Source organism: Pseudomonas sp. B10, assembly GCF_900156235.1.
Taxonomy (GTDB): domain Bacteria; phylum Pseudomonadota; class Gammaproteobacteria; order Pseudomonadales; family Pseudomonadaceae; genus Aquipseudomonas; species Aquipseudomonas siliginis.
This window is the reverse complement of the sequence record NZ_LT707063.1, coordinates 4,094,422-4,325,000: the sequence shown is the minus strand read 5'-3', so window position 1 is coordinate 4,325,000 and position 230,579 is coordinate 4,094,422. Positions and strand designations below refer to the sequence as shown.

187 protein-coding genes, 2 tRNA genes and 1 pseudogene (2 of these 190 only partly in view) are annotated in these 230,579 nt (G+C 60.8%); 97 read left to right on the top strand and 93 right to left on the bottom strand.

What is annotated here, in order from left to right:
- Both BXA01_RS19490 and BXA01_RS19485 read right to left on the bottom strand, forming a co-directional pair.
- A protein-coding gene (locus BXA01_RS19490; protein ID WP_024011478.1) for a CoA-acylating methylmalonate-semialdehyde dehydrogenase crosses the window boundary here: on the bottom strand, window positions 1-2 show a 2-nt sliver of it. Its footprint begins 1,492 nt before the window's first position; a 2-nt sliver of its 1,494-nt coding sequence is all that appears in the window; the start codon is cut by the window's left edge — 2 of its three bases fall inside, at window positions 1-2; the stop codon falls past the left edge of the window.
- 74 nt (window positions 3-76) lie between these two features.
- Window positions 77-1,426 (bottom strand): aspartate aminotransferase family protein, encoded by a 1,350-nt coding sequence (locus BXA01_RS19485; RefSeq protein WP_064362892.1) that lies wholly within the window; start codon window positions 1,424-1,426, stop codon window positions 77-79.
- Between the two features lie 137 nt (window positions 1,427-1,563).
- Between BXA01_RS19485 and BXA01_RS19480 the strand changes: the two genes are divergently transcribed.
- The 9 genes from BXA01_RS19480 to BXA01_RS19440 all read left to right on the top strand — a co-directional run bounded on the left by BXA01_RS19480 (window position 1,564) and on the right by BXA01_RS19440 (window position 12,021).
- Window positions 1,564-2,484, top strand: a complete 921-nt coding sequence (locus BXA01_RS19480) for a LysR family transcriptional regulator (protein WP_076565611.1) — start codon at window positions 1,564-1,566, stop codon at window positions 2,482-2,484.
- Window positions 2,485-2,599: 115 nt separating this feature from the next.
- Window positions 2,600-3,988, top strand: a complete 1,389-nt coding sequence (locus BXA01_RS19475) for a uracil-xanthine permease family protein (protein ID WP_076565609.1) — start codon at window positions 2,600-2,602, stop codon at window positions 3,986-3,988.
- Between the two features lie 88 nt (window positions 3,989-4,076).
- Entirely contained in the window at window positions 4,077-4,727 is a 651-nt protein-coding gene (locus BXA01_RS19470) for a TetR/AcrR family transcriptional regulator (RefSeq protein ID WP_016771809.1), read from the top strand.
- A 7-nt stretch (window positions 4,728-4,734) separates the two neighbouring features.
- The gene (locus BXA01_RS19465; RefSeq protein WP_076565607.1) at window positions 4,735-5,316 is read left to right on the top strand and encodes an IMPACT family protein; all 582 of its coding nucleotides are present in this window, start codon (window positions 4,735-4,737) and stop codon (window positions 5,314-5,316) included.
- Window positions 5,317-5,850: 534 nt separating this feature from the next.
- Entirely contained in the window at window positions 5,851-7,398 is a 1,548-nt protein-coding gene (locus tag BXA01_RS19460; RefSeq protein ID WP_076565605.1) for an ABC transporter ATP-binding protein, read from the top strand.
- Between the two features lie 12 nt (window positions 7,399-7,410).
- Window positions 7,411-8,517: an ABC transporter permease gene (locus tag BXA01_RS19455; protein WP_024011472.1), complete on the top strand. Its 1,107-nt coding sequence runs from the start codon at window positions 7,411-7,413 to the stop codon at window positions 8,515-8,517.
- Complete coding sequence (locus BXA01_RS19450) at window positions 8,517-9,443, top strand: ABC transporter permease (protein ID WP_041479652.1); 927 nt, start codon at window positions 8,517-8,519, stop codon at window positions 9,441-9,443. The genes BXA01_RS19455 and BXA01_RS19450 overlap by 1 nt, the downstream gene beginning before the upstream one ends.
- A 276-nt stretch (window positions 9,444-9,719) precedes the next feature.
- Window positions 9,720-10,406, top strand: a complete 687-nt coding sequence (locus BXA01_RS19445; RefSeq protein ID WP_039764086.1) for an SDR family oxidoreductase — start codon at window positions 9,720-9,722, stop codon at window positions 10,404-10,406.
- A 256-nt stretch (window positions 10,407-10,662) separates the two neighbouring features.
- Window positions 10,663-12,021: an 8-oxoguanine deaminase gene (locus BXA01_RS19440; RefSeq protein WP_076565603.1), complete on the top strand. Its 1,359-nt coding sequence runs from the start codon at window positions 10,663-10,665 to the stop codon at window positions 12,019-12,021.
- 116 nt (window positions 12,022-12,137) lie between these two features.
- Here BXA01_RS19440 and BXA01_RS19435 read toward each other — a convergent pair whose 3' ends face one another.
- Window positions 12,138-13,229 (bottom strand): calcium:proton antiporter, encoded by a 1,092-nt coding sequence (locus BXA01_RS19435; RefSeq protein WP_024011469.1) that lies wholly within the window; start codon window positions 13,227-13,229, stop codon window positions 12,138-12,140.
- 288 nt (window positions 13,230-13,517) lie between these two features.
- Between BXA01_RS19435 and BXA01_RS19430 the strand changes: the two genes are divergently transcribed.
- The 3 genes from BXA01_RS19430 to BXA01_RS19420 all read left to right on the top strand — a co-directional run bounded on the left by BXA01_RS19430 (window position 13,518) and on the right by BXA01_RS19420 (window position 16,748).
- Window positions 13,518-14,591 carry a BMP family ABC transporter substrate-binding protein gene (locus BXA01_RS19430; RefSeq protein WP_016771815.1) on the top strand — a complete coding sequence of 358 codons (1,074 nt, stop codon included), beginning with the start codon at window positions 13,518-13,520 and terminating at the stop codon, window positions 14,589-14,591.
- A 157-nt stretch (window positions 14,592-14,748) separates the two neighbouring features.
- A complete protein-coding gene (locus BXA01_RS19425; RefSeq protein WP_076565602.1) occupies window positions 14,749-15,714 on the top strand; it encodes a 2-oxoglutarate and iron-dependent oxygenase domain-containing protein in 966 nt (321 codons plus the stop codon).
- An 80-nt stretch (window positions 15,715-15,794) separates the two neighbouring features.
- On the top strand, window positions 15,795-16,748 hold the full coding sequence (locus tag BXA01_RS19420) for an adenosine deaminase (RefSeq protein ID WP_024011466.1): 954 nt from the start codon (window positions 15,795-15,797) through the stop codon (window positions 16,746-16,748).
- A gap of 126 nt (window positions 16,749-16,874) precedes the next feature.
- Here the strand turns inward: BXA01_RS19420 and BXA01_RS19415 are convergent, their stop codons facing one another.
- From BXA01_RS19415 to BXA01_RS19405, 3 genes are all read right to left on the bottom strand, one after another.
- On the bottom strand, window positions 16,875-18,257 hold the full coding sequence (locus BXA01_RS19415) for an MFS transporter (RefSeq protein WP_076565600.1): 1,383 nt from the start codon (window positions 18,255-18,257) through the stop codon (window positions 16,875-16,877).
- Window positions 18,258-18,384: 127 nt separating this feature from the next.
- Entirely contained in the window at window positions 18,385-19,119 is a 735-nt protein-coding gene (locus tag BXA01_RS19410) for an ArsR/SmtB family transcription factor (protein ID WP_016771819.1), read from the bottom strand.
- A 317-nt stretch (window positions 19,120-19,436) separates the two neighbouring features.
- Window positions 19,437-20,366, bottom strand: coding sequence for a LysR family transcriptional regulator (locus BXA01_RS19405; protein ID WP_076565599.1), 930 nt, complete (start codon window positions 20,364-20,366; stop codon window positions 19,437-19,439).
- Window positions 20,367-20,485: 119 nt separating this feature from the next.
- On the opposite strand from BXA01_RS19405, the gene BXA01_RS19400 reads away from it, so the two are divergent.
- From BXA01_RS19400 to BXA01_RS27130, 3 genes are all read left to right on the top strand, one after another.
- Complete coding sequence (locus BXA01_RS19400; protein WP_076565597.1) at window positions 20,486-20,779, top strand: putative quinol monooxygenase; 294 nt, start codon at window positions 20,486-20,488, stop codon at window positions 20,777-20,779.
- Window positions 20,780-20,811: 32 nt separating this feature from the next.
- Window positions 20,812-21,825 carry a zinc-binding alcohol dehydrogenase family protein gene (locus BXA01_RS19395; RefSeq protein WP_076565596.1) on the top strand — a complete coding sequence of 338 codons (1,014 nt, stop codon included), beginning with the start codon at window positions 20,812-20,814 and terminating at the stop codon, window positions 21,823-21,825.
- A gap of 152 nt (window positions 21,826-21,977) precedes the next feature.
- The gene (locus BXA01_RS27130; protein WP_016771823.1) at window positions 21,978-22,151 is read left to right on the top strand and encodes a hypothetical protein; all 174 of its coding nucleotides are present in this window, start codon (window positions 21,978-21,980) and stop codon (window positions 22,149-22,151) included.
- Window positions 22,152-22,168: 17 nt separating this feature from the next.
- On the opposite strand, the gene BXA01_RS19390 is transcribed toward BXA01_RS27130, so the two are convergent.
- Entirely contained in the window at window positions 22,169-23,365 is a 1,197-nt protein-coding gene (locus BXA01_RS19390; RefSeq protein WP_024011460.1) for a multidrug effflux MFS transporter, read from the bottom strand.
- Between the two features lie 87 nt (window positions 23,366-23,452).
- Entirely contained in the window at window positions 23,453-23,650 is a 198-nt protein-coding gene (locus BXA01_RS19385) for a cation transporter (protein WP_041479643.1), read from the bottom strand.
- Window positions 23,651-23,798: 148 nt separating this feature from the next.
- Between BXA01_RS19385 and BXA01_RS19380 the strand changes: the two genes are divergently transcribed.
- The 3 genes from BXA01_RS19380 to cueR all read left to right on the top strand — a co-directional run bounded on the left by BXA01_RS19380 (window position 23,799) and on the right by cueR (window position 27,202).
- The gene (locus tag BXA01_RS19380; RefSeq protein WP_076565594.1) at window positions 23,799-24,182 is read left to right on the top strand and encodes a hypothetical protein; all 384 of its coding nucleotides are present in this window, start codon (window positions 23,799-23,801) and stop codon (window positions 24,180-24,182) included.
- Window positions 24,183-24,398: 216 nt separating this feature from the next.
- Window positions 24,399-26,792: a copper resistance metal-translocating P1-type ATPase CueA gene (gene cueA, locus BXA01_RS19370; protein WP_076565591.1), complete on the top strand. Its 2,394-nt coding sequence runs from the start codon at window positions 24,399-24,401 to the stop codon at window positions 26,790-26,792.
- Window positions 26,789-27,202 (top strand): Cu(I)-responsive transcriptional regulator, encoded by a 414-nt coding sequence (gene cueR / locus BXA01_RS19365; RefSeq protein WP_016771827.1) that lies wholly within the window; start codon window positions 26,789-26,791, stop codon window positions 27,200-27,202. The genes cueA and cueR overlap by 4 nt, the downstream gene beginning before the upstream one ends.
- Here cueR and BXA01_RS19360 read toward each other — a convergent pair.
- From BXA01_RS19360 to BXA01_RS19350, 3 genes are all read right to left on the bottom strand, one after another.
- Window positions 27,156-28,364, bottom strand: a complete 1,209-nt coding sequence (locus tag BXA01_RS19360; RefSeq protein ID WP_076567773.1) for an MFS transporter — start codon at window positions 28,362-28,364, stop codon at window positions 27,156-27,158. The two genes, cueR and BXA01_RS19360, sit on opposite strands and share 47 nt — an antisense overlap.
- A 224-nt stretch (window positions 28,365-28,588) precedes the next feature.
- Window positions 28,589-29,485 (bottom strand): PA4780 family RIO1-like protein kinase, encoded by an 897-nt coding sequence (locus tag BXA01_RS19355; RefSeq protein WP_016771829.1) that lies wholly within the window; start codon window positions 29,483-29,485, stop codon window positions 28,589-28,591.
- A gap of 332 nt (window positions 29,486-29,817) precedes the next feature.
- Window positions 29,818-31,095: an acetyl-CoA C-acetyltransferase gene (locus tag BXA01_RS19350; protein ID WP_076565590.1), complete on the bottom strand. Its 1,278-nt coding sequence runs from the start codon at window positions 31,093-31,095 to the stop codon at window positions 29,818-29,820.
- 237 nt (window positions 31,096-31,332) lie between these two features.
- Between BXA01_RS19350 and BXA01_RS19345 the strand changes: the two genes are divergently transcribed.
- From BXA01_RS19345 to BXA01_RS19325, 5 genes are all read left to right on the top strand, one after another.
- Window positions 31,333-32,685 (top strand): 3-oxoacyl-ACP reductase, encoded by a 1,353-nt coding sequence (locus BXA01_RS19345; protein ID WP_076565588.1) that lies wholly within the window; start codon window positions 31,333-31,335, stop codon window positions 32,683-32,685.
- A 2-nt stretch (window positions 32,686-32,687) separates the two neighbouring features.
- Entirely contained in the window at window positions 32,688-33,542 is an 855-nt protein-coding gene (locus BXA01_RS19340; RefSeq protein ID WP_076565586.1) for a MaoC family dehydratase, read from the top strand.
- Window positions 33,543-33,845: 303 nt separating this feature from the next.
- A complete protein-coding gene (locus tag BXA01_RS19335) occupies window positions 33,846-35,435 on the top strand; it encodes a collagen-like triple helix repeat-containing protein (protein WP_076565585.1) in 1,590 nt (529 codons plus the stop codon).
- A 134-nt stretch (window positions 35,436-35,569) separates the two neighbouring features.
- Window positions 35,570-37,240 carry a ShlB/FhaC/HecB family hemolysin secretion/activation protein gene (locus BXA01_RS19330; protein ID WP_073471828.1) on the top strand — a complete coding sequence of 557 codons (1,671 nt, stop codon included), beginning with the start codon at window positions 35,570-35,572 and terminating at the stop codon, window positions 37,238-37,240.
- Window positions 37,241-37,761: 521 nt separating this feature from the next.
- On the top strand, window positions 37,762-38,124 hold the full coding sequence (locus tag BXA01_RS19325; RefSeq protein WP_041479635.1) for a DUF6124 family protein: 363 nt from the start codon (window positions 37,762-37,764) through the stop codon (window positions 38,122-38,124).
- Between the two features lie 774 nt (window positions 38,125-38,898).
- Here the strand turns inward: BXA01_RS19325 and BXA01_RS19320 are convergent.
- Both BXA01_RS19320 and BXA01_RS19315 read right to left on the bottom strand, forming a co-directional pair.
- The gene (locus BXA01_RS19320) at window positions 38,899-39,306 is read right to left on the bottom strand and encodes a response regulator (RefSeq protein ID WP_076565583.1); all 408 of its coding nucleotides are present in this window, start codon (window positions 39,304-39,306) and stop codon (window positions 38,899-38,901) included.
- Window positions 39,307-39,376: 70 nt separating this feature from the next.
- Complete coding sequence (locus BXA01_RS19315; protein WP_370593582.1) at window positions 39,377-39,592, bottom strand: Flp family type IVb pilin; 216 nt, start codon at window positions 39,590-39,592, stop codon at window positions 39,377-39,379.
- A 329-nt stretch (window positions 39,593-39,921) separates the two neighbouring features.
- Here BXA01_RS19315 and cpaB point away from each other — a divergent pair, with 329 nt between their 5' ends.
- Genes cpaB through BXA01_RS19275 form a run of 8 tightly spaced genes read left to right on the top strand, consistent with a single transcriptional unit; the run spans window position 39,922 to window position 47,369 of the window.
- Entirely contained in the window at window positions 39,922-40,863 is a 942-nt protein-coding gene (cpaB, locus tag BXA01_RS19310) for a Flp pilus assembly protein CpaB (protein ID WP_076565582.1), read from the top strand.
- Between the two features lie 20 nt (window positions 40,864-40,883).
- Complete coding sequence (locus tag BXA01_RS19305) at window positions 40,884-42,101, top strand: type II and III secretion system protein family protein (protein WP_024011445.1); 1,218 nt, start codon at window positions 40,884-40,886, stop codon at window positions 42,099-42,101.
- On the top strand, window positions 42,098-43,288 hold the full coding sequence (locus BXA01_RS19300; RefSeq protein ID WP_076565580.1) for a pilus assembly protein: 1,191 nt from the start codon (window positions 42,098-42,100) through the stop codon (window positions 43,286-43,288). Before BXA01_RS19305 ends, BXA01_RS19300 begins: the two co-directional genes overlap by 4 nt.
- Window positions 43,285-44,553 (top strand): CpaF family protein, encoded by a 1,269-nt coding sequence (locus BXA01_RS19295; protein ID WP_076565579.1) that lies wholly within the window; start codon window positions 43,285-43,287, stop codon window positions 44,551-44,553. The genes BXA01_RS19300 and BXA01_RS19295 overlap by 4 nt, the downstream gene beginning before the upstream one ends.
- A 17-nt stretch (window positions 44,554-44,570) precedes the next feature.
- Window positions 44,571-45,455 carry a type II secretion system F family protein gene (locus tag BXA01_RS19290; RefSeq protein ID WP_076565577.1) on the top strand — a complete coding sequence of 295 codons (885 nt, stop codon included), beginning with the start codon at window positions 44,571-44,573 and terminating at the stop codon, window positions 45,453-45,455.
- A gap of 1 nt (window position 45,456) precedes the next feature.
- Window positions 45,457-46,341, top strand: a complete 885-nt coding sequence (locus BXA01_RS19285; RefSeq protein ID WP_041480650.1) for a type II secretion system F family protein — start codon at window positions 45,457-45,459, stop codon at window positions 46,339-46,341.
- Window positions 46,342-46,364: 23 nt separating this feature from the next.
- Window positions 46,365-47,087 (top strand): tetratricopeptide repeat protein, encoded by a 723-nt coding sequence (locus BXA01_RS19280; RefSeq protein ID WP_076565575.1) that lies wholly within the window; start codon window positions 46,365-46,367, stop codon window positions 47,085-47,087.
- 9 nt (window positions 47,088-47,096) lie between these two features.
- Window positions 47,097-47,369 (top strand): DUF3613 domain-containing protein, encoded by a 273-nt coding sequence (locus BXA01_RS19275; protein ID WP_024011439.1) that lies wholly within the window; start codon window positions 47,097-47,099, stop codon window positions 47,367-47,369.
- Between the two features lie 112 nt (window positions 47,370-47,481).
- Here BXA01_RS19275 and BXA01_RS19270 read toward each other — a convergent pair whose 3' ends face one another.
- The 3 genes from BXA01_RS19270 to BXA01_RS19260 form a co-directional block, all read right to left on the bottom strand.
- Window positions 47,482-47,844: a DUF6124 family protein gene (locus tag BXA01_RS19270; protein ID WP_076565574.1), complete on the bottom strand. Its 363-nt coding sequence runs from the start codon at window positions 47,842-47,844 to the stop codon at window positions 47,482-47,484.
- A gap of 893 nt (window positions 47,845-48,737) precedes the next feature.
- Window positions 48,738-49,517, bottom strand: a complete 780-nt coding sequence (locus tag BXA01_RS19265; protein WP_442961919.1) for a response regulator — start codon at window positions 49,515-49,517, stop codon at window positions 48,738-48,740.
- A 106-nt stretch (window positions 49,518-49,623) separates the two neighbouring features.
- On the bottom strand, window positions 49,624-50,094 hold the full coding sequence (locus tag BXA01_RS19260; protein ID WP_076565572.1) for a prepilin peptidase: 471 nt from the start codon (window positions 50,092-50,094) through the stop codon (window positions 49,624-49,626).
- Window positions 50,095-50,169: 75 nt separating this feature from the next.
- Between BXA01_RS19260 and BXA01_RS19255 the strand changes: the two genes are divergently transcribed.
- Both BXA01_RS19255 and BXA01_RS19250 read left to right on the top strand, forming a co-directional pair.
- A complete protein-coding gene (locus tag BXA01_RS19255; RefSeq protein ID WP_024011435.1) occupies window positions 50,170-50,616 on the top strand; it encodes a TadE/TadG family type IV pilus assembly protein in 447 nt (148 codons plus the stop codon).
- Window positions 50,613-53,375 carry a PAS domain-containing sensor histidine kinase gene (locus BXA01_RS19250; RefSeq protein ID WP_076565570.1) on the top strand — a complete coding sequence of 921 codons (2,763 nt, stop codon included), beginning with the start codon at window positions 50,613-50,615 and terminating at the stop codon, window positions 53,373-53,375. Before BXA01_RS19255 ends, BXA01_RS19250 begins: the two co-directional genes overlap by 4 nt.
- Here BXA01_RS19250 and BXA01_RS19245 read toward each other — a convergent pair.
- The 5 genes from BXA01_RS19245 to BXA01_RS19225 form a co-directional block, all read right to left on the bottom strand.
- The gene (locus BXA01_RS19245) at window positions 53,360-55,357 is read right to left on the bottom strand and encodes a pilus assembly protein TadG-related protein (protein WP_076565568.1); all 1,998 of its coding nucleotides are present in this window, start codon (window positions 55,355-55,357) and stop codon (window positions 53,360-53,362) included. The two genes, BXA01_RS19250 and BXA01_RS19245, sit on opposite strands and share 16 nt — an antisense overlap.
- A 218-nt stretch (window positions 55,358-55,575) precedes the next feature.
- Window positions 55,576-56,133: a DUF4136 domain-containing protein gene (locus tag BXA01_RS19240; protein WP_076565566.1), complete on the bottom strand. Its 558-nt coding sequence runs from the start codon at window positions 56,131-56,133 to the stop codon at window positions 55,576-55,578.
- A 41-nt stretch (window positions 56,134-56,174) separates the two neighbouring features.
- Window positions 56,175-56,786 (bottom strand): DUF4136 domain-containing protein, encoded by a 612-nt coding sequence (locus BXA01_RS19235; RefSeq protein ID WP_076565564.1) that lies wholly within the window; start codon window positions 56,784-56,786, stop codon window positions 56,175-56,177.
- A gap of 12 nt (window positions 56,787-56,798) precedes the next feature.
- Complete coding sequence (locus BXA01_RS19230) at window positions 56,799-57,548, bottom strand: methyltransferase (RefSeq protein WP_024011431.1); 750 nt, start codon at window positions 57,546-57,548, stop codon at window positions 56,799-56,801.
- Window positions 57,548-57,850 (bottom strand): MazG-like family protein, encoded by a 303-nt coding sequence (locus tag BXA01_RS19225; RefSeq protein ID WP_016771852.1) that lies wholly within the window; start codon window positions 57,848-57,850, stop codon window positions 57,548-57,550. The genes BXA01_RS19230 and BXA01_RS19225 overlap by 1 nt, the downstream gene beginning before the upstream one ends.
- Window positions 57,851-58,095: 245 nt before the next feature.
- Here BXA01_RS19225 and BXA01_RS19220 point away from each other — a divergent pair, with 245 nt between their 5' ends.
- The gene (locus BXA01_RS19220; protein ID WP_039757018.1) at window positions 58,096-58,389 is read left to right on the top strand and encodes a hypothetical protein; all 294 of its coding nucleotides are present in this window, start codon (window positions 58,096-58,098) and stop codon (window positions 58,387-58,389) included.
- Window positions 58,390-58,535: 146 nt separating this feature from the next.
- On the top strand, window positions 58,536-59,885 hold the full coding sequence (locus BXA01_RS19215; RefSeq protein ID WP_076565560.1) for an MATE family efflux transporter: 1,350 nt from the start codon (window positions 58,536-58,538) through the stop codon (window positions 59,883-59,885).
- 9 nt (window positions 59,886-59,894) lie between these two features.
- Here BXA01_RS19215 and BXA01_RS19210 read toward each other — a convergent pair whose 3' ends face one another.
- The 10 genes from BXA01_RS19210 to BXA01_RS19165 all read right to left on the bottom strand — a co-directional run bounded on the left by BXA01_RS19210 (window position 59,895) and on the right by BXA01_RS19165 (window position 69,528).
- Window positions 59,895-60,686, bottom strand: coding sequence for a DUF4123 domain-containing protein (locus BXA01_RS19210; protein ID WP_076565558.1), 792 nt, complete (start codon window positions 60,684-60,686; stop codon window positions 59,895-59,897).
- Window positions 60,683-62,029, bottom strand: coding sequence for a type VI secretion system Vgr family protein (locus BXA01_RS19205; RefSeq protein WP_076565556.1), 1,347 nt, complete (start codon window positions 62,027-62,029; stop codon window positions 60,683-60,685). Before BXA01_RS19205 ends, BXA01_RS19210 begins: the two co-directional genes overlap by 4 nt.
- 233 nt (window positions 62,030-62,262) lie before the next feature.
- Entirely contained in the window at window positions 62,263-64,176 is a 1,914-nt protein-coding gene (gene speA, locus BXA01_RS19200; RefSeq protein ID WP_016771856.1) for an arginine decarboxylase, read from the bottom strand.
- Between the two features lie 220 nt (window positions 64,177-64,396).
- Window positions 64,397-64,768: a translation initiation factor Sui1 gene (locus BXA01_RS19195; RefSeq protein ID WP_007914613.1), complete on the bottom strand. Its 372-nt coding sequence runs from the start codon at window positions 64,766-64,768 to the stop codon at window positions 64,397-64,399.
- Between the two features lie 186 nt (window positions 64,769-64,954).
- On the bottom strand, window positions 64,955-65,512 hold the full coding sequence (locus BXA01_RS19190; RefSeq protein ID WP_076565553.1) for an NUDIX hydrolase: 558 nt from the start codon (window positions 65,510-65,512) through the stop codon (window positions 64,955-64,957).
- A 3-nt stretch (window positions 65,513-65,515) separates the two neighbouring features.
- A complete protein-coding gene (locus BXA01_RS19185) occupies window positions 65,516-66,583 on the bottom strand; it encodes a DUF2333 family protein (protein WP_041480664.1) in 1,068 nt (355 codons plus the stop codon).
- A gap of 138 nt (window positions 66,584-66,721) precedes the next feature.
- Window positions 66,722-67,198, bottom strand: a complete 477-nt coding sequence (locus tag BXA01_RS19180; RefSeq protein WP_076565550.1) for a hypothetical protein — start codon at window positions 67,196-67,198, stop codon at window positions 66,722-66,724.
- A complete protein-coding gene (locus BXA01_RS19175; protein WP_076565547.1) occupies window positions 67,195-67,701 on the bottom strand; it encodes an Hcp family type VI secretion system effector in 507 nt (168 codons plus the stop codon). Before BXA01_RS19175 ends, BXA01_RS19180 begins: the two co-directional genes overlap by 4 nt.
- A 25-nt stretch (window positions 67,702-67,726) precedes the next feature.
- Window positions 67,727-68,383: a hypothetical protein gene (locus tag BXA01_RS19170; RefSeq protein WP_076565544.1), complete on the bottom strand. Its 657-nt coding sequence runs from the start codon at window positions 68,381-68,383 to the stop codon at window positions 67,727-67,729.
- Window positions 68,380-69,528, bottom strand: coding sequence for a DUF2515 family protein (locus BXA01_RS19165; protein WP_076565541.1), 1,149 nt, complete (start codon window positions 69,526-69,528; stop codon window positions 68,380-68,382). The genes BXA01_RS19170 and BXA01_RS19165 overlap by 4 nt, the downstream gene beginning before the upstream one ends.
- Window positions 69,529-69,852: 324 nt before the next feature.
- On the opposite strand from BXA01_RS19165, the gene gcbA reads away from it, so the two are divergent.
- The 5 genes from gcbA to accC all read left to right on the top strand — a co-directional run bounded on the left by gcbA (window position 69,853) and on the right by accC (window position 76,072).
- Window positions 69,853-71,523 (top strand): diguanylate cyclase GcbA, encoded by a 1,671-nt coding sequence (gene gcbA, locus BXA01_RS19160; protein WP_016771860.1) that lies wholly within the window; start codon window positions 69,853-69,855, stop codon window positions 71,521-71,523.
- A gap of 51 nt (window positions 71,524-71,574) precedes the next feature.
- The gene (locus BXA01_RS19155; protein ID WP_076565538.1) at window positions 71,575-73,521 is read left to right on the top strand and encodes a methyl-accepting chemotaxis protein; all 1,947 of its coding nucleotides are present in this window, start codon (window positions 71,575-71,577) and stop codon (window positions 73,519-73,521) included.
- A 239-nt stretch (window positions 73,522-73,760) separates the two neighbouring features.
- On the top strand, window positions 73,761-74,216 hold the full coding sequence (aroQ, locus tag BXA01_RS19150) for a type II 3-dehydroquinate dehydratase (RefSeq protein ID WP_016771861.1): 456 nt from the start codon (window positions 73,761-73,763) through the stop codon (window positions 74,214-74,216).
- A gap of 24 nt (window positions 74,217-74,240) precedes the next feature.
- Entirely contained in the window at window positions 74,241-74,699 is a 459-nt protein-coding gene (accB, locus tag BXA01_RS19145; RefSeq protein ID WP_016771862.1) for an acetyl-CoA carboxylase biotin carboxyl carrier protein, read from the top strand.
- Between the two features lie 17 nt (window positions 74,700-74,716).
- Window positions 74,717-76,072: an acetyl-CoA carboxylase biotin carboxylase subunit gene (accC, locus tag BXA01_RS19140; protein WP_024011424.1), complete on the top strand. Its 1,356-nt coding sequence runs from the start codon at window positions 74,717-74,719 to the stop codon at window positions 76,070-76,072.
- A 65-nt stretch (window positions 76,073-76,137) separates the two neighbouring features.
- Here accC and BXA01_RS19135 read toward each other — a convergent pair whose 3' ends face one another.
- Together BXA01_RS19135 and BXA01_RS19130 are read right to left on the bottom strand one after the other, a co-directional pair.
- Window positions 76,138-79,731, bottom strand: coding sequence for a type III effector 1 (locus tag BXA01_RS19135; RefSeq protein WP_157115974.1), 3,594 nt, complete (start codon window positions 79,729-79,731; stop codon window positions 76,138-76,140).
- A gap of 8 nt (window positions 79,732-79,739) precedes the next feature.
- Window positions 79,740-80,090, bottom strand: a complete 351-nt coding sequence (locus tag BXA01_RS19130; RefSeq protein ID WP_157115973.1) for a hypothetical protein — start codon at window positions 80,088-80,090, stop codon at window positions 79,740-79,742.
- A 194-nt stretch (window positions 80,091-80,284) separates the two neighbouring features.
- Between BXA01_RS19130 and prmA the strand changes: the two genes are divergently transcribed.
- From prmA to BXA01_RS19090, 8 genes are all read left to right on the top strand, one after another.
- Window positions 80,285-81,163, top strand: a complete 879-nt coding sequence (gene prmA / locus BXA01_RS19125; RefSeq protein ID WP_076565532.1) for a 50S ribosomal protein L11 methyltransferase — start codon at window positions 80,285-80,287, stop codon at window positions 81,161-81,163.
- A 30-nt stretch (window positions 81,164-81,193) separates the two neighbouring features.
- Entirely contained in the window at window positions 81,194-82,453 is a 1,260-nt protein-coding gene (locus BXA01_RS19120; RefSeq protein WP_076565529.1) for a DUF3426 domain-containing protein, read from the top strand.
- A gap of 184 nt (window positions 82,454-82,637) precedes the next feature.
- Window positions 82,638-83,648 carry a tRNA dihydrouridine synthase DusB gene (gene dusB, locus BXA01_RS19115; protein WP_016771866.1) on the top strand — a complete coding sequence of 337 codons (1,011 nt, stop codon included), beginning with the start codon at window positions 82,638-82,640 and terminating at the stop codon, window positions 83,646-83,648.
- Complete coding sequence (fis, locus tag BXA01_RS19110) at window positions 83,645-83,965, top strand: DNA-binding transcriptional regulator Fis (RefSeq protein ID WP_002555375.1); 321 nt, start codon at window positions 83,645-83,647, stop codon at window positions 83,963-83,965. Before dusB ends, fis begins: the two co-directional genes overlap by 4 nt.
- Before the next feature lie 83 nt (window positions 83,966-84,048).
- Complete coding sequence (gene purH, locus BXA01_RS19105) at window positions 84,049-85,656, top strand: bifunctional phosphoribosylaminoimidazolecarboxamide formyltransferase/IMP cyclohydrolase (RefSeq protein WP_071174281.1); 1,608 nt, start codon at window positions 84,049-84,051, stop codon at window positions 85,654-85,656.
- 151 nt (window positions 85,657-85,807) lie between these two features.
- Window positions 85,808-87,103: a phosphoribosylamine--glycine ligase gene (gene purD / locus BXA01_RS19100; RefSeq protein WP_076565527.1), complete on the top strand. Its 1,296-nt coding sequence runs from the start codon at window positions 85,808-85,810 to the stop codon at window positions 87,101-87,103.
- 99 nt (window positions 87,104-87,202) lie between these two features.
- Window positions 87,203-89,980 carry a hybrid sensor histidine kinase/response regulator gene (locus BXA01_RS19095; RefSeq protein ID WP_076567765.1) on the top strand — a complete coding sequence of 926 codons (2,778 nt, stop codon included), beginning with the start codon at window positions 87,203-87,205 and terminating at the stop codon, window positions 89,978-89,980.
- 62 nt (window positions 89,981-90,042) lie between these two features.
- Window positions 90,043-90,639, top strand: coding sequence for a MarC family protein (locus BXA01_RS19090; RefSeq protein WP_016771870.1), 597 nt, complete (start codon window positions 90,043-90,045; stop codon window positions 90,637-90,639).
- A gap of 78 nt (window positions 90,640-90,717) precedes the next feature.
- Here the strand turns inward: BXA01_RS19090 and BXA01_RS19085 are convergent, their stop codons facing one another.
- The 8 genes and pseudogenes from BXA01_RS19085 to BXA01_RS19050 all read right to left on the bottom strand — a co-directional run bounded on the left by BXA01_RS19085 (window position 90,718) and on the right by BXA01_RS19050 (window position 105,033).
- Window positions 90,718-97,824 carry a TcdA/TcdB pore-forming domain-containing protein gene (locus BXA01_RS19085; protein ID WP_076565524.1) on the bottom strand — a complete coding sequence of 2,369 codons (7,107 nt, stop codon included), beginning with the start codon at window positions 97,822-97,824 and terminating at the stop codon, window positions 90,718-90,720.
- Window positions 97,825-98,192: 368 nt separating this feature from the next.
- A complete protein-coding gene (gene cobJ, locus BXA01_RS19080) occupies window positions 98,193-99,893 on the bottom strand; it encodes a precorrin-3B C(17)-methyltransferase (RefSeq protein ID WP_076565522.1) in 1,701 nt (566 codons plus the stop codon).
- On the bottom strand, window positions 99,893-100,627 hold the full coding sequence (locus BXA01_RS19075) for a precorrin-2 C(20)-methyltransferase (RefSeq protein WP_442961855.1): 735 nt from the start codon (window positions 100,625-100,627) through the stop codon (window positions 99,893-99,895). Before BXA01_RS19075 ends, cobJ begins: the two co-directional genes overlap by 1 nt.
- Complete coding sequence (locus tag BXA01_RS19070) at window positions 100,624-101,250, bottom strand: precorrin-8X methylmutase (protein ID WP_076565519.1); 627 nt, start codon at window positions 101,248-101,250, stop codon at window positions 100,624-100,626. The genes BXA01_RS19075 and BXA01_RS19070 overlap by 4 nt, the downstream gene beginning before the upstream one ends.
- Window positions 101,243-102,541 (bottom strand): annotated as a pseudogene (cobG, locus tag BXA01_RS19065) (precorrin-3B synthase). The gene BXA01_RS19070 and the pseudogene cobG overlap by 8 nt, the downstream one beginning before the upstream one ends.
- 156 nt (window positions 102,542-102,697) lie before the next feature.
- Complete coding sequence (locus BXA01_RS19060) at window positions 102,698-103,348, bottom strand: hypothetical protein (RefSeq protein WP_076565517.1); 651 nt, start codon at window positions 103,346-103,348, stop codon at window positions 102,698-102,700.
- 52 nt (window positions 103,349-103,400) lie between these two features.
- Window positions 103,401-104,438 (bottom strand): hypothetical protein, encoded by a 1,038-nt coding sequence (locus BXA01_RS19055; protein WP_157115972.1) that lies wholly within the window; start codon window positions 104,436-104,438, stop codon window positions 103,401-103,403.
- Window positions 104,362-105,033, bottom strand: coding sequence for a hypothetical protein (locus BXA01_RS19050; protein ID WP_076565512.1), 672 nt, complete (start codon window positions 105,031-105,033; stop codon window positions 104,362-104,364). The genes BXA01_RS19055 and BXA01_RS19050 overlap by 77 nt, the downstream gene beginning before the upstream one ends.
- Before the next feature lie 225 nt (window positions 105,034-105,258).
- On the opposite strand from BXA01_RS19050, the gene cbiE reads away from it, so the two are divergent.
- From cbiE to BXA01_RS19010, 8 genes are all read left to right on the top strand, one after another.
- Entirely contained in the window at window positions 105,259-106,470 is a 1,212-nt protein-coding gene (gene cbiE, locus BXA01_RS19045) for a precorrin-6y C5,15-methyltransferase (decarboxylating) subunit CbiE (RefSeq protein WP_076565509.1), read from the top strand.
- Window positions 106,463-107,560, top strand: a complete 1,098-nt coding sequence (locus BXA01_RS19040; protein ID WP_076565506.1) for a cobalt-precorrin-5B (C(1))-methyltransferase — start codon at window positions 106,463-106,465, stop codon at window positions 107,558-107,560. Before cbiE ends, BXA01_RS19040 begins: the two co-directional genes overlap by 8 nt.
- Window positions 107,557-108,273 carry a cobalt-precorrin-6A reductase gene (locus BXA01_RS19035; RefSeq protein WP_076565503.1) on the top strand — a complete coding sequence of 239 codons (717 nt, stop codon included), beginning with the start codon at window positions 107,557-107,559 and terminating at the stop codon, window positions 108,271-108,273. Before BXA01_RS19040 ends, BXA01_RS19035 begins: the two co-directional genes overlap by 4 nt.
- A gap of 185 nt (window positions 108,274-108,458) precedes the next feature.
- Window positions 108,459-108,857: a DUF2946 domain-containing protein gene (locus tag BXA01_RS19030; RefSeq protein ID WP_076565500.1), complete on the top strand. Its 399-nt coding sequence runs from the start codon at window positions 108,459-108,461 to the stop codon at window positions 108,855-108,857.
- A gap of 48 nt (window positions 108,858-108,905) precedes the next feature.
- Window positions 108,906-109,385 carry a copper chaperone PCu(A)C gene (locus BXA01_RS19025; RefSeq protein ID WP_041480685.1) on the top strand — a complete coding sequence of 160 codons (480 nt, stop codon included), beginning with the start codon at window positions 108,906-108,908 and terminating at the stop codon, window positions 109,383-109,385.
- Between the two features lie 21 nt (window positions 109,386-109,406).
- Window positions 109,407-109,853: a DUF2946 domain-containing protein gene (locus BXA01_RS19020; RefSeq protein WP_076565498.1), complete on the top strand. Its 447-nt coding sequence runs from the start codon at window positions 109,407-109,409 to the stop codon at window positions 109,851-109,853.
- Window positions 109,854-109,937: 84 nt separating this feature from the next.
- Window positions 109,938-112,058 (top strand): TonB-dependent copper receptor, encoded by a 2,121-nt coding sequence (locus BXA01_RS19015; RefSeq protein ID WP_076565496.1) that lies wholly within the window; start codon window positions 109,938-109,940, stop codon window positions 112,056-112,058.
- A gap of 144 nt (window positions 112,059-112,202) precedes the next feature.
- A complete protein-coding gene (locus BXA01_RS19010; protein WP_076565495.1) occupies window positions 112,203-113,576 on the top strand; it encodes a PepSY-associated TM helix domain-containing protein in 1,374 nt (457 codons plus the stop codon).
- A gap of 51 nt (window positions 113,577-113,627) precedes the next feature.
- Here the strand turns inward: BXA01_RS19010 and BXA01_RS19005 are convergent, their stop codons facing one another.
- The gene (locus tag BXA01_RS19005) at window positions 113,628-118,634 is read right to left on the bottom strand and encodes a DUF4329 domain-containing protein (RefSeq protein ID WP_172834012.1); all 5,007 of its coding nucleotides are present in this window, start codon (window positions 118,632-118,634) and stop codon (window positions 113,628-113,630) included.
- Between the two features lie 162 nt (window positions 118,635-118,796).
- Here BXA01_RS19005 and urtA point away from each other — a divergent pair, with 162 nt between their 5' ends.
- The 11 genes from urtA to ureC all read left to right on the top strand — a co-directional run bounded on the left by urtA (window position 118,797) and on the right by ureC (window position 129,107).
- Window positions 118,797-120,062, top strand: coding sequence for an urea ABC transporter substrate-binding protein (urtA, locus tag BXA01_RS19000; RefSeq protein WP_016771886.1), 1,266 nt, complete (start codon window positions 118,797-118,799; stop codon window positions 120,060-120,062).
- 237 nt (window positions 120,063-120,299) lie between these two features.
- Window positions 120,300-121,802, top strand: coding sequence for an urea ABC transporter permease subunit UrtB (urtB, locus tag BXA01_RS18995; RefSeq protein ID WP_076565490.1), 1,503 nt, complete (start codon window positions 120,300-120,302; stop codon window positions 121,800-121,802).
- Entirely contained in the window at window positions 121,802-122,881 is a 1,080-nt protein-coding gene (gene urtC, locus BXA01_RS18990; RefSeq protein WP_056787639.1) for an urea ABC transporter permease subunit UrtC, read from the top strand. The genes urtB and urtC overlap by 1 nt, the downstream gene beginning before the upstream one ends.
- Window positions 122,878-123,747, top strand: coding sequence for an urea ABC transporter ATP-binding protein UrtD (gene urtD, locus BXA01_RS18985; protein ID WP_016771888.1), 870 nt, complete (start codon window positions 122,878-122,880; stop codon window positions 123,745-123,747). The genes urtC and urtD overlap by 4 nt, the downstream gene beginning before the upstream one ends.
- 109 nt (window positions 123,748-123,856) lie before the next feature.
- The gene (gene urtE / locus BXA01_RS18980) at window positions 123,857-124,555 is read left to right on the top strand and encodes an urea ABC transporter ATP-binding subunit UrtE (protein ID WP_056787636.1); all 699 of its coding nucleotides are present in this window, start codon (window positions 123,857-123,859) and stop codon (window positions 124,553-124,555) included.
- A gap of 43 nt (window positions 124,556-124,598) precedes the next feature.
- Window positions 124,599-125,438 (top strand): urease accessory protein UreD, encoded by an 840-nt coding sequence (locus tag BXA01_RS18975; protein ID WP_076565487.1) that lies wholly within the window; start codon window positions 124,599-124,601, stop codon window positions 125,436-125,438.
- A gap of 156 nt (window positions 125,439-125,594) precedes the next feature.
- Window positions 125,595-125,897, top strand: coding sequence for an urease subunit gamma (gene ureA / locus BXA01_RS18970; RefSeq protein WP_003221215.1), 303 nt, complete (start codon window positions 125,595-125,597; stop codon window positions 125,895-125,897).
- Between the two features lie 9 nt (window positions 125,898-125,906).
- On the top strand, window positions 125,907-126,440 hold the full coding sequence (locus BXA01_RS18965) for a GNAT family N-acetyltransferase (RefSeq protein ID WP_076565484.1): 534 nt from the start codon (window positions 125,907-125,909) through the stop codon (window positions 126,438-126,440).
- 5 nt (window positions 126,441-126,445) lie between these two features.
- Window positions 126,446-126,982 carry a GNAT family N-acetyltransferase gene (locus tag BXA01_RS18960; RefSeq protein ID WP_076565482.1) on the top strand — a complete coding sequence of 179 codons (537 nt, stop codon included), beginning with the start codon at window positions 126,446-126,448 and terminating at the stop codon, window positions 126,980-126,982.
- Window positions 126,979-127,284: an urease subunit beta gene (locus BXA01_RS18955; protein WP_024011400.1), complete on the top strand. Its 306-nt coding sequence runs from the start codon at window positions 126,979-126,981 to the stop codon at window positions 127,282-127,284. Before BXA01_RS18960 ends, BXA01_RS18955 begins: the two co-directional genes overlap by 4 nt.
- Window positions 127,285-127,406: 122 nt before the next feature.
- Entirely contained in the window at window positions 127,407-129,107 is a 1,701-nt protein-coding gene (ureC, locus tag BXA01_RS18950; protein ID WP_024011399.1) for an urease subunit alpha, read from the top strand.
- 60 nt (window positions 129,108-129,167) lie between these two features.
- Here the strand turns inward: ureC and BXA01_RS18945 are convergent, their stop codons facing one another.
- The 3 genes from BXA01_RS18945 to BXA01_RS18935 form a co-directional block, all read right to left on the bottom strand.
- Window positions 129,168-130,568, bottom strand: coding sequence for an SET domain-containing protein (locus BXA01_RS18945; RefSeq protein WP_076565479.1), 1,401 nt, complete (start codon window positions 130,566-130,568; stop codon window positions 129,168-129,170).
- Window positions 130,569-130,771: 203 nt separating this feature from the next.
- The gene (locus tag BXA01_RS18940; RefSeq protein ID WP_016771896.1) at window positions 130,772-131,077 is read right to left on the bottom strand and encodes a chaperone modulator CbpM; all 306 of its coding nucleotides are present in this window, start codon (window positions 131,075-131,077) and stop codon (window positions 130,772-130,774) included.
- A gap of 23 nt (window positions 131,078-131,100) precedes the next feature.
- Window positions 131,101-132,045: a DnaJ C-terminal domain-containing protein gene (locus BXA01_RS18935; RefSeq protein ID WP_076565476.1), complete on the bottom strand. Its 945-nt coding sequence runs from the start codon at window positions 132,043-132,045 to the stop codon at window positions 131,101-131,103.
- 290 nt (window positions 132,046-132,335) lie between these two features.
- On the opposite strand from BXA01_RS18935, the gene BXA01_RS18930 reads away from it, so the two are divergent.
- A complete protein-coding gene (locus BXA01_RS18930; protein WP_024011396.1) occupies window positions 132,336-133,604 on the top strand; it encodes an Hsp70 family protein in 1,269 nt (422 codons plus the stop codon).
- A 110-nt stretch (window positions 133,605-133,714) separates the two neighbouring features.
- On the opposite strand, the gene BXA01_RS18925 is transcribed toward BXA01_RS18930, so the two are convergent.
- From BXA01_RS18925 to BXA01_RS18915, 3 genes are all read right to left on the bottom strand, one after another.
- Window positions 133,715-134,728 carry an AI-2E family transporter gene (locus tag BXA01_RS18925; protein ID WP_016771899.1) on the bottom strand — a complete coding sequence of 338 codons (1,014 nt, stop codon included), beginning with the start codon at window positions 134,726-134,728 and terminating at the stop codon, window positions 133,715-133,717.
- Window positions 134,729-134,932: 204 nt separating this feature from the next.
- Window positions 134,933-135,238, bottom strand: a complete 306-nt coding sequence (locus BXA01_RS18920; protein ID WP_016771900.1) for a PsiF family protein — start codon at window positions 135,236-135,238, stop codon at window positions 134,933-134,935.
- A gap of 63 nt (window positions 135,239-135,301) precedes the next feature.
- Window positions 135,302-136,096 carry an AraC family transcriptional regulator gene (locus BXA01_RS18915; protein ID WP_016771901.1) on the bottom strand — a complete coding sequence of 265 codons (795 nt, stop codon included), beginning with the start codon at window positions 136,094-136,096 and terminating at the stop codon, window positions 135,302-135,304.
- Between the two features lie 96 nt (window positions 136,097-136,192).
- Between BXA01_RS18915 and BXA01_RS18910 the strand changes: the two genes are divergently transcribed.
- On the top strand, window positions 136,193-137,080 hold the full coding sequence (locus BXA01_RS18910; RefSeq protein ID WP_076565474.1) for a DMT family transporter: 888 nt from the start codon (window positions 136,193-136,195) through the stop codon (window positions 137,078-137,080).
- Window positions 137,081-137,176: 96 nt separating this feature from the next.
- Here the strand turns inward: BXA01_RS18910 and BXA01_RS18905 are convergent, their stop codons facing one another.
- A complete protein-coding gene (locus BXA01_RS18905; RefSeq protein WP_076565471.1) occupies window positions 137,177-138,055 on the bottom strand; it encodes an esterase/lipase family protein in 879 nt (292 codons plus the stop codon).
- Between the two features lie 281 nt (window positions 138,056-138,336).
- Here BXA01_RS18905 and BXA01_RS18900 point away from each other — a divergent pair, with 281 nt between their 5' ends.
- Window positions 138,337-138,867, top strand: a complete 531-nt coding sequence (locus tag BXA01_RS18900; RefSeq protein WP_016771904.1) for a ferritin-like domain-containing protein — start codon at window positions 138,337-138,339, stop codon at window positions 138,865-138,867.
- 118 nt (window positions 138,868-138,985) lie between these two features.
- On the opposite strand, the gene BXA01_RS18895 is transcribed toward BXA01_RS18900, so the two are convergent.
- Complete coding sequence (locus BXA01_RS18895) at window positions 138,986-141,061, bottom strand: AsmA family protein (RefSeq protein ID WP_076565469.1); 2,076 nt, start codon at window positions 141,059-141,061, stop codon at window positions 138,986-138,988.
- A 384-nt stretch (window positions 141,062-141,445) separates the two neighbouring features.
- On the opposite strand from BXA01_RS18895, the gene BXA01_RS18890 reads away from it, so the two are divergent.
- From BXA01_RS18890 to BXA01_RS18860, 7 genes are all read left to right on the top strand, one after another.
- On the top strand, window positions 141,446-141,952 hold the full coding sequence (locus BXA01_RS18890) for a hypothetical protein (RefSeq protein WP_076565466.1): 507 nt from the start codon (window positions 141,446-141,448) through the stop codon (window positions 141,950-141,952).
- A 154-nt stretch (window positions 141,953-142,106) separates the two neighbouring features.
- Window positions 142,107-142,739, top strand: a complete 633-nt coding sequence (locus tag BXA01_RS18885) for a TetR family transcriptional regulator (RefSeq protein WP_056787610.1) — start codon at window positions 142,107-142,109, stop codon at window positions 142,737-142,739.
- Window positions 142,740-143,037: 298 nt separating this feature from the next.
- A complete protein-coding gene (gene ureE / locus BXA01_RS18880) occupies window positions 143,038-143,538 on the top strand; it encodes an urease accessory protein UreE (protein WP_039756959.1) in 501 nt (166 codons plus the stop codon).
- A complete protein-coding gene (locus BXA01_RS18875) occupies window positions 143,535-144,209 on the top strand; it encodes an urease accessory protein UreF (protein WP_076565463.1) in 675 nt (224 codons plus the stop codon). Before ureE ends, BXA01_RS18875 begins: the two co-directional genes overlap by 4 nt.
- A gap of 23 nt (window positions 144,210-144,232) precedes the next feature.
- Window positions 144,233-144,847, top strand: a complete 615-nt coding sequence (gene ureG / locus BXA01_RS18870) for an urease accessory protein UreG (RefSeq protein WP_016771910.1) — start codon at window positions 144,233-144,235, stop codon at window positions 144,845-144,847.
- A gap of 27 nt (window positions 144,848-144,874) precedes the next feature.
- Window positions 144,875-145,447 (top strand): HupE/UreJ family protein, encoded by a 573-nt coding sequence (locus tag BXA01_RS18865; protein WP_076565460.1) that lies wholly within the window; start codon window positions 144,875-144,877, stop codon window positions 145,445-145,447.
- Window positions 145,448-145,644: 197 nt separating this feature from the next.
- Window positions 145,645-146,778, top strand: coding sequence for an AGE family epimerase/isomerase (locus BXA01_RS18860; protein WP_076565457.1), 1,134 nt, complete (start codon window positions 145,645-145,647; stop codon window positions 146,776-146,778).
- 96 nt (window positions 146,779-146,874) lie between these two features.
- On the opposite strand, the gene BXA01_RS18855 is transcribed toward BXA01_RS18860, so the two are convergent.
- The 9 genes from BXA01_RS18855 to amaB form a co-directional block, all read right to left on the bottom strand.
- Window positions 146,875-147,780, bottom strand: coding sequence for a cation diffusion facilitator family transporter (locus BXA01_RS18855; protein ID WP_076565455.1), 906 nt, complete (start codon window positions 147,778-147,780; stop codon window positions 146,875-146,877).
- A gap of 199 nt (window positions 147,781-147,979) precedes the next feature.
- Window positions 147,980-148,744 (bottom strand): SDR family oxidoreductase, encoded by a 765-nt coding sequence (locus BXA01_RS18850; RefSeq protein ID WP_076565452.1) that lies wholly within the window; start codon window positions 148,742-148,744, stop codon window positions 147,980-147,982.
- Window positions 148,745-149,489: 745 nt separating this feature from the next.
- Complete coding sequence (locus tag BXA01_RS18845; RefSeq protein WP_076565449.1) at window positions 149,490-150,206, bottom strand: ABC transporter ATP-binding protein; 717 nt, start codon at window positions 150,204-150,206, stop codon at window positions 149,490-149,492.
- On the bottom strand, window positions 150,203-151,075 hold the full coding sequence (locus BXA01_RS18840; protein WP_016771916.1) for an ABC transporter ATP-binding protein: 873 nt from the start codon (window positions 151,073-151,075) through the stop codon (window positions 150,203-150,205). The genes BXA01_RS18845 and BXA01_RS18840 overlap by 4 nt, the downstream gene beginning before the upstream one ends.
- Window positions 151,072-152,373, bottom strand: a complete 1,302-nt coding sequence (livM, locus tag BXA01_RS18835; protein WP_076565446.1) for a high-affinity branched-chain amino acid ABC transporter permease LivM — start codon at window positions 152,371-152,373, stop codon at window positions 151,072-151,074. The genes BXA01_RS18840 and livM overlap by 4 nt, the downstream gene beginning before the upstream one ends.
- Window positions 152,374-152,376: 3 nt before the next feature.
- Window positions 152,377-153,291 (bottom strand): ABC transporter permease subunit, encoded by a 915-nt coding sequence (locus BXA01_RS18830; RefSeq protein ID WP_041480712.1) that lies wholly within the window; start codon window positions 153,289-153,291, stop codon window positions 152,377-152,379.
- A 241-nt stretch (window positions 153,292-153,532) separates the two neighbouring features.
- Window positions 153,533-154,666, bottom strand: coding sequence for an ABC transporter substrate-binding protein (locus tag BXA01_RS18825; protein ID WP_076565443.1), 1,134 nt, complete (start codon window positions 154,664-154,666; stop codon window positions 153,533-153,535).
- A 368-nt stretch (window positions 154,667-155,034) separates the two neighbouring features.
- Window positions 155,035-156,318, bottom strand: a complete 1,284-nt coding sequence (amaA, locus tag BXA01_RS18820; RefSeq protein ID WP_076565441.1) for an L-pipecolate oxidase — start codon at window positions 156,316-156,318, stop codon at window positions 155,035-155,037.
- 90 nt (window positions 156,319-156,408) lie between these two features.
- Window positions 156,409-157,899: an L-piperidine-6-carboxylate dehydrogenase gene (amaB, locus tag BXA01_RS18815; RefSeq protein ID WP_076565438.1), complete on the bottom strand. Its 1,491-nt coding sequence runs from the start codon at window positions 157,897-157,899 to the stop codon at window positions 156,409-156,411.
- 164 nt (window positions 157,900-158,063) lie between these two features.
- Between amaB and BXA01_RS18810 the strand changes: the two genes are divergently transcribed.
- The 3 genes from BXA01_RS18810 to nadE all read left to right on the top strand — a co-directional run bounded on the left by BXA01_RS18810 (window position 158,064) and on the right by nadE (window position 161,233).
- Complete coding sequence (locus tag BXA01_RS18810; protein WP_071174249.1) at window positions 158,064-158,963, top strand: LysR family transcriptional regulator; 900 nt, start codon at window positions 158,064-158,066, stop codon at window positions 158,961-158,963.
- 214 nt (window positions 158,964-159,177) lie between these two features.
- The gene (gene pncB, locus BXA01_RS18805; RefSeq protein WP_076565435.1) at window positions 159,178-160,401 is read left to right on the top strand and encodes a nicotinate phosphoribosyltransferase; all 1,224 of its coding nucleotides are present in this window, start codon (window positions 159,178-159,180) and stop codon (window positions 160,399-160,401) included.
- A 4-nt stretch (window positions 160,402-160,405) separates the two neighbouring features.
- Window positions 160,406-161,233: an ammonia-dependent NAD(+) synthetase gene (nadE, locus tag BXA01_RS18800; protein ID WP_076565432.1), complete on the top strand. Its 828-nt coding sequence runs from the start codon at window positions 160,406-160,408 to the stop codon at window positions 161,231-161,233.
- Between the two features lie 124 nt (window positions 161,234-161,357).
- Here nadE and azu read toward each other — a convergent pair whose 3' ends face one another.
- Window positions 161,358-161,801, bottom strand: coding sequence for an azurin (azu, locus tag BXA01_RS18795; RefSeq protein WP_076565430.1), 444 nt, complete (start codon window positions 161,799-161,801; stop codon window positions 161,358-161,360).
- Between the two features lie 342 nt (window positions 161,802-162,143).
- Here azu and BXA01_RS18790 point away from each other — a divergent pair, with 342 nt between their 5' ends.
- Complete coding sequence (locus BXA01_RS18790; protein ID WP_024011379.1) at window positions 162,144-162,731, top strand: TIGR00730 family Rossman fold protein; 588 nt, start codon at window positions 162,144-162,146, stop codon at window positions 162,729-162,731.
- A 68-nt stretch (window positions 162,732-162,799) separates the two neighbouring features.
- Entirely contained in the window at window positions 162,800-162,988 is a 189-nt protein-coding gene (locus tag BXA01_RS18785; RefSeq protein ID WP_016771927.1) for a hypothetical protein, read from the top strand.
- A 208-nt stretch (window positions 162,989-163,196) separates the two neighbouring features.
- On the opposite strand, the gene BXA01_RS18780 is transcribed toward BXA01_RS18785, so the two are convergent.
- From BXA01_RS18780 to BXA01_RS18765, 4 genes are all read right to left on the bottom strand, one after another.
- Window positions 163,197-164,087, bottom strand: a complete 891-nt coding sequence (locus BXA01_RS18780) for a transglutaminase family protein (protein ID WP_076565427.1) — start codon at window positions 164,085-164,087, stop codon at window positions 163,197-163,199.
- On the bottom strand, window positions 164,087-166,573 hold the full coding sequence (locus BXA01_RS18775; protein ID WP_076565424.1) for a circularly permuted type 2 ATP-grasp protein: 2,487 nt from the start codon (window positions 166,571-166,573) through the stop codon (window positions 164,087-164,089). The genes BXA01_RS18780 and BXA01_RS18775 overlap by 1 nt, the downstream gene beginning before the upstream one ends.
- An 88-nt stretch (window positions 166,574-166,661) precedes the next feature.
- Window positions 166,662-169,937, bottom strand: coding sequence for a transglutaminase family protein (locus BXA01_RS18770; protein ID WP_076565421.1), 3,276 nt, complete (start codon window positions 169,935-169,937; stop codon window positions 166,662-166,664).
- Window positions 169,938-170,394: 457 nt separating this feature from the next.
- Complete coding sequence (locus tag BXA01_RS18765; RefSeq protein ID WP_016771932.1) at window positions 170,395-172,698, bottom strand: YgiQ family radical SAM protein; 2,304 nt, start codon at window positions 172,696-172,698, stop codon at window positions 170,395-170,397.
- Window positions 172,699-172,927: 229 nt separating this feature from the next.
- Between BXA01_RS18765 and BXA01_RS18760 the strand changes: the two genes are divergently transcribed.
- Both BXA01_RS18760 and BXA01_RS18755 read left to right on the top strand, forming a co-directional pair.
- Window positions 172,928-175,633 carry a hypothetical protein gene (locus tag BXA01_RS18760; RefSeq protein WP_157115971.1) on the top strand — a complete coding sequence of 902 codons (2,706 nt, stop codon included), beginning with the start codon at window positions 172,928-172,930 and terminating at the stop codon, window positions 175,631-175,633.
- Between the two features lie 3 nt (window positions 175,634-175,636).
- Window positions 175,637-180,277: an NEL-type E3 ubiquitin ligase domain-containing protein gene (locus BXA01_RS18755; RefSeq protein WP_083957558.1), complete on the top strand. Its 4,641-nt coding sequence runs from the start codon at window positions 175,637-175,639 to the stop codon at window positions 180,275-180,277.
- Between the two features lie 39 nt (window positions 180,278-180,316).
- Here BXA01_RS18755 and dnaB read toward each other — a convergent pair whose 3' ends face one another.
- The 7 genes from dnaB to rnr form a co-directional block, all read right to left on the bottom strand.
- Window positions 180,317-181,714: a replicative DNA helicase gene (gene dnaB, locus BXA01_RS18750; RefSeq protein WP_016771936.1), complete on the bottom strand. Its 1,398-nt coding sequence runs from the start codon at window positions 181,712-181,714 to the stop codon at window positions 180,317-180,319.
- 119 nt (window positions 181,715-181,833) lie between these two features.
- Window positions 181,834-182,280 carry a 50S ribosomal protein L9 gene (gene rplI / locus BXA01_RS18745; protein ID WP_076565417.1) on the bottom strand — a complete coding sequence of 149 codons (447 nt, stop codon included), beginning with the start codon at window positions 182,278-182,280 and terminating at the stop codon, window positions 181,834-181,836.
- A gap of 18 nt (window positions 182,281-182,298) precedes the next feature.
- Entirely contained in the window at window positions 182,299-183,192 is an 894-nt protein-coding gene (locus BXA01_RS18740; protein WP_016771937.1) for a hypothetical protein, read from the bottom strand.
- Window positions 183,193-183,228: 36 nt separating this feature from the next.
- Window positions 183,229-183,459 (bottom strand): 30S ribosomal protein S18, encoded by a 231-nt coding sequence (gene rpsR, locus BXA01_RS18735; protein WP_002551829.1) that lies wholly within the window; start codon window positions 183,457-183,459, stop codon window positions 183,229-183,231.
- A 29-nt stretch (window positions 183,460-183,488) separates the two neighbouring features.
- On the bottom strand, window positions 183,489-183,911 hold the full coding sequence (gene rpsF, locus BXA01_RS18730; protein ID WP_016771938.1) for a 30S ribosomal protein S6: 423 nt from the start codon (window positions 183,909-183,911) through the stop codon (window positions 183,489-183,491).
- A 238-nt stretch (window positions 183,912-184,149) separates the two neighbouring features.
- A complete protein-coding gene (rlmB, locus tag BXA01_RS18725) occupies window positions 184,150-184,920 on the bottom strand; it encodes a 23S rRNA (guanosine(2251)-2'-O)-methyltransferase RlmB (RefSeq protein ID WP_039756866.1) in 771 nt (256 codons plus the stop codon).
- On the bottom strand, window positions 184,917-187,547 hold the full coding sequence (rnr, locus tag BXA01_RS18720) for a ribonuclease R (RefSeq protein ID WP_024011371.1): 2,631 nt from the start codon (window positions 187,545-187,547) through the stop codon (window positions 184,917-184,919). Before rnr ends, rlmB begins: the two co-directional genes overlap by 4 nt.
- Window positions 187,548-187,772: 225 nt before the next feature.
- Here rnr and BXA01_RS18715 point away from each other — a divergent pair.
- The 4 genes from BXA01_RS18715 to BXA01_RS18700 all read left to right on the top strand — a co-directional run bounded on the left by BXA01_RS18715 (window position 187,773) and on the right by BXA01_RS18700 (window position 190,887).
- A tRNA-Leu gene (locus BXA01_RS18715) sits at window positions 187,773-187,859 on the top strand.
- 180 nt (window positions 187,860-188,039) lie between these two features.
- Window positions 188,040-188,126: transfer RNA gene (locus BXA01_RS18710), tRNA-Leu, on the top strand.
- 185 nt (window positions 188,127-188,311) lie between these two features.
- The gene (locus BXA01_RS18705; protein WP_076565414.1) at window positions 188,312-189,322 is read left to right on the top strand and encodes an extracellular solute-binding protein; all 1,011 of its coding nucleotides are present in this window, start codon (window positions 188,312-188,314) and stop codon (window positions 189,320-189,322) included.
- Window positions 189,322-190,887, top strand: a complete 1,566-nt coding sequence (locus BXA01_RS18700) for an ABC transporter permease (RefSeq protein ID WP_076565411.1) — start codon at window positions 189,322-189,324, stop codon at window positions 190,885-190,887. Before BXA01_RS18705 ends, BXA01_RS18700 begins: the two co-directional genes overlap by 1 nt.
- A 90-nt stretch (window positions 190,888-190,977) precedes the next feature.
- Here the strand turns inward: BXA01_RS18700 and BXA01_RS18695 are convergent, their stop codons facing one another.
- From BXA01_RS18695 to BXA01_RS18640, 12 genes are all read right to left on the bottom strand, one after another.
- Window positions 190,978-192,912: a methyl-accepting chemotaxis protein gene (locus tag BXA01_RS18695; RefSeq protein ID WP_076565408.1), complete on the bottom strand. Its 1,935-nt coding sequence runs from the start codon at window positions 192,910-192,912 to the stop codon at window positions 190,978-190,980.
- A 139-nt stretch (window positions 192,913-193,051) separates the two neighbouring features.
- Window positions 193,052-194,341: an adenylosuccinate synthase gene (locus BXA01_RS18690; RefSeq protein WP_016771943.1), complete on the bottom strand. Its 1,290-nt coding sequence runs from the start codon at window positions 194,339-194,341 to the stop codon at window positions 193,052-193,054.
- Between the two features lie 54 nt (window positions 194,342-194,395).
- Window positions 194,396-195,583, bottom strand: a complete 1,188-nt coding sequence (locus BXA01_RS18685; RefSeq protein WP_076565405.1) for an ATP phosphoribosyltransferase regulatory subunit — start codon at window positions 195,581-195,583, stop codon at window positions 194,396-194,398.
- 313 nt (window positions 195,584-195,896) lie between these two features.
- Complete coding sequence (gene hflC / locus BXA01_RS18680; protein WP_016771945.1) at window positions 195,897-196,766, bottom strand: protease modulator HflC; 870 nt, start codon at window positions 196,764-196,766, stop codon at window positions 195,897-195,899.
- Window positions 196,766-197,932, bottom strand: a complete 1,167-nt coding sequence (gene hflK / locus BXA01_RS18675; protein ID WP_076565403.1) for an FtsH protease activity modulator HflK — start codon at window positions 197,930-197,932, stop codon at window positions 196,766-196,768. Before hflK ends, hflC begins: the two co-directional genes overlap by 1 nt.
- Window positions 197,933-198,028: 96 nt before the next feature.
- The gene (gene hflX / locus BXA01_RS18670; RefSeq protein WP_041480728.1) at window positions 198,029-199,330 is read right to left on the bottom strand and encodes a ribosome rescue GTPase HflX; all 1,302 of its coding nucleotides are present in this window, start codon (window positions 199,328-199,330) and stop codon (window positions 198,029-198,031) included.
- 12 nt (window positions 199,331-199,342) lie between these two features.
- On the bottom strand, window positions 199,343-199,609 hold the full coding sequence (hfq, locus tag BXA01_RS18665) for an RNA chaperone Hfq (RefSeq protein WP_016771947.1): 267 nt from the start codon (window positions 199,607-199,609) through the stop codon (window positions 199,343-199,345).
- A 95-nt stretch (window positions 199,610-199,704) separates the two neighbouring features.
- A complete protein-coding gene (gene miaA, locus BXA01_RS18660; protein ID WP_076565401.1) occupies window positions 199,705-200,676 on the bottom strand; it encodes a tRNA (adenosine(37)-N6)-dimethylallyltransferase MiaA in 972 nt (323 codons plus the stop codon).
- Window positions 200,676-202,583: a DNA mismatch repair endonuclease MutL gene (mutL, locus tag BXA01_RS18655; RefSeq protein WP_076565400.1), complete on the bottom strand. Its 1,908-nt coding sequence runs from the start codon at window positions 202,581-202,583 to the stop codon at window positions 200,676-200,678. Before mutL ends, miaA begins: the two co-directional genes overlap by 1 nt.
- On the bottom strand, window positions 202,580-203,959 hold the full coding sequence (locus tag BXA01_RS18650) for an N-acetylmuramoyl-L-alanine amidase (RefSeq protein WP_370593506.1): 1,380 nt from the start codon (window positions 203,957-203,959) through the stop codon (window positions 202,580-202,582). Before BXA01_RS18650 ends, mutL begins: the two co-directional genes overlap by 4 nt.
- A gap of 51 nt (window positions 203,960-204,010) precedes the next feature.
- The gene (gene tsaE / locus BXA01_RS18645) at window positions 204,011-204,481 is read right to left on the bottom strand and encodes a tRNA (adenosine(37)-N6)-threonylcarbamoyltransferase complex ATPase subunit type 1 TsaE (RefSeq protein ID WP_076565398.1); all 471 of its coding nucleotides are present in this window, start codon (window positions 204,479-204,481) and stop codon (window positions 204,011-204,013) included.
- The gene (locus tag BXA01_RS18640; protein WP_076565395.1) at window positions 204,469-205,968 is read right to left on the bottom strand and encodes a bifunctional ADP-dependent NAD(P)H-hydrate dehydratase/NAD(P)H-hydrate epimerase; all 1,500 of its coding nucleotides are present in this window, start codon (window positions 205,966-205,968) and stop codon (window positions 204,469-204,471) included. The genes tsaE and BXA01_RS18640 overlap by 13 nt, the downstream gene beginning before the upstream one ends.
- A gap of 63 nt (window positions 205,969-206,031) precedes the next feature.
- Between BXA01_RS18640 and queG the strand changes: the two genes are divergently transcribed.
- Window positions 206,032-207,132, top strand: a complete 1,101-nt coding sequence (queG, locus tag BXA01_RS18635) for a tRNA epoxyqueuosine(34) reductase QueG (protein WP_076565393.1) — start codon at window positions 206,032-206,034, stop codon at window positions 207,130-207,132.
- Between the two features lie 60 nt (window positions 207,133-207,192).
- Here queG and BXA01_RS18630 read toward each other — a convergent pair whose 3' ends face one another.
- The 7 genes from BXA01_RS18630 to orn all read right to left on the bottom strand — a co-directional run bounded on the left by BXA01_RS18630 (window position 207,193) and on the right by orn (window position 218,565).
- Complete coding sequence (locus tag BXA01_RS18630) at window positions 207,193-211,692, bottom strand: RHS repeat domain-containing protein (RefSeq protein WP_157115970.1); 4,500 nt, start codon at window positions 211,690-211,692, stop codon at window positions 207,193-207,195.
- A 32-nt stretch (window positions 211,693-211,724) separates the two neighbouring features.
- Complete coding sequence (locus BXA01_RS26985; protein ID WP_157115969.1) at window positions 211,725-211,940, bottom strand: hypothetical protein; 216 nt, start codon at window positions 211,938-211,940, stop codon at window positions 211,725-211,727.
- Window positions 211,941-212,030: 90 nt separating this feature from the next.
- Window positions 212,031-213,008: a hypothetical protein gene (locus BXA01_RS18625; RefSeq protein WP_076565388.1), complete on the bottom strand. Its 978-nt coding sequence runs from the start codon at window positions 213,006-213,008 to the stop codon at window positions 212,031-212,033.
- A gap of 341 nt (window positions 213,009-213,349) precedes the next feature.
- A complete protein-coding gene (locus tag BXA01_RS18620) occupies window positions 213,350-215,869 on the bottom strand; it encodes a leucine-rich repeat domain-containing protein (protein WP_157115968.1) in 2,520 nt (839 codons plus the stop codon).
- A 185-nt stretch (window positions 215,870-216,054) separates the two neighbouring features.
- A complete protein-coding gene (locus BXA01_RS18615; RefSeq protein ID WP_076565383.1) occupies window positions 216,055-217,080 on the bottom strand; it encodes a hypothetical protein in 1,026 nt (341 codons plus the stop codon).
- 177 nt (window positions 217,081-217,257) lie between these two features.
- Window positions 217,258-217,872 (bottom strand): trimeric intracellular cation channel family protein, encoded by a 615-nt coding sequence (locus tag BXA01_RS18610; RefSeq protein ID WP_172834042.1) that lies wholly within the window; start codon window positions 217,870-217,872, stop codon window positions 217,258-217,260.
- 150 nt (window positions 217,873-218,022) lie between these two features.
- Window positions 218,023-218,565: an oligoribonuclease gene (gene orn / locus BXA01_RS18605; protein ID WP_016771957.1), complete on the bottom strand. Its 543-nt coding sequence runs from the start codon at window positions 218,563-218,565 to the stop codon at window positions 218,023-218,025.
- Window positions 218,566-218,672: 107 nt separating this feature from the next.
- On the opposite strand from orn, the gene rsgA reads away from it, so the two are divergent.
- The 3 genes from rsgA to BXA01_RS18590 all read left to right on the top strand — a co-directional run bounded on the left by rsgA (window position 218,673) and on the right by BXA01_RS18590 (window position 221,462).
- Window positions 218,673-219,704 (top strand): small ribosomal subunit biogenesis GTPase RsgA, encoded by a 1,032-nt coding sequence (gene rsgA, locus BXA01_RS18600; RefSeq protein WP_024011360.1) that lies wholly within the window; start codon window positions 218,673-218,675, stop codon window positions 219,702-219,704.
- A gap of 313 nt (window positions 219,705-220,017) precedes the next feature.
- The gene (locus tag BXA01_RS18595; RefSeq protein ID WP_076565377.1) at window positions 220,018-220,977 is read left to right on the top strand and encodes a caspase family protein; all 960 of its coding nucleotides are present in this window, start codon (window positions 220,018-220,020) and stop codon (window positions 220,975-220,977) included.
- Window positions 220,977-221,462, top strand: a complete 486-nt coding sequence (locus tag BXA01_RS18590; protein ID WP_076565374.1) for a toll/interleukin-1 receptor domain-containing protein — start codon at window positions 220,977-220,979, stop codon at window positions 221,460-221,462. The genes BXA01_RS18595 and BXA01_RS18590 overlap by 1 nt, the downstream gene beginning before the upstream one ends.
- Window positions 221,463-221,521: 59 nt before the next feature.
- Here the strand turns inward: BXA01_RS18590 and motB are convergent, their stop codons facing one another.
- Both motB and motA read right to left on the bottom strand, forming a co-directional pair.
- Window positions 221,522-222,568, bottom strand: a complete 1,047-nt coding sequence (gene motB / locus BXA01_RS18585; RefSeq protein WP_041480740.1) for a flagellar motor protein MotB — start codon at window positions 222,566-222,568, stop codon at window positions 221,522-221,524.
- A gap of 3 nt (window positions 222,569-222,571) precedes the next feature.
- The gene (motA, locus tag BXA01_RS18580; RefSeq protein ID WP_016771962.1) at window positions 222,572-223,423 is read right to left on the bottom strand and encodes a flagellar motor stator protein MotA; all 852 of its coding nucleotides are present in this window, start codon (window positions 223,421-223,423) and stop codon (window positions 222,572-222,574) included.
- Window positions 223,424-223,589: 166 nt separating this feature from the next.
- Here motA and BXA01_RS18575 point away from each other — a divergent pair, with 166 nt between their 5' ends.
- From BXA01_RS18575 to BXA01_RS18560, 4 genes are all read left to right on the top strand, one after another.
- Complete coding sequence (locus BXA01_RS18575; protein WP_076565371.1) at window positions 223,590-225,128, top strand: HDOD domain-containing protein; 1,539 nt, start codon at window positions 223,590-223,592, stop codon at window positions 225,126-225,128.
- Between the two features lie 42 nt (window positions 225,129-225,170).
- Window positions 225,171-225,986 carry a thiosulfate sulfurtransferase gene (gene rhdA, locus BXA01_RS18570; RefSeq protein WP_076565369.1) on the top strand — a complete coding sequence of 272 codons (816 nt, stop codon included), beginning with the start codon at window positions 225,171-225,173 and terminating at the stop codon, window positions 225,984-225,986.
- Window positions 225,987-226,004: 18 nt separating this feature from the next.
- On the top strand, window positions 226,005-226,865 hold the full coding sequence (gene asd, locus BXA01_RS18565) for an archaetidylserine decarboxylase (RefSeq protein ID WP_024011354.1): 861 nt from the start codon (window positions 226,005-226,007) through the stop codon (window positions 226,863-226,865).
- A gap of 66 nt (window positions 226,866-226,931) precedes the next feature.
- Window positions 226,932-228,680 carry a molecular chaperone gene (locus tag BXA01_RS18560; RefSeq protein ID WP_076565366.1) on the top strand — a complete coding sequence of 583 codons (1,749 nt, stop codon included), beginning with the start codon at window positions 226,932-226,934 and terminating at the stop codon, window positions 228,678-228,680.
- A 103-nt stretch (window positions 228,681-228,783) separates the two neighbouring features.
- On the opposite strand, the gene serB is transcribed toward BXA01_RS18560, so the two are convergent.
- Window positions 228,784-229,998, bottom strand: a complete 1,215-nt coding sequence (gene serB, locus BXA01_RS18555) for a phosphoserine phosphatase SerB (RefSeq protein WP_076565363.1) — start codon at window positions 229,996-229,998, stop codon at window positions 228,784-228,786.
- Between the two features lie 134 nt (window positions 229,999-230,132).
- On the opposite strand from serB, the gene BXA01_RS18550 reads away from it, so the two are divergent.
- Window positions 230,133-230,579, top strand: partial view of an AhpA/YtjB family protein gene (locus BXA01_RS18550; RefSeq protein ID WP_076565360.1) — the 5' end (the start) only. It continues 1,065 nt past the right edge of the window; the window shows 447 of its 1,512 coding nt (coding positions 1-447); the start codon lies at window positions 230,133-230,135; the stop codon falls past the right edge of the window.

Below are 230,579 nucleotides of genomic sequence, written 5' to 3'. Positions count from 1 at the left end.
ATCGAACACTCCTGAATTCTGGTCCGCAGGCGCCGTGAGAGGCGCCCGCACTTTTGTACATATATAGAGGGAAAAATCAGTCGAGCTTGTTCAGCACTTCGCCGACCGCGTCGAACAGACGATCGAGGTCTTGCGGCTTGCTGTTGAAGGTTGGGCCAAACTGCAGGGTGTCGCCGCCGAAGCGCACGTAGAACCCGGCTTTCCACAGGGCCATGCCCGCTTCGAACGGACGCACGATGGCGTCGCCGTCACGCCCGGCAATCTGGATCGCGCCGGCCAGGCCGTAGTTGCGGATGTCGATGACGTTTTTCGAGCCTTTCAGGCCGTGCAACGCATTCTCGAAATGCGGCGCGACTTCGGCAACGCTCTGCACCAGGTTTTCCTTTTGCAGCAGGTCGAGTGCTGCAAGGCCGGCGGCACAGGCCACCGGGTGCGCCGAATAGGTGTAGCCATGGGGGAATTCCACGGCATATTCCGGCGTCGGCTGGTTCATGAAGGTCTGATAGATCTCGGAGCTGGCAATCACCGCGCCCATCGGAATCGCGCCGTTGGTGACTTGCTTGGCGATGCACATCAGGTCCGGGGTCACGCCGAAGCTCTCGGCGCCGAACATCGAACCGGTGCGGCCGAAACCGGTGATCACTTCATCGAACACCAGCAGGATGTTGTGCTGATCGCAGATCTCGCGCAGACGCTTGAGGTAACCCTGCGGCGGAACCAGTACCCCGGCAGAGCCGGCCATCGGCTCAACGAACACCGCAGCGATGTTGGAAGCGTCGTGCAGTTCGATCAACTTGAGCAGCTCATCGGCCAAAGCAATACCGCCCTGCTCCGGCATGCCACGGGAAAACGCGTTGCTCGCCAGCAGTGTGTGCGGCAGGTGGTCGACATCCATCATCGCCTGACCGAACAGCTTGCGGTTGCCGTTGACGCCGCCGAGGCTGGTGCCGGCGATGTTCACACCGTGGTAGCCACGGGCGCGGCCGATCATTTTGGTCTTGGTCGCCTGACCTTTCAGACGCCAGTAGGCACGGACCATTTTCACCGCAGTATCGGCGCACTCGGAACCGGAGTCGGTGAAGAACACGTGGTTCAGGTTGCCCGGGGTCAGTTCGGTGATTTTCTCTGCCAACTGGAACGACAACGGATGGCCGTACTGGAAACCCGGCGAGTAATCGAGAGTGCCCAGCTGTTTCGAAACGGCTTCCTGAATTTCCTTGCGGGTGTGCCCGGCGCCGCAGGTCCACAGACCGGACAGCGAGTCGTAGATCTTGCGGCCCTTGTCATCGAACAGCCAGCTGCCTTCAGCGCCGACGATCAGACGCGGGTCGCGTTGAAAGTTGCGGTTGGCGGTGTACGGCATCCAGTGCGCGTCCAGCTTCAGTTGGCTGGCCAGTGGCGACGGCGCGTTTTCAGGCATGTTCATCGGGCAAAACCTCGCAGGGCATAAGCGTCAGAGAGATGGAAAGCGTTGTTGCAGCTAAATTGCCACGGCGATAAAGTCGGTGAAATCCAACTCTTCTAACCTTCAGTTAGATCATTGCTAAACAAAGAGAACAAAAAATGAGCAGCCGCCGCGCCGATCCGCTGGCCCAGGTCAGTGATTTTGATATTCGCCTGCTGCGGATTTTTCGCAGTGTCGTGGAGTGTGGCGGCTTCTCCGCAGCGGAAACCGTGCTCGGCATCGGCCGCTCGGCGATTAGCCAGCAGATGAGCGATCTGGAACAGCGCCTCGGCTTGCGCTTATGCCAGCGCGGCCGGGCCGGGTTTTCCCTGACCGAGGAAGGTCGTGAGGTGTATCAGTCGGCACTACAGCTGTTAAGTGCACTGGAGAGTTTTCGCACTGAGGTCAACGGCCTGCACCAACATCTGCGCGGCGAGCTGATCATCGGCCTCACCGACAACCTCGTCACCCTGCCGCACATGCGCATCACCCACGCCCTCGCGCAGTTGAAGGAACGCGGGCCGGATGTGCAGATCCAGATCTGCATGATTGCGCCAAACGAAGTTGAACAAGGTGTGCTCGACGGGCGCCTGCACGTTGGCGTGGTGCCGCAGGCCAGCGCCTTGTCGGGACTGGAATATCAGCCGTTATACAGCGAGCGTTCGCTGCTGTATTGCGCGGTGGGTCATCCGCTGTTTTACGTCGACGACAAGCAACTCGATGATCAACGCCTCGACAGTCAGGACGCGATTGCGCCAACCTTTCGTTTGCCGGCGGAGATTCAGGCGCATTATCAAGCGCTCAACTGCACCGCCAGTGCCTCTGACCGTGAGGGCATGGCGTTTCTGATTCTGACCGGGCGCTATATCGGTTATCTGCCGGATCACTACGCCAGCCTTTGGGTGCAGCAGGGGCGTTTGCGTGCGCTCAAGGCCGGCACGCGTTTTTACGATTTGAGTCTGGCATCGGTCACGCGCAAGGGGCGGCGCCCTCATTTGGTGCTGGAAAGCTTCCTGGAGAGTCTGGCCGCGACGCGATAGATAAGCGCGCAGAGCCCAGCCCGGCTGGGTCTCATCGACAGAATCCAGGAATAACCTGAGCAAGTGGACAGGTTTTTGCACAGAAGGGATAACTCTCCTTCAAGAAGCCAAATCCATGCAGCCAGATTCCGATTCGTCCAGTGAACTGATCTACGGCCTCAACGACCGCCCCAAACCACTCGCCGCCATTCTCGCCGCACTGCAACACGTGCTCGCCAGTTTCGTCGGCATCATCACCCCGCCACTGGTGATCGGTTCCGCGCTCGGGCTGACCGCGCATCTACCTTACCTGATCAGCATGGCGCTGATGGTCTCGGGCGTCGGCACTTTTATCCAGGCGCGGCGACCGTTCGGCATTGGCGCGGGGATGATCTGTCTGCAAGGCACCAGTTTCGCGTTTCTCGGCGCGGTGCTGTCGGCCGGGTTTCTGGTCAAGCAGCGCGGCGGCAGCCCGGAAGATATTCTGGCGATGATTTTCGGCGTGTGCTTTTTCGGCGCAATCGTGCAGATCGTACTCAGCCGTTTCATCGGTCAGTTGCGCCGAGTGGTGACACCGCTGGTGACCGGCATCGTCATCACGCTGATCGGCATCAGCCTGATCAAGGTCGGCATCACCGATCTGGGTGGCGGCTTCAACGCGCCGGACTTCGGCGCGCCGGGCAATCTGGCCTTGGGCGTGTTCGTGCTGCTGACAATCATTCTGCTCAACCGCTCGAACACGCCGTGGGTTCGACTGTCGGCGATCATCATCGGACTGGTGCTCGGCAGTCTCGCCGCTTGGTTCAGCGGGAAACTGGTCCCGCAGCCGTTGCCTGACTTGCCACTGGTGAGTTTTCCTACGCCATTCAAGTTCGGATTCAACTTCGACTGGACCGCTTTCCTGCCGGTCGCGCTGATTTACCTGATCAGCACCATCGAAACCGTCGGCGACCTCACCGCCAATTGCATGCTTGCTCGCCAACCGATCAGCGGCCCTTCTTATATCAGCCGCTTGCGCGGTGGCGTGCTCGGTGACGGCGTGAGCTGCATGATCGCGGCGACCTTCAGCGCCTTCCCCAACACAACGTTCGCGCAGAACAACGGCGTGATCCAATTGACCGGCGTTGCCAGCCGCTACGTCGGTCTGTACATCGGCGCAATCCTGTTCTGCCTCGGCCTGTTCCCGATGATCGGTGCGGTGCTGCAACAGATTCCGAAACCGGTGCTGGGCGGCGCAACGCTGGTGATGTTCGGCGCTGTGGCGGCGGCGGGCGTGCGCATTCTCGCGCAGTCGCCGCTGGACCGGCGCAGCATGTTGATCATCGCCACTTCGTTCGGCGTCGGCCTCGGCATCGCCGCGCAACCGAACCTGCTGCACCTGCTGCCGAAACTGGTGCAGAACCTGTTCGACTCGGCGATCACCAGCGGCGGGTTGACGGCAATCGTCCTGTGTCTGTTGTTGCCGGAAGGCGAAACTGCTGAGACAAAAAGCCCCGCTTCATTGAACAAGATCGAACAGGCGTAACTGTTTTTCCGCGCCAGGACTTGTCGTATGCCTGTGGGTGCGCTATCAACGCAACTGGTTGCACCCACAGACAATCCCGGAAGTGCCTATGACCTTTGAAGTCCCAGCCCACGGCGGCAAACCCGCCAGCCGCATTCGTCAGAAGAACGAAGAGACCATTCTCAAAGCCGCCGAAGACGAGTTCGCCCGTCACGGGTTCAAAGGCACCAGCATGAACACCATCGCGCAGAATGCCGGGCTGCCCAAGGCCAACCTGCATTACTACTTCACCAACAAGCTCGGTTTGTATGTGGCGGTGCTGAGCAACATCATCGAGTTGTGGGACAGCACCTTCAACACCCTCACTGCCGAGGATGACCCGGCCGAAGCGCTGACCCGCTACATCCGCGCGAAGATGGAATTCTCCCGGCGCCAGCCACAGGCTTCGCGAATCTTCGCCATGGAAGTGATCAGCGGCGGCGAATGCTTGAGCGAATATTTCAATCAGGATTACCGCACCTGGTTCACCGGGCGCGCGGCGGTGTTTCAGGCGTGGATCGATGCGGGCAAAATGGACCCGGTCGATCCGGTGCACCTGATTTTCCTGCTGTGGGGCAGCACTCAGCATTATGCCGACTTCGCCACGCAGATCTGCCGCGTCACCGGGCGCAGCAAGTTGACCAAGCAGGACATGGAAGACGCCGGCAACAACCTGATCCGCATCATTCTCAAAGGCTGCGGCCTCACTCCTTCTCTATAAGACGTTTATGCCTTTCACCCTCAGCGGTTTTTGCGAGTACCGCGAAGAGATTCGCAAAAGCCGTTTCATCACTCTGGCGACGCCGATCAGCAGCCCCGCCGATGCGCAGGCGTTTTTCGAGCAGCACAGCGATTTGAATGCCACGCACAATTGCTGGGCGTGGAAACTCGGCGCGCAATACCGCAGCACTGACGACGGCGAGCCGGGCGGCACTGCCGGCCGCCCTATTCTGGCGGCGATCGAGGCGCAGGACTGCGATCAGGTCGCGGTGCTGGTGATTCGCTGGTACGGCGGCATTCAACTGGGCACTGGCGGCTTGGCCCGGGCCTATGGCGGTGGCGCCAACAAGTGCCTGCAAGCGGCGGACAAAATCGAGCTGATCAGCCGCGTGCCGCTGAGTTGCGCCTGCGGATTTGCCGAGTTGGCGCTGGTGAAATTGCGCGTGGCGGATCTCGGTGGATTGGTGGTGGAGGAGAACTTCACGGCCAATGGTGTTGAGTTGAAGTTGGCGGTGGGGGAAGCGCAGATCGAAGTGTTGCAGAGTCAGTTGGCGGATCTGAGCCGGGGGCGGATTTTGTTGCAGCGGTAGGCTGCGATCTTTTAGGGCATCCCTCGTTTTCCTTATTCCACAGACTTGCCCACATCGGCTGTGCACCCGACTGTGGATAACCTGAGCACACACCGCTGTAACCCTTCTGTCATGCGGCTTTGCGCGATTTGTTCAATTTTCGTTCAAATGACCCGACGAAAGGGAAATACAGCGTAAAAACAAACAGTTACCTTCGTTTATCACCATTAGAACAAAGCATCGCAGTGCTTATGCCCAGCCTCGGCGCTTGCGCACAATTACTGTGGAGCAACCTGTGGATAAGCCGTTCATGACCGCCGCAGCCGCTGGATCTGTCTGGCTCCCAGGCAGTTGCTCGTTTTTTAACCAACTGCAAGCGGGCAAAACTGGAGCCTGTTCAATGGCTTTGCGCTGAATTGGTGCTCGATAGAAAGACAAAACGCCCGCCGATGCGCTGCTGTCGGCACTTGCGCACTGGCTCCGCAAGCGTTCCTGACTCAATGGCCAGGAAATTGCTTTATCCACAGGCACAACTCCAAGTCAGTCGAGCCTGTCATGTCCATCGCCCCTTCCCCGCCGCGCCTGCAACTGCGCCAAATCAGCAAACGCTACCCCGGTTGTCTGGCCAACGACGCCATCGACCTGAACATCGCGCCGGGTGAAATCCATGCCCTGCTCGGGGAAAACGGCGCGGGCAAAAGTACGTTGATGAAGATCATTTACGGGGTCACCCAGTGCGACAGCGGTGAAATGCTCTGGGAGGGGCAGCGCGTGCACATGCGCAATCCGGCGCAGGCGCGGCAGTTGGGCATTGGCATGGTGTTCCAGCATTTCTCGCTGTTCGAAACCCTCAGCGTGGCGCAGAACATTGCCTTGGCGATGGGCGCAGCGGCCGGCACGCCGAAGCAACTGGAACCGAAGATTCGCGAAGTATCGCGGCGTTACGGCATGGCGCTGGAGCCGGAGCGACTTGTCCACAGCCTGTCGATCGGCGAGCGGCAGCGGGTGGAAATCATTCGTTGCCTGATGCAGGACATCCGCCTGCTGATTCTCGATGAGCCGACCTCGGTGCTGACCCCGCAAGAGGCTGACGAATTGTTCATCACCCTGCGACGCCTTGCCGATGAGGGCTGCAGCATTCTGTTTATCAGCCACAAGCTCGGTGAAGTGCGGGCCTTGTGCCACAGCGCCACGGTGCTGCGCGGCGGTCGGGTAGCCGGGCATTGCCTGCCGGCGCAATGTACGGATCAGCAACTGGCACAACTGATGGTCGGCGAAGCGGCGGCATTGATTGGCGAGTATCCGAAAGTCAGCGGTGGCGCGGCGTTTCTGCAAGTGCAGGGTTTGAGCTGGCACAACCCGGATCCGTTCGGTTGCTCGCTGACAGACATCGACCTGCAAGTGCGCAGCGGGGAAATCGTCGGCATCGCCGGGGTCGCGGGCAATGGTCAGGATGAATTGCTCGCCCTGCTCAGCGGCGAGCAGCCCTTGCCTCGTGCGCAAGCGGCGACCCTGCGCTTCGCAGATAGAAACGTCGCTGACCTGCGCCCGGATGCGCGGCGCAAACTCGGTCTGGCCTTCGTGCCGGCCGAACGCCTTGGCCACGGCGCGGTTCCTGAGTTGAGTCTGGCCGATAACGCCCTGCTCAGTGCTTTTCAGCACGGACTGGTCAGTCACGGGTTGATTCAACGCGGCAAAGTCGAAGCGCTCGCGCAGCAGATCATCCAGCGTTTCGGCGTGAAGACCCCGGACACGCAAACCGCTGCGCGCAGCCTGTCCGGCGGCAACTTGCAGAAATTCATCCTCGGCCGGGAAATTCTTCAGCAACCGAAACTGCTGATCGCCGCGCACCCGACCTGGGGCGTAGACGTCGGTGCCGCCGCCACCATCCATCGCGCCTTGATCGCCCTGCGCGATGCCGGCGCGGCGATTCTGGTGATTTCCGAAGACCTCGATGAATTGTTCCAGATCAGCGATCGCCTCGGCGCGCTGTGCGGCGGGCGTCTGTCGGCGCTGCAAGATACCGGCGCTACACAACTGAGCGATGTCGGCGCGTGGATGGCCGGTCAGTTCGATCACTCACATCACGCCGCCTCGGTTTAACGGAGTTTCAATATGCTGCTTTCTCTCGAACCCCGTGGCCAGCAATCGCGCCTGATGCTGTGGTGCTCGCCGTTATTGGCGGCGGCGCTGACCCTCGGCTGCGGCTCGCTGTTGTTCATCGCACTGGGCCACGACCCACTGCAAACCTTGCACACGCTGCTGATCGCGCCGGTCAGCGATTTGTATGGCGTGTCCGAATTGCTGGTCAAGGCGCTGCCGATTCTGCTCTGCGCACTCGGCCTGGCCGTGGCCTATCAGGCACGGATCTGGAACATCGGCGCCGAAGGCCAACTTCTACTTGGCGCCTTGGCCGGCAGTGCTCTGGCAGTGAACGTTATCGACATGCAAAGTCGCTGGGCGCTGGTGCTGATTCTGCTGACCGGCACGCTGGCGGGCGCCGCATGGGCCGGGCTCACCGCATGGCTGCGCACGCGCTTCAATGCCAACGAAATCCTCACCAGCATCATGCTCAACTACATCGCGCTGAACCTGCTGCTGTTCTGCGTGCACGGGCCGTTGAAGGATCCGGCGGGCTTCAATTTTCCCGAGTCGGCGATGTTCGGCGACGCCAGTCGCTTGCCGCTGCTGCTGGAGGACGGCCGCGTGCATGCCGGCGTGTATTTCGCCCTGCTCGCGCTGGTTGCGGTGTGGGTGTTGTTGCAGAAAAGCTTCATCGGCTTCCAGATCAAAGTGCTCGGGCTGGACAAGCGTGCGGCAGGTTTTGTCGGCTTTCGCGAGAAGCGCCTGATCTGGCTGGCGCTGTTGATCAGCGGTGGTCTGGCCGGGCTCGCCGGGGTCTGCGAAGTGACTGGGCCGATCGGCCAATTGGTGCCGCAGGTGTCGCCGGGCTATGGCTACGCGGCGATCACCGTGGCGTTCCTCGGGCGGTTGAATCCGCTCGGCATTCTGTTCTCCAGTCTGCTGATGGCGCTGCTGTACATCGGCGGTGAGAGCGCGCAGATGTCGCTCAATCTGCCGCAAGCGATCACCCAATTGTTCCAGGGCATGATGCTGTTTTTCCTGCTCGCCTGCGACGTGCTGATTCTCTATCGGCCACGGCTGAAACTGCGCTGGACCCGGCGCGCCTCGACCCCTGCCGTAACCGCCGGAGCGCTGTGATGGATATCGATCTGTTGAGCAATATTTTCTACGCGATGGTCCGCTGCGGCACGCCGCTGTTGCTGGTGGCATTGGGTGAGTTGATCTGCGAGAAAAGCGGCGTCCTCAACCTCGGCCAGGAAGGCATGATGCTGTTCGGTGCGGTGATCGGTTTTATCGTCGCGCTGAACAGCGGCAACCTGTGGCTGGGTGTGCTGTTGGCGATGCTGGCCGGGATGTTGTTGTCGTCACTGTTTGCCCTGGTCGCGCTGGTGTTCAACGCCAATCAGGTGGCCACCGGGCTGGCGCTGACGATCTTCGGTGTCGGGCTTTCGACGTTTGTCGGCGCGGCATGGGTCGGTAAGCCGCTGGCAGGTTTCGAGCCTTTGGCGATTCCGTATCTGAGTGAGATCCCGCTGATCGGGCGGATGCTGTTTGCCCAGGATCTGCTGGTGTATCTATCGTTCGCGCTATTTGCGCTGGTGGCGTGGGTGATCATCAAAAGCCGTGTCGGCCTGATCATTCAAGCGGTCGGTGAAAACCCGGATGCGGCCAGCGCCATGGGCTTGCCGGTGCTGACCGTGCGTACCTTGGCGGTGTTGTTCGGCGGAGCAATGGCCGGGCTGGCCGGGGCCTATCTGTCGCTGGCCTACACGCCGATGTGGGCGGAAAACATGACCGCCGGGCGCGGCTGGATTGCCCTGGCACTGGTGGTGTTTGCCAGTTGGCGGGTGTGGCGGTTGTTGCTTGGGGCGTATCTGTTCGGCCTCGCCAGCATCCTGCACTTGGTGGCACAGGGATTGGGACTGGCGATTCCTTCGAGCCTGCTGGCGATGCTGCCGTATGTGGCGACGATTTTGGTGCTGGTGCTGCTGTCCCGCGATGCCGTGCGCACTCGGTTGTATGCGCCGGTTTCGTTGGGGCAGCCGTGGCAATCGGGGCACTGATCGTTGTCAGAGCGGGCCTCTTCGCGAGCAGGCTCGCTCCAACAGGGGATCTGAGTGAACACGGGCATATGTGGGAGCGAGCCTGCTCGCGAAAGCGTCCGCACAGGCAACACTTGAACCACGCCTCGTGATTGTTTCTGATCAAACACCCTCGAGAAACTCAAGAGGCCTGGAGTATGCTCCGGGGTCAAAGCCTGTTTTCGCCAAGCGCTGCAACTGTGGCGCGGTCAGGCGTGTCCATTGAATCCTGAATGCTGACTTTCAAGGAAACCCATCATGTCTCAGGCAAAAAACGCACTGATCATCGGCGCCTCCCGCGGCTTGGGCCTCGGTCTGGTGAAGACCCTGCTGGGCGATGGCTGGCAAGTGACCGCGACAGTGCGCAATCCGCAGAAGGCCGAGGCGCTGCAAGCGCTGGGTGACGTGCGCATCGAGAAGCTCGACATGGACGATCAGCAAGCGGTGATCGCTCTGAGCCAGAAGCTCAAGGGCGAAACCTTCGATCTGTTGTTCGTCAACGCCGGGGTCAAAGGCCCGGACGTGCAAACGCCGGGCGGTGCGACCCTGGCCGAGGTCGGGCAACTGTTTTTCACCAACGCAGTGGCGCCGATCAATCTCGCCCAGCGTTTCGTCGGGCAGATTCGCGACGGCAGCGGCGTGCTGGCGTTCATGAGTTCGGTACTCGGCAGCGTGACCATGCCCGACGCGCCGGAACTGGCGCTGTACAAGGCGAGCAAGGCGGCGCTGAATTCGATGACCAACAGTTTTGTCACGCAACTGGGCGAACAGAAACTCACCGTACTGTCGTTGCACCCGGGCTGGGTGAAGACCGACATGGGCGGCGAAGGTGCTGACCTGGATGTAGAGACCAGCACTCGCGGGCTGATTGATCAGGTCAATGCGTTCACCGGCAAGGGCGGGCATCACTTCGTCAATTACAAGGGTGAAACGATTGCCTGGTAAGCACTGAAAATCCCGATGTGGGAGCGAGCCTGCTCGCGAATACGATCTGTCAGGTAAATCTGTATCGACTGACATGACGCCTTCGCGAGCAGGCTCGCTCCCACAGGGAGTGATGGTGAATGGTCGGGTGGCGCTTGCCCGGCGCGGCGATTTGTTTGAAACTGCGCGCCTCGTCCTTCGCGGCGACCCTGGATCAGCAGACAGGGCAACACTGAGCTGGCAACCCTGAACCCAACTTTCAGAGGAGCCGGCCACAATGCCTGCGACCCGTACCTGGTTAAAAAATCCCCTCGCCATTTTCACTTCCAACGAGCTTGATGCCCGTGGCGGCCTTGTCGTGCAAGACGGTGTCATCGTCGAAGTCCTCGCTGCCGGTCAGCTCCCGTCGGCGCCGTGCAATGAAGTGTTCGATGCCCGCGAGCACGTGATCCTGCCGGGCCTGATCAACACTCACCACCACTTCTATCAAACCCTGACCCGCGCCTGGGCGCCGGTGGTCAATCAGCCGCTGTTCCCGTGGCTGAAAACCCTGTACCCGGTATGGGCGCGGCTGACCCCGGAAAAACTCGCCCTCGCCACCAAAGTGGCGCTGGCCGAATTGCTGCTCTCAGGTTGCACCACGGCTGCCGACCATCACTATCTGTTCCCGGACGGTCTGGAAAACGCCATTGACGTGCAGGTCGAAACGGTGCGCGAACTGGGCATGCGCGCCATGCTCACACGCGGCTCGATGAGCCTTGGCGAGAAGGACGGCGGTCTGCCTCCACAACAAACGGTGCAGGAAGGTCAGGTGATTCTCGACGACAGCCAGCGGCTGATTCACGAGTATCACGAGCGTGGCGATGGTGCACAGATCCAGATCGCTCTGGCGCCATGCTCGCCATTCTCGGTGACCCCGGAAATCATGTCGGCCAGCGCTGATCTGGCGAACAAACTCGATGTGCGTCTGCACACCCACCTCGCTGAAACCCTCGATGAAGAAGACTTCTGCCTGCAGCGTTTCGGTCTGCGCACAGTCGATTATCTGGACAGCGTCGGCTGGCTCGGCCCGCGTACCTGGCTGGCCCACGGCATCCATTTCAACCCCGACGAAATCGCCCGCCTCGGCCAGGCCGGCACCGGCATCTGCCACTGCCCAAGCTCGAACATGCGCCTGGCGTCCGGCATCTGCCCGAGCATCGAGCTGACCGACGCCGGCGCGCTGTTCGGTCTTGGCGTTGACGGTTCGGCGTCCAACGATGCCTCGAACATGATCCTCGAAGCGCGTCAGGCCCTGTATATCCAGCGCCTGCGCTACGGCGCTGAAAAGATCACCCCGGAACGCGTGCTGGGCTGGGCGACCAAGGGTTCGGCGAGCCTGCTCGGTCGCAGCGACATCGGCGAAATCGCCGTGGGCAAGCAGGCGGATCTGGCGTTGTTCAAGCTCGATGAACTGCGCTTCTCCGGTAGCCATGATCCGATTTCGGCGTTGCTGCTGTGCGGCGCGGATCGGGCGGATCGGGTGATGATTGGCGGCAAGTGGCGTGTGGTTGATGGTCAGGTTGAAGGGTTGGACCTGAAAGGTCTGATCGCCGATCACAGCCAGGCGGCCCGGCAGTTGATTGCCGGCACCTGATCCCCGCATATGATCGTTCCCACGCTCTGCGTGGGAATGCATCTCGGGACGCTCCGCGTCCCAAAAGCGGACGCAGAGCGTCCATGGCGGCATTCCCACGCGGAGCGTGGGAACGATCACAGTCCCAAGAGGGACAGCATGATGAATGTGGCAAACAGCACAAAGTGCGTCATGCCCTCAATGGCGTTGGTCTCGCCGTCATTGAGGTTGATTGCGCTGACGATCAGGGTGATGAAGATCATCACCGTTTGCACCGGGGTCATCGCCATTTGAAACGGCTGGCCGGTGTACAGCGCCATCGCTTCCATCACCGGTACGGTCAGAATCACCGTCGACAGTGACGCGCCCATCGCAATGTTGACCACCGACTGCATGCGATTGGCCAGTGCCGCACGCAGTGCAGTCAGAATCTCCGGCGCGGCGGAAATCGCTGCCACCAGAATCGCCGTGATCACCGGCGGTGCACCCGTGCCTTCCAGGCCCAGATCGAGGGTCTTGGACATCACCTCGGCCAGTGCGCCGATGATCACCACCCCCGACACCAGAATGCCGATCGACAGCGCCAGGCTGACCGGCTTCGGCTCCTGCTCGACCGGCTCCTTCTTGCGACGTTTGTCCGGGTAGCTGTAGCTGAAAAAGTAACTGTGCGGGCCGACTTGCATGCGCAGGAACAGCGCGTAAAGCACCATCATCGCGCCGATGGTGAACGCCGAATAGATCTTCCAGTTGGCCTCGGGAATAAACTCCGGGACCACCATCGACACGCCCATCGCGGTGAGAATCATCACGCTGTAGCTGCGCGCCGAATCGTCGTTGTAGGACTGTTCGCCGTGTTTGATCCCGCCCATCAATGCGGCGAGGCCGAGGATGCCGTTGATGTCGAGCATCACCGCTGAATAAATCGTGTCGCGCACCAGTGTTGCCGAGGCTTCGTTGCTCATCATGATCGCCAGGATCACCACTTCGACCAGCACCGCCGAGAGCGTGAGGATCATCGTGCCGTAGGGGTCGCCGACCTTTTCCGCCAGCAGTTCGGCATGATGAGCAACACGCATCGAAGCGGCGACAATAAAGGCGATCAGCAGCAGACCGCCGACCAGCGCGACGATCTGGCCGCTGTGCAGCAGCCAGTGTTCCAGTGGATAAGCGACGCACGCGGCAAGGACTGCCAGCAGCAGGAAGCTTTCTTGTTTGAGGATTGAGAGCATGACGGGCCTTTTGCCGAAAAGAGCTGATGAAGCTACTGACTGCCGCGCGCCGCTAACGTTTCGTTACATCTTTGCGCACCAAACCATGGCGGCTGATTTCAGGCATGCACATTTATTGGCCATACCCGCCTCTTCGCGAGCAGGCTCGCTCCCACATTGAACTGCGATCCCCCTGTGGGAGCGAGCCTGCTCGCGAAGGCCGCACTGCGGTTGTGGATTATTTATTGTCCTGTTGGTCAGCAATTTGCATTGGCCCTGAGCACACACAACAAAATGGAGTTCGGGTTCATGCCAATACGTCCGCTGCACAAACTGCTGTACGCCGCCATCGGTCTGGGAATCAGCCTGAGCGCCAGCGCTGCCGATCCGCTGAAGGTCGGTTTCGTCTACATCGGCCCGATCGGTGACCACGGCTGGACGTATCAGCACGAACAGGGGCGCAAGGCCCTGGCGGAAAAACTCGGCACGCAGATCACCACCAACTACGTGGAAAACGTCGCCGAGGGCGCCGACGCCGAGCGGGTGATCCGCAACATGGCCAAGGACAAATACGACCTGATCTTCACCACGTCTTTCGGCTACATGAACCCGACAGTGAAAGTCGCCAAGCAATTCCCCAAGGTCACTTTCGAACACGCCACCGGTTACAAGCAGGACAAGAACCTCGGCACCTACCTGGCGCGCACTTACGAGGGCCGTTACGTCGGCGGTTTCCTCGCGGCGAAGATGACCAAGACCAAGAAGATCGGCTACGTCGCCTCGTTCCCGATTCCGGAAGTGATCCGCGACATCAACGCCATCCAGTTGGCCCTGAACAAGTACAACCCTGGCACCGAAATCAAAGTGGTGTGGGTCAACTCCTGGTTCGATCCGGGCAAGGAAGCCGACGCCGCCAACGCGCTGATCGATCAGGGCGTCGACGTGGTGTTCCAGCACACCGACAGCCCGGCGCCGATCCAGGCTGCCGAACGGCGCGGCGTGTATGCCGTGGGCTACGCCTCGGACATGGCCCACTTCGGCCCGAAAGCAGTGCTGACCTCGATCGTCAACGACTGGGCGCCGCACTACATTCAGGCGACGCAGAGCGTGATCGACCACACCTGGAAATCCCAGGATTACTGGGGCGGGTTGAAGGAAGGCACGGTGGAACTGCCGATCAGCGATCTGGTGCCGGCGCCGGTGAAAGCCGAAGCCGAGCAGTTGATCGCCGACATCAAGAGCGGCGCATTGCAGCCGTTTACCGGGCCGATCAAGGATCAGGCCGGTGTAGAAAAAATCCCGGCGGGCGTGAGCGCGACCAATGCGGAACTGGCTTCGATGAATTACTACGTTGAGGGCATGAAGGCCGAGATGCCGAAGTAACTTTCAAAAAATACACCGACCTCTGTGGGAGCTGGCTTGCCAGCGATGAGGCCTTCACATTCAACATCACTGTTGCCAGTTAGATCGCCATCGCTGGCAAGCCAGCTCCCACAGTTTTTTCAGTGTTCTCATGTTTGCGTTTCTTCAGGACCAGTGCATGAACAGTCTTCCCATCATCGACGTCAGCCCGCTCTACACCACTGACGAGAATGCCTGGCCCGCCGTGGCCGGGCAGATCGACCAAGCCTGTCGCGAGTGGGGCTTTTTCTACATCAAGGGCCATCCGATCTCTGCGCAGCGCATCGACGCCCTGCTCGATCACGCCCAGCGCTTCTTCGCCCTGCCAGCCGCAGAAAAACTCAAGATCGACATTACCCAGACCCGCCATCATCGCGGCTACGGTGCGATTGCCACCGAGCAACTGGACCCGGACAAACCCAGTGACCTCAAAGAAACCTTCGACATGGGCCTGCACCTGCCGGACGAACATCCCGAGGTGCTCGCGGAAAAACCCTTGCGCGGCCCCAATCGGCACCCGGCGCAACCCGGCTGGGAAACGCTGATGGAGCAGCATTACCTCGACATGCAGGCACTGGCGCAAACCCTGCTTCGAGCAATGACCATTGCGCTGGGCATCGAGCGCGACTTCTTCGATTCGCGCTTTGTCGACCCGGTCAGCGTGTTGCGCATGATCCATTATCCGCCGCGTCACACCGCCAGCTCCGCCGAGCAACAAGGTGCCGGCGCCCATACCGATTACGGCTGCATCACCCTGCTCTATCAGGACAGCGCCGGCGGTTTGCAGGTGAAGAACGTCAATGGTGAATGGATCGACGCGCCACCGATTGACGGCACGTTCGTGGTCAACCTCGGCGACATGATGGCGCGCTGGAGCAACGACCGTTATCGCTCGACGCCGCACCGGGTGATCAGCCCGCTGGGTGTGGATCGCTATTCGATGCCGTTCTTCGCCGAACCGCACCCGGACACGCGCATCGAATGCCTGCCCGGTTGCCAGGACGCACAGCATCCGGCGAAATATCCGACCACCACCTGTGCGCAATTCCTGCTGTCGCGCTTCGCCGATACCTATGCCTATCGTCGCGAGCAAGAGGCGGTTTGATCGATCACCTGGTCAGGTTTTGCCAATTGTTGCGGCCAGCCTCTGTAGAATGCCGGCATTGCACCTGATGAGAAAAGACTATGTACGACTGGCTCAACGCCCTGCCCAAAGCCGAACTGCACCTGCATCTGGAAGGTTCGCTGGAGCCTGAACTGCTGTTCGCCCTGGCCGAGCGCAACAAGATCGCCCTGCCGTGGAGCGACGTCGAAACCCTGCGCAAGGCCTACGCCTTCAACAACCTGCAGGAATTTCTCGATCTGTATTACCAGGGCGCCGACGTGCTGCGCACCTCGCAGGACTTCTATGACCTGACCTGGGCCTACCTGCTGCGCTGCAAAGCACAGAACGTGATTCATACCGAACCGTTCTTCGACCCGCAGACCCACACCGACCGGGGCATCCCGTTCGAAGTGGTGCTCAACGGCATCGCCGCCGCCCTCAAGGATGGCGAGACGCAACTGGGCATCAGCAGCGGTTTGATCCTCAGCTTCCTGCGCCACCTCAGCGAAGACGAAGCGCAGAAAACCCTGGATCAGGCGCTGCCGTTCCGTGATGCGTTTGTCGCGGTCGGGCTCGACAGTTCCGAGATGGGCCACCCGCCGAGCAAATTCAAACGCGTCTTCGATCGCGCCCGCGACGAAGGTTTCCTCACCGTCGCCCATGCCGGTGAAGAAGGCCCGCCGGAGTACATCTGGGAAGCCATCGACCTGCTGAAAATCCAGCGCATCGACCATGGCGTACGCGCGATCGAAGACGAGCGCCTGATGCAGCGGATCATCGACGAGCAGATCCCGCTGACCGTATGCCCGCTGTCGAACACCAAGCTCTGCGTGTTCGATCACATGTCACAGCACAACATCCTCGACATGCTCGAGCGCGGCGTGAAGGTCACGGTCAACTCCGATGACCCGGCGTATTTCGGTGGGTACGTGACGGAGAACTTCCATGCGCTGCACGAGCATCTGGGCATGACTCAGGATCAGGCCAAGCGCCTGGCGCAGAACAGCCTGGATGCGCGGTTGGTAAAACCGTAAGCAACTGCAAAATCACATCAATACCTGTGGGAGCGGGCTTGCCCGCGATAGCGGATTGTCAGTCAACATAGATGTTGAATTTGCTGGCCCCATCGCGGGCAAGCCCGCTCCCACAGGGTGCTGCGTTTATTTGAATGGCTGCGCTTCGGTCAGCTCTTCCAGCGTCTTGCCCCGCGTCTCCATCCCGAACAACCACACCACGCCCGCCGCTATCGCAAAGCACGCCGCGCCCAGCGCGAACACCCCGCCCTGCCCGGTAATCGGGAACACCAGCCCGGTCACCAGTGGCCCGAGCAGCGAGCCGACGCGGCCGATGGCTGAGGCGAATCCCGAGCCGGTTGCCCGCGCTGAAGTCGGATACAGCTCTGGCGTGTAGGTATAGAGCACCGCCCACATGCCGAACAGGAAAAACTGCATCAACAATCCGGTGCCGATCAGCAACGCGACGTTGCCGCCGAACACCGCACTCTGCCCATACAGAAACGCCATCACCCCGCCGCCGAGCAGGGTGACGATGCACACCGGTTTACGCCCCCAACGCTCGACCAGCCACGCCGCCATGAGGAAGCCGGGAATCCCGCCGAGCGAGATCAGCACCGTGTAGTACACCGACTGCGTCACGGCGAAACCCGACTGCTGCAGCAATGCGCTGAGCCAGGAAGTCAGCCCGTAGAAACCCAGCAATGCGAAGAACCACAGACTCCAGATCATCGTTGTGCGCTGGCGATATTGCGGCGACCAGATCTGCTTGAGCGCCGAGAAGAAATTGCCCGGTGGCGTCACCGTGCGTGGCAAACGAACCGGTTCCGGCAAGGCTGCACCGCCCAGCGAAGCACGCACTCGCGCTTCGATGCCATTCAACACCTTGTCCGCGTCAACGTCGCGCCCGGCCTGTTCCAGCCAGCGCGGCGACTCAGGGATGAAAAAGCGGATCGCCAGAACGAACACCGCCGGCACCGCCAGTACCAGGAAGATATCGCGCCAGCCAATCAGCGGCAGCAGGAAGTACGAGAGCACGCCCGCTGCGACAAACCCCAGCGGCCAGAAGCCGTCCATCAGGGCGATGTAGCGCCCGCGTCGTTGTGCCGGAATCAGCTCCGAGAGCATCGACTGTGCGATGGGAAACTCCATGCCCATGCCAATTCCGAGCAGGATGCGAAACAGCGTCAGCGTCTCCACCGTCTGCGCCGTCGAACACAGGTAACTGGCCACGCCCCACAACACGATGCTCCACTGAAACACCGGTTTGCGCCCGAAGCGGTCGGCGAGCATTCCCGACAGCGACGCCCCGAGCACCATGCCGAAGAAGCTCGAGCTGGCCAGCAGCCCTGCCTGCGCACTGCTCAGGCCGAACTCGGCTTTGATCGAGCCGAGCAGGAAAGTCATCATCGCCAGATCCATGGAATCGAAGAAAAACGCCAAGGCGATGATGATGAAAATGACGCGGTGATAGCCGCTGAGCGGCAGCCGTTCCAGGCGTTCAGCCGCACTAAAGCGTTGTGTATTCATGTTGTGCTCCCCCATCCGGAAAATCCCCGGATCGAGTGTGCGCGATGGTCATACAGAGGTCGTACTGGATGCGACCTGTTCACAGCCATGGACGACGTCAGCCTTCAGCTCATCGCCGAGCAACGCTCTAGAACGCTGTTTCCAGCTCGGTTTCCTTGGCAAAGCGATGGATTTCGCGCTGGCCCGTCGCGGTCAACTGCAAGGCGCGGGAATCGTTGGGCAAGGTCAGCCAGCCGGACTGCATGAACAACTGCAACAGCGCCGCGCCCAGTGAGCCGCCCATGTGCGGACGGCGCTCGCTCCAGTCCGGGCACGCGCAGGCGACCTGCACGTTGCGGTGGGCCAGGGCCTGGATGAACACTCCGCGCTGCGCCAGTCGGGTGGAGCCCTTGTGCGTCACCACCACCCGCTGCTCAAGCTGCTCGATCCAGCCGGCATCGAGCAGGCGCTGATACAGATCGGCCGCCAAAGTACCGCCCAGATGATCGTCGCAGAACCGCGCGCGCAACAGCGAAGACGGCGCCGCCTGCGGCCTGACCATGGGAGCCGTGCGTTTCAGCGCATCAGGGATTTGCCGTGGCGCGCTGGCAATGGTGGCGCTGGCCAGTGCTTCGATCGCCGCGCCGATTTCCGGTGCCGCCAGGCGAAAGAAGCGTTTGCGCCCACGCATTTCGATGTTCAACAGCCCCCCTGCGGACAGGCGTCCCAGATGCGCACTGGCCGACGACGGCGAGAGCCCGGCCAGCAGCGCCAGCTCTTCGGCTTGCCGCGCCGAGCCATCCATCAACGCCCACATCATCGCGCTGCGCTTGGGGTCGGCCAGCAATGTCGCGATCTGGCTGATGCACGGTGCATGTTCCATATGTTCACTCCCTGTTGAATCGTATCGTCTACCGCTCGGAGACATCCTGGCCGGTTATGGGGCATCGGCCAACACGCGAAAATCGCCCGGGATCGGTGGCAAGGGATGCCATCGACACCAGCTGCTCCGGCACACAACCTGGCAGCAGAAGTAGCAACCGTCACCAAAAGCCGGCAACGCGTTACGGGGTCTGCGCGCCGGGTGTCAGTGCAGGCATGAGGCGGGCGCTAGTATAAGCGGGTTAAGCCAGACGTCCTGCGCCTGGGCCTGGGCAGGTGGCGATTGTTCCTGACAGAAATTTCTCTAATTGCCTGCGACTAATGATCAACTTTGAGGAAACCGGGAAATTGGCTACTCAATTCGGCGCATCGGCTGGCGAGCATCTCCCTCAGCAGGTTCACCGGCTTACTCAATTGTGCGCGATGGGCGCACAACAGATTCAGCGGTGCGCGCTCACACAGCAGTTCCGGCATCAGCACTTTGAGGCGTCCGGCGAGCACATCGGCGCCGACGTCGAGCCAGGATTTGTAGGCGATACCGGCACCGGCCAGCGCCCATAGCCGCACGACGTCGGCGTCATCACTGAAGCGGTCACCACTCACGGTCAGGCTGACTTCGCGCTTGCCATCGTGAAAACTCCAGTGGTCATGAACGCGGCTGCCGAGCATGTAGAGCAGGCAATTGTGCTGGGCCAGTTGCTCAAGCTGGCGCGGTTCGCCATGCCGGGCCAGGTAATCGGGAGATGCGCACAACACGCGGCGATTGTGTGGCGCGATGGGCAAGGCGATCAGGCTGGAATCTTCCGGCTCGCCGTAGCGCAGGGCGATGTCCACCGGCTGCCGGAACAGGTCGGCAATGCGGTCGCCAAGCAGCAGGCGCACCGTCAGTTTCGGGTGTTCACGCTGGAACGCGTCGAGCCACGGCAGCAGCAGATTGCGGCCGAAGTCCGAGGGCGCTGACAGCTGCAGAATTCCGCTGACCTGATCCTGACCGCTGGCGAGCAGGCGACGCCCTTCATCCAGATTGCTCAGGGCGGCGCGGGCATACTCAAGGAAGCCTTCGCCCTCAGCGGTCAGGCGCAGGCTGCGGGTCGACCGCGCCAGCAGTCGTGCGCCGAGTTGCTGCTCGATGCGCTTCAACGCTGCGCTGGCCACCGCCGCAGACATGTCCATCACCCGTGCCGCCGCCGACAGGCTGCCCAGATCCGCCGCGCGGACAAACAACTGCAAGTCATCAAAACGCAGCATGCGCAGCCTCGATTATCAAAAAAATATTGAAAGAGACTGCTCTTTTAGCCGGTTTTATCGCGCAGAGAAATAGCCAATCATGGCCTCCATCGAATTCACCCCGATTCTGGAGTCCGCGCATGTCCCAGCCCTTTACCGCTATCGCCACCCTGACCGCTAAATCCGGCCAGCAGAACGTTCTCGAGCAGGCGCTGCGTGCCCTCGTCGAACCGAGCCGCGCCGAGCCCGGTTGTGGCCAGTACGACCTGCACCGCGACCTTGCCGATCCGCAGGTTTTTTATGTCATCGAACAGTGGGCCAGTGACGAGATTCTTGAGACGCACAATGCCAGCGCGCATTTTCAGAAGTTTCAGGCCAGCGCCGGCCACACCATCGAACACTTCCAGCTCAAACGCCTCGGCAAAATTGCCTGATTCCTCCTTCTATCAACTGTACGGAGCCACTTATGAAAGCCATTGCCTATTACGCGTCCCTGCCGATCAGCGACACCAAGTCCCTGCAAGACATTGAACTGCCAGAACCGGTCGCCGGCCCGCGCGACCTCTTGGTGGAAGTCAAAGCCATCTCGGTCAACCCGGTCGACACCAAAGTGCGGCAGAACGTGGCGCCGGAAAACGGCGCGGCGAAAGTGCTGGGCTGGGACGTTGCCGGTGTGGTCAAGTCGGTCGGCAGCGACGTCACCCTGTTCAAGGCCGGTGACAAGGTGTTCTACGCCGGTTCGATCGCCCGGGCCGGTGGCAACAGCGAGTTGCACGTGGTTGATGAGCGCATCGTCGGCCACATGCCCAAGTCCCTCGGTTTTGCCGAAGCCGCCGCGCTGCCGCTGACCGCGATCACTGCGTGGGAATTGCTCTTCGAGCGCCTGCAAATCAGCGAGGGCAGCAGCGATGAAGGCCAGAGCCTGCTGATCGTTGGTGCGGCGGGCGGCGTGGGTTCGATCCTCACTCAATTGGCCAAGCAGTTGACCGGCCTGAAAGTGATCGGCACTGCCTCCCGTGCGCAAACCCGTGACTGGGTCAGCGAACTCGGTGCCGATCTGGTCATCGATCACAGCCAGCCGCTGAGCGAAGAATTGAAACGCGCAGGCATCGACAGCGTGACCCACGTCGCCAGCCTGACCCAGACCGATCAGCATCTGGCGCAACTGGTCGAAGCCCTCGCGCCGCAAGGCAAATTGGCGCTGATCGACGATCCGAAGTCCCTCGACATCAGCCTGCTCAAGCGCAAGAGCCTGTCGCTGCACTGGGAGTTCATGTACACCCGCTCGCTGTTCGAAACGCCGGACATGATCGAACAGCACAAGCTGCTCAACCGCGTCGCCGAACTGATCGACGCCGGCACTTTGAAGACGACTTTGGGCGAGCACTTCGGTGTGATCAACGCGGCCAACTTGCGCCGTGCCCATGAGCTGCTGGAAAGCGGCAAGGCCAAGGGGAAAATTGTTTTAGAAGGTTTCTAAAAAAATAAAACCCCGCAACCGCTCGTGATGCCAGAGCGGTTGCGGGGCTTTTTGCCGTCAGTCGGTTGCTTGACCCTTGTCACAATTACGCGGGTATCGAGGTCTACAATCGAAGCCTCTGCGATACATCTTTTACGCAAGGGAGGTCAGCAATGAAGATCCTGATAAAAGAAGTGGCAAAGTCTCAATGGCAGGTGCGCCTGGACCAGCACGTCGTGACCTTTCGCAGTGAAGCCGAGGCTCTGGCCTTCACTCGTACCCTCGAAGCGCGACTCTGCGCGCCCCACCGGATTCCCGAACCCAGCCAGCAGCGCGCTGCCGGCTGAGTTCCAAAGTCGAGCGTTCAGACCTGGGCTTGCGCCAGCGCCCGGGCATTCTGCAAGCGCCGGGTGAGCAGCGCGACGCTCACCACCAGCAAACCGCACAGGCTGATGACCATGGCCATCGGCACGGCGCTGCCATCGTGCAACACCCCCACCAACGCGGCGGCACCGGCGGCGATGCTGAATTGCAGGCAACCGAGCATCGCCGACGCACTGCCGGCGCGGGCGCCCTGACCGTTCATTGCGCAAGCCGAGGCGTTGGGAATGATGCAGCCGAGGCTGGCAATGCAGATGAACAGCGGAATCAGCAACGGCCACAATGCCTCTGGACGCATCGCGCTCACCGCCAGCAATGTCAGCCCGGCGAGGAAATACACCCACACCGCGCGCACCAGCAAAAACGCCGGGCCACGCTTGGCCAGCAGACGCGCATTGACCTGCGCCACGAGAATGAAGCCCGCCGCGTTGGTGCCGAACAGCCAGCCGAAGTGCTCGGCGGGTACACCGTAGAGCTTGATGAACACAAACGGGGAGCCGGCGATGTAGGCGAACATCCCGGCGATGGCGATGCCGCCGGTCAGGGCGTGGCCGAGGTAGACCGAATCCTTGACCAGTCGCGCGTACTGGCGCAACGCACCGGACAACGGCTGGCGCGGCACGTGGGCCGGCATGCTTTCCGGCAGCCCCAACGCCACCGCCAGACCCGCCGCCGCACTGAACCCGGTGAGGACCAGAAAGATCGACTGCCAACCCGTGGTGTTGACCAGCAGACCGCCGAGCATCGGCGCCAGAATCGGCGCCAGGCCCATCACCAGCATCAACTGGGAAAACACCTTCGCCGAGCCCACCGCGTCGCACTTGTCGGCGACCACCGCACGGGAAATCACCATGCCCGCACAACCACCGAGTGCCTGGACGAAGCGCGCGCCGATCAGCCATTCCAGGCTCGGCGCGTAGGCGCAGGCCAATGACGCCAGGGTAAACAGGGCGACACCGCTGAGCAGCGGAAGCCGCCGGCCGAAACGATCGGAAATCGGCCCGTAAGCCAGTTGGCCCAGAGACAGACCGAGGAAGTAAGCCGCCAGCGTCAGTTGAACGTGCTGCTCATCGGTGCCGAACGCCAGCGCCATCGCCGGGAACGCAGGTAAATAGAAGTCGATCGCCAAAGGACCGAAAGCGCTCAAGGCGCCGAGTATCAAAATCGTGCGGAAATTCATCAGGCATCCAGGTGGGCAAGTCGCAGCCCGACAGTCTAGCCGCGCCCGGACGCCTTGAACATTCCGATAGCTCGCTAACGATCAATTTCAGACGAGCTTCACCTCATAACCCTCTTCGCGGATCGCTGCGATGACCTGATCGGCACTCAGCGCGCTCTCGACGCCGACTTCCTTGGCCGCCAGATCGACGCGCACGCTGGCCGCCGGATCCAGCGCCTGCACCGCAGTGGTGATGGCTTTGACACAATGACCGCAGGACATGCCTTGAACGTTGAACACTTGCATGGGAAAACTCCTTTGAGTGAGGTTGCCGGCAGTCTCGAGCTTGCCACGATGGCAAGGTCAAGTTCTGCGAAAAACTGCCGGGCTGGCATTCGGCGTCGCGCTCGGCCAAGCTGCATGCATCAATGACTGGAATTCAGGAGATTCAGCCATGCGCTGGTCAGCTTTGGGCCTGTTTGGCTTGCTCAGCCTTTTCGCCGCCGTCCCGCAGGTGCAAGCCGCCGGCGAGGATTACGCGGTACTGATCATTTCCCGCGAGCGCCTCGAAGTGGCGACCTCGTGCGAGATCGGCGTGTACATCCAGGACCAGCTCTCGGCGCGCCTGTTCCAGGAGCAGAGCACGTCGTTCAACTTGCCGCCGGGCAAGGTATCGCTGCGCTTGAAACTGCTGCCGGGCCAGGCGCCGGGTTGCAATCCCGGCATGCTCGCACCGGGCTCGCAGGAAGTCGTGCTGCATGCCGGTGATGTGCTGAAGTTCCGCCTGGCGATGAATGGCGAAGGCGTGTACCTCAAGCCGGCTGGCCTCGGTTACTGAGCCAAGCGCCGACCCGTTGCCGATCGTTCCCACGCTCTGCGTGGGAATGCAGCCATGGACGCTCTGCGTCCCGAAGCGTGACGCGGAGCGTCACAGGAGGCATTCCCACGCGGAGCGTGGGAACGATCAACACGCTCGCTCCCACAAGAATGGTGCTTGACCTTGCCCGCATGGCAAGGTTGATCCTGTAGTCATCCACTACAGGGAGCGCGACCGATGTCCGAATCCACCACTTTCGATCTGCCGATTGCCGGCATGACCTGCGCCAGTTGCGCCGGGCGTGTCGAGCGGGCGCTGCGCAAGGTCAGCGGCGCCAGTGCCGTCAGTGTCAACCTGGCCACCGAACAGGCCCGGGTGCAGGCACCCGGCGACCGCCTGCCGGCGCTGATGCAAGCCGTGGAGCGCGCCGGTTACAGCGTGCCCCGGCAAACCGTCGAATTGAGCATCGACGGCATGACCTGCGCGTCCTGCGTCGGTCGCGTCGAACGCGCCCTGAGCAAAGTCCCAGGCGTGAGCAGCGTCAGTGTCAATCTGGCCAACGAACGTGCGCACATCGAATTGCTCGGCCAGGTCGATACGCAAACCCTGCTCGACGCAGTGAGCAAGGCCGGTTACTCGGCCAGTGTCTGGCAAGCTGAACGGCCACAGTCCGATGACCAGCAAAAACGCCTGCACCGCGAGCGCTGGGCATTGATCTGTGCGATCGCCCTCGCTCTGCCGCTGGTGCTGCCTATGTTACTGCAGCCGTTCGGCATTCACTGGATGCTCCCGGCCTGGGCGCAATTCGCCCTCGCCACCCCCGTGCAATTCATCTTCGGCGCACGCTTTTATGTCGCGGCGTGGAAAGCCGTGCGCGCCGGCGCCGGTAACATGGACCTGCTCGTCGCCCTCGGCACCAGCGCCGGTTATGGCCTGAGTGTCTATGAATGGGCCAGCGCCGCCGGACGCATGCCGCATCTGTATTTCGAGGCCTCGGCGGTGGTCATCGCCTTGGTGTTGCTCGGCAAATATCTCGAAAGCCGCGCCAAACGCCAGACCGCCAGCGCCATTCGCGCTCTCGAAGCGTTGCGGCCGGAGCGTGCGATTCAAGTCATCGACGGGCGTGAGCAGGACGTCGCGATCAGCGCCCTGCGCCTCGACGATCTGGTGCTGGTCAAACCCGGCGAACGCTTCCCGGTGGATGGCGAAGTCGTCGAAGGCCAGAGCCACGCCGACGAAGCGCTGATCAGTGGCGAAAGCCTGCCAGTGCCGAAACAACCGGGCGACAAAGTCACCGGCGGCGCGATCAACGGCGAAGGTCGTTTGCTGGTGCGCACTCAGGCGCTCGGCGCGGAAACCGTGCTGGCGCGGATCATTCGTCTGGTCGAGGACGCGCAAGCGGCGAAAGCGCCGATCCAGAAATTGGTGGACAAGGTCAGCCAGATTTTCGTGCCGACCGTGTTGCTGATCGCCCTGGCCACGCTGATCGGCTGGTGGCTGTACGGCGCGCCGCTGGAAACTGCGGTGATCAATGCCGTCGCCGTGCTGGTGATTGCCTGCCCGTGCGCCCTCGGCCTCGCCACCCCGACGGCGATCATGGCCGGCACCGGCGTCGCCGCACGCCACGGCATTCTGATCAAGGACGCCGAAGCGCTGGAGCGCGCCCATGAAGTCAGCAGCGTGGTGTTCGACAAGACCGGCACGCTGACCTCGGGCACGCCGCGTATCGCGCACTTCAGCGCGGTCGATGGTGACGAGAATAATCTGCTGACCTTGGCCGGTGCATTGCAGCGCGGCAGCGAGCATCCGTTGGCCAAAGCGGTGCTGGATGCCGCCGCCGAACGCGGCTTGAACGTGCCCGATGTCAGCGACAGCCAGGCGCTGACCGGACGCGGCATCGCCGGCACGCTGGATGGCCGGCGCCTGGCACTGGGCAATCGGCGGATGCTCGACGAAAGCGCTTTGAGTACCGGTGAATTGAGCGCATCCGCCGAAGCCTGGGAACGCGAAGGCCGCACATTGTCGTGGCTGATCGAACAAAGTCCTCAGCCGAAGGTGCTGGGTCTGTTCGCCTTCGGTGACACGCTGAAACCCGGCGCTCTGCAAGCGGTGCAACAACTCGCCGCACGGGATATCCAGAGCCACCTGCTGACCGGCGACAATAGTGGCAGCGCACGGGTGGTGGCCGAGGCTCTGGGCATCCAAAATGTCCACGCCGAAGTGCTGCCTGCCGACAAGGCCGCGACCGTCGCCGAGCTGAAGAAAACCAGCGTAGTCGCCATGGTCGGCGATGGCATCAACGACGCCCCGGCCCTCGCCGCTGCCGACATCGGCATCGCCATGGGCGGCGGCACCGACGTCGCCATGCACGCGGCCGGTATCACCCTGATGCGCGGCGATCCGCGACTGGTGCCGGCGGCGCTGGAGATCAGTCGCAAGACCTACGCAAAGATTCGCCAGAACCTGTTCTGGGCCTTTGTCTACAACCTGATCGGCATTCCGCTGGCGGTATTCGGTTTCCTCAATCCGGTGCTGGCCGGCGCGGCGATGGCGCTGTCGAGCGTCAGCGTGGTGAGCAATGCGCTACTGTTGAAAACCTGGAAACCCAAGGACCTGGAGGAACACCGATGAACATCGGCCAAGCGGCCCGACAAAGTGGCCTGAGTGCAAAAATGATTCGTTATTACGAGTCGATCGGTTTGCTAAAAGCGGCCAATCGCACCGACAGCGGTTACCGCGTATACGGCAGCGATGACCTGCACACGCTGGCGTTCATCAAGCGCTCGCGGGATCTGGGCTTTTCCCTGGAAGAGGTCGGCAAGCTGCTGACCCTCTGGCAGGATCGCCAGCGCGCCAGCGCCGACGTGAAGGCCCTGGCGCGCCAGCACATCGACGAGCTGAACCAGAAGATCCGCGAGCTCGGCGAGTTGCGGGACACCCTGCAGGATCTGGTCGAGCATTGCAGCGGCGACCATCGCCCGGACTGCCCGATCCTCAAGGAGCTGGCGTCGGGCTGCTGCGCGCAACCCGCTCGCGCCTGATCCGCAACAGCGTCACCACGCACAGGGTGCCGAGGGGAATGCCGTGGAACAGCATGACCACGGCCCCCGGCGTCCACCACGCATAGAACGGCGCAGCGACCAGCATGCCGATGCCGAAACCGCTCATCTGCAGCAAGGTCAGCACGCTGAAAATCGGCAGGCGCAACGCCGCAGGTTCCCGTTGCAGCCGTGACATCAGGCTGACTTCGGAAACCCCGTCGCCAAGCCCCGCCGGCAAGGCGAACAGCAGCAGACCGTAGAGGCTGTGCTGCTGGAACATCAGAATAAAACCGCAGGACATCAGCGCCACACCGCAGAAAAATCTTCTTTCGAGGTGGCTGTTCTCCGAGCCTTTGAGGTGACTGGCGATGCGTGCGCCGAGCAGCTTGCCGCTGGCCCATACCGCAAGCGCCAGGCCCAAGGTCGTACTCGCCGCCTCGGGCGTGAGCAGTTTCGAAATGATCGGGAAGCCGACGTTGTGCGCAGCGCTGCCCAAGGTGTCGGCCATGGTCACCGCGAGCATGGCCGCGACCACAGGCGCTGAACGCAGGCCCTGCCGCAGCGCAAACCATTCACCGCGTTCCGGTTGTTCGCTGACATCGGTTTTTTCGAAACGCAGCGGCATGATCAGCAGCGCCGCGAGCACATAGGTCAGCGCGTTGAGGGCGAAGACCGTTTCGAAACCAAAAGCAGCCACCAGCAACCCCGACACCAGACTGCCGCCGACCATCGCCGCAGAAGAAGCTGAAGTGATCCAGGCGTTGGCCTTGAGCAATTGCGCCGGCGCGATCAAACGCGGCAATTGGCTGTTGAGGCCGATGGCGAACATCGAATTGCCCAGACCGAGGCCGAAGGCAATGAACGGCAACAGCCACGCCTGCTGACTCGCCGGTGTGATCAACAGCAGCCCCAGCAGTGCCGCACGCAACAGATCGAAAGCAATCAGCGGCGCGCGGCCCTGCCAGCGCCGGTAGAAGCGTGTGCCGATCAGACTGGCGAAGATTCCGCCACCGACACGGCTGGCAAGGAAAATGCCGACGCTCATGGCGCTGTTGCTCAGCAGGTAAACGTAGGTGGCGAGCGCGACCATGTTGAGGAAGGCGCCGAAATCGGAGATCAGCCGGGCGGTTACGATCAGGTGGGTGTTGCGCGGGGTGGTCACATTCAGTCCTTGAGTGTGCGAAGGCAGGCCAGATTCCCATACAACTTTCAGCAACACCAATATCTCTTGTGGGAGCGGGCCTGCTCGCGAAAGGCATTTGAACCACCGTTATCGGTGACTGACATACCGCCTTCGCGAGCAGGCTCGCTCCCACAGGTGTTTCGCTGGTTCTGGAATGCGCAGGCACAAAAAACCCGGCCGAAGCCGGGTTTTTCATCACGCGATCACTGCATCCACGGCGGTGGAGGCGGTTCTTCGGGTTTGCCTTTCGGCGCGTCGTCCGCCGCGCGAATGGCCTGCTTGCGTTCCTCGTCGAGGCGCGCCGCTTCGATTTCGCGCAACACCCCGCCGACATCGGCCAGGTCCTCCGGATCGTCGAACTCACCGGTCAGCACACTGTTCGGGTGCAAGGTGCCGGCTTCGTACAACGCCCACATTTCCTTGGCGTACTTGGTCTTCTTCAATTCCGGCGCGAAACGACCGAAGTACGAAGCCATGTTGCCAACGTCACGCTCGAGCATGCTGAACGCGTGGTTGTTGCCCGCAGCGTCGACTGCCTGGGGCAGGTCGATGATGACCGGGCCGGTCGGGGTCAGCAGCACGTTGAACTCGGAGAGGTCACCGTGCACCAGACCGGTACACAACATCAGCACGATCTGCGAAATCAGGAACGCGTGATACTCGCGCGCCTGATCCGGCTCCAGTACCACGTCGTTCAGACGCGGCGCGGCGTCGCCGAATTCGTCGGCCACCAGCTCCATCAACAGCACGCCGTCGAGGAAGTCATACGGCTTCGGCACTCGCACACCGGCGCCGGCGAGACGGAACAGCGCCGCCACTTCGGCGTTCTGCCAGGCGTCTTCGGTCTCTTTGCGACCGAACTTGGACCCCTTCGCCATGGCCCGCGCCTGACGGCTGTTACGAACCTTGCGGCCTTCCTGATACTCGGCCGCCTGGCGGAAACTGCGTTTATTCGCCTCCTTGTAGACCTTGGCGCAACGTAACTGATTGCCGCAGCGCACTACATAAACAGCTGCCTCTTTGCCACTCATCAGTGGGCGCAGCACTTCGTCGACCAGACCGTCCTCGATCAGGGGTTCAATGCGTTTTGGAGTCTTCATCAGCTTTTATTGTGGGTCCTTTATTACCAAACACGCGAATGTCACTCGTTATACGGCAATCCTCGCCCGACGGGGAGGGGTTGCCGACCTGTGAACCTTGAGGATGCACACACTGTGCCGGATCAATCGCAGCGACCCGGGCGAATCATAGCCGAGACCGTGGCATTGATTGGTATCGGTCGGCAAGGGCATTTGCGACAGAATCTGACATGCACATGCACCGGAGCCCCTGTGGGAGCGAGCCTGCTCGCGAAAGCGCTCTGTCCGCAGAGAATGATGGCGACTGACACGGCGCCTTCGCGAGCAGGCTCGCTCCCACATCGGAATACTGCTTAGCGTTCAATGATCGCGGTGACACCCTGCCCGCCCGCTGCACAAATCGAAATCAACCCTCGGCCCTTGCCCGCCGCATCCAGCAGTTTGGCCAGGTTCGCGACAATGCGCCCGCCCGTCGCGGCGAACGGATGCCCCGCCGCCAGCGAACTGCCCTTCACATTGAGCCGACTGCGATCAATCGAACCCAGCGGTGCGTCGAGCCCCAGGCGAGTTTTGCAGTATTCGGGATCTTCCCAGGCCTTGAGAGTGCACAGCACTTGCGCGGCGAAGGCTTCGTGAATTTCGTAGTAATCAAAATCCTGCAACGTCAGCCCATTGCGCGCCAGCAAGCGTGGCACGGCATACACCGGCGCCATCAGCAGGCCCTCGGCACCGTTGACGAAATCCACTGCCGCCGCTTCGCCGTCGCGCAGATAAGCAAGGATCGGCAAGCCGCGCTCTTTGGCCCATTCCTCACTTCCCAGCAACACCACCGAAGCGCCATCGGTGAGCGGCGTGGAATTGCCGGCCGTCAGCGTGCCCTTGGCGCTTTTCTCGAACGCCGGTTTCAGCGTGGCGAGTTTTTCCAGGGTCAGGTCCGGGCGCAGATTGTTGTCGCGGGTCAGGCCGAGGAACGGCGTCATCAGATCGTTGTGCCAGCCTTCGCTGTAGGAAGCGGCGAGTTTGTGGTGGCTTTCGAGGGCCAGTTGATCCTGTTCTTCGCGGGGAATATTCCAGGTCTGCGCCATCAGCTCACAGTGCTCGCCCATGGACAGGCCAGTACGTGGCTCGCCGTTGCGCGGGAATTCGGGAATCAGATGCTGGGGCCGCAACTGCAAAAGGGTTTTCAGTTTGTCGCCGGTGCTCTTGGCGCGGTTGGCCTGCAGAAGAATCCTGCGCAGGCCTTCGCTGACGCTGATCGGCGCATCGGAAGTGGTGTCGACTCCGCCGGCAATGCCGCAGTCGATCTGGCCGAGGGCAATCTTGTTCGCCACCAGCAACGCCGCTTCCAGACCAGTGCCGCAGGCTTGCTGGATGTCATAGGCCGGTGTCGTCGGAGACAAGCGCGAGCCGAGCACACATTCGCGAGTCAGGTTCATATCCCGTGACAATTTAAGCACCGCGCCTGCCACCACCTCGCCGATGCGCTGGCCGTGCAGGTTGTAGCGCTCGATCAGGCCTTCCAGCGCGGCGGTGAGCATCGCCTGATTGCTGGCCGTGGCGTACGGCCCGTTGGAGCGGGCGAAAGGGATGCGGTTACCGCCGATGATCGCGACGCGGCGCAGCTGGGTCATGGATAACTCCTGTGGAATTTGCGGATTCACATGGAAACCTGTGGGAGCTGGCTTGCCAGCGATGGGGGCGGCATTTCCAACCCTTCAGCGGCTGACACTCCGCCATCGCGGGCAAGCCCGCTCCCACAGGGTCAGTGGTCTACTCTGCTAAACCAGCGTAGGCCTTATTGCGCCGATCGAACGATTGATTGCCGTGGACAGTCCACACTTTGAACCCCAACTTCTGGAGAGCGTTCCATGTCTGACCGCTATATCGACTTCGCCAACTCATCCTTCGGCCATCGTCTGGTCGGGGCCTTGGGCCTGCCGTCGCCGGTGCGGCTGGAACGCTGGCAGGCGGGGCGTCTGCGGCCGATCGAGGGCGCCCTGTTGATCGGTGGCGGGCCGCTGGCCGAACGGATCGGCGTGTTTGCCAACCGCTTGACCGATGCAATCTACAGCTACGGCACCGAGCCCTCGCTGGCCACTGCATGGATCCCCGGCCACGGGCCGAAACTCAAAGCGGTGGTGTTCGACGCCAGCGCTCTGCAACACACCGACCAGCTCAAGCAACTGCGCGAATTCTTCCAGCCATTGATGAAAAATCTCGACCATAGCGCGCATCTGGTGATTCTCGGCCGCGCGCCGGAAAGCCTGGGTGATCCGTTCGCCTCCAGTGCGCAGCGAGCACTCGAAGGCTTCTCGCGCTCGCTGGCCAAAGAGCTGCGCGGCGGTGGCACCTTGCAGCTGATTTACGTCGGCGAAGGTGCCGAAGATCAACTGGAAGGCCCGCTGCGATTCTTCCTCTCGCCGAAAAGTGCATTCGTTTCCGGCCAGGTGATTCGCCTGACCGCGTGCGCCACGCCAGTGACTGACTGGACCCGACCCCTGGCCGGGCGCAAGGCGCTGGTCACCGGTGCTGCGCGCGGCATCGGCGCGTCGATTGCCGAAACCCTCGCCCGGGATGGCGCCGAGGTGATTCTGCTCGATGTACCACCGGCCAAGACCGACCTCGAGGCCCTCGCCGCGCGCCTCGGCGGCCGGGCGATCACCCTCGATATCTGCGCCGATGACGCCGCCGCGCAATTGATCGAACAACTGCCCGACGGCCTCGACATCCTCGTGCACAACGCCGGCATCACCCGTGACAAAACCCTGGCCAACATGACCCCGGAATTCTGGGACGCGGTACTGGCCGTCAATCTCAACGCGCCGCAAGTGCTGACCAAGGCGCTGCTCGACAGCGGCACCCTGCGCGACAACGCACGGGTGGTCCTGCTCGCCTCGATCAGCGGCATCGCCGGCAATCGCGGCCAGACCAATTACGCGGCGAGCAAGGCTGGCCTGATCGGTCTGGCCCAGGCCTGGGCGCCGACGCTGCTGGAACGCGGCATCAGCATCAACGCCGTGGCCCCCGGTTTTATCGAAACCCAGATGACCGCGCACATCCCGTTCGGCCTGCGCGAGGCTGGGCGGCGCATGAGTTCGCTGGGCCAGGGTGGCTTGCCGCAGGACGTCGCCGAAGCCGTGGCGTGGCTGGCGCAACCGGGCACGGGCGCGTTCACCGGCCAAGCGCTGCGGGTTTGTGGGCAAAGTGTTCTGGGGGCATAAAGATGAGCATCGAATGGCACACGCTGAATCGCGAACCGAGTCTGCCGGGGCTTTATTCGCGCGCAGCGACGCGACGCAAAATCACCGGTACGCAACTGCCCGACAGCGGCCTGCGCTGCTGGGTCGATATCGACAACAAACGGCTGGCGGCCTATCGCAAGGTCTGCGGTTTCATCGATGACGGCCTGCTGCCGCCGACCTATCCACACATCCTCGCCTTCGCCTTGCAGATGCAATTGCTCACGGCCAAGGATTTTCCGTTCCCGCTGCTCGGGCTGATTCACCTGAGCAACCGCATCCGCGTGTTGCGGCCGATGGGCGCGATCAGTCGCGGGCAAGTCAGCGTGCGTGTGCACAATCTGCAACCGCACGCCAAAGGCGCGACATTCGATCTGCTCACCACCCTGGACGATCAGCTTGGGCCGCTGTGGGAAGCCGAAAGCCAGATGCTCTGTCGCGGGGTGAAACTCGAGGGCGAAGCGCTGGCACAGGACTGGCAGCCGTCGCAGGATTTGCTTGAGGTGACGCGCTGGACTGCACCTGCTGATATCGGTCGCCAGTATGCGAAAGTCTCCGGCGACTACAACCCGATTCACCTCAGTGCGGCGAGCGCCAAACTGTTCGGGTTTCCCACCGCGATCGCCCATGGACTGTGGAACAAGGCACGCATACTGGCGGCACTCTCCGATCACCTGCCCAAAGCCAACCTGGAAATCGCCGTGCACTTTCGCAAACCGGTGCGCCTGCCCAGTGAAGTGATATTGCTGGCCAGTGCCGCGGGCTCCAGCGGTGAGTTGCGTCTGATCGGTGCCGGCGACCTGGAACATATGGTCGGTCAGTGGCAACCGCTCGCCTGATCTGGCGGGGCGGAAAAACCCGTTAATTGTGTATATATCACTTAAGTTTTTCCGCGCCCTGCCCGCCGCTTTGCAAAAAACCGAGCCTTGAATATCAAGGCTTTTTTTTGCCCGTTTATTACCTGGGTATTAGTCCTTCGGCATAGCGCCGAGCCCTCTATATAAAGGGGTTAATACCAACTTGAGAATGGTGAAAAACCTGCCGTCGACTGAGATTACAGCCACGGACGAGGCATCGCCGACGACAGATCGGCGAGCCATCGAAGGCAACGTAACGTTGTGACAGGTGCAGGAATCTCAATCATGAAAACTCAAGTGATGTGGTCCAAATCGGCAATCGCGCTGGCACTGATTCTTTCGGTCGGCCTCGTCGGCTGCAGCAGCGGCGGTGGCGGTCATCGCAGCAGTTCGGGCAGTTCGACGGCGGACGGCACGGCGGGTACCGATGGCAGCGGTGGCGCGGGTGGCGGAACCGGCGGTGAGACTGCCGGCACCGGCGGCACTGGCGGCACTGGCGGCACTGGCGGCGGAACCGGTGGCACTGGCGGTACCGGCGGCGGCACCGATCCGACCAATCCAACCAATCCGACAGACCCGACCGATCCCACCAACCCGACCAATCCCGCTGCACCTTCGCTGGTGACCACAACACTTGTTCAGGATGTCGGCAAAACCGTCAGCGGTGTCGGCGATGGCGTCGGCCAGATCGGCGATTCGCTGAGCACTGTTCCGGTCGCTGGCGGCATCGTGCAAAGCGTGGCCAACACCACCGGCAACGTGGTCAGCACCTTGGGCGATGGCGTCACTGATGGCATCGGCAAACTGGCCACTGACCCCAACGGCCTGACCACCACCGTGGCCTCGGTTGGCGGCGTGGTTTCCGATGTTGGCGACGGCGTGTCGGACCTCAGCGTCAAACTCAACACCGCGACCCGTAGCGTTCCCGTCGTTGGCGGTGTAGTCACCCGCGTGGCGCCGCTGGTCGATGGCATCGGTGAAAAAGTCACCATGCTTGGCGACACCCTCAACACCTCACTGACCAGCGGCCCGACCAGCCAGTTGACCAACAAGGTCGGCAGCGGCCTGGTGCCGGTGATCGCCATGGTCGAAAGCACCACCGACAAACTGGGCGATGCCACCGGTCTGGGTGATCCGCTCAAAGGGGTGATCTCGAAAGTGGGCGGCACGGTGAACAGCCTTGGCGGCAAAGTCACCGACGCAGGCAGCGGCAATGCCCTGACCAACACCCTCGGCGGCGCCCTGAGCAACACCGGCACGGCGGTCGGCAAAGCGGGTGGCCTGGTGTCCAATGGCACTGGCTCGGGTACTGGCGGCATCGGCGGCATCGGTGGCGGGCTGGGCGGCACCGGTCTGCTGCAAACCGTGGGTGGCGCCGTGGTCAACGTCGGCAGCGGTCTGAATGCCGGCAGCACCAGCGGTGTAGTCAGCGCCGGCGGCGTCACCGCTGGCGGGCTGGGCACCACGATTGCGTCGATCAACACCGTACTCGGCGGCTCGGGCACACCGATCACTGCAACCACGTCGCCGCTGGCCAGTGTCGGCGCCGCAGTCGGTGCGGGCCTCAATCCGGTCACCAGCGCGGTGACCACTGTCACTCAACAAGTCGGCGCCGCTACCGGTCTCGGCACTCCGGTCGCTGGTATTACAAATCAGGTGGGCGCCGCCGTCGGCAATCTCGGCGGAGCAATTGCCGCCACCAACAATCCGGTCACCACTGCTGTCGGCGGTCTGGTTACCAACGTCGGCGGCACCGTGGCAGCGGTCGGTGGTCTGGTCAACAGCGGCACTGCCACTGGCGGCGGCACGGCAACCGGTGGCCTGGGCGGGGTACTCGGTGGCCTGACCGGCGCGCTGGGCGGCAACAAACGCTAAATTGCACCTGGCCGATTCGACGGCCTTACCTACAGCGCCTACGCTTGGTTGAGGGCGGAAGATTCCCACGAGTCTTCCGCCTTTTTTCTACGGAAAAACTTGCCCTGTGCTGTGTTCTGACCATGGAGTGTCCTATGCGCGTACTGGCATCCCTGCTGTGCCTGAGCCTCAGTTCCGCTGCCCTCGCCGACACCTTGCCCAGCTTTCTCAACAGTAACGAAACCATCCGCAACCTCCCCGTACCCAACCTGCCCGCCGACGCCTATCGGCCGAGCGCGGCGCCGCTGCAAGTGCCAGACCCGGGTGCGACCGCCGCGCAGCCATTGCTGATGGAAACCAAGGTCAACCTCAAGACCGTGCAGATCGAAGGCGGCACGATCTACCCGCTCAACGAACTCGCGGAAATCTACAAGCCCCTGATCGGCCGTCAGGCCAGCCTTGCCGAACTGATCGAAGCCACGCGCAACATCACCCGTCGTTATCAGCAGGACGGCTACCTGTTGTCCTACGCGTTCCTGCCGCAACAGAACTTCGATGACGGCGTGGCGCGGGTGGTGCTGGTCGAGGGCTACGTGCGCGATATCCAGATGCAGGGCGACATCGGTCGGGTCAAAAGTCTGCTCGACAAACTCGCCGCGAAAATCCAGGCCGAACGCCCGCTGACGCGCAAGACCTTCGAGCGCTACACCACGCTGATGAGCCGCATTCCCGGGGTAACCATTCAAGCGCAAGTGCCACCGCCGGGCACCACCGATGGCGCGACCACCCTGGTTGCCCAGGCCAGTCGCAAACCGTTCACCAGCACCCTGAGCACCACCGAAGACAACCGTAACGGCCCGCAGGCGTTGCTCGGTGTCAGCAGCAATTCGCAGACGTCGATGGGCGAACAGTTGAGCCTCAGCGGCCTGTTCCCACCGGGTGACGACAAAGAGCATTACTACCGTCTCGACTACAGCCAGTTCCTCGATACCGAAGGCACGCAACTCAACGTCTCGGCCTCGCGTTACCGCGCCGACCCGGACACCGAAGTGCTGGTGGGCGGTGGCGGACGCCTGAGTACCCACCGCGAGAACGATCGCTACTCGATCGGCTTCAGCACGCCCCTGATCGCCTCCGCCAACGAACTGCTGACCGCCGGCTCGCGCCTGTATGCGGTCGACGACAAGACGCGCTATGACGGCATCAACTTTCCCTTCAGCACCGAACTGCGCACCGACGTCCGCGCCCTGGCTTTCGAAGGCGACTGGCGCAAGGCCGACGCCCGCCAACTGCGCATCCTCAGTGCCGGCGTCTACCAGGGCTTCGACAGCCTCGGCGCGCACACCAACTACGACGACATCGACCTGGATTTCTTCCGCGTCAGATTGTCCGGCGTGCAGAGCGACAAGTTTCTCGACAACTGGCAAGGTGTGCTCTCGGCGGCGCTGTACTGGAGCGACGACACCTTGCCCGACAGCGAACGCGCGGTGTTCGGCGGGCAGAACTTCGGCCGTGGCTACCCCGACGACCAGGCCTCGGGCGACAAGGGTTGGGGCGTCGCTTACGAGGTCAACTACAGCTTCAACCGCGACGGCAACTGGGTGCGCATCCTGCAACCCTACGTCGTCGTCGACCGCTCGCGCAGCTGGTTCAACCAACTGCCGGTGCAGGCCAACAACCTGTCATCGACAGCCGTCGGGCTGAGGTTCGGCGATGCCAAGTACTACAACGTCGCCCTGGAAGTGGCGAAGGCCATGTCCGATGAAGCGCTGGACACGTTGAATCGCAAGCCTCGCTACAGCATCAGTTTCAGTTACCAGTTGTAAGGGCCGAGCGGTGTGTCAGTCAGGATTTTTTTTGACTGACGCACCGCCTTCGCGAGCAGGCTCGCTCCCACAGATTCGGCGGTGTTCACGGTTTCTCAGTACAACCGCCGGCCCTGTGGGAGCGGGCCTGCTCGAGAAAGCGTTCGGCTATTCAAACTATTTATCGCAGCGCTTAAACCAGCCGTTTAAACACACGCCCCGGTACCTCGCAACAGCCCACAAATCCTTGCGCCGTTGCCTACGGCTACGCCAGAATCCGCCGGCTTGTGCGCCTGGGGCGCGGGTTCTATCGTTTGCCTGCCACTGCTCATCAGTGGTCGGGTTTAGTCGCCCGCTTGTCCACGACGCACAGGTTCCTGTCAGCCAGGTATTGCATACCTGCACTTGATGGTGGCTGTGCGCAGGGCGCCTTCGGGCGCGCCGATTTCGTGGCTCATCGGTCGACTAACCTGCGTGCAGCTGCCTCCCTTTCGTTTAGTCGCGAACGGGTTGCGGCCCTACTCCATCAGGAGACTGAGCCCGTGAAAAAGATAACGCCCGATCCACCCCTTGCAGATCCGACTTTCGCCGACCCGCTCGTCGAAGCGCAAAAACTCAAGGAAGCCGCCGACCGCGCCATCGATTACTACCTCAACCCCCGCCTCATCAAAGACCCCGCCGCACCGCGAAAACCCAGCACCCTATTCATCGTCGACCCGGCTGCGGACAACGAAACCCTGTTGGTCCATGCCTGCGAATCACTGGCCTCGGCGAGCATCATGGCCAGCGACCTCGCCGGATTTATCGATGGACCGCAGCGCAGCTCCCTGTTGGGGATACAACAGGTGATCATGCTGGGCGAACTGGCGGTCAACCGCGTACTGGACAGGCTTGTGCCGGAGTGACAAGAGCTAGAGGCTGGTTGCGCAGGTGGTGAGACAGGCAGAGTGTTGTTGGCTGACTGGCCGCCATCGCTGGCAAGCCAGCTCCCACAGGATTCATGTACATCAGGCAGGAATGGGTTGGCTGGCAGGGCGCTATCGCGAGCAGGCTCACTCTTACAGTTTTGATCGTGGGTTTTCAGTGAGAAACAGGTCGGCTGTCAGACCGCCTTCGCGAGCAGGCTCGCTCCCACAGTTTGAATCGAGTACATCAGCGAGAAACAGGTCGGCGTCAGGTCGCCTTCGCTGGCAAGCCAGCTCCCACAGGACTGATGTACATCAGGAAGAAATGGGTCGGCTGCCAGGCCGCCTTCGCGAGCAGGCTCGCTCCCACAAAAGCAAAAGCAAAGCAGCGCAGCTGCCCGCGGCGAAGCCGCCCCACTCCACAATGAGCGCAAGCTCGAGTGCTCTTGATCTTGATCCACCGGCGACGTCGGAAGGCTGAGTGGAGGGATTGATCCGGGCGTGGGAGCGCAGCGACCGTCTGGCGCAGCCAGACACAGCGGAAGGAGGTGCAGCGAAGCAAACCGGAGCCGCTGCGCCCGGATCAGTCCCGGAGCGAAGGAACCCGAGCCTGCGAGGGCCGAACGTAGGAGCAAGCGTTTTTTTGCTTACTTTTTTTAGGCGTTTGTAAAAAAAGTGAGTCGCCGTAAGGGCGAAACCGCCAGCCGCAACACCCGCAGCAACGGATATTCACCCAAAACCCCACCAACACGGTCGGCCCAAAGGCCGCCGAGTTCATCCACCCTGAACCTTAGGCTTGGGAAACAGAGTATCGAGAGTCTCCAACAACCTCACGTGATAAATCGGCTTGCGAAACAGATCCAACACCTGCAACCGCAACATATCGCTGACATCCTCCATATCCGCATGCCCCGACATCACAATCACCGGCAAATGCGCCCGCGACGTATGCTCACGCAACCGCCTGATCAACGACATGCCCGACTCCTCGGGCATACGCAGATCAGTAATCACCAAAGCAATATCCGGATGCCGGGTCAACAGATGCAACGCCAGCTTCACCGACGTCGCGGTATGACAGACAAACCCCTCCCCCTCCAGCAACTCCGCCAACTCCAGCAACGCGCCTTCTTCATCATCAACCAGAAGCAACTGTTGGCGGTTAGGCGAAGACGCGTTCATAGGCAATACCTGAATACTGAAAGGTAAATCCAGTGTAGTGCGATATCAGCCAGGTGCAGTATTCACAAGATCAAGGCGTTGGCCGAGTCACAGCCGTACCATCGAGCGAGGTCAGAATATTGTTGAAGATCGCCAATACCCTGTCTCCAAGCGGAGTGACGAACGCCACAACCACCACCGCCACCATCGCCACCACAATCGCATACTCAATCGCCGAAGCACCCTCTTCACTGCGGGCAAACGCGCGAGCCTTGGCGATCACATAATCAAAAGTCATACGAAACATAGCTCCACTCCTTCGCGCCTCTGGCGCCGACATCACCACCGCGGCAAGGTTCCACCGTGCCACCTGAGCATTGTCAACAAACCCCCGCCCAACAACTGTAAGAACGCATTAATCACAAAGCATTAATCCCATCGTTTTTCCGCCGTTTCCGGCTGTTAACTGGCCAAAGTCATACTTTGGTACGGTTATTTCGCCTGTCACTAATGGCGCTTTTGCTTGGATCAGCTAGCTTGGAAATAGCGAAATAGTTGCATGTTCATAGCTGCCGATTCAGTCCGCCTTTCGCAAGCAAATGCAGTCGGTTGTGCAGCAGGAAAGGGAGAGCCGTCATGAACAGTCGCGTCACCATGGGCCTAGCCGCGTTGCTGTTGCTCGGCGCGGTTTTTGTCGGTTACTGGGGGCTGGTGCTCAGTCGTCAGCCGGCCCCGGTCGCCGAAGCGCCCGTCGCCCCAGCGGTCAGCATTGAACAGACTGTCGCGATTGCCGAAGACCAGACCCGCCAACCGGTAGTAGTGCTGCTCCACGATGTAGCGCCGTTCACGCCGTTGACCGCCGCCGATGTGACCGTGGAAAAACTGCGCAGCGCACCGGCCGGCAGCCTGACCAGCATCGAACAAGCAGTCGGCCGCACGCCTTGGCGCCACCTCAGCGCCGGCACCTGGCTGAATGACGAAAGCTTCCAGGCCGGCGGTGCGCTGGCGCGGATGATTCGCCGCGACGAGCGCGCACTGACCGTGGCCGTCGATGAAGTGATCGGTGGCGCCGGGCAGTTGCTGCCGGGGGATTACGTCGATGTGCTGCTGTATCTGCGCGAGGACGCGAGCAATCTGCAGCAGTCGGCGCAGATCGCCGTTCCGGCTTTGCGCGTGCTCGGGATCGGTGATCAGTACGGCCTGACCAACGACGGCCAACCGGCATCGCCGAGCCTCAGCGCCGAAGAAAAACTCAAACAGGACCAGCGCCGCATCGCCGCGCGGACTGCGGTGCTGGCGGTGCCGGAACAACTGCTCAGCCGCCTGATGCTCGCCACTCAAGTCGGCACCTTGCGCCTCGCGGTGCGCAGCAGCGAAGAACAGCGGCTGGCCAAATATTGGGCCGGCGAAGCGCAATCGCCCGCGCATCTGGATCGCGCCAACAGCCAGCTCTTCCAGTTCACTCAACTCGCCCTGGGCAGCGCGCAAAAAACACCTGCCACCGCCAATGCCGGCGCGGCGCCCAGGCCTGCGGTGGAAATCATTCGCGGCAACCAGATCAGCCAACAAACCCCATGACTGCGCAAGGATTCACGTGCATGCAGAGTCGACTCAGACCGACATTGAAACCGGCGCTCCGGGCCTTGCTGTTGTTGGGATTGACGATGGACAGCGCCTTCGCGGCGGTGGGCAACTGCTCGGCACTGCCGCGCCTGCCCTCGGTGATCGAAATCGGTGAAGGCTTCCAGCAGGACATGCAGTCACCGGTGGCAATCACTCGGCTGGCAGTGGGCGACCCGAAAATTGCCGACGTGCATGCCAATGGCGGTTCGTCCTTTTTGCTCACGGGCGTCGGCCCCGGCGCGACCAGCCTGATGGTCTGGACCGCCTGCTCGGCGCAGCCGCAGCAAGCCATGGTCTTTGTCCAGGGCGCGGCGACCACGGCGCTGACCAGCAGCGTGCCGTCCGACGATCCGACGCTGCCGTCGCAAGTGCAGACCGACATCCGCTTCGTCGAAGTCAGCCGGACCAAACTCAAGGAAGCCACGGCGTCGCTGATCGGCACGCGCGGCAATTTCCTGTTCGGCTCGCCCGGCACACTGCCACCGATTGACGGCGTGCCGCAGCCACGCCTGCCGGTGGATAACTCGCTGTTCAATTTCTCCTGGGTCGGCGGCAAGACCATGGCGATCATCAACGCCCTGGAAACCAGCGGCTTCGCCTACACCTTGGCGCGGCCGAGTCTGGTGGCGTTGAACGGGCAGAGTGCGAGCTTCCTGGCCGGCGGGGAAATCCCGATTCCGGTGCCCAGTTCCGGCAGCGACAGCGTGTCGATCGAGTACAAGGAATTCGGCATCCGCCTGACCCTGACGCCAACCATCATCGGCCGCGACCGCATCGCGCTGAAGGTCGCCCCGGAGGTCAGCGAACTGGATTTTGCCAACGCGGTGAACATCGCCGGCACCACCGTTCCGGCGCTGACCATCCGCCGCACCGATACCAGCGTGTCACTGGGTGATGGCGAAAGTTTTGTCATCAGCGGTTTGATCAGCACCACCAACAGCTCGCAAGTGAACAAGTTTCCCGGCCTGGGTGACATTCCCATCCTCGGCGCGTTTTTCAAAGGTTCGCAGATCAAACGCGAGGAGCGCGAGCTGCTGATGATCGTCACCCCGCACCTGGTCCAGCCACTGGCGGCGGACGCGCGACTGCCGTCGTTGCCGGGAGAGAAACTGCGCAATTACGACCCGAATTTCTATCGCATGTTCTTCCTCGAGAACGGCAACTTCGACAAGCGCAGCGGGTTGTCGCAATGAACCAGAATCTCAGCCAGACCTTTCTCGCCATCACCCGCAACAGCACCGATCTGGAATGGCTGCAAAGCGCCCTCGCGCCACTCGGCCAGGTCATCAGCGCCGGTGCCGGCAGCCTCGACGAACTGCTCGCGCTGGTCGATGTAACGTTCGCCAATCTGGTCTTCGTCGGTCTCGACCGCGAGCATGTCGTGGCGCAGAGCGCGCTGATCGAAGGTGCGCTGGAAGCCAAGCCGATGCTGGCAATCGTCGCCCTCGGCGACGGCATGGACAATCAGCTCGTACTCAATGCGATGCGCGCCGGCGCGCGTGATTTCGTTGCCTATGGCTCGCGCTCCAGCGAAGTTGCCGGACTGGTGCGGCGCTTGGGCAAACGCCTGCCCGCCGTCACTCCCAACACCCAGCTCGGCGGGCTTACCGTGATGTACGGCGTGCAGAGCAGTTCCGACGGTGCCTTGCTCGCCAATCACATGGCCATGGTGGTGCAGAAGAGCGGCCAGCAAACCTTGCTGCTCGATCTCGGCCTGCCCCGTGGCGACAGCCTCGCGTTGTTGGGGCTGGAGAGTTCGTTTCACTTCGGCGATGCCCTGCGTCATTTGCGCCGCCTCGACGCGACGCTGATCGACAGCGCTTTCACCAGCGCCGACCACGGCCTGCGCATTCTTGCCTACGCCAACACTGACGAGCCGCTGGAAACCACCAGCGCCGCCGAGCTGTACATGCTGCTCAGCGCCTTGCGCCAGCACTTCCAGCACATTGTCGTGAACCTCACCGGGCAGGCCGACAGTGAAGCGTTGCGCACCTTCGTCAGCCATTGCGACAAACTGCTCTGGTACACCGACCAGAACGTCCTCAACTGCCGACGCAACCTCGCCGTGCTCAATCAATGGCGTGAGAAAGGCATGAAACTCGAGCACGGGCGCTTGCTGATCGATCGCTACCTGAGCAACGTCGCGCCGGATGCCGAGACCCTGGGCAAGACCTTCAATCTGGAAGTCATCGCCGTGCTGGCGTTCAGTCCCGACGTGCGCCTGAACGCGAAAAACCAGGGCGTGAGTCTGTTCGAACTGGCGCCCCGGGAGAAACTCACCCAGAGCCTGCGCACCCTCGGAGAGCGCTTGGCGAAACGCTCCGAAGGCCTGAGCAAACCGAAAGTCACCTGGTTCGACCGCCTGCGAGGCCACTCATGAGCGCAGAAAAACTCTTTGGCTCAACGTCGCACGGAGCGATCGGCAACAGCGATCACGAAGGCCTGAAACTGGTGCTGCACCGCTACATCATCGACGCCATCGAGGAGTCGGGGAAAAACCTGCTGGAAGGTTCACGCCAGCAACTGGCGCAGTTCGTCACCGACAAGGTCGCCGAATACATCGCGCGTTTGCACCTGGCGATCTCGCGCTACGAGATGGAGCGCCTCGGCGAAGAAATCGTCGACGAACTCACCGGATTCGGCCCACTGGAAGTCCTGCTGCGCGACCCGTCGGTGACGGAGATTCTGGTCAACGGCCCGCACCGGGTGTTCATCGAGCGCGACGGCGTACTGCATCAGAGCGATCTGCGTTTTATCGATGCGCATCACGTCGAGCGGGTCATGCAGCGCATTCTTGCGCCGCTCGGGCGCCGCCTCGATGAGTCCTCGCCGATGGTCGATGCGCGCCTGCCGGACGGCAGCCGGGTCAACGCGATCATCCCCCCGATTGCCCTCGACGGCCCGTGCCTGTCGATCCGCAAGTTCCGCAAGGACATGCTCAAGAGCACCGACCTGATGGCGATGCAGACCATCGATCTGGCGATTTTCGAGTTCCTGCAGAACGCCGTGGGCAGGCGCTGCAACATCCTGATCAGTGGCGGCACCGGCACCGGCAAGACCACGCTGTTGAACATCCTCAGCCAGTTGATCAACCCGCACGAACGGCTGGTGACCATCGAAGACGTCGCCGAACTGCAACTCGGCCATCCGCATGTGGTGCGTCTGGAAACCCGTCCACCCAACGCTGAGGGGCATGGCGAGGTCAAGGCCAGCGACCTGATTCGCAACGCCCTGCGCATGCGTCCCGACCGGATCATTCTCGGCGAAATCCGTGGCGTCGAAGTGGTCGACGTGCTCACCGCGATGAACACCGGCCACGACGGTTCGATGAGCACCGTGCACGCCAACAATGCCCAGGACGCGCTGCTGCGTCTGGAGACGCTGGTCGGCCTGACCGGGCGCTCGATTGCCGAACGCACCCTGCGTCAGATGATCTGCGCCGCCCTCGACGTGATCATTCAACTGACACGCATGCCCGATGGCCGGCGCTGCGTCAGTGAAGTGGTGGAAGTGGTCGGGATTCGCGAGGACGTCTACGTCACCAACCCCCTGTTCCGCCTCGACCGCCGCACGGGGTTCGGCTTTGTGCGCGAAGCGGTCAACCCGGCCGGCGACAAGCTGCGCCACGACGCTCACCAGGGCTGACGGCGAGGAGCACGCAGATGCTGGGACCGATCATTCTCATCGCCATTTGCCTGATGCTGCTGGGGCTGTCGATCTATCTGTTCCTGCAAGGCCTGCGCAAGACCGCGACGGAGAAAGTCCTCAATCGACTCGCCGCCGGGCAACCGCAACTGGCCGTCGAGCAGACCAGGTGGGTGGGACTGGAACGCATGTTTCTGCGTGCTGGACTGGGTCGGCCGAGCGAGCGTTTCGGTCTGTGGCTGAGCCTGTGGGCGGCGGCCATGGGCCTGGGATTTCTGCTCGGGAACTGGGTTGGTTTGCTGATCATGTTGCTCGTCCCGCCCGTGGCGTTGCGGCTGTACATCGCCATTCGCTACCGACGGCGGATCCGCCGCATGATCGAACAACTGCCGCAATTGCTCGACCACACCGTACGCAGTCTCAAATCCGGGCGCACGCTGAGCGATGCGGTGCTGGGCGGCATCGAGGCCAGTGAAGACCCTTTGAAAGCGGCCATGGGCCGGGTGCAGCGCAACGTGCAACTGGGGGTGAACCTGCCCGATGCGGTCAGCGATTTTGCCGAACTCTACGAGCAGGACGAACTGCGCATGTTCGCCCTCGGCCTGAAGGTCAATCACCGCTACGGCGGCAATGCCAGTGAGCTGCTGGAGAATCTGATCAAACTGATCCGCGAGCGCGACCAGGGCGCGCGGCAGTTGCGCGCCCTTACCGGGGAAACGCGCATGACCGCTTGGGTTTTGGGTTTGCTGCCGTTGATTCTGGTGAGCTACTTCATGCTGACCAACCCCGGCTACATGCTCGGCATGTGGCACGACGAAAGCGGCCAGACCATGCTGCTCAGCGCCGCCGTGTTGCAGGTGCTGGGCAGTCTGGCGCTGTGGCGCATGTTGCGGAGCGTTTGAGATGGTCTGGCTCGCGGCGTCGCTGTTGCTCCTCGGTTCGCTGTTATTGCTGGGCAATCACTTGCTCACCGAGCGCCGCCGCGTGCGTCAGGTGCATCAGCGCTTGCACGGCCAATTGGTCCGGGAGAACCGTTTCGGCCACTGGCTGCGCGCGCTGGGCAACAGCCGTTTCGGCCGGGGTTCGGTAAGTATCGACAGCGAAACCCAGACCCTGCTCGGCCGCCTCGGCTGGCGCCGCGCCAACGAGCGCGCGCTCTTCGCCGCCTGCCAGATCGGCACGCCGCTGCTCGCTCTGGGGCTGGCGATCTTTTTGCAGGAAGTGTTTTTCCCGCAGACCAGCCATCGCTGGATGGCGCCAATGTTCGCTGCGGGCGGCGGCTATCTCTTGCCCAAACGCCTGCTCGCCTACGCCGCCGCCCGCCGACAGAAAACCATCGCCGTGGAAATCTCCACGTTCATTCCGCTGCTGCGCATCCTCTTCGAATCCGGCATGGCCGTTGAACAAGCGCTGCGCGTGCTCAGCGTCGAAGCACAGAAACTGCTGCCGGAACTGACCAGCGAACTGCGCCTGATCCTCAGCCGCGTCGACTCCGGTCTGGAGCTGGGTCAGGAGCTGAACAAGACCGCGGTGATGCTCGCGGTGGACGAATTCACCGACACCTGCGTGATCCTCCAGCAACTGATCCACCAGGGCGGCGGCGCGATGAAATCGCTGTTGGCGCTCAAGCAATTGCTCGATGACCGACGCCTGACCCGGCTGCAGGAATACATCTCGAAAATGTCGGCGAAGATGTCGGTGGTGATGATGCTGTTTCTGTTTCCCGCCCTGCTGATCGTACTGGCCGGCCCGGGCTTCACCGCCATTGCCCGCGCGTTCGCAAACTGACCTTGGCTCATGGAGAGCGTTTGATGAAAGTACTGATAGTCATGGCAAGTCTGTTGTTGCTCAGCGGCTGCGCCACGGATGGCCAGGCGCCGTGGACCTCGCTGCTGTCGCCGTCCAGTTGCAGCAAGCTGACCTCGGAGCAGGAGCTGTCGCTGAATCTCGCCGATGATCTGGCCAGCGACGGCAAGCTCCACGCCAGCCTCGCCAACCTGCAAAGCCTGCCGGACAACCTCAGCGAAGTGCGCCTGCGCAAAGCCAAGGTCTATCGCCTGCTCGGTCGCAGCGAAGCCGAGCCGCTCTACCGCAGCCTGCTCGGCGGCTGCCTCACCGCCCAGGCCGAACATGGCCTGGGCCAGGTCTACGCCGCCCGTGGCGACAACGGCCAGGCCCAGGCCCACCTGCAACGCGCCGCGCGCCTGGCGCCCACTGACGAAAAAATCCGCAATGACCTCGGCGTGGTCTACCTCAACCAACTGCGCCTCAACGAAGCGAAATTCGAATTCCTCACCGCCATCGAGCTGAGCCAGAACAATCAACTGGCGACGCTGAACATGGTCACCCTGCTGCTCTACCAGAACGACTGGCCGCAAGCTGCGGAAATCGTCAGCCGCTCGAAACTGACCCCGGAACAATTCACCGAAGCGCAGCAACGCGCGGAAAAACTCAAAGCCCCGAGCCACGCCAAAGCCACACCCGGCGACCGCGTCGCCGCCTTCATCGACCCGCTACCGCCGACGCTCGAATAGGAGACAGCCATGACCATCCGCAAAGGCCTGTGCTACCTGACCCTGCTCACCCTGCCCCTCACCGCCCACGCCATCGACACCGGCCCTGCTTCTGCGCAGCAGCAGGAAACCGAAGGCTGGCTGGTCCTGCAAAGCCGCAACAAAGCCGCCTCGCCCAAACCGCAAAGCGCCACAGCCACCGAACGCGAACTGGCGATGCAGCGCTGGCTGAAGAAATACCAGTACGAGATTCCGGATTTTTACGATCCGGATGCGGGCGGGAAGATCGAGAGCAAGAATTAGTCTGGTGGTGCCCTTAAAGGCCCCTTCGCGAGCAGGTTCGCTCCCACAGTTTGCAATGCATTTCCCCTGTGGGAGCGAGCCTGCTCGCGAAGAACGATAACGCGGTCGCAGGTCAGGTCTGCGGATCAACCCGATCCAGCGCTCGATTCACGGCTAGCTCGGCCAGCATGACAATCTGCTGAATCGCCAACGCCGTGCTGCGCTGAAACCCGCTCAACTCACCAGCGAAATTACTCGCCATCGCACTCGCTGACGCCAGCGACTCACAGGCATGCGCCAACAGGCTTTCGGTATCGACATTGGGCACCACCATGAACAGCGTGCTGGGCGGGTGCGGTTTGGCAGGTTCGGGGCAGAGATAGAAATCGAGCGCGCGTTTTATCGCTTCGCGGTTTTTCACCAGATCGTCGGCGCGCATGGCGTCTTCGAGCGGGGTGGTGGGGGATGGGGGTGGGTCTGGGATCAGTTTGTCCATTGAAACGGCTCTCCAAAATCTGCGGTGCGACCCAATGCCATTCTCACGGGGCAAAAGGTGGCAACTGTATGCGGGGTGAGAATACCGGTTATGGACACCCGGCCAGACCGAAGTCTGCCCGCACACAGCCGCCATGACACATTGCAGACAGCGGGCAAGCTGCCGGCGATTATGCGTGCACAGATACTGGATGACCATAAGTAGCAGGGTTCTCACACCCGATCGCCGAAGATTCGACGACAGCCAGAGACTAGTGACCCGACGTCCGACGGACAACCTGAAAACCTTGTGGGAAGGTTCTGGCAAATCAGACACAGATTTAAACAATCAAAATCAAAAGCACCCTCACCCTAGCCCTCTCCCAGAGGGAGAGGGGACCGACCGAGTTGTTTGGGTCAGGTATGCCGACCTGAGATACCGAGTCGAATGCAAATTTTGAACAACCCGCAAATCGGCTCCCTCTCCCTCGGGAGAGGGCTGGGGTGAGGGGCGAATCCAGCGCAAAACAAAAGCCAGACACCGCATGCTTTTCACCACTCAAAACAATGAGCGCAAGCTCGAGTAGCTTTTGATCTTGATCTGGGAGCCGTCGGCAGGCTGAGTGGAGGGATTGATCCGGGCGTGGGAGCGCAGCGACCGTACGACGCAGTCGTACACAGCGAGTGTAGGTGCAGCGAAGCAAACCGGAGCCGCTGCGCCAGGATCGATCCCGGAGCGAAGGAACCCCGAGCCCCAGCGAGCGGGCCGAACGTCAGGGCGAAGACCTTTTGGTTACTTTTGGGGCGTTTGCCAAAAGTGACCCGCCGTAAGGGCGGAACCGTAATCAGCGACACCCAAAAAAACGGATATTCACCCCAACCACCCAAAGCATGGTCGGCCCAAAGGCCGCCAAGTCAATGCGCCGTAACCCGCTGCCGTCCAGCAGAACCACTGGGCGACAAAGCCAAAGCCAACTGCGTCCGATTATGCATATGCGTCAACCGCAACACCTGCGACACATACAACTTCACCGTGTTCTCGGTAATCCCCAACTCACAGGCAATCTGATAATTGGTCTGCCCCTTGCCCACCAACCGCGCCACATCCAACTGCCGGGGCGACAACTGATTGAACACCGCCGGCATCTCCACGGACTCAGGCTCACCATCGGCCAGCACCGGCACGGGCGAGCGCCGCACCTTGTCCAGATCCTGATAAAGGTCATCAATCGACTCGGACAAAAACTGCAACTTCTGATTCAAATGCCCCAGATGCAGATTCTTCTGCCGCTCCTGCAAAGCCAGTTCCTGGCGCTGCACCCCCTCAAGCAACTCTGCCAGATCGATCGGCTTCTGATAGTAATCGGCAATCCCCGCACGCAACGCCTTGATCACATCCTGCTTGTCAGCGCGCCCGGTGAGCATGATCGCCTCGAACACCCGCTGCTTGCCGGCCAGCCGCTGCAACGCCTGGATCAACTCGATGCCGTCCATGTCCGGCATATGCAAGTCACTCAGCACCAGACCGATGTCCGGGTCCGCCCTGAACAGCTCGATGGCTTCAAGACTCGAGTCGCACGGCACGCAACGGTAGCCACTGCTCTCGAGAAACTCACAGAGTTCTTCAACGATCAGCGGCTGATCATCGACCACGAGGATTTTTACCGAATTAGGCTTGTTCACGAACCACTCCATTTGCTCGGCCAACGCTGACGGTTCCTGCACTTTGGTGGCGTATTCGCCTGAATTGAAAGTAGACCCACTTTCCGACTATGTACATAGGACTAGTGGCACCCCGCGATCAGGTGATCCAGTACAGCGAAAGCACTACACCTACCCACACGAACGGCGCAAATGGCAGCTTTTTTGACTTGTCCGGGGCCAGATGACGCACATGCTCTCTAACTCCTTGAGCCATATGAGGCCAGACTTTTGGCGCGAGCAGCAGCCACAGCACGCTGGCCACGCCCGCGCCGATAAACGCGCCAAGAACGAATACGCCGTTCGTCGCAAGAGCCAGGGCTGTCATTAATTTCACATCGCCGGCGCCCATGCGGCCCAAGAAATAACCCGGCAGCGTCAGCAGCAGAGCGATCAGGCAGGCCCAGCCGCCTTGCGCCGCGTTGGCGCCCAGCCAAGTAGTGCCAGTCGCCAACAACCAGACCAACGCCAGCGCGCCGACGCCTAACGTCAATGCGTTGGAAATGCGTCGCTGCCGGGCATCTTGGGCGGCGCAGATCGCCAGCCAGATCAGAACAAGGAAAATCTGCATCCGCTGAAAGCCGTCCGTTTTGCCTGATTGATTCTATGCTGATACTACGCAGTGACTGTCAGGGTAGACGCACGCATGAAAAACGGCTTTCGCAGGTCGCAAAAAGGTGCGGTGGCGATCGAATTCGCCTTGGTGTTCATCATCTTTTTCGCAGTGTTTTACGGGCTGGTCAGCTACGGCCTGCCCTTCGTGATGATGCAATCGTTCAACCAGGCCACCGCCGAGGCGGTGCGCCGCAGCGTTGCGGTCGACCCGACCACGCCGAACTATTCGACGGTGGTGGTCAACACCGCCAATGCCGCGCTGACCCAACAACTGCAATGGCTGCCCTCAGCCTTGAATCTGGTGGTCGGCACCGACACCAGTGCGGCGTACGACGCGGGGACTGGCACCCTGACCGTCAGCGTCAATTACCCGGTGAGCAAGCTCAATCAGATCATGCCGTTTCTGGTGCTGCCCGGGATCGGCACGGTGCCCAATCTGCCCACGCACCTCACCGCCCGATCGAGCCTGCAATTTTGACCGCCGGCGATAAGCTTTTCGGGCGCTTGCTCAAGCGCGCCCCCGTCGCAGCCCACGACTTGCCGGACCATCTCGGCGCGCCGCCCATCGGCCTGCATTTTTATCTGGATGGCAACGGCGCCGTGTTGCAGATCGCCGGCCCGCTGCGGCATTTGCTTGCCCAGCACAAACCCCAAGGTCAGCCGCTGCCGCTCCGCGCCTATCTGCTGCCGCATAGCCTGTTGACCATCGAAGGTCGGCCGAGGGACTGGCACGGGCAATTACTTGATCTGGATTTCACTGGCTTGAATGATCAGCCGCTGCACCTTCGCGGCTGGGTGCAGCCACTAAACGATGGCTGGCAACTGCAGATGCTCGACATCGCCGACCTGTTGCTCGAACGCCAGCAAGCGCGCGATCGCGACGCCTGCCAGACCCTCGCCGCGCAGGTCAGCGATCGTCTGCGCACGTGCAGTCTGACGCGTCTGCCGACGGTGCTTGGTGAACAATTGCAGGCGATCGCCCAGCGCTGGCACATCCCCTGTCTGGCAGTGGCGCTGCTCGATGAACAGGCCCAGGGCTGGCAGATTCATCAACAGTTTCGTGGCCACGACGCCCCGCAATTGTGGGAGGACGGCCAGCCGCTGGGCACGCCGCTGGACAGCCTCAACGGCAGCGCGCCGCAACGCCTCGCCGGCCCGCAGGGCCGCTATGAACATTCGCGATTGCAGGCCACGTTCGGCAACGCCAACGGTTTCGCCGTGCCCTACAGCAATGACCAGGGTGTGGTCGCCTGGCTGCTCTGCGGGTTTTATACGGTCGACAACGTGGCGCCATGGCTGACCGATCGTGACTGGCTGACCCTGGCCGGCGCGCTGGCCGGGCCGCTGCTCAGCCGCTTGCGCGAGCAGCGCCATGTGCAATCGATGGAGCGCCTGGACTCGCTGCAAAACCTGCTCGGCACTGGCTGGTGGGAAATCAGTGCCGAAGAGCAGATTGCGCTGGCGCCGACGCTGGCCTCCGCACTGAATCTCAGCGATCGCCTGCTGCCGGTAGAAGACTGGCTGTCGCTGTTTCATCCCGCCGATCGCGCCGAGTTGCGCAGCCGCCTGCGCGCCCTGCAACTGCAAGGAGAAGCGCTGACCCTGAGCGTGCGTCTGCACCGCGCGGAGGCCGGCGCAGCAGCGACGTGGTATCGGATTCAGGGCCAGGTCAGCGGCACCGGTGAGCATCGGCGTCTGGTCGGGTTCATGCTCGACATCAGCGACATCCAGAATCAACAACAGCGCGCCGCTGCCGCCCATGCGCGGCTGGATAATCTGATTGCCAGTTCACCGGCGGTGATCTACGTGCAGCGCTATGCAGAAGGTGCACTGATCCCGGCGTTTTTCAGCGCCAGCCTGCAACCCTTGCTGGGCTGGACGCTGGAAGATTGCGATGCAGCAACACTGGCCGAGCGCGTGCATCCCGACGACCGTGAACTGTATTTCCAGCGCAACCGCCAATTGTTGCGCGAAGGCTCGGTGCGCGCGCGTTATCGCCTGCGCGACAACCGTGGCGAGTACCACTGGCTGCTCGATGAGGCAAAACTGCTGCGCAACGATCTCGGCCTGCCGGTCGAGGCGGTGGGCTTGTGGCTGGACGTCACCGACGCAACGCTTGCCGCCGAGCAGGTGCGGCAGAGCGAGGAGCGTTACCGGATTCTGGTCGAGGACTCGCCGGCGATGATCTGCCGTTATCGCCCTGACCTGACGCTGATCTTTGGCAACCGACCGTTGGCGACTTATCTGGAATGCACCCCGGAACAACTGCCCGGGGTTGATCTGGGTGGCTGGATGTCCGATGAACAGCGCGCAGCGTTCGTTCAGCGCTTGAGCCAACTGACGCCGCAACAGCCAGTGAGTACAGCGGAAATCAGCCTGCAATTGCCCGGACGCGAACACGCCTGGTGGGTCTGGTCGGATCGCGGCGTGTTCGATGAGCAGGGACAGTTGATCGAAGTGCAAGCGGTGGGCCGCGACAACACCGAGGTGCGCCGCTCGCAACAGCAACTCACCCAAAGCGCGAAAATGGCCACCCTCGGCGAAATGGCCACCGGCCTTGCTCACGAGATCAATCAACCGCTGAACGTCATGCGCATGGCCATCGTCAACGTGCTCAAGCGCCTCGGCAACGGTGATGTGCAGGTCGATTACCTGACCGACAAACTCAACCGCATCGACGCTCAGGTTCAACGCGCGGCTAAGGTGGTCGACCACATGCGCGTGTTCGGCCGGCGCTCGGAAATCGAACAACAGTTGTTCAACCCGGCCCAAGCCATCGAAGGCACCCTGTCGCTACTGGCCGAAGGCATGCGCGGCAAAGGTGTCGATCTGCGCATCAGTGAGACCGGTTTCGAGGCGCAGGTGCGTGGTTACGTCGATCAGTTGGAGCAGGTGCTGATCAACCTGATGGTCAACGCCCGCGACGCCCTGCTCGGCAAACGCGAGGGCGACTCAACGTTCAAGCCGTGGATTTCGATCTACGCCGAGCGCGACGAGGAAAGCGTGCGGCTGTGGGTCGAGGACAATGGCGGCGGTATCGATCCGCGTTTGCTGGAGCGGATCTTCGAGCCGTTCTTCACCACCAAGCCGATTGGCGTCGGCACCGGCCTGGGCCTGTCGGTGAGCTACGGCATCATCGCCAACATGGGCGGCCAGTTGAGCGTGCGCAACTCCACGGAGGGCGCACGGTTCTGCATCGAATTGCCGATTGCCACGGATGATCAGATCACCAGATAGGCCTTGCCGGTCTGCCCGCAGGTCATGTTGGCGCCCACCTCGGTGTTCATCAGATTGATGCCCAGGCCTTTGAGCAGATTGTTCAACAACGGGTCGAGCAAGGGGCTGATCAAACCGGTGACCACCGGCAACAAGCGGTTGCTGACGTCGCTGATCAACGAAGCCACACCGGTGACGACAGCGCCCAGCGGGTTGCTGCCCACGGGTTTGTAAACGATCAGGTTGATGCCGGAAAGCGTGTTCGCCAGGCTGCCGACGATGTTGCTGCTCGGCGCGGCGGGCAGCAGGCTCGGCGGCAGTTTCAGATTGGCCGGGGTGACGAAGGGTGTGGTGCTGGAGAACAGCAGATTCTGTGTGGTCTGCGCGACGCTGGTGTCGAGTTTGAGGGCGATGCCGCCCGCGCCGTACTGGACCCGGGAGGCGGCATCGCAACTGCCGATGCCGAGAATCTTGTGGCAGGTGATGATGCCGAGATCGACCAGCGGCAACGGCGTCACGGTTGGTTCGGCGACTGAAGAGAACGCCGCGACAGGATCGATCTTGCCGAGTTTGAGATCAGCGAGAGAGGTTGTGGTGGTGGCGGTCAGGCTTTTGCTGCCGCTGTCGTCGGTCGGGCAGCGGTAATCGGTGACATAGCTTTTCGCCCCGCCGGCATCCAGCGCGATGTCGATTTGCGGTGAGGGCAGCAGCTTCGGATCGAGCTGTTGGCAGCCGGCACCCAACAGGCAGAACACTGAATTGAGCGTGTCCACCAGATTCAGGCTCAACAGCGCATTGAGCGTCGGCGTCAGCGTACCGACCAGGCCCAGCACCGCATTGGTCAGCCCCGTCACCCCCGAGAGCACCGGCAGATTCACCGACAGCAGCGTGCGCACCTGCGCGGTGCGCACATATATCCGGTCCGGTCCCAACGGATCGGCCTTGGCCCGCGCTGGGTCGCCAATCGCCGAGAACTGCGGCGGCTCGATCACCTTCACCCGCACCGTGACACCGGCCAGCCCCAGCACGTTGACCGGCAAGGTCGCCGCCACCGCGCTCTTGCTGTTGGCCAGTTGCACCACGCCCTGCACCAGTTGCAGCAATTGCAGATTGGCATCCAGCCCCGCCGCCGTGGTGCCGGTTTGCAGCTGCAGGATCTCGCCGAGTCTGACCGGCGCCGCATTGATGGCGGCGGCCTGCAACTGGCCCAGCGCGGTGACCACTTGCGCAGTCGCGCCGTTGAGCTGCACCACCGTCGCTGCGGCCTGAATCAATTGCGTCACGGTCGCTTGGGTATTGAGCAACTGCGTGTAATTGCCGGCGCCGACGTTGAGGTCGATGGCCAGTTGATCGAGGTATTTGAGCAGGTTGATATCGGTGTGCAGCAAACCGTCCCAGCCCACCGCCGTGAGGTTGACGTTGCCGCCGAGCAACCCGGAAAACAGCGGATTGAGGATGTTCGACTGCGCCGTGTCGATGCTGGCGAGGGTGCTGCGAATATTCAGTTGAGCGACGGTCGGCTGCGGTTTGGCCGCGACTGCCGAAGCATTGAGCGTGGTATTGAGGCTGACCGGCGTGGCGCTGAACAGCGCCTGCACACCGCCGGCAAAACTGCTGGTGACCGTACGACTGGCAGCGACTTTGACTGCGCTTGATTGCGTGGCATCGACAGTGAAACTGCGCATACCGCTGGCAGCGGTGGCCAGTGTGCCGCAGGTGGTCGCGAGTGTATTGGCGGCATCCGCCACGTAACCATTGCGCAGCGCACTTTGCCCGGCATAACTGGCGGCGCTCAGCCCGGGCAGGCAATTGCCGCCGCGACTGACCGCTTCGAGGGCGGCGGTATCCACCACCCGCTGCAATTTGCGCTGTTCCATGTACAAGCGACCGCTGTCGACCACCAGCAACATCATCACCAGCGCCAGACTCAGGGTGGCGGCCGCCATCAAGCCGATCGCCCCGCGTTGCCGGGCCGGGCCGTTGCCTTGCGATCCTCGCGACATGGCGCACTCCTTTGCCGGCGCAGTGCCGAGCGCTACCTCCGTTGGTGAAAATGAGTGTAGACGCGGTCGGTCGAGACTGCTGGCGTCGCGCCATTCCTGTCACCACCGCCACTGTGGGAGCGAGCCTGCTCGCGAAAGCGTCGTGCCAGAGGATTCAATACTGAATGACACACCGCCTTCGCGAGCAGGCTCGCTCCCACAGGGACGGTCAGAGCGGTTCAACGCGGTGGATAGTTGGCCAGGATCCGTGTGACGGTCTCGCGAATGGCATTGCTGCGATCGGCCGGATTCGGGCGGTTGCTGAGCATTTGCTCATCGCTGCCACGCCAGACCAGTTTGCCGTCCTTGCCGTCGAGCAGGTCGATCTGAATGGTCGCGACCTTGTAGGTGATGTTGCGCGTTTCGTTGTACATCGGTGCGCCCCAGTAGCCATTCCACGGGCCGCCCCAACCGCCGCCGTAATTGGTCGTCACTTGCTGCTGCCGGTCCTCGACGATCAGGTAGGTCTGCACGCTCAGGTCACCTTTGCCGCCGCCGGCAGCCGGGCGCAAACCGCGCTGATCGAGTTGATCGGACACCGCCTGGCGGATGCGCTGTTCGGTCAGGTCGCTTTTGATGCGCGGATCATCGGGGCGATATTGCAGGGCCGGGTCTTTCCAGCTCCAGCTGCGATAAGCGGCAAAGTCGCGGCTGGCGTCGAAGTCGTGATTGACCTGGTTGGCAGCGCAGGCACTGAGCAGCGCGGCAACAGCGAGTAGAGCGAGACGGCGGAACATGATTTTTCTCCGGGTGAAGACATGAACCTGCTGACACGACGTCAGCTGGGAGGATAGGCCGCCATGGCTTTTTCCACAGCCTCGCGGATCGCATCGGCGCGTTCGATCTGATTGCCCTGGGTGCCGGTCTCGGCGCTGGCGCTCCACACTGGCTGACCATTGCCGGCATCGAACAGATCGACTCGCACCACTACGACCTGCTCTTGATAGGTGCGCACGATCGGCACGCTGTTGTACATGCCGTAACCGCGACCATAACGATCATAGCCGCCGTATCCGCCGTAGTAGCCGTAATCATCGCGCACCTGACGCAAACGGGTTTCCAGACGCAGATCGGCGCTGACCAGCAGGTCGGCCGGGCGGTTGTCGCGCATCGGCCGCAAGCCGCGTTGGTCGAGGGCGTTGCTGACCGCCTCGGCCACCTGCGCCGAGTCAGCCCACGCCGTGCCCGGCGGCAACTGCCCGTTGCGCCAGGCCCAGTTGCGGTAGCGCCCGTAATCACGCGGCGGCGCCGGGTAGGCGCTGCGGTCGAAGGTGGCGGCGGCTTGCGGCGGTGCCGGCGGCAACGGCCGTGACTGAGCCACGTAGGGGTTGCTGCCTTGGCAAGCGGCCAACCCCAGACTTATCAGCAATAACCCGCATTGAGCTTTCATGTCGCGCTCCGCTCAGATCGGCCGGCAGATCCAGTGCAAGTAACGCCCAAGCCCGGCGAAGCCTGGGTGACGACGGTGCGCGAGTTCCATTTCCAGCAAGTCCGCCAGTTCGGCGCGGGCCTGGAATTCCACCGGCATGTAATCGTGAAATACCCGTACGCCGCTCTGACTTTCGACCTGCCACATACCGGCGAGTTGCGTTGCCAATTCCCTTGGGTCGAGGGGCTGTTGCGGGGTCAGGCTCTGCTTCTCGCCGGCCATGACGTTCTTGCGCATTTTCTTGAAATGGCCCTTGAGCAGATTGCGATAAATCAGCGCATCACGGTTGTAGAACGCCAGCGACAGCCAGCCGCCGGGCTTGGTCAGTTGATGCAGCACCGGCAGGATCGCATGGGGTTCGGCGAGCCATTCCAGCACGGCGTGGCAGATCACCAGATCGTAGGGTTCGGTGAGCTGACCGGGCAGTTCCTGCCACGGCGCCTGTATGAATGTCGCGGTGTGTCCGGCTTCGGCAAAACGCTGGCGCGCGCCTTCGAGCATCGGTTCGGCCGGTTCGGTGAAGGTGACGTCATGGCCGCGCTCGGCCAGCCACAGCGACATGTGCCCAAGGCCCCCGCCGATATCCAGCACGCGCAGCGGACGATCCGGCAAAGCCTCGGTCAGATCGGCCTGCAATACCGCGAGGCGAATCGCGCCTTTGGCGCCGCCGTAGATTTTTTCGGCGAAGCGCGTGGCCAACTGGTCGAAATGACGGTCGCTCATCAGCTGAACCGCCGTTCGCTGTCGGCGAGCTTGGCGCGCACCACTTCATTCATGTCCAGACCCAGTTCGCTGCACAGCAGCAACAGATACAGGACGATATCGCCGACTTCCTGCCCGGCATGGGCGAGCTTGTCCGCCGGCAACTGGCGTGACTGGTCTTCCGTCAGCCACTGGAAGATTTCCACCAGCTCGGCCATTTCCACGCTGGCGGCCATGGCGAGGTTTTTCGGGCTGTGAAATTGCCGCCAGTCATTGCGGTCACGAATGGCGTGCAGGCGTTCGGTCAGTTCAACAAGGTTCATCGGGCTCTCCTGAAGACGCATAGCTTCGGGGGGATGCGGGCTGAAGGCAAGCAGCGCAGATGATCTATTGTGGGAGCGAGCTTGCTCGCGAAGGCGATGGATCATCCAGACCGGATTTGCCTGACACGCCCCCTTCGCGAGCAGGCTCGCTCCCACACATGATCCGGGCAAACCTTCTATCATGCAGGGAACTCGGCCACCCTCGGCGTGGCCCAAGGCTCAGCTCTTTCATCAGGGATGCACACATGCGTGTAGAAAGCTTTTTCGAATGGCTCGGCCAGGCACTCGGTTCGGTCATCCGCTTTATCGTCGACGGCCTCAGCGGCCTGTTCAATATGCTCAGCAATGCCGGCGGCAACTTTGTCGACGGCCTGGCGCAGACGCTGGGGATGGACACCTCGATTATCAGCATCATCGCGCTGATCGTCGGTTTGATGCTGCTGTGGTCGGCGATCCGGGCGTTCATGAACGCGTCGATCATTGCCGGGATCATCTGGTTGTTGCTGGGGTTGTGGTTGTTGAGCTGGATCATCCATTAACACCACCGCCACCCTGTGGGAGCGAGCCTGCTCGCGAATGGCCGGCACAGCCGAAATCTTCACGGTTGGTCAGTCTTCGCGAGCAGGCTCGCTCCCACATTGAATGGCATGACTCGCTACAATCCCCGCTCCCCCAAGGAGCCTGCATGTCCTCTCTGATTACCGACTGGCGCGACCGCCCGACTCACCGCAAGGTCTGGGCGCTCGCCGCGCCGATGATTCTTTCCAATATTTCCGTGCCGCTGGTGGCGCTGGTCGACAGCACTGTCATCGGTCACTTGCCCCATGCCCATCAATTGGGCGCGGTGGCAGTCGGCGCCAGTCTGTACACGTTTCTCGCCTGGGCGATGGGTTTTCTGCGCATGGGCACCACCGGCTTTGCCGCGCAGGCTGCCGGGCGCAGCGATGGCGCGGCGTTGCGGCAGATTCTCTTGCAGGGTCTGTTGCTGGCACTGGGCTTGGCCGTCGTGCTCGGCGGCCTCGGCGTGCCGCTCAGCGGCGTCGCGCTGCACTTCATGCAGCCGTCGGCGGAGCTGGAGCAACTGACCCGGGATTTTTTCCACACGCGCTTGTTTGGCCTGCCCGCCGCGCTGGCGACGTATGCGCTGGTCGGCTGGTTCCTCGGCACGCAGAACGCGCGGGCGCCGCTGGCGATTCTGCTGAGCACCAACCTGATCAACATCGTCCTCAATCTGTGGTTTGTCATTGGCCTGGACTGGGGCGTGGTCGGCTCGGCGCGCGCTTCGGTAATCGCTGAATGGAGCGGCGCCCTGCTCGGCCTGTGGCTGACGCGCACGGCATTGCGCGCCTATCCGGGGCAGATCATCTGGTCGGCACTGAAAGTCTGGCAGAGTTGGCGTCCGCTGCTGGCAGTCAACCGGGACATTTTCATCCGCAGCCTCGCCCTGCAATCGGTGTTCTTCCTCATTACCGTGCAGGGCGCACGGCTCGGCGATGCGACCGTAGCGGCCAACGCGCTGCTGCTCAACGGCCTGCTGCTGACGGCCCATGCACTGGATGGCCTGGCCCACGCGGTCGAAGCCTTGTGCGGCCATGCCATTGGCGCGCGGGATCGCCTGGCATTGCGTCGATCGCTGGTGGTGGCCGGCGGCTGGTCGCTGATCGCCAGCCTCGGATTCGCTGTGCTGTTTCTGCTGGCCGGGCACCTGTTCATCGAGATGCAGACCGACATTCAGAGCGTGCGCGACACCGCATTCGTCTACCTGCCCTACCTCGCCGTGCTGCCGCTGATTGCGGTGTGGAGTTACCTGCTCGACGGCCTGTTCATCGGCGCCACCCGTGCGCGGGAAATGCGCAACGGCATGCTGCTGACGGTGCTGCTGTTGCTGCCGTTCGCCTGGTTTTTGCAGACATTGGGCAATCACGGCCTGTGGATATCTTTTCTGCTGTTCATGGTCTTACGCAGCGTGACCCTTGGCGCGCAAGCCCTGTGGCTGAAACGCAGCGATGGCTGGTTCAGCGGCAAGGCTCACTGATCAGAAAAGTCAGTCCGCCGCGCCCCACTGCCGACGCAGAAAGTCGAGCCGTTCCGGCTGCGTCAGTCCGGCCGGCGGCACGACCAGCACGGCGCGCGGATTGAGCAGGCGCAGCCACAGCCAGCCATCGAGCACAGCACGATCGCTGAAACCCAGCGCCAGACCTTGTTGCACATGCACAGCGATCGTCTGGTAATCAACGCTCAGAGACTGGCACCAGCGCCAGATGTGCTGCTCCAGCAGACAGGTTTGCAAGCGTTCGCGCTGGCGCCGGGTCAGGCTTTCTTCAATGCCCAGCGGCTCGACGAGCAGGCCGGGATTGCGCAGCTGTTGCCAGCCCTGACTGCCAATGGCGCGGTCGGCCCAGGTGCCGCCAAACCAGCGCAACTGGCGGATCGGCCCGAGCCAGCGACTCAGTTGGGTGGCGTCGCAGGCGTCGAAGAAGTAGCTGGCGGTCTGACGGTTGTAATAGCTGAGCAAGGCCCGATGATTCAAACCGAACGAGACGGTAAGCATGCGCTGCAAATGGCTGAGCAGCTGCTGCACCGGTATCTCGCAGCTCAACAACAGGCCGCGCCAGGTGTCCGGATCGCGCAGACACAAGGCAGTCAATGCCGGACTCTCGCGCAAGTCGACGAGGACCGGGCCGTGCTCACTGACCGGTTGAAATTCGGTGCCGTCAAACAATCGGTGACGCTGCACATCGGCAAAGCCCTGGCGCAAGGTCAGCAGGGCGCGTGCCGCGTCCGGGGTGTCGAGCAACAGCCATTGCGCCATGGGCTCAAGCGCCGCGCCGCTCATCGTGCGCTGCTCTGATCGAGCGCGGTGAGCAGCCGGCAACTGCACACGGACTCGGCGCAGTGGTTGAAGCTGCCACCGCCCGGCATCAGGCACAGCAACAGCAACGGCTCGCCAGAGTGCAACAGTTGCTGCAACCCATCGCTCACCAGCAGCTCGGGGAGCGATACCGGTTCATCCTCCTCGACCGCAGCCTCTGGCAACACCGAGGGCTGGAGCACGCCACTGACCACCGGCTGATCGGGGTCGCCCTCAAGAAAACTCACCACCACTTCCACACCATCAGCAAGTTCCGCCGAGGGCATCTCGTTCAAGTCAGGCGCGAGGGGCAGCCAGCAATGACTCGGCGAAGCCCCTTCGCCCTGATAGAGCCAGTCGAATTGCACCGCCACCGGCCGCGCGCGATCCGGCTGCGGCTCATCGACGCTGATCACCCAGGCTCGCTGCAGGCTGTGCATGCGCTGCTTGGACTGCGCAGCGGCGGGCACAAAGACGGGTACCCGCGCGGCCGCGAACAGGCGATTGCAATAGGGCGGTTCGAGAGACTGATCGGCCCGGTGCTCGATGCGGGTCAGCAACCATGGGCGGTTGCATTCGATGAAAGGATGGTCGTCCAGGGGCAACCACTGACCGCTGCGCAAGGCGGGCAGATCGCTGTGGCCTTCGGCATTGGGGCCTCGCTGGCTGGCCTGCGAGTCTTCGTGCAGTTGCCATTGGCGGACGGCTGGAGCGACGCCACGCTGGTCATGCTCGCCCTGATAGTGCGCGACGTCTGCATGGGGCATCCGCGTTGGATCGTCGCCGAACACCAGGCAATGCCTGTCGCGGTGATGCTCGAAGTAAAAGTGAATGCGCGCCTCTGCGCACAGGCGCTGGAGCAGTTGCAGATCGGATTCGCGATATTGCGTGCAGAAGGTGCGGGTCGGGTAGTCGCTGTGCAGGTCGAAACGTCGTTGCAAGCCGACGATGCCATGCTCGCGCAGAACCTGTTCGATGATCTGCGGCACGCAGCGGCCGCTGAAAATGCGCTGGCTCAAACGCAGGTCGAGGCAGTCGAGCCTCGGCCCGAGACGCACTCGACACAAACGCAAGCCATGGCCGTGCTCGTGCTGGACAAGGCTGTGCAACTGGCCGTGCACACCCTGGCCGGGCGCGCCGAAGCACAGGAACGCAGAACGATGCAGCAGGCTGGCAAGATCCAGATGCGGATCGTCGATCACCACATCGATCTCGAAGGCAAAGGGTTCGCTGAGCGCTTCCCTTCCGGTAAAGGCGAGAACTTCGAAGGGGTCGGACAGGCCCGCTACATCGAGACGAAACGACGGCTCGTTGACTGGATCGAACATGGGCGGATCTCTACAGGAGGGGCGGCCGGGGATTCTCGCCGAGAGGCATGGCCGAGTAGAGAGGCGAAGTACAACTTAGGAAATGACCTACGCGAAAAGCAGACCAGATGAGTTTGCTGACCGTGATCGCACAGGTTTTCGGGAAAAAATCAGGAGATGTCCCACCGGGTTGTCCGAATTTTCCACAGCTCGCGGAAAAAAATCGGACAACCCGGGCGGAACGCTATCGGGTCTCAGGAAGACAGATAGGAGGAGCGGGTCAGGCCCAGACGCAAGGCATCGAGGAACTGCGTGCGCTCGCTGGCACTGATGCGGGCACTGGCGCACTTGTCGCGGTAGTGCGTCATCAGTTCTTCCGGCGACAAGTGCACGTAACGCAGCATGTCTTCGATGGTGTCGTGGGTCTCGATACCAGCGTGGTACACGCTGCCATCGGCGTTCTGGTAGATGTTCACCGAATCGGTGTCACCGAACAGGTTGTGCATGTCGCCGAGGATTTCCTGATAGGCACCGACCAGGAACACGCCCAGCAGGTAATCTTCGCCTTCATTCAACGCGTGCACCGGCAGGCTGGTTTCGATGCTCTGCTCGTCGACGTACTGGTTGATCTTGCCATCGGAGTCGCAGGTCAGATCCTGCAGCACCGCGCGGCGCAGCGGCTCTTCGTCGAGGCGATGCAGCGGGATGATCGGCAACACCTGATCGATCGCCCAGGTGTCCGGCAGGCTCTGGAACACCGAGAAGTTGCAGATGTACTTGTCGGCCAGCTTGTCGTTGAGTTCGTCGAGCACCTGGCGGTGCGAACGCTGACGCGCTTTCAGCGAGTTGTGCAAGCGACGGCACACGGCGAAGTAGCACTGCTCGGCCAGGGCTTTTTCCGCCAGGGTCAGCTTGCCGTCGGCGTACTGCGCGGCCACGTCGCTCATGTAGTGGGTGGCGCGCCAGTAGGTTTCGGTGACCATTTCGATGTCGGTCGGGCCGAGCAGATCGACCAGCCACTGCACGGTTTCCGGCAGGCTTTCCTTGTTCTCGATCAGCGGGATTTCGTCGTTGTGTTTCTCGACGTCGGTGACCTGCACCACCAGCATCGCGTGGTGCGCCGTCAGCGAACGACCACTCTCGGAGAAGATGTGCGGATGCGGCAGGCTCTGCGCGTCGCAGAATTCCTTGAGCATGCCGACCACGACACCGGCGTAATCGTCCATGTCGTAGTTGATCGAACTGGCGTTGCGCGAGTGGGTGCCGTCGTAGTCGACACCGAGGCCACCGCCGACGTCGATGTGATCCACCGGCAGACCGAGGTTGCGCAATTCGCCGTAGTAACGGATCGCTTCCTTGAAGCCGTGCTGATAGTCAGCGAGGTTGGCGATCTGCGACCCCATGTGGAAGTGCAGCAGGCGGATGCCCTGATCCAGGCCGGCGCCACGGAAGCGCTCGACCACCGACAGCAGTTGCGCCGCCGACAGGCCGAATTTGGACTTCTCGCCACCGGTGTCCGCCCATTTCGACGAGGCCAGTGACGACAGGCGCACGCGCAGCCCCACCTGCGGCTTGACCTTGAGCGAGGCGGCTTCTTCGATCACCAGGCCGACTTCGGATTCTTTCTCGATGACGATGAACACGTTGTGGCCGAGCTTCTGGCCCATCAGCGCCAGACGGATGAACTCGCGGTCCTTGTAACCGTTGCAGACGATGGTGCCGCCTTTCGGCGCCAGCGCCAGCACCGCCAGCAGCTCAGGCTTGGAGCCGGCTTCCAGACCGATGGAAACGTTCTGGGTGGCGATGATGTTCTCGATCACCGCTTCCTGCTGGTTGACCTTGATCGGGTACAGCGCAGTGTATTTGCTCTGGTATTCCAGGCGCTCGATGTTCGAATCGAAAGCACCGGTCAACTGACGGACACGGTCTTGCAGGATGTCGGGGAACCGCACCAGCAGCGGCAAGGACAAACCGCTCTTGCGCAGTTGGTCGACTTGTTCGAACAGATCGATAGGCGAGCTGCTCGGGCCGTTCGGACGTACTTCGACGCGACCGGCTTCATTGATCGCGAAATACCCGGCCCCCCAATGGCGAATCCCGTAAACGCTGCGGCTGTCCGCAACTGTCCATTGGCTGCCATCGTCTTTACGTGTGCGTCGTACGGACATCGAAGTCCCCTATAAAGAAGTCAGAGTGCGTCGCCTGAAGTGCAGGCCGGCGCAGTCTAAAGAATGAAAATGACGGTTCGTCAGTGCGGCGGTAGACCGCACTGACTGCGTGGAGTTTAGAAACCGGTCATGAACAGGCTCTGTGAAAACCATGGCGACGACGCCGGATCCGAGAACACTCGAAGCCGGATCAAGCCGCCGGAGGGTTTCACAGAGGCTGCTAGCCGCCGGATTTCTTCGCTTTGAAACCGTGTTTGATCAGCTCTGCCAAGAGTAGCTCGACGTGATCGCCCTGGATTTCGATGATGCCGTCCTTCAACGCCCCGCCGGTGCCACAACGTTTCTTCAACGTCGTCGCCAGCTCCTTGAGCGCGTCTTCGGCAAGAGGCACGCCGGTGATGGTGGTCACCGTCTTGCCGCCACGCCCTTTGCTTTCGCGACGCACGCGGGCAATGCCGTCACCGGCCGGAATCACGGTTTGTTTGCAGATACAGGCGTCCACCGGCTTGCTGCATTCCGGGCAATGACGACCTGCGTCGGTGGAAAATACCAGGCCGCCCAGGGCGGCGAAGGATGCGGCTTTCTTGGCCACCGGCAATCCTCTCGGGAGGACAAAGACTGATCGCAACCTTGGGCAAGGTCAGCGACCGCGAAGCCCCACTCAGGCAGGGGCAGCGCTACTGCATCGATGCTTTTTGGGAAGCGCTCGGTGCAGCTTGAAAAGGTCGCGCAGTGTAACGGCAAAAATCGCGATTGCTAAGTGCCAATCGGCGCCAATTCATGTGTTCTTTGCGACGTTGCTTTGCTGCGCCTTGAGATAGCGCCTTAACGCGGCCAGAGAGTCCGGGCAATAAGGCTTTTCGCTGATTTCGCGCATGACCTGTTCGACGGGGATGAATCGCGCTTCGAGGACTTCTTCCGGCTGCAGTTTCAGCGGCCCGTCCCACACGGCGGAAAACGCCGAACACCACAGACGGTTGCCGGTGTCTTCGAAGTAGAAGTGATCGTGAGCGGTGAGTTCGACGCCGCTGACGCCCAACTCTTCTTCCAGCTCGCGCGCCGCCGACTCGGCATAACTTTCGTCGGCCTGGACCATGCCGCCTGCGGCAACATCCCAGTAACCGGGATAAATCGCCTTGCTCAACGTGCGCCGGTGCACGCACAGCTCACCGGCGGAGTTGAACAGCATGATGTAAGTGCCACGGCCAATCAGCCCGCGCTCACGCAAATCGGAGCGCACCAGAGCGCCGAGCAGGTTGTCCTGCTCGTCGACCCAGGCGATCTGTTCGGCGTCCGAGGCGGCGCGATGGGCCGCCTCTCTTGTGCTCTGGCTCACGTATCAGCCCTGATTGAGCAGTTGACGCAAATCGATCACCGCAGCGTTGGCCCGGGAAATATAGTTGGCCATGACCAGCGAGTGGTTGGCCAACACGCCGAAACCGCTGCCGTTGAGAATCATCGGGCTCCACACCGGCTCTTGCGAAGCCTCCAGCTCACGGATGATCTGGCGCACGCTGACGGTGGCGTTCTTCTTCGCCAGCACATCGGCGAAGTCGACTTCGATGGCGCGCAGCAGATGCGACAGCGCCCAGGCCTGACCGCGTGCTTCGTAGAACACGTTGTCGATTTGCATCCACGGGGTTTCCACGACTTCTTCGTCAACCTGCGGCACTTCGCCGACCGCCGGAACTTCGGTCTTCAGCGCAGTATTGAGCTTGACCCGGCCGACACTGGCCGACAGGCGTTGCGACAACGAACCGAGACGGGTGCCGACATCGCCCAGCCAGTTGTTGAGGTTGTCGGCGCGGGCGTAGAACAGCGCGTTTTTCTGATTCGGATCCGACAAGCGCGACTGATAACGGCTCAGGGAGTTGATGCCTTCCTGGTATTCCGACTCGCTGGACGGCAGCACCCAGCTCTTGTTATCGAAGTTGAAGCGTGGTTCGGCCTTGGCCAGATCGGCGTCTTCGGCGGACTGTGACTGCGAACGGGCAAAATCCTTGCGCAGGGCGCGGGTCAGGTCACGCACCTGCACCAGCACGCCATATTCCCAGCTCGGCGTGTTGTCCATCCACAGGCCCGGCGGGAAACGGTCATTGGAAATGTAACCGCCCGGCTTGTTGAGCAAGGTGCCGGCAACGGTCTTCAGGGTTTCGACCGTGGTGTAGCCGACCACCATTTGCTTGCCTTCTTTCTCGGCAGCGACCTGGGCGTTCTGCGCCACCGGAAACAGTTCCGGTTCCTGGCTCCAGTACCAGCCCAGCGCGATGGTGACCAGCAAATACAGACCGATCACTGTGGCCAGCGCCCGGCTGAACAGCAGCCCGCCGACATAGCTGCGGGTGGCCGACTTGGGCTCGGCGGCACGTTCAGGCGCGCTGCCCGCGCGGTTTTTCCAGTCCAGCATGGCGATATCCTTTCAATCACTTGGGTTCAACGGTTCGACCACAACCATACAACAACGTGCCAAGGCCTAGCACCCGCTATCGCGGCACTGGCGCAAAACAAGCGAAGGACGTCGCGAACGAAAGGATAGACGCAGATTTCAGACGTTGAAGATGCGCAGCGAAAGCTGCCGCACTTGGTCGTCGGTAAACAGATGTGCAATGCCTTGGGCATCAGTTCGGCGCTGACTGGGTATTCCATCGATAGTGGCGATGTAGGCCTGCGCAGGCAAAGGCTCACCGGTCACACTATCGACCAGACGAAAGATTCGCGCGGTGCGCGTGGGCTGCTCGGGCGGGTTGTTCATCAGATCGAGTACGGCCTGTTCGAACACCGCTTCGGCGCCCTGCCAGTAGCCATAGTCGGCTTCGGCTTTGATCAGGCACCATTTACCCTGTTTGATCTGCGCCAGGACTTCGCTGTCCAGATTGATCATCAAACCGGCCCGCAGTTGATCCAGACCTTCGAGCGGTTGGCGCATGCTCAACAGACTGCTGACGTGCTCCAGCGCCTCTTCCACGCAACAGACATGCTGGCGCTCGTGGTCGGTCAGGCTCAGTTCACGGACCAGCCTCATCGAAGTCCCTCGCCTTGCCACTCGTCCGAACCCATCGTCCGGCTGATTTCGTGGCGCCAGTAGATGCGCCGGTAGCTGAAGTGGACTTTCTCCAGTTGGGTGAGATGCGACGTGGCCGTGTCGAGACAGTGCGGCATCAATAGTTCGCTGCCGACGACCAACGCATCCTCCAGTTCCACCGTGTAGAAGTGCTCCTGCACGCCGCTGGCCGAAGTGCGATAGAACTCCACGCGGCATTCGCTCAGCAACTCGCCGCTGGATAGCGCCATATTCAGCAAGGGCGAAGCCTTGTCGAGGGTTTTGGTGATGATCAAGGGCCTGTGCATCCGTCGCCCGGCGCCCTGATCCTTGGGTATGTACATGCCATGGCTGAGGGCCTGCACCATGATCTTGTCTTCGCGACCGCTCTGGTAGCCGTTACCGACCGACGCCTCGGTGAAAGCGCCGGCGGTGATCAGGCCTTGGCGGCTGCCGTGGATGGTCATGAAGGCTGGGATGGGCATGGAATGGCTCCTTAGTTATGAAGTTTTAGTCTTTGCGAACGCAACCATTCGCAGATGCTGCATTGGCAAACGGCAAATAGGGCTCATCAACTGTCAATACAATTCGATAAAGCGGATCTGTTTTGTGAGTCCTCATCCCCCATGGCTCTAAATCAATCGCCAACTGATACTTGTCAGCTGCCAGCCAAAACGACGTCGCATGTTCCGTACGGGAGTGAAACCATGTGCGCCATTGCAACGTGTCCGCTATTGGAGGGTCATTCATCACTTTTGCCTCCACCCAGCATTTTTTGCGCAGTTGGGCATGCAAATCCGAGACGACGATGAGTGCCTCATCAAGTGAAAGCGGCTTCATTTGCGGTGAAAGACGAACACGCCCTACCCACTGTATTGACTTGGCATTGATCCTGAATTCGCGAGCTAAAGGAGTTACAAAACCGAATTCTGGATCGATGAAGCGCAAACGCACTCCCGATCTGGACTTGCTGATCCAAACAGCACTGGATGGCACCGGCCCGACGGCGGCAAATGAGCGTTGACGCATCTGCTCCCAAGGCTCGTTGATCGTTAGAGCGATCTCGAAATCGTCCTGCATGATTTCAATTGACCAGCGCAGTAACGCGACCGCTATGATCGCAAGCAGTACAAATCGCCAGCCATCAACCCATCGACGCAGCTTCATCGCGCCACAGTTCCAGCCGCTATATCTCTTATTGACTCTTCAAGAGCGGAGCGATGGATGCCACTTAGCAAATCATCGAAACGCCGCGCAGCCCGAAGCACAAATTCCATGCGCTGTTCGATGTCAGCGAGATTGGCGAATGGATTGTCGTCAAAGCCGATCGTGCGTCCGTCGTCGAGCGAACGGCACTGATTGGCCAAAGTGAGTTCGATGGCCTGAGCTACTCCGGAGGGAAAACCTGTGACGAAGGAGGCGTGATTGCTTCTAAGCAAAGCGATGAGGCGCGTGTCTTCATAAATAATCGGTTGAAGTATGTGACGCTGCTCATGTTCCGCAAGATGCTTCACGCTACGCGCGATATCCCCTTCTTCAATGGCTTGAAATGCCTGCAGTAATATTTCGAAGTACTGTCCAAACTTCAGTTGCTTTTGCCCAACGGGCCATAGCACCGGAAACATGGGATGTCCGTAAATCCCCTCTCGCGCCTTCAGACAGGTACTAAATTCTTTCAGTCCCCGATTGGCGTAAAACACATGAAGTGGAAAAATATCCAAAAACAGGGTGGTGTTCCCCAAAGCCATCATTTCGTGCACGTGGCGAAATTGCTGCTGCACGAGCGTCAACTCGCCGCCCAGGTGCAGATCCAGTGCGGAAACCGGATTACGCGCATTCGCGGCCTTGTAATCCTTCAACGCTTTCGCTTGTTCTTCAAGCCGACCCGGCGTCAGCAATCCGGCCTCTCGGCGAATACCACGTAATTGAGCTCTGGCGTCCCGCTGCTGCCCTATGAGATCGACAGTGTTTGAAGCATGCAGCAATCCACAACCGACTTGTTTTGAGGCAAACGCCGCTAAACCTGCCCATTGAAAACGAGAATCCTGCAACCACAATCGGGCATAGGCCGCATTAATTACCTGATTACGCTCCACAGGATCGGCAATCAGAACGCCGTCTGGCGCAACGATATTTTCGGCTTCGCGCTGATAGATACGCCATAGACCAGTGCAGGTCAGCACTGGCACCTTCGTCACTTGCACCCGCTCGCCATACAACAACTCTTCGCCGCAGGCGCAGTCGTCGATGGGCGTGATGTTGTGGTTGAGGCGCTGGGCATCACTGGCGAGTTCGGTAAAACATTGGCTCATGGCGGATGGACGGCAACTAGGGGAATCCCTGAACCGTACCAGCCAACCGGGCCGGTGAAAGCGCGTAGAAGAAAAATCAGAAAGCGCTGTCAGACGCCGCCCATCAAGGTCGGTGAAATGTCGACAGCGCTGGCAGGATTGCTCGCAAAACCCCAGCATGCGGGCACTTGGCCAAAATCGGATACAAAAACAAAACCATCCGGTCAGAAACTGAATCGTGTCGTCCAGCAGATTATTGACGTACGACACTCGTCTAAGGGAAAAGAGGTGCTAGCATAGAGCCACCAGTCGATCTCAGCATGCACCCTAACTAGTAGTCAGGATATGACCGAGCCAGAAGACCCCAGCCGTGAGCGTCTCAAGCACCACTTTGCCCAGCGGGTAATTCATCAGGCACGTCAGATTCTTGAGATATGGCAGCGCCTGCAACGTAGCGAGTGGTCCACCGTCGATCTTGCCGAACTGAGCGAGGCGAATCTGCGTCTGCTGCGTTTTGCCGAGCGTTTCGAACAGCCGGAACACACTCAGTTGGCGCACCACATCAGCCAGTCGTTGCAAGCGGTGGATGCCAACCGTGGGCGCCTCAGCAGCGGCCTGATCACCGATCTCAATCGTTTGATGCAGCGTCTGTCACGCACTGGCCTGCGCCATGGTGATCAACTCGATCAGACCTTCCTGCCGCCGCTGCGCAAGCCGATCTACGTGATGCTGCAGGATCACGACCGCGCCGAACGCCTGGCCAAGCAGCTCGAATTCTTTGGCCTCAGCGCGCAGGCACTGGACAGTGTCGCGGCGTTTCGCTCGTCGATGGTTGAGCGCTTGCCCGCGGCGATTGTCATGGACGTGGATTTCAGTGGCCCCGGCATCGGCCTGAAACTCGCCGCCGAAGCTCAGGTCGGCCTCGAAGAACCCCTGCCGCTGCTGTTCTTCAGCCTGCACGAAACCGACACCCCGACCCGCCTCGCCGCCGTGCGCGCCGGTGGCCAGGAATTTCTCACCGGCACGCTCGAAGCCTCGAGCCTGCTGGAAAAAATCGAAGTGCTGACCTGCGTCGCTCAGTACGAGCCTTATAAGGTGCTGATCATCGACGACTCGCGCGCCCAGGCCTTGCACACCGAGCGCCTGCTCAACAGCGCCGGGATTGTCACCCGCACCCTGATCGAACCGATTCAGGCAATGGCCGAGCTGGCGGATTTCCAGCCGGACCTGATCATCCTCGACATGTACATGCCGGCCTGCACCGGCACCGAGCTGGCCAAAGTCATCCGTCACAATGACCGCTATGTCAGCGTGCCGATCATTTACCTGTCGGCCGAGGATGATCTGGACAAGCAGCTCGACGCCATGAGCGAGGGCGGCGATGACTTCTTGACCAAGCCGATCAAACCGCGGCACCTGATCACCACTGTGCGCAACCGGGCGGCGCGGGCGCGCAATCTGAAAGCGCGGATGGTCCGCGACAGTCTTACCGGCCTGTACAACCACACGCACATCCTGCAATTGCTCGAAGACTGCTCGTTCCGCGCCCGCCGCGAGAACAAGCCGCTGAGCTTTGCCATGCTCGACATCGATCACTTCAAACGGGTCAACGACAGCCATGGCCACCCGATGGGTGACCGGGTGATCAAGAGCCTGGCGCTGTTTCTCAAACAGCGTTTGCGCAAGACCGACTTCATCGGCCGTTACGGCGGCGAAGAGTTCGCCATTGTCATGCCCGACACCGATATCGACGCGGCGCATAAAGTCCTCGACGAAATTCGTCAGCGCTTCGCCGAGATTCATTATCCGGCGCAGCCGCAGGATCTGTGGTGCACCTTCAGCGCCGGCGTGGTGGAAATGTGCGATGACTCCGACAGCCTGATGATGGCCAGCCAGGCCGACGAAGCGCTGTACCGTGCCAAAGGTGCCGGACGCAATCGGGTGCAGACCGCGCGCCAGTCAAAGCAAAGTGCCACTTTTTCATCGGAATCCACTGATTCGGTCATAACCCTGTAATAGAACCGCAATAAATTCAGGCGCTTACCATTCCTGCCGTTGGTAGCCGTCATGCGCCTGAAGTTGCTCACCAATCTCAACACTCTGCTGCTGGTCGCCGTCTGCGTGGCCCTTGGCGCCACGCTGTGGTGGTCGCAAAAAGCCCTCGAACGCCCCTATCTGTTGATGGAGCGTTACCTCGGGCTGTCGCAACAATTTCAGAACGAGGTGGCGCGCAACGTTGAGGATTATCTCGCCAGCGGTGACGCGCTGCGTTTGAGCAGCGCCGCCCAGGCCATCGACAGCGTGCACAAGCAACTGGGTGAGCTGCCCCCGACGCTGGCCGACACCGTACGGCCAAGCCTGTCGAGCCTCGATGAATTTAGCAAAACCGACCTGCTCGCCGCCGGCAAACTGGCTGGCGATCCGCAGGCGCTGCTGTTGCAGGCCGAACGCGAACTCAGCGCCAGCCTCGACCAGCTCAATACCTACGCCAATGGCAACGCCGCCTACCTCGCACCACTGCTCGCCGCATCGCAGCATCTGGGCAGACTGTCGCTGGCGCGGGACAAACTGGTCAGCAGCGGGCGCAGTGAGCTGGCCGCCGATGTCGAGCGTGAAGTGAGCAACATGCGCGCCCAAGCCGAGGCCATCGATGCCCTGCCCTTGCTGGGGGTGGTCACCAGCAACGAATCGAGCAGTGACGATTTCGCCGCGCTGATGGGCATCGAAACCACTGATAAAGCCGCCGCCGAAGATGCCGGTGTCGGCCTCAAACGCGAACTCAACAGCTTGCTCGGCCGCTATCCGGCGGAACTGGCGCGCACCCGCGAGCAGATCCAGAAACGCGCCGAGCTCAGCGCCGCGACCCACGAAAAAATCGCCAGCGTGCAACACGCCATCGCCGGCCTCGAACCGGTGGTACGCGCGCAACATGGGCAGATCCAGGGCGAAGTGCGCCTGATGCAAGGCGTGATGATCGGCCTGATTCTGCTGATCGCCCTGCTCATCGATACCTTGCAGCGGCGCCTGGCCCGCACCCTGACCAACCTCGCCCCAGCGCTGTCGACCTGGGCCGAAGGCGATTTCAGTCGCGACATCCAACTGGGCAAGACAAACCGTGAACTGCACGACATCGAAGCCTCGCTCAACCGCTTGCGCGCCTATCTGGTGGATCTGGTCGGCACCATTCGCGGCAACGCCGAACAAGTCGCGGGCAGCAGCCGCACCCTTGCGGAACTGAGCAATGACCTGCACAGCGGCGCCGAGCATCAGGCCGGCGATACCGCGCTGATTCGCGATTCGCTGGGGGAACTCGAGGCGACCATTCAGCAGGTGGCCGGCGATGCCCGCCAGGCTGCGGACGCCAGCCGCCACGCCGGACTGGCCGTCGAGCATGGGCAGGCTGTAATCGGCCAGAGCCTGACCGGACTGCATGCGCTGGTCGGTGAGGTTCAAGGCAATGCGCAGATGATCGAACATCTGGCAGAAGAATCAGCAACCATCGGCGGCGTGCTGACAGTGATTCGTTCGATTGCGGATCAGACCAATCTGCTTGCCCTGAACGCCGCGATCGAGGCCGCCCGCGCCGGGGAGATGGGCCGTGGTTTTGCCGTGGTCGCCGAGGAAGTGCGCTCGCTGGCACAACGCACCGCCGGGGCCACGGCGGAAATCCAGACACTGATCGCCGGCCTGCAGACCGCCGCGCGGCAATCGGTCGAAGGCATGCGCGCGCAGGTCGAACACGCCGAAGCCACGGCCAGTCAGGCGCAAGCGGCGGACGGTGCATTGGACAAAATCGTTGGCGCGATACAGACCATCGCCGACACCGCTGTGCGCATCGCCGATGTCACCGCGCAGCAAAGTGGCGCGGTCAGCGAGATCCGTGATCACAGCGAGCGCATTCATCAATTGGGTGGGGATAACCTGCTGCGCATCGGCCAAGGGCGCGAACAGGGCGAGAATTTGTTGGTTCTCGGCGGCCAACTGCATACAGCCGTTCAAGCCTTTCGCGTCTGACACACCGCCTTCGCGAGCAGGCTCTCCCACATTGGAATGCATACCCCTGTGGGAGCGAGCCTGCTCGCGAAGGCGGCGGCCCTGTCATTACAAGTGACCGGATCCTGATCCTCGGTCACAAATTTCGCGCAAACATCGCCCATCGTGCCGCCTATTGCATGGAACTGGACAGTCACAAAGGCTTTGCGGCATAGTCGCCGGGTTCTGACGACTGCTCATTGATAACAAGGACAACGCAGATGGCAACGCTACTGGTGCTGCATGGCCCCAACCTGAACCTGCTCGGCACCCGGGAACCGGGGACCTACGGGTCGACGACCCTGGCGCAGATCAATCAGGATCTGGAGCGGCGCGCCCGTGAAGCCGGCCATCATCTGCTGCACCTGCAAAGCAACGCCGAGTACGAATTGATCGATCGCATCCACGCTGCACGCGGTGAAGGCGTGGACTTCATTCTGATCAATCCGGCGGCTTTTACGCACACAAGTGTCGCATTACGTGACGCGCTGCTGGGAGTGAGCATCCCATTCATCGAAGTGCATTTGTCCAACGTGCACAAGCGCGAACCTTTCCGCCATCACTCCTACTTCTCCGATGTAGCGGTAGGAGTGATCTGCGGCCTTGGCGCCAGCGGTTACCGACTGGCCCTGGAGGCCGCACTAGAGCAGCTTGAACACCAAGCTATACGCCCCTGACCGACCCTTGGGAGTTGATGATTCATGGATATCCGTAAAGTTAAGAAACTGATCGAATTGCTGGAAGAGTCCGGCATCGACGAGCTCGAGATCAAGGAAGGCGAAGAGTCCGTACGCATCAGCCGTCACAGCAAGACCCCGGCGCAGCAGTACTACGCGCCAGCCCCGATGCAGGCTCCGGCCGCTGCCCCTGCTGCCGCGCCAGTCGCTGCCGCTGCTCCGGCTGCCGCTGCTGCACCCGCGCTGAACGGCACCGTTGCCCGTTCGCCGATGGTCGGCACCTTCTACCGCAAATCTTCGCCAACCTCGCCAGCCTTCGTTGAAGTCGGCCAGACCGTGAAGAAAGGCGACACCCTGTGCATCGTCGAAGCCATGAAGATGATGAACCACATCGAAGCTGAAACCAGCGGTGTGATCGAATCCATCCTCGTCGAAGACGGCCAGCCGGTTGAGTACGACCAACCGCTGTTCACCATCGTTTGAACTGCGGAGAGCCTTTGATGACTGCGAAGTTGGAAAAAGTTCTGATCGCTAACCGCGGTGAGATCGCCCTGCGGATTCTGCGTGCCTGCAAAGAGATGGGCATCAAGACCGTCGCCGTTTACTCCAAGGCCGACAAAGAGCTGATGCACCTGGGTCTGGCAGACGAATCCGTCTGCATCGGCCCGGCGTCCGCCGCTCAGTCTTACCTGCACATTCCGGCCATCATCGCTGCCGCTGAAGTGACCGGCGCTACCGCCATTCACCCAGGCTACGGTTTCCTCGCGGAAAACGCCGATTTTGCCGAGCAGGTCGAGAACTCCGGCTTCGCCTTCATCGGCCCGAAAGCCGACACCATCCGCCTGATGGGCGACAAGGTATCGGCCAAGCACGCGATGATCGAAGCCGGCGTACCGACCGTTCCTGGCTCTGACGGCCCGCTGCCGGAAGACGAAGAAACGGCACTGCGCATCGGTCGTGAAGTCGGCTACCCGGTGATCATCAAGGCCGCCGGTGGCGGTGGTGGTCGCGGCATGCGCGTGGTGCACAAGGAAGAAGACCTGATCGCCTCGGCGAAACTGACCCGCTCCGAAGCAGGCGCGGCGTTCGGCAACCCGATGGTCTATCTGGAAAAATTCCTCACCAACCCGCGCCACGTCGAAGTGCAGGTCCTGTCCGACGGCCAGGGCCACGCCATCCACTTGGGCGACCGCGACTGCTCGCTGCAGCGTCGTCACCAGAAGGTTCTCGAAGAAGCACCGGCACCGGGCATCGACGAGAAAGCGCGCCAGGAAGTATTGGCTCGCTGCGTCAAGGCGTGCATCGACATCGGCTACCGTGGCGCCGGTACTTTCGAGTTCCTCTACGAGAACGGTCGTTTCTACTTCATCGAAATGAACACCCGTGTTCAGGTGGAGCATCCGGTTTCGGAGATGGTCACCGGTATCGACATCGTCAAGGAGATGCTCAGCATCGCCGCTGGCAACAAGCTGTCGTTCACTCAGGATGACGTGGTCATCCGTGGTCACTCGCTGGAGTGCCGGATCAACGCTGAAGATCCGAAGACCTTCATGCCGAGCCCGGGCACGGTCAAGCATTTCCACGCCCCAGGCGGCAACGGCGTTCGCGTCGATTCGCACCTGTACAGCGGTTATGCCGTGCCACCGAACTACGACTCGCTGATCGGCAAGCTGATCACTTACGGCGCAACCCGCGACGAAGCCATGGCACGCATGCGCAATGCCCTGGACGAAATCGTGGTCGACGGGATCAAGACCAACATCCCGCTGCACCGTGATCTGGTTCGTGACGAAGGCTTCTGCAAGGGCGGTGTGAACATTCACTACCTCGAGCACAAGCTGGCCAAACAGTCGTAAGGCTGAAGCGGTATGAAAAACCCGATCCCTGCGGATCGGGTTTTTTTATGCCTGCAACAAACCCATCAGACCATCACTGTGGAGAACGCCTGCTGCTCGACCATTGTGGCAGATGCCCGCAGGCCAGCCTCATCGACCACCGCTCCTGCTGCGTTTTCATGTAACGGTTTGCGGGTGAACCGCCTCGTAAAGTTTCGGGCACGTATCGAGAGCCCGTCCGTGGCATAGCTCGATCTGGCGATAAGCGGGTTGTACAGCCTGCCAATCTGACCAGAGGAATGCTTGAACACTCGCGAGACTCCATTGTTCAGATTCAGCACCACGCCATAGCTGTTGCCCAGGCACGACGAGTATGACCAGTAATCCCAGGTCGGCTGCAGGCCCTGTTCGCGCAACACGCGCCTGACCGGACCGCCGATGTCAGCGCCCGCCGACAGCCAGTCGCCACCCACCAGCGTGGCGCGAATGTTCTGCGGTGTTCCCCCCAGACGCTCCAGCACCTGCGTGACACTTCGCTCGATCAAGGGGCGAATATTGTGATCAAAATGAATGACCGCCCCCACTCTTGTCGTCGGGTTATACAGCGAGGCGATGACGCAACTTTGCGCATTCAGGGAAAACAGGTAGTTATCTCGCGATCCCGGACGGAAATGCGCCACCACGGCTTCGCCCTGCAGCGCGCCGCGGTTCAGCACCGGCTCGACACCTCCAGGAAAAGCATCATTCAAATTATTCACGCGCCCAAGGTTGCGCACGTTGCCACCCGTGAGTCCGACCCTGGCGTGTGTCCACTTGCCCCCCGGAGCAAGACGTATCGGTTGCTGATAGATCGCGGTCGGGCGACGGGCATCGACCAGGCTCAGCCCACCGAAATGCGGATTTTCCCTGACCAGGAAATACTTGCCTTTGTTGCGAATGTAATAGGCCGGTTGCGGCTGTGCAGCGCTGGGCGGGCTGCGCCAGGTGCCGAAAAAGACGCCTTCTTCGCTCACCCTTTGCAAACGTTCGGGCGTCTTGCTGACGGCCTGCCTGGCATGGAAGCGTAATTCCCGGATCGCCGGCAGCGCTTCCCTGCGTAGCGGAGCCACGGTATTCAGACGCTCTGACAACAACGAGACCGGCCTCATGGTGTGCTTCAGACTTCTGGCCGCACCGCCCAGCCACTTGATCGCACTGCCGGCGCCGACCATGGCAAACAGCGCCCCCCACGACGCCTCCAGCCAGTGGCCGAGAGCGCCATCGATGTCGCCCTCCAGATGCGCCGCGACCGCCTGACCGGCGCTGACGGCAATGAACACGACATCGAGCAGCAAGGCAAACGGAGGGAACACCATGCAGAACGGTGCAGCTGCAAACATCAGCCCCTTGACCACTTGGCGTTCGATCATTTGCGCGCGGCTGGTGGTGATGTCCTGCACATCCGTGACCGCGCGCTCGATGTACGCATTGAACTCGCTGCGCGCGTCAATCAAGCGCTGCGCTTCGTGCAGCGTATCGACGCGTTGTTTTTTTGCCGCAATCGCATACAGGGTGCGCGACACGATGCTGCGCGCAGCAACCGGCGTACGCGCCATCAAGTAGTCATGCAACGCGCCCGCAATGTCGCCGAACAGTGACTGATACGCACGCACCACAATGCCGTCGGGGGCATCAGGCGTGTACAGCCACCAGGACGGCTCGGGGTCGAAAGAGGTCAGCACATACACCCCGAGCACGACGTGATGGCGCACGGTGAACCTGAACACGCCGTCACTTTCAACCATGCTGGCGCCCGGAAAATGCGTACCCGGTGCTGGCACCTCGCTCAACAGAGAGACCTGACGGACCAGCGCTGAATACACCGCGTCGCTCAATCGCGCCTGACTTCTGGCCACGCGTAAATCACGGTCCATCTTTGACAGCAGCACGTTGCGGTAGGCAAAGCGACGCGGTTCGTAGGCAGCATCACGCGGGTCGAGATATTTGCCACGGATCTCGCTGGCGTATTTTTCACCCAGCCACGCCCGGCGCAGATACAACGCCAGATCGGCGCTGCGCACCTGGCTCAGATCCTGGCCAACCGACGATCGCACGCCTTTTTTCGGATGTTCGATGCCGGAGTTGTCATCGTAGCCGTGAATGGCCAGGTCGAGCAGCGTGGCCACCTGCTGCTTCCTGCGGTCAGCGACGCCAGGGTTGTAATCGATCAACACAGTGGCGGGATCGACCGGTTCCAGCACGTTCTTGCTGCGCATATAGGGCGTGATCGCTGCGGCAACCGAGCGCCTGGCGAAATCGACAAAAACCTCGAAACCGCCCAGCAGCTCGTTGAACACCTGCTGATGAACGATCAGTTCCTGATTCAGACTGCTGATGCGCCGGCGAGCCTCGAGCGCGAGCGTCGTGTACCAGCGCAGCGAATTGTCCTGCTCGACCCGCTGCAGGTTGTTTGCCAGGGCCATTTTTGCAGCGGCTTCGACGCACTCGTCGAACGGCAAGGGCGTTCGTCGAAGGTCACTCTGCATGCCCCAGAGAGCAGGACTGGCCGCAGCGGCCAACAGATAATCCCGTGCAGGGTGATGTGCCGTCGGCGAAAGCTGCTGCAACAAGTACTCGCGACCGGATTCGCTCTGCGTCCAGCTCCATACTTCGCCGGTCAACGCCGCGATCGAAGGCAACCGGACCCACTCCTGACCGTCCGGCTTGTTGGGCGCGTACAACACCAGGTTATTCACCGTTTGCTCAGTCTCTGCCTGGTAGAACACCAGAAGATCGGCGCATTGCATGCCGTTGGGCAGCGTCAAAGCGGCCACTTGCAACGGTTTCATTGCCGCTTGCCCAGACCACATCTGCTCGAGACGCTCATGGTCGGAGTCCGACAGATGAGCTGCGCAGCGCGCGATGAATGCGCTCTGCCTGAGCCGTACGGCAAACCAGTCGACAAGTGCCTTTTGCACCTCTATACGCTCGTACTGTTCGGCGAGAACGCGCAGGTAATCCGCCGGATAATCCTGTTCCGCCAGCATGTCGGCAATGAATGCCGGCTTGAGTGACTGGTTGCGCAATGGCGCAGGACTGCTGATCTCCAGGACCGCTGCGAAGTCCTGCCCGATCGGCCCGCATGCCAGCAGATCACTGAGGCTGCGATTGTGGGTCGGCTCACCGACCGCCGAGCGCCATCTGAGCCGCACGTCGATCCGGTCTGGTTCAACCGCCATGTCGAGCTTGAGCTGAATGTATTCGATGGCCTGCCGGCGGGCAAAGTCGCGCAACGAGCCGTGGCCCTGCAGCAGGTCATCGAGCGCTGCCTGCGCCAGTGAGGTCTGCTCCTGATAATCACGCAACAAGGCGCGATCCGGCTCCTTCAGCGCCTTCATCCATGACGGCAGTTGCGCAAAGGAATGCGCCTCGAGAATCTTTTTTTCTGCACCCGTTGCCAGGGCGGTCAATCGGTACCGCCGCGTGCTGCGGGCCTGAACCCGGTCGATTTTGCTGCGCAATTGATCCAGTGTCAGGCCCGCCAGTTGGTCACGGCGCAACAGCAACTCGATGTCCTTGATATAGCGCCGCACCTTGCGCTTGATCAGGCGATCAAACAGCGCTTCCTGCCCTTTTGTCGCCCAATGTTCTCGCAGGTATTTTTTGTACTGGTCGAGGAAGTGCAGCGAAACGCTATCCACCGTCCGGATCACATGCTCATGACGGCTGGACGGTAAACCGGGGTCAGCGCCCCCGGCCAGCGAAATGGCGCGTCCTGGAGCGCCAGGAACATGACTGGCCGGCCGTCGATCAGCTTTTGCAAAATGGCGTCAAGCAGGGCAACCACAAAGCCCGGGGCGAAATGGCCATCCGGGTAATGCCTGCGCAGTTCAGTCAATGCGAAGTGCTCCAGCGCCTCGAGCAACGTCATCTGGCTGTTCAAGCGCTTGTCGATCATCACCTGCCAGCGCGTGATGCGCAGGAGGATCTCCTGCACCGACCCCGTAGACGCAGTGGCTATCGGTGGTTTTTCTTCTACAGTCCCTTGTTGATCCGCCATGTCGTCCAGCCTTTTGTTGCGTAGAGATGAGCGCTCACTCTATTTGCCGACAAAAGTGCTCAGGCCATACATATGTATATCGCGGCCTCGAATGTGTAACAGCCAAGCGGTGTGTCCACTTTGCCGGCGACCTGGCGTAAACTGCGCGCTTTTGCAGCTTCGGGCTGCCCCACAGATTTTCAAAGGTGCCCGCCATGCCTTGGCTGCAAGTCCGTCTCGCCATCACTCCGGAACAAGCCGAAACATACGAGGACGCATTCCTCGAAGTCGGCGCCGTGTCGGTGACTTTCATGGACGCCGAAGACCAGCCGATCTTCGAACCGGAACTCAACACCACGCCACTGTGGTCGCACACTCACTTGCTGGCCTTGTTTGAAGGCGGCACGCAACCGGAACCGGTCCTCGCCCACCTGGAGCTGCTGACCGGCAGCCCGTTGCCCGAACATCACAGCGAAGTCATCGAAGACCAGGACTGGGAACGCAGCTGGATGGACGGTTTCGAGCCGATGCGTTTCGGCCAGCGTCTGTGGATCGTGCCGAGCTGGCACGCCGCGCCCGAGCCTGACGCGGTCAACCTGCTGCTGGACCCGGGCCTGGCGTTCGGCACCGGCACCCACCCGACCACCGCACTGTGCCTGGAATGGCTCGACGGCCAGGATCTGAAAGACTGCCACGTGCTCGACTTCGGCTGTGGCTCGGGGATTCTGGCGATTGCCGCCCTGCTGCTCGGCGCCAAGGAAGCCGTGGGCACCGACATCGACGTGCAGGCACTGGAAGCCTCGCGCGACAACGCTGGGCGCAACAAGATTGCCGATGATCTGTTCCCGCTGTACCTGCCCGAGGATCTGCCGCAGGTTCAGGCCGACGTGCTGGTGGCCAACATTCTCGCCGGCCCGCTGGTGTCGCTGGCGCCGCAACTGTCCAGCCTGGTCAAGAGCGGCGGGCGTCTGGCGCTGTCGGGCATCCTCGCCGAGCAGGGCGAAGAAGTAGCGGCAGCTTATGCGCAGGACTTCGAGCTCGACCCGATCGCCAATCGCGATGGCTGGGTGCGCATCACCGGGCGTCGGCGCTAAAATGACCGCTTGCCTGAACCGGATCGCCGCATGACCGACAGTTTCGTCACCCAATGCCCGCATTGCCAGACCAGTTTCCGCGTCAACCATGCTCAGTTGAGCGTGGCGCGCGGCGTGGTTCGTTGCGGCTCCTGCCTGCAAGTGTTCAATGCCGCCAAGCAGCTGCTCGAGCAACATTCCGGCAAGGACACGGTGACGCCGGTCGCACCAGCGCTGCCTGAAGCGCCCGCGCCTGTCAGCGATTCTGCGGTCGTCGAACAGATCCCCGCACCGCGCGCCATCAGCCAGAAGCAATGGAGCGCGTCGGAACTGGATCTGGACAGCCTCGATCTGGACGAAGAACTCGCCCGCCTCGAACAGCGCGAAATTCAGCCGGCCGCCGAATTCGGCCGTACCCGCGAAGAATCCTTGAGCGCCCGACGCGACAGCCCGGAACCGGACGAAGGCACATGGCCCGACAGCCTGTTCAGCGAGCCTGCGGATGAGCGCAGCGCAGCGCCGGATGTCGAGCCGGATATCGACGGCGTCGCAACCCTCGAACCCGAGCGCACCGAACCCTCGTTGACACTGGAGCCGGTGGACCTGGACGACGAGCCGCCGATCCCGCAATTGCGCCTGCACGATCCGATCGATCCCAACGCCCGCCGCGAACGCCTGTCGGCCAGCGACGATAACGATGACGACGATCTGCCATTGATCACTTCGCCGCGCAAAAAACGCGAACGGGCCGAGCCCGGCGTGCGCGCCGAGGTCCTGCAGGATCTGACCGACGACCCGCTGCAACTGGACTGGCAGCAACGCCGCTCGCCCTGGGGCCGGCGCCTGCTCTGGCTGGTGCTGGTGGTGTTGGCGGCCGGCGGCCTTGCCGCCCAGTACATCGCCTATCACTTCGAGGAACTGGCGCGGCAGGATCAATATCGACCGTGGTTCCAGCAGATCTGCCCGCAGATCGGCTGCACCGTGCCGTCGAAAGTCGATATCGGCAAAATCAAGAGCAGCAACCTGGTGGTGCGCAGCCATCCCGATTTCAGCGGGGCGCTGGTGGTCGACGCGATCATTTACAACCGGGCGACGTTTTCCCAGCCCTTCCCTTTGCTCGAACTGCGTTTTGCCGACCTCAACGGTCATCTGATCGCCAGTCGTCGCTTCAAACCCGGCGAGTATCTGAGCGGCGATCTCGAAGGCCTCGCGGAAATGCCGCCGCAGACGCCGATCCATATCGCCCTGGATATTCTCGATCCGGGGCCGAAAGCGGTGAATTACAGCCTGAACTTCCACTCGCCGGAATGAACCGCTTCAGCGTTTCCCGATTGACGGCATTTTTCTGACTGATCGCGGCCGACCAAACCGTTGGCGATAACAGAATAACTGTTCAGATTTTGTTCAATTCAGCCTTTAACCAGTCATCGAGAGCGGGTATCATGCCCACCCTTTTTCGAACTCTCATGATCCGGCCCCACTTCAGGGAAGTCCTATGTCGGCGGTACGCATCGGCCCATATACATTGCAGAACGGTTTGATTCTCGCCCCGATGGCGGGCGTCACCGACCAGCCCTTTCGTCAGCTGTGCAAGCGTCTGGGCGCAGGGCTTGTAGTCTCGGAAATGGTCACCAGTGACATGAGCCTGTGGAATACCCGCAAGTCGCGCATGCGCATGATCCACGAAGGCGATCCCGAGCCGCGCTCGGTGCAGATTGCCGGTGGCGACGCGCAGATGCTGGCCGATGCGGCACGGGCCAACGTCGAGCTGGGCGCGCAGATTATCGATATCAACATGGGTTGCCCGGCCAAGAAGGTCTGCAACAAGGCCGCCGGCTCCGCGTTGCTGAAAGACGAAGCACTGGTGACCGAGATCCTGCAGGCCGTAGTGGCCGCGGTTGATGTGCCGGTCACCCTGAAGATCCGCACCGGCTGGGATCGCGAGAACAAGAACGGTCTGAACGTGGCGAAAATCGCCGAACAGGCCGGGATCACAGCGCTGGCCGTACATGGCCGTACGCGCGCCGATCTGTACACAGGGGAAGCCGAGTACGACACGATTGCCGCGATCAAGCAGGCGGTGTCGATCCCGGTGTTTGCCAATGGCGATATCGATTCGCCGGAAAAGGCCCGATACGTGCTTGATGCGACCGGTGCCGATGGCCTGCTGATAGGCCGGGCCGCTCAAGGGCGGCCATGGATTTTTCGCGAGATCGATCATTTCCTGCGCACCGGCGAGAAATTGCCGGCGCCGGAACTGAGCGAAGTGGAACGCATCCTGCTGGAGCATCTGGCTGCCCTTCACGCCTTTTATGGTGACGTGATGGGCGTGCGCATTGCCCGCAAGCATGTGGGCTGGTATCTCGCAACCTTGCCGGGCGCCAGGGAGTTTCGCGCCCGTTTCAATCGTTTGGATGGTACGGAAACACAATGCGCCGACGTTCGGGAGTTCTTCGCCGAGCGTTACAAGAGCCTGACAGGGGACGAAGAAGGGGTGGCCGCATGACGATGATGACCGAGACTTTAGTGAGTGGAACAACACCCGTGAGCGACAACGTGAATTTGAAACAGCACCTCAACACGCCGAGCGAAGAAGGCCAGACCCTTCGCGGGAGTGTCGAGAAGGCGCTGCACAATTATTTCGCCCACCTTGAGGGCGCGTCCGTCACGGATGTGTACAACCTGGTGCTGTCCGAAGTCGAGGCGCCCCTGCTCGAAAGCGTGATGAACTACGTCAAGGGCAACCAGACCAAGGCCAGTGAGCTGCTGGGACTGAACCGCGGCACGCTGCGCAAGAAACTCAAGCAGTACGATCTGCTGTAAGCATTCAATCAAACCAGAAAGGCGCCCGCGTAAAAAACGGTCGCCTTTTTTGCTGACTTCCTTTGCTTTTGATGGAAATTGAGATGACCGACCAGACTACCCGCCTGCCGATCCGCCGCGCCTTGATCAGCGTTTCCGACAAGACCGGGATCCTCGAATTCGCCAAGGAGCTCGAAGCTCTGGGCGTCGAGATCCTCTCCACCGGCGGAACGTTCAAGCTGCTGCGTGACAACGGCGTTGCCGCAGTGGAAGTCGCGGATTACACCGGTTTCGCCGAGATGATGGACGGTCGGGTGAAAACCCTGCACCCGAAAATCCACGGCGGCATCCTCGGTCGTCGCGGTACTGACGATGCGATCATGAACGAGCACGGCATCAAGCCGATCGATCTGGTAGCGGTCAACCTGTACCCGTTCGAAGCAACCATCAACAAGCCAGGCTGCGACCTGCCGACCGCCATCGAGAACATCGACATCGGCGGGCCGACCATGGTCCGTTCGGCAGCGAAAAACCACAAAGACGTGGCCATCGTGGTGAATGCCAGCGATTACGCCAACGTTCTGGAAAATCTTAAGGCCGGCGGCCTGACCTATGCTCAGCGTTTCGACCTGATGCTCAAGGCCTTCGAACATACCGCCGCCTACGACGGCATGATCGCCAACTACATGGGCACCGTGAACCAGGCCGCTGAAACTTTGAGCACTGAAGGTCGCAGCGAATTCCCGCGCACCTTCAACAGCCAGTTCATCAAGGCTCAGGAAATGCGCTACGGCGAGAACCCGCACCAGAGCGCGGCGTTCTACGTGGAAGCCAAGCCTGCCGAAGTCGGCATCGCCACCGCCACCCAGTTGCAAGGCAAGGAACTGTCGTACAACAACGTCGCTGACACCGATGCCGCGCTGGAATGCGTGAAGAGCTTCGTCAAGCCAGCCTGCGTGATCGTCAAGCACGCCAACCCGTGCGGCGTGGCGGTCAGCCCGGACGCCGAAGGCGGCATCCGCCAGGCTTACGAACTGGCCTACGCCACCGACACCGAATCGGCGTTCGGCGGCATCATCGCCTTCAACCGTGAACTGGATGCCGAGACCGCCAAAGCGATCGTCGAGCGTCAGTTCGTTGAAGTGATCATCGCCCCATCGGTCAGCGAAGAAGCTCGTGCCATTGTTGCCGCCAAAGCCAACGTACGCCTGCTGGCCTGCGGCGAGTGGTCGGCTGAGCGCGCCGCTGCCTGGGATTACAAGCGCGTCAACGGTGGCCTGCTGGTGCAGAGCCGCGATATCGGCATGATCAGCGCCGATGACCTGAAAGTGGTGACCAAACGCGCGCCGACCGAACAGGAAATCCACGACCTGATCTTCGCTTGGAAAGTCGCCAAGTACGTCAAATCCAACGCCATCGTCTACGCCAAGAACCGCCAGACCATCGGTGTCGGCGCCGGCCAGATGAGCCGCGTCAACTCGGCGCGTATCGCTGCGATCAAGGCTGAACACGCCGGTTTGCAGGTGGCCGGTTCGGTCATGGCGTCCGACGCGTTTTTCCCGTTCCGCGACGGCCTGGACAATGCGGCCAAGGTCGGTATCACTGCGGTGATCCAGCCGGGCGGCTCGATGCGTGACAACGAAGTGATTGCTGCTGCTGATGAAGCCGGCATCGCAATGGTCTTCACCGGCATGCGCCACTTCCGTCATTGATTATTTTTCTTGATCGTACCCACGCTCTGCGTGGGCACGCAGCCCGGGACGCTCCGCGTCCCTCGGACGCGGAGCGTCCGTAGAGGCATTCCCACGCGGAGCGTGGGAACGATCAGCCCCCACAGAATTAGCGTCATCCGAGGTTTTTGAAATGAATGTTTTGATCATTGGCAGCGGTGGCCGTGAACACGCTCTGGCCTGGAAAGTGGCTCAGGATCCGCGTGTGCAGAAGGTTTTCGTTGCACCGGGCAACGCTGGCACCGCCATTGAAGCCAAGTGCGAGAACGTCGCCATCAACGTGTTGGCCCTGGAGCAACTGGCCGACTTCGCTGAAAAGAACGTTTCCCTGACCATCGTCGGCCCGGAAGTGCCGCTGGTGGCTGGCATCGTCGATCTGTTCCGCTCCCGTGGCCTGGACTGCTTCGGTCCGACCGCCGGTGCTGCGCAACTGGAAGGCTCGAAAGCGTTCACCAAGGATTTCCTCGCCCGCCACAAGATCCCGACCGCCGATTACCAGAATTTCACCGAGATCGAGCCGGCCCTGGCTTATCTGCGTGAAAAAGGCGCGCCGATCGTGATCAAGGCCGATGGCCTGGCTGCCGGCAAAGGCGTGATCGTCGCCATGACCCTGGCCGAAGCCGAAGACGCCGTGCGTGACATGCTCGCCGGCAACTCGTTTGGCGACGCCGGTTCGCGTGTGGTGATCGAAGAATTCCTCGACGGCGAAGAAGCTTCGTTCATCGTCATGGTCGACGGCAAGAACGTGCTGCCGATGGCCACCAGCCAGGATCACAAACGCGTCGGCGACGGCGACAGCGGCCCGAATACTGGCGGCATGGGTGCTTACTCCCCTGCCCCGGTGGTCACCGCAGACGTGCATCAGCGCGTGATGGACCAAGTGATCTGGCCGACTGTGCGCGGCATGGCCGAGGAAGGCAACGTCTACACTGGTTTCCTTTATGCCGGTCTGATGATCGACAAGGCCGGCAATCCGAAGGTCATCGAGTTCAACTGCCGCTTCGGCGATCCGGAAACCCAACCGGTGATGCTGCGTCTGCAATCGAGCCTGGTGCTGCTGGTTGAAGCCGCATTGGCGCAAGCGCTGGACAAGATCGAAGCACAGTGGGATCCGCGTCCGAGCGTTGGCATCGTTCTGGCTGCAGGCGGCTACCCGGGCGACTACGCCAAAGGCGCAGCGATCAACGGTCTGGACGCAGCGTCAGGTCTGGAAGGCAAAGTCTTCCACGCCGGCACCGCGTTGAAGGACGGTCAGGTCGTTACTGCCGGTGGTCGTGTACTGTGTGCCACGGCCATGGGCGCCACCGTGGGTGAAGCTCAGCAGCAGGCCTACAAACTTGCCGCTGCCATCGACTGGGAAGGCTGCTTCTACCGCAAGGACATCGGCTACCGCGCCATTGCCCGTGAACGCGGCGAAACCCAGGAGTAAGCGATCCATCAGGCCCGGCGCGGGATGCCATTCCTCGCCGGGCTGTTCGGTCGTCGCGCATCGTTATATTCTGGCATCAACCTACGAAGGGATTTCGCCGTGCGCTGGCTCAGGATTGCCATAAGCTTCACCGTCACGCTGATGACCTTGCTCTGCATGCTCCCGGCCCAGGCCGCGCAAGGCAGTGGCTGGTCGGTATTGCTTGACGATCAGGGCATCCTGCAACTGAGCGACATCCGCTCCGCTCGCTACACCAATCAATTCAGCCCCATCGAGCTTGACCGCCTGACCGCGGCCGAACCCGAGGGCGCCCTGTGGCTGCGCTTCAAACTGGCGCCGGGCAAGCACGAACAAGTGCTGCGCATCTTTGCCCCCGACCTGTCACAACTCAATCTTTACGTACTCGACGGCGACCGGCTGATCGAGCAACGCAATACCGGCAACGAGCGGCCCCAGGCCGAGCATCCATTGCCAAGCAGCGATTTCATGCTGCCCCTGCCCCAGGCCGACAAGCCGCTGGACGTCTACGTGCGCATGGTCTCCGGCCATCAGCTACGCCCGCACATCACCCTGCAAGCGGCAATCGAAGGCGCAGCCGATCAGAAGCAAACGCTGATTTTCGGCCTGCTGCTCGGCTGCCTCGCCATGCTCCTGCTGCACAACCTGGTGCGCTACGCCTACTCGCGTTCGCGCAGCAGTCTGTGGCTGGCGATCTGTGAGGGCCTGCTCGGACTGAGTCTGTTCCTGTTGCTCAACCTCGCCGGTCCGTGGCTGCCGAACTGGCAAGCCATTCAGACGCCGGGCGCTTATCTGGCACTGCTGCTGACCGCCCCAGCCGGTTTGATGTTCGCCCTGCGCTTCTTTGCGCCACTGGGCCAGCATCCGCTGAACAAACTGCTGTGGGGCGACATTCTGTTGATCGTCACGTGCAGCCTGTTGCTGCTGTTCGTCAACACCTTGCCGCTGAACATCATCACCTACGCATTGGTCGCATTGGCCGGCCTGAGCATGTTGCTGGTGGGTTTCTATCACTGGCAGAAGGGCTATCGCCCGGCGCGTCTGTTCGTCGCCGCCATGATCGTGTTCAACATCGGCACCCTGGTTATCCTGCCGGCGCTACTGGGGCTGACCCTGGTCACGCCGCAAGGCCTGATCATGACGCTGATGGTGTTCATCTGCATCAGCGGTCTGCTGATGAGCGTCGCCTTGGGCGAGCGACAGCGCAGCATCACTGAAAGTCGTTTCAGCATCAGCCGCGACCTGGCGGCAAGCAACGCCGAAATCAACGCCAAAGCCGAATTCCTCGCCAAGATCAGCCACGAAATCCGCACACCGATGAACGGTGTACTGGGCATGACCGAGCTGCTGCTGGGCACGCCGCTGTCGGTCAAGCAACGCGATTACGTGCAGACCATCCACAGCGCCGGCAACGAACTGCTGACCCTGATCAACGAGATCCTCGACATCTCCAAGCTCGAATCCGGGCAGATCGAACTCGATGACGTGCAGTTCGACCTCAACGCCCTGATCGATGATTGCCTGAGCATCTACCGGGCCAAGGCCGAGCAACAGAACGTCGAGCTGATCAGCTTCATCCAGCCGCAAGTGCCACGGGTGATCAGCGGCGATCCGACGCGCCTGCGCCAGACCTTGCTGAGCCTGCTGGAAAATGCCCTGAAGAAAACCGAAGAAGGCGAAGTGCTGATCGTCGTTGCACTGGATGAGCGCAGCAGCAAACCGCGCCTGCGCATTGCCGTGCAGGACAGCGGCGTGCCGATGGAGCCGGAAGAGCGCGAAGCACTGTTGCACGCCGAATTGCACAGCAAGCACTTCCTCTCGGCCAATCGCCTGGGCGGCAATCTCGGCCTGGTGATCGCGCGCCAACTGATCCGTCTGATGCAAGGCGAGTTCGGCATCAAGAGCGGCGCCACCCAGGGCAGCACTTTGTGGCTGACCTTGCCACTGGACCCGGATCGCCTCGAACATCCGACCTCCGACCTGGACAGCCCGCTGCAAGGCGCGCGGGTATTGGTGGTCGACGACAACGACACTTGCCGCAAAGTGCTGGTACAACAATGCAGCGCCTGGGGCCTGAATGTCAGCGCCGTGCCGTCGGGCAAGGAAGCGCTGGCGCTGCTGCGCACCAAGGCGCACCTGCGCGATTACTTCGATGTGGTTCTGCTCGACCAGAACATGCCCGGCATGACCGGCATGCAACTGGCAGCGAAGATCAAGGAAGACCCGAGCCTGAACCACGACATTCTGCTGATCATGCTCACCGGCATCAGCAACGCGCCGAGCAAGATCATTGCGCGCAATTCGGGGATCAAACGAATACTGGCCAAACCGGTGGCCGGCTATACGCTCAAGACCACGCTGGCTGACGAGCTCAATCAACGCAACAAGGGCCAGGTCGCGTTCCAGCCGCAGGTCGTTACGGCGGCCACAGCGGCCAAAGTGCCCAGCGACTTCCGCATCCTCGTCGCCGAAGACAACACCATTTCGACCAAAGTCATCCGTGGCATGCTCGGCAAGCTCAATCTGCAACCGGACACCGCGAGCAATGGCGAAGAAGCGCTGCAAGCGATGAAGGCCCAGCGTTACGACCTGGTGCTGATGGATTGTGAAATGCCGATCCTCGATGGCTTCTCCGCCACTCAGCAACTGCGCGCCTGGGAAGTCAGCAATCAGCGCATCCGCACACCGGTTGTAGCCCTCACCGCGCACATTCTCGCCGAACACAAGGAGCGCGCCCGGCAGGCCGGCATGGACGGGCACATGTCCAAACCGGTCGAGCTCTCCCAGTTGCGCGAGTTGATCGAACACTGGGTTGCCCAACGCGATCAGCAGAACCGGGCCACGACTCAGCCGTCGTAAACCGACAGAATCTGCGGTGCCTGATAGACTCCCCCCGACTCCATCGCCAGTGAGCTTGCATCATGCTCCATGTGTTGTTCAGCGTTTATCTGAAGATGCTGGTGCTCTACAGCCCGTTCTTCGTGTTGTCCTGCTTTATCAGCCTGACCCGTGGCTATTCGCGCAAGGAACAGCGGCGTCTGGCGTGGAAGGTCGCCCTCGCCACACTGATTTCCAGTGTGCTGCTCTATTTGTTCGGGCGGGTGATTTTCGATGTCTTCGGCATCACCGTGGACGCCTTTCGCATCGGTGCCGGCAGCGTGTTGTTCATTTCCGCGCTGGGCATGGCTCAGGGCAAACCGGCGGTGCAGGCTGATAATGTGCAGCAGGACGTGACCATCGTGCCGCTGACCATCCCGCTGACGGTCGGCCCCGGCACCATCGGCGCCTTGCTGGTGATGGGCGTCAGCCAGCCGCACTGGGACGACAAGCTCACTGCAATCATGAGTATCGCCCTGGCCAGTTTTACTGTCGGAGTGGTGCTGTATCTGTCCAATCGCATCGAGCGGATTCTCGGCGATCAGGGCTTGCAGATTGTCAGCCGCTTGATGGGATTGTTTGTTTGCGCACTGGCCGCGCAGATCATTTTTACCGGCGTGAAGGGTTATCTGGTGCCTTGAGTGTTGTTGCCGCGCAACCGCCACAACGAAACGCCGCGTACGGTCTCCGTTCGCGGCGTTTTGCTGTGCGGAGCGACCTCAGCGCAGCGCTGCGATCACCGCTGTCAGGCTGACCGTGGCCTCTGCGCCGCGCACAGTGGCAAACGCTTCCAGCCCTTGAGCCAGCGTGAACGTGTGTGGCCGCCCGGCAATGGGCAGCATCAGCAACAGTGGGCGCTGTGCAACGAAATTACGCACGATCAGACTGTGCCCGGAGTCCGGATCGGTCAGTACCACATCGTCATCGACCCGTGACATCCACCAATGCCCGCATTCGTCCAGATCCAGATCCAGCAGGCAAGGTTCCGCTGTTTCAGCATCCGAAGCCTGTCGTCCATCGAGCACGATGCAGTCCAGGCGCTGGAAGGACGCTTGCGACAGCCGATAACCCGAGGTCTGCGCACCGTAAGCCAGCAGCAGCCTGGTGACGCCATCGGGCAACAATGTTTCGATCTCTGTGATGTCATCACCTACCTCAAGCACCATGACCTCGGCGTCGCGATGGGCATAACTGCCGGGCAGCCAAACGCCGTCGTTCGGGCCGGCGCTGAAAATCAGTTGGTCGGCCGGGTCGAACAGCATCGGCTGCTTCGACCCGCGCGTACCGAGGAATGCCGACCACTGTCCGTCAGTGCGCCCGGCCAGATCAAACAGCCGATCAAGTTGCGGCAGGTAATACAGATAGCGTCCGGTTGCACTTGCCACTTGTATGACAGGCGCGTGGGCATGCCCGTGCAACAATGCTCGCAGGCGTGCACGTAACTGTTGATCGCTCTGCCCCGGCACATGAGACCAGCGATTTTCCACGCCTACGATCATTGCCGGCTGGTTATCCAGCAATTGCAGATGCACCCCGTCGAGGGTCTGCGCCTCCAGCCCTTCGCCCTGGCGCCGCACCTCGCTAAAGGCCCATGACGTCCAGACTTTTTCCGCCTTGGCCAGCAACTGCGGCTTCACCAGACGATGCTCGGCTGAAAAAGCTCCCCGCAGTGCTTCGATCGCCATCAGCGGCTGGCGGTAAAGTTGTCCGGCGCTGACCTCAAGCAACCAGACAGCGCTTTGATCCGGGGTCAGACCGAGCAGCGCCAGCTCCCTGCCCTGACCGATATCGGCCACAGCGACTTTGCCATCGACACACCATGCCGTCAGGAAAGCCTGACCTGCCCCATCACGTAAACCGAAGACCGGCAACGGCAGCAACGCTGCGACCGTGGCCAGCGAATGCAATGCGCTCAACCAATCGGGATTTCGCTGCAGCCAACGCTGCCCGACACCGGCGAACCGGAGAATCGAGGATTTATCGGCCTGATCAAGCCATGCCTCATCGCTTCTGTGCGCAAGGGAAGGTACCCCGTACTGAAACACAATCACGTCGTCGATCGCTGCCGCTGCCGGCACGTCGACGATATCGACCTCGAACAGACGGCCGTCATCCTTGGTGGCGATGAAGCGCTGATTGGTCTGAGTGACCTCCACCACATCGCGCTCGATCACCACGTTCTGCCAATGACCGACACGGGGTTCGATGCCGCGGCTGATCGTCCGCTCCTGCTGGCTATAGAACAGCACCGCGTTGTTTTCAGGTCTGGACGGCATCAGCATCAACAAGTCTTCGGGCCAGGACAGGTCGTGCCTGGCCTCAATGCACTTGCCCGTCGTCTTGTTCAGCCAAGCCCTGTCGCGCAGCTGCGACCCGGCATAGCCCTCGACAACAATGAACGGAGCACAGAACCAATCACTGCTGCTGGCGGCCATGTCTGACGAGACGCCCTTGTCCGGGGCATCGGTTTGTCGAAGCGCTTCACGCGGCTCGAACCGATAGTCCTCGGCGGCAAAAGCGATCTGGCAAGCCGTCAGTTCCACATGCTGACCGGTGATCCGATACTCGATGGTGGTAGTGCCATGCAACGCTTCTGCCGTCAGCCTCTGCGCAATCCGCAGCGCACCATCGGCTTGTTGTTGGCAGCCAATGATCGTCGATCCCATCCGCGGATTTTTCAGACGGTAGCGATGCTGGACAGTACCGGTCAGCACATCGACCCGCCATACCGATGGATGATCGGGATGGTAGAACCACGCATGGCGGGCGTTGACGCCTGCCAGAACCACACCCTCGTTCACCTCCAGCGGCAGGTTACGCGCGAACAGCACCCGATCCCGCGCAGTGTCGTAATAGCCGGTAGTCACCACTGGCCGGTTCGGCGAGTCGAACGGCACTCTGAAGTTACGCAACGGCCAATAGGCTGCGGTCAGTTGTCCGCTTGCGACCTGAGCGCGCAAATAACGCTGCACCGGCGCCGGGATGCCGCTGGCGGTCATGTTGGCGCTACGCAGTTGAGTCGCAGCGTTGTTTTCATAGTCGAGGACAACGCCGATCAGATGCAGGCTGCGGCCCGTCCAGTCGATCCGGAACAGCCCCTCGGCCAATTCGATGACGCCGTCAAAACGATTCAACTCCAGGCCATCGACCAGCATGTCAGGTGCGCTGTCGATGCTGTCCCGTGGCTTTTCCCGAAAGCTGACCTGTTCCACCCGGGCCCAGGACGCTTGCACCGTCCATGTCACCCGTTCCCAGCCCTGCGCTTGTTGGAAATTCACCGCCAGCAGGCCTGGCACCAATCGAATCCGGTATTGCCCCTGCGGTGCGGTGATCCGGTAGGCAATCTTCTCGCGCCACTCTGGTGGCAGGTCCGGAACCACCAGTTGGCTGACCTCTACGCTCAACTGCACCTTGATCGTCGTGGCCATGAATACCGGATGCAGCTTGTAGAGGATGTGTGGCGCAAACGGCGTACTGAACAGGTAAAACACCCGGTTACCGAGCGCGTCATATTCCAGCTGATGTGCCAGGCGGTCATGCAACCGAGGATAGCGGGTCGTGGAAAAAGGCACGGCCCCGGCGCTGCCGAGTTGATACTCGTAGCCGTAGTAACAGATTGGCGAACAAGGCAGCACCAGCGCCTCGGGCAAGGTCCCCCAGACGCTGCCGACAGCAGGCCGTTGAAAGGCTCTGGGGATGTTGATCGCAGCATGCCGCCTGGCAGGATCATCGTCGTATTGCGGCAATTCCAGTGCACTGCCCTTCCAGGGGTAAAACTTCTGCCCTTCGAACGCCACCCTTCTGCTGTGCAGATCCACCTCGGTAATCACTGCCAGTGCGGGGAACTGCAAGACCGCACCAACGCTTTCGTAAGACTGCTGATAAGCGTCGTGAATCTGCGAGAGGTGCTCGCCGATGGCCGCAGCCTTGTCCATGATCTGCCCGAGATTGCTGGCAATCGCGGTCACCCCGATACCCACGCCCAGTAGCGGCACGGACAGCGCTGCGGCGAACGCGCCCACCGTACCGCCCGCTGCCAGGGCGACAAGATCCAGACCCAGCGCCGCCGTGTTGAACGCCAGGGACGTGGAAAACCGCGCCCGCTGCTCATGATTCTCTGCCTGCGTCAGGTTGTAGATGTCGAAGCCGATATTGGCCACGGAAAATGCCACACCAACGCCCGTCGTGGCCTGTCCTGCCAGGCGTGCGGCGAATGAGCCCTGCTGCAACGCCCGCTCGGCCACCGCTAAATGGCGCACCAACTGGATGACCTGCACTGCATCGCTGGCCACACCAAAGCCCAGCTGTGCATAACTGACGTACACCTGGATCTGCAGAGCGACGGTCAGTGTCGGCGCTGTATCGCCAGCGCGGTACTCGCGCTGGCGCATTTCACTGATCAGCGTCTGAATCGCAAAGGCAAAACTGAGCCGGCTGCCCCCGTCTTGATCAGCCGTCTGCCCGGGCCTGGCCGCACCGCCCTGCACGAGTCGTTCGACGTATTGCCTGATTCTCTGAAAGCGCGAATCCCGGGTGCTGACCGTCCGGGCATTTTGCGCATTGCGCAGATCCATCAGCGTAATGCTGTGGCCGCCGTCGGCGTTTTTGCTGTGGGTATCGAGCAACGGCACGTAATCACGCGCCACCTTGTGCTCACGGCGCAAGCGCTCGGTCGCCTGCTCGAACTCGCTGGCCCAGTAGCGTGCGTCCAGTTGCGCAAGGCTGGTGCCCAGTCGAGCGTTTTCCCCAAGAGATCGGGTGCGGGCCAGCGCTTGCTTGTGCCAGATCGAGGCTCCCTGCGGCTCGGCCAGCGCAACGTTGTGCAAAAAACTGTCCACGCGCAGATCCGATGACAGCCTGCGTTCGGCGATCGCCGCAGTGTCCAGCTCAGTGACGGTGAACTGCGCCGTGGCCATCTCACCCAGACCATAAAGCTTCGCCAGCGCGTTATCGTCCGCGCTCAGATAATGCTCTACGCCACGCTGCAACTGCGCGCCATCGGCAAATCCGTAGAGGGCGAAGTTGGGGTCGTAGAAGCGATAGGCCGCGTGCTCACCGGTTCGCACTTTGGCCAGCAGCAGGGCGTGGTCGCCGGTGTCGAGCAGCAGCACCGCAGGCACGGCGCTAGCGTCCAGCGCAGCCATGATGCCGTCCAGGCGTTGCACGCCCCGAGCGCTGCCGACCTCGCCGGTGGGCAAGGCGCGCAGTTCGTCCAGCGCACTGCGCAACGCCCGCGAGCCAAGTTCGTCGGGACTCACGCTGGCGCTGGCGACATGCCCGACCAACGCCCGTTCCGCCGGCTCGCCGGCTGCCACTGCGGCGCCCATCAGCAGCGCCAGCGGATAACAACGGCGCCCCGGGTCGCCCGCGTTGCGCTGCAACAGATCCTGCGGCAACTGCTTGACCGACACCGCGCCAGCCTTGAAAAAGGTGTCACGCACTTGTCCGCTGCGCTGCAGGATCTGCGTGCGAAACTCCTGCCGGGCGCTGCGCTTGATCTGGCCGATACGTTCGCCCCACTGGCGCAGCGTCAGCGGCTCGGACATGGCTTGCACCTTGAGTTCGCGGGTCATCGATGTGGCCGTCGGCAGGTCGCGTTCCAGTCCGTTCTCGAACGCCGCCGAGCGGCGCTGGCGCACGGCTTTTTCAATCGCATCGTAGCGCGCGAAAGTGCCGTCACGGTCGGTGGCGATGGCCAGGTCGCGAACCTGTTGCCAGGTATCGGCGAACCCGACATCGTCCACGCTCGTCGCGCCGAAAATCCCCCCGAGCACGACCCGCATCGCGGGGCTCAGTTGTTCCAGCGGCAGCGTACCGTGGGCGATCCGGCTGAACAGTTCGTTGAGATGGCTGACCGATTCCGCACCATGGGAGTTCGGCACAACCACAGGTCCTTGCGCCAGCACTTGCTGACGGGCGTCGAAGTCGATGACCACGGCTTGAGCGAAATTGACCTCCCCGCTCAACTTGTCTCGCATCGCGCGAATGAACGGCTCGCCCAGATCATCCATCAAGCGTTGCAGCACTGAGGTCAACAGCACCGGTTTGCACTCGACAACGGGCCAGCCGCGCTCGAAGGTCAGGCTTCGATCGCTGAGCAGGTTGGACAAGCGTCCGGCATAACGGGACTTGAGCTTGCCCTCGGCCCACCGGGCGTGTTCCTTCTCCAGCCAGTCTTTTTCCGTGCCCCGGACGATCCAGCCGGAAATGGTTTCCTCTTCGGTATTGACGTTGTAGCCCTCGCGCAGACGCTGGTGCGCCAGCACCTGACGAGTGAAAAACGGATCGCAATTGGCTTCGATATATTCATGTAATCCAGCGAGTGCTGCGCCCGGGCCTGTGAGCGTTACCGTACCCGCCGCGTCATTGCGGATACCGTCCCGGTAATAGGTGACAACCGCTTTAAGCAATTGGTAGGCATAAGCTTCATTCCAGCTGGTGAAGTTCGACCTGACCAACATCTCTTCAATGACTGTCGCCGCGACCGTGGTCAGGGTCTCACCGTCGGCCCATCCGGATGCCGAGTTGGCCATGCGCTTTTCAACTTCAGCGAGCACGTCGTAATTGAGCCGAATCACTTGCATGATCGACATCGTCATGCCGCTGCCCGGCTGGGCGATCAAATGAGCGTTCATTTCTTCATTGATTTGCAGCCCTATGCGAAAGCCGTTCTCGCCGGCCTCCACGGTTTGTGGCGGCACGAACAGTTCAAGCACGTCCGGTTTGCTGCGAGCAAAATCCTCGAGAAGTTGTTTATGTTGTTGTGGAAGACTGTCGGTTCTGTCGGGGTAATGCTGTGGATCGCGTCCAGGCATTAACTGAGGATTGTTGTTCAACAGAAGTTGCAGAACTGCGATTTTCTGCGTCTGGCTGTAATCGCTGATATCGACACCGCCCAACTTGTCGAGCAATGGCGGCAGATAATCCATGTCGGTATAACGCCCGCCCTCACGAAGTTCGGCCTGCAAACGCACCACATCGCTCGCCGCAGCGAAGTTGCCGCGCATCGACACTTCGCGGCGGTAGACGTCCGCCAGCAAGTCATCGGCAAAGGCGTGAGTGACATCGCGCAATTGCAGATCCGGACCCACCATCGCCAGATGGCTGTCGAGGCAGCGCTGACGAAAATCCTGCAGCGTCGCGCGGTCCTTGCCATAAGCACGCACCATCAAATCGATGCGTGCTTCATCGGTTCGCCCCTTCCACTTCGGCTGGCTGAGGTAGTCGAACATCTGCTGTTTCAACACCCGTGCGCGGTCTTCAATCATCGTCGCCAGTCGCCCGGCATGCTTGAGTGCAGCGCCACCGGACGTCATCGCATCAGCCCTGGCACTGTCGAGGATGACCCGGTTCATCTCGAAAGCCAGCAACGCATCGCTGTCGTACCAAAGGTTGAAGCGGTAACCCTCCGCCGCCATCACCTGGCGCCAGATATTCATGTAATCGCGCTGATTGACCCCGACTTCGCTGCCGCCAACCCAAACGAAATGGATAACCTTCGGAACCGGCCGGGTCAGCCCCGACAACATTTCCACGGTCGTCGAAAGCCGTGACAGATAATGTTGCAGCCCGCGCGCAATGTCATCGACAGCCACCGGGACAGGGGTTTTCTTGCGTTTGAGCAGCGCTGCAAGTTGCTCTTGAAACAGGCTCGCCAGGGTCAACAACGACACCGGATCGGTCGTTTGACTGGCTTGCTGGTAACAGTCGTTCAGCGCTTGGTACTGCGCCGAGGCAGAGAACTCCCGTAACGCCCTGGAGATCACCGAATACTCTTGCGCAGATACGAACGCTCGCCCGAACGAGTAATCGTTTTTTAAAGCCATCACACACTCCTTGTTTATTAAATGGCTCGTTGACCGCGCACACTTTCGCGCCGCTGCAGAGCGGTAGATTGATTTGAACGACACTCGACAAGTGCTGTGAACACAGCACCCTAGTGGGCGGATACGCGCCACACAAACAACAAGGAATACAAAGCTTGTCCCCGGCAATATCTGATAACACCGGAGCAGTACGCTGTAACGGCAGCGAAATAATTAGCGGACCGGCGCGACCGTCAGGCATAAAAAATGGTCCTGCCCTGTGGGACATGACCATTGTTTATTGCTGGTGGAAAACAATTGAAACTTCAATCGGACTTACAACCGCTCAAACTTTCCCAAGGCTGAAAATTGAATGAGCGGAGGTTTTTTCAGGACAGCGGTTTTTCACCATACCAACGCGGCGTGTACACCCATTCACCGCCTCCGGCACGGGCGAAGGTGCAGGTGGTCGAAGAACCGATCAGCACCATGGTGCGCATGTCCACCTGTTCCGGTGTCAATGCGCCCAGGGTCGTGGTGCGCAGCGTCTGCCCCGGCCGGCCGATGTCCCGACCGAGCACCACCGGTGTTTCAGGCGAGCGGTGCTGCGCAACGATCTCCAGTGCGCGGCCCAACTGCCACGGGCGCGCCCGGGAAATCGGGTTGTAGAACGCCAGGGCCAGATCCGCTTCGGCGGCCAGATCCAGACGTTTCTCGATGATCGCCCAGGGCTTGAGGTTGTCCGACAGTGACATCACGCAGAAGTCGTGGCCCAGCGGCGCACCGGCCTGAGCCGCAGTGGCCAGCGAGGCGGAGACGCCGGGGAGGATTTCCAGATCAACGCTGTGCCACGCCGGATCTTCCGATTCGTGCAGGGCTTCGAGCACCGCAGCGGCCATGGCGAATACGCCCGGGTCGCCCGAGGAAACCACGATCACCGAGCGGCCTGCGGCGGCGAGCCTGAAGGCATGGCGCGCACGCTGCATTTCTTCACGATTGTCGGTGCAGTGCTGCACCTGATCGTCGCGGAACGGGCCGGCCATGCGCACGTAGGTTTCATAGCCCAGCACATCGGTGGCGCGGGCCAGTTCGGTTTTCACCGCTGGCACCATCAGTTCGGCGGCGCCGGGGCCAAGACCAATGACCGCGAGGCGACCGCGCGGGCGGCCGATCTGCGCGACGTCCAGCGGTTGCTCGGCAATCGCGATCGCCAGATGTTCTGCGCAGATCACCTTCGCCGCAGGCAAAGCAACGCGCGCCAACGTCTGAAGATCGTTTTGCGCCGCGACGAAGCGCAGCGGCACGCCCAACTCGAGCGCAGCCTCGCGCAGATTCGATGCGGCCATTTCAGCGTCTGCTGCCACCAGACACGCCAGTGCCGGCACGGCGACACTGGCCTGTTGCAACGCAGCGCGAACAGCGTTCGACAGATCTGCCACGTCAGCACTCACTGCCACCGCCACGCTGCGCGGATAAATCAGCAATTCATCGGCGCTGGCCACCCGCTGCACGCTGCTCACATGAATCGACCGCTGCGCCTGCGGATCCTGCGGCAACTGCGCCTGATCCAGCCACGGCGCCGCGCCTTCGATGCGCACACTGTGCCCGGCGAGCAGATCGGAAACGAAGCGTTTGCCCGATTCCAGATCCGCCAGTGCATAGCCGCTCGGTGGATTGAGCAGGCAGGTGCCAAAGCGCAATTCGCCGCTGGTGGTGATCGCCGGCGCCACTTGCAACGCCTCCGCGATGTCGCGGGCCATGACGTTGACCCCACCGAGTCCACCCAGCAATGGCACCACCGCGCTGCCGTCTTCGGCCACCGCCAGCACCGCCGGTTCGGCGCCTTTCTCCAGCAACAGCGGCGCCAAGGTGCGAATGACAATGCCGGCCGCGCACAGGGCAATGATCGGCGTGTCCTGTTGATACAACGCGCGCAGGGTCGCGCCGAATTCCTGATAGCTGCTGTCGGCGCCTTCAACCCGCCCGGCGAGGCCGTGGATCTGCGCCGCCGGATAGACCTGCTGAATGCGCCGCGCCGTCGCGAGGCTGCCCTGGCCGAGAATGACGATGGCGGGAGTCGCTTGGCTCATCAACCTTGCCACCGTTCGCCCGGGACGATGATCAGCGAGAAGTACGGCGAGGACATCGGCTCGACCTGATCCATCGGCACGATCTTCTGATTGGCCATGGTCGCGCGCTCGACATACAGCGCACGCTCGGCGAGGCCGAGTTCTTCCAGCACCTGACGGACCTTGGGAAAGTTGCGCCCCAGTTTCATGATCACCGCCGCATCGGCATCGGCCAGACGCCGTCTCAGTTCTTCGTGGGGCAGCACGCCGGAAAGCACCGACAGGCTCTGATTGCGATACACCAGCGGCGCGCCGAGCACCGAAGCGCCGCCGAGCATCGAGCACACCCCGGGCACGACTTCGGCCTCGTAACGGCTGGCGAGACGATCATGCAAATACATGTAGGAGCCGTAGAAGAACGGGTCGCCTTCGCAGATCACCGCCACGTCGCGGCCGGCATCCAGATGCTCGGCGACCGCCACAGCGGCTTCGTCGTAGAAATCGCTGATGACCTGCTCATACGACAGCGGCGCCGGCAACGCCTCGGTGGTCACCGGGTACACCAGCGGCAGCAGATTCTGCGCCTCGACCAGATGCGCCTCGATGATCCCGAACGCATTGCCCTTCTTACCCTTGGCCACGAAATACGCGACCACCGGCGATTCGCGCAGCAGGCGCAAGGCTTTGACGGTGATCAGTTCCGGATCACCGGGGCCGACACCGAGGCCGATCAGACGTCCTTTGGCCTGCATCATTCAATCTCCGTGGCGAGGGCATTGACGGCGGCGGCAGCCATGGCACTGCCGCCCAGCCGGCCTTGCATGATCACGAACGGCACGCCGCGACTGTCGGCGGCCAGCGCTGCTTTCGATTCGGCAGCGCCGACGAAGCCGACCGGGAAGCCGAGGATCAGTGCCGGCTTTGGCGCGCCGGCGTCGAGCATTTCCAGCAAATAGAACAGCGCGGTCGGTGCGTTGCCGATCACCACCACACTGCCTTCGAGGTGCGGGCGCCACAGCTCCAGCGCGGCGGCCGAGCGGGTGTTGCCCAACTCGCGGGCGAGCTCCGGCACGCTGTCGTCGCGCAAAGTGCAGATCACTTGGTTATTGGCTGGCAGGCGCGTGCGGGTCACGCCTTCGGAGACCATCCGCGCGTCGCAGAGAATCGGCGCACCGGCCGCCAGAGCATCGCGCCCGGCCTTGCCCGCGCCCTCGGAGAATTGCAGACCGTCGACGGCCTCGACCATGCCGCAGGCGTGGATCACTCGCACCGCAAGTTTTTCCAGATCGGCGGGAATGCGCGCCAGATTGGCCTCGCGGCGAATGATCGCGAAGGAGTTGCGATAGATCTCCTGACCGTCGCGGATGTAATCAAGCATCAAGGGGGCTCCGGGAGCGGGCGTCGAGCAGGGTCGCGGCCGCTTCAATAGTAAGATTGCAGGCGTGCAGCGTGCCGAAACCGGGCTGTGCTGCATCGCGAAAATAGAGGTCGTAATGACCGGGAGCAACGGCCAGCAGCGTTGCTGGCGCGCAGTGGGCGGCGGCGCAGGAGCGCGAGCAACCCGACAGGTGCACGCTGAGCCCTGCGGGCAGCAAAGGTGCCAATTGCCGGGCATCCTGTTTGGTGTCGGCAAGGCCTTTGCCGCAGCCATCGGCGCCGGTGCAGGCGATCAGGCGAGCCAGTGGTTCGGCCTCGGTCGTCAACAGGCCCAACGCCCGTAACTGCTCAAGTACGTTGTCGGTATCAGTGGCCTTCACGTTCGGCAGCAGCAGGCTCTGCCACGGCGTGAAGCGCAGAGTGCCATCGCCAAATTGACGGGCCAGTTGTGCCGCGCCACGCAGCATCGCCGGATCAAGTCGGCCCAGTGGCGGCACCGCGCCGACGTAGCAGCGACCTTGCGTGATTTGCTGATGAGCGCCGATGTGCAGCGCGTCTGCCGACGTCGGGCGCTACCAATTGCTGATTGCTTTGAGCGATACGCGCTCGCGCAACGATTCAAGAAAGGCGAGCCTGGGCAACTCGTCGAGCAGATGGCGCATCCGTGTTTGCTCTGGCCGGGCCAGGTCGAGGAACAACTCCAGCGCGGCGACCACCAGTGCGTGAGCATTGTCCAGGCTCACAGCGCCGAGCGGGCGATCGGTCGGGCAACCGGCCAGACCGAATGCCCAGAGGATTTCGCCGTCACGCTCGAATGCCGACAGCCACAGATCATGCGGATGTTCGAGCATCACCAGCGCTTCGCCACCATCGAGTTGCACGGCGAACTTGGCGCTCAACTCATGGAAACGTGGATGGCATTGCAGCGTGTCGAGGATTTGCCCGGCGAGCGGGCGTGTATCGATACGCATCTGCCGATCGATTCCGGCGGCCGGGCTGAGCATCAGATTGCGCACATCGTCGCCAGCGGCGTTCTTCGGCCCAAGGCCAGCGGCCAGCAAGCGCGCGATCAGCGCTGCGGATTGCGCACCGATGCCGCGAATCTGCAGGTTGCCGCGATTGGTCGCTTCGATCGCACCGCTCGCAAACGCTTCGGCGGCAGCGGCCACCGCATCGGCCTGATCGGCATTGATCGAACCGCCATCAAGCTTGATCCGACAGATACCGCCGTCCAGTGCCTGGACGATACGCAGCAACCCCGGGCAGGCCGAGGGGCGTAAGGCAGTGGACATCGGGCGTTCGTTCAAGGGGCTGACCGGTTGTGTGGCAGAAGCGCTTCGCGGGCGAAGGCGCAGTATTATGCCTGCTTTGCCCACCGGTATGAAAAGTCTGCCCTCTGTCTCGACCGGTGGGGCAGGCAGGCTTCAGTTGTTGCCTCTGCCGCGCTCTCAGGTCAGGGCGATAATCTGCTTTTCGCGCCGCTCACCCAATAACGCAATAATCCTGGCTCTCGAGAAACAGTAATCATCGGCATCTATAAGAGCCTTGTAGCAATCAACAGCAAGGTTGCCCACTATCTGATCAGCATTGAAGCGTCGCTCAAGCACATTGCCCGGAACAGGCTCTTTGACGGCAAACGAAATGACGACCATCGTAATCGTTGATTCCGCAGATACGCTGCCAAGCATGAAGCGAATCGACTCGCCCTCTTGCAGAATATTTCGCTGAAGCAACTCAAGGGCAGCACCGTTGCTCTCCAGTTGCGAGGTCAGATTGGCAATTACCTGTTGGTTCAAAACTGCCGACGCCCAACCTTGCAAGAGTTCTTGAGTCAACTCCAGCAAAGTAAAAGTATCGGGCGTTGTGACAGGCGCGCTGATAACCGGATCGTCAAAAAACAAAGCACCGGTGACTTTCAAAGCCGTTTTATTGGCATCATTCCATGCCTCGTATTCAACAGCATCGGGAACTTTATGCGAGGCGACCGTTTGTGAATAAAGCAGCGCATCGAGACTGTCATCAATGTCAGCTGCCGTCAGCTCTTTACTCACCAGCACTAATGCCCCTGCGCATACGAAAACCTTCGAAATCGCGAACATTTGCATCTCCCACAAAAAAACCAGAGGCTTGCGCCTCTGGCATTAATCACTTTCAGACCGACTGGCCAAATTCGTAGCTGAGCGCTTTCTCACGCTGCTCAGTCAGAGCCTTGACAATCAACGGTTCTACCATTGCATAGTCTTCCTCATCCATATACATCGTGGCGCCGGCGTTATAAATCTCCACAGCAGATGTTGCCCATTCTACAAACAGTACTTTGGTAGGTTGAGCCGAAGCCAGATATTGCACAGCAGCGATTGCCAACGTGATACCACCCTCATCATCCTGCGAAGCCGCACTCATGCAAAAGTTGCCACCTTCGGCTTTCTTCGAGTTGTTCTCGAACAGCGTCAGGGCCTGTGGTTCATTTTTCAACGCATCCATGGTCGCATCTGCCACAGAGGACAATACTTTAAGGGCTGCCTGGCCCTGCCCGACCGCAGCACCAACAGCGGTATGCAGAACAGACAGGACAACATTGTCCATGGTCAATTTTTGCGAAGTAGCGGTATATCGATTATAAGGCTGGCTGAAAGCAAACCAGCCAGCCAGTTTCATCAATCGCATAAACTCGTTATAGCGCTGTTCTTTTTGGTTGGACGCCGGATATTTGAGCAAGGCAACCAGATCGGCATACATGTAGGTGTTTTTAACGATTCGCTTGCTGCGCTTGGACATGCTTGCATCAAAGCCTGCAATACCCGAGCCCATGATTGCAGCATTCAGTTCATCTTTATCAATCGGCAAGCTACTGCCAACAGTTGCCGAACGCGAGCGCAGCACTGGCTGCGCAGCGATAAACTCATTGGTTTGTGCAATCAAACTAAACCGCTCAACAGCGGAGATTACATCTTTATTCAGCTCAGTCATAAATGGATTCCTTTCTTGGTTAAAACACCGACTTGGTGTGGAAAACAAACTAACCACAGCACCGAAGTTAATCAAATCGAAAATCCATGCATTTAATTTCAGACCATCATACAAACCAGCAAACAAAGCTCTCCAACTAACATCAAGCGCCCTGAGCCAACTCAATTTCACGCGTGCGCATATCAAGTACTGCAGCAGCCAACTGAAGCCGATTTTCATTTATCGCGGCAGACCTGATCAAAAAGCGCCTGGAGCGGATATCAAGCTCCGAACCCGTATGCTGAATAGTCCAGAACAAATAGGTAGAGGACCACTTCGCATCAAGCAAGCGAACATTACTGACGACAATCTCCAACTCCCTATTGAAATTGTACTGAGCAGGAGAAAAACGAAAATCGCTCCATTCCCGAGCGCTGCCTCTAAATATGTCTATGGCGTCCGAATGTGTCTCAAGCATATGGAACGCCTCCTTCATTAGCCCGACTTTCTCCCGACTTAGTTGTTGCGACAAGGATCGCGCCCAGACTTCCAGCGCATTGCCGGTAAAGTTCTTGTCAACATGGATTACCGGAGCTTGCTCAAGGCTCCAGCCGACAGACCAGAGCACCCCAGAATAATATTCGAACCAAGCAGCTGGCTCACTGTTTCTGTTATGACGCAAATCGGCTCTGTATTCTGCCCAGCGCATACTGTCTTTGACGAATCGTTTGTCTTCCGCAGTCAACCCGGAAAAGTAGGACAACAGATTATTCCCCATCACCGTCGCACTGCCTTGGTTGGGCAGTGCTGAGATACTGTTCAAAACATCGCTCATTTCAATTATCCATTCGATTATTCAATTTACTAAAAAAGCACCTTCCGGATAGCCACTAGCACTTCCAGCGGAACGCCAATTCAATACTTGCGAAGAACTCGAAAAATCACAAAAGACAATGTAAACATTCAATGTCGGCGCTCCTCAAAAAAGGACAGCAGCCAGTTATCGATTGTCGCGTTATCATGTCGCCCGCTTCGCTGGACGCAGGATCTGGAGTATGAAATGGGCGATTGGCTGACCGTTGTGGGTATTGGTGAAGACGGCTTCAAAGGCCTGGGCAAGAACGCCCGGCGTGCTCTGATGGGCGCTTCGCGGATCGTCGGCGGCCAGCGTCAGCTGGATCTGCTGCCGCCGTGCATCGGCGGCGAGCGGCAATTGTGGCCGAGTCCTTTTTCCCTCGCGCCGGTGCTCGAGTCGCGTGGCGAGCCGGTCTGCGTGCTGGCCAGCGGTGATCCGATGTTTTACGGCGTCGGTGCCAGTCTGGCGCGTCAGGTGCCGAGCGCCGAGATGGCGATCATCCCCGCCCCTTCGTCCTGCGCACTGGCGGCGGCGCGCCTGGGCTGGCCGTTGCAGGAGGTGACGATTGTGTCGCTGGTGGCGCGTCCGTTGGCGGCGCTCAATGCGCATCTGTTCAGCGGCGTGCGTCTGTTGTTGCTGAGCAATGACGGCAGCAGCCCGGCTGCCGTTGCGCAATTGCTCTGCGAACGTGGTTTCGGCCCAAGTCGCATGACTGTTCTGGAGCATTTGGGCGGCGACGCCGAACGGCGTATCGAGCGCCGCGCCAGTGACTGGGAAAATGCGCCGATTGCCGATCTCAACGTTATCGCTGTCGAGTGTCTGGCCGAACCCGGTGTTACCGGCCTGTCACGCCTCGCCGGTCTGCCCGATTCGGCGTTCCGTCACGACGGCCAGCTGACCAAGCGCGACGTGCGCGCCATCACCCTCGCCCGCCTGGCGCCGAAGCCCGGCGAACTGCTCTGGGATGTCGGCGCCGGCAGCGGCTCGATCGGCATCGAGTGGATGCGTGCGCACCCGAGCTGTCGTGCCATGGCGGTCGAGGCCGACGAGGGCCGTCAGCAATTGATCGAACACAACCGCGATGCGCTGGGCGTACCCGGCTTGCAGCTGATTCGCGGCAAGGCGCCGCAAGCGCTCAATGGCCTTGAACGTCCGGAAGCGATTTTCATCGGCGGCGGCGTCACCCGTGAGGGTGTATTCGAGACCTGCTGGGAACAGCTCAAGCCCGGCGGCCGATTGGTGGCCAACGCCGTGACCCTGCAAAGCGAAGTCACCCTGATGCACTGGCGCGAACAATACGGCGGTGAGCTGACGCGCATCCATGTCGCCCAGGCGCAGCCGCTCGGCGAGTTCGACACCTGGCGTCAGGCCTTGCCGATCACCCTGCTGGAACTGGTCAAACCCATCGATGCGTGACGAAACCGCCGAACAACCCGCGCCCCTGCGCAGTGGCCTCACCACCGGCAGCTGCGCCACCGCCACCAGCCTCGCCGCCGCGCGCCTGTTGCTCACCGGCATCAGCGCCGACGCGGTGCAGATCACGCTGCCCAAGGGCAAACAGGTGCAGATGCGCCTGGAGTTCTGCCGCTTGAGCGAGGGCGGCGCCGAGGCCGGTACGATCAAGGATGCCGGAGATGACCCTGACGTCACTCACGGCGCCCTGCTCTATTCACAGGTGCGACTGTCTGCCGAACCGGGAATCCACTTCAACGCCGGTGTCGGCGTCGGCACGGTGACCCGACCCGGTCTGGTATTGGCCGTCGGCGAGCCGGCGATCAATCCGGTGCCGCGCAAAATGATCAGCGATCACCTGGCTTTGCTCGCCGCCGAAACCGGCTACGGCGGCGGCTTCGAGGTCACGGTCAACGTCGAGGGCGGTGAGGCACTGGCGCTGAAAACCATGAATCCACGACTGGGCATTCTTGGCGGGCTTTCGATTCTCGGCACCAGCGGCATCGTCCGGCCATTTTCCTGCGCCGCTTACATCGCCTCGATTCATCAGGGCATCGACGTAGCGAAAACCAACGGTTATCTGCACATCGCCGCGTGCACCGGCAACGCCAGCGAAGACACCATGCGCCGGGTCTATGACCTGCCGGAAATCGCCCTGATCGAGATGGGTGACTTTGTCGGCGCGGTGCTCAAGCATCTGCGCAAAGTACCTGTGGATAAACTCAGCCTGTGCGGCGGCTTCGGCAAGATCAGCAAACTCGCCGCCGGGCATATGGATCTGCATTCGCGGCATTCGAGCATCGATTTGCCGCAGCTGGCCGAATGGGCGGCGGCGATTGGCGCGGATGCGGCATTGCAACAAGGCATTCGCGAAGCCAATACCAGCCAACAAGCCCTGGCCATGGCCAGTGCAGCGGGCATTGCTTTGGGGGATGAGGTTTGTCGCCATGCGTTGAATTTCGCTCGCAGCGTAGTGCCGGCGCAGGTCCAGGTCGAGGTGTTTGCCATTGATCGTCAAGGCGGGATTGTCGGCCACGCCGGAGGTTTTGCATGAAACGGATCTTGCTGCTCGGCGGCGTCACTGAAGCGCTGGCGATTGCCCGCACGCTCGGCCCACAACATATCTACAGTCTCGCCGGCGTTGGCCGGGTGCCGAGCGATTTGCGCTGCCAGGTTCGGGTCGGCGGCTATGGCGGCGCCGAGGGGCTGGCGCAGTTCATCGCCGATGTAGGCATCGATCTGCTGCTCGATGCTACACACCCGTACGCCGCACAAATCAGCGCCAACGCCGCCCGCGCGGCACAGCTTGCCGGCATTCCCTGCTGGGCCTTGCGCCGCCCCGCCTGGCAGCCGCAAGCAGGCGATGACTGGCGCGAGGTCAGTGACTGGGCCGAACTGATCACAGCCCTCGAACCGTTCCACCGCCCGCTGTTCACCCTCGGCCGCGAACCGCTGCAACACCTCGACGAAATCCCCGCCCACCAGTTCTGGACCCTGCGCGCCCTCGACGTCTATCCCGGCAACCCGCGCTGCGAAGTGATCGGCGCCCGTGGGCCGTTTCTGCTGGAAGACGAGCGCGCGCTGTTCGAGCGCCGGCAGATCGATGTGCTGATCAGCAAGAACAGCGGCAGCACCGCGACTGAGCCGAAGCTTGAAGTGGCGCGCGAGCGTGGCGTGCCGGTGCTGGTGTTGAAGCGGCCGGGGTTGCCGGGGGTTGATCGGGAATTTGGATCTGTCGGCGACATCCTCTCAGCCCTCTCCCGCTGAATCGGCACAGCCCTTTGTGGGAGCGGGCTTGCCCGCGAAGGCGTCAGGTCTGGCACTGCAAATTCAAGTAGCTACACTCCTTTAACAGCTCACTGCGACACCAAACCGCACGACGCTTTTTTACTTATCGGCCCTGATCAGGCTAAATGGGCCGCGCCTGATCGCCCACCCAACGGACCTGTCCCATGAACCGACGCCGGTTAGCATTTGCCTGGATCGCCTGCTTTGCAGTGCTGTTCAACATGCTCGCCATGCCGCTGAGCGGGGCGATGGCGCAGGCGGCCAGTTCACCGGCCGAGCAGATACTGTGGAGCAGTTTCTGCACCGGCAGCGGCATGAAGATGGTGGCGATCGACATCGGTGCCACGGATCAGAAGGCTCCGCAGAACGACAGCCATTCGAACATGCAGCACTGCTGGTGTTGCTCAGGTGGGGCGCCATTGCTGGCGCTGCCGGGGCATTCGCCGCAGCTGTATTTCGCGCAATTTGAAAGCAACCGCAGCGTTGCGTCCGTCTCCCTGCAAGCCCCGACGCCGCGCCAGCAATGGCCGAGTCTCAATCCCCGTGCTTCCCCTCTGGTCTGATTTGTTCGCGCCACTAATCCGCGTTTCAAATCGTTCTGGAGAACTGCCATGTTGAAGAAACTCTTCGTCCTCGCTGCGCTGCTTTTGCCGGCGTGCTTCGCCCATGCCCACGAATACAAGGTGGGTGCGCTGGAAATCGCCCATCCGTGGTCGCAGGAACTGCCGCCGAATGCGCCGACCGTCGCCGCCTACTTCATCATTCACAACACCGGCAAAAGCGCCGATCGCCTGCTCAGCGTCGACTCGCCCATCGCTGCACAAGCGCAGTTGCATGAGCACGTCATGCAGGGCGATCTGATGAAGATGCAGCAGGTGCCAAGCGTGGAAATCCCCGCCGGCGGCACCGTGACCTTCGCGCCGATGGCTTACCACGTGATGCTGCTCAACCCGAGCGATCGCAGTCTGCTCAGCGACGGCAAGCGCTTCCCGATGACCCTGCATTTCGAAAAAGCAGGTGACGTCAGCGTTGAAGTTGCCGTGCAGAAGAAACCGCCGGAATCCGCCCAGGGCCACGTGCACGCTCAGTAACCGTTTCGGCTGACTTCGCCCATGCGTCCGTTGCGCGCCAGGCCCGTCCCGCATCACCGTCAGACTCAAGCGCTGACGCGTGGCAGCTGGATCGCCCTGTTCGCCATGTTGATGATCTTCATCGGTCCACTGATTTCTCAGTCGATGCCGATGGATCAGCACGCCTCGACGTCGATGCCAATGAGCATGGACATGTCGATGGACATGCCCGGCATGGATCACAGCGGCCATGACGCCCAACCTGCTGCCGAGCATTGCCCGCCGCAATCTTCGCATCACGTGCTGTGGGAAAAGTGCGGCTATTGCAGCCTGCTGTTCAATTGCCCGGCGCTGACCGGCGGCGGCGATTTCGTCGCTTTCAACATCCCGCCACCGAACACCTTCACCCCACCCTCGCCGCGTCTGGGCCATGCCCGCCAACCCTTCTTCCCCGGCGCCCGCACCCGCGCCCCGCCCATCGCCACGTAAACACGCACCTCTGACTGCACACGGTTGAGAAGACAGCTCCACGCTGCCGGCCGTGGTGTTTACGACTGTTCGATGGAAATTGTCATGTCCAGGTTTACTGCTGTCCCCTGCGCGGAATCTGCCCGCGCGCACTTTGCCCTGAATGAATCGCGGATTCGTTGCAGGCACGCTATTGCCGTCCTTTGCGGCGTACTGCTGACTCCGCTGGCGCTGGCCGACGATCACGCTGGCCACGAAAATGAACTGAGCCCGACGGTGATCACTGCCATCGCTCCAAGCTCACCACTGACGATCGTCACCAACCCCAAGGATCCGCGCCAACCGGTGCCGGCCAGTGACGGCGGCGATTACCTGAAGACCATTCCCGGCTTCGCTCTGGTGCGCAATGGCGGCACCAACGGCGATCCGGTGCTGCGCGGCATGTTCGGTTCGCGCCTGAACATCCTCACCAACGGCAGCATGATGCTCGGCGCTTGCCCTGGACGGATGGACGCGCCGACTTCGTACATTTCGCCGGAAACCTACGACAAACTCACCGTGATCAAAGGCCCGCAAACCGTGCTTTGGGGTCCCGGCGCATCGGCCGGTACGGTGCTGTTCGACCGTGAGCCGGAGAACTTCGGCGAACTCGGCACGCGCGTCAACGCCAGCCTCCTGGCTGGCTCGCATGGACGTTTCGACAAGGTTGTCGACGCCGCTGCCGGCGGTCCTCTGGGTTACGTGCGAGTCATCGGCAACACCGCGCATTCGGATGATTACCGCGATGGCAACAACGACCTCGTCGCCTCGCGCTACGACAAGTGGAACGGCGATGTCGCACTGGGCTGGACGCCGGATGCTGACACACTGATCGAACTCACCGCCGGCAAGGGCGATGGCGAGGCACGGTATGCCGGGCGCGGGATGGACGGTTCGCAATTCCTGCGTGAAAGCCTCGGCCTGCGATTCGAGAAATCCAACATCAGCGAGGTGCTGGAAAAACTCGAGGCACAGGTCTACTACAACTACGCCGACCATGTGATGGATAACTACACCCTGCGCACGCCGTCCGGCACCGGCATGATGGCGGGACCGATGGCGTCAAACGTCGACCGTCGTACCCTCGGTGCACGGATCAAAGCAACCTGGCGCTGGGTTGATGTTCAGCTGATCACCGGCCTCGACGCACAGACCAACGAGCACCGTCAGCGCAGCTCAATGGGCATCGATACCTACAAGGACCTGCCGTACAGCAAGGACGCCGATTTCCACAATTACGGCGTGTTCAGCGAAATGACCTGGTACGCCGCCGAGCGTGATCGCTTGATCACTGGCGCACGGGTGGATCGCGCCTCGGCCAAGGATTACCGGCAGACCACCGGGTCGGGGATGATGTCCCGCCCTAACCCGACCGCCGACGACACCCGCGCCGACACCCTGCCCAGCGGCTTCATCCGTTACGAGCATGACCTCGCCGACAGCCCGACCACGCTCTATGCAGGCCTCGGCCACGCGCAACGCTTCCCGGATTACTGGGAGTTGTTTTCGCCCAAGTCCGGCCCGGCAGGATCGGTCAATGCGTTCGACTCGATCAAACCGGAAAAGACCACGCAGTTCGACTTCGGCGTGAACTACAAGAGCGCCGACCTCGAAGCCTGGGCCTCGGGTTACATCGGTGTGGTACGCGATTACATCCTGTTCGACTACACGCCGGGAATGATGGGCATGAGCACTTCACGCGCGGAGAACATCGACGCGCGGATCATGGGTGGCGAACTCGGTGCTGCCTACAACCTGACCGACAACTGGAAAGCCGATGCGACCCTGGCCTATGCCTGGGGCAAGAACAGCAGTGACGGCTCGGCATTACCGCAGATGCCGCCGCTGGATGCGCGCTTCGGCCTGACCTACAGCGAGGCCAAGTGGAGCGCCGGCGCATTGTGGCGAGTGGTCGCCGCGCAGCACCGCATCGACGCGAACAAGGGCAACGTGGTCGGCAAGGACTACGCCCAGAGCTCGGGCTTCGGCGTGTTCTCGCTCAACGGCGCGTACCGCATCAACCAGCACTGGAAGGTCAGCAGCGGCGTCGACAACCTGTTCGGCAAAGCCTACGCCGAACACCTGAATCTGGCCGGCAATGCCGGGTTCGGCTATCCGGCCAACGACCCGCAAGCGCTCAATGAACCGGGGCGCACGCTCTGGACCAAAGTGGATATGAGTTTCTGACACCCACCCATGTGGGAGCGAGCCTGCTCGCGAAGACGGCGCCACGGTCGGCATTGATATCGACTGAACAACCGCTTCGCGAGCAGGCTCGCTCCCACAGGGAAACAGACAACGAAAAGAACCAAGCCAAGCGGAGCACACGTGATGCAAAAGCCTCAACCCAATTTCTACAACCTGGCCTGGCGCTGGCATTTCTATGCCGGGCTGTTCGTCGCGCCGTTCATGGTGATGCTGGCCCTGACCGGGATCATTTATCTGTTCAAACCGCAGCTCGATTCGCTGATGTACAGCAGCCTGCTCGAAGTACCGGCCGGGCACCACACGGTGCCGGCCGATGACTTGCTGCAACGGGTGAAAAGCGCTTACCCGCAAGGCCAGGTCACTCAGTATCTGCCGCCGGTGAATGCCGAACGCAGCGCGCAATTCGTGGTGAAAAACGCCGGTCACGAACTCAACGTATTCGTCGATCCGTATCACGGTGACATTCTCGGCGAGCAGGATGCCAAGCAAAACCTGCAAGCCATCGCCCGCGCGATCCACGGCGAATTGATGATCGGCACGGTCGGCGATCGCCTGATCGAAATGGCAGCCGGCTGGGGCGTGGTGCTGGTGGTCTCGGGGCTGTTTCTGTGGTGGCCGCGCGGTCAGGCGGCGGGGATTCTATGGCCGCGCCTGAGCAGTCGCGGTCGGGTGTTGTGGCGCGACCTGCATGCGGTCACCGGTTTCTGGGGCGCGACATTGTTGCTGGTGATGTTGCTCAGTGGCATGACCTGGACCGGTTTCTGGGGCAAGCAATACGCGCAAGTGTGGAATGTGTTTCCGGCAGCGATGTGGGACAACGTACCGACCTCCGACATCGAGGCACGCAGCCTCAACAGCGCCACCCGCCAGACCGTGCCATGGGCGATGGAAAATACGCCGATGCCGATGTCCGGCGACCACGCCGAACACATGAATCACGGCAATGCCCATGCCGGCCCCGCAGCACCCGCGATCAGCCTGCAGGACGTGCAGAACATCGCCAGTGAACGCAAGGTTGAACCTGGCTACAGCATCACCCTGCCGACCACCGCCACCGGCGTGTTCACCATTGCCGTGTTCGCCGATGACCCACGCAACGACGCCACCCTGCACGTCGATCAGTACACCGGCAAGGTCCTCGCCGATGTCCGCTTCGAGCACTACGGCACCGTCGCGCGCGCCACGGAAATTGGCGTGATGCTGCACGAAGGCAAGATGTTCGGCACCTTCAACCAGATCGTCGTGCTGCTGATCTGCCTGATGATTCTGCTCAGCGCCGTCAGCGGCGTGGTGATCTGGTGGAAGCGTCGGCCTGAAGGCAAATTCGGTGTGCCGCCGCTGCGCCATGACCTGCCGAAGTGGAAAACCGGCGTGGCGATCATGCTGGTGCTGGCGGTGGTGTTTCCGCTGGTGGGGGCGTCGCTGGTGGTGGTCTGGTTGCTCGACCGGTTTCTCGTGCCCCGACTTGGCCAGCGCGCCGCGCAGGTGCAGCGTTGATGTGACGGGCGCGGGCCGTTTCGGCGGCCCGCGCCTGTTCATTCATTTCATTTACAACTCGTCGCGCAAGCGCACGGTTCCGGGTGTCGGGGACTGCTGACGACGGCTTCGCCAGGTAGTGTTCATGCGGCCGGTCTGGCGCCAGTAATAACCGCCGATCAGCACCCGAAACTCACCCAGCGCCATAAGCCGCGAAAGAAACTCTCCAGGGCTCAGCCGGCTGACCCAGCGTCCGCCCTCGAAAGTGGCTGAGCGGGTCAGCAACAGATCTCTTTCCGCCCTTGAATACACAGGTGTGTACTTGAGCAGCACATCGTGTGGCGTTGAATAGTAGTAATGCAGGATATGCAGGCCTTTTTCCGTGGGTGCATGGGTGTGCGCATGCACCAGCGAAGGCGCAGCGTAATTGGCATAGACCTGATCCACGTCCGCCGCCAGCGTGGTGTTGCCCGAGACATGCAATTGATGGGTGGCCATCACCGAGTAACCCTCGGGGTAACGCGGCGCCGGATCGCGCCAACTGACAGCAGGATCTGCAGCGGTACGCAGTATGCGCAACAGCGGATTGTCCTCGTTGGCCAGATACACGATCGGCTCAAGCGGAACGAAGCGAAGGCTGGACGGGTTCGCCAGAATCGCACTCTCATAACCGGTGCCTATTACCGCCTGGCCGGCTACCCGCCCATGAACATGGCAGGCGGCATCATCGGGATGATGAAAGACAGGTCCCAGCGCTGGCGCCGGATGCTCGCGCCAGCGTTGTTCAATGGACACCTCGGTCAGCCGTGGCTGCCAGTGTTCATCCACCTGACCATGCCGCGTCCAGTATTCACTGGTTTCAATTACCTCAAGTCGGCCGGCATGAGCCATCCGTTGGACATAGTCGACAAATCTGAACGTACCGCTGGCAATGCCCCGCTCATCGACCGCCGCTTCCACCTTCGACACAAAGGCATTGGGGCGCAGTTGCACCTGCCCGAACTGATCGTAGAAAGTGCCGGGCTCGAATGCATGCAGTTGCAATTTCAACAACGCGCCATCGGCGCAGGAGAAGTAGATCGGCCGGTAACCCTGGGGCGTGTTGGCCCAGGCGCAGGCTGCCTGGACATCGTTGGGCAGCAGAAAAAAGTGCCGTACGTCGTCCGGCCGCGCGCCCAGCGGTGGCAGCGCTGCTCGCAAGTAAATGGCGTTCAGACTGAAACCTGACGGCAGCTTGTCCTGCTCGAAAACCCGATCCAGCGCCAACCCCGAACGCTGCACCGCAACTGGCAGAGTGGACACGAACAGGCCCTCGGGGCCGTTCAAGAGGTAACCGAAGGTCTGCGTCCCCCTGCTCAAGGAGAGTTGATGAGCGTAACGCGCGGCAGCGTCTGCCTGGATGAACAGCGGGCTGCAGACCGGGCTGCTCAACGCCTTGTCATAATCTGCGGCCGGCAACAGATCCCCGGTGTACGGTGCCCACTGGATTATCTGGCGCGGTTGCCCCCAGATCTCGCTGGCGGCGACCACCCACAGACGTCCGGCCCTGGCCAGATCGTTCACCCATTCGACGGGTTTCAATTGCCGATCGCGCAGGCGCTGTCTTATCGCTTTTGCGTCGACGACGGACAGCCGCTCGCCCTGATCAAGCAGTTGCGAAAGCAGTTCGGCTTGCGGCCGATAGCCAATCACCGCGCCATCCGGACAGAACAGGTACTCATCCCGTGGGGCGGGTGTATAGCGAACCAGCGAACCGTCCGCCGCCACCCGGTATTCCTCTTTGATGCCGCGTTTGTCGAACGCCGACTCCAGCACCTCGACCGAAAACACGTTCTGGTACACCTGCTTTTGCACAGGCGCCAAGACCAACGACACCTCTTGGGCGACGCGCGAGCGGTACCGCGCCACGATGCGACAACCCGCAGGAAACAATCCGGCTGCGCGACTTTCCTCAGGGCAGATATCGGTGAAATCAAAATCCTCATGGCTGACTTCAACAGGCACTGTGGCAACGTAGCGCTTGTCGACCGTCTCGAGAATCAGCCCGCCATGCACCCTGTCGGTCACCAGAGGCACGAGTGTCCTGGCGTGGACGGCCGCGTCGTCAGCCGTCAGAAAAACCGGACCGAGCCGGCGCCGTTCGAGATTTGCGTACGGTTGCCAGGTGGCTGACACCAGCCCCGCCCGGTCCCAGCACAGACCGGTGCGCATGACGGACAGCTCGCCGCTGCTGGCGACCTCATGGATAAAGTCGGTCGGTCGGCGGACTCCAGCGGCCAGATCGCTTTTGATCTGTTCAAGCGCGCGCTGGGACGAGGCGTCATGAAACAGTTTGCTGGACTTGCTCCACACATATTTGAGCAAAGCACCATCGCGCACGGCGAGATAAAGCGCTGCGGGAGCGTCCGACACCATGACCGGGCGCCGGCCGCCGTAATACATCGAGGCTGTCAGGTGGTCCGGCGAAATGAAGTAATGCGCCAGCCAGTCATCCGGACTTTTCGTCGGATCACCCGCACGTTGCGATGCGTAGAAATTGCCGTGCAGTTCAAAGCCCTCGGGCAACGCATGCCAGGGCTCAGAGGGCAGGTCGGCGAATACCGCATCGAGCCTGAACAGATTTTTGCCTTGATCACCGACGGGCACCAGCTCGGTAGCCACATACTCTGGCCGGTTCTTGTGCCTGAGAATAAAGCCGAAGTAAGCGCGCGCCTCGCCCTGTGGACGAAAGTCCCCCATGCATCGATCCCGTGCAGCCTCATCCGCCGAGGGAAAAATCGCGCCGAATGCCACACCTTCCACGCGTTTCCAGGGCAACGGCAACGTCAGCGGCGGCAACGGGATTTGCGGCTGCGGGTGTGGCGTGGGTTTGGGCAGGATCGGCTTGTCTCTGTCCGGCTGGGGATACAGAAGCGGCGGCAGTTGCACCACCGGTAACTGCGGCACGGGCAAAGGCGCGGGCGTGGTGCGCAGCGACCAGGCGGGCGGCACCCGCCCGCGATAGCCCCACAGTTCATTATCGATCAGAACCGTTAAACGTCCGGCCGCTGCCTGTTCACGAATGAAGTCCTGCGGGCGTTTACGGCCGCTGTCCAACTCCAGCGCCAGGGTGCCAGGATGCTGGCGCGTGCCCAGGCGCCGGGCCAATTCCGCGGAGCCCGCAGATCCGTTGACCTCATACCTGACGAGACTGTCCGGCGCCGCGCTGACATACAAGGCAATCTCGTCGAGCAGGACTTGCCTGACCTCCGCCACACTCAACATCTGCAAGCTCACAGCCGCTTCCTGATACGCCCAGCCAAAAAGCTCTGCATCCACCGGCAAAAGTTGTGACAGCGCCGTGTGTGAGACGTAACGGGCGTGCAGCGCATGGTCGTCGGGAAAGACCGGACGCCCATGATTGTCCATCGGATAAAGCCTGCCCCGGCTGAGCGTGTCGATATCTCCCGGCGACGGCTCGGACACCACGAAACGCTTGTCGCTGCGCTGAAAAACATACCCGGCGTACGGTTTGTCACGGCGCAGGCCGGCGAGTTCATGGGCATGACGAGCGGCATCATCGGCGCACAGAAAAACACCGCTCAATCGCGGCCAGGGGAAGTTGGCGAAGGGCTGCCATTGCAGATTCACCGGACCCAGATGCGCCCACAGCGCACTGCCGCGCACGACCTCCAGGGTCCCGGCCAGTACCAGCATCGAGACAAATGCGCGGGTATCCAGTGTGCCGGCCAACAGCCTTGCCTGCACTCCATTGTCACCGACCGTGCCGTCCGACTGCGTAACGCTCAGTGCCGCTTCGATCGAATCGCCGCTGAAGCGGTACTTCAACATCGCATGATCCTGCGCCCGCATGTACAGCGACAACGCATGCCCTGCTTTCGCCAGATGTTTGCTGCGGGCATTCGCTTCGATAGCGACGGCGATCTCCCGTGGTGTGAAGAAGTTCTCGTAGAGCCACGGCTGAGCGGGCGGAAACTGCGCAGGGTCGGGCCGCGAGGCGAAGTAAAAGCCCTCCAGCAAATAACCCCTGGGCAGCTGCAATTGCCCCTGGGCATCAACCGGAAATATTCGCTCAGGATCCCAAGCGGCGAGGCCGGCCGGGCGCGCATGGGTGGCGACATACTCCTCGCCGGTCAGTTTTTTCAAGATCAGGCCTGTCGTCTGCGCGCCTCTTGATTTCAACGCGGCCAGCACGGCGCGTTCGGCATTGACGCATACACGGGTCATCAGCGGCAGTTCGGTGACCGCACCCGTGGAGAACGACGCGCCGACCTTCCAGTCCGCAGGTACGCGCCCCACCGAGTAGCCCCAGTCGGCATTCGAAACAATGACTTTGAGCTCACCCACGGTCGCCAGCTTGTTGATCACCGCCATCACGTCATAGGCCCCCGCCGGATGGCCCGACGGCCCGCCGGACTGCTGCCAGAGGAAGTAGTCGCGTTCCTCGGGCGAGCCGCTCGAGACGTATTTGAGCAAGCTGCCATCCGGGCCTGAAAGGTAAGCGCTGCGGAAAAAATCCCGCGCCGACACATCGCCAATGAAATCGCCGCCTGAATAGAAGCTCATGAACAGCCTGAGCAGGGTTTCATCCTGACGCCGATTGCCCTTGCGGAACTGGTCATGTATCGGCGGATGGCTGTGTACGCTGGCGATACATCGGTAGCCCAAGGGATGGAGCATGCCGCCAAGGGCATCGGTCTGCACAATTGTGCCGAAGTCGAAGTGGGTGGCTTCACCTGCGATGGGAGAGGTGGCGAGGAATTTCCCGTCCGGTCGCAGCAGGACCACGCTGCCGTACTCTTTGTCCGGGTTGAGTGGAATTCGTGTGTGCACCCAATAGGCGGCGTCTTCTTCAGTCAGAAAAGCCGGGCTCAGTGGGGGCAGCTTGAACGTTGCTGAAGAACTTGCGGTACGACCGGATCGGCCTGAGACATGACTCATAAAAACCTGCGCTGAGAATCGGATGAGCAACTGAGTGTGGCCCGTCGGTTTTCTCGAGCTGTGGTACAGGGTTATCGCTTTTGTATCCGCATCTGAGTGCCAGCGGGCGCCCCAATCTGGCGCAACTCGACGCACCATCGGCCGCCTGCCGTCCCCTCCTGGTGCACGCATTCAGCACGCAAGCGCTCTGGCACGACATTTTCTTGCCTGAACGCGACCGGGCACAGCCTTTGCAAAACACACCTTCAGTCGTCCGCATCTGCCAACCAGAAAAAATCGAATGTTCATGGAGATCGCACAATGAAGCGTCGCAGTTTGATCAAGGCTTTCACACTCACGGCATCCATTGCCGCGATGGGCATGACCTGGACTGTCCAGGCCGCCGAGACCATCAAGGTCGGGATTCTGCATTCGTTGTCCGGGACCATGGCGATCTCCGAAACGTCGCTCAAGGACATGGCGCTGATGACCATCGACGAAATCAACGCCAAGGGCGGCGTGAACGGCAAGATGCTTGAACCTGTCGTCGTTGACCCTGCATCGAACTGGCCGCTGTTCGCCGAAAAAGGCCGGCAGCTGCTGACCCAGGACAAGGTCGCGGTGGTGTTCGGCTGCTGGACCTCGGTATCGCGTAAATCGGTATTGCCGGTGTTCGAAGAGCTCAACGGTCTGCTGTTCTACCCGGTGCAGTACGAGGGCGAAGAGATGTCGCCGAACGTCTTCTACACCGGCGCCGCGCCGAACCAGCAAGCGATCCCCGCCGTTGAATACCTGATGAGCGAAGAAGGCGGCAGCGCCAAGCGCTACTTCCTGCTCGGCACCGACTACGTCTACCCGCGCACCACCAACAAGATCCTGCGCGCGTTCCTGCATTCCAAAGGCGTGGCCGACAAGGACATCGAAGAGGTCTACACGCCGTTCGGTCACAGCGATTACCAGACCATCGTTGCCAACATCAAAAAATTCTCGGCCGGCGGCAAGACTGCCGTCATCTCGACCGTCAATGGCGACTCCAACGTGCCGTTCTACAAAGAGCTGGCCAACCAGGGCTTGAAAGCCACCGATGTACCAGTGGTGGCGTTCTCGGTCGGTGAGGAAGAACTGCGCGGCATCGACACCAAACCGCTGGTGGGCAACCTCGCGGCGTGGAACTACTTCGAGTCGGTGGAGAATCCTGCGAACAAGAAATTCGTCGCGGACTGGAAAGCCTATGCGAAGAAACACAATCTGCCAGGCGCAGACAAAGCGGTGACCAACGACCCGATGGAAGCCACCTACGTCGGCATCCACATGTGGGCGCAGGCGGTCGAGAAAGCCAAATCCACTGACGTCGACAAGGTGCGTGAAGCACTGGCCGGGCAGACCTTCGCTGCGCCGTCCGGTTACACGTTGACCATGGACAAGACCAATCACCACCTGCACAAGCCAGTGATGATCGGCGAAATCCAGAGCGACGGTCAGTTCAACGTCGTGTGGCAGACCGAAGGCCCGATCCGCGCGCAACCGTGGAGCCCGTACATTCAGGGCAACGACAAGAAGCCGGATTATGCGGTGAAGAGCAACTGAGTCACCGGATGTCAGTCTCGCGCCTGGCGTGAGGCTGATGCAATTCCCTGTGGGAGCGGGCCTTTGTGGTGAGGGGATTTATCCCCGATGGGTTGCGAAGCAGCCCCAAAGCCATCAGTCGCGGTGTATCAGATTGATCGCGTCGACCGATATCACGACTGCTTCGCAGCCGAACGGGGATCAATCCCCTCGCCACAAAGGCTCGCTTCCACAATGTCCGCGTCAAGGCGACTGACTATGCCCACTGCCCTTTACCGATTTATCTGTGCCATTGCACTGCTTTTGCCACTCCTGGCCCACGCCGGCGACGCCGAAGACTTTGTCGCGGCCAACCCGATGCAACAGGCCAAACTGCTGGAAGCCTGGGCCGCGCAGCCCGATCCGGCGCGTATCGAATTACTCAACGCCCTGCAACAAGGCGAGCTGACGATCGACGGCCAAGCGAAAACCCTGCGCCTGAACAATCGCCTGCGGGGTCTGATCGACACCGCGATGGCCAGCCATCAATTGCTCGCCGCTGACAGCAAGATCCGTCTGGGCGCCGCGCAGCAATTGCAGAAAAGCGCGAAACCCGCGCAGCTGAAATTTCTCGACCGGCAACTCGCTGGGGAAAAAGATGAAAGCGTGCATGCCGCCTTGAGCCTGGCGCTGGCCAATCTGCAACTGGTCGACAGCGACCCGGCGGTGCGCCTCGCGGCGGTACGTCTGCTCGGTGAAACCGGCGACCCGCTGGCACGCACACGCCTCGAAGGTCTGCTCGAACCGGGCGTGGAAAGCGATGCCGGTGTGCGCACCGCCGCTGAAACCAGCCTCGCTCAGGTCAAGCGCAAACTGCTGATCGGCGAAGTGCTCGGCCAGGCCTTCAGCGGCATGTCGCTGGGCTCGATTCTGCTGCTCGCGGCCCTCGGCCTGGCGATCACCTTCGGCCTGCTCGGGGTGATCAACATGGCCCACGGCGAGATGCTCATGCTCGGTGCCTACTCGACCTACGTGGTGCAGTTGATGTTCCAGCGTTACGCGCCGCAGGCCATCGAGTTTTATCCGCTGATCGCGCTGCCGGTGGCGTTTTTCGTCACCGCCGCCATTGGCATGGCGCTGGAGCGCACGGTCATCCGCCACCTTTACGGTCGACCACTGGAAACGCTGCTCGCGACCTGGGGCATCAGCCTGATGCTGATTCAGCTTGTGCGTTTGTTGTTCGGCGCGCAGAACGTTGAAGTGGCCAACCCGGCGTGGCTGTCCGGCGGTATTCAAGTGCTGCCCAATCTGGTGCTGCCGTACAACCGCATCGTCATCATCGCTTTCGCATTGTTCGTGGTGGTGCTGACCTGGCTGCTGCTGAACAAGACCCGCCTCGGCCTCAACGTGCGCGCCGTCACCCAGAACCGCAACATGGCCGCCTGCTGCGGCGTGCCTACCGGGCGCGTCGACATGCTCGCCTTCGGCCTCGGTTCGGGCATCGCCGGATTGGGCGGCGTGGCGCTGAGCCAGATCGGCAACGTCGGTCCCGACCTTGGCCAGAGCTACATCATCGACTCGTTCCTGGTGGTGGTGCTCGGCGGCGTCGGCCAACTGGCCGGTAGCGTGCTCGCCGCATTTGGCTTAGGCATCGCCAACAAGATTCTCGAACCGCAGATCGGTGCGGTGCTCGGCAAGATCCTGATCCTCGCGCTGATCATTCTGTTCATTCAGAAACGTCCGCAAGGCCTCTTCGCACTGAAAGGACGGGTGATCGACTGATGAACCAGCCTCTGTTAGTCACGGCCACACAAAAGGCCGGGCCGAAAGTCACGCTCGCGGTCGGCGGGGTGATCCTCGCGCTGCTGATCGTTCTGCCGCTGCTCTCATTGTTGTCGCCAGACAATGCCCTGCACGTCTCGGCCTACACGCTGACCCTGGTCGGCAAAATCCTCTGCTACGCCATCGTCGCCCTGGCGCTGGATCTGGTATGGGGCTATGCCGGCCTGCTGTCGCTGGGCCACGGTCTGTTCTTCGCCCTCGGCGGGTACGCGATGGGCATGTACCTGATGCGGCAGGCGGCCGGCGATGGCTTGCCAGCGTTCATGACTTTCCTGTCGTGGAGCGAATTGCCGTGGTACTGGACCGGCACCAGCAGCTTCCTCTGGGCCATGTGTCTGGTGGTGCTGGCGCCGGGGTTGCTGGCGCTGGTGTTCGGCTTCTTCGCCTTCCGTTCGCGGATCAAAGGCGTGTATTTCTCGATCATGACCCAGGCCCTGACCTTCGCCGGCATGCTCCTGTTTTTCCGCAACGAGACCGGGTTTGGCGGCAACAACGGCTTTACAAACTTCCGCACGATCCTCGGCTTCGGCATTACCGAACCGGGCACCCGCGCGGTGCTGTTTCTGGCCACGGTGTTGCTGCTGGTGGCGAGCCTGTTCATCGGCTGGCGCCTGGCGCAAAGCAAGTTCGGTCGGGTGCTGACGGCGTTGCGTGATGCGGAAAACCGTTTGATGTTCTGCGGCTACGACCCGCGCGGTTTCAAGCTGTTCGTCTGGGTGCTGAGTGCGGTGCTGTGCGGTCTCGCCGGAGCGCTGTACGTGCCACAAGTGGGCATCATCAACCCCAGCGAAATGTCGCCGACCAACTCGATCGAAGCGGCGGTGTGGGTCGCCCTTGGCGGGCGCGGCACGCTGATCGGGCCGCTGCTCGGCGCCGGCGTGGTCAACGGCATGAAGAGCTGGTTCACCGTGGCCTTCCCGGAATACTGGCTGTTCTTCCTCGGTGCGCTGTTCATCGTCGTGACGTTGTACCTGCCCAAGGGCGTGATCGGTTTGCTGAAGAAACGAGGTGAACAATGAGAGTCACAGCGAGTGCTGAATTCATGCTGGAACCTGCGTTCTTTCCCGTGGAACCGAACAAGGACGAAGGCACCAGTCGCGACTCGATCGGCCTCGGCCAGCGCGTCGGCCCGGGCCTCGATACGCGCCACGGCACGATCCTGACTTTGGAAGACATCAGCGTCAGCTTCGACGGCTTCCGTGCGCTGAACAATCTCAACCTGTACATCGGCGTCGGCGAACTGCGCTGCATCATCGGCCCCAACGGCGCGGGCAAGACCACGCTGATGGACGTGATCACCGGCAAGACCCGGCCCAGCCACGGCAAGGCCTGGTTCGGCGAAACCCTGGATCTGACGCAGATGAGCGAAGTGCAGATTGCCCAGTCCGGCATCGGCCGCAAATTCCAGAAGCCGACGGTGTTCGAAGCCTTGAGCGTGTTTGAAAACCTGGAGCTGGCGCAGAAGACCGACAAGTCGGTGTGGGCCAGTTTGCGTGCGCGCCTGAGTGGCGAGCAGAAGGATCGCATCAGCGAAGTGCTTGAGACGATTCGCCTGACCACCTCGGTCAATCGCCAGGCCGGGCTGTTGTCCCACGGCCAGAAGCAGTTTCTCGAGATCGGCATGTTGCTGATGCAGGACCCGCAATTGCTCCTGCTCGACGAACCGGTGGCGGGCATGACCGACGCCGAAACCGAGTTCACCGCCGAGCTGTTCAAATCGCTGGCGGGCAAGCATTCGTTGATGGTGGTCGAGCACGACATGGGTTTCGTCGGCTCGATTGCCGACCACGTCACGGTGCTGCATCAGGGCAGCGTTCTGGCGGAAGGCTCGCTTGAGCAAGTGCAGGAAAACGAGCGGGTGATCGAGGTCTACCTCGGCCGATGAATCGGCCAGCTGCAAGCGACAAGCTTCAAGCAGCAAGTAAAAGCAAAGTCATAAACAGCACTGCTCTTGCTTGCAGCTTGCGGCTTGAAGCCCAACTAACGGAGTTCCGATGCTACAAGTCCAACAACTTCATCAGTACTACGGCGGTAGCCACATCCTGCGCGGCCTGAGCTTTGACGTGAAGGTCGGCGAAGTCACGTGCCTGCTCGGCCGTAACGGCGTGGGCAAGACCACCCTGCTCAAATGCCTGATGGGCCTGCTGCCGGCCAAGGAAGGCGCGGTCAACTGGGAAGGCAAACCGATCACCACGTTCAAACCGCATCAGCGTGTGCATGCCGGTATCGCCTACGTGCCACAGGGCCGTGAGATCTTCGGGCGCCTCACAGTAGAAGAAAATCTGCTGATGGGCCTGTCGCGGTTTCCAGGCTCAGAAGCCAAAGAAGTTCCAGGTTTCATCTACGAATTGTTCCCGGTGCTACTACAAATGAAGCAGCGCCGTGGCGGTGATCTGTCCGGCGGTCAGCAACAGCAACTGGCCATCGGCCGGGCATTGGCCAGCCGCCCGCGCCTGCTGATTCTCGATGAGCCCACCGAAGGCATTCAACCGTCGGTGATCAAGGAAATCGGCGCGGTGATCAAGCAGCTCGCGGCGCGCGGTGACATGGCGATTCTGCTGGTCGAGCAGTTCTACGACTTTGCTGCAGAACTGGCCGATCAATACCTGGTGATGTCGCGGGGCGAGATCGTCCAGCAGGGTCGCGGTGAAAATATGGAGGCCGAAGGTGTACGCGGGCTGGTCACGATCTAACGCGCCGGTCTAATCTGTAGCTTCCTAACGATAATCACAAACCATGAATTCGATTGTTGCACCTGCCCTGTTTACCCCGAGCTGGCACGCCGAGCTGGAACTGGCCTACGCACGTTTCGGCGATTGCACGCGTCCGGTCATGCGCCGTCACCTCGGCCCGCTGCGCGTGCAAAAGCATCTGTACGCCGAAGGCCCCGAGGTCTGCCAGCACATCATCGTCCATCCACCGGGCGGAATTGCCGGTGGTGATCGGCTCGATATCAGCGCCCGCGTCGAACACAACGCCTGGGCACAGATCACCAGCCCCGGCGCCGCCAAGTGGTATCGCGCGGGTGGACCGGCTTATCAGCAACTCGACTTGCAAGTCGCTGCCGGCGCGACTCTGGAATGGCTGCCGCAGGAAACCATCGTCTACAGCGCCGCGCAGGCCGAGTTGAGCACAACGATCGAGCTTGAAGGCGATGCGCGGCTGTTCTACTGGGACGTGGTGGCGCTCGGTCGGCCGGCCAGCGGCGAGCGTTTTGACCTCGGGCATTTTCAGGCGCACCTGGACATCCGCCGCGACGGTCAGTTGCTCTGGCATGAACGGCAGCGCATTGTCGGTGCGGACGGTTTACTCGACTCGCCGATCGGCCTGGACGGGCAACCGGTGTTTGCGACGCTGCTGGTGACCGGTGAGATAGACGCCGAGTTGCTGGAGCGTTGCCGCTCGCTGGGGCATGAGGTACGCGGGGATTTGACCCAGTTGCCGGGGTTGCTGGTGGCGCGGTGCCTGGCCGGTGAAGCGTTACTCGCGCGCGCCTGGCTGATTGATTTGTGGCGATTGCTAAGGCCTGCGCTGCTGGGCCGCGAGGCTTTGCCCCCCCGAATCTGGAACACCTGAAATGCATTCCAACTGTGGGAGCGAGCCTGCTCGCGAAAGCGTCATGTCAGCCACCCCATACGCTGAATATGAAACCGTATTCGCGAGCAGGCTCGCTCCCACAGGGGATGTGCGCAATCAGATAATTTTTCAATCTGCCCTGATGGAACCCGAACCATGGACCTGACCCCACGCGAAAAAGACAAGCTGCTGATCTTCACCGCCGGCCTCGTCGCCGAGCGGCGGCTGGCCCGTGGCGTGAAACTCAACTACCCGGAAGCCATGGCCTACATCTCCGCCGCGCTGCTGGAGGGTGCCCGCGACGGCCAGACCGTGGCCGAGCTGATGCATTACGGCACCACCCTGCTCAGCCGCGAACAAGTGATGGAAGGCATCCCGGAAATGATCCCGGAGATCCAGGTCGAGGCGACGTTCCCCGACGGCACCAAACTGGTCACCGTTCACCAGCCGATCGTCTGAGGCCGCGCCATGACTTACAGCATTCGCGATGCGAGCCGGGCCGACCTGCCGGCGATCCGCGACATCTACAACGACGCCGTGCTCAACACCACGGCGATCTGGAACGAACAAGCGGTCGACCTCGGCAATCGCCAGGCATGGTTCGACGCGCGTCAGTTGCAGGCGTATCCGATTCTGGTGATCGTCGACAGCCACAACGCGGTGCTGGGTTACGCCTCGTTCGGCGACTGGCGGCCGTTCGACGGTTTCCGCCACACCGTCGAGCACTCGGTGTACGTGCGCAGCGATCAACGCGGCAACGGCCTCGGCCCGCAACTGATGACCGCGTTGATCGAACGCGCACGCACCTGCGGCAAACACGTCATGGTCGCCGCCATCGAAAGCGGCAACGCTGCCTCGATCCGCCTGCACCAGCGCGCCGGTTTCAGCGTCACCGGGCAGATGCCGCAAGTGGGCACCAAGTTCGGCCGCTGGCTCGACCTGACCTTCATGCAGTTGACCCTCAATCCCGGCGCACAGCCACCGGATGCCCACAAGGAGTGATGTCGATGAACGCCGCCCAGTTGCGCCGCGTCAACGCTGAGAGCTTTGCCCACTATCGCCAGGGCCTGATCGATCTGCTGCTCGACGCCGTCGGTTACGGCGCCAGCGTCGGCTTCATGGCCGACCTCGATGCCGCGCAGGCGCGCGCGTATTTCGGTGAGGTGCAGGACAACATCAACAAGGGCAGCACGCTGCTCTGGGTGGTGGTGAAGGACGAGCAGGTGCTGGCCAGCGTGCAACTGGGCCTGTGCCAGAAGGCCAATGGTCTGAACCGCGCCGAAGTGCAGAAACTGCTGGTGCGCGAACACGCGCGTCGGCGCGGTCTCGGTCAGCAACTGATGCAGGCGCTGGAACTCGAAGCGCCCAAGCACAAGCGCGGCATGCTCTATCTCGACACCGAGGCCGGCTCGCCGGCAGAAGATTTCTACAAGGCGCTGGGCTACGTGCGCGCCGGCGAAATTCCCGATTACGCCTGCGATCCCAACGGCACCTATCGCCCGACCGCTCTCTATTACAAAGTCCTGCAAGGAGCCCAGCGATGATTCCTGGCCAATACCAGATCCAGCCCGGCGACATCGAACTCAACGTCGGCCGCCGCACCGTGAGCCTGAAAGTCGCCAACAGCGGTGACCGGCCGATCCAGGTCGGTTCGCACTTTCACTTTTTCGAAACCAACGACGCGCTGACCTTCGATCGCGCCGCCAGTCGCGGCATGCGCCTGAATATTCCGGCGGGCACGGCGGTGCGCTTCGAGCCGGGCCAGAGTCGTGAAGTCGAGCTGGTCGATTACGCCGGGCATCGCCGGGTGTTCGGCTTTGCCGGCCGCATCATGGGTGATCTCTGAAAAGACAGCTTTAAGCTGCAAGCCGCAAGCTGCAAGAAAAAAGCAGTCTTGTGGCGCTCGCACATTCGCTTTTACTTGAGGCTTGCAGCTTGAAGCTTGCAGCTCAGTTCCGAGGAACGGAAATGAAAATCTCCCGCCAAGCCTACGCCGACATGTTCGGCCCCACCGTCGGCGACAAGGTGCGCCTGGCCGATACCGAGCTGTGGATCGAAGTCGAGAAGGACTTCACCACCTACGGCGAGGAAGTGAAGTTCGGTGGCGGCAAAGTCATCCGCGACGGCCAGGGCCAGAGCCAATTGCTCGCCGCCGAAGTGGTCGACACGCTGATCACCAACGCGCTGATCATCGACCACTGGGGCATCGTCAAGGCCGACGTCGGCCTCAAGGACGGGCGCATCGCCGCGATCGGCAAGGCCGGCAACCCCGACGTGCAGCCCAACGTGACCATCGCCATCGGCGCCGGCACCGAAGTGATTGCCGGCGAAGGCATGATCCTCACCGCTGGTGGCATCGACACGCATATCCACTTCATCTGCCCGCAGCAGATCGAAGAAGCGCTGATGAGCGGCGTCACCACCATGATCGGCGGCGGCACCGGGCCTGCCACCGGCACCAACGCCACCACCTGCACCTCCGGCCCGTGGCATCTGGCGCGCATGCTCCAGGCCGCCGATGCTTTCCCGATGAACATCGGTCTGACCGGCAAGGGCAACGCCAGCCTGCCGGAGCCGTTGATCGAACAGGTCAAGGCCGGTGCCATCGGCCTCAAACTGCACGAGGACTGGGGCACCACTCCGGCGAGCATCGACAACTGCCTCAACGTCGCCGACCAGTACGATGTGCAGGTGGCGATCCACACCGACACCCTCAACGAATCCGGCTTCGTCGAAACCACTCTCGGCGCGTTCAAGGGCCGCACCATCCACACCTATCACACCGAGGGTGCCGGTGGCGGTCACGCGCCGGACATCATCAAGGCCTGCGGCTTCCCCAACGTGCTGCCAAGCTCGACCAACCCGACCCGGCCGTTCACCCGCAACACCATCGACGAACACCTCGACATGCTGATGGTCTGCCATCACCTCGACCCGAGCATTGCCGAAGACGTCGCCTTCGCCGAAAGCCGCATCCGCCGCGAAACCATTGCCGCCGAAGACATCCTCCACGACCTCGGCGCGTTCTCGATGATCAGCTCCGACAGTCAGGCCATGGGCCGTGTCGGCGAAGTCATCACGCGCACCTGGCAGACCGCCGACAAGATGAAAAAACAGCGCGGCCCGCTGCCGCAGGACGGCGAGGGCAACGACAACTTCCGCGCCAAGCGTTACATCGCCAAGTACACCATCAACCCGGCGATTACCCACGGCATCAGCCATGAAGTCGGCTCGATCGAAGTCGGCAAGTGGGCCGATCTGGTGCTCTGGCGTCCAGCGTTCTTTGGTGTGAAGCCGACGCTGATTCTCAAGGGCGGCGCGATTGCTGCCAGCCTGATGGGCGACGCCAACGCTTCGATTCCAACACCGCAACCGGTGCATTACCGCCCGATGTTCGCCAGCTACGGCGGCTCGCTGCACGCCACCAGCCTGACCTTTATCAGCCAGGCGGCGCAGGAGGCCGGATTGCCGGAGGCTCTGGGGTTGAAGAAGCAGATCGCTGTGGTGAAGGGCTGCCGCGACGTGCAGAAAACCGACCTGATCCACAACGACTATCTGCCGAACATCGATGTCGATCCGCAGACCTATCAGGTCAAGGCAGACGGTGTGTTGCTGTGGTGCGAACCGGCGGAAACGCTGCCGATGGCGCAGCGCTATTTTCTGTTCTGATGATGGAGTGTGCTGAATACGGGCGCGCAGGTCCGTATTCAGTCGCGATCGCTCAGGCAGTCACGGGAACAGTTTCGCGATGTCCGCATCGCTGTAGTTGTAATCGATGCGTAACTCGGTTCCCGCCGGAATGTCTTCGGTAGCGAAGATGGCGTTGAGAATGAAGTCGCGGGTGACCAGTTCCTTGCCTATCCACTGTTGCGCTTCGACATCGAACGGTACGAACTCGACGTTGTAACCCTCCGTAGCCTGACGAACCGGCTTGCCCGCCGCGTCATACCAAAAGCGCGTGTTGATCCGCGAGATAATCGTGTCACCGACCAGCGCGAATTCGTAGGGGATCAAATATCCAGGTCCCGGCTGATAACGGACGCCGACCTTCATGGTGTATGACTGCTGGGGCAGCGGCACAAGACGTCCCGGCATGATCGCGCCAGCATAGACACCGACCACCTCGCCTCGGGTGATGCGCCGGTTGGCGACCACCATTGACTGGCCGACCAGGGCCTGCTCTCCGGGCACCGTCATGTCGGCCTCGGTGAACAATCGCCATTGCAGCTTTTCTTCATACAACCGCGCGACATGCTCGTAGGCGCCAAACTTGATGTAAGGCTTGATCTGCTCGGAGGTATAACGGCTGCCGTCTTCGAAACGCGCCAGGGTCTGGAGCTTCTTTATCCTGACAGGCCGGCCGGCCATGTCCCGGAATGGGTATTTGCCGTTATTGGCACGGTCGTAGACCCCGGGCCGATTGGCAAGGAACGAAAACCGCGTTTCGCTGCGCATCGCACGCAATTCGTCAGCGGTGAAGGGTTTGGCGGGCATCGACTCGGATGCCAGATAGAAGTGTTCCTGCGCCGCACCGACATCGTCGGACAGCTCTTCAACGGCAGACTCGTAGTCTTCATCGCTCTGGCGCGCCACCCTGCGGCTTTTGCCCGGGACAGCGGCAGCGTCCGGCGACGCGCTGGACTCTTCAAGCGCGTACCAGTGCTTGTTCAACGGATCGTAGGCAAGCACAGGGCCGGACGGCTGCAGCTCGCTGGACAATCTGGCCCGATGCAGACCGGTCTCGGCATCGACGCCGATCAGCACCGTACCACCGCCCTGCAGGTCCGCGTATTGGCGTCCTTTGAATACGCGAAACCCGTCAATGTCCGCTTGCGGTAGAGGGGCTGTCGAGGCAATCAGGTAACGCTCCAGAGCCGAGGTTTTAAGCTTCGGGACGGGACCAGATGTAGACGGCGTCGGGTCGACGTGCACGCTGTGCGGGGCAACTGCAGTTTCCATTTGCTGCGTGCTATTGCCGGGTTCGCTGGTATCGGGCGGGGTCTTGCGAATGAACGGACCGGGGGTCAGATGCGGTGATTCGATACCGTGCGTGGCGGAATCCCGGGATGTGCGCCCAGGGGTGGTGATATCGACTGCGCCCGGCTTGGGCGGCTTGGGTCTGACTGGCATTGACAGGCTTCCTTGCAAAGATTGCGCAGCGCTGGCCAGTCTGGCTGGCGCTACGACCGTCGGCATCCATTGCCAACATGTGCCCGGAAAACTATCAGACCATCCTGCCGGTTCATACCGGGTGAAACACTCGCAAACACTAACCCGGCACAAGCGGGCCGACTCGCGATGAGGCCGGATCAGACCTCATCGCCTCAAACAACTTATTCGACCACCAACCGCCCCAACCGCTGGCGCAACATGCGGTTCTCGGCGCGCAACTGCTTCACCTCATCCAGCAGATCCAGCGCCAGCGCCACGCCTTCCCACTCCAGTTCCAGATCACGGCGCAGCTTCGCCGCACGCTTGGCCAAGGCCAATTCGTAGTCGGTGAAACGCCATTCCCGGGGCTGCGCGCCCTGAGGTTCGAGGATGCCGTGCTCGACGATTTCGATCACGTAGACGTCCGACAAGTCGGCCGCCTCACAGAATTCTGCCAGGTCCAGTTGAACGATCAGGGGGCTGCTCATGATGGGCTACTCCGTCGTCGGGTTCAGAAGTTCTCTCGCGGATTGAAGGCGGCTTTCTTCGCCAGTTCCTGCCACAGCGCCTTGACCTCATCGTCGGAGGCTTTGGGCATCACGGTCTTGAGCTGCACGAACAGATAACCGCGCTCGCCGGCCTTGTTCAGCAGGCCATGGCCCTTGGCACGCATGCGCTGGCCGTTCTGGCTGCCGGCCGGGACCTTGAGGTTGATCTTGCCGGTCAGGGTCGGCACGGCCACTTCAGTGCCCAATGCCAATTCCCACGGAGCCAGGGGCAAGGTGATGATCAGGTTCTCGCCCTCAACATCGAATTTCGGGTGCGGCGCAAAACGAATGGTCAGGTACAGATCGCCATTCGCCCCGCCACCGATGCCCGGTGCGCCCTGGCCCTTCAAGCGAATTCGCTCGCCATCGGTCACGCCGGCCGGAATCTTCACGTTCAGGCTCTTGCTGGTGTTGCTGACGTGTTGGCCGTGCGCGTTGTATTGCGGCACCTGAAAGGTGACTTTTTTCGATTCGTTCGACAGGGTTTCTTCGAGGAAGACCGGCAGTTCCATTTCCACGTCTTGCCCTCGGCGTCCGCGTGATTGGCGGCTCTCGGCGCCACCGAAACCGGGGCCGCGATTGCCGAAGATCGAACTGAAGAAGTCCGAGAAGTCGCCTGTGTCGCCACCGCCGCCACCGAAGCCGCCACGGCTCTGCCAGCCCGGTGGGCCCTGGAACGGCTGACCGTGCTGGCCATAACGGCGCAGTTCGTCATATTCGGCGCGCTTGTCGGCACTTTTCAGCGCTTCATAGGCTTCCGAGGCGTCCTTGAACTTGGCCTCGGCGTCTTTTTCCTTGCTGACATCGGGGTGGTATTTGCGCGCCAGCTTGCGATAGGCCGCCTTGATGGCCTTGTCGTCGGCTGTCGGCTCCACGCCGAGTATCTTGTAATAGTCTTTGAAGTCCATGGAAGGATCACCATCCGTTATCGATTTCGCGCCGAGACCAGCATGCGCCGATTGGCACGTGCCGGGTTGACCGATCTCAAGTTTGTGACCGGGTGGCGCCGCAGAAGTTTATCGGCAGTGGACGGCGGTTCTTGCGACCGCCGGTGTGTCTGCCGGCCCATGCCAGCAAGTTTGGGGCGATGCGGTGGTTTTCAACTGTCTGGGGGCGAAATAGCGGATGACCGGCCTTCGAATCTGCCGCGCACTGACATACACTGCGCGGCCGTTTTTTTGACCGGAAACCGAAAGACATGAAAGACGCCTCTCCAGCCCGTGCCTGCGGCATCGACTTCGGCACGTCCAACTCCACCGTCGGCTGGCTGCGCCCCGGCATGGACACCATGATCGCGCTGGAAGACGACAAGATCACCCTGCCGTCGGTGGTCTTCTTCAACATCGAGGAACGTCGCCCGGTCTACGGTCGCCTGGCCCTGCACGAGTATCTGGAAGGCTACGAAGGCCGGCTGATGCGCTCGTTGAAAAGCCTGCTCGGCTCCAAGCTGATCAAACACGACACCAGCGTCCTCGGCACGGCTATGCCGTTCAAGGACCTGCTCGGGCTGTTCATCGGCCAGCTCAAGAGCCGCGCCGAAACCGCCGCCGGTCGGGAATTCGAGCAAGTGGTGCTGGGCCGTCCGGTGTTCTTTGTCGACGACGATCCGCTCGCCGACCAGGAGGCCGAAGACACCCTGGTCGAAGTGGCGCGCAAAATCGGTTTCAAGGACGTGTCGTTCCAGTACGAGCCGATCGCGGCAGCGTTCGACTACGAGTCGACCATCGAGAAAGAAGAGCTGGTACTGATCGTCGACATCGGCGGTGGTACCTCCGACTTCTCGCTGGTGCGCCTGTCGCCCGAGCGTCGTGGTCTCGACAACCGTCACGATGACATCCTCGCCACCGGCGGTGTGCACATCGGTGGTACCGACTTCGACAAACAGCTGAGTCTGCAAGGCCTGATGCCGCTGTTCGGCTACGGCAGCCGCATGAAGAGCGGCGCCTACATGCCGACCAGCCACCACATGAACCTGGCGACCTGGCACACGATCAACTCGGTGTACTCGCAGAAATCCACGCTGGCGCTGGGCAGCATGCGTTACGACATCGAAGACACCGGCGGCATCGATCGCCTGTTCAAGCTGATCGAACAGCGCGCCGGGCACTGGCTGGCGATGGAAGTGGAAGAAACCAAGATCCAGCTGACCCACGCCGACAGCCGTCACGTGCCGCTGGACCGCATCGAAGCCGGGCTGAGCGTCGAGCTGAGCCGCGCGCTGTTCGAATCGGCGATCGAAGCCTTGCTCGAGCGCGTGCGTGGCAGTGTTACGCAGTTGTTGAATGACGCCGGCGTGGCGGTCGATCAGGTCGACACGGTGTTCTTCACTGGTGGATCGAGCGGCATCCCGGCCCTGCGCAACAGCGTCTCGGCGATGCTGCCGAACGCGCGGCATGTCGAAGGCAACATCTTTGGCAGCATTGGTAGCGGTTTGGCGATTGAAGCCCGCAAACGCTATGGCGTTTAGGGGCTGCTGCAAGTTTTAAGCTGCAAGCTGCAAGCTAGAGCAAAAGCCACTGCGGCTCTTGCTTCTGCTTTTTACTTGCAGCTTGAAGCTTGAAGCTCGAAGCTGCTTTTCTAGACCATTCCTCCGAGCTTCAGCTCACTCTTCAGATACGCGTAATAAATCGGCCCCGCCACCACTCCCGGCAAACCGAACGCGGCTTCGAACACCAGCATCGCCAGGAGCAACTCCCACGACTTGGCACTGATCTGCCCGCCGACGATGCGCGCGTTGAGGAAGTATTCGAGCTTGTGGATAACGATCAGGTAGCCCAGCGCGGCGATCGCCACCCAGATCGACAGCGACAGGCCGACGATGGTGATCAGCGTGTTCGACATCAGGTTGCCGATCACCGGCAGCAGGCCGAGCAGGAAGGTCAGCACGATCAGGGTTTTGGTCAGCGGCAGCTTGATGCCGAACATCGGCAGGATCACCGCGAGGAAGATCCCGGTGAACACGGTGTTGAGCAGGGAAATCTTGATCTGCGCGAAGACGATATTGCGAAACGCCTGCACCAGCAGATGCAAACGGTCGAACAAAGCGGCGGCCAGCGGCTTGCGCTTGGTCACGTCGGGGATGCGCTGCAGGGCGATGATCGCGCCGAGCACCATGCCGATCAGCAGGGTGACGAACATGTGCGCGGCGTCCTTGCCGACCAGTTGCAGGTCGGCCAGATGCTTGCTCGCCCACTCGCCGATCGCCACGCGAAATTCCGCCGCACTCGCCGGCAGGTAGGCATCGATGAACGGCGGCAACTGCCCGCGCGCGCGATCAACCACGCCCATGAATTTATCGAGCGAGGCGCCGGGGTTTTCCGCTTCATGCAGGAGGAAACTGATGGCGCCAGCGAAGATCAGCGCCAGCGCACTCACCACCAGCGTGCCGAGCAGCGCCACCGCCAACCAGCGCGCACGCCGCCCTTCGATCAGCCGTTGCAGTTGCGGGGTGAGCATGTTGACCAGCTCGAACACCAGCAACCCGGCCAGCAGGCTCGGCAACAGGCGCAGCGGCAGCACCAGCAGCAAACCGCCAAAAATGATGATGCAACTGACCCAGAACACAACATGACGCTGAGAAAACGTTGGCATACAGCCTCAAAACGAACGGCGTGAAAGGATGGGCAGTCTGCCAGCGATCCGGGGATAGCACTAGGGATATGCGGGGCGTGGGATTGTCGGTGCATTCAGCGACGCTTTCGCGAGCAGGCTCGCTCCCACAGGAGTGCGCGTTTCAAATGTGGGAGCGAGCCTGCTCGCGAAGAGGCCGGCAAGCTCACCACATTATTTACCGTTTCACTTTTTCTTCAGACACTCACTCATGAACGCCTTGCGCGCATCGCCGGTCAGCGCCTTGGTTTTCGCATCGGCATTGCAGGTGGTCATCTTCTGCTGCTGCGGGGTCAGCTCCTTGCCATCGTTGGCCGCTGGTGCCGCTTTCAGGCAGGTGCTCATGAACGCCTTGCGCTCGTCGCCCTTCAGGCTTTTGGCGGTCGCATCGGCATTGCAGGTGGTCATCTTGTTCTGTTGCGCCGTGGCGGCGAAACCCTGGGAACACACAAGCAGCCCGATCATCAACAACGGCACACGCAACATCTTCATGGAGTTTTCTCCTTGTTGCCGCACCGATGGATGCGGCCTCTGTCGCAGTGTAGTCAAAGCTTGTTACACCTTCCTGCCCTCGAGGTGGCTGCGCCGATACTGCTCCGGCGTGCAACCGGCCTGGCGGGCGAACATGGCGATGAAGGCCGAGCCGCTGCTGTAGCCGAGGTCGAAAGCGATTTCCTGCACCGAACGCGAGGTTTCCAGCGCCTCGATCGCCGCCAGATAACGCAAACGCTGACGCCACTCGCCAAAGCTCATGCCCAGCTCGCGGACAAACTGCCGCGCCAGAGTGCGCTCGCTGACATGCACTTGCGCGGCCCAATGCGCCAACGGTTGGTTGTCGCCCGGCGCGGCCTGCAAGGCGTCGAGAATCGTCAGTAAGCCCGGGCTGCTCGCATATGGCAGGTAACATTCCTGCACCGGTGCCTGTTGCAGTTGATCGACCAATACCTGGGCCAGACGCTGATCGGCCTCATGCTCCGGAATCTTCACATCGCGGGCAGCGAAGTCCTTGAGAATCGCCTTGAGAATGTCACTGATCGCCAAGGTGCAGGCCCGCGCCGGCAACCGTGTGCAAACACTTGGATCAAGACACACCGCGCGATAGTTGACCGGCTGATGGCTGTAGAAACTGTGCTCGACCTCGGGCGGCACCCACACCGCGTACTGCGGCGGCGACATGAAGCGGCTGCCGTCGACATCCATGTGCAACACGCCATGGGCGGCATACTCGAGCGTGCCCCACGGATGGCGATGCGGCGCGGCATATTCGTGGGCATTGAAATCGGCGTAGCGGAAATACACCGCTGACGGCAGTTCGCTGAAATCGAGCAGATCGATGTGTTTGCTGTTCATGCTGTCCGGATGCAGAGGCAGGTTGTCCGGTTCGCAGTATAGGCCTGCATCCAGACAGGCGATAATCGCCCTTCATCAACGTTCTGGTTTTGTCCCATGCAATACGCGTTTCCCCTGCTGGCGATTTTCATCTGGGCCGGCAACACCGTGATCAACAAACTGGCGGTCGGCGCAATATTCCCGGCCGAGATCGGTTTCTATCGCTGGCTGCTCGCCGGCTTGCTGTTCACGCCATTCATGCTCTCGAAAGTGATCGCGCACTGGCCGCAGATTCGGCCGAACCTGGGGCGGATTTTCATCCTCGGCGTACTGGGCATGGCGGTGTATCAGAGCCTTGCCTATTTCGCTGCAACACTGACAACCGCGACCAACATGGGCATCATCCTGTCGCTGATGCCATTGATGTCGCTGGCCATGGCGATCATCAGCCTCGGCCAGCGCCTGACCGCTGGCGCGCTGGTCGGTGCGATGCTGTCGTTCGCTGGCGTGCTGGTGGTGGTGTCATCCGGCAGCCTCGGTGCGCTGCTGCAACACGGGGTCAATCTGGGCGATGCGATGATGCTGATCGCCACGCTGGCCTACGCGGTTTACAGCACGCTGTTGAAAAAGTGGCAACTGCGCCTGCCGCCGCTGGTGCTGCTGTACTTGCAGGTGCTGGTGGCGATTGTGGTGTTGTTTCCGTTGTTCGCTGTTTCGCCGAAGACCGGTTTGAATCCGCAGAACGTGCCGCTGGTGCTCTATGCATGCCTGCTGGCTTCGATGGTCGCGCCGCTGGCGTGGATGCAGGCGGTGCAGCGACTGGGACCGAGCCGGACGACGTTGTTCTTCAATCTGCTGCCGCTGATTACCGCGTTGATCGCAGCGCTGGTGCTGAAGGAACAGTTGGCGATGTATCACCTGGTGGGCGGTTTGCTGACCTTGGGTGGGGTGGTTTTGTCGGAGCGCTGGACCACCGTTTTGGGCCGCCGGGTCAGCGTTGCCTGATAAGACCCCTTCGCGAGCAGGCTCGCTCCCACGTTGAAATGCAGACACCTGTGGGAGCGAGCCTGCTCGCGAAGAACGATGACGCGGTCTGTTTGGCTATAACCCTGCAGCCTCCAGCCGCGCGGCATGCTCGACAAACAGCCGTACCGGATCCGCGCCTTTGCCCACCAGTCCCAGCGACTGATTGACGATGTCGAAATGATCCAGCGGATAGTCATCACCGATCACCGTGCCCAGATGCGAGCTGTAACGGCCGACCATGCCGTCGCACTGCCCCGGCTCGCGAACGAAGGTCTTGGCGAACAAGCGACAACTGCGGTTGGTGCCGTCAAAAAGATTGCCGCCACGATCGGTCTTGCCCGGTTGCAGCGTCCCTGACCAGGAGTAATAGCGCACACCGTTGACCTCTTCCGGCCCCTGGCCGCCCCAGACTTCCGGCAGCCCTTGTGGATAACGCTGATTGAATAATGCGACGCCCGCCGTCGTCAGCGATTGGTGAGAAGCGTGGATATCCACCGGCAGTTTCGGCCCGTGATAACCCGTGTCGAGCAATGCCATGACCCAGCCGATCAGGCGCAGCAACGCTTCGAGCAAGCGGCCCTTGGCACTGCTACCGGGGTAGTGCTTTTCCAGATAATCAGCCAGCTCGGAACCATGATTCGGACCGGCCACCGAAGTCACCGAGGCGACCAGATCCGGACGCTTCGCCGCCGCATACCGTGCAGTCAAAGCGCCTTGGCTGTGACCGAACAGGTTGACCTTCTGCGCCCCCGTCTCGCGGAGAATTTCGTCGATCCGCACCAGCAATTGCTCGCCGCGCACTTCCGTGGAATTGAGTGGCGAAACCTGCACCGCGACCACCGTCGCACCACCACGGCGCAAGGCCTTGATGATGCCGAACCAATACGGGTAAAGCACCAGCCGGATAAAGCCGAGCATGCCCGGCACCAGCACCAGTGGATAACGTGTCGACATGGATTACATCCTTGTGCGCGGTGAGTGGATGCCAGACCTGCAAGACGCCCGCCAAGCATCCACCTCGGCGATGACAACTCAACGATAGCCTATTCCAGTCCGCCAGCACCCGCTCCACCGAAACCGGTCTGACTCTCCCGACATCGCAGTCTTCAGCAGTTCCTGCAGCGCGTCCGGCGTAAATCGCATAAAACTTTTCGCTTCGCTCAAGACTCACAACCTGGGTAGCGACCGCGTCTTCAGAACGTGGCGCCTATCGGATTAGCCTCCAGGAGAATGAAATGAGTGACGTGCATTTGTCTGATGTTCAAACCCTGCGCGAACGCGCGCGGCAACACGTGGAAAACGGCGCGGTCACCGAGGGCTACAACGCCAACCGTGAAGAAATACTGCGTTTGCTCAACGAGTCGCTGGCCACCGAGCTGGTGTGCACCTTGCGCTACAAGCGCCACTACTTCATGGCCAACGGCTTGAAAGCCAATGTCGCCGCCGACGAATTCCTCGAACACGCCAACCAGGAAGCCGAGCACGCCGATCGCCTCGCCGAGCGGATCGTGCAACTGGGCGGTGAGCCTGAGTTCAACCCTGACCTGCTGAGCAAGATGTCCCACGCGCAATACGTGGCCGGCAACACGCTCAAGGAAATGGTTTACGAAGATCTGGTGGCCGAGCGCATTGCTATCGACAGCTACCGCGAAATCATCCAGTACATCGGTGACAAAGACCCGACCACCCGCCGCATCTTCGAAGACATCCTCGCCCAGGAAGAAGAACACGCCGACGACATGGCGGATATCCTCAACGACCTGTAATCACAGTCAGGCCGCATTCGCGAGCAGGCTCGCTCCCACCGGATCGCATTTCAATTGAAGGAATGCGTTCGGATGTGGGAGCGAGCCAGCTCGCGAAGGCGCCCTCAGAGACGCCGCATTACTTGCTGGGTTTAACGGTCACCGGCGCCTTGCCCTGCTTCATCTGCTCCAGCAACGGCGCGCACTGATTCGGCTCGCCACCGCTTGGCGCCACCAGCGCCAGCAACCCCGCCGCCGGTGCGGCTATCACGCCCAACGCGACCATCCCCGCCCCGCGCAGCATCAACGGTACGGCTTTGACGCCGGCATCAGGTTTGATGAACTTGCCGCGCACATACAGCGGCGAGCGCAGCGAGATCAGTCGCCAGCCTTTCGACTCAGGGGTCACGGTCAGATCGAGTTGTTCGGTGGCCATGTTCGCCGTGCCATCGATGTAGATGATTGCGTTCTCGGTATCGAAGACAAACAGCCGTGTCGTGGCCAGGCCGGTCTTGATGTCGAAATCCGCCGCCGCGCAATTGATCTTCACTTCCTTGTCGCCAAAGATCTTGCCGACCACGTAGTTACCGACGTTGAGCCCGGCCAGTTCCATCAGCTCGCGGCTGATCGCACCGTCGTTGATCAGCATCTTCAGATTGCCGTTGGCGCCACCGAGGAGCTTGGCCACGGAGTTGCCCCGGCCACTGATGTCGGCATCGCCATTGAGCTCACCGAAACTGGTTTTCATCGGCTCGAAGGTCGGGAACAGCTCTTTGAGTTTGAATTTGCGTGCGGTCAAACGCGCCCGGCCTTCCAGCGGCTCGGTGCGGCCATTCAGGCGAATCAGCGCATCCAGCGTGCCGCCGGCGACGCCAAAGCGCAGCGGTTCCAGGCTGAGCTCGCCGTCGTTGAGTTTCAGATGGGTATAGAGGTCGTTGAACGGCAGCTTCTCGCTGTGGACGATGCGTTTGCCGGTGAACTCGACATCGGCGTCCATGGCGCGCCAGCGATCGGTTTTGAATTCTTCGACCGGCAGGACTTTATCTGCCGGCTGCTTGCTCGCGCCGCCACGGGCCTTTTGCTCGGTATTGGAATCGGCACCGATCAGCGGCGCGAGGTCGGCAAACAGCAATTGATTGGAGAGCAGCGCACCCGTGAGTTTCGGCCGTGGCTGACTGGCCACGTAGGTGAGGTCGCCGTGGATGTCACTGTCGCCGATCTTGCCGTTGAATTTTTCATAAGTGAATTTCGCCCCGGCCTCGTCATGCAGCTTGGCGATCAGGTGGCCGTCGGTGGAGTACGGTGGGGTGTCCGGCAGGGTCACGCCGGTCAACGGGTAAAGATTGCCGAGGCTGTCGCCAGCGAGTTTCAAGCGCAGGTCGAGGGCGCCGAGATTCAGCGGGTCAGTCAGGGTGCCGGCCAGTTCGATACGGGTATCGCCGATCTTCGCCTGGGCCTGCAACGGGAACGGCTTGCTCGCGTCCTGCAAGGCCAGCAGCCCGCCGATCTTGCCCTGCCCGGTAAGGTTCTGCGCGTGGTATTGGCCTTTGACCTTGAGTGCAAAGGCGTAATCCTGCGGTGCGCCGCCCTTGTCCTGAGCGGTTTTCGCCGCTTTGTCGCCGACGATCTCGCTGAATGGAATCGGCTTGCCGAGCGGGTCGATCAACACATCGAGGTTGGTCTTCAGGGTCTGATCGTCGAGGGTCACGTGGCCCTTGTCGAAACCGATCGCGCCGATATCGACCACCCAGCTCGAAGGCTCGGCGTTCGGGTCCTTGGGATCGAATTTGAACGTCCAGTTGGCGCGGCCATCGGCCAGACGTTGCAGCTCGGCATTCGGCTCGGTCAGGTCGATGCGCGGAATCACCACGCGCTGGGCCAGCAGGGCCAGCGGCGAAATGCGCAGCTCGACGCGTTTGAGCGTGACCATCTGCGGCTGCTTCGACCAGTCCGGGTTGCCCAGGCTCAGATCCTCGGCGACCACGTGCGGCCAAGGCACCCAAGAGCGCCAGCCGCCTTCTTCCGGCTCACGCTGCCAGATCACCGCGAGGTTGCCATTGATGGCAAACGCCCGGTGCAGTTCTTCCGAAACTTTGGCGTTGATCGTGGGTTTGATCCGGTTCCAGTCGAAGAACACGATGATCAGAATCAAGGCTGCCAGCAGCAGCGCGAGGATGGCGAAGGTCCAGCTGAAGATTTTTCCAGTGCGCGTCATGCACAAAGCTCCTGATCACGACCGCACGCCGAAGATCCCGACGCACAGCTGAAACGGCAGACCGAAGCGGCCCCTATGCAGTCTGTGACTGGCGAAAGGCCCGCAGGTTTAATCGAAAGGCAGTTTAAGCCATAAAAAGCCCGGCAAAACTGACCGATCGGTCGAGCAGCGTTACCGCGCCCCGCACTTTTGCGAGGCACGAGTGAGTCGAAAATACCCACGACGGTGCAAAACCGTCGCCCGCAAAGGCCCGATCTAGAGCCTTCGCGCTGAACAATCAATTCTGTTGATTATTACCATTGCGTTTATGAACTTTTATATCGACTTATCGAGAGTAGCATTGCCCTCGTACCCACTTTATCGCCCTCCCAAGGAGCCACTATCATGAAACGCCAATTACTGCTCAGCCTTACCCTGTCGATGCTAGCCAGCACTGCTTTCGCCCTGCCCGCTGCCGATCAGGCCACTCCGCAAGTCAAATCGAACCACTCGGTGTTTAGCCAGACCGTAGCTTCCGACGGTTCCGAGCGCACTCCACAGGGTCAGACCCTGGCTGAAAACGGCCGCAACCGCCTCGAAGAAAAAGGCCTGGTTCAAGACGGCTCGGATCGCACCCCTCAAGGCCAGGCGCTGGCTGAAAACGGTCGCAATCGCCTCGAAGAGAAAGGCCTGGTTCAGGACGGTTCGGATCGCACACCACAGGGTCAGATCCTCGCTTCCGACGGGACCGAGCGCACTCCACAAGGCCAGACCCTGGCATCCGATGGTTCCGATCGCACTCCACAGGGCCAGACCCTGGCTGATGACGGCTTCGATAAAACCCCACTGGGTCAAGCTCTCGCTGAAGGCGGCGGTGACCGTGTGATCGAACGCAACAGCAAATTGAGCTGAGCCCATGACGGCCCGGCAAAAAAGCCCAATCAGCGGATTGGGCTTTTGACTTTTCAGCTTCTGTAAAACCCTCGCTGCACGACTCCCCGTTCGACGCCGACAAAGCCGATTTGCTAGAGTGCGGCGCTTGTCCTGCCGAAGAAAACACCCTGCGATGCTGCCCCGCGCCGAACAGAAACAACAGACCCGCAACGCCCTGATGGACGCTGCCCGCCACCTGATGGAAAGCGGCCGAGGATTCGGCAGCCTGAGCCTGCGCGAAGTGAGCAAGACCGCCGGCATCGTGCCCACCGGTTTCTACCGGCACTTCGCCGATATGGACGAGTTGGGGCTGGTGCTGGTCAGCGAAGTCGGCCAGACCTTCCGCGAAACCATCCGCCTGGTGCGGCACAATGAATTCGTCATGGGCGGCATCATCGACGCCTCGGTGCGCATCTTCCTTGATGTGGTCAACGCCAACCGCTCGCAATTCCTGTTTCTCGCCCGCGAACAATATGGCGGCTCGCTGCCGGTGCGTCAGGCAATCGGACGCCTGCGAGAGAACATCAGCGCCGACCTCGCGGCGGACCTGGCGCTGATGCCCAAGCTGCAACATCTGGACATCGCCGGTCTGAGCGTGATCGCCGACCTGATCGTCAAATCGGTGTTCGCCACCCTCCCCGACATCATCGACCCGCCCGCCGAAGCCTTGCCGGAGCATCTGACCCCACAGGCGAAGATCACCCAGCAACTGCGCTTCATCTTCATCGGCCTCAAGCACTGGCAAGGGCTGGGCAGTACTGAGTAATCCCTTCTCCATCTGACACAGCGCAAAGCCCCTGTGGGAGCGAGCCTGCTCGCGAAAGCGCGGGATCAGCTGAATACATCTGTCTGACACGCGCATTCGCGAGCAGGCTCGCTCCCACATTGAACATCCGCCACAGCCTCGCTTTGGTGCATGACAAATCCTTCATGCACCAAAACCTTCCAGAATCGCCGCGCCTGTTGAAAGATCAGGCACGCGCCGACAGTTATTTCCTACAGATCACCCGATTGGCGCGGCGCTTGCTCTAGCCCATTCAACGTTCATTGCTGGAAGCTTTCCGATGCTGGTGATTCATCGCAGAATCGACCCTCAACCCGTCTGGGCCGCCGAGCTGCACCTGACCTTCGAAGCGCGCAGCAAAAGCCGTTTGCGCTGTTTCAGTGCCGAAGGCGAAGACGTCGGGTTGTTTTTGGAGCGCGGCCAGCCACCGCTGTATGACGGCGAATGTCTGCAGGCCGAAGACGGCCGTGTCGTGCGCGTCTGCGCCCGCCCCGAACAACTGCTCCACGTCACGTGCGCCAATGCGTTCGAACTGACGCGCGCGGCCTATCACCTCGGCAACCGCCATGTCGCCCTGCAAGTCGGCGATGGCTGGCTGCGCCTGCTCGACGATTACGTACTCAAGGCCATGCTCGAACAGCTCGGCGCACAAGTCGAAGCAATTGAAGCGCCGTTTCAGCCGGAACACGGCGCCTACGGCGGCGGCCATCATCATTCCCGGCACGGTGACGAAGACTTCAACTACGCGCCGAAACTCCATCAGTTCGGCGTGCGCCTGTGAATCCGGCCTGGGCGCTGCTGCGTCTGGCCAGTCCGCAATTGCCGATTGGCGGCTACAGCTATTCCCAGGGTCTGGAAATGGCGGTGGATAACGGCCGGGTCCACAACCCTGACGCCGCCCGCCGCTGGATCAGCGATCAACTGCTGCTCAATCTCGCCCGCTTCGAAGCGCCGCTGCTGTTGGCGCATTGCCAAGCCGCAGCAAATGAAAACTGGGCCGAATTACGACAACTCTGCGAGAGCCACCGCGCCAGTCGCGAAACCCGTGAGCTGCATCTGGAGAGCCGGCAGATGGGCTACTCCCTGCAGCAGTTGTTGAACGGTTTGCCGGAACTCGATGCGCCCGCCCGCGACTTTCTTGAACAGACCACAGAACCGCATCTCGCCCTGTGCTGGGCACTGGCGGCACGCGCCTGGGGCATCAGCCCGCAGGACGCTCTTGCCGCGTGGCTGTGGAGCTGGCTGGAAAACCAGCTCGCCGTGTTGATGAAAACCCTGCCGCTGGGCCAGCAAGCCGCCCAGCGCCTGACCAGCGAACTGCTGCCGCTGCTGCAACAGGCGCAGCACGATGCAACCCGCATAAATCCCGAACACATCGGCAGCGCCGCCTTTGGCCTGTCCCTGGCGTGCATGGCCCACGAGCGCCAGTACAGCCGTCTCTTCCGCTCTTAGGGCTGTTTATTTTGGAGAATGAAATGGATACACAACCTCTGCGCGTCGGCATCGGCGGCCCGGTCGGTTCCGGCAAGACCGCGCTGACCCTGGCCCTGTGCCTGGCGCTGCGCGAGCGCTACAACCTCGCCGTGGTCACCAACGACATCTACACCCGCGAAGACGCCGATTTCCTGGTACGCAACGAAGCCCTCGCGCCGGAGCGGATCATCGGCGTGGAAACCGGCGGCTGCCCGCACACGGCGATCCGCGAAGACGCCTCGATCAACCTCGAAGCGGTCGATCAACTGAACCGGCGCTTTCCGGGGCTGGATCTGATTCTGGTGGAGTCCGGCGGCGACAACCTCTCGGCGACCTTCAGCCCGGAGCTGTCGGATCTGACCATCTACGTGATCGACGTCTCCGCCGGCGACAAGCTGCCGCGCAAGGGCGGCCCGGGGATCTGCAAGTCCGACCTGCTGGTGATCAACAAGATCGACCTCGCGCCACTGGTGGGCGCCTCGCTGGAAATGATGGACAGCGACACCAAACGCATGCGCAACGGCAAGCCGTTCGTTTTCAGCAACCAGAAAACCGGTCAGGGCCTTGAAGAAATCATCGCTTTCATCGAACGCCAGGGCCTGCTGACCGCCGCCTGATCCACTTATCAACAAGGAAGCTTATCCATGACACTCAAACGCATTCTTGGCGCTCTGGCGTTGCTGCTGACACCGGCACTGGCCTTCGCTCACCCTGGGCATGGCGACAGCGGCCTCATCGCGGGCATCAGCCACCCGATCGGCGGTCTCGATCACTTGCTGGCAATGCTCGCCGTCGGTTTGTGGGCGGCGCAGCAACAAGGCGCGGCGCGCTGGGCGCTGCCGTGTACCTTTGTCGGCACCATGCTGCTGGGCGGCCTGCTCGGTTTTGAAGGGCTGGAGTTCCCGGCGCTGGAAAGCGGGATCGCCGCTTCGGTATTGGCGCTGGGCCTGGCCGTGGCACTGGCGGTGCGTCCGCCGCTGGTGATGGCGGTGGCAGCGACGGCGCTGTTTGCGCTGTTCCATGGCGTGGCGCATGGGCTGGAGCTGCCGGAAATGAGCAGCCCGTGGGCGTATGCGGCCGGGTTTGTGGCCGCGACGGCGGTGTTGCATGCACTCGGTTATGGCGTGGTGCGAGTTCTTCCGCAGGCAGCGGCGCCGCTGGTGCGGTTGGCGGGTGCGGCTTCGGCGGCGACCGGGGTGTGGTTGCTCGCAGGCTAATCTCTATCGCCTGAGCCGGCCTCATCGCTGGCAAGCCAGCTCCCACAGGTTATTGGGTAAGTCCACAATTGTGTGAACATCCAACTTCCTAGTGGGAGCTGGCTTGCCAGCGAAGACGGCCGATCAGACACCAAACCTCTAGAGGCTGCCTCTCTGCTACCATGTCGCGCAATCGCCCCAGCCCGTGACGCCCGCCCATGCCCCACGCTTCCCGCTCCACCGCCCTGCCCGAATTGACCGCCCTGTTTGGCCAAGTGCAGCAGCACTTCCTCGACGTGATCGTGCCGCTGTGGCAAGGCCCGGGCTGGAATGCCGACATGGCGTTGCCCTATGAGGCGCTGGACGCTACACACCAGCCGTTGCCAGTGCAGCGCTATCGGGCGATGGCCTGCGCACGGCAGCTGTATCTGTTCTCCAGCCTGATCGGGGTTGTGGATAACGCCGAAGTCCGCGCCGCCGCGTTGTTCCGTTCGCTGCAACGGCATTTCCATGATGCCGAGCACGGCGGCTGGTTTTACAGCATCGATGCGCAAGGCAAGCCGCTGGACCAGCGCAAGGATCTCTACACCCACGCCTTCATCCTGTTCGCCTGCGCGCATTACTGGGACAAGTCCCGGGATTCGCTGGCCGAGTCGACATTGAACGCCGCGCTGGAAATCATTGGCCGCCGGTTCGCCACCGGCGACGGTTTGTACGAAGCCTGCCTTGAGCGGGATTGGATCACCCTGCAAACCGGGCCACTGCAAAATCCGCTGATGCATCTGGCCGAAGCTTTTCTGGCGACCCTCGCCGTGCGTGAAGACCCGCAAACGCAGAAGGCCCTGCTTGAGTTATGCACAGCCATGCACAAGCAGTTCGTCGATCCGCAATACGGCGTGTTGATGGAGAAGCCGCTGGGTGCTGTGGATAACTGGTACGAGCCGGGACACCAGTTCGAATGGTATTTCCTGCTCGAATCGTCGGCGCTGTTGCGCGATTCGAAACTGCACCGGGCGCTGGATCGGGCGTTTGCTTTTACCGAGCAGTATGGCGTGCTGGAGTCCTGCGGCGCGGTGCGGGCGATGCTTGATCTGGAAAGTAATGGTCGGCCCAGGGATTCCACCCAACGGATCTGGGCTCAGGCCGAATACCTGCGCGCGCTGACCTTGCGGGCGGACAGCGAAGCGGTGGTGCTGCGCCAGTTGCAGGCGTTGCAGCAACGGTTTCTGCATGCCGGCGGCTGGCATGAGTGTCGCGATGAGAATGGAGAGGTCAGTCGCAAGGACATGCCTTCGACCACGCCTTATCATTTGGCGACTTGTTATCACGGTTTGGCTGAATATCTGCGTTGACCTGTGCAAAGCAGGATTTTGGGGCTAGAGGGTTACTGTGGCGAGGGGATTTATCCCCTCGCCACAACTGTGTTCTCAGCAGACATCCGGATCAGATCAGGCAATCCACTTTTTGTCCCCGGTGAAGCTGATCGTCAACCAGCGCGCCGCATCCGGCTCGCCCAACTGCGCCGATATCTGCTCACGTAGCGCGTCCAGCTGCGCGACATTGCGCAGCGGATAATCCGCCGGCAACACCACATGAATTTCGATGAACCGCGCCCGACCGTGCTTTTGCACGTAGGACACGTAATCGTCGAAACCATGCTCGACCTTCGCCACCTCCATGACCTGCCTGACCTGCTCATCCAAAGTGTCCGGGGCGATTCCCAGCACATCACGCAACGCCGGGCCGAGGATCTTCAACGCCGGGGGCAGCATGGTCAGGGCCAGCACGATGAGGATCAGGGGGTCGACATACACCGCCCACTCGCCATAGCCCTGGGACTTGAGCAGCAGCGCGGCGAGGAAACTGATCAACAGGCCCACCGAGAGCATCGCGTCGACCAGCCAACTGATGTTGTCGAACTGGATGAGGCTGGATTTGAGCGTGCGATTACGCCGGCGCACGTAAAAGAAGTAGGCGAACTCGACGACGGTGAATACCGCCGCGTAGACGATCACCAGACCCAGCTCGATATCGCGGCCACCATTGATGATGCCGAATACGCCGTTGAGAAACGCATAGATCGCGATCAACAGCAGGAAGCTGCCCTCGATCAGCAGCACCATCGGCTCCAGATGCCAGAAGCCGAACTGGAAACGCTGATTGCTTTGCTTGGCAATCAGCCGGGCGGTGATCAGCATCAGGATTTTGATGAACGTCGCGATCAGCGAAAAAAAGCCATCGAACAGGATGGATTGCGAACCTGAAACAAAACCGGTGACGATCCCGGCAATCGACACCGCCAGCATCAGCAGCGTCGACTGTTTGAGCAGTGCCTGCTCACCTCGGTTACTCACTTGAACTCCTCATGAAACCTTGAGCGCCGCGGGGTGCGGCCTGATGGTTGAATGAGGAGTTTAGCTTACTGACCGTTTTGCCTGTGCCGACCTCATCGCTGGCAAGCCAGCTCCCACAGAGACCGAGTACCTCACAAGATTTGTGTTCACCGGTGATCCTGTGGGAGCTGGCTTGCCAGCGAATGGCCTCAACGCGGTATCAAGCCTTGTTACGCTCGATGGCAAACCCGGCCCAGGTCTGGCTCACCGGCATCAGTTCCAGGCTGTTGATGTTGATGTGCGCCGGGGTGTTCATCACCCAGAAAATAGTCTCGGCGATGTCCTGCGGCTGGATCGGCTCGGCGCCAGCGTAAGTGGCGTTGTAGCGTTCCTGGTCACCGGCAAAACGTACCAGCGAGAACTCGCTTTCGCACAGGCCGGGCTCGATATTGCTGACTCGCACGCCAGTGCCTTGCAAGTCGCAACGCAGGTTCAGCGAGAACTGTTTGACGAAGGCTTTGGTCGCGCCGTACACGTGGCTGCCCGGGTACGGATAGTTGCCGGCGATGGAACCGAGGTTGACGATACCGGCACCACGGCCGTGGGCGATCAGCCGAGGCAGCAGCAGGCGGGTGGCGTACATCAGGCCTTTGACGTTGGTGTCGACCATGGTGTCCCAGTCATCCAGATCGCATTTCGGCGCCGGGTCGACGCCGAGCGCCAGGCCGGCGTTGTTGATCAAGCCACGGAGTTTGGCGAACGACGGCGGCAGGTTGGCGATCGCCTCCTCCATCGCTTTGCGATTGCGCACATCGAGGACCAGACCATGCACTTCGGTCTGTTTCGACAGTTCAGCGCACAGGGCATTGAGGCGTTCTTCACGACGGCCGGTCAGGACCAGCTTCCAGCCAGCCTCGGCAAAACGACGGGCACAGGCTTCACCAAAACCGGACGTCGCGCCGGTGATAAACAGGGTGTCGGACATCGTGTTCTCCTTGCTTCGGCCGCCACGGCAGCCCTTGGAATAGAAAATCAGCAGGCAGCATGCCCGCCCTCGCGAATACGGGCAACACTTGCCAGCTGTACAAAAATCAACCAGTTTCGCCAAGACCTTAGCCTGCGTGGCCTGTAGCCATGTGCACGCATGTTATCCACAGTCTGCTCCACAGTTTCCGGGGGCAAGTGCAAACGTGCAAAGCCGCGCCACACAAGGCTTTGCGGGCGAAATGGAAAGTTTTTTGCTTGACCGTGATGCGGGGGATGTGCGGGACAGGGCATTTTGCACGACGGACGGTGTCACCGGGTGATTGCGCGAGGCCAGCAATTACGGCACTCCGCGAGGTCTTTCCAGAGTTTAGTCACAGACTTATCCACAGGCTTTTACACACAACAGTACCCGACCAGGATGCGCTATAAAAAGGTTGACAATGGCGCCTCACGCCTGCCTGAAATTGACTGATCAAAAAACAATCACAAGCCTGGAGGCCACGTTTTATAGGGCCTGCAACCATATACACCCACGTTATTCACAGCCAGCTCCACAGTAACCGGGGACAAGTCAAAACTGTGGAAAAACAGCCATTTGCAGCGTCTATATGTCGCGCTTTGGCAGCTTGGGGAATTTGTTTTCCACAATTTTGGGAATTAGCCAACTTACCTGTGGTGGATTCCAAAAAATAAAAAAGCCCCGGGACTCTCGTCGCCGGGGCTGTGTACAACCGCGAGAAGAATCAGTGCCCGCCAAGATAGGCGTTACGCACCTCCTCATTCACCAGCAGTTCTTTGCCGGTGCCGGTCAGGCGAATCTCGCCGTTGACCATCACATACGCCCGGTCCGACAGCTTCAGCGCATGGTTGGCGTTCTGCTCGACGAGGAAAATCGTCATCCCGGTTTTCGCCAGCTCGCGCAGCGTGGCGAAAATCTGCTTCACCACGATCGGTGCCAGACCCAGGCTCGGTTCATCGAGCAGCAACAGCTTCGGCCGGCTCATCAGCGCTCGGGCGATGGCGAGCATCTGCTGTTCACCGCCAGACATGGTCATCGCCCGCTGATTGCGTCGCTCTTCAAGCCGTGGAAACAGCTCGAACATGCGCTGCATGTCCTCTTTGGCGTACTTGTCGCCAATCGGGATGGTGCCCATCAGCAGGTTTTCCTCGACGGTCATGTCGGGGAAAACCCGCCGCCCTTCCGGTGACTGCGCGATGCCGTTGGAGGCGATGTAGTGCGAGGACTTGTGGGTAATGTCGACGCCCTGATAAAGAATCTGCCCGCCCGCCGCTCTGGGCTGGCCGAAGATCGACATCAGAAGGGTCGACTTGCCGGCGCCGTTGGAGCCGATCAGGCTGACGGTCTCGCCTTCGTTGATCTGCAATGAAACGCCCTTGAGCGCCTGGATGGGGCCGTAGAACACGTCCAGATTGCGTAGTTCGAGGATCGGTTGGCTCATACCAGCTCCTCTTCGTCAGCACCCAGGTAAGCCGCAATCACTTTTGGATCATTGCGGATCGCTTCCGGCCCGCCTTCGGCGATGACGATGCCGTGGTCGAGAACCACGATGTGATCGGAAATGCTCATGACCATGCCCATGTCGTGTTCGATCAGCACCACGGTCAGATCGTGCTCGTCACGCAGCAGCCGGATCATCGCGCTGAGCGCTTCGGTTTCCTGAGGGTTGAGGCCGGCGGCCGGTTCGTCGAGGCAGATGATCTGCGGGCGGGTGCACATGGCCCGAGCAATCTCCAGACGGCGTTGTTGGCCGTACGAGAGTTCACCGGCCAGACGGTTGGCGCAGTCGACCAGATCGACCACTTCCAGCCAGTAGAACGCGACATCCAACGCATCGCTCTCGGCCTTGCGATAGCCCTTGGTGTTGAGAATGCCGGCGAGCATGTTGCGGTTGACCCACATGTGCTGCGCCACCAGCAGGTTTTCCAGCACCGACATTTCCTTGAACAGGCGAATGTTCTGGAACGTCCGGGCGAGACCGGCACGGTTCACCAGATGAGTACCGCCGAACATTTTGTAGTACATGCGGCTGAGGAAGGATTTCGGCGAGACGAAATCGGTCGGTTTGAATGACTCGCCCAGCAACTGGATGACGTTCGTCTGCTGGCCACGCACATTGAGTTCGATCTTGCCGCCCGTGGCCTTGTAGAAACCGGTCAGGCAGTTGAACACCGTGGTCTTGCCAGCACCGTTGGGGCCGATCAGGGCGAAGATCGAATTGCGTTTGACCTTCAGGCTGACATCGCTCAAAGCCTTGATGCCACCGAAATGCATCATCAGTTTTTCAACAGAGAGTACGACTTCACTCATGGCGCAGTCCTCTCGTAGTGAATGGCACCTTTGCGTGGTTTGACCCCAGTGCGGCTGATGCGGATCAGCCCGCGTGGTCGCCAGATCATCATCAACACCATCAGGATGCCGAACAGCAGCACGCGGTATTCAGCGAAGCCACGCAGCAGTTCCGGGGCGACGGTGAGCACGAATGCGGCGATGACCACGCCGATGGTCGAGCCCATGCCGCCGAGCACGACGATGGCGAGGATCAGCGCCGATTCGAAGAAGGTGAACGAGGTCGGGTTGACGAAGCCTTGATAGGTGGCGAAGAACACCCCGGCCAGACCCGCCGTCGACGCACCGATGGTGAACGCCGAGAGCTTGACCAGTACGTGGTTCAGGCCCATCGAACGGCAGGCGATTTCATCTTCACGCAGGGCTTCCCAGGCGCGACCGACCGGCATCTTCACCAGCCGATGCTTGACGTACAACACCGCCAGCACCACCAGGAACAGCACCGCGTAGATGAAGTAATACTTCACGTCCGGGTTGTAGGTCAGGCCGAAGAACTCGTGAAACGGCACCCCGCCATCCTTCGCCCGCTTGCCGAACTCCAGACCGAAGAACGTCGGCAGTGGCGCCGGCATGCCGTTCGGGCCGCCAGTCAGCGACAGCCAGTTGTTCAGCACCAGACGAATGATTTCGCCGAAGCCCAGGGTCACGATCGCCAGATAGTCACCGTGCAGACGCAACACCGGGAAACCGAGAATGCAGCCAGCCAGGCCTGCAGTGATCGCCGCCAGCGGCAGCACGGTCCAGAAACCCAGACCCAGATATTGATAACCCAGTGCCAGACCGTAGGCGCCGATGGCGTAGAACGCCACGTAACCGAGATCGAGCAGCCCGGCCAGACCGACCACAATGTTCAGCCCCAGCCCCAGCAGCACGTAGATCAAACCGAGGATGACCACCCCCAGCAGATAGGAGTTGGAAACAAACGGCACGATGATCGCCAGCACGATAATCAGCGGGATGATCCAGCGCAGCCGTGATTTGTGGTCCGCCGGCAGCACGTGCACGCCGGAACCGCTGCTCTCGAACCCGTCGAGGATCTTCAGGCCCTTGGGCGTTTGCAGGAACAGGCTGAGGGCAAAGCGCCCGGCCATGACGATGGCAATGATCCACGCCACGCGGGTTGCTTCGAGGTTGAAGCTGTAGCCGTCGAGGACCACGCCGACAATCGGCCCGAACACGATCAGCGCGATCAGGCCGGCAAGAATCGCCTCGACCAGACTTTTTTTGATATCGATGGATTTTTCAGTGGTTGCAGACATCGCTTACACCTTCGACACAAGAGGACGGCCCAACAGGCCCTGCGGCCGGAAGACCAGTACGAGGACGAGCAGCGAGAAACTGAACACGTCTTTGTAGTCGGAGTTGACCAGACCGGAGAACAGCGACTCGGAGATGCCGAGGATGATCCCGCCGAGCATCGCGCCGGGCAGTGAACCGATGCCGCCCAGAACCGCTGCGGTGAACGCCTTGATGCCGATGATGAAGCCGGCATAGAAGTCGAACGTGCCGTAGTTCATGGTGATCAGCACACCGGCCAGTGCCGCCATGGCTGCACCGATGATGAACACGTAGGAAATCACCCGGTCGGTGTTGATCCCCAGGATCGAGGCCATCTTGCGGTCTTGCTGGGTCGCACGGCACATGCGGCCGAGCTTGGTGTATTTGATGATGTAGGTCAGCAGCCCCATGCCGACAAACGCGGCGATCAGGATGAAGACTTTGGTGTAGGTCAGTTGCACGAAGCCGGTGCCGACTTCAACACGCCAGGCACCGGTCAGCAGCGTAGGCACGCCCTGTTGTTTGGCGCCCTGAGCGATCTGTGCGTAGTTCTGCAGAATCAGCGAAATACCGATAGCGCTGATCAGCGGCGCCAGGCGGGTCGAGTTACGCAGGGGTTTGTAGGCAACACGCTCGATGACCCAGCCATACACCGCCGTGACGACGATGGTGAAGATCAGCGTGCCGAGCATCAGCAGCGGGAAGGATTCGATACCGAAGTAAGCCAGCAGAGCCAGACTGATTGCCGCCAGGTAAGCGGAAATCATGTAAACCTCGCCGTGGGCGAAGTTGATCATGCCGATGATGCCGTAGACCATTGTGTAGCCGATGGCGATCAGGCCATAGACCGACCCGAGGGTCAGGCCATTGACCAGTTGCTGCAGGAAAATACCATCCATAACGCAATCTCACGCAGTGAGAACCTGCGCGCCCATGACGCGCGGTTCTTCTAGGAAAAATACAGATGTACGTCGGAGCAATGTCGGAGCGTGATCAGCCCGATCGCCACTGAATCCTGTGGGAGCTGGCTTGCCAGCGATAGCGGTGGATCAGCCAACTCGTGTGTCGATTGACCTGACGCCATCGCGGGCAAGCCCGCTCCCACAGGGTTTCAAGTGAGCCGAGTGATCGCTTCAGCCCTTACTTCTGCTTTTCCAGCTGGTGGTATTTGCCGTCCTTGTCCCACTGGTAAACCACGTAGTCGGAGACTTTCAGGTCGCCTTTGGCGTCCCAGGTCTTCTCGCCCATCACGGTTTTCACCGGGTTGGCTTTCAGCCACTTGGCAGCGGCTTCGCCGTCGTTTTTCTTCGCACCGTTGAACGCTGCCGCCAGGGTCTGAACCGAGGCGTAGGCGTACAGGGTGTAGCCTTCAGGCTCGGTGCCGGCCTTGCGGAACGCGTCCACTACGGTCTTGCTTTCAGGCAACAGGCGCGGGTCGGCGCCGAAGGTCATCAGCACGCCGTCGGTGAATTGTGGGCCGCCAGCGGTGGTCACCAGCTCGTCGGTCACGATGCTGTCATCGGACATGAACTTGACGTCTTTCAGACCTTGTTCGCGCAGCTGGCGAACCAATGGACCGGCTTCCGGATGCAGGCCGCCGAAATAGACGACATCGGCGCCGGCGCCACGGATCTTGGTGACGATGGTGCTGAAGTCTTTCTCGCCACGGGTCAGGCCTTCGTACAGCACAGGCTTGACGCCGCGTTTTTCCAGCTGAGCCTTGGTGGCGTCCGCCAGGCCTTGGCCGTAGGTGTCCTTGTCGTGCAGCACAACGACTTTCTTGCCCTTGAGCATGTCGACGATGTAGTCGCCGGCAACGATGCCTTGCTGGTCGTCACGTCCGCACATACGGAACATGGCGCTGAGACCGCGTTCGGTAACTTGCGGGTTGGTCGAGCCCGGGGTGATCGCGATGATCCCGGCTTCGTCGTAGATTTCCGAGGCTGGAATGGTCGACGAGGAGCAGAAGTGACCGACCACGCCGGCGACTTTCTGGTTGGTGAGGTCCTTGGCGACCGTCACTGCCTGCTTCGGTTCGCAGGCGTCGTCGCCTTTGACCAGGACGATTTTTTCCCCGTTGACGCCACCCGCCGCGTTGACCGCATCGGCCGCCGCCTGTGCACCCTTCATGTACTGCTCGCCGAATGCCGCGTTGGCACCGGTCATAGGACCCGCTACACCGATCTTGATATCAGCTTGAGCAAACGCAGAAACACCCAACGCAGTAGCGACTGCGAGAGCCAGAAAGCCTTTCTTGTAAAACGTCTGGGACATGAGGTGGTGCTCCAAGGTTTTTTTTAGTTGGCACTGCGACTTCACTTCACTCAAAGCTCAGAGCAAGGCCCGTGCCATCGGTTTTTTATTCTTCAAAAAGTCGCTGCATTGTTGTTATTTCGACTGTTTCGGTCCCATTTTCATTGGGCGTGCAACCGTCTAAACCGCGGAAGGTGAAACCATTTGTTTTTTCAGGCGCAACCCGCACGCGCTATCATTGCAACCGCAGCGGCAAACGACGTGCAACCAGCCTGTAACAGCCCGCGTCACCGAACTGCACACTGCTGGTGCGGGACTGCTACAACCCGCACCATTACAGGCTAGTCGCTGGATGCAAAAGCGCCGCTTGCGGCAACAAATTTCAACACTCAAATGACGATGCGCAGGCACTGGCCCGCGTGATACAGGGAAAATCCGGCCTCGTACAGGCAACTGCGCAAGCCCACACCGGCCAGGGGCTGCATCGGTGCGAAGGGAATCGGCAGTGCCTGCGGATCGCCGTTGCACAGGTAATCGGCAAAGGCTTTGCCGACGACCGTACCGGTGGTGACGCCGCGACCGTTATAACCGGTGACGGCCACCAGCCCTGGCGCCGGTTCGAACAGGCGCATCAGGTGATCAGGAGTAAACGCAATGCGCCCGGTCCAGGTGCATTCCCACTCGACCGGCTTCAGATTGGGGAAGTAATGCTGCTGCACCCGATCGGCCCAGGCTTTGAGAAACCAGGTCGGTTTCTGATTGCCATTGCCGAGGCTGCCAAGCAACAGGCGCCCGTCCTTGTCTCGGCGGATGCTGCTCAACACCTGACGGGTGTCCCACGAGCCCTGCCCGCCGGGAAGAATTTCCTGCGCGGCGTCTTCGCTGAGCGGCACCGAGGCGACCTGATAGTAATAACCGGGAAAGAAATTGCGCTTGAGCTCGGTCCAGTCGCCTTCGGTATAGGCGTTAGAGGCGATGACCACTTGTTCAGCGAGCACCGAACCCTGGGCGGTTTGCACCGACCAGTTCTGCCCGATGCGCTCAAGGCGAGCCACTGGCGACTGATCGAACATCTGCCCGCCGAGCCCGCGCACGGCATTGGCCAGCCCGGTGACATAGGCCATCGGATTGAGCGTGCCGGCGCGGCGGTCCAGCAACGCGGCGGCGATTTTCTGCGTGCCGGTGGCTTGCTCGCAGGCCTTGCCGGTGAGCAGTTCGACCGGCGCGCCACGGCGCTTCCACTGCTGCTCGCGACTGCGCAGATCCGCCTCGCCCTTGGCGTTATGCGCCATGTGCAAAGTGCCTTCGCGGCGCAACTGGCAATCGATGTTGTATTTATCCACAAGGCTGAACACCAGCGCCGGCGCCGCACCGAGCATGCGGTTGAGCTGACTGCCGACCGCCTCGCCGAAACCGGCCTCGATCTCGTCCGGAGGAATCCACATGCCGGCGTTGACCAGCCCGACATTGCGCCCGGAGCCACCGTGCCCTGCGCGATGCGCTTCCAGCACGCAGACGCTTTTGCCTTTTTCCAACAGATGCAGCGCCGCTGACAACCCGGTGAACCCGGCGCCGATCACACAGACATCGACCTTGACCTCGCCACTGAGCGCGGCGTTATCCGGGCGTTGTGGCGTGAGCGTTTCCCACAGACATTCTTCGCGTAACGGCATTGCCAAGCTCCTGTCGGAGCAGCCGCAAGCCACAAGCTACAAGCTGCAAGCCGGTCTGCTTGACGCTTGTAGCTTGAAGCTTGTAGCTGCTTAATCGAATGTAATGCCCTGCGCCAACGGCAATTCCAGCGAGTAGTTGACGGTGTTGGTCTGCCGACGCATGTACGCGCGCCAGGCATCGGAGCCGGACTCACGGCCGCCGCCGGTTTCTTTCTCGCCACCAAACGCGCCGCCGATTTCCGCGCCGCTCGGGCCGATGTTGACGTTGGCGATGCCGCAGTCACTGCCGACCGCCGACATGAACCGCTCGGCCTCACGCACGTCGGTGGTGAAGATGCAAGATGACAGGCCTTGCGGCACGGCATTGTTCAGGCGCAGCGCTTCCTCGAAATCGCTGTAGCCCACCACGTAGAGAATCGGCGCGAAGGTTTCGCTGCAGACCACGTCGCTCTGCTCGGGCATTTCCACGATGGCCGGCGACACGTAATAAGCATTGGGGAACTGCTCTTCCAGTTGGCGCTTGCCACCGAACACCCGGCCGCCTTCGCTCAGCGCCTGTTCCAGTGCATCCTGCATGTTTTCGTAGCTGTGCTTGTCGATCAGCGGGCCGACCAGATTGCCTTCAAGCGGATGGCCGATGCGTACTTTCGAATAGGCAGCCTTGAGGCGAGTGACGATTTCTTCCTTGACCGATTCATGGGCGATCAGACGGCGTAAAGTCGTGCAGCGTTGCCCGGCGGTGCCGACGGCGCTGAACAGAATCGCGCGCACCGCCATGTCCAGATCGGCGCTCGGGCCGAGGATCATCGCGTTGTTGCCGCCCAGCTCAAGAATGCTGCGGGCGAAACGCGCGGCGACTTTCGGCGCCACTTCGCGGCCCATGCGTGTGCTGCCGGTGGCGCTGATCAGCGCGACACGCGGGTCATCGACCAGCGCTTCGCCGGCATCGCGTCCGCCGATCACAACCTGGCACAGGCTCGGTGGGGCATCACTGAAATTTTTCACTACGCGATCAAACAGCGCCTGACAGGCCAGCGCGGTCAGCGGGGTTTTCTCCGAAGGTTTCCACACCACCGGGTTGCCGCAGACCAGCGCCAGGGTGGTGTTCCACGCCCACACCGCGACCGGGAAGTTGAACGCGCTGATCACCCCGACCACGCCAAGCGGATGCCAGGTTTCACGCATATGGTGGCCCGGGCGCTCGGAGGCGATGGTCAGACCGTACAACTGGCGCGACAGGCCGACGGCGAAGTCGCAGATGTCGATCATCTCCTGCACTTCGCCCAGACCTTCCTGAGTGATCTTGCCAGCCTCCCACGACACCAGCTCGCCGAGGTCGGCCTTGTACTCGCGCAACACTTCGCCGAACTGGCGCACCAGTTCGCCGCGACGCGGCGCCGGCACCTTGCGCCAGTGCTCGAATGCATGATCTGCGCGACTGATGTGCTGCTCGACTTCGGCCGCGCCTTCCCAGTTCACCGAGGCAATTTCGCTGCCATCGATGGGCGAATGCACCGGCACTTTGCCGTTCTGGTACAGGGCCGGGTTGACTCCCAGACGATCAAGCAATGCGGCAACCATCGGTCTCTCCTCAAACAAAAACAGAATGTGTGCGGCCATCCTTTGCATGGCCGGGCAGGCCTTTAGTTGTAGCCTCACTGCGGCGATGCAACAAACGACCTTTACGCCAGATATCATTCCGTTTATTCATGCTGCCTAGCGAAAGACAAGAAAAAGGACTGGCCATGCTGAACAAACGCCACTTGCCCTCGATCACCGCGCTGCAATGCTTCGAGGCCGTGACCCGGCACCTGAGTTTTACCCGCGCCGCTGAAGAGCTGAACCTGACCCAGAGTGCGGTGAGCAAACAGGTCGCACAGCTTGAAGAGCTGTTGCAGCACTTGCTGTTCCGCCGCGTGCGTCGGCGCTTGCAGATGACGCCGGCCGGGGATTTGTATCTGGTCGAGGTCAGAAAAATCCTCAGCCAAGTGGAGATGTCGACGCATTACCTGCGTTCCTACGGCGGCGAGACCGAAGTCCTGCGTGTCTCCACCCCGTCAACCTTCGGCGCCCGTTGGCTGGTGCCGCGCCTGAAAGGCTGGCGCCTGCGCCATCCGTCGATTCATCTGGATCTGTGCAACGAGCAGGAGGCCGACGATCTGTTGCAGGGGCGCAGCGATCTGGCCTTCTATTTCGGCCAGGCTTCGCGTCCGGGCACCGAATGCCTGAAATTGTTCGGCGAACAACTGGTACCGGTCTGCGCCCCGGGCAGCCTGCCGGACACGCCATTCACTGACCCGACGCAACTCACCGACCTGGTGCTGCTGCAAAATGCCTCGCGACCGCAAGCCTGGCACGACTGGTTCGACAGTCAGGGCTACCACACCGAGCACAGCTACCACGGGCCGCGTTTCGAAACCTTTTACATGTGCATCCGCGCCGCCCAGGTCGGTTGTGGCGTGGCGCTGCTGCCACGGTTTCTGGTGGAAGAGGAATTGGCCGAAGGCAAACTGGTCATACCCTGGCAGCATGCGATGCCCAGCAGCGATGCCTATTACCTGGCCTACCCGGAGCACGCGGCGGAAGTGCCGAAGGTGCGGGATTTCGTGAAGTGGATGCTTGAACAAATCGATAGCCCGGTGTGAGGTCAACCGGGATCCCTGTGGGAGCGAGCCTGCTCGCGAAAGCGTCGGGTCAGCCACATCATCTTTAACTGACACACCGCATTCGCGAGCAGGCTCGCTCCCACAGTGGATCTGCGGCGCTCTGAAAAAATGCTGGCAATCCCCACCGCCGATATGCGCCACTAGCGCCATCGATATAGACCGCGCCAGGCGCGGCGCAACTGGAGACCCGTTTATGAGCGAGAGTGTGTTTGCCGATCGCATCGTGCAGAACCTGCTCGACACCGACTTCTACAAGCTGACGATGATGCAGGCGGTGCTGCACAACTACCCCAACGTCGAAGTCGAATGGGAGTTCCGCTGCCGCAATGCCGAGGATCTGCGTCCCTATCTGGCCGAAATCCGCCATCAGATCGAACGTCTGGCCGAGCTGAGCCTGAGTGCCGATCAGTTGAGTTTTCTCGAGCGCATCACCTTCCTGAAACCGGATTTTCTGCGCTTCCTCGGCCTGTTTCGCTTCAATCTGCGCTACCTGCACACCGGCATCGAAAACGGCGAGTTGTTCATCCGCCTGCGCGGACCCTGGCTGCACGTAATCCTTTACGAAGTGCCGTTGCTGGCGATCGTCAGTGAAGTGCGCAATCGCTATCGCTACCGGGAGACTTCGCTGGAGCAGGCACGCGAACAGCTGTATCGCAAGTTCGACTGGCTGACCGCCAATGCTTCGGCCGATGAGCTGTCGCAATTGCAGGTTGCCGATTTCGGCACGCGCCGGCGCTTTTCCTTTGGCGTGCAGGCCGAAGTGGTCAACGTGCTCAAGCACGACTTCCCGGGTCGTTTCGTCGGTACCAGCAACGTGCATCTGTCCCGCGAACTGGACATGAAACCGCTGGGCACCATGGCCCATGAGTGGATCATGGCCCATCAGCAACTCGGCCCGCGTCTGATCGACAGCCAGATCGCCGCGCTCGACTGCTGGGTGCGCGAGTACCGTGGCCTGCTCGGCATTGCCCTCACCGATTGCATCACCACCGATGCGTTTCTTGGCGATTTCGATCTGTTCTTCGCCAAGCTCTTCGACGGTCTGCGCCATGACTCCGGGGACCCGGTGGCGTGGGGCGAAAAGTGCATCGCGCACTACCACAAGCTCGGCATCGACCCGATGAGTAAGACCCTGGTGTTCTCCGACAGTCTGACCCTGCCGAAATCGTTGGAGATTTTCCGCGCGCTGCACGGTCGCATCAATGTGAGCTTTGGCATCGGTACCAACCTCACCTGCGATATCCCGGGTGTCGAACCGATGAGCATCGTGCTTAAAATGACCGCCTGCAACGGCCAGCCGGTGGCGAAGATCTCCGACGAGCCTGGCAAGACCCACTGCAAAGATCCGAATTTCGTCGCCTATTTGCGACATGTGTTCAAGGTTCCTGCCGAATCCAGTCTATCTAGCAAGGAGTGAATTCATGCAAGCCGTACAGCGTGAGATTGCTGAGCAGCTCAAGGTGCAACCACCGTTCGCCGACGATCAGGCCCTGCAGGCCGAAGTCGCCCGGCGCCTGACGTTCATTCAGGATTGTCTGGTCAATTCCGGGCTCAAGACCCTGGTGTTGGGCATCAGCGGCGGCGTCGATTCACTGACCGCCGGCCTGCTGGCCCAGCGCGCGGTACGTGAACTGCGCGAAAAAACCGGTGACGACCGCTACAAATTCATCGCCGTGCGCCTGCCCTACGAAACCCAGTTCGACGAGCACGACGCCAAGGCCTCGCTCGACTGCATCGCCCCTGACGAAATCCACACCGTGAACATCGGTCCGGCGGTCAAGGCGCTGGCAGCTCAGGTGTCGGCGTTCGAAGGCAAACCGGCTGCGTCGGTGGATTTCGTGCTGGGCAATACCAAGGCGCGGATGCGCATGGTGGCGCAGTACACGATTGCCGGGGTGGCAAGCGGTCTGGTGATTGGCACCGACCATGCGGCAGAAGCGGTGATGGGTTTCTTCACCAAATTCGGCGATGGCGCCTGCGACCTCGCCCCGCTCAGTGGCCTGGTGAAAAATCAGGTGCGTGCGATTGCCCGCAGCTTTGGTGCGCCGGAATCGCTGGTCGAGAAAGTGCCGACGGCAGACCTGGAAGACTTGTCGCCGGGCAAGCCGGACGAAGCGGCGCACGGCGTGACCTATGCCGAGATCGATGCGTTCCTGCACGGTGAAACGGTGCGGGACGAGGCGGCGAAGATCATTGTCGATACGTACAACAAGACTCATCACAAGCGGGTCATGCCGTTTGCGCCTTGATTTTTCAAAGGCATGAAAAAGCCCGCTGAGGAGTGATCCTCAGCGGGCTTTTTCTTTGGCCATCAGTCTTTCGGTGAAGCAGATGGCCTCTTCGCGAGCAGGCTCGCTCCCACATTGGCCCTGATTACTTGACGACGATAGTGCCTTTCATCATCGAGATGTGCCCAGGGAACGAGCAGAAGAAGCCGTAGCCACCGTCAGCCACCTTGGCAACGTCAAAGGTTACCGAATCGGTTTCCTTGGCGCCGATGATCTTGGTGTGGGCGATGATGCGGGCGTCGCCGTCCTTCAGGTAGTTCTTGTCGATACCGGCCGCCAGGCCGTCGGTAGCGATCGGCTGCATGTCAGCTTCTTTGCTGATCACCAGGTTATGGCCCATGACGTTCTTCGGCAGGCTGCCGGAGTGGGTCAGTTCGACGGTGAAGGTCTTGCAGCTCTTGTCGATCACGATTTCCTTGGTGTTGAAGGTCATCTGATCGGTGGAATCAACGGTGGTTTTGCACTCGGCAGCCATCAATTGGCTGCTGGCCAGCGCCAGCAGGGATACCGCAACAACTTTGGAAAACATGGTGAATCTCCAAGGCAGGGTTAACAAAAACACTAGTGGTGGAAAGACTGCCTGAAATCATCGCAAGTTCATATGACTTGAGTCAAAAATTGTATACAACTTTCAGGCTATGACACTCATCGACACAATCTAACGGCCATTTTGTACGGCCAACCCTATGATCGGCCCACCTACTGAAACGGAGTGCCAGTCATGTTCTTTAACGGTCTGTTGTGCAGCTTGCTCGCCGCCTACGCCTGTGGCGCCAGCGGTACTTTTGAATCACCCGAACGCGAAGTCTAGTCCTTGGAGCGCAGCGTGCCAGCCGTTACCCTGTGCGACTGATCGACTCAGGAGTAACGCATGTCGCTGAAATCCGTTTGTGTGTTTTGCGGTGCCAACGCCGGTACCGTGCCGGCCTACACTGAAGCTGCCGTGGCCCTTGGCCGGGCATTGGCCGAGCGAAATCTGACGCTGGTCTACGGCGGCGGCGCGGTCGGCTTGATGGGCATTGTGGCTGATGCCGCGCTGGCCGCTGGCGGCGAAGTGATCGGCATCATTCCGCAAAGCCTGATGGACAAGGAGATCGGCCACAAAAGCCTGACGCGCCTGGAAGTGGTCGACGGCATGCATGCGCGCAAGGCGCGGATGGCCGAACTCAGCGATGCATTCATCGCCCTGCCCGGCGGCCTTGGCACGCTGGAAGAGCTGTTCGAAGTCTGGACCTGGGGCCAGCTCGGCTATCACGGCAAGCCTTTGGGGCTGCTGGAAGTGAACGGTTTCTACAGCAAACTCACGGCTTTTCTCGATCATATCGTCGGCGAAGGCTTCGTTCGCGCGCCACACCGTGACATGCTGCAAGTGAGCGAATCGCCAGATTCCCTGCTCGACGCCCTCGATCAGTGGCAGCCGACCGTCACGCCCAAGTGGGTCGACCAAAAACCCGGTTAACCCCCGGACACCGATACAGGGCAGAATACGCGCCGCTCAACCTCACCTTCGACCCCAGAGGATCGCCCATGGCCAAACCCAATTACTCCTTCGCCAAACGTCAACGAGACCTGGCAAAGGAACAGAAGAAAGAGGAAAAGCTTCAGCGCAAGAAGCAAACCGCTGAAGAAGCGGCACTGAACCCTGACGGTGAAGTGGCGACCGATGATGATGTTGATGCATCCGATGCACCGAAAGATCAGACGCCCGACGCCTGAGCCCCACCGGGTTTGATGATCGAATCAGACCCTGCGGATTTGTGACGGGGCTGGCGGTTTTGCTGCCGGCCCTCACAGCCCTGCTTTCTCTGACACACCAAAATCCCTGTGGGAGCGAGCCTGCTCGCGAAAGCGGTGTATCTGTTACAAATCTATTGGCTGACCTGACGCTTTCGCGAGCAGGCTCGCTCCCACATTTGAAGACTCATCAATTCTGAGGCATCACCGTAACCCGCACTTCCGGGTCGTGATTACCGCCACCGAGAATCACCCCACGCAGCGGCGACACATCGGAGAAATCCCTTCCCCACGCCAGCGTGATGTGTTCCAGCGCCGGCTGCACATTATTGGTCGGATCGAAATCCACCCAGCCCGATACCGGACAGAACACCGATACCCACGCATGCGAGGCGTCGGCGCCGATCAGGCGTGGCTGCCCCGGCGGCGGCTGGGTCAGCAGGTAGCCGCTGACATAACGCGCCGCCAGACCGCGCGAGCGCACACAGGCCAGCATCAGATGAGCGAAGTCCTGACACACGCCGCGTCGACGCTCCAGCACTTCCACCAGCGGCGTCGCCACCTGGGTGGCTTCGGCATCGAAGGTGAATTCGCTGAAGATTTTCTGCATCAGCGCCTGCACCCCGAGCAGCAACGGTCGCCCTGGCGGAAAACAGCTTTGCGAGAACTCGACGAAGCTGCGCTTCAGATGCACATAAGGTGACTGGAACCGGTAGCGACAGGCTTCGAGCAAGTCGGCGGACAACGGCTGACTGCGGTAGGTCAGCGCATCGCGGGTCTGCTCCCACGCTGGCGACTGGTTGAAATCCAGCGCCGGCCGCGCCAGCACCTCGACCGTCAGCCGGGCGTTGACCTGCAATTGGTCATGGGGCCGTTCAAATGCCAACCGCGTCAACGGATTGCCGAATACGTCCAGTTCATCACGGCGCATGGTCGGCTCGGGACTGATCAACAGTTGCTGCTCGGTGCAGCGCTGCCAGCTGCATTCGCGCGGCCACAGGTGCGCCAGTTGCTGTGCGAGCGAAACCGGGCTGTCGTAGTGATAACAGGTGTCGTGGAAGATCTGATATTGAGCGCTCATCACACGGACACCGTTCGCTGGCTGACATCATCGACATGGGCGAAATGGCGCAGCGCCAGACGATCCGATACCTGGCCACTGGCTTCGGCGATTTCCTGCAACAGATCGGCCAGACCATCCAGCGCGGCACGTACGCTGGATTTGCCGAACAAAGGATTTTCCAGGCAACCGAGATCAAACCGCGACAGGCGCTCGACCAGTTGCGGCAGCGCGGTTTCCCGAGGCGCGGCGAAATCGTCGTTCAGGCGTTTCAGCGTGCGGGTGACCAGTTTCAGCTGAAACAGCACCGCGTGGGGGTTCTGCTCATCCAGCAGCAGCAAATCCAGCACCGGAATCAGTTGCGCCACCGCCAGATAGCGCGAGCGATAGGTGATGCTGCTGTTACCCAACTCCAGCAACCACTCCAGCCCGGCCTGATCAAAAGCACCCGCACCGCGCAGAAATGCGGCGAGGCTGCTGCTGAGAAATTGCAGGCGTTCGATGCGCCGGCCAATCATCAGAAAACGCCAGCCTTCATCGCGGGTCATGTCATCCAGGGCAAACCCCGACAGCGCCGCCAGCGACATCACCAGACGGTTGAGGAAATCCAGCAGTTCGCCGAAGTCCGGTTCATCGACTTCCAGCTCCAGCGCCTCGCGCTGCAATTCGACCAGCGCCTGCCAGTTCTCCCGGGACAGCTTGCCGCGCACTTGCGACGCAGCCCACTGCAAGCGCTGCAAGTTGGAACGCAGGCTGAACGACCAGTCCTCGCCCAGCAGCGCAGCGAGCAGGCGCTCCGGCAGTTCGCCTTCATCCGGTAACAGCGCCAGCCGCTCGCCGAGATCGACCGCCGCCTGCAACGCCTGCGGGTCATCGCCATCGACGTAACGCGTGAGCATGATGCGCAACAGCCGCGCGCTGTCGTCACAGCGCTCGCAATAGCGGCCGAACCAGAACAGATTCTCCACCACCCGCGATGGCAGGTAAGGATCGCGCCGCACCAGATCGTGCACGCCGACATTGCGCTGCGCCTTCCATTGCTCGCCACTTGGCGCACGATCGCTGAGCACCCAGGTGTCCTTGCTCGCCCCGCCGCGCTGCATCGACACCACTTCGGCATCGGCATCGGCCGCCACTCGGGTCAGACCACCCGGCAACACGCGGTAGCCATCGTGGCTGGCCACCGCATACATGCGCATGCCGATCGCGCGGGGTTGCAGATGACCGTCCTCGGCTTGCCAGACCGGCGCCTGCGAGAGTTGCGCGAGTTCTTGCGCGACGTAGGCATAAGGCCGTGCCTGCATACGCTGCGCCAGCTCGAGGCGCTGACTTTCATTCAAGTCACGGCCGAAAACAGGCGCGAAACTCTGCGACGGGAACGCCGGTTTGATCAGCAGCTCCGGAAGTTTTTCCAACGCCTGCGCCAGCACCGGCGCCTCACCGCACCACCAGGTGGCGATCGACGGCAGGATCAGTTCTTCGCCGAACAGGAACTGGTTGATCTTCGGCAAAAACCCCAGCAGCCCCGGCGATTCCAGCACGCCGCTGCCGAGCGCATTGGCCACCAGCACCCGCCCCTGACGCACCGCCTCAAGCAGACCGGGGACGCCAAGCGCCGAGTCGGTACGCAGTTCCAGCGGGTCGCAGAAATCATCGTCGAGGCGGCGCATGATCGCGTGCACCCGGCGCAGGCCACTGAGGGTTTTCAGGTAAACGGTGGCATTGCGCACCGTCAGATCGCCGCCCTCGACCAGCGGATAGCCGAGCTGGCGCGCCAGATACAGATGTTCGAAATAACTTTCATTGAACCGCCCCGGTGTCAGCAGCACCACCAGCGGTGCGTCATCGCCCTCCGGTGCCTGACGGGCCAAAGTTTCCTGCAAGGTGCGGAAGAAACCGGCCAGATGCTGGACCTTAAGATCCCGGTACAAATCGGGAAAGGCGCGGGAGACGATGGTGCGGTTTTCCAGCGCATAGCCGGCCCCGGACGGCGCCTGGGTGCGATCGGCAGTGACCCACCAGCGACCATCCGGTGTGCGCGCCAGATCCACGGCATACAAATGCAAAAAGGCTGACTCGGGCGGGGCAATGCCCTGACAGGGCCAGAGAAAATTGTTGTGCCCGAATACCAGCTCGGCGGGTAGCAGGCCCTCGCTGATCAACCGCTGCGGACCGTACAGATCCGCCAGCACTGCGTTGAGCAAGCGCGCACGCTGAGCGATGCCTGCGGACAATTGCTGCCATTCATCTGCCGCGATCACATGGGGCAGCAGATCCAGCTCCCACGGCCGGTCAGCGCCCTTGGGATCGGCATAGACGTTGTAGGTGACGCCGTTTTCCTGAATCTGCCGCGCCAGCAAGGCTTGGCGCTGCACCAGTTGCGCTGGACTGCTGCGCTGCAACTGATCGAACAGGCGCTGCCAATGCGAGCGCACCGCGCCGCTGCCGTCGAGCAGTTCGTGATAAGTGCCCGCGGTCAGCGGGTAGCGGTCTAGCAGGTCAGGCATGGAAAGCTCGGCAGACAGCAGGGAACGGTCAGACTAACGCAGGCACATGACACGCGGATATACGAAAAATCCGCGTGTTGCGTAGGCTCTAGAAACGGCGCAGATCGATGGTCATCGGTAGCTCGTCATTGATTTCTACTTTGGGTACGGGAAGTTTCCCCGGCGTGTGTCCGAGGCGGAAAAACCGCGCCATGCGCCGGCTCTCCGCTTCATTGGCATTGACCGGCAAGGTTTCGTAATTGCGCCCGCCGGGATGGGCCACGTGATACTGGCAACCGCCCAGCGAACGCCCCATCCAGGTATCGAGCAGGTCGAATACCAATGGTGCGTGCACCGCTATGGTCGGATGCAGACAGTTGGCTGGTTGCCAGGCCCGAAAGCGCACCCCGGCGACAAACTCACCCACCCGCCCGGTCGAGTGCAACGGTACCGCGACGCCATTGCAAGTCAGCAGATAGCGCTGTGGCGGCAGGCCGTTGAGCTTGACCTGCAAGCGCTCCAGCGAAGAATCGACGTAGCGCACCGTGCCGCCCGCCGAGCCCTCCTCGCCCAGCACATGCCAGGGCTCGAGCGCCTGACGCAGCTCCAGCTCGATGCCATTGACGGCGTAGTCGCCGACCTTGGGAAAACGAAATTCCAGATGCGCCGCGAACCACTCCGCGCGCAACGGGTAGCCGGCGTTGTTGAGTTCGACGATAACGTCGGCGAAATCCTGCTCGATAAAGTGCGGCAGCAGAAAGCGGTCGTGCAGCTCGGTGCCCCAGCGCGCCAGTTTCGCCGGCGCATAAGGCTCGCGCCAGAACCGCGCGACCAGCGCCCGCAGCAACAACTGCTGAGCCAGACTCATGCGCGCATGGGGCGGCATTTCAAAAGCGCGCAATTCCAGCAAGCCGAGACGCCCGGTGGCGCCGTCCGGTGAATACAGTTTGTCGATGCAGAATTCGGCGCGATGGGTATTGCCGGTGACGTCGATCAGCAGATTGCGCAGCAGTCGATCGACCAGCCACGGTGCACATTCCTCGCCCGGTTCCGGCATTTGCGCAAAGGCGATTTCCAGTTCGTACAAGGCGTCATTGCGCGCCTCATCAACACGTGGAGCCTGGGAAGTCGGGCCAATGAACAGCCCGGAAAACAGGTACGACAGCGAAGGATGGTTGTGCCAGTAACTGATCAGACTGCGCAACAGATCCGGCCGCCGCAGAAACGGTGAGTCCGCCGGTGTCGCGCCGCCAAGGACGAAATGGTTGCCGCCGCCGGTGCCGGTGTGGCGCCCGTCGATCATGAACTTCTCGGTGGTCAGGCGGGTTTGCCGCGCCTGGTCGTAAAGGAACTCGGTGCGCTCGACCAATTCGTCCCAAGTCGCCGATGGCTGCACGTTGACCTCGATCACACCCGGGTCCGGAGTGACACGGAAATTGCTCAGGCGCGGATCACTTGGTGGTTCATAGCCTTCCAGCAGCACCGGGCAGTGCAGTTCTTCAGCGGTGGCCTCAATGGCCGAGACCAGTTCCAGATAATCCTCGACCCGCTCCAGCGGCGGCATGAACAAATACAGCCGCCCTTCGCGGGCTTCGGCGCAGAATGCGGTGCGGGTCAGCCAGTCGGCGGACTCATCGATTTTCGGCACCCGCTCATCCAGCGCAGCAGGTTCGCCGTGCACACCGAGCTGCGCCGGATCCGGCAGTTCAGCGAAGTCCTGATTCGGATCGTTGGGATGGATGAACGGATATTCCGCCGCTTTCACCCACGGCTGCGAGGCCAGCGGCAAGCGGTAACCCAGCGGCGAATCCCCGGGCACCAGGCGACAGTGCTCATCGCGCAGATACCAACGCCCGCTCTGCCATTGATCGCCCTTGGCCGTGCGCGCCAGCGGCAGCACCTGGCCGATCACCTTGTTCAGGCCCTGACTGAAGACCTTGCGCAACCGCGCACGCTCCAATGGCTCTTCCAGACGCGAATCTTCGGCGCTGACGTTGCCGGGCAACGCGCCCTCGCGCCAGAGGTAATAGAGATGATCCTCGTAAGCCGGGAAGACGAAGCGCGCAGGCAACTTCAGACGCTCGGCGACGCTGGCGAGAAAGCGTCCGGCCAGTTCGCCGTCGGCGCCATAGTCCTGCTGTTCGTCGGCGATCAATGCGTCGTTGTGCCAGATCGGCTGACCGTCGCGGCGCCAGTAACAATTGAGCGACCAGCGCGGCAGCTGCTCGCCGGGATACCACTTGCCCTGACCGAAATGCACCAGCCCCTGCGGTGCATATTGCTTGCGCATGCGTTGAAACAGTTCGGCGGACAGCCGACGCTTGTCCGGCCCCAGCGCGGCAGTGTTCCATTCGGCGCCGTCCGGGTCGTCAATGGAGACGAAGGTCGGCTCGCCGCCCATGGTCAGGCGCACATCGCCTTCGAGCAGGTCGGCATCGATCTGCCGGCCCAGTGCCTGGATCGCCCGCCACTGTTCATCGCTGTAGGGCTTGGTGACACGTGGCGCTTCCCAGATTCGCTCGACCGACATTTCGTGGCTGAACTGTGTCTCGCAAGGTTCGACCAGACCACTGATCGGCGCCGCCGAGGACGGATCGGGACTGCACGCCAACGGAATATGCCCTTCCCCGGCGAACAACCCGGACGTGGCATCAAGGCCGATCCAGCCGGCCCCCGGCAGATACACCTCGCACCAGGCGTGCAGGTCGGTGAAGTCGACGTCGGTGCCCGACGGGCCGTCGAGGCTTTTCACGTCGGCGGTCAGTTGAATCAGGTAGCCGGAAACAAACCGCGCCGCCAGACCGAGATTACGCAACAGCTGCACCAGCAACCATGCCGAATCACGGCAAGAACCGGAGGCGTGTTGCAGTGTGTGCTCCGGAGTCTGCACGCCGGGCTCCATGCGGATCAGGTAGCCGATGTCTTCGCTGAGGCGCTGGTTGAGCGCCACCAGAAAATCCACCGCAGGCAGCGGCGTGCGGTCGATGCTGTCCAGGTAAGCCTTGAACGTTGGCGTCAGCGGCAGGGTTTCGAGGTACGGCGCCAGCTCCTTGCGTTCATCGGCGGCGTAGCTGAACGGAATTCTCTCGGCGTACGGTTCGAGGAAGAAGTCGAACGGATTGAACACCGCCATTTCCGCGACCAGATCGACTTCGATGCGCAGCTCTGCGGTTTTTTCCGGGAACACCAGACGTGCCAGGTAATTGCCCTGGGGGTCTTGCTGCCAGTTGATGAAATGCTGCTCGGGCGAGACTTTCAGCGCATAGGACAGAATCCGCGTGCGGCTGTGGGGCGCCGGGCGCAGGCGGACGATCTGCGGGCCGAGTTCGACAGCGCGGTCGTAGCGATAATGCGTGACGTGATGCAATGCGACATGAATCGACACGGCGTGCCTCCTGCGAGCCTTGGGCGTATGGGAAAGCGCGCAAGACTTATGCCATGCACAGGCTTGCGCGCTTTCGCGAAATGCTCAAGGCAGTACAGCACCAAAACCGGGCGATGCGAGGAAATGGTTTGGCTCAGTTGCACGCAAATGTTGCGGACGCTGATTCTTGCTGTGTTTGATCGGATGCTTTCGCGAGCAGGCTCGCTCCCACATTTGGAATGCGTTCCCCCTGTGGAAGCGAGCCTGCTCGCGAAGAGGCCAGCGGCAGCAACTTGATCGTTCCCACGCTCTGCGTGGGAATGCAGCCCGTGACGCTCCGCGTCACAACCATGTTCGACAATACTGCGAGTAACGGCTGGAACGCGGAGCGTCCCGAGAGGCATTCCCACGCGGAGCGTGGGAACGATCAGCAAAACGCCAACCCGAAGGTTGGCGTTCTGTTCAGCTCAAGCAGTGTTTAGCGCGGCACGACCGGCTTGCGTGTCGGCTTCGGCCCTTTGCCTTTCGCCGCATCCTTGCGCTCCTTGGCCGCCTGCTGGTTGCGGGCGAATGCCGCAGCCTTGGCCTGTTCACGCTTGTCCCACGGATTACCGCCATCACTGGCACGCGGCGGCAGACCGGTGTGCTGGGTGAGAATCTTGGTGGTTTTCTCTTTGGCGACCTTGTGGCTGCCGGCCGGCGTCGAGTTCTTGCGACGGGCGCTCTGGTAGCTGTCGGTGGCCGGCTGATGCGCCGGGATCAGTTGATCCTTGCCCGGGCCGATCAGATCGGCGCGGCCCATGCGGATCAGCGCTTCACGCAGCATCGGCCAGCCTTTCGGGTCGTGATAACGCAAGAACGCCTTGTGCAGACGACGCTGATCTTCGCTCTTGACGATGGTCACGCCGTCGCTTTTGTAGGTGACCTTGCGCAGCGGGTTCTTGCCCGAGTGGTACATCGCCGTAGCGGTGGCCATCGGCGACGGGTAGAACGCCTGCACCTGGTCGGCGCGGAAGCCATTGCCCTTGAGCCACAGAGCAAGGTTCATCATGTCTTCGTCGGTGGTGCCCGGGTGGGCGGCGATGAAGTACGGAATCAGGTACTGCTCCTTGCCCGCTTCCTTGGTGTACTTCTCGAACATGCGCTTGAACTTGTCATAGCTGCCGATGCCCGGCTTCATCATCTGGTTGAGCGGACCTTCCTCGGTGTGCTCCGGGGCGATCTTCAGATAGCCGCCGACGTGGTGAGTCACCAGCTCCTTGACGTATTCCGGCGACTCGACGGCGAGGTCGTAACGCAGGCCGGAAGCGATCAGAATCTTCTTCACACCCGGCAGGGCACGGGCGCTGCGATACAGCTGGATCAGCGACGAGTGGTCGGTGTTCAGGTTCGGGCAGATGCCCGGGAATACGCACGAAGGCTTGCGGCAGGCGGATTCGATTTCCGGGCTCTTGCAGGCGATGCGGTACATGTTCGCAGTCGGGCCGCCGAGGTCGGAAATGACCCCGGTGAAGCCCGGCACCTTGTCGCGGATCTCTTCGATTTCACGAATGATCGACTCTTCGGAACGGTTCTGGATGATGCGGCCTTCGTGCTCGGTGATCGAGCAGAAGGTGCAGCCACCAAAACAGCCACGCATGATGTTCACCGAGAAACGGATCATGTCGTACGCCGGGATCTTCTCCTTGCCGTACGCCGGGTGCGGCACACGGGCGTAAGGCATGCCGAAGACGTAGTCCATTTCTTCGGTGGTCATCGGAATCGGCGGCGGGTTGAACCAGACATCGAGCTCGCCATGCTTCTGCACCAGCGCACGGGCGTTGCCCGGGTTGGTTTCCAGGTGCAGCACGCGGTTGGCGTGGGCGTACAGAACCGGGTCGTTACGGACCTTCTCCATCGACGGCAGACGAATCACGGTCTTGTCGCGGGTCATGCGCGGGCTGGCCAGGATCTGCACGACCTTGGCTTCCTGCGGATCTTCGACCGGGCCTTTTTCCTGCTCGATGGCGCAGGCCTGGGTGTCCTGGGTATTCACGTACGGGTTGATGATCTTGTCGACCTTGCCCGGACGGTCGATGCGCGTGGAGTCGACTTCGTACCAGCCCTGTGGCGTGTCGCGACGGATGAACGCGGTGCCGCGCACATCGGTGATGTCTTCGATCTTGTGGCCCCACGACAGGCGCTGGGCAACTTCGACAATGGCCCGCTCGGCGTTGCCGTACAGCAGAATGTCGGCGCTGGCGTCGATCAGGATCGAGTTGCGCACACGATCCTGCCAATAGTCATAGTGGGCGATGCGGCGCAGCGAGGCTTCGATGCCGCCGAGCACGATCGGCACGTGCTTGTAGGCTTCCTTGCAGCGCTGGCTGTAGACCAGACTGGCGCGATCCGGACGCTTGCCGGCCATGCCGCCGGGGGTGTACGCGTCATCGGAACGGATTTTCTTGTCCGCAGTGTAGCGGTTGATCATCGAGTCCATGTTGCCCGCCGCGACGCCGAAGAACAGGTTCGGCTCGCCGAGCTTCATGAAGTCGTCTTTGGACTGCCAGTTCGGCTGCGCGATGATCCCGACGCGGAAGCCTTGCGACTCCAGCAGCCGGCCGATGATCGCCATGCCGAACGACGGATGATCGACGTAGGCATCACCGGTAACAATGATGATGTCGCAAGAATCCCAGCCGAGCTGATCCATCTCCTCCCTGCTCATCGGCAGGAATGGCGCTGGCCCGAAACATTCGGCCCAATATTTTGGATAGTCAAATAACGGCTTGGCTGCTTGCATGTCGACGACCGGTGTTGAAGTGAAAAATCGCGGGCGCGGAATATAGCACAAATTTTGACCAATTCCGACGACGGTGGTCGGTTTCTCTGCGAGCTGGTCTCGCGCAGCCAGCCCGCGACACATCACGCGTTTTCGCTGAGCGTACGACGCACCAAAACGGCAAGGAAGCCGCCCGCCCGCAGCACTCCCTCGGGAGTAGCGGGGCATTCAACGTAAAGGAAGACAGGCAATGTCACCCAAACCGCCAATCAGAGGCATCACTACCGTCTCGATCCATAATCCGCGACCCGATTATTCGCTAACCCGGCCTGGTTTCCCCCTGTCCTTCGATGGCACGTCGGGGCTCAGGATTCCCACGCGCCCGACTACAACGATCGCAACAGCGATCGATCACGTGCTCAACCACATTATCCCCATGCCTGCGCGGGCGGCGGTCAGAACGGCGGCGGTAGCGCAATCTGTTGCCTTTGTGCACGACCGCCCTTTGAAGGATTACTGGATCACTTCGCTGGTTGTGCTGCCGGCGGCCGATGCCGAAGGCATGTCGACGCTCAATGGACGCCAGTATGTCCAGGTACCGGAGGGTGGCACCGTACAGGTGAGTCTGGACTCGGCCAGCGGTTTCTACCGGGCAAAATTGCCCAGCGAATTGCACGCGTCGGGACCGCTATTGCACTTCGATACCGACAGCCGTCTCTGGCAGCCCATCGACACCTCGGCGCCCTCCACCTACCCCTTGTCCACGACCCGGCTGGAGGCGTTTCGCACCGATCTGGATTTCAGCACGGTCGAGCCGGACGGCGATGGCCTGTTGCGCTTCAACGGCAAACTCTATGTGCAGATCGAGAGCTACGCCTATCAGGTTCTGCATGATCTCGACGCCTCGACACCGCACAGAGCGGTGATGCGCATCGTTCGCCCTGAAGATCCGATCGCCGCCGATGCGACAAACATTTACGTCGCATCACGTTCCGGCAGGTCGGAAGCGATTACTTTCAGTGCTCAATCCGGCTGGCGCGGAACCTCCTTGACAGGTGTAGCCGGAATGCCGAGAGGCGCAGCGGCGCGACCCTCAGACTTATGGCTGCATCTGGAGGTGACAGTCGCACTCGAGGGTATCAACAAGCGGATCAAGCAGGATCAGGATAAACGTGAACAGCTGATAAACGCCTGGCTGGAGGCGAGTAACGCGCAGGGAGAGCATGCGCAAACCGTTCGACGCGAAACAATTGCGCTGCTTGATCGCGAGGTTCACTGCCACAAAGAACTGAAACACCTTGGAAAGGCGCTGAAATACTACGAGGAGCAAAAATCCTCGATCAAGCGCTTCATGAAGCAGGACGCTTACCTGGAAAACATAATCAGGCTGCAAAAAAAACAGATGCTCGCCTATCAGCAACTGATCGAATGCGGCTTGACGCGCCACGCCCTGGAGGGTCCGATGATCGACCTCGACCCGGAGCGGCTTCCGCGAACAGTCAACGTTCTGGGCAGGATGCTGAGTCATCTGAAAGAGCGCCAGCAAATCGCCGACAATCTGGTGAACAAATGGCGGGTCTCTCCAGACGAGTTCAGCGCGGATGTTCTTTCACCAATGGACACCCATAACGTTGTTGCCTCCTGGGTCCTGACCAAAAGTCTGATGCTGGATAACCCACAATCGGCCGGCAACGCCCCTCTGGCATCGGAACTGGCCACCCGCTTTGGTCAGTTGACCTTTGTCTACGGAGCGCTTGGCGCAGTTCCCGAGGTTTCCCACCCTGCCGTATTGAATAACCTGTTCCAGGAATGCACAGCCATCCGCCACTGGTTCGAACGCCTTGATCTGGCACCGGGGGAGCAGCACGCCACTTCACGCAGGGAGATCACTGCGGAAATCGAAATATTCGAGCAGACGCTGGTAGGCCGCTTGAACCAGCTTCTCCATCAGGCTGACCGTCCGGTGCTGACGTTCGACCAGCAGAACATTGATTTCGAGTTCATTCCGGCCCAGGACAGAAGCGGTCTCCAACCGCCGCCCAAGCTCATCTTTCGGGCAAAGAAAAACGGCGTCTACAAGCTCAATGTCGGCGAGTCTCGACGCACCGCGCAAAACGAAGAGGTGATTGAGGTTCGCAACCTCCACAATCCCAGGCAGCCGTCACAGACCTATGACCGAGGACGCGGTGAATGGCATTCGCCGCGGACAACGCCGCAGAGGAGCTTGCCGTCATTGGTTGCCGAAGCCACTCGGCACCTTGACCGTGTCGACGCGCATGTCCGCGCTGCCCTGCACGAAGAACGGCAAAGAAACCATCCGGACAACATTGTCGAGATGCTCGAAAGCAGCGCCGGGGCAATGGATGACACCGTATTGCAGTTGCAGCGGGCGGAACTGGCCCATGATGAGACCGCCGCGCTGATTCGGCGCCTGCAGGACGCCAGTGAACGTCTGCGCAATGACGGCGAAAACATCCGCCTGCGAATCTATAAGGACAAGCATGTTCTGAACGTCGACCGACTGCTGTACCTGATCGACAAGGGCCACGTGAACGCCCGGAAAATCGAGAGCCGATTGAAACGTGGCAAAGGTTCGGATCGGCAATATCTCGACATCTATCTAGTCACCGATGCACATACCCACGATCCCCTCTGGCACGCACATTTTCATTATGCGAGACAGGATTCCCCGGACTTGAATTTCAACGTGCGCGGCGCGCATCTGAAAACCCTTGAACAAAGCAGCAGGGGTATTCAATCGCAGCGCAGGGAAGAACTGGCGCAGCGGCCGCATCAACCTGTCTGGCGCGAATATCTCGATGGACGCACAGCGCAGAAAATCTTCGACCTGGCCGCCGCCTCCGCTCACCCGATGACACAGCCTCAGGCAATGACGCCGAACAGGCCGGCAGCTTCCGCTGAAGAAGCTACCGTGCAACGACTACAAGGAATGTAAGACATGCCAAGCAAACCGCCGTCGAAAGTGACGCTTCCCGGTCATTCACATATTCGACCGGACACATCCATGGATACGCCCCCGCCACGCCTCAACCTGACCCCGCGCCCCGGCCTGGATCCGGCCACGTTGAGCGGCCCGTCAATCCGCGCGAACAGGCTCACAGACGGTATCGATACTGATGCAATCGTTCCTGCTCCCAATGTCACGGTGCAGGCGATTGCTTCAATGCATGATGCCTTCGCTCATGTGGGCCACCCGCTTGAGCATTACCGGCTCAGTGCAACGATCGGCTTGCCCGATGCCGACGCTGAAGGCCTGAGAACATTCAAGGGCCGCCATTACGTGGAAATGGCCGATGGTGGCTTCGTGCAGGTGGGCAAGGATGCGCAGAGCGGCCTCTGGCGCGCCAGGCTGGCCAGTGAATCGACACCCTCCGGACCGCTGATGCTGCACGACCCCGAGAATGGGCGATGGCATGCGCTGGAGTTTTCGCAACCAAGCACCTTCGCTTTATCGGGGGCGCGTCTGCAGGCGTTTCGTACGCCGCTCGACTTCAGCACCAGCTCACCCGACAGCGACGGGCTGCACCGCCATGACGGCAAGCTCTATGCAGTGATCGATAATCACGGCTATCAGGTCCTGTACGATTCCGATGCATCGACGCCTCTGGCCGACGTGATGCGCATCGTTCGCCCGCAAGATCCTGTCGCCGCCGACGTCGACAACATCTACAGCGCTACGCGCCCTGGCAGATCAGAGCCTGTGGTGTTCGATGCCCGTCAGGGCTGGCAAGGCATCGTAGTCGGCGGAGCCGGCGGAATGCAGCGTGGCAGTCCCGACCAACCGGCTTCACCGGGGCTGCGGGAACGACTCAACACCGCGATCAACCGACTGCGCACGCCACAATCGCGACTGCGAAAACTTTATCCCTCTCTGGACAGCGAGCAGATCCGCACGCTGCTGAGCCCCCACAGCGACGATGTACAAGGCTTCTTGACCCGTGTCGAGACTGAATACAAGACCTTGAAGCTGGAACTCGCGACGTGGCTGAAGACCAGTACGCTGGCCGGCGGGGCGGCCCATCCCTCGGTGGAGCGCGCCGCGCAAGAGATCAAGCGTTGCTGGAAACGGCAGACGGGAACAACGCTGCAGCTGGATCTTGGCGACGCTGGCATCGCTGCGCTCTCGGCAGATTTCAGCCATGTACGCACGCTGCACTTGCAGGCGGTGGCATGGTCGGCGGGCTCCGAAACTTTTCTCAAGCGGTTCACAGCCCTTGAGCGCTTGAAAATCAAAGCTTCGGCGCTCGATACACCGCCGGCGAACCTCACGCAGATGCCCGGCCTCAAGGAATTGGACCTGCGAGCGAACCGCATTGAACTGAGCGAGCAAACCGCCGGCGAGCTGGCCTCGCTCAGCCAACTGGAAAACCTTGATCTGTCGGACAACCCGCTGGGCAAGACCCTGGACTTCAGCGGCATGCTCCAGCTCAAGACCGTGAGTCTGCGCAACACCGGGCTGGATGAATGGCCAACGGGGCTGCGAGATCAGCTAGCGATAGAGTCAATCGATCTGCGCGACAACCGATTGCGCGAAATTCCGCAGGCGATCATCAATCCGGCGACTGATCAGTTGCTCGCCATCGCCAATATCAACCGCGTCACCCTGATCGAAGGCAATCCCTTCGCCAGCGATTATTGGCGGCGGCTGGAAGTCTATTGGCAGCGGGTTACGGCCGAATACCCGGCACTGAATACCAGCGCACGCACGGATGCATTCCGGATTGATGGCGACATTCCAGAAGTCGCCATGCTGCTGCAGATGCATCCAGAGAGAACCCCGCAAACTGCCCGGGAATACCTGATCGGTCTGGGGGATGGTGCGCAAGCCACGGTCAGCCAGCGTTTCGAGGAGTTCAAAGTACTCGACGCACAGCTGCAGGCTTACGTCGCCGACAGCACGACGGCAGCATCCAGCGCCGCCGGCCAGGAAAAGCTTCGGGCAGAAAACATTGCCCGGACTATCAAGGACTGCTGGCTCCAGGAATCGACGTCGCTCATGCTGCCAGCAGTGAACGGACCGCTACCGTCACTGACTGCCGACTTCAGTCGGTTGAAAATGCTCATCCTCAATAACGTCGTCTGGTCCGACACTGCCGACACGTTCCTGTCGCGGTTGCCTGATCTGGACATTCTGACGATCACCCACTCCGGCCTGAAAAAATTGCCCGCAGCCATCAGCGGGATGAGCCGGCTCGCCCACCTCAATCTGACTGAAAACCAGATAAAACTCGATGAGCACAGCGCTGGTGCATTGAGTGCATTGCACCAGTTGGTTACCGTCAAGCTGTCTGACAACCCACTGCAGATACCGCCCGATTTCAGCGCAATGTCCGGGCTGCAGACACTGGAGCTGAGGAACACCGGAATCAGCGAGTGGCCCCTCGGGCTGGCTGACAAGACCACCTTGACCGGCGTCGACCTCAGCAACAATAAACTGCGCAACGTCCCCGACGCGCATATCAACCCGCCTGTCGATCAATTGGCCGTGGTCGCGCGGATCAACAATCGCACGCTGATTGAGGGCAACGACTTCCCTCCGCCTTACTGGAGAAAGTTCGATGGCTACTGGCGAAGACTCAATGAACTGCATCCCGAGTTGATGACTCCAGCCCACCCCGCCGTATTCGATACTGAGAACTCGCGAGCGCAACGCTACCGAAGACTGTTTCCCGGCAAAAGCATCAAGGCCTGCCGGGATTTTATCTGGAGCCATGACAAGGGCACTGTCGCGACCAGGCTGTTGGCGCTCGAGCAGGATTTCGCCGTGCTGAAAAACCAGTTGGATGACTGGGTATTTTCCGGAGGCAGCAATCGCCTGCGCTATATCCGCGTCAATCAATTGCACGCCAACACTCAAACCCGCAATGAGCGCATCGAGGCACGGGACCGGATCATCAGTTGCTGGCGACGTGAAACGCCCGAGCAACACGCCTTCGACGGCACGCCGATAGGTCTTGAACTGGATTTGAGCGGTTTGACACTGCCAACCCTGCCGGATCTGAGCAGCGACTTCAGCCATGTCGGCTCACTCAGACTCAACAACATGAATCTCACCGAATCCCCGGAAGGTTTCCTGACCCGCTTCCGGCATTTGCGCTGGCTGAACATGGCGAACAATCGACTCAGGGATCTCCCTCCGGCGATCGGCGAGATGCACGGGATGACGCGGTTGTTCCTGCAGGGTAATCAACTGGAACTCACCGCCGAGACCGCGCAGATACTGGCCGGGAGAACCACTCTGAGGGCCTTGTGGATTCACGACAACCCGCACTTGAGCGTGAGCCCGGATTTCAGTGCGATCACTGACATGCGCGAGGTCGACATGTCCAATACCGGCATCGAAAGCTGGCCAACCGGACTGTTCGATCAGCCTCTGCTGGGCAAGATCCATCTGAACAACAACCGGATCACCAGCCTGCCCGACTTTGTCGTCGCACCGGCAGCGGATCGCCTGACGCATTCGATCCAGGTCAACAGTGGCACTCAGATAAGCGGTAATCCCCTGAGCGCATACACACGAGAACGCCTGGCCGTCTATGGTGAATGGCTGAACCGCTCCTCCGCATCGCTCTACAATCCATTGAACCTGCTGACGACTTCTGTTTCGGCAGCCCGCCCGCAAGCAGTGGTAACGAACTCTGTTTCGGTCTATCCGCAGTTGACCGTCGGCATGACGGCAAACGAGGCGATGATCCGCGCCGAGCAATTGAACAGGCTTAAAGCACAGGAGGGCTCAGATGGCTTTTTCAACATCATTTCCAAGCTCGCCCACCATGCCGATTTCCGCCGACAGATCTGGGACGTGGTCGATGCGATCAGCGAGAACAGCGTGCAGACACGCGCTCTGCGCAGAGACGTTTTTGATCGCGCCTGCGAGGCTGGCTGCACTGACCTTGCCGCAGCCACGTTTACAGACATGCAAGTACTGACCATGACGCACAAGGCGCGCATGCAGGCGAGGCAAGACGGCGATGGTGCTCGATTGGTGGACCTGTCCAGAAGCCTGTTCAGACTCAGACAGGTCGATGATCTGGCCGCAGCCGAAATCGCTGCGAGCAGGGCAATCGTCGACGATCCGCAAACTTCAGCGAGCGAGCGCAATATCCATCAGCTGCGCTTGCGCGACCCGCACGAGATGACGATGGCCTACCGCTTTGGGCTCAAGGATCGACTGCAGTTACCGTTTCAGCCGCAGACACTGTCCTTTATCGGCATGGCCAGAGTTACATCGCCGATGCTGGAAGTGGCCTACCGAAAGGTCATCGCCTTGAACGACTCCCCTGAAGAGTTTCAGGCTCTGGTATCGATGGACTTCTGGCAGGACTTCATCACGCACAAATACTCGTCCCGGTTCGACGTCGCACGTCAGCCCTATCAACAGCAACAGGCCGCACTGGACGCGCAGTCTGCGACAAAAGCCCTGACCCAAATCGAATATGAGGCGCAAACCAATGACGTCACAGCACAGCTGGCTATCAGCGAAGCGACGCTGATCCAGGCACTGACCCGCGAGGAAATTCGCCCCGGTGACGGAGTCGAAACAACTGCGAGCAGCGAGACGGCAGTTTTGGCCGATTGAAGCCGACCACTACAGCAGGCCGGATGATCCGGTCTGCTGTTACTCGTCGTCGTCGAAGTTGTAACTGCCCGGCGCGAGGTTTTCGAAGCGCGTGTACTTGCCGATGAACGCCAGCCGAATAAACCCGATCGGGCCGTTACGCTGCTTGCCGATGATGATTTCGGCGATGCCCTTGTGCTCGGTTTCCGGGTGATACACCTCGTCGCGGTAAACAAACATGATCACGTCGGCGTCCTGCTCGATCGCTCCGGATTCACGCAAGTCGGAGTTCACCGGGCGTTTGTTCGGGCGCTGTTCGAGGGAACGGTTGAGCTGCGACAAGGCGACTACTGGGCAGTTGAATTCCTTGGCCAGGGCTTTCAGGGATCGCGAGATCTCGGAAATCTCGTTGGTACGGTTGTCACCGCTGGAACCGGGGATCTGCATCAGTTGCAGGTAGTCGATCATGATCAAGCCGACATCGCCGTGCTCACGCACCAGACGCCGGGTCCGCGCGCGCATTTCCGAAGGGCTGATACCGGCGGTGTCATCGATGAACAGTTTGCGATCATTGAGCAGGTTGACCGCCGATGTCAGGCGCGGCCAGTCGTCGTCTTCGAGTTGGCCGGAACGCACTTTGGTCTGATCGATCCGGCCGAGCGAAGACAGCATACGCATGATCAGCGATTCGCCTGGCATCTCGAGCGAGTAAACCAGAACAGCCTTCTCGCTGCGCAACACGGCGTTTTCCACCAGGTTCATCGCGAAGGTGGTTTTACCCATCGACGGACGGCCGGCGACGATAATCAGGTCGGACGGCTGCAAGCCGCTGGTCTTCTCGTCGAGGTCGGTGTAACCCGTAGACAGGCCGGTGATGGCGTCGGCGGTGTTGAACAGGGTATCGATCCGGTCGATGGCCTTGGTCAGCAGCTCGTTGACGCCGACCGGGCCGCCGGTCTTCGGCCGCGCTTCGGCGATCTGGAAGATCTGCCGTTCGGCTTCATCGAGGATCTCTTCGGCGGTGCGGCCTTCGGGGTTGAAGGCGCTGTCGGCGATCTCGGTACTGATGCCGATCAGTTGGCGCAACGTCGCACGCTGGCGGACGATCTGCGCATAGGCCTTGATGTTGGCGACGGACGGGGTGTTTTTCGCCAGTTCGCCAAGATAGCCGAGGCCGCCGACTTGCGACGTCTGACCTTCCTTGTCCAGCTGTTCGGCAAGGGTCACGACGTCGATCGGCGAGTTCTGATCGGCCAGTTTGGCGATCGCGCGGAAAATCAGACGGTGGTCATGTCGATAGAAATCGCCATCGGAGACTTGATCGAGCACGCGTTCCCAGGCGTTGTTGTCCAGCATCAGACCACCGAGTACAGCCTGTTCAGCCTCGATGGAATGCGGCGGCACCTTCAGGGCAGCGGTTTGCAGATCGTATTGCTCGGGAGCGGAGATATCGTTCATGGCCACTTGAGTATTAGTGAAAAGCAGGGAATTCAGAAAGACAAAGGGCACGACCTGTAAACAGGATCGTGCCCGATGTTAACCGTCTGACGGACAAGCCGCCAGCCGATCCGTGTTGCTTAAGCTGCTACCACGACAACGCGTACGGTGGCTTCAACTTCGGCGTGCAGGTGCACGGCCACGTCGAATTCATCCACGTTGCGGATGGTGCCGTTCGGCAGACGAACTTCGCTCTTCTGCACTTCAACGCCGGAGGCGGTCAGTGCGTCAGCGATGTCGTGAGTACCGATCGAACCGAACAGCTTGCCTTCGTCGCCAGCGGTGGCAGTGATGGTCACTTCCAGCTCGGCCAGTTGGGCAGCACGGCTTTCAGCCGATGCCTTACGGTCTGCGGCGGCTTTTTCCAGCTCGGCGCGACGCTCTTCGAACGCAGCCAGGTTGGCAGCGGTCGCAGCGGTAGCCTTGCCGAAAGGCAGCAGGTAGTTACGGCCGTAACCGGCCTTAACGTTTACTTTGTCGCCCAGGTTGCCCAGGTTGGCGATTTTTTCCAGAAGGATCAGTTGCATGTGAAAATCCTCTAACTTTTAACCTTCACCGTTCGCGCTGTCGGTGTCTTTCGACACGTGACGACCGCGAAAATCAATCAGGCTGTCGACAATGGCCAGAACCACGAGCAACGGATAGATCAGCTGCATGAACAACAGCAGCGTGACGTACAACCCCACCAGCCAGAAACCGGCCAGTCGCTTCTGCCCGACCAGCCCGTGAATCAGGGCCAGCCCGGCGAACACCAGCGGTACACTGCACAACGGCGTCAACATGGCCATCTGTGCACCGAGATTCGGGCCCAGAAGCATCAACGCCAGCAGTAACATCGCCGGCCCCAGCGGGATGCGGATGGCGCGAAACTCGCGACCGAAACCACCCGGGTTGTACAACAACGCCTGCCAATGCCGCCCGACAATCAGGCTCAGCACGCTGACGATCTGCAACAAGGCCGCAATCAGTCCGGTCAGGACCGGTGCAATCAGGGACGCGAAACGCGCTTGCTCATCGACCGACAATTGCTTGTAGGTCTCACCGAGAAGTGCCGGCATGACCTTTATAAGGGCCTGTGCAAGCATCTCGATCTGAGCCGCAAACGCGACCCCGAGCACCACTGAAAACACCACTCCGATCACTACGCTGACCAGCAGCGTGCGGACCCAGGATTCGCTTGCGCGCAAAACCAACGCAAGCCCCGAAGACCCCAGGAGCACCAGAAGTGCCCGTGGGTCGTCGGCATACAGCCACCAGATCAAGGCCGGCAGCAGTCCCAGCGACAGAACGCCAAGGGCGTCCGTCAATCCGCGCCGCAGCAGCACAAGGCTCCCGGCGGCAGCACCCAACCAATACAACAACGGCAATGTTGCACATCCGGCCACCACGAGAGTGGCCTGCATTCGGCCTCGCATGATGAACTCAGCTAAGGCGCGCATGCATTCAATCCTTTGCTACTTGTCGACTGCCCGGTCTCAGCGGCCGTGGCTGTCGGTGTAGGCCAGCAGGGCCAGGAAGCGGGCGCGCTTGATAGCGGTGGCCAGCTGACGCTGATAACGAGCTTTGGTACCGGTGATGCGGCTTGGAACGATTTTGCCGGTCTCGGATACGTAGGCTTTCAGAGTGTTGAGATCTTTGTAATCGATCTCTTTCACGTCTTCAGCGGTGAAGCGGCAGAATTTACGACGACGGAAGAAACGTGCCATTTGATAGGCTCCTTAATAAGGTCCGTGGATTACTCGTCAGCGTTATCGCTGTTGTCGCTGTCATCACTGTCGGTGCCTTCGGCGCCTTCGTGCTCAGGACGGTCGCGACGCTCACGGCGCTCACTGCGGTTTTCTTCAGCCTTGAGCATCTCGGACTGGCCGGTAACGGCTTCGTCGCGACGGATGACCAGGTTACGGATCACTGCATCGTTGTAGCGGAAGTTGTCTTCCAGCTCGGCCAGGGCCTTGCCAGTGCACTCAACGTTCAGCATCACGTAGTGAGCCTTGTGAACATTGTTGATTGCGTAGGCCAGTTGACGACGGCCCCAGTCTTCCAGACGGTGGATTTTGCCGCCGTCTTCTTCGATCAGCTTGGTGTAACGCTCAACCATGCCGCCGACTTGCTCGCTCTGATCCGGGTGGACCAGAAAGATGATTTCGTAATGACGCATGAATGCTCCTTACGGGTTGTAGCCTGCCGCTCAAAAACGGTCAGACAAGGAGTGAATGACACTTATGGACTTGCTGGCGCGGGGCACATGCGTGCCTGCCGTCACAGCAAGGGGCGCAATTGTAGAGAAGGGACTGCGGGCGCGCAAGGCAATTGGTGAATAAATGAACAGCAGCTATGAGCTACAAGCCTCAAGCTGCAAGCGGACCGCTTTTGACTTGAGGCTTGTAGCTTGCAGCTTATAGCTTGCGCGAAGCGCTGGCCTTGGCCTTCGCACCGCGCTGGCGCTGGGCTTCGAACAGGCACACGCCGGTGGCGACCGAGACGTTGAGGCTGCTGACACTGCCGGCCATCGGCAGGTTCACCAGATAGTCGCAGTGCTCGCGGGTCAGGCGACGCATGCCTTTGCCTTCGGCGCCCATGATCAGGATGGTCGGGCCGGTGAGGTCCTGGTCGTAAATGCTGACCTCGGCTTCACCAGCGGTGCCGACTACCCACAAACCGCGCTGCTGGAGTTTTTCCAACGTGCGCGCCAGGTTGGTCACGGCCACCAACGGAATAACTTCCGCGGCGCCGCAGGCGACTTTACGCACCACCGGGGTCAGCGTGGCCGATTTGTCTTTCGGCACGATCACCGCCAGCGCACCGGCCGCATCGGCCGAACGCAAGCAGGCGCCGAGGTTGTGCGGATCGGTCACGCCGTCGAGCACCAGCAACAGCGGCGCGCCTTCGGTGCGATCGAGCAGCTCGTCGAGCATCGCCTCGCCCCAGACCTGACTCGGGCTGACTTCAGCGACAACGCCCTGATGCACGCCTTCAACCCAGGCGTCCATTTCGCGACGCTCGGCCTGGCCGACCTGAACACGGTTTTCGTTGGCCAGCTCGACCAGCGTCTGCACGCGCGGATCGTTGCGGCTTTCCGCCAGCCAGATCTGCTTGACGCGCTTGGGGTGGTGACGCAGCAACGCTTCTACCGCGTGAACGCCGTAGATTTTTTCCAACTGACTCATGACTTCGCCTTCGGTTTACGCGCCCCGCCACTTTTGGCTGGAGCGGAACCCGCTTTTGGCGGGCCCTTACGGTGTTTGCTCGGCTTGGCTGGCTTGCCGTCGGTCGCCCTGTCAGGCGCCGACCGTCCGGTCTTTCCCCCGGACGCCGCTTTACCACCGTTTTTCGCATCGGCCAGCAAGGCCTTCTTCAATTCACGGCTTTTGCGCAGCTCGGCGTTTTTCGCCACGGCATCGCTCGGGCGATAGGCTTCGGCGACCTTTTCCTTGGCCGGACGACGGCTGGCGGTTTTCGCTGGAGCCTTTTCTTCCGCAGCCTTGGCAGCAGGCGCAGCGGTTTCGGCGCCACGTTTCTTGCGACCGATCGGCGCGCTGATGGTTTTCTCGGCCATCTCGAAGTCGATCTTGCGCTCATCGAGGTCAACGCGCATGACCCGCACTTCAACGGTGTCGCCAAGACGGAAACTGCGACCGGTGCGCTCGCCCGCCAAGCGGTGGTGCACAGGGTCGAAGTGGTAGTAATCGCCCGGCAGCGCGGTGACGTGCACCAGGCCTTCGACGTAGATATCGGTCAGCTCGACGAACAGACCAAAGCCGGTAACGGCGGTGATCACGCCCGGGAACGATTCGCCAACGCGATCCTTCATGAACTCGCACTTGAGCCAGTTCACCACGTCGCGGGTCGCCTCGTCGGCACGGCGCTCGCTCATCGAGCACTGCTCGCCAAGCTGCTCCAGCGCCGCTTCGTCGTACGGATAGATGCGCGCTTTCGGAATGGTCATCGCACCGGCACGACGAACGTGCGGGGTGTCCTGCTTCGAATGGATCACGCTGCGGATCGCGCGGTGCGTGAGCAGGTCCGGGTAACGACGGATCGGCGAAGTGAAGTGGGTATAGGCTTCGTAATTCAGGCCGAAGTGGCCATCGTTTTCAGCGCTGTACACCGCCTGACTCAACGAACGCAGCATCACAGTCTGGATCAGGTGGAAATCCGGACGATCCTTGATGCTCGCGAGCAAAGCCTGATAATCCTTCGGCGACGGACCGTCCTTGCCTTTGTGCAGGGACAGGCCGAGCTCACCGAGGAACGCGCGCAGTTTTTCCAGACGCTCTGGCGGCGGACCAGCGTGAACGCGATACAGCGCAGGGATTTCGTGCTTCTTGAGGAATTCGGCAGTGGCCACGTTGGCCGCCAGCATGCACTCTTCGATCAGCTTGTGCGCATCGTTGCGCACCGTCGGACGGATTTCGGCGATCTTGCGCTCGGAGCCGAAGATGATCCGGGTTTCCTGGGTTTCGAAATCGATCGCGCCACGCACGTGACGGGCGGCCAGCAATACCTTGTACAACGCGTAGAGCTGCTTGAGGTGCGGCACGACGTCGGTGTACTCGCCGCGCAATTTGCGCGCTTCGGTAGCCTTCGGCGTTTCCAGCATCGCGCTGACCTTGTTATAGGTCAGACGAGCGTGGGAATGGATCACCGCCTCATAGAAGCAGTAGTCGGTCATTTCGCCGGACTTGGAGATGGTCATCTCGCAAACCATGGCCAGACGATCGACTTGCGGGTTCAGCGAGCACAGGCCGTTGGACAGTTGCTCCGGCAGCATCGGAATCACGCGCTCGGGGAAGTACACCGAGTTGCCGCGAACCTGAGCTTCGTTGTCCAGCGCCGAGCCGATCTTCACGTAACTGGAAACGTCGGCAATCGCCACGTACAACTTCCAGCCACCGGAGAACAGACGCAGCTTGCCCGGTTTGGCTTCGCAGTAGACCGCATCGTCGAAGTCGCGGGCGTCTTCGCCGTCGATGGTGACGAACGGCAGATGACGCAGGTCGATGCGCTTTTCTTTGTCTTTTTCTTCAACTTCCGGCTTGAGCTTGGCGGCTTCTTTCACAACCGCCTCAGGCCAGACGTGCGGAATATCGTACGTGCGCAGAGCAACGTCGATTTCCATGCCCGGCGCCATGTAGTTGCCGACCACTTCGACCACATCGCCTTGCGGCTGGAAGCGCGGCGTCGGCCAGTGGGTGATTTTCACTTCGACGAACTGACCGATCTGCGCGTTGGCGTTGCGGCCCGGCGTCACCAGCACTTCCTGCTGGATCTTCGGATTGTCGGCAACGACGAAACCGATGCCGCCTTCTTCGAAGTAGCGACCAACGATGGTTTCGTGAGCGCGGGACACCACTTCGACGATCACGCCTTCACGGCGACCACGACGGTCGAGCCCGGAAACCCGGGCCAGCGCACGGTCACCGTCGAACACCAGACGCATTTGCGCCGGACTCATGAACAGGTCGTCGCTGCCGTCGTCCGGCACCAGGAAGCCGAAACCGTCACGATGACCGCTGATGCGGCCGAGGATCAGGTCGAGCTTGTCTACCGGCGCGTAAGTGCCACGGCGGGTGTAGATCAGTTGAGCGTCGCGCTCCATGGCGCGCAAGCGGCGGCGCAGGGCCTCGATCTGGTCTTCTGTGGTCAGACCAAACTCTTCGACCAGTTGCTCGCGGGCAGCAGGCGAACCCCGATCGGCGAGGTGCGCCAGGATCAGTTCGCGGCTGGGAATAGGGTTTTCGTATTTTTCCGCTTCACGAGCGGCCTCGGGATCGAGGGACTGCCAATCGGCCATTAGAGAGTTTTCACCTTGTCTATATGCGGGTTAGTTTGGCATAGGCGCCGGGAAACGGGAAATTTCCGCTTCTATAAGGCTGTGCAAGGCCTTGTATCGACGCTCCGATACCGTTTTGAACGCCGCTGGTAAAAAAATTCAGTTTTTTCTGCGGCAGGGGTTTACAGTTAAAAAGACGCTCCGTATAGTGCGCGCCATCGACGACGCACAAGCGCTTTCGATGATGCCCAGGTGGTGAAATTGGTAGACACGCCAGCTTCAGGTGCTGGTGACCTTACGGTCGTGGAAGTTCGAGTCTTCTCCTGGGCACCAATTTCGAGTTTGAGACTAGATCAGTTTCAAGACTCACACAAAACCCGCGAAAGCGGGTTTTTTGCATTTGCGGGAAAGCTTTTGCTCACACTGATTTATTAAAACCAAATCAGGGGTTTACAGATCAAAAAGGCCTCCGTATAGTGCGCCACATCAACAGCGGCAACGCTTGCGATGATTGCCCAGATGGTGAAATTGGTAGACACGCCAGCTTCAGGTGCTGGTGACCTTACGGTCGTGGAAGTTCGAGTCTTCTTCTGGGCACCAATTCAAATTCAAGGTTCAGGCCTTGGATTTCACGAAAACCCGCGAAAGCGGGTTTTTGCGTTTCTGGCTTCCTGAATTTCGCCATCCCTACAGGATCGCCAGTCGCCCCACAAGGCGCACTTGAGAAACAATATCGTTTATCATTGTTGCAAGTTTTTGCAATGCGACAGTGAGGAACCCTGCGAATGACGTTTCGAAATACCCTGCGCCGAGGCCTGACCTTCACCCTCCTCGGCCTGGCACTCGCCACTCCCCTCACCCAGGCTGCCGATGCGGTTTCCCTGACTCTCTACAACGGCCAGCACAAGGAAGTCGGCGACGCGATTGCCAAGGCTTTCGAAGCCAAGACCGGCATCCACGTCAACGTGCGCAAAGGCAGCAGCAACCAGCTCGCCAGCCAGATCATCGAAGAAGGCGACCGCTCGCCCGCCGATGTGATCTACACCGAAGAGTCGCCGCCGCTGAATAACCTCGGCGAACAGGGTCTGCTGGCCAAGGCCGATGACGCCACGCTGGCAGTTCTGCCGGAAAAATACGTCGCCGCCAATGGCACATGGATCGGCGTTACCGCCCGCGTCCGCGTGGTCGCGTTCAATCCGAAACTGATCGATGAAAAAGACCTGCCGAAATCGGTGATGGAATTCTCCGAGCCGCAGTGGCAGGGCAAGGTCGGCTTCGTTCCGACCAGCGGCGCCTTCCAGGAGCAGGCCGTAGCGATCATCAAGCTGCACGGTCGTGACGCCGCCGAAGAATGGCTGACCGGCCTGCGCGCGTTCGGCAAGACCTACAGCAACAACATGGTCGCGCTCAAAGCGGTGGAAAACGGCGAAGTCGCTACCGTGCTGGTGAACAACTACTACTGGTTCGCCCTGCAACGCGAGAAAGGCAAGCTCGATTCCAAACTGCATTACTTCACCGGCGGCGACGCTGGCGGCTTGATCACCGTGTCCAGCGCTGCCGTGCTGAAATCCAGCAAACATCCAAAAGAAGCCCAGCAATTCCTCGCCTTCATGGCCAGCGAAGAAGGTCAGCGCGTGATCACCCAGACCACCGCTGAATACCCGCTGCACAAAGGCATGCAATCGGATCGCGGCCTCAAGCCGTTCAGCGAACTGGAAGCGCCGAACGTCACCCCGGCGGATCTGGGCAACGCTGAAGAAGCGCTGGAACTGGAACGCGAAGTTGGCCTGAACTGATGGCAGCATCGTTATCGGCCCCCGCCGCGCGCGGGGGTTACGTGCCACGACGCAAAAGGCCGTCAATCTGGCTGGTGCTGCCGGTATTGCTACTGGTGGTACTAAGCCTGCTGCCACTGGCCTATGTCGGACTGAAAGCCTGGCAAGCCGGCTGGGCCGAGGCGCTGCATTTGCTGTGGCGCCCATATGTGTTCGGCCTGTTGCGCAACACCTTGGCATTGATGGTCGGCGTGACGGTTACCTGCGCCGTGATCGGTCTGTCGCTGGCGTGGCTGCTGGAGCGCAGCAATCTGCCGGGGCGGCGCCTGTGGGGAGTGATCCTGTGCCTGCCGTTTGCGGTGCCGGCGTTTGTCAGCAGCTTCACCTGGGTCTCGCTGAGTGCGCAGTTCGAAGGCCTCGGCGGAGCGATTCTGGTGATGAGCCTGTCGAAGTATCCGCTGATCTTCCTGCCAGTCGCGGCGACCCTGCGCAATCTCGATCCCTCTCTCGAAGAATCCGCCCGCACGCTGGGACAGAATCGCTGGGGCGTGTTTTTCCGCGTCACCCTGCCGCTGTTGTGGCCATCGCTGTTGGCCGGCTCGCTGCTGATTGCCCTGCACATGCTGGTGGAATTCGGCGCGCTATCGATCATCGGCCTGCAGACCTTTACCACGGCGATCTACCAGCAATTCGAACTGGAATTCAGTAACGCCAACGCAGCGATGCTTTCGGCGGTGCTGCTGGCGCTGTGCCTGCTGCTGTTGTGGCTGGAACTGCGGGTGCGCGGCAAGGGCCGGCATGTGCGCACTGGCCAGGGTGCAGCGCGACAGGCTGAACAGGTAAAGCTTGGATCGTGGGCGGCGCTCGGTCAGTTGTATTGCCTGTTGCTGGCGATTATCGGCAGCGGCGTTCCGCTGGGCATGTTGGCCTACTGGCTGGCGGTCGGCTCATCGGCGGCGTTCCCGGTAGCTGCGATCACTGAGGCGCTGCTGTCTTCGCTGGCACTGTCGTTGGGCGGCGCGGCGCTGTGTCTGGTGCTGGCCGTTCCGGTCGGACTGCTGGTGGTGCGCTATAAAGGCCAATTGGCAATCTGGGCCGAACGCCTGCCTTATCTGCTGCACGCGCTGCCGGGGCTGGTGATTGCGTTGACGCTGGTGTATTTCGCCCTGCATTACGTGCCGGTGCTGTATCAGACGTCGGGCTTGCTGCTGATCGCCTATGCGCTGCTGTTTCTGCCACTGGCGCAGGCGCCGATTCGTACGGCACTGAACAAGGCTGCGCCACAGCTGGAAGAAGCGGCGCGGACCTTGGGCGCATCGTCGTTCACGGCGTTTTGCCGGGTGACATTACCGATCATTTTCCCGGCACTGGGCGCGGCGTTTGCGCTGGTGTTTCTCGATGCGATGAAGGAATTGACGGCAACGTTGCTGCTCAGCCCAACCGGACTGAATACGCTGGCGACCGAGGTCTGGGCGCATACAGCGAATGTCGAGTTTGCGGCGGCGGCGCCTTATGCGGCGTTGTTGATTGTGGTCTCGGGGTTGCCGGTTTATCTGCTGACGACGCGGATGTATCTGAGCCGCTGATACCGTTTTCGCGAGCAGGCTCGCTCCCACGATGGATTGAGTTTCCCCGTGGGAGCGAGCCTGCTCGCGAAGAGGCCAGCCCAGATTACATCAGGCCCGGAACTGCCCCAAGCTGGCTTTCAATTGCGCCGCCAGACCATCCAGCACCTTGCCACTGGCCGTGGTTTCCACCACTGCCTGCGCCGCTTTCTCGGCCTGTGCATGAATCGTCTCGACGCGCCCACGCACTGCCTGCGCACCCTGCGCCTGATGTGCTGCTGCTTGCGTCGCCAGACCTATCGCCGCATGCACCTGCTCGACCGAAGCCTGCACTGATTGCTGCAAGCGCGCACTGTCGCGCAAGACCAGCAAACCTTCGCTGGCCTGCCGTCCGGCCTGACCAATCGCCTCGACTGCCTCACGTGCGCCCTGCTGCAGAGCGACGATGTGCGCTTGAATATCGCCCGTCGAGCTCTGCGTTTTGCTCGCCAGTGCCCGCACTTCATCCGCCACCACGGCAAACCCACGCCCGGTTTCACCGGCCCGCGCCGCCTCGATCGCAGCGTTCAACGCCAGCAGGTTGGTCTGTTCGGCGATGCCATGAATCACCGTCAGCACCACCTCGATCTGCTCGCTCTGCTGCGCCAGTCGCTCGATAACCTTCGCCCCGGTATCGACCTGCCCGGCCAGCGCTTCGATCAGGCTGCCAACCTTCGCCGAAGTCCGGGTGTTCTCATCGGTGGCCTGACGAATATCGACAACCTGCTTCAGCGCCGCCTGCATCGCCTGACTTTCCGACTGCGCCTCGTCTGCCATTTGCGACAGCGCGCGCAGGCTTTCCGCCACTTCATCGCGCTGCATTCCGGCAGCGGCATCGGCGCCAGCGTTGCGCAAAGTCATCGCGCCGATTTCCACGCCAGTGCGCTGAGCGACGTCGCCCGCCTCGCGCACGATCGGCTGCAATTTATCCACAAAGCGATTGACCGCCGAGGCCATGTCGCCGATTTCATCCTTGCTGTTGATCTGCACACGCTTGGTCAGATCGCCCTCGCCCGCTGCCAGATCGTCCATCGCCGCATTGAGCATTTTCAGACGATTGACCACGCGATGACCGAGCACCACGGCCAGCAACAGCAGGACGCCGCAACCGACCAGTGCCAGGCCAAGGCCGATGCGCCAGCGCAGTGTCGCGGCAGCGTCTTGAACGGTTTGTGCGGTGTTGGCTTTCATTTCGCCAGCGGTGGCTTGCGCCGATTGCAGACGCGCCTGCATCGCCTTGGCACTGTCCGCCGCCGCGCCTTTGAGGCTGTCGCCGACCAGTTGATCGCTGCTGGCAATCAGCGCCAGGAAGCGCTTGTCGAGCTCGGCCAGATCGGTTTCCACCGAGGCTGTGGAAACGCCCATCAGCACTTTGCCGATCTCCACGCCATTGGGATTGATCGAGGCTTCGAGGTAATAGACTGAGGGATCGTTCTTCGCCGCATCCAGCACTTTATCCAGCGCACGCTCACCCTGACCTTTTTCGAGCAAGGCCTTGTTGATCGGGTTTTCACGATTGAGATAACGAGTCAGATGCTGGCCGGTGGCGTCGTCATACACCACGAACAGCACGTTGGGATTGCGCTGGGCGCGACGAGCGAACTCCGAGAGCGTCGGCACGTCGCTGTCCCACATGGCACGCGGCGCTACGGATGCAAGCAACTGCGCCATGTCGTTGGCCGAATCCTTCAGGTCCTTTTCCAGCGTCGCTCGCAGCTGCGCCTGCTCTTCTTTCAGACGCGCGGACAGGCCGACCGTCAGGCGCTGACGAGTACTGGCTGACAGCGCATCAAGACTCGAAGTGACTTCACGCCCGGCCTGCTCCAGTTCACCGGAGAGTTTCTGGCTATCGGCACCCAGGCGCACGGCCAGATCGGCTTCCAGCGCGGTCACCGTGCTCCGCGTCAGGGCAACCGCCACCAACACCTGCACCAAAAGGGCGATACCAAGGGTAACGAACACCGGCCGCAACAAACGGCTTTGTAACAGTGAGAGAACGGCTGACACTTTAAATCCCTCTACTTCTGACGCCATTAATTTGATGGCACTCTTGTAGACAGATTCACAGCAAAGGTCATGCCGTCCAACAGGCATAAACGACAAAGGCCCCGATTAAGGGGCCTTTGTTTTTTACATCAACAACTTATCAAGCGAACGGATGACGCAGAACGATGGTTTCGTTGCGGTCCGGGCCCGTCGAAATAATGTCGATCGGCGCGCCGATCAACTCTTCAACGCGTTTGATGTAGGCACGAGCATTGGCCGGCAGCTCTTCCAGGGTCTTGGCACCCACGGTCGATTCGCTCCAGCCCGGCACTTCTTCGTACACCGGCTGCAGGCCTACGTAGCTGTCAGCATCGGTCGGGGCAACAGCATTGCCTTGCGCGTCTTTGTAGCCGACGCAGATGTTGATGGTTTCCAGACCGTCGAGTACGTCCAGCTTGGTCAGGCAGATGCCCGAGATGCTGTTCACATCGATAGCGCGACGCAGGATGACGGCGTCGAACCAGCCGCAACGACGGGCACGGCCAGTGGTGGCGCCGAACTCGTGACCTTGCTTGGCCAGGTGCGCACCGACTTCGTCAAACAGCTCGGTCGGGAACGGGCCGGAACCGACGCGAGTGGTGTAGGCCTTGGTGATGCCCAGGATGTAGTCGAGGAACATCGGACCGACGCCCGAACCGGTCGCCACGCCACCCGCGGTGGTGTTGGAGCTGGTCACGTACGGATAGGTGCCGTGGTCGATGTCGAGCAACGAACCTTGCGCGCCTTCGAACATGATGTCCTTGCCGGCACGACGCAGGTCGTGCAGCTCGGCGGTCACGTCGAGCATCAACGGCTTGAGCAGCTCAGCGTATTCCTTGCACTCGGCCAGGGTCTTTTCGAACTCGATGGCTGGCTCTTTGTAGTAACCGACCAGCATGAAGTTGTGGTAATCCACCAGTTCACGCAGCTTGTCTTCGAAGCGCGGCATGTTCAGCAGATCGCCGACACGCAAGCCACGACGGGCAACCTTGTCTTCGTAAGCCGGGCCGATGCCGCGACCGGTAGTACCGATCTTCAGCTCGCCACGGGCCTTTTCACGGGCCTGGTCCAGCGCAACGTGGAAGGACAGGATCAGCGGGCAGGACGGGCTGATACGCAGGCGCTCGCGCACTGGTACGCCTTTCTCTTCCAGCTTGGTGATCTCGCGCAGCAGGGCGTCAGGTGCAACCACCACGCCGTTGCCGATCAGGCATTGCACGCCTTCGCGCAGCACGCCCGACGGAATCAGGTGCAAGACGGTTTTCTCGCCGTCGATCACCAGCGTGTGACCCGCGTTGTGGCCACCCTGGTAGCGCACTACGGCGGCAGCATGTTCGGTCAGCAGATCAACGATCTTGCCTTTGCCCTCATCACCCCACTGGGTGCCCAGGACTACGACATTCTTACCCATAACACTTGTCCTCATTCGCGCAAACTTGGTGCCGGCGATGGCCGGCAGGAAAACTCAAGAAGCCAGTGGCGATACTTGCCAAAGCCCGTTCTGCTGAATCAATTGCCGGTCGCAGTCCGCATCACGGGCGGCGGCCAAAGGTTGTCCAGGCAAGGCCTGAACGACACGCTGACCCTCACTGCGCAACTGGCAAACCTGCTGCCAGAGTGCCGCATCCGTACTGTCAGGCATCCAGATACCGCCAGACGGTAGCTCGATCTCAGCACGCCCCAGGGTCACCAGGGTTTTCAAATCGGTAGAGAAACCAGTCGCCGGACGGGCGCGACCGAAGTCGGCACCGATGTCATCGTAACGACCGCCCTGAGCGATGGACTGGCCAACGCCCGGCACGAACACCGCGAACACCACACCGGTGTGGTAGTGGTAGCCGCGCAGCTCGCCGAGGTCGAAATACAGCGGCAGCTGCGGGAAGCGCACGGAAAGACGCTCGGCGATCGCCAGCAGATCTTCCAGCGCCGCCAGCACCGGCGCCGGCGCATTGGCCAGACGCTCGCGGGCAGCGCTCAACACTTCACGGCCGCCGCACAGATCAACCAAGGCACGCAGCATCCCCGACAGATCGGCCGGGAGACCTTCGGTCAGGATAATCACTTCATCGATGGCTTTGCGCTGCAGGGCATCGAACAACTGCTGCTCGACTTCACCAGACAGACCGGCGGCGCGCGCCAGACCACGGTAGATGCCGACATGGCCGAGGTCCATGTGCACGTCCGGCACATCGGCCAGTTGCAGCATGGCCAGCATCAGGCTGATGACTTCGACGTCGCTGCTCGGGCTGGCGTCGCCGTACAGCTCTGCGCCCAGCTGGATCGGGCTGCGCGAGGACGACAATGCACGCGGCTGGGCGTGCAGAACGCTGCCGGCGTAGCACAGACGGCTCGGGCCTTCGCGACGCAGGGTGTGCGCATCGATGCGCGCGACCTGCGGCGTGATGTCGGCGCGGAAACCCATCTGCCGGCCCGATTGCGGGTCGATGACCTTGAAGGTACGCAGATCCAGGTCCTGGCCCGCGCCGGTCAGCAGGGATTCCAGGTACTCGATATGGGGAGTCACGACGAACTCGTAACCCCAGCTCTGGAACAGATCCAACACCTGACGACGCGCGACTTCAATGCGCGCCGCCTCCGGTGGCAGTACTTCTTCGATGCCATCTGGCAGCAGCCAGCGGTCTACCGTTGCCATTACGCCATTCCCCTTTGATCCGGGCGGCCAGCACGAGGGCGAGCCTTGAGTGAAGCAGAAAATGACCGGATCGTTCAAAACGCACGCGCATGAACGACGCAGCGAAAGGCCGGCTGGCGGCTTCGCCCATCACTTTCCTCGAAAAACGCTCGGGCTATTCAAACCCGATGCCTGCAACAAAAACAGCAATCAAACGTGCAGACGCAAAAAAGCCGGGAATTTCCCGGCTGCCGCATCATACACACGTTTTCCGAAAGGATCACCCCGCCCGAGGTTTTAGCCGCCGGGCGGACTGATTCAGGTCAACGTCGTATCAAGGTTTGGCTTTTTCCAGGTAACGGAAGAAGTCGCTGCTTGGGTCGAGGACCAGGACGTCGGATTTGTTCGCGAAGCTTTCACGGTAGGCACGCAGGCTACGGTAGAAACCGTAGAACTCCTGATCCTGACCGTAGGCCTTGGAGTAGATCGCAGCAGCCTGGGCGTCACCGTCACCGCGAACCTCTTCGGATTCACGATAGGCTTCGGCCAGCAGCACGCGGCGTTGACGATCGGCGTCGGCACGGATGCCTTCGGCCAGCTCGTTACCCTTGGCGCGGTGCTCGCGAGCTTCACGCTCACGCTCGGTGCTCATACGTTCGAACACGCTGCGGTTCACTTCTTTCGGCAGATCGATGGCCTTGACCCGGACATCGACCACTTCGATACCCAGCTCTTTTTCCGCCATCTTGTTCAGCGATGCAGTGATGTCAGCCATCAGAGCATCACGCTCACCCGACACCACTTCATGCAGGGTGCGCTTGCCGAACTGGTCACGCAGGCCCGATTCGAGACGACGGGACAGACGTTCGTCGGCGATCTGCTTCAGACCCGAAGTCGCGGTGTAGAAGCGCTCGGCATCTTTCACCCGCCACTTGGCGTAGGCATCGACCATCACGGCTTTCTTTTCCAGGGTCAGGAAGCGCTGCGTCGGTGCATCCAGCGTCAGCAGACGCGCGTCGAATTTGCGCACCTGGTTGACGTAAGGCACTTTCACATGCAGACCCGGCTGGACATCGGCCTGAACCACGCGACCGAATTGCAGCAGCACCGCGCGCTCGGTCTGAGCGACGATGTAGAAGCAATTCCAGCCCACCAGTACCACAACGACGCCAACGATCAGGGCGATCAGCGATTTATTGCTCATCAGCGGGTCTCCCTTGTACGCGTCTGCGGCACGTCAGTGACATGCGGCGTGACGTCCGTGTTGTTGCTGGCGGCCGAACCGGTCACCGGTGCATTACCCGAACTGTTCTGGATCATCTTGTCCAACGGCAGGTAGAGCAGATTGCTCTGGCCGTTCTTGTTGCCGGTCACGAGGACCTTGCTGGTATTGCTGAAGACTTCCTGCATGGTGTCCAGGTACAGACGCTCGCGGGTGACTTCAGGTGCCTTGCGATACTCGGCGACCAGCTTGGTGAAACGATCGGCCTCACCCTTGGCGCGCGAGATGGTCTCGTCGCGGTAACCGTTGGCATCTTCGATGATGCGCTGGGCCTGACCACGGGCTTCCGGCACAACGCCGTTGGCGTATGTTTCAGCCTGGTTGCGCGAACGCTGCTCGTCTTCACGGGCGCGGATCACGTCATCGAAGGCTTCCTGCACTTCACGCGGTGCCGCTGCGCTCTGTACGTTGACCTGAGTCACGGTGATACCGGTGCGATAGGTATCGAGGAAACGTTGCAGACGCTCCTTGATTTCGCTGGCCATCAATTCACGACCTTCGGTCAGCACCTGGTCCATGGCGGTGGAACCGACCACGTGACGCAGTGCACTTTCGGTCGCGTGCTGCAGACTGATTTCCGGCTGATCGACGTTCAGCACGAAGTCCTGCAGGTTGCTGATCTTGTACTGCACGGTCAGCGGCACTTCGACGATGTTCTCGTCTTCAGTCAGCATCTGGCCCTGCTTGGAGTACGCACGCTCACGCGTCACGTTCTCCATGTACTTCTTGTCGATCGGCGGGAAGTAGATGTTCAGACCCGGGCCGACAGTCTCGTAGTACTTGCCGAAGCGCAGCACCACGGCTTGCTCCTGCTCGTCCACCACGTAGACCGCGCTGTACAGCCAGACAGCCGCCAGCACGACCAGGCCGATGCCGAGCAGACCGCCGAAGCCGCCACTGCTGCGCCCCGACCCGCCGCCGTCATCACCGCGTTTCTTACCACCACCGAACAACCCGTTCAGGCTTTCCTGCAGCTTTCGGAAGGCCTCGTCGAGATCCGGTGGTCCCTTGCGGTCGCCGTTATTGCGGCGCTTGCCACCCCAGGGATCCTGATTATTCGAGTTGCCACCCGGCTCATTCCAAGCCATAGCGCTCTCCATCTGATAAAGCAAAGACGCACCCACGGCGCGCCGACCAATGCTACAGAATGCCTGCCGTTGCGGCACAACCGCTTTGTCAGGCTTTTATTGCAAAGTGTGTTGCTCGATGAATTCCATCGGCTGCAATCCTTCGCGGCTTACCAATCGATTCAGCTCGATCCGGGGCAAACGAACGGCCAGCAGGCTGACACCTTCATCATCGTATTCTTCTTTCTGCACCGCCCCGAGTTCGAAGAACTGCGCACGCAGCCGAGCGAATCGTTGCGGCAAGCGCAAGGTACCGACGAACAGATCACTGCCGAGCAACTCGGCAATGGCCTGTTCAAGTAACTCCAGACCGCTGCCATCCCGCGCAGAGAGCCAGACCCGTTGCGGCTTGCCATCGGCATCGCGCTGGATCTGCGGCTCGACGCCTTCAAGCAAATCGAGTTTGTTATAGACCTCGAGGATCGGCAAGTCCTGGGCACCAATCTCGCCCAGCACCACCATCACCTGCTCGATCTGCAACATGCGATCCGGTTCGGCCGCATCGATCACGTGCAACAGCAGGTCGGAATTGCTCGACTCTTCGAGCGTAGACCGAAATGCCTCGACCAGCTTGTGTGGCAGGTGACGAATGAACCCCACGGTGTCGGCGAGGACGATCGGACCGAGGTCGTCAAGCTCCAGCCGGCGCAGGGTCGGGTCGAGCGTGGCGAACAACTGATCGGCCGCGTACACCTCGGACTTCGTCACGTTGTTGAAGAGTGTCGATTTGCCGGCGTTGGTGTATCCCACCAGCGAAACGGTAGGGATGTCCGCACGGGATCGGCCACGGCGCGACTGCTCGCGCTGACTGCGCACCTTCTCCAGCCGCCCCTTGATCTGACGCAGGCGAACCCGCAGCAGACGGCGGTCGGTTTCCAGCTGGGTTTCACCCGGACCGCGCATACCGATACCGCCACCCTGACGCTCAAGGTGAGTCCAGCCGCGAACCAGCCGCGTGCTCATGTGGTCAAGCTGGGCCAGTTCGACCTGCAGCTTGCCCTCATGGGTGCGTGCGCGTTGGGCGAAAATATCGAGAATCAGCCCGGTGCGGTCGATCACGCGACACTCGAAGACACGTTCGAGGTTGCGTTCCTGACTGGGCGTGAGGATGTGATTGAAAATCACCAGATCGGCTTCTTCAGCCTTGACCAGGTCGCGCAGTTCCTCGACCTTGCCGCTGCCGATCAGATATTTGGCGGTTGGCCGATGACGCGGCACGTTAAAAAACGCGACGGTCTCGGCGCCAGCCGAATTTGCCAACTCCTGAAACTCCTGCGGATCTTCGCGCGCCTCAGGGTCCTGTCCATCCAAGTGAACGAGGATGACTCGTTCACCACCACCGTGGCGCTCAAAGAACAAAGGAGACTCCTATCAGGCGTTACCCGGCGCTGCATCGGCATCGCCCTGTTCGTTTTCGGTTGCGCTAGGCAGACGAATTGGACGAACCGGCACGACGGTCGAGATAGCGTGTTTGTAGACCATCTGGCTTACGGTGTTTTTCAGCAGGATCACGAACTGGTCGAACGACTCGATCGTCCCTTGCAGCTTGATACCGTTGACCAGATAGATGGAAACCCCGACTTTCTCTTTACGTAAAGTGTTCAGGTAAGGGTCTTGTAGCGAATGCCCTTTTGACATGTGCCGCACTCCTTTAAGGATTCAATAATAAAAACAGGTAAATTCAGATGGCTTCGGCCGTCACACCCCCAAGGATAGACGGCAATTGCAAGGACTCAGCTCAATATGGAGATGGTCCCAAGGTATTTCAAGGCGCGTGGCAGATTGTCGCAATCAAGACTGTCCAGCCAGTGCAAATCGTCCCAGCTGCGCAGCCAGGTAAACTGGCGTTTGGCCAATTGGCGCGTGGCGATGATGCCCCGCTCCTGCATATGGGCCAATGTCAGCTTGCCGTCCAGGTAATCCCAGACTTGGCGGTAGCCTACCGCACGTATAGACGGCAACCCGGAATGCAGGTCACTTCTTTTACGCAGGGCTACGACCTCGTCGATGAATCCCTGTTCCAACATATTTGTGAATCTTTGTTCAATTCGCTGGTGCAGAACCTGACGATTCGCCGGAGCAATGGCCAGGTTCGCGACAGTATAGGGCAATTGTTGGCGTCCCGAAGCGGCTGCTTCAGTACTTAGCGCAGATTGTTGCTCGCGCAGGGCGGTCATGCTCTGCCCGCTGACTCGATATACTTCCAGTGCCCGACTCAAGCGCTGCGGATCATTGGGATGAATGCGCGCCGCCGACACCGGATCGATTTGCGCCAGTTGATCGTGCAGGGCTTGCCAGCCGAGGCGTGCAGCTTCTTCCTCGATCTGCGCACGCACCTCGGGATCGGCCGCCGGCATGTCCGCCAGACCTTCGACCAGAGCCTTGTAATAGAGCATGGTGCCGCCGACCAGCAGCGGGATCTTTCCTCGCCCAGTGATTTCGGCCATGGCCTGCAACGCGTCGCGACGAAAATCGGCAGCGGAATACGCTTCGGCAGGATCGAGAATGTCGATCAGCCGGTGCGGATATTCGGCGAGCAGTTCTTTCGAAGGTTTGGCCGTGCCGATGTCCATGCCGCGGTAGACCAGCGCCGAATCGACACTGATCAATTCGCACGGCAGCACCTTGGTCAGCTCGATGGCCAGATCGGTCTTGCCCGCAGCGGTCGGGCCCATCAGGAAAATCGCTGGAGGAAGCTGGCTCATCAGCGACCGCGCAGGAACAGTTTGTCCAGATCGTCCAGGCCCAATTGGGTCCAGGTCGGTCGGCCATGGTTGCATTGACCGCTGCGCTCGGTGTTTTCCATGTCGCGCAGCAGACCGTTCATTTCCGGCAGGGCCAAGCGCCGGTTGGCGCGGATCGCGCCGTGGCAGGCCATGGTGCCGAGCAGTTCGTTGAGGTGCGCCTGGATACGGTCACTGGTGCCGTATTCCATCAGGTCAGAGAGCACGTCGCCGACCAGTCGATTGGCTTCGGCTTGCTTGAGCAGTGCCGGAATCTGCCGGATCGCCAGGGTTTCCGGCCCCAGCCGCTGTAATTCAAAACCAAGCCGCTGAAACCAAGCGGCGTGTTCTTCAGCGCAATCGGCCTCGCGCTGACTGACCGCCAGCGATTCCGGCACCAGCAACGGCTGGCCACTGAGACCTTCGCTGGCCATGGCGATTTTCAGGCGCTCGTACATGATCCGCTCGTGGGCGGCATGCATGTCCACCAGCACCAGACCATGGGCGTTCTCGGACAAAATATAGATGCCCTTGAGCTGCGCCAGTGCATAGCCGAGCGGCGGGATATCTTCTTGACCGGTTGGCAGCGCGCTGGCATTGGCTTCAGGCAGCGGCGCGAAAAACTCTTTGTAAGCGGCTTGAGCCTCGGCAGCGGGCAGCGCCGATTGCGGACGCGGCGTGTATTGATACTGATAAGCGCCGCCAGCGCTGGCGCCGGAGGACGTGTTGAACGCCGGTTGCGCCTGCGGCTGCTCCAGCAGCGCATTGGCGGCCAGACGCATCTCGCCCTGTGGGCCGAATTCGCCCGCCTCGATCCCGCTCGGCCGAACGATCGCCGTGGTGACCGAGCCGGCCAATTGATCTTCCGGACGCACATCGCCCAGCGCACGGTGCAGCGTGCCATACAGGAAATCGTGGACCATGCGCCCGTCACGGAAGCGCACTTCATGCTTGGTCGGGTGCACGTTGACATCTACCGCTGCAGGATCGACCTCGAAAAACAGCGCGAAGGTCGGGTGCCGACCGTTGAACAGTACGTCGCGATAAGCCTGGCGTACCGCGTGGGCCACCAGTTTGTCGCGCACCGACCGCCCGTTCACAAAGAAATACTGCAAGTCAGCCTGGCTACGGTTGAAGGTCGGCAAACCGACCCATCCCCACAAGTGCAAGCCATTGCGTTCGATCTCGATCGGCAACGCCTGCTCAAGGAAGCCCGAACCGCAGATCGCCGCCACACGCCGTGCGCGGGCCGCATCATCGTGGGCCTCGTGCAGGCTGAGGATGGTCTTGCCGTTGTGGCGCAGATGAAAAGCCACGTCGAAGCGCGCCAGCGCCAGACGCTTGATCACTTCTTGCAGATGATCGAATTCGGTTTTTTCGGTCTTGAGAAATTTGCGCCGGGCCGGGGTGTTGAAGAACAGGTCGCGGACTTCCACCGAAGTGCCGACCGGATGCGCCGCCGGCTGCACGCGCGGCGCCATGTCCCGGCCTTCGGTTTCGACCTGCCAGGCCTGATCGGCATCGCGGGTGCGCGAGGTCAGGGTCAGACGCGCCACGGAGCTGATCGACGCCAGCGCCTCGCCACGGAAACCCAGGCTCATCACCTGTTCGAGATCCTCAAGATTGCGAATCTTGCTGGTGGCGTGACGGGCCAGGGCGAGCGGCAGGTCATCGGCGGAAATACCGCTGCCGTCATCGCGCACGCGCAGCAACTTGACGCCGCCCTGCTCGACATCGACGTCAATACGCTTGGCGCCAGAGTCGAGGCTGTTTTCCAGCAACTCCTTGATCACCGAAGCCGGGCGCTCGACCACCTCACCAGCGGCGATCTGGTTCGCCAGTCGTGGGCTGAGCAGCTCGATGCGCGCGGTGTTCATTACCTGGTTCATTCTTTGGACGCCAGTTCGGTGCCTGGAATGGTCAGGTGCTGACCGACTTTCAGCTCATCGCTTTTCAGATTGTTGGCGGCGCGCAAGGTGGCCGGCGAAACCTGATAGCGCACGCCGATCATCGCCAGGGTTTCACCCGGGCCGACACGGTGGTCGCGCGGGCCTTGGGCAATCTTGCCGGAGTCACGCAGCCAGGCGATGTAGGTGCCCGGCGGCGGATTCTGCTGGAAGAACTGGCGCACGCCGCTGCTGATTGAACGGGCCAGCGCTTGCTGGTGGCTCGATGCGGACAGCTTGTTCGCTTCGTTGGCGTTGGAGATAAAGCCGGTTTCGACCAGGATCGACGGGATGTCCGGCGACTTCAGCACCATGAACCCGGCTTGTTCCACACGCTGTTTGTGCAGCGGCGTGACGCGACCGATGTTGGTCAGAACCTTCTGGCCGACGTTGAGACTGGAGGTCAGCGACGCAGTCATCGACAGGTCGAGCAACACGCCGGCGAGCATGCGGTCCTTGTCGTCGAGGCTGACGTTGCCGGCACCACCGATCAGGTCGGAACGGTTTTCACTGTCGGCCAGCCAACGGGCGGTCTCGGACGTAGCGCCACGATCAGAGAGGGCGAACACCGAAGCACCGAACGCGGCTGCGGACGGCGCGGCGTCGGCGTGGATCGAGACGAACAGGTCGGCGCCCTTCTTGCGGGCGATTTCGGTTCGCCCGCGCAATGGAATGAAGTAGTCGCCGGTACGGGTCAGCTCGGCGCGGAAGCCTTTCATGCCGTTGACCTGACGCTGCAGCTCGCGAGCGATCTGCAGTACCACGTCTTTCTCACGCTGGCCGCGCGAACCGGACGCGCCCGGGTCTTCGCCACCGTGGCCGGCGTCGATCACCACGATAATGTCGCGTTTGCCGGCCGGGGCTGGCGGCAGCTTGATCGCCGGTTCGGTCGGGGTCACCGGCACTGCCGGCACGGTCGCCACCGATGGCGTCGGGGCCGGCGGCGGCGCGGCATCGGCAGGGTTGTCGAACAGATCGACCACCAGACGGTTGCCGTATTGCGCGTTCGGCGCCAGCGAGAAGCTTTTCGGGGTGACGGCTTTTTTCAGGTCGATGACCACGCGCAGGTCGGTCGGCGTGCGCTGGGCTGAGCGCATCGCAGTGATCGGCGTGTTCGCGGTCTGCACGTTCAATGGCGCGCCGAGGGTGGCGCCATTGATGTCGATCACCAGCCGATCAGGGGCTGTCAGGGTGAAAACGCTGTGCTGCACCGGGCCGCTGAGGTCAAAGACCAGTCGCGTGTTGTCCGGCGCCCGCCACAGGCGCACGCTGTTGACCTTTGAATCGGCCACAGCGTTGACGGTTACTGCCATCAACATCAGTCCAGCGGCAGCCACCAACGCGCGAAAGCGCATACCAAACCCCATCATTTAATTGGATTCCAATGCCAAAGCGGCACACCAGGCCTCGCCACGCGAGCCCTGGGCTAAAATTTTCAGCGAACGCCCGCTGTCTTGCGGGCTAATGGTAATGGTCAGGTCAGGCTTTGGCAAAAAGCCTGCACCTTTATCGGGCCACTCGATCAGGCACAGGGCATTGTCTTCGAAGTAGTCGCGGATACCGAGAAACTCCAGCTCCTCGGGATCGACCAGGCGATAGAGGTCAAAGTGGAAGGCACGAATGTCACCGATCTCGTAGGGCTCGACCAATGTGAAGGTCGGACTTTTTACCGCGCCAACATGGCCCAAACCGCGAATGATGCCCCGCGACAGGGTGGTTTTGCCCATACCCAGATTACCTTCAAGAAAAATCAGGCCATGGCCCTGGGTGACGCGGGCAATCCGTGCGCCAAAGTCGCTCATTGCCTGTTCATCGGCCAGGTACAGGGTTACTTCAGACACGGTGCTTGCTCCTCCAACAACTGACGAATGGCTGGAATCAGATCACTGGCCGCCAGCCCACGGCCGAATTTGCCTTGTTGCATACCCGCGTTGGCGTGCAGCCAGACGGCCAGGCATGCCGCATCGAACGCGTCCATGTCCTGGGCCAGCAATGCGCCGGTGAGACCGGCCAGCACATCCCCCAACCCGCCTGTGGCCATCGCCGGATGGCCCTCATGACAGAGGGCCAGACGCCCGTCTGGATGGGCGATCAGACTGCCGGCACCTTTCAGAACCACTACCGCTGAATATTTTTTGCTCAACGCCAGAGCAGCGGCCGGGCGATCGGCCTGCACTTCGGCGGTACTGATGCCAAGCAAGCGCGCCGCTTCTCCCGGATGCGGGGTGATCACGCAATCCTTGGGCAACTGGACAAAATCGCTGGCCAGCAGGTTCAACGCGTCGGCGTCCCACACTTGCGGCAACGCAGCATTGGCGGCCGCCGACAACAGGGCACGACCCCAACTGGCCTGACCGAGGCCCGGCCCGACCACCAGCACCGAAACTTTTTCCAGCAGCCCCATCAGTTGATTGGCTGACGAAGTACCGAGCGCCATCGCCTCCGGGACCCGAGTCAGCGCCGCCGGCACATGCTCTGGGCGAGTCGCCAGCGAAACCATGCCCGCGCCGCCGCGCAAGGCCATTTCCGTGCTGAGCAGAATCGCTCCGCCGAACCCGTGATCGCCGCCGATCAGCAACACATGGCCAAAGCGGCCCTTGTGCGAGGTCGCCGCACGCGGTGCAAGTGCTGGAAGATTAGCGGCGCTCAGACGCTGAGCGCAGACAGGAATGTCACTGAAAATTTCGTCGGTGGCTTGCAGGTCGTTGAAGACCAGCTCACCGATATGATCCGCAGCATCACCGGTCAACAGCCCGACCTTCATAGCAATGAAGGTCACCGTTAGATCGGCGCATACCGCGACACCCAGTTCACACCCGGTATCGGCACACAGCCCGGAAGGAATATCGACCGCTGCTACCGGCAAACCGCCGGCGTTGATCGCCTTGATCGCCGATGCATAGGGCTCACGCACTTCGCCGCTCAGGCCAGTGCCGAGCAACGCATCGAGGACGACACCACGCAGCTCGCTTTGCGCCTGCCAGCCTTGCACCACAACACCAGCAGCCACCGATTCGGCATGGGCCAGTGCGGCATCGCCCTGCAAACGTTGCGGATCGCCGACGGCGAGAACGCGCACTGTCCAACCGGCCCGCAGCGCCAACCCGGCCACCAGATAACCGTCGCCGGCATTGTTGCCATGGCCGGCGAGCACGGTCAGCTCGTTCGCGCCCGGCCATTTGCGCACCAGTGCGCGCCACGTGGCGCGGGCGGCACGTTGCATCAATTCGAAGCCCGGCGTGCCGGCGGCGATCAGCCGCGCGTCGACTTCGCGCACCTGCGCGGCGCGGTACAGCGCGTCGGGTAATTCATCTTTCGTCTGCGGCATGCGTCTTCGGGCTCCGATGTCTGGCAGAATTATACGCACCTCAGCTCCGGTTTCTCTCGCCTCATGTCCGCCATCACCACAGACCTGCCCGCCCTCGCCCAATCGATCAAGGATTGGGGCCGCGAGCTGGGCTTCCAGCAAGTCGGCATCAGCGGGCTGGACCTGGCCGAACACGAGCAGCATCTGCAGCGCTGGCTCGAGGCCGGCTACCACGGCGACATGGACTACATGGGCGCCCATGGCAGCAAACGCTCGCATCCCGACGAGCTGGTGCCGGGCACGTTGCGCGTGGTTTCCCTGCGCATGGACTACTTGCCAGGCGATACCGAAATGGCCAAACGCCTGGCTGAGCCGGAGAAGGCTTACGTGTCGCGTTATGCCTTGGGCCGCGATTACCACAAATTGATCCGTAAACGTGTTCAACAATTGGCCGACAAGATCCAGGCGCAGATCGGCCCGTTCGGCTTTCGTGCCTTCGTCGACAGCGCACCGGTGCTGGAAAAAGCCATCGCCGAACAGGCTGGACTGGGCTGGATCGGTAAAAATACCTTGGTATTGAACCGCAAGGCCGGGAGTTATTTCTTCCTGAGCGAACTGTTCGTCGACCTGCCGCTACCGGTGGACGAACCGCACAGCAGCGAACATTGCGGGCGTTGCACCGCATGCCTCGACATTTGCCCGACCAACGCCTTTGTCGGCCCATACGTGCTGGACGCTCGGCGCTGCATTTCCTATCTGACCATAGAACTGAAAACCGCGATTCCCGAAGAATTGCGGGCGTTGATAGGCAATCGGGTATTTGGCTGCGATGACTGCCAGATCGTCTGCCCATGGAACCGCTTCGCCCGGCCGACTGGAGAAAGCGATTTCAAGCCACGGCACAATCTCGATAATGCCGAGCTGGCTGAACTGTTCATGTGGGATGAAGAAAAGTTCTTGAGCAGCACCGAAGGTTCACCGTTGCGGCGTGCCGGGTACGAGCGCTGGTTACGCAATCTGGCGGTGGGGCTGGGGAATGCGCCTTCAACGATTCCGGTGCTGGAAGCATTGAAGGCGCGACGGGATTATCCGTCAGAGTTGGTCAGGGAACATGTCGAGTGGGCACTGGAACGGCACGCCCGCCGCGCGCTCGCAAAACCGGCAAGCATACTGTTCAAATCGTAGCCGGACCTTGAGTGTTCCTGCTTGCGCCTTGTATCGTTTCGTTTCGTTGCGTGCTCCGACTTACTTTTTTTCCTTTAAATGACCACCCAGCTGGTTGATGACCGCGATCCGCTCCTTGGCGTTTTCGGTCATATATATTCGGTCTCCTTGCGACAGATAGAGATGCATCGGCTTTGATGCTGAGCCGGATGGACCATGCATTGGCGTGTATTTGGCATGAATCAGCGCTGCAGAAGACGTCGGGGAGTTACCCGCCTCAATGTGCTGCATGAAGGTTTCGGCCTTTTCAAGCAAGCCGGTAAGGCCCTCTTTCTCAAGGATATTCTTTTTGGGGTCGACCCTGACGAGTGACCATGGTTTCTCGGCCTCTTCCTGAACGGCCGCGCTGGCCTTCGCCTTCGCCTTCGCCTTGGCCGCCGCCTTGTTTCCCTTACCCTTGATCATGCCTCGGGCCATCTCTTGACCCGCTGCTTTGGAGCCTTTACTACTCAGGCCTTGCTTGAAGGCGCCAGCCAGTTTCCTGCCAGCATTGATGCCCGCTTTGGCACCAGCTGCCAGCCCCGCCCCCACCGAAGCCAGCCCAAGACCAAAACTGATCCAGCCCAATATCTCGCCCGCTTGAGAACCCGGTGCGAGTTCATTGACCACCTCGCTGGCAATACCCGCCAGGCCTGAAGCAACCGCCAGCCCCAATGCCGCCACTGCCCATGGCGTCGCCGCGCCCATCGTCACCACGCTGGCAACAATTCCGAGAACACTGAGGCCGATGCCCAGGATCGATTGCCAGGAGATATGCCCGGTAGGGTCGACACGATTGACGGGGTCGCCCAGGCAGTAACTGTAGGCATTCAATCCGCCCGCGCCGAACGGACTCATGCTGTCGGGGGCGAGAAAGCGCATCAGTGTCGGACTATAAGCCCTGTAACCGTTGCCCAGCAGATACAGCCCGGTAACCGGATCCAGCTGTTCGCCGTTGAACCCTGCCACGCTGAACAATCCACCTTCGGCGGGACGATGCCCATAAGGGCTGTAGGCGCAATCGGTGAGCTGCACTTCGCCCAGCGTTGCCAGCACACTTTGCTGCTGATCAGTGCCGTATAGCTGCGTGTCGGGGTCCAACCCCGATTGCTGTTGCCCCACGAGCGCTCCACCGTGACGCACAACACTGGTTGAACTATCACCACTCACCTCGTTGGCAACCCGGCCGGCGTAGTAGTAACGCTGCACAATTGCTTTTTCGGGTTGCGACAGCTCCACCAGATCGTCGAAACCGTCGTAATGGTAGCCACGAATCACTGATCCCCCTGCACTGGACAACTGCTCGAGACGTCCGAACGCGTCATAGGCCAGCGTTCGCGCCTGGTCGTCCTTGATCATCCTGCCGTTGACGTCGTATTCCAGCGTCACTGCCGAGGGATAGTCGACGTGGGAATGTTTGACGGCGCTGAGCTGTGCAGGATCAGGATTGTCGTAACTGAAGGTGGTCAGATTCACCCCCAGCGGGAACTTCGTCTGCACGGTGAGGATGTTATCCAATGCATCGAAGGTGAATGTCTGGCGGACAATTTCCTTGCCATACGGATCGCGCGGCTTTTGCGTGCCGGCACAGTCGTACTGGATCAAGCGCCCGCGCACATCGTAGGTGAACTGTTCATCACGTAAAAGTTGAGTGCCACGTCTGGACACTTTCTGCGCCAGTTTGCCAGCCAGCGTGTAAGTCGATTCCAGGGTCTGGTCTGGCTGACCCTGAATCTCGAATGTACGGCGGGTTTCACGCCCGATATCGTCATAGGCAAACCGGGTGAGCATTTGACGCTTGATTGAGGTTTCTTCGGTTTTCGTCCAGTCCAGCATCCCCGTCTGCGCGTTGTAGTGGAATTCGGTTTTAAGCGAGCCCTGGGAGGTGGATAGCAGGCGGCCGTGCTTATCGTATTCGGATGTGCTTTCAGCTCCGAGTACATTGACATGGGCGATCGGTCGCCCCTGCAGGGACCAGGTACTGGAGGTTGCTTTGGTGATAGCGCCGAGGGTCGTCGTTTCGGTTTTCACACGCCCGGAGGGGTGATAGGTGAAACTGCGCTGTCTGCCGTTTTCGGTACAGGTCAAGGGATTGCCACTGAGGGGGTCATACGTCATGGTCGTGACCAGATCCCCTGCCTTGCGCTCAGTCAGCAGGCCGCCCAGTTCCCGCAAATAAGTGAATTCGGTCTTTTTGCCATCAGCACTCCTGTACCACTGCGGCTGGGTGAAGCCCGCTTCATAACCTGCCTCGGACTTACGTCCGCCAACGGTACTTCGGATCAAGCGACCCAGACCGTCATAAGTTTGCTGCCCCAACACTTTGTCAGCGACCTTGATGTTGATCGGCAGACCTTCATCACTGTGCCCGGCGTAGTCGGTCACGACCGCAGTGGCGTCGGGCAGGACACTGCGGGTTATCCGGTCAAAAACGTCGTACTCATATCGGCTGGTATTGCCGACAGGGTCTGTCTGACTGGTTGTGCGCCCGTAGCCGTCATAGGTGTACACAGTTTTGCCGAGACTTTTGTTCTTCAGATTGAAGCTCTCGACACTCAGCGGTTTACCGAAATCATTGACGAGGGTGATCGTCTTGCCCATCCCCTGGAGCCAATGGGTCTGCCGGCGAAGAACCGGGTCCGCCTCGCTGTGTTCGATACGTCCATCATCGTGCAGCGTCTTGCTGACCTGGCCCCAGGAATCGAATTCGTAGCCGGTGCTGACCGGATAAGGCTTGCCATCACGCCAATCAGTCAGCGTCACTTTCACCTTGTGGCCGACCGAATCATGCAGCGCAGAATAAAGCGTGCGTGTCTGAATCAGACCGTCCTTGTCGGGATGGTCGCAGTCCTTTTCATGAACGGTGATCACCCGTTCCATCCCGTCATAAGTCACTTTTTGCTCGCCGCCAGCAGGATCCGTGGTCACCATTGTCGCCGGATGCTGTTTGCTGGCAGCCAGATAGGTCCACCGGGTAACGGCCACATATGGGGTGCCGGCAGCAACCGTTTTGCCCACTGCCCGACCGATTGCGTCGTACTCATGCTCGATGTGCTCGCCATCGACACCGACTTCAGAGACCTGTAATCCGGTCAGCGTCGACAGCACTTTCTCACTGGTCTGCAGCGTGCCGTCAAATCCGCGCGTGCTGGACCTGACTCGCAACCTGTCACCCTCAAGTTCATAGGAAAATTCGATAGCGGTTTTTTTATCATTCAGAACGACACTTTGCTCTTTCGTGGCTCCATGCTTGAGTGGATCCCCGGGCGTATTCAAATAACTGCGTGCGGTTTTCGAACGCAATACCTCAACGCCTTCCAACACTTCACAAAAACGCTCCTCGACCGGTAACACGGATGCCAGTTCCGCACCGTCCAGCGCCGGATGCAGCGCGTAGTCGTAGTAGGTGACTGTCGAAGCACCATCGGATGCGGCAGCAGTCACCGTCCTTTTTTTCGGGAATCTGGAAAAGCCCAGCGGATCCTCTGGGCAGTTATCTCCACCACTGGCCGGATAAAATTCCGTGGTCGTCGTCACCCCAGTGGGCTCGACCTGCTTGAGCAAGTTACCTTCGTCATCGAACTCCGTGACGGTGGTTTCCACACGCTGCTGTTGAGTACGCCGATCAAGGTACGTCACCGTGTGGACTTTAGGCATGCGGAACTGAGCCACCTGCTCACTGAATGGCTTGGTAACGGAACAGTGATATTCCGTGGTGGTGGCGATCTGGGCGTCACCGCAGGTTGTAACCTCAGCCACCAACAGATGGAATTTGTTGTAGGTGCGTTTGATGCGGGTATGTACTTTGCCGCTGACCAGCAAGTGCTCGTCCGAGGTGTAGACGTAGTGGCCGGGCGCCAGATAGAGAGGATCCAGGTCACTATCCTTGGCAGGAAGGAGGCCCTGTCCAAGGAAGTTATGGTCGGAGTACGTGTAGGTCTTGCACAGTCGGGGCTGACCGCGCCCAGGGTAGACATCGTGAGCGATAACAAACGGCAGTGTCTGTTCCACACCGCTGATGAAGCGGTGGCCGTGCCGCTTGTAGCGAATGATTTCGACCCCGCGCAGCGGATTGACGATGCGATGAACATAGCTGGCTCCAGCGATGACTTCATACTCAAGGTCCCAACCCTTACCAACCGGCAACTCGATGGCCGTCACTCGAGAGTTCTTCAAGATCAGCTTGTAGTTGGAACTGGAAGTAGTGTCGGGATGCCGGGACAGCGTCACCTGACCTGCCGCGCGGGTGATTTTCAACAGGCAGCGCTTGCCATCACGGACTTCGGCCAATCGGGGAAACTGGTTGAACAACTCATGCTTCAGCGTAATGCTCACACCATTCGCCGCGATTATTTTTTCCACGACGGCGACCTGAGTGCCGGCCAGGACTTTGAGCAGTTCACGCCGCCCATCCTTGTATCGAACTTCATAGCGCCCCGCTCCAGCGACTGCCACTTTCGCCGTCTGCAGTTTCATTTCCTTGAACTTCAGACCGGTAGACGTCTCGACAGCCTTGTAGCGCTCACCGTTGGACAAGGTCATCACTTTACTGCGCAAGTCATAATTGGTCAGTGTCAAAGACCAGCCAACGCCGAACCCGCTATCCGCCTGATTGAGCGGATTAAAGCCACTGAAAGTGCAAGTTCCGGACCATTGAGATCCGCCGAGTGCAACTTGCCAAGCGAAAATGCGCAGGTGTACATGCCCGTGCGGGGATCAACGCCCCCAGAAACAAATTCACCAAAGTTGAAAGCGTTGGAGTGAACAGCGGAAGATGAGTTACTTTCCATAGCAAAATATCCTTTATTCCAGGTGCAAATTTAAACAGGTCAAGCTGGCCAACGAAAATTCGCTGAATCACGCAAATGAAATCAGGCAAATTATTTTGTTGACCGTTTCGACTCATCCAGAATAAAAGTTCGCTGTTCTGTATCGCCTTTGATAGCAAGCCAGTGCTCCGTACCGAACTCATCAATCACGGCGAATTCGAACGCACCTCTCGTCGCCGGCTTCTCCTCCGTCTGTAGAGTCGTGCGCTGTACCAGCGTCAATACACCAGGCACATCGTTAATCGGGAAAGTAATAAAACCCAGAGGCGTATTGACCGAAGCCGATCGCCCATAGATCGGCGCCAGATAGCCATAAAAACTCCTGCCGCCACCACTGTAGTGGTTTATCGTGCCTGACGAGTACACCATTACCGCGTCTTCAGCATCATACGGATTAAGTCTTATATCGGTGCTATACCAGTCAAGAACGTTGATCTGGCGACCGTCAGCGTGAAGCCCGAGATGAAAATACTGAATGCGCTCCTCGTACACTCTTTCGCTGAAAGTACCGTACTTATAAAGAGAGAAACTGTTCTGATTGTATTTTTTCGGAGGAATCGCCTCCAGCGTGACACTGCTGTCGAAACCAACCCCATTACTTCGCAATACCACGCCATTCAAGGAGATCTCGGCAGCCACTTCCATAATTCCAGGTCGGGAAGCCGAGACCCAGAACTGGAAAATCTGTACCGGATCTGCGGCGTTGCTTATCTGGTTGTCACTGACCCGCGGGACTTCTGTCAGGCGCGTTGCCCCACCCGACATTTCGTGAGCGTAACGATTTTCCTGAATCGAAACACTCCAGTCTCCCTCCAGAGGCCGAGCACCGTTGTAGGCAATCAGCCGCAATGACTGCAATGCAGGATGTCCATGCAGCGATACGCCGTCCCCACTGTTATCGATGCCGTGCAGAAGCACCAATACACGCACCTGCATGCGACCGTTGGCATAAAGCACTTTGTGCTGGCCATGATTTGTGGCGTCGAGTTTTACCTCGATACGGGAAATACCAACTTGCTCATCAAACATCTGATAACACCTCAGCCGATTAATATATTTCACCCCTCAAGGGCTCGGCAAAGTATTAACGTCGAACTTAAATATAAACAGCCGCGACATTTGACATTTTGTGAAAAAGCAAACTTTCAACATCATCTTTAATAATTCACACAGATGCTAATAACTTCTAAAAATGCGATCTGCATGTTACGAGATTCAACACTAAGCCTTTCGCCCCTTTGATTCTGGCCCACGATGGCCTGCCCCCCCTTCCGAATTCAATCAACCCGAACCGGAAGAGGAGTCAGCGAGTAGCTTATGTTTGCCAAATCATGTTGGCAGCATGATCGATCCGTTACTTTCGACAACACTCAGTCGCTATCTGAACCTGTCGAAAATCCGCTCTCCGATGACTCACTCTCGGAATCAACGTCTGAAACTGCTTCTTCCGTTTGGACTTCTACCTTCCGGTCCATACTGGAATTTTCAAGATATTGATTAATCCGCCGCATCGACTCGTCATTCAGCGGATTGTTCAATAAACCAACATATAGATCTTGAGTATCCGGAATATCGAACAAATCGCCTCCTACGTCTGAGATATTATTATCCTGTAACGCCATGACCCGAAGATCTCCAAGCCTGTCTATACCGGAAGGCAGGCTGGAGAGATTGGCGTTATATAGCATCAACTCGGTCAAACCTGTCATGAAGCCTACATGCGGAGCAACTGTCAGAGGGTTGTTGGCCAGATTCAACAAAGTGAGCGTCTCGATCCTGGACACACCTTCAGCCGTCGCTTCAGATAATTCAAGCGAGCAATCGTCCAGTACCAGTTGGCGCAACTGGCGCATTTGGAATATTCCTGACGGGAAGTCCTCCATTTTTATGCCAGTGACCATCAAATATTGAACATTGGGAAAACTGTCAAAAAAAGCGCCGATGCGTGCGCCAGGCGTTTCCACAGTCAATATCAACTCTGTTACATAGTCGAACCTTGCGGATAATCTTGGTAACTCAGCAGAAAAATCGACATGATGGGAAAAATGATAGTCACCGTACCCCCACCTCGAAACCGACTTGCGTTGCCAGATATCTTGCAGTTTTGCGCTAAATTGCTCGCGAGCCTGGCGCTGTTCTGCGATCTGCATTGCGTCCTGCGAAGAGTCCGCTTGGGTCGATAATCCTTCCGCACTCCAGGTCGCCAATTCATTGCGCAATTTTACGAGGTCTGTCTCCAGGCGCGCTAAAACCGTGGACGGCTCAGATCCCAGGCGCTCGGAAATGAACGCGGCCAACTCCTTGTCAGCAAGCTGCGGATAGAGACTACGGACGCGTTCCACAACGGATCCTGTCAACATCGGGTTGACATCGCCGCCGCCTCGCAGCCCCGCTTGCGCGTATTGGACGCTGGCCGGAACAGCCGTTACCTGCACCGGTGCAAGTCCCAGCAATTCGCTCACGCGTTGGCGCGACGGCAATGGCTGTGCGCGTACCAGTTGCCGCAGAGCCGCACCACCGCCCTGCGCTACACCGAGCAACTGGCGCTGCCCGGGCAGTAAAAGGCGCCAGACGGCGGCATACAGATCCATCCGATCCTGGGGGGATGCGATGCCGCTGCGTTGGATAACGTAGCCTTCATGCTGACGAATAAATGTGTGACGCACTGGCGATCGAGCATCGCCAATAGCACTCAATAACTCACCCTCTGACGCTTGCCGACGAATCTCGATACGAATCTGTCGCGGCCACTGATCAAGCTGACCGATCATCTGCAAAGCCAGCAGATCACTGTCCAGAGTGGCTACCGAATCCAGATAGATTCCTTCGCACGCCCTGGCGAGACGCACCTCGCGTAGCGCCACCAGCGTTTTTTCTGCCATGTGCCTTGGCATTCCCGACCGCAGGCGCAAATGCCTATGGTCGGCGGCACTGGCCTCTCGCCACAACGCCTGAGCAATTGTCTTGGGGAGATCAGGAAAAATCCGTCGCATCTGCAATGTGTTGTCATCGCAATCGAGTTCGAACGCCCGCTCGCTCTGCTCAAAGAGCAAAGCGCGGGATTGTTCGATAACGCGCTCGCTCAGATCAGTAGCCCGAAGCGACAACAAAGCCTGCAGTTGTGAATCGGCCTGCGCACGCACGCTCGGATCGGAATGTTGCACTTGGGTGATGAACTGGCGGATCTTTTGATCGAGGGCGAAGCGCCTCGCTGTGTCCTGCAGCAATGCCAGCGAAGCGGGATGAATGTCGGACCTGTGCGCCATCATCGCGTCGACGCCGCTCACGGCAAATATGCGTTGGGTCATCAGTGGAGGGAAATCCTTTATTGAATACTCCGTGCCGGGAAGCTCTGTCGTGCGATTTTGTCCGGCAAAGACAGTTGCAAATGGATTGGCCGACTCAGGATCATCCAGCGGATGCCACAAACGGCCCTCGCTGTCAGGCCGCAACAGCGGACCGGAAGGATGCAGTTCTCTGGCATGTGTGGCGCGAAAAAGGCCGCTCTCGGCGTCTCGGACCACTTGTACGATGTGATTATCAGCGACGGCAACATACTGACGCTGCTTCATGATTGTGATGCCCCATGCATCGGTCTCGTCGAGACGCTCTTGCGTGGGTATCCAGTAGTTCTCCAGCGAATTCCTTGCGGACACACTGGCGAACTCGTTGATCGTGGAATATTTCGGCCTCGTGCTCACACTGATGACAGGCATCACTGCAAGCGAATCTGAAGAAGATGGCGAAGGCAGGGGTCCCTGATGATGTGCAACAGTCAAATGCGGCATTGTCGAAGACGGGTTCAGTGCCCGGGGCAGGCCATCCCCGCTGGACTCGATGGGTCTGGTTGGGGCAGATACAGGTTTGATTTTCGGCGGTTTGCCAGTCATGAATGCTCATCCTTGAGGAGTGGTGACGCTGGCCACACATCGCTGCGGGGCCAGCGCAAAACATCAGATAAAGCACTTTCGTGCATATGCCTGATCAGCGAACATGGCAGCTTATCTGCGGCCGCGATGCCAAACGCATATACAGCTACTACATCCAAAGACATTGCATCACTGGATGATGAAACTCAGCCTCGCTGAAGAGACAAATTGCGCTCGTAAAAATTCACGCGAATCGCCAACTTATGCCCGGTACCATATTCATCGATAGCAATAAAGTAGAGGACACTTCCATATTTTTGCGCACCGGTATTTTCCGAGTATTCGGATAACGCCTGCACAATAGTGAGTTCCCCGTCGCTTTGAGTGTTTACTTTGTAATGCTTGTGATTCCATGTTTGCGCATCGCCGGTGAAAGCATATACGAACGGATCACCCCTATCAGGCAAGGTGACGGTCACACTGGTTTTTTCGGGACGGACGAAAATGCACTTCATATAATTTGTTTTTATTTCGTTAAGCCTGTTCCCCCCGGCAAAATCGAGGTTTTCTCCCTCTTCTGCCCCCTCGACCATCCAATCGACCAGGCGGATTTGCTTCCCGTCCGGGTACAGCCCCAGATGGTACTTGCAGATACGATTACCAGGCGACTCATTACCAATCCTGTTCTGATACAACTGAAAGACTCCATATGTCGCAGGCTTTTCAGCCTCTAGAGTCACGCTGCTGTAATGAACACTGGCAGGGGTGGTTCCGTTGCTCAAAATCCTCTCCCCGTTGAGAGACAGGCGCGCACCGACCTCAGTCGTTCCGGCGCTCGACGAGGAAACCCAGAACGTACGCACCTGTGGATGAACGCTTTCATTCTCAAGATCATCATCGTGCCTGTCCAAGGCATCCGGTGCAGGCCGTGCCTCACGCGTAAACCGCCCTTGGACCGCGCTCGCGACCCAACCATCGCGCAAGGTCTTGCCGGTCGCGTAATGAATAAGCTGGATGCTTTCCATTACATCTTCCGGTACATGCACAGCGTTGCCGTCGGCGTCTACTCCGGCAACCAGCACCTGAACTTTGACTTGCATCCGGCCATTAGCAAAAAGTGCCCTGCTTTGAGTGTTATCACTGGCGTCAAACTTGACCTTCAGACTGGACAACCCCACAAGAACGGGCGAAGTGTTTTGTTGATTACCTGTAGCGTCCATACTTTCACTCATAATACAGCTCCTCCGTGAGAATATAACTTGATAGTGACATCGAAAACATGTCAGCAAAAAAAGTTACATACCCACCAAGAAAATATCAAAGTGAAAAGTGTAAGAAATATGCGCGCATCAGCCGCCAGCCATTGCCTTATCTTTAAACCAGTTCCAAACACACCGATGCAAGAATGATCAATGTTCGTCGTTATAGACGAACTTGGGCATTTCCCAATGGAAACGGATGGCCAGCAGACGTAACAGGAACCCGCCAAACAAAGTGATCAGGATGGCTTGTTCGCCCGGCACATTTATAAAAAGACAAAACATGTAGCACCATGCCGCAGCGAATGAAACACTGGCATAAAGTTCGCGGCGAAATATCAGCGGAATGTCATTGCAGAAAATGTCGCGCAGGATGCCGCCGAACACACCAGTGATAACGCCGCTGACCGATGCCACCAGCATGCCGTGCCCCATTTCCAGCGCGGTCATGCAGCCGATCAAGGTGAACGCCACCAGCCCCACCGCGTCGAGCACCAGAAACAGCGAGCGCAGGTGGCGCATCCAGCGCGCAGCGAATACGGTGAACATCGCCGCCACCGAGGTCAGCACCAGATATTCTGGATGTTTGACCCAGGTCAGCGGGTAGTGCCCGAGCAACACGTCGCGCACCGAACCGCCACCGAGCGCGGTGATGCAGGCGATCAGCACCACGCCGAACCAGTCCATGCCACGTCGTCCGGCGGACAGCGCGCCAGTCATGGCTTCGGCGGTAATGGCGATCAGATAGAGCATCAGCAACATGATGGCAGTCCAGGCAGGAAGGCGCGCAGTCTAGCCATTTCGGCGCCGCACCAGAAGAGGGCGCGCCTCTCGCGGCCGGCTCGCGTCCACATAAGCCGCATTCCATGTGGGAGCGAGCCTGCTCGCGAAAGAGTCAGGGCTGATGCCGCTGCCTCAGAACTTGATGAAGTGCTTGCGGTAGTGCTGCAGCTCGGCGATCGATTCGCGGATGTCATCCAAAGCCAGGTGGGTGCTGCCCTTCTTGAAGCTGTCGCGCACATCCGGCGCCCAGCGCGCGGCCAGTTCCTTGAGCGTGGAGACGTCGAGGTTGCGATAGTGGAAGTAGCTTTCCAGCGCCTTCATGTGGGTATAAAGGAAGCGACGATCCTGGCAGATGCTGTTGCCGCAGATCGGCGACTTGCCCTTCGGCACCCACTTTTCCAGAAAGGCGATGGTCTCAGCTTCTGCCTCAGCCATGCTGATGCGGCTGTCGCGCACACGCTGGGTCAGACCGGAGTTGCCATGGGTGCGGGTATTCCACTCGTCCATGCGCGCGAGCACTTCGTCGCTATGGTGGATGGCAATCACCGGACCTTCAGCCAATGTGTTCAGCTCACTGTCGGTGACGATGGTGGCCATTTCGATGATGACGTCGTTGTCCGGGTCCAGACCGGTCATTTCCAGGTCGATCCAGATCAGGTTCTGCGGATTTTGCATATTCGGGCTCCTAGGCAATGCTGCGCAGTTTAGCCTAGGCCGGTGGCCGGGCGTGCTAAACTCGCGGCCGTTTTACCTAATCGCTGCATTCTTCAGACGGAACACCCATGGCCAAACGCCAACTCAATCGTCGTCAAAACTGGCGCATCGAAAAGATCCAGGGCGAGCGCGCCGCACGCGCCGCCAAACGCGAGTCCTCGGCGGTCGAGGCCCTCGAGGGCGGCGACCTTGGCCCTGAGCAGCACGGCCTGGTGATCGCCCACTTCGGCGTGCAGGTCGAAGTCGAAGCCGTTGACGGCGAACTCGCCGGTCAAGTGTTCCGCTGCCACTTGCGCGCCAACCTGCCAGCGCTGGTCACCGGCGACAAAGTCGTCTGGCGCGCCGGCAACCAAGGCATTGGCGTGATCGTCGCGCAACTGCCGCGCAGCACAGAGCTGTGTCGCCCCGACAGCCGTGGCCAGCTCAAACCGGTTGCTGCCAACGTCGACATGATCGTCATCGTGTTCGCGCCGCTGCCCGAGCCTCACGCCAACCTGATCGACCGCTATCTGGTCGCCGCCGAACACGCCGGCATTCGCCCGCTTCTGCTGCTGAACAAATTCGACCTGATCGACGAGCAGAACGCCCCGGCACTGAACGCGTTGCTGGCGGTGTATCGCACGCTGGGTTATCCGGTGCTGGAAGTCTCGGCTCACCACGGCGATGGCATGGAGCAGCTGCAAAAGCAGCTCGACGGGCGCATCAGCGTGTTCGTAGGTCAGTCCGGCGTCGGCAAGTCGTCGCTGGTCAACAGCCTGCTGCCGGAAGTCGAAACCCGCGTCGGGCCGTTGTCGGAATTGTCCGGTCAGGGCACGCACACCACCACCACCGCGCGCCTGTTTCACTTCCCTGGCGGCGGCGAACTGATCGACTCCCCGGGCATCCGTGAATTCGGTCTGGGCCACGTCAGCCGCGCCGATGTCGAAGCCGGTTTCATCGAGTTCGATGACCTGCTCGGCACTTGCCGTTTCCGCGACTGCAAGCACGACCGCGAACCGGGTTGCGCGCTGCTCAAGGCGCTCGAAGATGGCCGCATCCAGCAGCAACGGATGAACAGCTATCGCTCGATCATCGCCAGCCTGCCCGAAAACGGTTATTAAACAGTCGCGCCGGCAGCCCCGCACCACGGGCTGCCGGTTGTCAGACTGCATCTGAATCAGCTCTCCCCCACTTAAACATAAGCCTCTGCTGTAGGCTTTTGCGCGACTGCTTGCAGGACCTTTCTGTTTTGCCGCGCAGACCTTGTAGGTCTCTGCCAGCGGCCTACATTCCTTTCCTCCTTCGCTCACAGCGACCTTCGAGGAAAGCCATGCCAACCTGTGTTTTATTCATCAGCCATTCGTCTCGCTACATCCACGTGTGCAGTGCCCACAGCATCGTCGGCGCGATCCGCCTGCACACGGTGGTATGAGCATGCGCAAGGCACTGTTCATCGGCATCAACGATTACACGCATATCGGCGCCCTGAGCGGCTGTTGCAACGACGCCATGGCCATGGCTTCGGTGCTGAAAACCAATGCCAACGGCGACCCCAACTTCAAGAATGTCGTGTTGACGTCCGCCGAGGATTATTTGAGCCGGCAAAAACTCGAAGACCAGATCCGCGAGTTGTTTTCCGGTGACTGCAACGTCGCCCTGCTGTATTTCGCCGGCCATGGCGGTTTCGACGCCGACACTGACGAAGGCATGCTGATACCCCAGGACTACCGCAACGCCAAGGACGGCATCCGCATCAGCGACATCCTCAACTGGGCGGACAAGGCCACGCGGATCAAAAACAAAGTGATCATCCTCGACTGCTGCGAAAGCGGTTCGGCCGGCGAAGTGCGCGCCCTGCGCAGCGAGAGCAGCATGGTCAGCGAAGGCATGACCATCCTCACCGCCTGCAAAAAAGCCGAGCCGGCAATGGAGGGCGCGCAGCACGGCGTGTTCACCGGCCTGCTCCTGCAAGCGTTGCACGGCGGCGCGGCGAATATCCTCGGCAAAATCACCCCCGGCAGTCTGTACTCCTTTGTCGACAACGCCCTCGGTGCCTGGGAACAGCGTCCGGTGTTCAAGACCAATGTGTCGCAGTTCATTTCCCTGCGCGAAGTCTCGCCGCTGATCCCCAAGGAGATCCTGCGCAAATTGCCGGACTGGTTTGCCGAAGCCGAATCGGTCTACCCGCTCGACCCCAGCCATGAGCCCACCGAAATGGCGTTCATAGCGGAGCACGGCGAGGTCTTTGCCCAGTTGCAGAAGTGCAACCGCCACAGCCTGATCGAGCCGGTCGACGCCGAGCACATGTACTACGCCGCCCTCAACTCCACCGGCTGCCGCCTGACGGCACTCGGCGCCTATTACCGCGAACTCGCCCTCAAAGGACATTTCTGATGCCAGTCTTTATCAGCTATCGCCACATGGATCGCGCCCATGCGATCGCCATCAATACCCGTCTGACCCAAGCGAAGATCAGGACATATCTCGATGTCCTCGATCCGGAATCGCAGACCACGGACGACATCACCGGGGTCATTACCCGCAACATCACCGAGTGCACGCATTTGCTGGCAGTGGTGTCGGAGACAACTGCACTGTCGTGGTGGGTGCCGTTCGAGATTGGCGAGGCGACGATCAGCAACCGGCGGATCTGTACGTTCAAGACCGGACCTGCGCAACTGCCGATCTATCTGGACAAATGGCCGAAGCTGAGCACGGCCAGCGACCTGGATTTCTTTATCGATGCGTATCGGGATGAGGTGTCGAACAAGCGGTCGATGGCGCTGGAGTCGATCAGCGAATCGGTGAAAGGGGCGTACAAGCGCGATGCAGAGATGTTTCATGAACAGCTGAAGAACCGGATTCGTCGGGGATTCTGAGACTGTACCGGCCTGTGATAGCCAAAAAAAAGCCGACATCACTGTCGGCTTTTTTTCACTTACTGCTTCGGCGCAGGCGCAGGCGCCGCCCCACCCGGCTCGGCCGGTTTCGGCGCCGCATCGTCAAACAGATTCAACCGCTCGCGCAACTCGTGAGCCGGCACTGGCTGTTTGTCCGCCGGCAGCGCATTCGGATCAACCGGGGCTGCCGGAGCAGCACCGTTCTGCCCCTGATCCGCCGGTTTCGCTGCCTCGGGACCCTGCGCACCTTCAATGGCGGCCTGGGCCTTTTTGGTCAGTACGACAATGTCGATCCGGCGGTTGACCGGGTTGAACGGATTTTCCCGATCAAACAATGCCGACGAGGCATAACCGACCACCCGCGCCACCTGCGCATCCGGATAGCTGCCCGCGACCAAGGCACGGCGAGCCGCGTTGGCGCGGTTGGCCGAGAGCTCCCAGTTGCCGTAGTCGCCAGTGCCAATGTACGGCTTGGCGTCGGTGTGGCCGCTGATGCTGATCTTGTTCGGCACCGCTTTGATGGTGTCGGCCATGGCCAGCAGGATGTCTTCGAAGTACGGTTTCAGGCGTGCGGAACCGGAGTCGAACATCGGCCGGTTCTCGGCGTCCATGATCTGGATGCGCAAGCCGTTCGGCGTGATCTCGAAAAGGATCTGATCCTTGAATTTCTGCAGTTGCGGGTTCTCGTCGACCTTGTTCTGCAGTTCTTGCAGCAGCAGTTCGAGACGCTCCTTCTCGACCTGCTCGGCCATGCCTTCAACCTGATCGGTGTCGACCGTGACCTTGTCCGGTTGCGGCTGCGACTTCACTTCCGGGTTGAGGGTGTTTTCCGGCGCCAGGGTCGGTGTACCGCCGAGGTCGATGATGTACGGCGTGCCGCTTTCGGAGAAGCCGACCGGGTCCTTGAAATAACCGGCGATGGCGATCTTCTGTTCCGGCGTAGCGGTGGACAGCAGCCACAGCACCAGGAAGAACGCCATCATCGCCGTGGCAAAGTCGGCGAAGGCGATTTTCCACGCCCCGCCGTGGTGCCCGGCGGCAATGCGCTTGACGCGCTTGACGATGATCGGCTGATTATTTTCCATGACTTAGCGACCGCGAACCGCTTGTTCCAGCTCGGCGAAGCTTGGACGGTGCGCCGGGTACAGAACCTTGCGCCCGAACTCGACCGCCAGCGACGGCGGCATGCCGGACGCCGAAGCCACCAGCGAGGCCTTGATGGCTTCGTAGACGTTGAGCTCTTCCTTGGCATCGTGGGCCAGGGAATGCGCCAGCGGACCGAAGAAACCGTAGGCCGCGAGAATACCGAAGAAGGTACCGACCAGTGCCGCACCCACGTGCAGACCGATCGACGCCTGGTCGCCCTCGCCCAACGAAGCCATGGTCACCACGATACCGAGTACCGCCGCAACGATACCGAAACCGGGCATGCCGTCGGCGATGCCGTTGACCGCGTGCGATGGGTGCTCGAGGTCTTCCTTGAGGCTGTACAGTTCCATGTCGAACAGGCCTTCCAGTTCGTGCGGAGCCATGTTGCCGGAGGACATGATGCGCAGGTAATCGCAGACAAACGCGGTCATGCGTTCATCCTTGAGCACCGCCGGGTACTTGGCGAAGATCGGGCTCGCGGCGGCATCTTCGATGTCGCCTTCGATCGCCATCATGCCTTCGCGGCGGCTCTTGTTGAGGATCTCGTAGATCAACCCAAGCACTTCCAGGTAGAAGGTGTGGGTGAAACGCGAACCGAACATGCTCAGGGATTTCTTGAGCACGTGCATCGTCATGTAACCGGGGTTGGCCTGGAGGAACGCGCCAAGGGCCGCACCACCGATGATCAATACCTCGAAGGGCTGGATCAGGGCGGCAATCTTGCCGTGGGAGAGCACGTATCCGCCGAGCACGCTCGCGAATACGACGATGATGCCGATAATTTTAGCCATAGGTAGAAGGTACTTGTTTAAGTCGGGTTCAAGGTCATATTCGGAAGTTAAAAAATCTCTTCTTCTACTTATCGGCAAAACTGCGCCAGACTATAGCCAGTTCAGGCGAAAAGCCAATTTAGCCCATGCCGGGCGCGTCTACAGTCAGTGAAGATCTCGTCCAGACATGGCTAATGAAACGAACGTCCCACACGCACAACCGACCACCCTCCAGGCTTGGGTCAAGCTGCTCGACAGCGTTCGCCTGCCCGTGCCGCAAGAGGCTCACGACAAAGTCTGCCGGGCGATCCGCGACAACCGCAGCTCGCTGCGCGACATCGCCGATCTGATGCAGGATAGCCCGGCGCTGGCCTTGAGCGTCATCCGTGAGGCGAATCGTCACACCCACGGCACCATGGCCGCGCCAGCGGAAAATCTCGAGGTGGCAATCAATCGCCTGGGCCTTGCGCGCACCGAAGAATTGCTCGCGCGCCTGCCCGCCGAACCGAACCGGCAGATCCCCAAGGCTTTGCGCCAATTGCAGTTGATCAGCCAACACGCGACACAGCAGGCCAACGGTTTTTTTGCCAGTCGCCTGGCGCGGCTTTGGCAGGACATCCACTGGGGCAGTCTGCTGTTTTTGTCGCCGCTGTGGCCCTTGGCACTGACCTATCCGCAGTTGCTTGAGGAGTGGGAACTGCGGGTGATCCACAAGGGCGAGTCGGCACGTGTGGTCGAAAAGCAATTGTTCGGCGTGCGCCTGTTGAAGATTGCCGAGGCACTGGTCCAGGCCTGGCATCTGCCGATCTGGGTCGAGCAAGGCTACAAATTGCTGCTCAGCGAACAACGCGAACTGGTCAAAGTGCTGCGCATCGCCCGCGACAGCGAGCACCCGCTGCGCCAGCAGAATCGCCTCGACGATGACCCGACATTGCGCCGCTGGCTCAACCAGCCGGCGAATACCGTGCTGCTGGCCAATGGGCTGGCGCTGTCGGCGCAACAGGCCTGGGACAGTCCGCACAGCAAGCGCTGGCAGTACCTGACCAGCCTCTATCTGCAAATTTCCATGGACGAAGTGCAGCAACAGTTGCACCAGCAAGCGGCGAACAGCGCGCGTCAGCATGCGATGCCTGATTTATGGCACCCGGCGGTTTCGCTGATCTGGCCGTGGGGCACTCGTCGCTTGCCGGCCGGCATGCTCCCGGCCGCAGCGCCGAATGCGGATGACTTGGGCCAGTGGCGTCGGCAATGCGCCGAACTCCTCGCCGAGCCCAGCCGCTTCACCAATGCCATGAGCCTGACCGTCGCCGCCCGCGAAGCACTGGTGGCCAGCGGCATGCGTCGGGTGATGATTCTGATGGCCGACCGCACACACACGACCCTGCGCGTGCACCAGACCGCCGGTTTGCCGAAGGATGCAGCGGCGCTGAGTTTTGCCGTCGGCCAAAGCAAAGTCCTGCAGCGCCTGCTCGCTCAGCAGGCGCAGGTGCGGATCACGCCGGAGAACAACGGGCAATTCTCTGCCTTATTGCCAGCGAGCCTGCGCACGCTGTTTCGCGGTGAGCATCTGTTCCTGCGTTCGCTGGTGAATAACGGCCGGGTGATCATGATCGTCGTTGCCGATCAGGGTGGCGGGCCGTTCGCCGACATCACCGTACAAGCCTTCGGCAAAACCGCGCAGTGCATCGAAAAAGCCCTGCACAGCTTTAGCAGCCGTGGCCAATGAGCCTGCGCTACAATCCTCCCCTTTGTGCTCTGGAGACCTCACATGTCTGACTTCTCTGGCTTGCCGCTTGTCATCGAGCCGAGCGACCTGCTGCCGCGTCTGGAGTCCCCGGAACTGATCCTGGTGGACCTGACCAGCCCTGCCCGGTATGCCGAAGGTCACTTGCCCGGTGCACGTTTTGTCGACCCGAAACGCACCCAGCTCGGCCAGCCACCGGCGCCGGGGCTGATGCCGGCGAAGGCCGATCTGGAAGCGTTGTTTGGTGAGCTCGGTCACCGCAAAGATGCGGTCTACGTGGTGTATGACGATGAAGGCGGCGGCTGGGCCGGACGCTTCATCTGGCTGCTCGATGTCATTGGCCACGACAAGTACCACTATATAGACGGTGGTCTGCCGGCCTGGCTGGCGGACGGTATGCCGATGTCGATCCAGGTGCCGGCCGCCGTCGGTGGCCCAGTGTCGCTGACCCTGCACGACGAACCGACCGCCACCCGCGAATACCTGCAAAGCCGTCTCGGCGCCGCCGATCTGGCGATCTGGGACGCGCGTGGGCCGCTGGAATATTCCGGCGAGAAAGTCCTCGCCGCCAAGGGCGGACACATCCCCGGCGCGGTCAATTTCGAATGGACCGCCGGCATGGACCAGACCCGCCAGCTGCGTATCCGCAGCGACATGCCGCAGATCCTCGAAAACCTCGGGATCACCAAGGATAAGGAAATCATTACCCACTGCCAGACCCATCACCGGTCGGGCTTCACTTATCTGGTGGCCAAAGCCCTCGGTTATCCGCGGGTCAAGGGCTACGCCGGTTCCTGGGGCGAATGGGGCAACCACCCTGACACGCCAGTCGAGATTTAAGGTTTTTAAGGACAACTAATGAAAGAGCGTCTGTTTATCCTCAGCCAGTACCTGCTGCCGCATCACCTGCTGTCGCGCCTGGCCGGCTGCATCGCCGAATGCCGTGTGCGCTGGTTCAAGAATGCCTTCACCCAATGGTTCGCCAAGCGTTATCAAGTGGACATGTCGCAAGCACTGGTCGAAGACCTGACCGCTTACGAGCACTTCAACGCCTTCTTCACCCGCGCCCTGAAAGACGGCGCGCGTCCACTGGACGAAACTCCGGGCGCGATCCTCAGCCCGGCCGACGGTGCGGTGAGTCAGCTCGGCCCGATCGAGCACGGTCGCGTGTTCCAGGCCAAGGGCCACAGTTTCAGCGTGCTCGAATTGCTCGGCGGTGATGCGGCCAACGCAGCGCCGTTCATGGGCGGCGATTTCGCCACGATCTACCTGTCGCCGAAGGACTACCACCGCGTGCACATGCCGCTGGCCGGCACCCTGCGCGAAATGGTCTACATCCCGGGCCGCATTTTCTCGGTGAACCAGACTACTGCCGAAAACGTCCCGGAGCTGTTCGCCCGCAACGAGCGCGTGGCGTGCATTTTCGACACCGAACGCGGGCCGATGGCCGTGGTGCTGGTTGGCGCGATGATTGTCGCTTCGATCGAAACCGTGTGGGCCGGTCTGGTCACCCCACCGAAGCGCGAGCTTAAAACCTTCCGCTACGACGAAGCCGCACGCGCACCGATTCATCTGGAAAAAGGCGCGGAACTGGGGCGCTTCAAGCTCGGTTCAACGGCGATCGTGCTGTTTGGCCCGGATCAGGTGAAGTGGGCTGAAGAGCTGGTGGCCGGCTCGCCAGTGCAGATGGGCCAAGGCCTGGCACTGCCAAAAGCGTGACCCAATTTGCGGAAGCAGCCGAGGCTGCTTCCGCAAACCGCGGCATTTGCTGCTATGGTTTTGCTCATGAGCCAGACCAACTTTTCTCCCAAGCTGCGCGCTCCGACTCCCACGCAAACGCGCCTGTCGTTCTGCGACGCCAGCCCGCGTGACCTCAAGCGCTGGATCGCCGGCCTGCCCAAGGCCAACATCGGCGAAACCGCCCGCCTGCTCTATCAAGGCCTCGGCGAACTGAACCTGTTGCTCACTCCCAGCGACAATCGCCTGCAACTCTTGGAACTGCTGCGGCCAGAGGTGTATTTCGTCTGCCAGCATCTGGAGCGTCACTTTCTGCATCAGGCGATCATCCTCGATGAGCGCTCGCGCAAAGTCAGCAACCTGTGCCAGGCGCTGCAGGGTCAGTTGGCCATCGGCTATAAACAGATCGTTCTGCGCATCCTGCCCAAATACAGCAAGGATCGAGCGACGTTGGTCAGCACCGCATTGCAACGCGCGGCGCATGCCCTCAAGGCGCAACTGGTGCGCGCCACGCAGCTGTACAGTCCACCGCCGGAACACGTGTGGTTGGAATTGCATCATCTGTATCGCAGCGCTGCGCAATTACAGCTGCAACAACGGCGGCTGCGCGATGATCTGGCGTTTTTGACCAGCGAACTGAGCGTCGAACAGACCTACATCGCCGCACTGCTATTGGGCAGCGCCCGTTGCAATCAATTGCGTCAAAGCCAGATTGCCCGGCTGGCCGAGGTGATCGAGCCGTGGAGCGCCCTGCTCAAGCTGCATCCCGGCAGCGCCGACGAGGGCTTGTTTGCGGTCAGTCCGGAACTCGATGTCGGCCCCCGATACCGCAAGATGTTTCGCAGCGAACAACAGAGCGGACTGCTGGGCTTCGACCCGCAACCGCTGGTCAAACAGCTCGAAATGCACTTGTTGCACCAGCCGACTTCGACACCTTTGCCTGTCTCTGCCGGGCTCAGCATCGATACCCTGCAACATCTCCATGCCACTTGGGGCCAAGCGGCGGAACGCAGCTTTCAGCGGATCGCCGGCCAAGGCTCATTGACTGTGTGCGTCGGCATGAGCGCCCTGCACTTCTACCTCGGCGGCGAGCGCACCTTCAGCGAGTTGCTCAAACATCCCGGTGCCCGCGCGGCAAATTTCAGCAGCGTGGTGGCCAACGGCGAAAAGGACAGCTGGAGTCAGGCGTTCGACGCTGCCCCGCAAAGTAACGATGAGCTGTTGCCGTACGAGGAAATCCAGTACGACCAGTTGAGCGAAGAAGAAGGCCCGGGCAACGCGCCGAATTATCCGACTTACGCCTTGCCGGTGATCAACCATAGCCCCGGCGGCTATTGCCTGGCCTGGCCGAGCGAAGTACCGGCGGAGTTGCAGGCCGGGGAAATGCTCGGCATTCAGGACAGCGAGGGCAAAGGCTGGAGCATTGCGGTGATTCGCTGGATCCGCCAGGTGCGCGGCAGCGGCACGCAGATGGGCATTGAACTGGTCGCGCCACACGCGCAGCCGTGCGGGCTGCAACTGGTTCGTTCCAAGGACGATCACAGCCATTATCTGCGCGGTTTGCTGTTGCCGGAGATCAGTGCGATCGATGTGCCGGCCACCGTACTTGCGCCGCGCCTGCCGTTTCAGGAAGGCAACAAGGTATTGATCAACACCCAAGGCGAAGAACACCGCGCCGGGCTGGATCGGCGGGTGGCGAGTACGCACAGTTTCAATCAGTTCGCCTATCGCTCGCTGGATCCTGCGCAGAATGGCGGAGGTGAGGAGGATTTTGATTCGTTGTGGAATTCGCTTTAGACCGAGGCGCGGCCTTCGCGAGCAGGCTCGCTCCCACACTGGAATGAGGTTTCCCGTGGGAGCGAGCCTGCTCGCGAAGAGGCCAGATCAGCTTATGGAGATCTCAGAGCTGCCCGTCGCGATCGCGGAAACCCAGCAGATACAACACACCATCCAGCCCCAGCGTTGAAATCGCCTGCTTCGCTGACTGCTTGACCAACGGTTTGGCGCGGAACGCCACGCCCAGCCCGGCAATCGCCAGCATCGGCAAGTCGTTGGCGCCGTCGCCGACGGCAATGGTCTGCTCCAGACGCAGCCCTTCCTTGTGCGCCAGCTCCTTGAGCAGATCAGCCTTGCGCTGCGCATCGACAATCGGCTCGATCGCCACGCCGGTGCACTTGCCGTCGACCACTTCCAGCTCGTTGGCGAACACGTAGTCGATGCCCAGCTTGGCTTGCAGCTGCTTGGCGAAGTAAGTGAAGCCGCCGGACAGGATGGCGGTTTTGTAGCCAAGGCGCTTGAGTTCGGCGAACAGGGTTTCGGCGCCTTCGGTCAGGCGCAGCGAGGCGCCGATCGAGTCGAGCACGCTGACGTCGAGGCCCTTGAGCAGCGCCAGACGCTCCTTGAAGCTGGCACGGAAATCTAGTTCACCCGCCATGGCGCGCTCGGTGATTTCGGACACTCGATCACCCACGCCGGCTGCCTTGGCCAGCTCATCGATGACTTCCGCTTCGATCAGCGTCGAGTCCATGTCGAACACGGCCAAACGTCGGTTGCGACGGAACAGCGAGTCTTCCTGAAAGGCGATATCGACGTTCAATTCTTGGGCAACGCTGAGGAATTCGGCGCGCAAGGCCTGCGGATCGGCCGCTTCACCGCGCACGGAAAACTCGATGCAGCCCTTGCCCTTGTCGGCCGGCGTGTCCAGCGGCATACGCCCCGACAGACGGTCGATATGGTCGATGTTCAGGCCATATTTGGCGGTGATTGCGCTGACCGCCTCCAATTGGCCGGCGGTGACTTTGCGCGTCAGCAGGGTAACGATGTGGCGCTTCTTGCCCTGATTGCCCACCCACTGCTGGTAATCCTCTTCGGACACCGGGGTGAAGCGCACTTGCTGATCCAGTTCGTAGCCTTTGAACAGGATGTCCTTGAGCACCGATTTGCCTTGTTCGGAATCGGGAATTTCAACCAGGATGCCGAACGACAGGGTGTCGTGGATCACCGCCTGACCGATGTCGAGAATGTTCACACCACCTTGTGCCAGAACACCGGTGATGGCAGCTGTCAGACCGGGACGGTCGACTCCCGTGATGTTAATCAGGACGATTTCGCGCAACGCGCACCCCCGCAACTGGAAAAAAACCGCATTCTACCCACTTTCAGTGACCATCGGGCACCGCGAGCGCTTTGCCGGTCTGGGGCCTGTCGCTATACTGCGCGTCAACTTCACGGACAAAGAGCCGAGCTCAAGTGAACCGGCCCACGCCAGTCAAAACCGATAACTTCTTCCTGCTGATCTTCCGTGCACTGCGCCATCGCCGTGTACCGATTGCATTGCGCATTGCCAGCCACAACGTGATCCTGGTCGCTCTGGCCCTGGTGATCTATGCCGGGGTGATGGGGCTGCAGTTCAAGCAGGCCATGCACGAGCAGGCCGATGCGCTGGGCGAAAGCCTGACCACGCAGACCGCCACCTCCGCCACCGAGCTGCTGGTGTCCAACGATATCCTCAGCCTCAACGTGCTGCTCAACAACCTGACCAAGAACAAACTGGTCGCCCACGCGGCGATCTACAGTGTGGACAACCGCATCCTCGCCGAGTCCGGTCAGCGTCCCAAGCACAGCCTGCTGGGCGAAGCAGAGGGCATGTACGAGAGCAAGATCACTTTCCAGGACGTGACTGCCGGGCAACTGCGC

Excerpts from the sequence above, each read along its gene's own strand:
- BXA01_RS19485 (WP_064362892.1), bottom strand. The coding sequence starts at position 1,426 with ATGAACATGCCTGAAAACGCGCCGTCGCCACTGGCCAGCCAACTGAAG.
- BXA01_RS19480 (WP_076565611.1), top strand. The coding sequence starts at position 1,564 with ATGAGCAGCCGCCGCGCCGATCCGCTGGCCCAGGTCAGTGATTTTGAT.
- BXA01_RS19475 (WP_076565609.1), top strand. The coding sequence starts at position 2,600 with ATGCAGCCAGATTCCGATTCGTCCAGTGAACTGATCTACGGCCTCAAC.
- BXA01_RS19470 (WP_016771809.1), top strand. The coding sequence starts at position 4,077 with ATGACCTTTGAAGTCCCAGCCCACGGCGGCAAACCCGCCAGCCGCATT.
- BXA01_RS19465 (WP_076565607.1), top strand. The coding sequence starts at position 4,735 with ATGCCTTTCACCCTCAGCGGTTTTTGCGAGTACCGCGAAGAGATTCGC.
- BXA01_RS19460 (WP_076565605.1), top strand. The coding sequence starts at position 5,851 with ATGTCCATCGCCCCTTCCCCGCCGCGCCTGCAACTGCGCCAAATCAGC.
- BXA01_RS19455 (WP_024011472.1), top strand. The coding sequence starts at position 7,411 with ATGCTGCTTTCTCTCGAACCCCGTGGCCAGCAATCGCGCCTGATGCTG.
- BXA01_RS19450 (WP_041479652.1), top strand. The coding sequence starts at position 8,517 with ATGGATATCGATCTGTTGAGCAATATTTTCTACGCGATGGTCCGCTGC.
- BXA01_RS19445 (WP_039764086.1), top strand. The coding sequence starts at position 9,720 with ATGTCTCAGGCAAAAAACGCACTGATCATCGGCGCCTCCCGCGGCTTG.
- BXA01_RS19440 (WP_076565603.1), top strand. The coding sequence starts at position 10,663 with ATGCCTGCGACCCGTACCTGGTTAAAAAATCCCCTCGCCATTTTCACT.
- BXA01_RS19435 (WP_024011469.1), bottom strand. The coding sequence starts at position 13,229 with ATGCTCTCAATCCTCAAACAAGAAAGCTTCCTGCTGCTGGCAGTCCTT.
- BXA01_RS19430 (WP_016771815.1), top strand. The coding sequence starts at position 13,518 with ATGCCAATACGTCCGCTGCACAAACTGCTGTACGCCGCCATCGGTCTG.
- BXA01_RS19425 (WP_076565602.1), top strand. The coding sequence starts at position 14,749 with ATGAACAGTCTTCCCATCATCGACGTCAGCCCGCTCTACACCACTGAC.
- BXA01_RS19420 (WP_024011466.1), top strand. The coding sequence starts at position 15,795 with ATGTACGACTGGCTCAACGCCCTGCCCAAAGCCGAACTGCACCTGCAT.
- BXA01_RS19415 (WP_076565600.1), bottom strand. The coding sequence starts at position 18,257 with ATGAATACACAACGCTTTAGTGCGGCTGAACGCCTGGAACGGCTGCCG.
- BXA01_RS19410 (WP_016771819.1), bottom strand. The coding sequence starts at position 19,119 with ATGGAACATGCACCGTGCATCAGCCAGATCGCGACATTGCTGGCCGAC.
- BXA01_RS19405 (WP_076565599.1), bottom strand. The coding sequence starts at position 20,366 with ATGCTGCGTTTTGATGACTTGCAGTTGTTTGTCCGCGCGGCGGATCTG.
- BXA01_RS19400 (WP_076565597.1), top strand. The coding sequence starts at position 20,486 with ATGTCCCAGCCCTTTACCGCTATCGCCACCCTGACCGCTAAATCCGGC.
- BXA01_RS19395 (WP_076565596.1), top strand. The coding sequence starts at position 20,812 with ATGAAAGCCATTGCCTATTACGCGTCCCTGCCGATCAGCGACACCAAG.
- BXA01_RS27130 (WP_016771823.1), top strand. The coding sequence starts at position 21,978 with ATGAAGATCCTGATAAAAGAAGTGGCAAAGTCTCAATGGCAGGTGCGC.
- BXA01_RS19390 (WP_024011460.1), bottom strand. The coding sequence starts at position 23,365 with ATGAATTTCCGCACGATTTTGATACTCGGCGCCTTGAGCGCTTTCGGT.
- BXA01_RS19385 (WP_041479643.1), bottom strand. The coding sequence starts at position 23,650 with ATGCAAGTGTTCAACGTTCAAGGCATGTCCTGCGGTCATTGTGTCAAA.
- BXA01_RS19380 (WP_076565594.1), top strand. The coding sequence starts at position 23,799 with ATGCGCTGGTCAGCTTTGGGCCTGTTTGGCTTGCTCAGCCTTTTCGCC.
- cueA (WP_076565591.1), top strand. The coding sequence starts at position 24,399 with ATGTCCGAATCCACCACTTTCGATCTGCCGATTGCCGGCATGACCTGC.
- cueR (WP_016771827.1), top strand. The coding sequence starts at position 26,789 with ATGAACATCGGCCAAGCGGCCCGACAAAGTGGCCTGAGTGCAAAAATG.
- BXA01_RS19355 (WP_016771829.1), bottom strand. The coding sequence starts at position 29,485 with ATGAAGACTCCAAAACGCATTGAACCCCTGATCGAGGACGGTCTGGTC.
- BXA01_RS19350 (WP_076565590.1), bottom strand. The coding sequence starts at position 31,095 with ATGACCCAGCTGCGCCGCGTCGCGATCATCGGCGGTAACCGCATCCCT.
- BXA01_RS19345 (WP_076565588.1), top strand. The coding sequence starts at position 31,333 with ATGTCTGACCGCTATATCGACTTCGCCAACTCATCCTTCGGCCATCGT.
- BXA01_RS19340 (WP_076565586.1), top strand. The coding sequence starts at position 32,688 with ATGAGCATCGAATGGCACACGCTGAATCGCGAACCGAGTCTGCCGGGG.
- BXA01_RS19335 (WP_076565585.1), top strand. The coding sequence starts at position 33,846 with ATGAAAACTCAAGTGATGTGGTCCAAATCGGCAATCGCGCTGGCACTG.
- BXA01_RS19330 (WP_073471828.1), top strand. The coding sequence starts at position 35,570 with ATGCGCGTACTGGCATCCCTGCTGTGCCTGAGCCTCAGTTCCGCTGCC.
- BXA01_RS19320 (WP_076565583.1), bottom strand. The coding sequence starts at position 39,306 with ATGAACGCGTCTTCGCCTAACCGCCAACAGTTGCTTCTGGTTGATGAT.
- BXA01_RS19315 (WP_370593582.1), bottom strand. The coding sequence starts at position 39,592 with ATGTTTCGTATGACTTTTGATTATGTGATCGCCAAGGCTCGCGCGTTT.
- cpaB (WP_076565582.1), top strand. The coding sequence starts at position 39,922 with ATGAACAGTCGCGTCACCATGGGCCTAGCCGCGTTGCTGTTGCTCGGC.
- BXA01_RS19305 (WP_024011445.1), top strand. The coding sequence starts at position 40,884 with ATGCAGAGTCGACTCAGACCGACATTGAAACCGGCGCTCCGGGCCTTG.
- BXA01_RS19300 (WP_076565580.1), top strand. The coding sequence starts at position 42,098 with ATGAACCAGAATCTCAGCCAGACCTTTCTCGCCATCACCCGCAACAGC.
- BXA01_RS19295 (WP_076565579.1), top strand. The coding sequence starts at position 43,285 with ATGAGCGCAGAAAAACTCTTTGGCTCAACGTCGCACGGAGCGATCGGC.
- BXA01_RS19290 (WP_076565577.1), top strand. The coding sequence starts at position 44,571 with ATGCTGGGACCGATCATTCTCATCGCCATTTGCCTGATGCTGCTGGGG.
- BXA01_RS19285 (WP_041480650.1), top strand. The coding sequence starts at position 45,457 with ATGGTCTGGCTCGCGGCGTCGCTGTTGCTCCTCGGTTCGCTGTTATTG.
- BXA01_RS19280 (WP_076565575.1), top strand. The coding sequence starts at position 46,365 with ATGAAAGTACTGATAGTCATGGCAAGTCTGTTGTTGCTCAGCGGCTGC.
- BXA01_RS19275 (WP_024011439.1), top strand. The coding sequence starts at position 47,097 with ATGACCATCCGCAAAGGCCTGTGCTACCTGACCCTGCTCACCCTGCCC.
- BXA01_RS19270 (WP_076565574.1), bottom strand. The coding sequence starts at position 47,844 with ATGGACAAACTGATCCCAGACCCACCCCCATCCCCCACCACCCCGCTC.
- BXA01_RS19265 (WP_442961919.1), bottom strand. The coding sequence starts at position 49,517 with ATGGAGTGGTTCGTGAACAAGCCTAATTCGGTAAAAATCCTCGTGGTC.
- BXA01_RS19260 (WP_076565572.1), bottom strand. The coding sequence starts at position 50,094 with ATGCAGATTTTCCTTGTTCTGATCTGGCTGGCGATCTGCGCCGCCCAA.
- BXA01_RS19255 (WP_024011435.1), top strand. The coding sequence starts at position 50,170 with ATGAAAAACGGCTTTCGCAGGTCGCAAAAAGGTGCGGTGGCGATCGAA.
- BXA01_RS19245 (WP_076565568.1), bottom strand. The coding sequence starts at position 55,357 with ATGTCGCGAGGATCGCAAGGCAACGGCCCGGCCCGGCAACGCGGGGCG.
- BXA01_RS19240 (WP_076565566.1), bottom strand. The coding sequence starts at position 56,133 with ATGTTCCGCCGTCTCGCTCTACTCGCTGTTGCCGCGCTGCTCAGTGCC.
- BXA01_RS19235 (WP_076565564.1), bottom strand. The coding sequence starts at position 56,786 with ATGAAAGCTCAATGCGGGTTATTGCTGATAAGTCTGGGGTTGGCCGCT.
- BXA01_RS19230 (WP_024011431.1), bottom strand. The coding sequence starts at position 57,548 with ATGAGCGACCGTCATTTCGACCAGTTGGCCACGCGCTTCGCCGAAAAA.
- BXA01_RS19225 (WP_016771852.1), bottom strand. The coding sequence starts at position 57,850 with ATGAACCTTGTTGAACTGACCGAACGCCTGCACGCCATTCGTGACCGC.
- BXA01_RS19220 (WP_039757018.1), top strand. The coding sequence starts at position 58,096 with ATGCGTGTAGAAAGCTTTTTCGAATGGCTCGGCCAGGCACTCGGTTCG.
- BXA01_RS19215 (WP_076565560.1), top strand. The coding sequence starts at position 58,536 with ATGTCCTCTCTGATTACCGACTGGCGCGACCGCCCGACTCACCGCAAG.
- BXA01_RS19210 (WP_076565558.1), bottom strand. The coding sequence starts at position 60,686 with ATGAGCGGCGCGGCGCTTGAGCCCATGGCGCAATGGCTGTTGCTCGAC.
- BXA01_RS19205 (WP_076565556.1), bottom strand. The coding sequence starts at position 62,029 with ATGTTCGATCCAGTCAACGAGCCGTCGTTTCGTCTCGATGTAGCGGGC.
- speA (WP_016771856.1), bottom strand. The coding sequence starts at position 64,176 with ATGTCCGTACGACGCACACGTAAAGACGATGGCAGCCAATGGACAGTT.
- BXA01_RS19185 (WP_041480664.1), bottom strand. The coding sequence starts at position 66,583 with ATGCTGGACTGGAAAAACCGCGCGGGCAGCGCGCCTGAACGTGCCGCC.
- BXA01_RS19180 (WP_076565550.1), bottom strand. The coding sequence starts at position 67,198 with ATGAGGCTGGTCCGTGAACTGAGCCTGACCGACCACGAGCGCCAGCAT.
- BXA01_RS19175 (WP_076565547.1), bottom strand. The coding sequence starts at position 67,701 with ATGCCCATCCCAGCCTTCATGACCATCCACGGCAGCCGCCAAGGCCTG.
- BXA01_RS19170 (WP_076565544.1), bottom strand. The coding sequence starts at position 68,383 with ATGAAGCTGCGTCGATGGGTTGATGGCTGGCGATTTGTACTGCTTGCG.
- BXA01_RS19165 (WP_076565541.1), bottom strand. The coding sequence starts at position 69,528 with ATGAGCCAATGTTTTACCGAACTCGCCAGTGATGCCCAGCGCCTCAAC.
- gcbA (WP_016771860.1), top strand. The coding sequence starts at position 69,853 with ATGACCGAGCCAGAAGACCCCAGCCGTGAGCGTCTCAAGCACCACTTT.
- BXA01_RS19155 (WP_076565538.1), top strand. The coding sequence starts at position 71,575 with ATGCGCCTGAAGTTGCTCACCAATCTCAACACTCTGCTGCTGGTCGCC.
- aroQ (WP_016771861.1), top strand. The coding sequence starts at position 73,761 with ATGGCAACGCTACTGGTGCTGCATGGCCCCAACCTGAACCTGCTCGGC.
- accB (WP_016771862.1), top strand. The coding sequence starts at position 74,241 with ATGGATATCCGTAAAGTTAAGAAACTGATCGAATTGCTGGAAGAGTCC.
- accC (WP_024011424.1), top strand. The coding sequence starts at position 74,717 with ATGACTGCGAAGTTGGAAAAAGTTCTGATCGCTAACCGCGGTGAGATC.
- BXA01_RS19130 (WP_157115973.1), bottom strand. The coding sequence starts at position 80,090 with ATGGCGGATCAACAAGGGACTGTAGAAGAAAAACCACCGATAGCCACT.
- prmA (WP_076565532.1), top strand. The coding sequence starts at position 80,285 with ATGCCTTGGCTGCAAGTCCGTCTCGCCATCACTCCGGAACAAGCCGAA.
- BXA01_RS19120 (WP_076565529.1), top strand. The coding sequence starts at position 81,194 with ATGACCGACAGTTTCGTCACCCAATGCCCGCATTGCCAGACCAGTTTC.
- dusB (WP_016771866.1), top strand. The coding sequence starts at position 82,638 with ATGTCGGCGGTACGCATCGGCCCATATACATTGCAGAACGGTTTGATT.
- fis (WP_002555375.1), top strand. The coding sequence starts at position 83,645 with ATGACGATGATGACCGAGACTTTAGTGAGTGGAACAACACCCGTGAGC.
- purH (WP_071174281.1), top strand. The coding sequence starts at position 84,049 with ATGACCGACCAGACTACCCGCCTGCCGATCCGCCGCGCCTTGATCAGC.
- purD (WP_076565527.1), top strand. The coding sequence starts at position 85,808 with ATGAATGTTTTGATCATTGGCAGCGGTGGCCGTGAACACGCTCTGGCC.
- BXA01_RS19090 (WP_016771870.1), top strand. The coding sequence starts at position 90,043 with ATGCTCCATGTGTTGTTCAGCGTTTATCTGAAGATGCTGGTGCTCTAC.
- BXA01_RS19085 (WP_076565524.1), bottom strand. The coding sequence starts at position 97,824 with ATGGCTTTAAAAAACGATTACTCGTTCGGGCGAGCGTTCGTATCTGCG.
- cobJ (WP_076565522.1), bottom strand. The coding sequence starts at position 99,893 with ATGAGCCAAGCGACTCCCGCCATCGTCATTCTCGGCCAGGGCAGCCTC.
- BXA01_RS19075 (WP_442961855.1), bottom strand. The coding sequence starts at position 100,627 with ATGATGCAGGCCAAAGGACGTCTGATCGGCCTCGGTGTCGGCCCCGGT.
- BXA01_RS19070 (WP_076565519.1), bottom strand. The coding sequence starts at position 101,250 with ATGCTTGATTACATCCGCGACGGTCAGGAGATCTATCGCAACTCCTTC.
- BXA01_RS19060 (WP_076565517.1), bottom strand. The coding sequence starts at position 103,348 with ATGTTCGCGATTTCGAAGGTTTTCGTATGCGCAGGGGCATTAGTGCTG.
- BXA01_RS19055 (WP_157115972.1), bottom strand. The coding sequence starts at position 104,438 with ATGAAAATCGGCTTCAGTTGGCTGCTGCAGTACTTGATATGCGCACGC.
- BXA01_RS19050 (WP_076565512.1), bottom strand. The coding sequence starts at position 105,033 with ATGAGCGATGTTTTGAACAGTATCTCAGCACTGCCCAACCAAGGCAGT.
- cbiE (WP_076565509.1), top strand. The coding sequence starts at position 105,259 with ATGGGCGATTGGCTGACCGTTGTGGGTATTGGTGAAGACGGCTTCAAA.
- BXA01_RS19040 (WP_076565506.1), top strand. The coding sequence starts at position 106,463 with ATGCGTGACGAAACCGCCGAACAACCCGCGCCCCTGCGCAGTGGCCTC.
- BXA01_RS19035 (WP_076565503.1), top strand. The coding sequence starts at position 107,557 with ATGAAACGGATCTTGCTGCTCGGCGGCGTCACTGAAGCGCTGGCGATT.
- BXA01_RS19030 (WP_076565500.1), top strand. The coding sequence starts at position 108,459 with ATGAACCGACGCCGGTTAGCATTTGCCTGGATCGCCTGCTTTGCAGTG.
- BXA01_RS19025 (WP_041480685.1), top strand. The coding sequence starts at position 108,906 with ATGTTGAAGAAACTCTTCGTCCTCGCTGCGCTGCTTTTGCCGGCGTGC.
- BXA01_RS19020 (WP_076565498.1), top strand. The coding sequence starts at position 109,407 with ATGCGTCCGTTGCGCGCCAGGCCCGTCCCGCATCACCGTCAGACTCAA.
- BXA01_RS19015 (WP_076565496.1), top strand. The coding sequence starts at position 109,938 with ATGTCCAGGTTTACTGCTGTCCCCTGCGCGGAATCTGCCCGCGCGCAC.
- BXA01_RS19010 (WP_076565495.1), top strand. The coding sequence starts at position 112,203 with ATGCAAAAGCCTCAACCCAATTTCTACAACCTGGCCTGGCGCTGGCAT.
- BXA01_RS19005 (WP_172834012.1), bottom strand. The coding sequence starts at position 118,634 with ATGGTGCGTCGAGTTGCGCCAGATTGGGGCGCCCGCTGGCACTCAGAT.
- urtA (WP_016771886.1), top strand. The coding sequence starts at position 118,797 with ATGAAGCGTCGCAGTTTGATCAAGGCTTTCACACTCACGGCATCCATT.
- urtB (WP_076565490.1), top strand. The coding sequence starts at position 120,300 with ATGCCCACTGCCCTTTACCGATTTATCTGTGCCATTGCACTGCTTTTG.
- urtC (WP_056787639.1), top strand. The coding sequence starts at position 121,802 with ATGAACCAGCCTCTGTTAGTCACGGCCACACAAAAGGCCGGGCCGAAA.
- urtD (WP_016771888.1), top strand. The coding sequence starts at position 122,878 with ATGAGAGTCACAGCGAGTGCTGAATTCATGCTGGAACCTGCGTTCTTT.
- urtE (WP_056787636.1), top strand. The coding sequence starts at position 123,857 with ATGCTACAAGTCCAACAACTTCATCAGTACTACGGCGGTAGCCACATC.
- BXA01_RS18975 (WP_076565487.1), top strand. The coding sequence starts at position 124,599 with ATGAATTCGATTGTTGCACCTGCCCTGTTTACCCCGAGCTGGCACGCC.
- ureA (WP_003221215.1), top strand. The coding sequence starts at position 125,595 with ATGGACCTGACCCCACGCGAAAAAGACAAGCTGCTGATCTTCACCGCC.
- BXA01_RS18965 (WP_076565484.1), top strand. The coding sequence starts at position 125,907 with ATGACTTACAGCATTCGCGATGCGAGCCGGGCCGACCTGCCGGCGATC.
- BXA01_RS18960 (WP_076565482.1), top strand. The coding sequence starts at position 126,446 with ATGAACGCCGCCCAGTTGCGCCGCGTCAACGCTGAGAGCTTTGCCCAC.
- BXA01_RS18955 (WP_024011400.1), top strand. The coding sequence starts at position 126,979 with ATGATTCCTGGCCAATACCAGATCCAGCCCGGCGACATCGAACTCAAC.
- ureC (WP_024011399.1), top strand. The coding sequence starts at position 127,407 with ATGAAAATCTCCCGCCAAGCCTACGCCGACATGTTCGGCCCCACCGTC.
- BXA01_RS18945 (WP_076565479.1), bottom strand. The coding sequence starts at position 130,568 with ATGCCAGTCAGACCCAAGCCGCCCAAGCCGGGCGCAGTCGATATCACC.
- BXA01_RS18940 (WP_016771896.1), bottom strand. The coding sequence starts at position 131,077 with ATGAGCAGCCCCCTGATCGTTCAACTGGACCTGGCAGAATTCTGTGAG.
- BXA01_RS18935 (WP_076565476.1), bottom strand. The coding sequence starts at position 132,045 with ATGGACTTCAAAGACTATTACAAGATACTCGGCGTGGAGCCGACAGCC.
- BXA01_RS18930 (WP_024011396.1), top strand. The coding sequence starts at position 132,336 with ATGAAAGACGCCTCTCCAGCCCGTGCCTGCGGCATCGACTTCGGCACG.
- BXA01_RS18925 (WP_016771899.1), bottom strand. The coding sequence starts at position 134,728 with ATGCCAACGTTTTCTCAGCGTCATGTTGTGTTCTGGGTCAGTTGCATC.
- BXA01_RS18920 (WP_016771900.1), bottom strand. The coding sequence starts at position 135,238 with ATGAAGATGTTGCGTGTGCCGTTGTTGATGATCGGGCTGCTTGTGTGT.
- BXA01_RS18915 (WP_016771901.1), bottom strand. The coding sequence starts at position 136,096 with ATGAACAGCAAACACATCGATCTGCTCGATTTCAGCGAACTGCCGTCA.
- BXA01_RS18910 (WP_076565474.1), top strand. The coding sequence starts at position 136,193 with ATGCAATACGCGTTTCCCCTGCTGGCGATTTTCATCTGGGCCGGCAAC.
- BXA01_RS18905 (WP_076565471.1), bottom strand. The coding sequence starts at position 138,055 with ATGTCGACACGTTATCCACTGGTGCTGGTGCCGGGCATGCTCGGCTTT.
- BXA01_RS18900 (WP_016771904.1), top strand. The coding sequence starts at position 138,337 with ATGAGTGACGTGCATTTGTCTGATGTTCAAACCCTGCGCGAACGCGCG.
- BXA01_RS18895 (WP_076565469.1), bottom strand. The coding sequence starts at position 141,061 with ATGACGCGCACTGGAAAAATCTTCAGCTGGACCTTCGCCATCCTCGCG.
- BXA01_RS18890 (WP_076565466.1), top strand. The coding sequence starts at position 141,446 with ATGAAACGCCAATTACTGCTCAGCCTTACCCTGTCGATGCTAGCCAGC.
- BXA01_RS18885 (WP_056787610.1), top strand. The coding sequence starts at position 142,107 with ATGCTGCCCCGCGCCGAACAGAAACAACAGACCCGCAACGCCCTGATG.
- ureE (WP_039756959.1), top strand. The coding sequence starts at position 143,038 with ATGCTGGTGATTCATCGCAGAATCGACCCTCAACCCGTCTGGGCCGCC.
- ureG (WP_016771910.1), top strand. The coding sequence starts at position 144,233 with ATGGATACACAACCTCTGCGCGTCGGCATCGGCGGCCCGGTCGGTTCC.
- BXA01_RS18865 (WP_076565460.1), top strand. The coding sequence starts at position 144,875 with ATGACACTCAAACGCATTCTTGGCGCTCTGGCGTTGCTGCTGACACCG.
- BXA01_RS18860 (WP_076565457.1), top strand. The coding sequence starts at position 145,645 with ATGCCCCACGCTTCCCGCTCCACCGCCCTGCCCGAATTGACCGCCCTG.
- BXA01_RS18850 (WP_076565452.1), bottom strand. The coding sequence starts at position 148,744 with ATGTCCGACACCCTGTTTATCACCGGCGCGACGTCCGGTTTTGGTGAA.
- BXA01_RS18845 (WP_076565449.1), bottom strand. The coding sequence starts at position 150,206 with ATGAGCCAACCGATCCTCGAACTACGCAATCTGGACGTGTTCTACGGC.
- BXA01_RS18840 (WP_016771916.1), bottom strand. The coding sequence starts at position 151,075 with ATGAGTGAAGTCGTACTCTCTGTTGAAAAACTGATGATGCATTTCGGT.
- livM (WP_076565446.1), bottom strand. The coding sequence starts at position 152,373 with ATGTCTGCAACCACTGAAAAATCCATCGATATCAAAAAAAGTCTGGTC.
- BXA01_RS18830 (WP_041480712.1), bottom strand. The coding sequence starts at position 153,291 with ATGGATGGTATTTTCCTGCAGCAACTGGTCAATGGCCTGACCCTCGGG.
- BXA01_RS18825 (WP_076565443.1), bottom strand. The coding sequence starts at position 154,666 with ATGTCCCAGACGTTTTACAAGAAAGGCTTTCTGGCTCTCGCAGTCGCT.
- amaA (WP_076565441.1), bottom strand. The coding sequence starts at position 156,318 with ATGCCGTTACGCGAAGAATGTCTGTGGGAAACGCTCACGCCACAACGC.
- amaB (WP_076565438.1), bottom strand. The coding sequence starts at position 157,899 with ATGGTTGCCGCATTGCTTGATCGTCTGGGAGTCAACCCGGCCCTGTAC.
- BXA01_RS18810 (WP_071174249.1), top strand. The coding sequence starts at position 158,064 with ATGCTGAACAAACGCCACTTGCCCTCGATCACCGCGCTGCAATGCTTC.
- pncB (WP_076565435.1), top strand. The coding sequence starts at position 159,178 with ATGAGCGAGAGTGTGTTTGCCGATCGCATCGTGCAGAACCTGCTCGAC.
- nadE (WP_076565432.1), top strand. The coding sequence starts at position 160,406 with ATGCAAGCCGTACAGCGTGAGATTGCTGAGCAGCTCAAGGTGCAACCA.
- azu (WP_076565430.1), bottom strand. The coding sequence starts at position 161,801 with ATGTTTTCCAAAGTTGTTGCGGTATCCCTGCTGGCGCTGGCCAGCAGC.
- BXA01_RS18790 (WP_024011379.1), top strand. The coding sequence starts at position 162,144 with ATGTCGCTGAAATCCGTTTGTGTGTTTTGCGGTGCCAACGCCGGTACC.
- BXA01_RS18785 (WP_016771927.1), top strand. The coding sequence starts at position 162,800 with ATGGCCAAACCCAATTACTCCTTCGCCAAACGTCAACGAGACCTGGCA.
- BXA01_RS18780 (WP_076565427.1), bottom strand. The coding sequence starts at position 164,087 with ATGAGCGCTCAATATCAGATCTTCCACGACACCTGTTATCACTACGAC.
- BXA01_RS18775 (WP_076565424.1), bottom strand. The coding sequence starts at position 166,573 with ATGCCTGACCTGCTAGACCGCTACCCGCTGACCGCGGGCACTTATCAC.
- BXA01_RS18765 (WP_016771932.1), bottom strand. The coding sequence starts at position 172,698 with ATGCAAGCAGCCAAGCCGTTATTTGACTATCCAAAATATTGGGCCGAA.
- BXA01_RS18760 (WP_157115971.1), top strand. The coding sequence starts at position 172,928 with ATGTCACCCAAACCGCCAATCAGAGGCATCACTACCGTCTCGATCCAT.
- BXA01_RS18755 (WP_083957558.1), top strand. The coding sequence starts at position 175,637 with ATGCCAAGCAAACCGCCGTCGAAAGTGACGCTTCCCGGTCATTCACAT.
- dnaB (WP_016771936.1), bottom strand. The coding sequence starts at position 181,714 with ATGAACGATATCTCCGCTCCCGAGCAATACGATCTGCAAACCGCTGCC.
- rplI (WP_076565417.1), bottom strand. The coding sequence starts at position 182,280 with ATGCAACTGATCCTTCTGGAAAAAATCGCCAACCTGGGCAACCTGGGC.
- BXA01_RS18740 (WP_016771937.1), bottom strand. The coding sequence starts at position 183,192 with ATGCGCGCCTTAGCTGAGTTCATCATGCGAGGCCGAATGCAGGCCACT.
- rpsR (WP_002551829.1), bottom strand. The coding sequence starts at position 183,459 with ATGGCACGTTTCTTCCGTCGTCGTAAATTCTGCCGCTTCACCGCTGAA.
- rpsF (WP_016771938.1), bottom strand. The coding sequence starts at position 183,911 with ATGCGTCATTACGAAATCATCTTTCTGGTCCACCCGGATCAGAGCGAG.
- rlmB (WP_039756866.1), bottom strand. The coding sequence starts at position 184,920 with ATGAGTCAGTTGGAAAAAATCTACGGCGTTCACGCGGTAGAAGCGTTG.
- rnr (WP_024011371.1), bottom strand. The coding sequence starts at position 187,547 with ATGGCCGATTGGCAGTCCCTCGATCCCGAGGCCGCTCGTGAAGCGGAA.
- BXA01_RS18705 (WP_076565414.1), top strand. The coding sequence starts at position 188,312 with ATGACGTTTCGAAATACCCTGCGCCGAGGCCTGACCTTCACCCTCCTC.
- BXA01_RS18700 (WP_076565411.1), top strand. The coding sequence starts at position 189,322 with ATGGCAGCATCGTTATCGGCCCCCGCCGCGCGCGGGGGTTACGTGCCA.
- BXA01_RS18690 (WP_016771943.1), bottom strand. The coding sequence starts at position 194,341 with ATGGGTAAGAATGTCGTAGTCCTGGGCACCCAGTGGGGTGATGAGGGC.
- BXA01_RS18685 (WP_076565405.1), bottom strand. The coding sequence starts at position 195,583 with ATGGCAACGGTAGACCGCTGGCTGCTGCCAGATGGCATCGAAGAAGTA.
- hflC (WP_016771945.1), bottom strand. The coding sequence starts at position 196,766 with ATGAGCAATAAATCGCTGATCGCCCTGATCGTTGGCGTCGTTGTGGTA.
- hflK (WP_076565403.1), bottom strand. The coding sequence starts at position 197,932 with ATGGCTTGGAATGAGCCGGGTGGCAACTCGAATAATCAGGATCCCTGG.
- hfq (WP_016771947.1), bottom strand. The coding sequence starts at position 199,609 with ATGTCAAAAGGGCATTCGCTACAAGACCCTTACCTGAACACTTTACGT.
- miaA (WP_076565401.1), bottom strand. The coding sequence starts at position 200,676 with ATGAGCCAGCTTCCTCCAGCGATTTTCCTGATGGGCCCGACCGCTGCG.
- mutL (WP_076565400.1), bottom strand. The coding sequence starts at position 202,583 with ATGAACCAGGTAATGAACACCGCGCGCATCGAGCTGCTCAGCCCACGA.
- BXA01_RS18650 (WP_370593506.1), bottom strand. The coding sequence starts at position 203,959 with ATGTTGATGGCAGTAACCGTCAACGCTGTGGCCGATTCAAAGGTCAAC.
- BXA01_RS18640 (WP_076565395.1), bottom strand. The coding sequence starts at position 205,968 with ATGCCGCAGACGAAAGATGAATTACCCGACGCGCTGTACCGCGCCGCG.
- queG (WP_076565393.1), top strand. The coding sequence starts at position 206,032 with ATGTCCGCCATCACCACAGACCTGCCCGCCCTCGCCCAATCGATCAAG.
- BXA01_RS18630 (WP_157115970.1), bottom strand. The coding sequence starts at position 211,692 with ATGACCTTGTCCAACGGTGAGCGCTACAAGGCTGTCGAGACGTCTACC.
- BXA01_RS26985 (WP_157115969.1), bottom strand. The coding sequence starts at position 211,940 with ATGGAAAGTAACTCATCTTCCGCTGTTCACTCCAACGCTTTCAACTTT.
- BXA01_RS18625 (WP_076565388.1), bottom strand. The coding sequence starts at position 213,008 with ATGTTTGATGAGCAAGTTGGTATTTCCCGTATCGAGGTAAAACTCGAC.
- BXA01_RS18620 (WP_157115968.1), bottom strand. The coding sequence starts at position 215,869 with ATGACTGGCAAACCGCCGAAAATCAAACCTGTATCTGCCCCAACCAGA.
- BXA01_RS18615 (WP_076565383.1), bottom strand. The coding sequence starts at position 217,080 with ATGAGTGAAAGTATGGACGCTACAGGTAATCAACAAAACACTTCGCCC.
- orn (WP_016771957.1), bottom strand. The coding sequence starts at position 218,565 with ATGCAAAATCCGCAGAACCTGATCTGGATCGACCTGGAAATGACCGGT.
- rsgA (WP_024011360.1), top strand. The coding sequence starts at position 218,673 with ATGGCCAAACGCCAACTCAATCGTCGTCAAAACTGGCGCATCGAAAAG.
- BXA01_RS18595 (WP_076565377.1), top strand. The coding sequence starts at position 220,018 with ATGCGCAAGGCACTGTTCATCGGCATCAACGATTACACGCATATCGGC.
- BXA01_RS18590 (WP_076565374.1), top strand. The coding sequence starts at position 220,977 with ATGCCAGTCTTTATCAGCTATCGCCACATGGATCGCGCCCATGCGATC.
- motB (WP_041480740.1), bottom strand. The coding sequence starts at position 222,568 with ATGGAAAATAATCAGCCGATCATCGTCAAGCGCGTCAAGCGCATTGCC.
- motA (WP_016771962.1), bottom strand. The coding sequence starts at position 223,423 with ATGGCTAAAATTATCGGCATCATCGTCGTATTCGCGAGCGTGCTCGGC.
- BXA01_RS18575 (WP_076565371.1), top strand. The coding sequence starts at position 223,590 with ATGGCTAATGAAACGAACGTCCCACACGCACAACCGACCACCCTCCAG.
- rhdA (WP_076565369.1), top strand. The coding sequence starts at position 225,171 with ATGTCTGACTTCTCTGGCTTGCCGCTTGTCATCGAGCCGAGCGACCTG.
- asd (WP_024011354.1), top strand. The coding sequence starts at position 226,005 with ATGAAAGAGCGTCTGTTTATCCTCAGCCAGTACCTGCTGCCGCATCAC.
- BXA01_RS18560 (WP_076565366.1), top strand. The coding sequence starts at position 226,932 with ATGAGCCAGACCAACTTTTCTCCCAAGCTGCGCGCTCCGACTCCCACG.